At 71.8% G+C, this 184,790-nt stretch carries 177 protein-coding genes and 4 tRNA genes (1 of these 181 only partly in view); 49 read left to right on the forward strand and 132 right to left on the reverse strand.

Annotation, left to right across the window (positions count from 1 at the left end; all coding sequences use genetic code 11):
* Both ACIPW5_RS20880 and ACIPW5_RS20885 read right to left on the reverse strand, forming a co-directional pair.
* On the reverse strand, positions 1-15 hold the 5' portion of the coding sequence (locus ACIPW5_RS20880; protein ID WP_401246849.1) for a DUF3017 domain-containing protein. 474 nt of this gene lie to the left of the window's left edge; the window shows 15 of its 489 coding nt (coding positions 1-15); it begins with the start codon at positions 13-15; its stop codon lies beyond the left edge, outside the window.
* 7 nt (positions 16-22) lie between these two features.
* The gene (locus ACIPW5_RS20885; RefSeq protein WP_401246852.1) at positions 23-883 is read right to left on the reverse strand and encodes a bifunctional methylenetetrahydrofolate dehydrogenase/methenyltetrahydrofolate cyclohydrolase; all 861 of its coding nucleotides are present in this window, start codon (positions 881-883) and stop codon (positions 23-25) included.
* A gap of 252 nt (positions 884-1,135) precedes the next feature.
* Between ACIPW5_RS20885 and ACIPW5_RS20890 the strand changes: the two genes are divergently transcribed.
* Complete coding sequence (locus ACIPW5_RS20890) at positions 1,136-1,888, forward strand: RDD family protein (RefSeq protein ID WP_401246855.1); 753 nt, start codon at positions 1,136-1,138, stop codon at positions 1,886-1,888.
* Positions 1,889-1,962: 74 nt separating this feature from the next.
* Here the strand turns inward: ACIPW5_RS20890 and purH are convergent, their stop codons facing one another.
* Positions 1,963-3,546 carry a bifunctional phosphoribosylaminoimidazolecarboxamide formyltransferase/IMP cyclohydrolase gene (gene purH, locus ACIPW5_RS20895; protein ID WP_401246858.1) on the reverse strand — a complete coding sequence of 528 codons (1,584 nt, stop codon included), beginning with the start codon at positions 3,544-3,546 and terminating at the stop codon, positions 1,963-1,965.
* A complete protein-coding gene (gene purN / locus ACIPW5_RS20900; protein WP_401246859.1) occupies positions 3,543-4,166 on the reverse strand; it encodes a phosphoribosylglycinamide formyltransferase in 624 nt (207 codons plus the stop codon). The genes purH and purN overlap by 4 nt, the downstream gene beginning before the upstream one ends.
* A gap of 250 nt (positions 4,167-4,416) precedes the next feature.
* On the opposite strand from purN, the gene ACIPW5_RS20905 reads away from it, so the two are divergent.
* Positions 4,417-4,995: a hypothetical protein gene (locus ACIPW5_RS20905; protein WP_401246862.1), complete on the forward strand. Its 579-nt coding sequence runs from the start codon at positions 4,417-4,419 to the stop codon at positions 4,993-4,995.
* A gap of 348 nt (positions 4,996-5,343) precedes the next feature.
* Here the strand turns inward: ACIPW5_RS20905 and ACIPW5_RS20910 are convergent, their stop codons facing one another.
* Positions 5,344-6,912: a DUF6350 family protein gene (locus ACIPW5_RS20910; protein ID WP_401246865.1), complete on the reverse strand. Its 1,569-nt coding sequence runs from the start codon at positions 6,910-6,912 to the stop codon at positions 5,344-5,346.
* 119 nt (positions 6,913-7,031) lie between these two features.
* On the opposite strand from ACIPW5_RS20910, the gene ACIPW5_RS20915 reads away from it, so the two are divergent.
* Positions 7,032-8,744, forward strand: coding sequence for a helix-turn-helix domain-containing protein (locus ACIPW5_RS20915; RefSeq protein ID WP_401246867.1), 1,713 nt, complete (start codon positions 7,032-7,034; stop codon positions 8,742-8,744).
* Positions 8,745-8,822: 78 nt separating this feature from the next.
* On the opposite strand, the gene sucD is transcribed toward ACIPW5_RS20915, so the two are convergent.
* From sucD to ACIPW5_RS20940, 5 genes are all read right to left on the reverse strand, one after another.
* Positions 8,823-9,713 carry a succinate--CoA ligase subunit alpha gene (gene sucD / locus ACIPW5_RS20920; protein WP_401246870.1) on the reverse strand — a complete coding sequence of 297 codons (891 nt, stop codon included), beginning with the start codon at positions 9,711-9,713 and terminating at the stop codon, positions 8,823-8,825.
* A gap of 21 nt (positions 9,714-9,734) precedes the next feature.
* Positions 9,735-10,913, reverse strand: a complete 1,179-nt coding sequence (gene sucC / locus ACIPW5_RS20925) for an ADP-forming succinate--CoA ligase subunit beta (RefSeq protein ID WP_125818842.1) — start codon at positions 10,911-10,913, stop codon at positions 9,735-9,737.
* Between the two features lie 263 nt (positions 10,914-11,176).
* Positions 11,177-12,322, reverse strand: coding sequence for a VWA domain-containing protein (locus ACIPW5_RS20930; RefSeq protein WP_401246874.1), 1,146 nt, complete (start codon positions 12,320-12,322; stop codon positions 11,177-11,179).
* On the reverse strand, positions 12,319-14,622 hold the full coding sequence (locus ACIPW5_RS20935; RefSeq protein ID WP_401246877.1) for a DUF5682 family protein: 2,304 nt from the start codon (positions 14,620-14,622) through the stop codon (positions 12,319-12,321). Before ACIPW5_RS20935 ends, ACIPW5_RS20930 begins: the two co-directional genes overlap by 4 nt.
* Complete coding sequence (locus ACIPW5_RS20940) at positions 14,619-15,725, reverse strand: AAA family ATPase (RefSeq protein ID WP_401246880.1); 1,107 nt, start codon at positions 15,723-15,725, stop codon at positions 14,619-14,621. Before ACIPW5_RS20940 ends, ACIPW5_RS20935 begins: the two co-directional genes overlap by 4 nt.
* A gap of 134 nt (positions 15,726-15,859) precedes the next feature.
* Here ACIPW5_RS20940 and ACIPW5_RS20945 point away from each other — a divergent pair, with 134 nt between their 5' ends.
* Both ACIPW5_RS20945 and ACIPW5_RS20950 read left to right on the forward strand, forming a co-directional pair.
* Positions 15,860-17,200 (forward strand): SWIM zinc finger family protein, encoded by a 1,341-nt coding sequence (locus ACIPW5_RS20945; RefSeq protein WP_401246883.1) that lies wholly within the window; start codon positions 15,860-15,862, stop codon positions 17,198-17,200.
* A gap of 310 nt (positions 17,201-17,510) precedes the next feature.
* The gene (locus ACIPW5_RS20950; protein WP_401246886.1) at positions 17,511-19,085 is read left to right on the forward strand and encodes a DUF5691 domain-containing protein; all 1,575 of its coding nucleotides are present in this window, start codon (positions 17,511-17,513) and stop codon (positions 19,083-19,085) included.
* 42 nt (positions 19,086-19,127) lie between these two features.
* On the opposite strand, the gene ACIPW5_RS20955 is transcribed toward ACIPW5_RS20950, so the two are convergent.
* A complete protein-coding gene (locus ACIPW5_RS20955; RefSeq protein WP_125595885.1) occupies positions 19,128-19,532 on the reverse strand; it encodes a cobalamin B12-binding domain-containing protein in 405 nt (134 codons plus the stop codon).
* A 207-nt stretch (positions 19,533-19,739) separates the two neighbouring features.
* Here ACIPW5_RS20955 and ACIPW5_RS20960 point away from each other — a divergent pair, with 207 nt between their 5' ends.
* Both ACIPW5_RS20960 and ACIPW5_RS20965 read left to right on the forward strand, forming a co-directional pair.
* The gene (locus tag ACIPW5_RS20960) at positions 19,740-20,573 is read left to right on the forward strand and encodes an esterase/lipase family protein (protein WP_401246889.1); all 834 of its coding nucleotides are present in this window, start codon (positions 19,740-19,742) and stop codon (positions 20,571-20,573) included.
* Between the two features lie 261 nt (positions 20,574-20,834).
* Positions 20,835-22,325, forward strand: a complete 1,491-nt coding sequence (locus tag ACIPW5_RS20965) for a M23 family metallopeptidase (protein WP_401246892.1) — start codon at positions 20,835-20,837, stop codon at positions 22,323-22,325.
* A 60-nt stretch (positions 22,326-22,385) separates the two neighbouring features.
* Here ACIPW5_RS20965 and pcrA read toward each other — a convergent pair whose 3' ends face one another.
* Positions 22,386-24,899 (reverse strand): DNA helicase PcrA, encoded by a 2,514-nt coding sequence (gene pcrA, locus ACIPW5_RS20970; RefSeq protein ID WP_401246895.1) that lies wholly within the window; start codon positions 24,897-24,899, stop codon positions 22,386-22,388.
* Between the two features lie 86 nt (positions 24,900-24,985).
* Between pcrA and ACIPW5_RS20975 the strand changes: the two genes are divergently transcribed.
* Both ACIPW5_RS20975 and ACIPW5_RS20980 read left to right on the forward strand, forming a co-directional pair.
* On the forward strand, positions 24,986-25,342 hold the full coding sequence (locus tag ACIPW5_RS20975; protein ID WP_401246898.1) for a hypothetical protein: 357 nt from the start codon (positions 24,986-24,988) through the stop codon (positions 25,340-25,342).
* 138 nt (positions 25,343-25,480) lie between these two features.
* The gene (locus ACIPW5_RS20980; RefSeq protein WP_401246901.1) at positions 25,481-26,533 is read left to right on the forward strand and encodes an NlpC/P60 family protein; all 1,053 of its coding nucleotides are present in this window, start codon (positions 25,481-25,483) and stop codon (positions 26,531-26,533) included.
* A gap of 9 nt (positions 26,534-26,542) precedes the next feature.
* On the opposite strand, the gene ACIPW5_RS20985 is transcribed toward ACIPW5_RS20980, so the two are convergent.
* From ACIPW5_RS20985 to ACIPW5_RS20995, 3 genes are all read right to left on the reverse strand, one after another.
* Positions 26,543-27,655 carry an alpha/beta hydrolase-fold protein gene (locus ACIPW5_RS20985; RefSeq protein ID WP_401246904.1) on the reverse strand — a complete coding sequence of 371 codons (1,113 nt, stop codon included), beginning with the start codon at positions 27,653-27,655 and terminating at the stop codon, positions 26,543-26,545.
* A gap of 109 nt (positions 27,656-27,764) precedes the next feature.
* On the reverse strand, positions 27,765-28,460 hold the full coding sequence (locus tag ACIPW5_RS20990) for a LuxR C-terminal-related transcriptional regulator (RefSeq protein WP_401246907.1): 696 nt from the start codon (positions 28,458-28,460) through the stop codon (positions 27,765-27,767).
* Positions 28,457-29,749, reverse strand: a complete 1,293-nt coding sequence (locus ACIPW5_RS20995; protein WP_401246910.1) for a PspC domain-containing protein — start codon at positions 29,747-29,749, stop codon at positions 28,457-28,459. The genes ACIPW5_RS20990 and ACIPW5_RS20995 overlap by 4 nt, the downstream gene beginning before the upstream one ends.
* Positions 29,750-29,880: 131 nt before the next feature.
* On the opposite strand from ACIPW5_RS20995, the gene ACIPW5_RS21000 reads away from it, so the two are divergent.
* Entirely contained in the window at positions 29,881-31,176 is a 1,296-nt protein-coding gene (locus ACIPW5_RS21000) for a PspC domain-containing protein (protein ID WP_401246913.1), read from the forward strand.
* Positions 31,163-31,387: a hypothetical protein gene (locus ACIPW5_RS21005; protein ID WP_125595861.1), complete on the forward strand. Its 225-nt coding sequence runs from the start codon at positions 31,163-31,165 to the stop codon at positions 31,385-31,387. The genes ACIPW5_RS21000 and ACIPW5_RS21005 overlap by 14 nt, the downstream gene beginning before the upstream one ends.
* Here the strand turns inward: ACIPW5_RS21005 and ACIPW5_RS21010 are convergent.
* The 4 genes from ACIPW5_RS21010 to guaA form a co-directional block, all read right to left on the reverse strand.
* Positions 31,351-31,842 (reverse strand): DoxX family protein, encoded by a 492-nt coding sequence (locus tag ACIPW5_RS21010; protein ID WP_401246916.1) that lies wholly within the window; start codon positions 31,840-31,842, stop codon positions 31,351-31,353. The two genes, ACIPW5_RS21005 and ACIPW5_RS21010, sit on opposite strands and share 37 nt — an antisense overlap.
* A gap of 19 nt (positions 31,843-31,861) precedes the next feature.
* Entirely contained in the window at positions 31,862-33,103 is a 1,242-nt protein-coding gene (locus ACIPW5_RS21015; protein WP_401247217.1) for a hypothetical protein, read from the reverse strand.
* A gap of 117 nt (positions 33,104-33,220) precedes the next feature.
* Positions 33,221-33,997 (reverse strand): class II aldolase/adducin family protein, encoded by a 777-nt coding sequence (locus ACIPW5_RS21020; protein ID WP_401246918.1) that lies wholly within the window; start codon positions 33,995-33,997, stop codon positions 33,221-33,223.
* 132 nt (positions 33,998-34,129) lie between these two features.
* Positions 34,130-35,722, reverse strand: a complete 1,593-nt coding sequence (gene guaA / locus ACIPW5_RS21025) for a glutamine-hydrolyzing GMP synthase (RefSeq protein WP_401246921.1) — start codon at positions 35,720-35,722, stop codon at positions 34,130-34,132.
* 320 nt (positions 35,723-36,042) lie between these two features.
* Between guaA and ACIPW5_RS21030 the strand changes: the two genes are divergently transcribed.
* Positions 36,043-36,354: a chorismate mutase gene (locus ACIPW5_RS21030; protein WP_401247220.1), complete on the forward strand. Its 312-nt coding sequence runs from the start codon at positions 36,043-36,045 to the stop codon at positions 36,352-36,354.
* A 295-nt stretch (positions 36,355-36,649) separates the two neighbouring features.
* Here ACIPW5_RS21030 and ACIPW5_RS21035 read toward each other — a convergent pair whose 3' ends face one another.
* From ACIPW5_RS21035 to ACIPW5_RS21065, 7 genes are all read right to left on the reverse strand, one after another.
* Positions 36,650-38,287: a hypothetical protein gene (locus ACIPW5_RS21035; RefSeq protein ID WP_401246924.1), complete on the reverse strand. Its 1,638-nt coding sequence runs from the start codon at positions 38,285-38,287 to the stop codon at positions 36,650-36,652.
* Between the two features lie 181 nt (positions 38,288-38,468).
* Entirely contained in the window at positions 38,469-40,280 is a 1,812-nt protein-coding gene (locus ACIPW5_RS21040) for a GMC oxidoreductase (protein ID WP_401246927.1), read from the reverse strand.
* Positions 40,281-40,289: 9 nt separating this feature from the next.
* The gene (locus tag ACIPW5_RS21045) at positions 40,290-41,921 is read right to left on the reverse strand and encodes a succinic semialdehyde dehydrogenase (protein ID WP_401246930.1); all 1,632 of its coding nucleotides are present in this window, start codon (positions 41,919-41,921) and stop codon (positions 40,290-40,292) included.
* A gap of 156 nt (positions 41,922-42,077) precedes the next feature.
* Entirely contained in the window at positions 42,078-43,721 is a 1,644-nt protein-coding gene (locus tag ACIPW5_RS21050) for a serine/threonine-protein kinase (protein ID WP_401246933.1), read from the reverse strand.
* Between the two features lie 114 nt (positions 43,722-43,835).
* Entirely contained in the window at positions 43,836-46,367 is a 2,532-nt protein-coding gene (locus tag ACIPW5_RS21055; protein ID WP_401246936.1) for a protein kinase, read from the reverse strand.
* Positions 46,368-46,455: 88 nt separating this feature from the next.
* A complete protein-coding gene (locus tag ACIPW5_RS21060; RefSeq protein ID WP_401246939.1) occupies positions 46,456-49,128 on the reverse strand; it encodes a protein kinase in 2,673 nt (890 codons plus the stop codon).
* Between the two features lie 150 nt (positions 49,129-49,278).
* Complete coding sequence (locus ACIPW5_RS21065; protein ID WP_401246941.1) at positions 49,279-50,985, reverse strand: glycerol-3-phosphate dehydrogenase/oxidase; 1,707 nt, start codon at positions 50,983-50,985, stop codon at positions 49,279-49,281.
* Between the two features lie 255 nt (positions 50,986-51,240).
* Here ACIPW5_RS21065 and ACIPW5_RS21070 point away from each other — a divergent pair, with 255 nt between their 5' ends.
* Positions 51,241-52,470, forward strand: coding sequence for a nucleotide sugar dehydrogenase (locus ACIPW5_RS21070; RefSeq protein WP_401246943.1), 1,230 nt, complete (start codon positions 51,241-51,243; stop codon positions 52,468-52,470).
* A gap of 153 nt (positions 52,471-52,623) precedes the next feature.
* Positions 52,624-53,097 carry a hypothetical protein gene (locus ACIPW5_RS21075; RefSeq protein ID WP_401246946.1) on the forward strand — a complete coding sequence of 158 codons (474 nt, stop codon included), beginning with the start codon at positions 52,624-52,626 and terminating at the stop codon, positions 53,095-53,097.
* A 70-nt stretch (positions 53,098-53,167) separates the two neighbouring features.
* Here ACIPW5_RS21075 and ACIPW5_RS21080 read toward each other — a convergent pair whose 3' ends face one another.
* The 4 genes from ACIPW5_RS21080 to ACIPW5_RS21095 all read right to left on the reverse strand — a co-directional run bounded on the left by ACIPW5_RS21080 (position 53,168) and on the right by ACIPW5_RS21095 (position 57,676).
* The gene (locus ACIPW5_RS21080; protein WP_385761775.1) at positions 53,168-54,292 is read right to left on the reverse strand and encodes a GuaB3 family IMP dehydrogenase-related protein; all 1,125 of its coding nucleotides are present in this window, start codon (positions 54,290-54,292) and stop codon (positions 53,168-53,170) included.
* Between the two features lie 145 nt (positions 54,293-54,437).
* Positions 54,438-55,937, reverse strand: coding sequence for an IMP dehydrogenase (gene guaB / locus ACIPW5_RS21085; RefSeq protein ID WP_401246948.1), 1,500 nt, complete (start codon positions 55,935-55,937; stop codon positions 54,438-54,440).
* A gap of 148 nt (positions 55,938-56,085) precedes the next feature.
* Positions 56,086-56,715, reverse strand: a complete 630-nt coding sequence (locus ACIPW5_RS21090; protein ID WP_401246950.1) for a sigma-70 family RNA polymerase sigma factor — start codon at positions 56,713-56,715, stop codon at positions 56,086-56,088.
* Positions 56,716-57,064: 349 nt separating this feature from the next.
* Positions 57,065-57,676, reverse strand: coding sequence for a response regulator transcription factor (locus ACIPW5_RS21095; RefSeq protein WP_003948568.1), 612 nt, complete (start codon positions 57,674-57,676; stop codon positions 57,065-57,067).
* A 379-nt stretch (positions 57,677-58,055) separates the two neighbouring features.
* On the opposite strand from ACIPW5_RS21095, the gene ACIPW5_RS21100 reads away from it, so the two are divergent.
* A complete protein-coding gene (locus ACIPW5_RS21100) occupies positions 58,056-58,382 on the forward strand; it encodes a WhiB family transcriptional regulator (RefSeq protein WP_030298281.1) in 327 nt (108 codons plus the stop codon).
* An 82-nt stretch (positions 58,383-58,464) separates the two neighbouring features.
* Here the strand turns inward: ACIPW5_RS21100 and ACIPW5_RS21105 are convergent, their stop codons facing one another.
* Entirely contained in the window at positions 58,465-59,382 is a 918-nt protein-coding gene (locus tag ACIPW5_RS21105; RefSeq protein ID WP_401246952.1) for a LysR family transcriptional regulator, read from the reverse strand.
* Positions 59,383-59,555: 173 nt separating this feature from the next.
* Here ACIPW5_RS21105 and ACIPW5_RS21110 point away from each other — a divergent pair, with 173 nt between their 5' ends.
* Together ACIPW5_RS21110 and ACIPW5_RS21115 are read left to right on the forward strand one after the other, a co-directional pair.
* Positions 59,556-60,329, forward strand: coding sequence for an SDR family NAD(P)-dependent oxidoreductase (locus ACIPW5_RS21110; protein ID WP_401246955.1), 774 nt, complete (start codon positions 59,556-59,558; stop codon positions 60,327-60,329).
* Between the two features lie 74 nt (positions 60,330-60,403).
* Entirely contained in the window at positions 60,404-61,096 is a 693-nt protein-coding gene (locus tag ACIPW5_RS21115; protein WP_401246958.1) for an ester cyclase, read from the forward strand.
* A gap of 93 nt (positions 61,097-61,189) precedes the next feature.
* Here ACIPW5_RS21115 and groL read toward each other — a convergent pair whose 3' ends face one another.
* Both groL and groES read right to left on the reverse strand, forming a co-directional pair.
* Entirely contained in the window at positions 61,190-62,818 is a 1,629-nt protein-coding gene (groL, locus tag ACIPW5_RS21120) for a chaperonin GroEL (protein ID WP_401246961.1), read from the reverse strand.
* 110 nt (positions 62,819-62,928) lie between these two features.
* Positions 62,929-63,237 (reverse strand): co-chaperone GroES, encoded by a 309-nt coding sequence (groES, locus tag ACIPW5_RS21125; RefSeq protein ID WP_053682586.1) that lies wholly within the window; start codon positions 63,235-63,237, stop codon positions 62,929-62,931.
* Between the two features lie 299 nt (positions 63,238-63,536).
* On the opposite strand from groES, the gene ACIPW5_RS21130 reads away from it, so the two are divergent.
* From ACIPW5_RS21130 to ACIPW5_RS21145, 4 genes are read left to right on the forward strand one after another with little or no spacing between them, the layout of a single operon-like run.
* The gene (locus ACIPW5_RS21130; protein ID WP_401246964.1) at positions 63,537-64,217 is read left to right on the forward strand and encodes a response regulator transcription factor; all 681 of its coding nucleotides are present in this window, start codon (positions 63,537-63,539) and stop codon (positions 64,215-64,217) included.
* A complete protein-coding gene (locus tag ACIPW5_RS21135; RefSeq protein ID WP_401246967.1) occupies positions 64,210-65,661 on the forward strand; it encodes a sensor histidine kinase in 1,452 nt (483 codons plus the stop codon). The genes ACIPW5_RS21130 and ACIPW5_RS21135 overlap by 8 nt, the downstream gene beginning before the upstream one ends.
* A 53-nt stretch (positions 65,662-65,714) precedes the next feature.
* Positions 65,715-66,938, forward strand: a complete 1,224-nt coding sequence (locus ACIPW5_RS21140; RefSeq protein WP_401246970.1) for an LCP family protein — start codon at positions 65,715-65,717, stop codon at positions 66,936-66,938.
* On the forward strand, positions 66,926-68,335 hold the full coding sequence (locus tag ACIPW5_RS21145) for an FtsW/RodA/SpoVE family cell cycle protein (RefSeq protein ID WP_401246973.1): 1,410 nt from the start codon (positions 66,926-66,928) through the stop codon (positions 68,333-68,335). Before ACIPW5_RS21140 ends, ACIPW5_RS21145 begins: the two co-directional genes overlap by 13 nt.
* Positions 68,336-68,420: 85 nt before the next feature.
* Here ACIPW5_RS21145 and ACIPW5_RS21150 read toward each other — a convergent pair whose 3' ends face one another.
* Entirely contained in the window at positions 68,421-68,756 is a 336-nt protein-coding gene (locus ACIPW5_RS21150) for an ArsR/SmtB family transcription factor (RefSeq protein ID WP_401246975.1), read from the reverse strand.
* Between the two features lie 102 nt (positions 68,757-68,858).
* Between ACIPW5_RS21150 and ACIPW5_RS21155 the strand changes: the two genes are divergently transcribed.
* Together ACIPW5_RS21155 and ACIPW5_RS21160 are read left to right on the forward strand one after the other, a co-directional pair.
* Positions 68,859-69,167, forward strand: coding sequence for a putative quinol monooxygenase (locus tag ACIPW5_RS21155; RefSeq protein ID WP_401246977.1), 309 nt, complete (start codon positions 68,859-68,861; stop codon positions 69,165-69,167).
* Positions 69,168-69,257: 90 nt separating this feature from the next.
* Complete coding sequence (locus ACIPW5_RS21160; RefSeq protein WP_401246980.1) at positions 69,258-70,328, forward strand: hypothetical protein; 1,071 nt, start codon at positions 69,258-69,260, stop codon at positions 70,326-70,328.
* Positions 70,329-70,379: 51 nt separating this feature from the next.
* On the opposite strand, the gene ACIPW5_RS21165 is transcribed toward ACIPW5_RS21160, so the two are convergent.
* A complete protein-coding gene (locus tag ACIPW5_RS21165) occupies positions 70,380-71,438 on the reverse strand; it encodes an NAD(P)/FAD-dependent oxidoreductase (RefSeq protein ID WP_401246983.1) in 1,059 nt (352 codons plus the stop codon).
* A gap of 177 nt (positions 71,439-71,615) precedes the next feature.
* Here ACIPW5_RS21165 and ACIPW5_RS21170 point away from each other — a divergent pair, with 177 nt between their 5' ends.
* Entirely contained in the window at positions 71,616-72,512 is an 897-nt protein-coding gene (locus ACIPW5_RS21170; RefSeq protein WP_401246986.1) for an RNA polymerase sigma-70 factor, read from the forward strand.
* 1,254 nt (positions 72,513-73,766) lie between these two features.
* On the opposite strand, the gene ACIPW5_RS21175 is transcribed toward ACIPW5_RS21170, so the two are convergent.
* Both ACIPW5_RS21175 and ACIPW5_RS21180 read right to left on the reverse strand, forming a co-directional pair.
* The gene (locus tag ACIPW5_RS21175) at positions 73,767-74,633 is read right to left on the reverse strand and encodes a polysaccharide deacetylase family protein (RefSeq protein WP_401246989.1); all 867 of its coding nucleotides are present in this window, start codon (positions 74,631-74,633) and stop codon (positions 73,767-73,769) included.
* Positions 74,634-74,647: 14 nt separating this feature from the next.
* Positions 74,648-75,595, reverse strand: coding sequence for a polysaccharide deacetylase family protein (locus tag ACIPW5_RS21180; RefSeq protein ID WP_401246992.1), 948 nt, complete (start codon positions 75,593-75,595; stop codon positions 74,648-74,650).
* A 90-nt stretch (positions 75,596-75,685) separates the two neighbouring features.
* On the opposite strand from ACIPW5_RS21180, the gene ACIPW5_RS21185 reads away from it, so the two are divergent.
* Positions 75,686-76,867 carry a methyltransferase domain-containing protein gene (locus tag ACIPW5_RS21185; protein WP_401246995.1) on the forward strand — a complete coding sequence of 394 codons (1,182 nt, stop codon included), beginning with the start codon at positions 75,686-75,688 and terminating at the stop codon, positions 76,865-76,867.
* Between the two features lie 87 nt (positions 76,868-76,954).
* On the opposite strand, the gene ACIPW5_RS21190 is transcribed toward ACIPW5_RS21185, so the two are convergent.
* From ACIPW5_RS21190 to tsaB, 5 genes are all read right to left on the reverse strand, one after another.
* Positions 76,955-77,644 (reverse strand): hypothetical protein, encoded by a 690-nt coding sequence (locus ACIPW5_RS21190; RefSeq protein ID WP_401246998.1) that lies wholly within the window; start codon positions 77,642-77,644, stop codon positions 76,955-76,957.
* An 81-nt stretch (positions 77,645-77,725) separates the two neighbouring features.
* On the reverse strand, positions 77,726-78,001 hold the full coding sequence (locus ACIPW5_RS21195; protein WP_401247001.1) for a hypothetical protein: 276 nt from the start codon (positions 77,999-78,001) through the stop codon (positions 77,726-77,728).
* Positions 77,998-79,143: a tRNA (adenosine(37)-N6)-threonylcarbamoyltransferase complex transferase subunit TsaD gene (gene tsaD, locus ACIPW5_RS21200; RefSeq protein ID WP_401247004.1), complete on the reverse strand. Its 1,146-nt coding sequence runs from the start codon at positions 79,141-79,143 to the stop codon at positions 77,998-78,000. Before tsaD ends, ACIPW5_RS21195 begins: the two co-directional genes overlap by 4 nt.
* Complete coding sequence (gene rimI / locus ACIPW5_RS21205) at positions 79,136-79,657, reverse strand: ribosomal protein S18-alanine N-acetyltransferase (RefSeq protein WP_401247006.1); 522 nt, start codon at positions 79,655-79,657, stop codon at positions 79,136-79,138. Before rimI ends, tsaD begins: the two co-directional genes overlap by 8 nt.
* Complete coding sequence (tsaB, locus tag ACIPW5_RS21210) at positions 79,654-80,316, reverse strand: tRNA (adenosine(37)-N6)-threonylcarbamoyltransferase complex dimerization subunit type 1 TsaB (RefSeq protein WP_401247009.1); 663 nt, start codon at positions 80,314-80,316, stop codon at positions 79,654-79,656. The genes rimI and tsaB overlap by 4 nt, the downstream gene beginning before the upstream one ends.
* Positions 80,317-80,452: 136 nt before the next feature.
* Between tsaB and ACIPW5_RS21215 the strand changes: the two genes are divergently transcribed.
* Positions 80,453-81,010 (forward strand): hypothetical protein, encoded by a 558-nt coding sequence (locus tag ACIPW5_RS21215; RefSeq protein WP_401247011.1) that lies wholly within the window; start codon positions 80,453-80,455, stop codon positions 81,008-81,010.
* 132 nt (positions 81,011-81,142) lie between these two features.
* Here ACIPW5_RS21215 and ACIPW5_RS21220 read toward each other — a convergent pair whose 3' ends face one another.
* From ACIPW5_RS21220 to ACIPW5_RS21260, 9 genes are all read right to left on the reverse strand, one after another.
* Entirely contained in the window at positions 81,143-81,355 is a 213-nt protein-coding gene (locus ACIPW5_RS21220; protein ID WP_401247013.1) for a hypothetical protein, read from the reverse strand.
* Between the two features lie 170 nt (positions 81,356-81,525).
* Complete coding sequence (tsaE, locus tag ACIPW5_RS21225) at positions 81,526-82,080, reverse strand: tRNA (adenosine(37)-N6)-threonylcarbamoyltransferase complex ATPase subunit type 1 TsaE (protein ID WP_401247015.1); 555 nt, start codon at positions 82,078-82,080, stop codon at positions 81,526-81,528.
* Positions 82,037-83,212, reverse strand: coding sequence for an alpha/beta fold hydrolase (locus ACIPW5_RS21230; protein WP_401247016.1), 1,176 nt, complete (start codon positions 83,210-83,212; stop codon positions 82,037-82,039). Before ACIPW5_RS21230 ends, tsaE begins: the two co-directional genes overlap by 44 nt.
* A gap of 27 nt (positions 83,213-83,239) precedes the next feature.
* The gene (gene alr / locus ACIPW5_RS21235; RefSeq protein ID WP_401247018.1) at positions 83,240-84,376 is read right to left on the reverse strand and encodes an alanine racemase; all 1,137 of its coding nucleotides are present in this window, start codon (positions 84,374-84,376) and stop codon (positions 83,240-83,242) included.
* 186 nt (positions 84,377-84,562) lie between these two features.
* On the reverse strand, positions 84,563-85,978 hold the full coding sequence (locus ACIPW5_RS21240; RefSeq protein WP_401247021.1) for an NAD(P)H-hydrate dehydratase: 1,416 nt from the start codon (positions 85,976-85,978) through the stop codon (positions 84,563-84,565).
* Between the two features lie 3 nt (positions 85,979-85,981).
* Positions 85,982-86,350 (reverse strand): holo-ACP synthase, encoded by a 369-nt coding sequence (locus ACIPW5_RS21245; protein ID WP_401247023.1) that lies wholly within the window; start codon positions 86,348-86,350, stop codon positions 85,982-85,984.
* A 22-nt stretch (positions 86,351-86,372) separates the two neighbouring features.
* Positions 86,373-88,235: a glutamine--fructose-6-phosphate transaminase (isomerizing) gene (gene glmS / locus ACIPW5_RS21250; RefSeq protein WP_401247025.1), complete on the reverse strand. Its 1,863-nt coding sequence runs from the start codon at positions 88,233-88,235 to the stop codon at positions 86,373-86,375.
* A 121-nt stretch (positions 88,236-88,356) separates the two neighbouring features.
* Complete coding sequence (locus tag ACIPW5_RS21255) at positions 88,357-89,124, reverse strand: hypothetical protein (protein WP_401247028.1); 768 nt, start codon at positions 89,122-89,124, stop codon at positions 88,357-88,359.
* A complete protein-coding gene (locus ACIPW5_RS21260) occupies positions 89,121-89,900 on the reverse strand; it encodes a hypothetical protein (RefSeq protein ID WP_401247031.1) in 780 nt (259 codons plus the stop codon). The genes ACIPW5_RS21255 and ACIPW5_RS21260 overlap by 4 nt, the downstream gene beginning before the upstream one ends.
* Positions 89,901-90,181: 281 nt before the next feature.
* Here ACIPW5_RS21260 and coaA point away from each other — a divergent pair, with 281 nt between their 5' ends.
* Together coaA and ACIPW5_RS21270 are read left to right on the forward strand one after the other, a co-directional pair.
* Positions 90,182-91,201 carry a type I pantothenate kinase gene (gene coaA / locus ACIPW5_RS21265; RefSeq protein WP_401247034.1) on the forward strand — a complete coding sequence of 340 codons (1,020 nt, stop codon included), beginning with the start codon at positions 90,182-90,184 and terminating at the stop codon, positions 91,199-91,201.
* A gap of 15 nt (positions 91,202-91,216) precedes the next feature.
* The gene (locus tag ACIPW5_RS21270; RefSeq protein ID WP_401247037.1) at positions 91,217-92,185 is read left to right on the forward strand and encodes a DUF389 domain-containing protein; all 969 of its coding nucleotides are present in this window, start codon (positions 91,217-91,219) and stop codon (positions 92,183-92,185) included.
* Here ACIPW5_RS21270 and glmM read toward each other — a convergent pair.
* The 5 genes from glmM to ACIPW5_RS21295 all read right to left on the reverse strand — a co-directional run bounded on the left by glmM (position 92,182) and on the right by ACIPW5_RS21295 (position 97,843).
* Entirely contained in the window at positions 92,182-93,540 is a 1,359-nt protein-coding gene (gene glmM, locus ACIPW5_RS21275; RefSeq protein WP_401247039.1) for a phosphoglucosamine mutase, read from the reverse strand. The genes ACIPW5_RS21270 and glmM overlap by 4 nt on opposite strands.
* Positions 93,541-93,676: 136 nt before the next feature.
* Complete coding sequence (gene rpsI, locus ACIPW5_RS21280; protein WP_007265926.1) at positions 93,677-94,192, reverse strand: 30S ribosomal protein S9; 516 nt, start codon at positions 94,190-94,192, stop codon at positions 93,677-93,679.
* Between the two features lie 42 nt (positions 94,193-94,234).
* Positions 94,235-94,678 (reverse strand): 50S ribosomal protein L13, encoded by a 444-nt coding sequence (gene rplM, locus ACIPW5_RS21285; RefSeq protein ID WP_401247043.1) that lies wholly within the window; start codon positions 94,676-94,678, stop codon positions 94,235-94,237.
* A gap of 241 nt (positions 94,679-94,919) precedes the next feature.
* Entirely contained in the window at positions 94,920-96,203 is a 1,284-nt protein-coding gene (locus ACIPW5_RS21290) for a glycosyltransferase family 87 protein (RefSeq protein WP_401247045.1), read from the reverse strand.
* A gap of 11 nt (positions 96,204-96,214) precedes the next feature.
* On the reverse strand, positions 96,215-97,843 hold the full coding sequence (locus ACIPW5_RS21295; protein WP_401247048.1) for an ABC-F family ATP-binding cassette domain-containing protein: 1,629 nt from the start codon (positions 97,841-97,843) through the stop codon (positions 96,215-96,217).
* A 131-nt stretch (positions 97,844-97,974) separates the two neighbouring features.
* Between ACIPW5_RS21295 and ACIPW5_RS21300 the strand changes: the two genes are divergently transcribed.
* Positions 97,975-98,805 carry a hypothetical protein gene (locus ACIPW5_RS21300; RefSeq protein WP_401247050.1) on the forward strand — a complete coding sequence of 277 codons (831 nt, stop codon included), beginning with the start codon at positions 97,975-97,977 and terminating at the stop codon, positions 98,803-98,805.
* Between the two features lie 15 nt (positions 98,806-98,820).
* Here the strand turns inward: ACIPW5_RS21300 and truA are convergent, their stop codons facing one another.
* The 36 genes from truA to rpsL form a co-directional block, all read right to left on the reverse strand.
* The gene (gene truA / locus ACIPW5_RS21305) at positions 98,821-99,681 is read right to left on the reverse strand and encodes a tRNA pseudouridine(38-40) synthase TruA (RefSeq protein ID WP_401247052.1); all 861 of its coding nucleotides are present in this window, start codon (positions 99,679-99,681) and stop codon (positions 98,821-98,823) included.
* A gap of 103 nt (positions 99,682-99,784) precedes the next feature.
* Positions 99,785-100,252, reverse strand: a complete 468-nt coding sequence (gene rplQ, locus ACIPW5_RS21310; RefSeq protein WP_030298228.1) for a 50S ribosomal protein L17 — start codon at positions 100,250-100,252, stop codon at positions 99,785-99,787.
* Positions 100,253-100,358: 106 nt separating this feature from the next.
* Positions 100,359-101,381, reverse strand: a complete 1,023-nt coding sequence (locus ACIPW5_RS21315) for a DNA-directed RNA polymerase subunit alpha (RefSeq protein ID WP_007265920.1) — start codon at positions 101,379-101,381, stop codon at positions 100,359-100,361.
* 139 nt (positions 101,382-101,520) lie between these two features.
* Positions 101,521-101,925, reverse strand: a complete 405-nt coding sequence (rpsK, locus tag ACIPW5_RS21320; RefSeq protein ID WP_003956432.1) for a 30S ribosomal protein S11 — start codon at positions 101,923-101,925, stop codon at positions 101,521-101,523.
* 54 nt (positions 101,926-101,979) lie between these two features.
* Positions 101,980-102,360, reverse strand: coding sequence for a 30S ribosomal protein S13 (rpsM, locus tag ACIPW5_RS21325; RefSeq protein ID WP_007265919.1), 381 nt, complete (start codon positions 102,358-102,360; stop codon positions 101,980-101,982).
* Positions 102,361-102,556: 196 nt separating this feature from the next.
* On the reverse strand, positions 102,557-102,670 hold the full coding sequence (gene rpmJ / locus ACIPW5_RS21330) for a 50S ribosomal protein L36 (RefSeq protein ID WP_003956441.1): 114 nt from the start codon (positions 102,668-102,670) through the stop codon (positions 102,557-102,559).
* Positions 102,671-102,743: 73 nt separating this feature from the next.
* Positions 102,744-102,965 (reverse strand): translation initiation factor IF-1, encoded by a 222-nt coding sequence (gene infA / locus ACIPW5_RS21335; protein ID WP_003956442.1) that lies wholly within the window; start codon positions 102,963-102,965, stop codon positions 102,744-102,746.
* 150 nt (positions 102,966-103,115) lie between these two features.
* Complete coding sequence (map, locus tag ACIPW5_RS21340) at positions 103,116-103,967, reverse strand: type I methionyl aminopeptidase (protein ID WP_401247056.1); 852 nt, start codon at positions 103,965-103,967, stop codon at positions 103,116-103,118.
* A gap of 99 nt (positions 103,968-104,066) precedes the next feature.
* The gene (locus tag ACIPW5_RS21345; RefSeq protein WP_401247058.1) at positions 104,067-104,714 is read right to left on the reverse strand and encodes an adenylate kinase; all 648 of its coding nucleotides are present in this window, start codon (positions 104,712-104,714) and stop codon (positions 104,067-104,069) included.
* Positions 104,714-106,027 carry a preprotein translocase subunit SecY gene (gene secY / locus ACIPW5_RS21350; protein WP_401247061.1) on the reverse strand — a complete coding sequence of 438 codons (1,314 nt, stop codon included), beginning with the start codon at positions 106,025-106,027 and terminating at the stop codon, positions 104,714-104,716. The genes ACIPW5_RS21345 and secY overlap by 1 nt, the downstream gene beginning before the upstream one ends.
* 188 nt (positions 106,028-106,215) lie before the next feature.
* Entirely contained in the window at positions 106,216-106,671 is a 456-nt protein-coding gene (rplO, locus tag ACIPW5_RS21355) for a 50S ribosomal protein L15 (protein ID WP_401247064.1), read from the reverse strand.
* Positions 106,671-106,853, reverse strand: coding sequence for a 50S ribosomal protein L30 (rpmD, locus tag ACIPW5_RS21360; protein ID WP_005313525.1), 183 nt, complete (start codon positions 106,851-106,853; stop codon positions 106,671-106,673). Before rpmD ends, rplO begins: the two co-directional genes overlap by 1 nt.
* A complete protein-coding gene (rpsE, locus tag ACIPW5_RS21365; RefSeq protein ID WP_007265914.1) occupies positions 106,853-107,455 on the reverse strand; it encodes a 30S ribosomal protein S5 in 603 nt (200 codons plus the stop codon). The genes rpmD and rpsE overlap by 1 nt, the downstream gene beginning before the upstream one ends.
* A 45-nt stretch (positions 107,456-107,500) precedes the next feature.
* A complete protein-coding gene (gene rplR / locus ACIPW5_RS21370; RefSeq protein WP_401247066.1) occupies positions 107,501-107,884 on the reverse strand; it encodes a 50S ribosomal protein L18 in 384 nt (127 codons plus the stop codon).
* A gap of 2 nt (positions 107,885-107,886) precedes the next feature.
* A complete protein-coding gene (rplF, locus tag ACIPW5_RS21375; protein ID WP_007265912.1) occupies positions 107,887-108,426 on the reverse strand; it encodes a 50S ribosomal protein L6 in 540 nt (179 codons plus the stop codon).
* 20 nt (positions 108,427-108,446) lie between these two features.
* A complete protein-coding gene (gene rpsH, locus ACIPW5_RS21380; protein ID WP_007265911.1) occupies positions 108,447-108,845 on the reverse strand; it encodes a 30S ribosomal protein S8 in 399 nt (132 codons plus the stop codon).
* A 223-nt stretch (positions 108,846-109,068) separates the two neighbouring features.
* Positions 109,069-109,254 carry a type Z 30S ribosomal protein S14 gene (locus ACIPW5_RS21385; protein WP_003956452.1) on the reverse strand — a complete coding sequence of 62 codons (186 nt, stop codon included), beginning with the start codon at positions 109,252-109,254 and terminating at the stop codon, positions 109,069-109,071.
* 5 nt (positions 109,255-109,259) lie between these two features.
* Entirely contained in the window at positions 109,260-109,811 is a 552-nt protein-coding gene (gene rplE, locus ACIPW5_RS21390) for a 50S ribosomal protein L5 (RefSeq protein WP_030154702.1), read from the reverse strand.
* A complete protein-coding gene (gene rplX, locus ACIPW5_RS21395; RefSeq protein ID WP_007265909.1) occupies positions 109,811-110,122 on the reverse strand; it encodes a 50S ribosomal protein L24 in 312 nt (103 codons plus the stop codon). The genes rplE and rplX overlap by 1 nt, the downstream gene beginning before the upstream one ends.
* 2 nt (positions 110,123-110,124) lie before the next feature.
* On the reverse strand, positions 110,125-110,493 hold the full coding sequence (rplN, locus tag ACIPW5_RS21400; RefSeq protein ID WP_003956455.1) for a 50S ribosomal protein L14: 369 nt from the start codon (positions 110,491-110,493) through the stop codon (positions 110,125-110,127).
* A gap of 128 nt (positions 110,494-110,621) precedes the next feature.
* Positions 110,622-110,903, reverse strand: a complete 282-nt coding sequence (rpsQ, locus tag ACIPW5_RS21405) for a 30S ribosomal protein S17 (protein WP_030008467.1) — start codon at positions 110,901-110,903, stop codon at positions 110,622-110,624.
* Positions 110,903-111,127 carry a 50S ribosomal protein L29 gene (gene rpmC, locus ACIPW5_RS21410; protein ID WP_007265907.1) on the reverse strand — a complete coding sequence of 75 codons (225 nt, stop codon included), beginning with the start codon at positions 111,125-111,127 and terminating at the stop codon, positions 110,903-110,905. Before rpmC ends, rpsQ begins: the two co-directional genes overlap by 1 nt.
* Positions 111,127-111,546, reverse strand: coding sequence for a 50S ribosomal protein L16 (rplP, locus tag ACIPW5_RS21415; RefSeq protein WP_007265906.1), 420 nt, complete (start codon positions 111,544-111,546; stop codon positions 111,127-111,129). Before rplP ends, rpmC begins: the two co-directional genes overlap by 1 nt.
* A gap of 5 nt (positions 111,547-111,551) precedes the next feature.
* The gene (rpsC, locus tag ACIPW5_RS21420; RefSeq protein WP_007265905.1) at positions 111,552-112,391 is read right to left on the reverse strand and encodes a 30S ribosomal protein S3; all 840 of its coding nucleotides are present in this window, start codon (positions 112,389-112,391) and stop codon (positions 111,552-111,554) included.
* Positions 112,391-112,738 carry a 50S ribosomal protein L22 gene (rplV, locus tag ACIPW5_RS21425; RefSeq protein WP_007265904.1) on the reverse strand — a complete coding sequence of 116 codons (348 nt, stop codon included), beginning with the start codon at positions 112,736-112,738 and terminating at the stop codon, positions 112,391-112,393. The genes rpsC and rplV overlap by 1 nt, the downstream gene beginning before the upstream one ends.
* A gap of 43 nt (positions 112,739-112,781) precedes the next feature.
* Positions 112,782-113,063, reverse strand: coding sequence for a 30S ribosomal protein S19 (gene rpsS, locus ACIPW5_RS21430; protein WP_007265903.1), 282 nt, complete (start codon positions 113,061-113,063; stop codon positions 112,782-112,784).
* Positions 113,064-113,075: 12 nt separating this feature from the next.
* Positions 113,076-113,912 carry a 50S ribosomal protein L2 gene (gene rplB, locus ACIPW5_RS21435; protein ID WP_007265902.1) on the reverse strand — a complete coding sequence of 279 codons (837 nt, stop codon included), beginning with the start codon at positions 113,910-113,912 and terminating at the stop codon, positions 113,076-113,078.
* A 39-nt stretch (positions 113,913-113,951) separates the two neighbouring features.
* The gene (gene rplW, locus ACIPW5_RS21440) at positions 113,952-114,275 is read right to left on the reverse strand and encodes a 50S ribosomal protein L23 (protein ID WP_007265901.1); all 324 of its coding nucleotides are present in this window, start codon (positions 114,273-114,275) and stop codon (positions 113,952-113,954) included.
* Entirely contained in the window at positions 114,275-114,925 is a 651-nt protein-coding gene (rplD, locus tag ACIPW5_RS21445) for a 50S ribosomal protein L4 (RefSeq protein ID WP_401247073.1), read from the reverse strand. Before rplD ends, rplW begins: the two co-directional genes overlap by 1 nt.
* A 4-nt stretch (positions 114,926-114,929) precedes the next feature.
* On the reverse strand, positions 114,930-115,574 hold the full coding sequence (gene rplC, locus ACIPW5_RS21450) for a 50S ribosomal protein L3 (RefSeq protein WP_007265899.1): 645 nt from the start codon (positions 115,572-115,574) through the stop codon (positions 114,930-114,932).
* Positions 115,575-115,588: 14 nt separating this feature from the next.
* Positions 115,589-115,897 (reverse strand): 30S ribosomal protein S10, encoded by a 309-nt coding sequence (gene rpsJ, locus ACIPW5_RS21455; protein ID WP_003948644.1) that lies wholly within the window; start codon positions 115,895-115,897, stop codon positions 115,589-115,591.
* A 479-nt stretch (positions 115,898-116,376) separates the two neighbouring features.
* Positions 116,377-117,390 carry a hypothetical protein gene (locus ACIPW5_RS21460; RefSeq protein WP_401247075.1) on the reverse strand — a complete coding sequence of 338 codons (1,014 nt, stop codon included), beginning with the start codon at positions 117,388-117,390 and terminating at the stop codon, positions 116,377-116,379.
* A gap of 179 nt (positions 117,391-117,569) precedes the next feature.
* Positions 117,570-118,763: an elongation factor Tu gene (gene tuf / locus ACIPW5_RS21465; RefSeq protein WP_266574537.1), complete on the reverse strand. Its 1,194-nt coding sequence runs from the start codon at positions 118,761-118,763 to the stop codon at positions 117,570-117,572.
* Between the two features lie 148 nt (positions 118,764-118,911).
* Positions 118,912-121,044, reverse strand: coding sequence for an elongation factor G (gene fusA, locus ACIPW5_RS21470; RefSeq protein WP_401247078.1), 2,133 nt, complete (start codon positions 121,042-121,044; stop codon positions 118,912-118,914).
* A gap of 39 nt (positions 121,045-121,083) precedes the next feature.
* On the reverse strand, positions 121,084-121,554 hold the full coding sequence (gene rpsG / locus ACIPW5_RS21475; RefSeq protein WP_007265894.1) for a 30S ribosomal protein S7: 471 nt from the start codon (positions 121,552-121,554) through the stop codon (positions 121,084-121,086).
* Between the two features lie 2 nt (positions 121,555-121,556).
* On the reverse strand, positions 121,557-121,928 hold the full coding sequence (gene rpsL, locus ACIPW5_RS21480) for a 30S ribosomal protein S12 (RefSeq protein ID WP_007265893.1): 372 nt from the start codon (positions 121,926-121,928) through the stop codon (positions 121,557-121,559).
* A gap of 401 nt (positions 121,929-122,329) precedes the next feature.
* Between rpsL and ACIPW5_RS21485 the strand changes: the two genes are divergently transcribed.
* Together ACIPW5_RS21485 and ACIPW5_RS21490 are read left to right on the forward strand one after the other, a co-directional pair.
* The gene (locus ACIPW5_RS21485) at positions 122,330-124,813 is read left to right on the forward strand and encodes a YfhO family protein (RefSeq protein ID WP_401247081.1); all 2,484 of its coding nucleotides are present in this window, start codon (positions 122,330-122,332) and stop codon (positions 124,811-124,813) included.
* A 26-nt stretch (positions 124,814-124,839) separates the two neighbouring features.
* Positions 124,840-125,214, forward strand: coding sequence for a cyclic nucleotide-binding domain-containing protein (locus ACIPW5_RS21490; protein WP_401247084.1), 375 nt, complete (start codon positions 124,840-124,842; stop codon positions 125,212-125,214).
* 29 nt (positions 125,215-125,243) lie between these two features.
* Here ACIPW5_RS21490 and ACIPW5_RS21495 read toward each other — a convergent pair whose 3' ends face one another.
* The 10 genes from ACIPW5_RS21495 to ACIPW5_RS21540 all read right to left on the reverse strand — a co-directional run bounded on the left by ACIPW5_RS21495 (position 125,244) and on the right by ACIPW5_RS21540 (position 138,545).
* Positions 125,244-129,143: a DNA-directed RNA polymerase subunit beta' gene (locus ACIPW5_RS21495; protein ID WP_401247086.1), complete on the reverse strand. Its 3,900-nt coding sequence runs from the start codon at positions 129,141-129,143 to the stop codon at positions 125,244-125,246.
* Between the two features lie 95 nt (positions 129,144-129,238).
* Positions 129,239-132,721, reverse strand: coding sequence for a DNA-directed RNA polymerase subunit beta (gene rpoB, locus ACIPW5_RS21500; protein WP_401247088.1), 3,483 nt, complete (start codon positions 132,719-132,721; stop codon positions 129,239-129,241).
* 563 nt (positions 132,722-133,284) lie between these two features.
* Positions 133,285-133,668 (reverse strand): 50S ribosomal protein L7/L12, encoded by a 384-nt coding sequence (gene rplL, locus ACIPW5_RS21505; protein WP_266574554.1) that lies wholly within the window; start codon positions 133,666-133,668, stop codon positions 133,285-133,287.
* A 110-nt stretch (positions 133,669-133,778) separates the two neighbouring features.
* Positions 133,779-134,309 (reverse strand): 50S ribosomal protein L10, encoded by a 531-nt coding sequence (rplJ, locus tag ACIPW5_RS21510; protein ID WP_401247090.1) that lies wholly within the window; start codon positions 134,307-134,309, stop codon positions 133,779-133,781.
* A gap of 281 nt (positions 134,310-134,590) precedes the next feature.
* A complete protein-coding gene (locus tag ACIPW5_RS21515) occupies positions 134,591-135,499 on the reverse strand; it encodes a hypothetical protein (protein WP_401247093.1) in 909 nt (302 codons plus the stop codon).
* A gap of 175 nt (positions 135,500-135,674) precedes the next feature.
* Positions 135,675-136,403 carry a 50S ribosomal protein L1 gene (rplA, locus tag ACIPW5_RS21520; RefSeq protein WP_401247095.1) on the reverse strand — a complete coding sequence of 243 codons (729 nt, stop codon included), beginning with the start codon at positions 136,401-136,403 and terminating at the stop codon, positions 135,675-135,677.
* 87 nt (positions 136,404-136,490) lie between these two features.
* Positions 136,491-136,925 carry a 50S ribosomal protein L11 gene (gene rplK / locus ACIPW5_RS21525; RefSeq protein ID WP_007265885.1) on the reverse strand — a complete coding sequence of 145 codons (435 nt, stop codon included), beginning with the start codon at positions 136,923-136,925 and terminating at the stop codon, positions 136,491-136,493.
* Positions 136,926-137,092: 167 nt separating this feature from the next.
* Positions 137,093-138,001 (reverse strand): transcription termination/antitermination protein NusG, encoded by a 909-nt coding sequence (nusG, locus tag ACIPW5_RS21530; RefSeq protein ID WP_401247098.1) that lies wholly within the window; start codon positions 137,999-138,001, stop codon positions 137,093-137,095.
* Positions 138,002-138,085: 84 nt separating this feature from the next.
* Positions 138,086-138,367, reverse strand: coding sequence for a preprotein translocase subunit SecE (secE, locus tag ACIPW5_RS21535; protein WP_401247099.1), 282 nt, complete (start codon positions 138,365-138,367; stop codon positions 138,086-138,088).
* 105 nt (positions 138,368-138,472) lie between these two features.
* A tRNA-Trp gene (locus tag ACIPW5_RS21540) sits at positions 138,473-138,545 on the reverse strand.
* Between the two features lie 195 nt (positions 138,546-138,740).
* Here ACIPW5_RS21540 and ACIPW5_RS21545 point away from each other — a divergent pair.
* Both ACIPW5_RS21545 and ACIPW5_RS21550 read left to right on the forward strand, forming a co-directional pair.
* Positions 138,741-139,967, forward strand: a complete 1,227-nt coding sequence (locus ACIPW5_RS21545; protein ID WP_401247102.1) for a pyridoxal phosphate-dependent aminotransferase — start codon at positions 138,741-138,743, stop codon at positions 139,965-139,967.
* Positions 139,968-140,135: 168 nt separating this feature from the next.
* Positions 140,136-141,155, forward strand: a complete 1,020-nt coding sequence (locus tag ACIPW5_RS21550; protein ID WP_401247105.1) for an adenosine deaminase — start codon at positions 140,136-140,138, stop codon at positions 141,153-141,155.
* Here ACIPW5_RS21550 and ACIPW5_RS21555 read toward each other — a convergent pair.
* From ACIPW5_RS21555 to ACIPW5_RS21600, 10 genes are all read right to left on the reverse strand, one after another.
* Positions 141,109-141,561 (reverse strand): hypothetical protein, encoded by a 453-nt coding sequence (locus tag ACIPW5_RS21555; RefSeq protein WP_401247107.1) that lies wholly within the window; start codon positions 141,559-141,561, stop codon positions 141,109-141,111. The genes ACIPW5_RS21550 and ACIPW5_RS21555 overlap by 47 nt on opposite strands.
* A 1-nt stretch (position 141,562) precedes the next feature.
* Positions 141,563-142,663, reverse strand: coding sequence for a UDP-N-acetylmuramate dehydrogenase (locus ACIPW5_RS21560; RefSeq protein WP_401247109.1), 1,101 nt, complete (start codon positions 142,661-142,663; stop codon positions 141,563-141,565).
* The gene (locus ACIPW5_RS21565; protein ID WP_401247112.1) at positions 142,664-143,062 is read right to left on the reverse strand and encodes a DUF3291 domain-containing protein; all 399 of its coding nucleotides are present in this window, start codon (positions 143,060-143,062) and stop codon (positions 142,664-142,666) included.
* A 37-nt stretch (positions 143,063-143,099) separates the two neighbouring features.
* On the reverse strand, positions 143,100-144,533 hold the full coding sequence (locus tag ACIPW5_RS21570; protein WP_401247114.1) for an MFS transporter: 1,434 nt from the start codon (positions 144,531-144,533) through the stop codon (positions 143,100-143,102).
* 138 nt (positions 144,534-144,671) lie between these two features.
* Positions 144,672-145,265: a TetR/AcrR family transcriptional regulator gene (locus tag ACIPW5_RS21575; protein WP_401247116.1), complete on the reverse strand. Its 594-nt coding sequence runs from the start codon at positions 145,263-145,265 to the stop codon at positions 144,672-144,674.
* Between the two features lie 800 nt (positions 145,266-146,065).
* Positions 146,066-146,494 (reverse strand): MaoC family dehydratase, encoded by a 429-nt coding sequence (locus ACIPW5_RS21580; RefSeq protein WP_401247118.1) that lies wholly within the window; start codon positions 146,492-146,494, stop codon positions 146,066-146,068.
* 1 nt (position 146,495) lies between these two features.
* A complete protein-coding gene (locus ACIPW5_RS21585; protein ID WP_030241242.1) occupies positions 146,496-146,948 on the reverse strand; it encodes a MaoC family dehydratase N-terminal domain-containing protein in 453 nt (150 codons plus the stop codon).
* A gap of 137 nt (positions 146,949-147,085) precedes the next feature.
* Positions 147,086-147,250 carry a 50S ribosomal protein L33 gene (gene rpmG / locus ACIPW5_RS21590; protein ID WP_007265873.1) on the reverse strand — a complete coding sequence of 55 codons (165 nt, stop codon included), beginning with the start codon at positions 147,248-147,250 and terminating at the stop codon, positions 147,086-147,088.
* Positions 147,251-147,336: 86 nt separating this feature from the next.
* A tRNA-Met gene (locus tag ACIPW5_RS21595) sits at positions 147,337-147,409 on the reverse strand.
* A 48-nt stretch (positions 147,410-147,457) separates the two neighbouring features.
* Positions 147,458-147,530 (reverse strand) — tRNA-Thr (locus tag ACIPW5_RS21600).
* A 301-nt stretch (positions 147,531-147,831) separates the two neighbouring features.
* On the opposite strand from ACIPW5_RS21600, the gene ACIPW5_RS21605 reads away from it, so the two are divergent.
* A complete protein-coding gene (locus tag ACIPW5_RS21605; RefSeq protein WP_401247121.1) occupies positions 147,832-149,097 on the forward strand; it encodes an amidohydrolase family protein in 1,266 nt (421 codons plus the stop codon).
* 54 nt (positions 149,098-149,151) lie between these two features.
* Positions 149,152-149,808, forward strand: coding sequence for an SDR family oxidoreductase (locus ACIPW5_RS21610; protein ID WP_401247124.1), 657 nt, complete (start codon positions 149,152-149,154; stop codon positions 149,806-149,808).
* 90 nt (positions 149,809-149,898) lie between these two features.
* On the opposite strand, the gene ACIPW5_RS21615 is transcribed toward ACIPW5_RS21610, so the two are convergent.
* The gene (locus tag ACIPW5_RS21615; RefSeq protein WP_401247127.1) at positions 149,899-150,339 is read right to left on the reverse strand and encodes a DUF3574 domain-containing protein; all 441 of its coding nucleotides are present in this window, start codon (positions 150,337-150,339) and stop codon (positions 149,899-149,901) included.
* 108 nt (positions 150,340-150,447) lie between these two features.
* On the opposite strand from ACIPW5_RS21615, the gene ACIPW5_RS21620 reads away from it, so the two are divergent.
* Positions 150,448-150,957, forward strand: coding sequence for a hypothetical protein (locus tag ACIPW5_RS21620; protein ID WP_401247129.1), 510 nt, complete (start codon positions 150,448-150,450; stop codon positions 150,955-150,957).
* A gap of 96 nt (positions 150,958-151,053) precedes the next feature.
* Here the strand turns inward: ACIPW5_RS21620 and ACIPW5_RS21625 are convergent.
* Positions 151,054-151,135 (reverse strand) — tRNA-Tyr (locus ACIPW5_RS21625).
* Positions 151,136-151,338: 203 nt separating this feature from the next.
* Here ACIPW5_RS21625 and ACIPW5_RS21630 point away from each other — a divergent pair.
* From ACIPW5_RS21630 to ACIPW5_RS21640, 3 genes are all read left to right on the forward strand, one after another.
* Positions 151,339-151,827, forward strand: a complete 489-nt coding sequence (locus ACIPW5_RS21630) for a YajQ family cyclic di-GMP-binding protein (RefSeq protein ID WP_401247132.1) — start codon at positions 151,339-151,341, stop codon at positions 151,825-151,827.
* Between the two features lie 253 nt (positions 151,828-152,080).
* Positions 152,081-153,508, forward strand: coding sequence for a SulP family inorganic anion transporter (locus ACIPW5_RS21635; protein ID WP_401247135.1), 1,428 nt, complete (start codon positions 152,081-152,083; stop codon positions 153,506-153,508).
* Positions 153,509-153,554: 46 nt separating this feature from the next.
* A complete protein-coding gene (locus ACIPW5_RS21640; RefSeq protein ID WP_401247138.1) occupies positions 153,555-154,799 on the forward strand; it encodes an APC family permease in 1,245 nt (414 codons plus the stop codon).
* Here ACIPW5_RS21640 and ACIPW5_RS21645 read toward each other — a convergent pair.
* The 13 genes from ACIPW5_RS21645 to ACIPW5_RS21705 form a co-directional block, all read right to left on the reverse strand.
* Positions 154,777-155,298 carry an SMI1/KNR4 family protein gene (locus tag ACIPW5_RS21645; protein ID WP_401247140.1) on the reverse strand — a complete coding sequence of 174 codons (522 nt, stop codon included), beginning with the start codon at positions 155,296-155,298 and terminating at the stop codon, positions 154,777-154,779. The two genes, ACIPW5_RS21640 and ACIPW5_RS21645, sit on opposite strands and share 23 nt — an antisense overlap.
* A gap of 155 nt (positions 155,299-155,453) precedes the next feature.
* On the reverse strand, positions 155,454-155,846 hold the full coding sequence (locus ACIPW5_RS21650; protein WP_401247143.1) for a YccF domain-containing protein: 393 nt from the start codon (positions 155,844-155,846) through the stop codon (positions 155,454-155,456).
* Positions 155,843-156,706: a zinc metalloprotease HtpX gene (gene htpX, locus ACIPW5_RS21655; protein ID WP_401247146.1), complete on the reverse strand. Its 864-nt coding sequence runs from the start codon at positions 156,704-156,706 to the stop codon at positions 155,843-155,845. Before htpX ends, ACIPW5_RS21650 begins: the two co-directional genes overlap by 4 nt.
* 212 nt (positions 156,707-156,918) lie before the next feature.
* Positions 156,919-158,478 (reverse strand): NADH-quinone oxidoreductase subunit N, encoded by a 1,560-nt coding sequence (locus ACIPW5_RS21660; RefSeq protein ID WP_401247149.1) that lies wholly within the window; start codon positions 158,476-158,478, stop codon positions 156,919-156,921.
* A complete protein-coding gene (locus ACIPW5_RS21665) occupies positions 158,475-160,028 on the reverse strand; it encodes a NuoM family protein (protein WP_401247223.1) in 1,554 nt (517 codons plus the stop codon). The genes ACIPW5_RS21660 and ACIPW5_RS21665 overlap by 4 nt, the downstream gene beginning before the upstream one ends.
* 38 nt (positions 160,029-160,066) lie before the next feature.
* Entirely contained in the window at positions 160,067-162,070 is a 2,004-nt protein-coding gene (locus tag ACIPW5_RS21670; RefSeq protein WP_401247151.1) for an NADH-quinone oxidoreductase subunit L, read from the reverse strand.
* Positions 162,067-162,432 (reverse strand): NADH-quinone oxidoreductase subunit NuoK, encoded by a 366-nt coding sequence (gene nuoK / locus ACIPW5_RS21675; protein WP_401247153.1) that lies wholly within the window; start codon positions 162,430-162,432, stop codon positions 162,067-162,069. The genes ACIPW5_RS21670 and nuoK overlap by 4 nt, the downstream gene beginning before the upstream one ends.
* Entirely contained in the window at positions 162,432-163,067 is a 636-nt protein-coding gene (locus ACIPW5_RS21680) for an NADH-quinone oxidoreductase subunit J (protein ID WP_401247156.1), read from the reverse strand. Before ACIPW5_RS21680 ends, nuoK begins: the two co-directional genes overlap by 1 nt.
* Positions 163,067-163,675 carry a NuoI/complex I 23 kDa subunit family protein gene (locus ACIPW5_RS21685; RefSeq protein WP_401247158.1) on the reverse strand — a complete coding sequence of 203 codons (609 nt, stop codon included), beginning with the start codon at positions 163,673-163,675 and terminating at the stop codon, positions 163,067-163,069. Before ACIPW5_RS21685 ends, ACIPW5_RS21680 begins: the two co-directional genes overlap by 1 nt.
* Positions 163,675-164,643 (reverse strand): NADH-quinone oxidoreductase subunit H, encoded by a 969-nt coding sequence (locus ACIPW5_RS21690; RefSeq protein WP_401247161.1) that lies wholly within the window; start codon positions 164,641-164,643, stop codon positions 163,675-163,677. The genes ACIPW5_RS21685 and ACIPW5_RS21690 overlap by 1 nt, the downstream gene beginning before the upstream one ends.
* Entirely contained in the window at positions 164,640-165,794 is a 1,155-nt protein-coding gene (locus ACIPW5_RS21695) for an NADH-quinone oxidoreductase subunit C (RefSeq protein WP_401247164.1), read from the reverse strand. Before ACIPW5_RS21695 ends, ACIPW5_RS21690 begins: the two co-directional genes overlap by 4 nt.
* Positions 165,791-166,390, reverse strand: a complete 600-nt coding sequence (locus tag ACIPW5_RS21700; protein WP_401247167.1) for an NADH-quinone oxidoreductase subunit B — start codon at positions 166,388-166,390, stop codon at positions 165,791-165,793. Before ACIPW5_RS21700 ends, ACIPW5_RS21695 begins: the two co-directional genes overlap by 4 nt.
* Positions 166,381-166,788, reverse strand: a complete 408-nt coding sequence (locus ACIPW5_RS21705) for an NADH-quinone oxidoreductase subunit A (protein ID WP_042801540.1) — start codon at positions 166,786-166,788, stop codon at positions 166,381-166,383. The genes ACIPW5_RS21700 and ACIPW5_RS21705 overlap by 10 nt, the downstream gene beginning before the upstream one ends.
* 156 nt (positions 166,789-166,944) lie before the next feature.
* On the opposite strand from ACIPW5_RS21705, the gene ACIPW5_RS21710 reads away from it, so the two are divergent.
* From ACIPW5_RS21710 to ACIPW5_RS21730, 5 genes are all read left to right on the forward strand, one after another.
* Complete coding sequence (locus tag ACIPW5_RS21710; RefSeq protein WP_401247170.1) at positions 166,945-168,111, forward strand: sensor histidine kinase; 1,167 nt, start codon at positions 166,945-166,947, stop codon at positions 168,109-168,111.
* A gap of 132 nt (positions 168,112-168,243) precedes the next feature.
* Complete coding sequence (locus ACIPW5_RS21715) at positions 168,244-169,539, forward strand: sensor histidine kinase (protein WP_401247173.1); 1,296 nt, start codon at positions 168,244-168,246, stop codon at positions 169,537-169,539.
* A gap of 241 nt (positions 169,540-169,780) precedes the next feature.
* Positions 169,781-170,440, forward strand: coding sequence for a LuxR C-terminal-related transcriptional regulator (locus ACIPW5_RS21720; RefSeq protein WP_401247225.1), 660 nt, complete (start codon positions 169,781-169,783; stop codon positions 170,438-170,440).
* 213 nt (positions 170,441-170,653) lie between these two features.
* The gene (locus ACIPW5_RS21725) at positions 170,654-172,600 is read left to right on the forward strand and encodes a 2-oxoacid:acceptor oxidoreductase subunit alpha (protein WP_401247176.1); all 1,947 of its coding nucleotides are present in this window, start codon (positions 170,654-170,656) and stop codon (positions 172,598-172,600) included.
* A gap of 1 nt (position 172,601) precedes the next feature.
* Complete coding sequence (locus ACIPW5_RS21730) at positions 172,602-173,660, forward strand: 2-oxoacid:ferredoxin oxidoreductase subunit beta (protein ID WP_401247227.1); 1,059 nt, start codon at positions 172,602-172,604, stop codon at positions 173,658-173,660.
* Positions 173,661-173,702: 42 nt separating this feature from the next.
* Here ACIPW5_RS21730 and ACIPW5_RS21735 read toward each other — a convergent pair whose 3' ends face one another.
* Entirely contained in the window at positions 173,703-174,113 is a 411-nt protein-coding gene (locus ACIPW5_RS21735; protein WP_401247179.1) for a winged helix-turn-helix transcriptional regulator, read from the reverse strand.
* 107 nt (positions 174,114-174,220) lie between these two features.
* On the opposite strand from ACIPW5_RS21735, the gene ACIPW5_RS21740 reads away from it, so the two are divergent.
* The 3 genes from ACIPW5_RS21740 to ACIPW5_RS21750 all read left to right on the forward strand — a co-directional run bounded on the left by ACIPW5_RS21740 (position 174,221) and on the right by ACIPW5_RS21750 (position 177,738).
* The gene (locus tag ACIPW5_RS21740; protein WP_401247182.1) at positions 174,221-175,075 is read left to right on the forward strand and encodes an NAD(P)H-binding protein; all 855 of its coding nucleotides are present in this window, start codon (positions 174,221-174,223) and stop codon (positions 175,073-175,075) included.
* 112 nt (positions 175,076-175,187) lie between these two features.
* Positions 175,188-176,204 carry an EamA family transporter RarD gene (rarD, locus tag ACIPW5_RS21745; RefSeq protein WP_401247185.1) on the forward strand — a complete coding sequence of 339 codons (1,017 nt, stop codon included), beginning with the start codon at positions 175,188-175,190 and terminating at the stop codon, positions 176,202-176,204.
* 217 nt (positions 176,205-176,421) lie between these two features.
* Positions 176,422-177,738: a M28 family metallopeptidase gene (locus ACIPW5_RS21750; protein WP_401247188.1), complete on the forward strand. Its 1,317-nt coding sequence runs from the start codon at positions 176,422-176,424 to the stop codon at positions 177,736-177,738.
* A gap of 58 nt (positions 177,739-177,796) precedes the next feature.
* On the opposite strand, the gene ACIPW5_RS21755 is transcribed toward ACIPW5_RS21750, so the two are convergent.
* The 4 genes from ACIPW5_RS21755 to ACIPW5_RS21770 all read right to left on the reverse strand — a co-directional run bounded on the left by ACIPW5_RS21755 (position 177,797) and on the right by ACIPW5_RS21770 (position 180,958).
* Positions 177,797-178,213: a hypothetical protein gene (locus ACIPW5_RS21755; RefSeq protein WP_401247191.1), complete on the reverse strand. Its 417-nt coding sequence runs from the start codon at positions 178,211-178,213 to the stop codon at positions 177,797-177,799.
* Positions 178,210-178,413 carry a hypothetical protein gene (locus ACIPW5_RS21760; RefSeq protein ID WP_165365018.1) on the reverse strand — a complete coding sequence of 68 codons (204 nt, stop codon included), beginning with the start codon at positions 178,411-178,413 and terminating at the stop codon, positions 178,210-178,212. The genes ACIPW5_RS21755 and ACIPW5_RS21760 overlap by 4 nt, the downstream gene beginning before the upstream one ends.
* 96 nt (positions 178,414-178,509) lie before the next feature.
* Positions 178,510-179,718 (reverse strand): outer membrane lipoprotein carrier protein LolA, encoded by a 1,209-nt coding sequence (locus ACIPW5_RS21765; RefSeq protein WP_401247194.1) that lies wholly within the window; start codon positions 179,716-179,718, stop codon positions 178,510-178,512.
* A gap of 229 nt (positions 179,719-179,947) precedes the next feature.
* Entirely contained in the window at positions 179,948-180,958 is a 1,011-nt protein-coding gene (locus ACIPW5_RS21770; RefSeq protein ID WP_401247197.1) for a polyprenyl synthetase family protein, read from the reverse strand.
* A 190-nt stretch (positions 180,959-181,148) separates the two neighbouring features.
* Here ACIPW5_RS21770 and ACIPW5_RS21775 point away from each other — a divergent pair, with 190 nt between their 5' ends.
* Together ACIPW5_RS21775 and ACIPW5_RS21780 are read left to right on the forward strand one after the other, a co-directional pair.
* Positions 181,149-182,666, forward strand: a complete 1,518-nt coding sequence (locus ACIPW5_RS21775; protein WP_401247199.1) for a peptide MFS transporter — start codon at positions 181,149-181,151, stop codon at positions 182,664-182,666.
* 20 nt (positions 182,667-182,686) lie between these two features.
* The gene (locus ACIPW5_RS21780) at positions 182,687-184,693 is read left to right on the forward strand and encodes a CocE/NonD family hydrolase (protein ID WP_401247202.1); all 2,007 of its coding nucleotides are present in this window, start codon (positions 182,687-182,689) and stop codon (positions 184,691-184,693) included.
* Positions 184,694-184,790: the final 97 nt, after the last annotated feature.

Below are 184,790 nucleotides of genomic sequence, written 5' to 3' on the forward strand. Positions count from 1 at the left end.
GCCCGTACCGCTCACGTCGTGCTCAGCCCGCACTGGTGGTCCGCTCCGCCGCCTCGACGACGTTCACCAGCAGCTGCGCCCGCGTCATCGGGCCGACCCCGCCCGGGTTCGGGGAGATCCAGCCCGCCACCTCGGCGACGCCCGGGTGGACGTCCCCGACGATCTTGCCGTTCTCGTCGCGGCTGACGCCGACGTCGAGCACCGCCGCGCCCGGCTTCACGTCCTCCGGCTTCACCAGGTGCGGGACGCCCGCCGCCGCCACCACGATGTCCGCCTGCCGCAGCAGCCCGGCCAGGTCGCGCGTACCGGTGTGGCACAGCGTCACGGTGGCGTTCTCCGACTTGCGGGTGAGCAGCAGCCCGATGGAGCGGCCGACGGTGATGCCCCGTCCGAGGACGACGACGTGCGCGCCGTTGATCTCGACCCCGTGGTGGCGCAGCAGCTCGACGATCCCGTACGGGGTGCAGGGCAGCGGGCCCTGCACGCCCAGCACCAGCCGGCCCAGCGAGGTGGGGTGCAGGCCGTCGGCGTCCTTGGCCGGATCCATCAGCTCCAGGACCCGGTTGGTATCGATTCCCTTGGGGAGCGGGAGTTGGACGATGTAGCCCGTGCAGTCGGGGTCCTCGTTCAGCTCGCGGACGACCGCCTCGATCTCCTCCTGGGAGGCCGTGCCGGGCAGTTCGCGGCGGATGGAGGTGATGCCGACCTCGGCGCAGTCCTTGTGCTTGCCGTTGACGTACCAGCGGCTGCCCGGGTCGTCGCCGACCAGCAGGGTGCCGAGGCCGGGGGTGACCCCCCGCGCCTTCAGCTGCTCCACGCGGGCCTTCAGTTCGGATTTGATCGCGGCCGCGGTGGCCTTGCCATCGAGAATCTGGGCGGTCATGAGGGCATCCTCCCGGATGGGGCGACCCGGGTTCCAATCGGACCTCGGCCGGATCGCACTCTTGATTGCACTTGCACAACAAGTCTGGCCCGCTCCGGCAACTGGCTGGACAAGCCCGGTGCGGGCCCACCACGATGACGGGCAGCAAGACGATCGGAAAGAGTGCCGCGGGCAGTGCCGGGGGGCGTACCGCAGAAGCAAGTGTCCTCCAGCGTGCCGTGCGTCCCCGCACTTCACGGAGGAAAGACCCAGATGAGCTTCGGCGACCCGAACAACCCCTACGGGCAGCAGCCTCAGCAGCCGCCGCAGGGCCAGCCCGGCTACGGCTACCCGCAGCAGGCCCCGCAGGGCGTCCCGCCGCAGGGCCAGCCCGGCTACGGCTACCCGCAGCAGGGCCAGCAGCCCTACGGCGTCCCTCCCCAGGCGCCGGGCACCCTCCAGGCCAACAACGGCTACATCAACGTCGCCGGCCTCGGCACGGTCCAGGTCGCCACGATGGGCCGCCGCTTCGGCGCCCGCGTCATCGATGGTCTGATCATCGGTGTCCTGTACTTCATCCTGAGCTCCGTCGTGTTCGCGGGTGCCTTCGGCGCCGCCAGTGACATCAAGGACTGCTCGGGCATCGACCCGCTGTCCCCCGAGTACAGCACCTGCCTCAACGAGGCGTCGGCCCAGGCCGGCGAGGCCGCGGGCGGCATCTTCGCGGCCTTCTTCGGCGGTCTGCTGATCCTCGGCCTCGCGACCCTGCTCTACGAATGGCTGATGATCGCGTTCGTGGGCGCGACCGTCGGCAAGATGGCCCTCGGCCTGAAGGTCGTCAAGGAGAACACCGGTCAGGTCCCCGGCATCGGCGGCGGCTTCATCCGCTGGATCATCCCGATGGTCGGCTCGGTCCTCTGCGGCATCGGCCAGATCCTGGTCTACCTCTCCCCCTTCTTCGACAACTCGGGCAAGCTCCAGGGCTGGCACGACCGTGCCGCCGGCACCATCGTCGTCAAGAAGTAAGCAGTACCCGTTCGACGGCGAAGGCCGCGTCCCGCACTGCGGGACGCGGCCTTCGCCGTTGCTGCGCTTCCGGGTCAGTGGAAGAAGTGGCGCGTACCGGTGAAGTACATCGTCACTCCGGCCTTCTGCGCGGCCTCGACGACCTGCTCGTCGCGGACCGAACCGCCCGGCTGGACCACGGCCTTGATACCGGCGGCGGTCAGGATCTCCAGCCCGTCCGGGAAGGGGAAGAAGGCGTCCGAGGCCGCGTACGAGCCCTGCGCGCGCTCGGCGCCCGCCCGCTCGACGGCGAGCTTCGCCGAGTCGACGCGGTTGACCTGGCCCATGCCGACGCCGACCGAGGCGCCGTCCTTGGCGAGCAGGATCGCGTTGGACTTGACGGCGCGGCAGGCCTTCCACGCGAAGGCGAGCCCGGCCAGCTCCTCGGCGGACAGCGCCTCGCCGGTGGCCAGCGTCCAGTTCGCCGGGTCGTCGCCCTCGGCCTGGAACACGTCCGAGTGCTGGAGCAGCACGCCGCCGCTGATGGGCTTGAGGTCGCCCGGCTGGTGCGGGGTGCCGTCCACCTTCAGGACGCGGATGTTCTTCTTCTTGGCGAGGACCTCCAGCGCGCCGTCCTCGTAGCCGGGGGCGGCGATGACCTCGGTGAAGATCTCCGCGACCTGCTCGGCGAGCTCGACGGTCACCGGGCGGTTGACGGCGATGACGCCGCCGAAGGCCGACAGCGGGTCGCAGGCGTGCGCCTTGCGGTGCGCCTCGGCGACGTCCGCGCCGACCGCGATGCCGCACGGATTGGCGTGCTTGATGATCGCGACGCAGGGCTCTTCGTGGTCGTAGGCGGCGCGGCGGGCCGCCTCGGTGTCCACGTAGTTGTTGAAGGACATCTCCTTGCCGTGCAGCTGCTCGGCGTTGGCGAGCCCGCCCGGCTGGCCGTCCGTGTAGAGCGCGGCGGCCTGGTGCGGGTTCTCGCCGTAGCGCAGGGTCGACTTGCGCTCCCAGGCGCCGGCGAGGAACTCGGGCAGGTCGCCCTCCTCGCCCTCCGGGGCGTACGCGTTGGCGAACCAGGACGCGACGGCCACGTCGTAGGCGGCGGTGTGCTGGAAGGCCTCGGCCGCGAGCCGCTTGCGGGCGGTCAGGTCGAAGCCGCCGCCCTGGGCGGCCGCGAGGACGTCGGCGTAGCGGGCGGGGCTGGTGACGACCGCGACCGAGGGGTGGTTCTTGGCGGCGGCACGGACCATCGAGGGGCCGCCGATGTCGATCTGCTCGACGCACTCGTCGGGGGTGGCGCCGGAGGCGACGGTCTCCCGGAACGGGTACAGGTTGACGATCACCAGGTCGAAGGGCTCCACGCCCAGCTCGGCGAGCTGGTTGCGGTGGTCCTCCAGGCGCAGGTCGGCGAGGATGCCGGCGTGCACGCGGGGGTGGAGGGTCTTGACGCGGCCGTCGAGGCACTCGGGGAAGCCGGTGAGCTCCTCGACCTTGGTGACGGGCACCCCGGCGGCGGCGATCTTCGACGCGGTGGAGCCCGTGGAGACGAGCGCGACGCCCGCCTCGTGCAGGCCGCGGGCCAGCTCTTCCAGTCCCGTCTTGTCGTAGACACTCACGAGCGCGCGGCGGATCGGCCGCTGGGTCGTAGCCGTCGTCGTTTCGTTGGCGGTCACTGGATTGTTACCTTTCGTCCCTCAATGCGGTAGCCGTGCCGGGCCAGGCGCCCCACGACGTCGACGAGCAGCTGGCGCTCGACTTCCTTGATGCGCTCATGGAGCGCGACTTCGTCCTCCCCGTCCCGGATCTCCACGACACCCTGGGCGATGATCGGACCGGTGTCCACGCCGCTGTCCACGAAGTGGACCGTGCAGCCGGTGACCTTCGCCCCGTACGCGAGGGCGTCACGCACCCCGTGCGCTCCGGGGAAGGCCGGGAGGAGGGCGGGGTGGGTGTTGACGAACCGGCCGCCGAAGCGGTCGATGAAGCTCTTCCCGACGATCTTCATGAACCCGGCGGAGACGACGAGGTCCGGTGCGTGGGCGTCGGTCGCCTCGGTGAGCGCGGCGTCCCACTCCGCACGGCTGCCGTAGGCCTTCACCGGACACACGAAGGTGGGGATCCCCGCCTTCTCGGCCCGCTCCAGGCCGGCGATGTTGTCGCGGTCGGCGCCGACGGCGACGACCCGGGCCCCGAATCCCTCGGCTCCGCCGGGGTGGGCCTCGATGGCGTCGAGCAGGGCCTGGAGGTTGGTGCCGGAGCCGGAAACCAGCACGACCAGGCGGGAGGCGGCCATGGGAGGCCCTTTCTCACAGGATTTGCGACGTTCGTCTTGTGCGGTCATACGAAACTTCGGGGTACCGATATACGGGGAACCATACGAAGCCACTGACCGCCTGCAACGATACCGGCACACCGGACCGCCCCCGAGGGACGGGGGGACGGCCGGGCGGTAGCGTCTGGTGTACAAGCCGCGAACGACGCGGAACGCGCCCTGGTACGCGGGGGCGCGGGCCGCGCACGACACAGGGGAAGTCACACACTCGATGCCGGACCGCCGCCAGCCCGACCCCTCGACCGACGACAACCCCTTCGCGGCACCGCCGGAGGGCCGGCCCGACCAGCCGTGGCAGCCCCGGCAGCCGCAGCGGCCGCAGGACGGCGGCGGTCCGGGCGGCGGCGGCCCCACGGAACCCGGCGAGGGCGGCCCGGCCCGGTGGGACCCCATGGACCCGGTCCAGCGGCGCGCCCGCTACGCGCTCCTCGCCGGCATGTGGGGCTTCTTCTTCGGCATCTTCGGGATCCCCTCGGTGGGGCTGCTGCTGGGCGCGCTGGCCATGTACTGGGGCATCAGCGCCCTCCGCGGCCGCCCGGCCACCGACGCGAACCCCGGCGGCCTGTCCGCCCTCGGCCCGGCGGCCCGCCCGCAGCGGGCGGCGGCGGTGAGCGGCCTGGTCACGGCCTCGCTGGCGCTGCTGCTGGCGGGCAGCTCGTACGCGCTGCAGCTGGCGTACAAGGACTTCTTCGTCTGCCGCGACGACGCGCTGACCCGCACGGCGGAACTGCAGTGCAACACGCTCCTCCCGGACAACATGGTCGGCAAGATCCTCCGCGTCCAGCGCTGACCCTCCCGGGGGGTGCGGGTGGCTGGCCCGCTGCGCGGGGCTGCTCCCCGCCCCACCCTTCGCCCGTTCCCCGGGACTCCGCCCCGGACCCCCTGGGGGCTCCGCCCCCAGACCCCCGCGCCTCAAACGCCGGCGGGGCTGGAAATTCGCTGCGCGAATTCCAGCCCGCGTCGGGGGCACCTCCCAGCGGTAGCTGGGGGAGTTTGAGCGCACCGGGCGCACAGCGCCCGGCTCTTCCCGCCCCGCCTTTCAGCCCCGCCGGCGTTTGAGGCGCGGGGTCTGGGGCGGAGCCCCAGGGAACGGTGGAAGGGCGGGTAGGGGACCTCGCCCCGCGCAGCGGCAGCCCGGTCAGGGGGCCGGACGGCGCCGCGCGAGCACCCGCGCCCCCACCACCCCGGCCGGGAGCACCGGCTCCGCGGGAACCACCACCACGGGAACCACCGGCACCGGCACGGGCTCCACCGGAGCCACGACCACCGGCGGAGCCGCAGCCACCGGAGCCACGACCACCGGCGGAGCCGCCGGCGGAGCCGCGGGCGGGGCCTCCGCCGCGGGAGCAACCAGCGGCTCGGCCGCCCTCCGCAACGCCTCCCACCGAAGCTCCCGCACCCCCGGGTCGTGCCACGCGTCCTCCACCCCGCCCCCCGCGGAGCGAACCGGCCGGGTCCGCCACACCTGCACCCCCACCGCCAACGGCACGGCCAGCACCAGCGTCCACCCCGCCGCCGCGGCCCCCACCGTCCACCACACGGGCCCCACGCCCGCCAGCACCCGCGAGCCCAGCGGCCCCGCCGAGGCCGCCGCGAGGCCCGCCATCCCGAGCCCGCACACCACCGCGCCCAGGGCAGCCGTCAGCGCGGTCTCCCCGCACGAGACGTCCCGCGCCCGCCGCACCGCGAACCACCCCACCGTCAGCCCGGCCGCCACCGGCAGCGCCAGCGCCGCCCAGGTCAGCGGAGTCCCCGGCCCCGGCGCGGGCAGTGCCGCCAGCAGCGGGAACCTCGGCAGCGCCGCGGCCCCCTCCAGCCCGAGCGGGGTCGCCACCGCCCCGGCGCCGAGGGCGAACCCGGGCCCGAGCCCGTACGCCGCGCCCCACACCATGGCGTTCGGGATCAGCGCCACCGCGAGGAGCAGCACCGCGAACCGCCCCGACCACACCCCGGTCAGGGCCAGGAAGGAGTTCTGCACCTCCGCCCCGTGCCAGGCCAGCGAGATCCCGACGAGCAGGGCCCCGCCGCCCAGCAGGACGAGCACCCCGGCCGCGCCGGAACGCAGCGCGAGCGCGTACCGGGGGCGGACCACGGCCCGGCGCACGCCCCCGGGCACCCAGTCCGGCAGGGGACCCAGCGGCTTGCCCTTGGCCGCCCACACCCCGCCGGCGGCGGCGAGCACGGCCACCAGCGGCACGTGCCAGGCGGCGCTGAGCGGGTCGGCCGGCATCGGCCCGCCGGCCGCGTACACGGTGGCGAACGCACCGACCGTCAGATAGCCGCAGGTCACGGCGGAGAAGACGGCACCGGCCGGCAGCACCTCGTCCCCCTCTGCCCCGGCGGCGTCCCCCGAGGCGCTGCCCAGCCGGGCCGCGCGCCGCATGAGCAGCACGGGCAGGGCCACGAGCAGGAGCGGGACCAGGCCGACGGGGGCGGGCACCCCGGAGAGGGTCTCGTAGCGGACGAGTTGGGTGCCGTGGGCCATCAGCCACAGCCCGGCGGCGAGGTGCAGGGCACCGCCCGGGCCGCTGTCGGGGTACGGGGAGCTGATCCACAGCACGATCACGAGCACGGCGAGGAAGCCGAGCCCCAGTCCGGCGGCCACGGCGCCGCCCAACACGCAGGCGGCGGCCGCCGGCGAACGGCGCCGCGCGGCGTGCCGCGGCCCCTCCTGCAACGGCGTCCCGCGTTCGGTCACTTGGGTCACCCCGTCATGGTGCCCTCGACACGCGCTATGTCCGGGTAACGACCGATTATCCGTGGTGTCGTTCAATATACGTTTATGTACTTTATTGCCCAGAGCAGCCGTGTCGCGGGGAGAGTGGCATGACCTCAGACGTCGAAGCGTCCTCCGGTTCGGAGCTGGGCCTCCCCTCCCCCGAGGAGCGCCGATGGCTGCGCGAGTCGGGCGGGCTGACGTACGAGGAGGTCGCGGCGGAGGTGGGCGTCACCGCGGCCACCGTCCGTTCCTGGGAGTGCGGGCGCACCGAGCCCCGCGGGCGCACGCGCGAGGCGTACGCGGGACTCCTGGACCGCCTCGCGACCGCCGGGGCCGCACCGGTACGGCCGGTGGCGGCGGGCCCGCCCGCGCACCGGCCCCGAACCCTCCTCAGACGCGCCACCCAACCGCCGACCCCCCTGCCCCAGACCACCCACTGGCCCCCCGAGCCCACCCGGAACGGCCCGACCCCCGACGGCCGGACGTCGGGCAGCCCCGCCCCCGACGGCCGGATGCCGGGCGGCCCCACCCTGGACGGACACGCACCGGGCAGCCCCGCCCTGGACGGGCAGAACCCGGGCGCACCCGCCCCGGACGGCCCCGCCGCGGGCGGACAGGTCCCGGGCACCCCGCCCCACCACGGCCCGCCCCTGGGCGGCCCGCCCCTGGGCAGCCGCGCCCTGGAGGGACCGGACCCGGGCGGACGGGCGCCGGGCGGACAGGCGCCGGGCAACCCGGCCGCATACGGCCCGCCCTCCGGCGACCCGGCCCCGAGCAGCCCCGTCCCGGACGGCCCGACCCCGGACGGCCCCTTCCGGCAGGAAGACGGGCAGGCCGTGGGCCACGACGAACCCGCCGACGGGGTCACCACCCCCGAGGAACCGTTTCCGCACGCCGCCCCGGCACCCGCCCCCGGCCCCGCCGCCGCCTCGGAAGAACCGTTTCCGCAGGGTGGGGCGGAGCCCCCCGTCCGGGGGCCGGTGTACGGGCCCCGCCCGAGGCCCCCGCGGGACGCCGTCGAGGCCTTCGACGCCCTCTACGACCACGCCGCGGCCGCGCTCGTCCGCCAGGCCTACCTGCTCACCGGCCGCCGCGCCCTCGCGCTGCACTCCGTCGAGGTGGCGTTCCGTCAGGCCTGGGGCCGCTGGCCCGAGGTGGCCACCGACCGGGACCCCGTCGGCTGGGTGCGCTCGGCCGCGCACGAGTACGCCCTCTCCCCCTGGCACCGGTTCCGCCGGGCCCACCGCCACCCCGACAGGCCCCCGGCCGACACCGCCGACCGGATCCTGCTGGAGGCCCTGCTCGCCCTGCCGCCCGTACACCGCCGGACCGTGCTGCTCTACGACGGCGTCGGCCTCGACCTGCCCGACACCGCCGCCGAGACCGAGGCCAGCACCCCGGCCACCGGGCACCGGCTGCTGCGCGCGCACGCGGAACTCGCCCGCCGGATCCCCCTGCTGGCGGACGTGCCCCCCGAACGGCGGTCGGCCATGCTGCGCGAGCGGTTCGCCGCGGTGCGCCCCGCCGTGTCCCTGGAGCCGCGCCCGGCGGCCGTCGTCCGCACCGTCAGCGAGCACCGGGCCCGGCGGCTGGCGCGGGCCGCGCTCGTCCTGACCGCGGTGATCGCCGCCTCGACGGGGTACACCACCGTCACCGCCCCGGACCACTACGAGCCGCCGGTCGCCCCCGGCGCGAGCGTCTCCGGGGTCCCGCCGCTGAGCGGTCCCCCGCGGCTCACCGAGACGAGCCGCGAGCTCCAGGACAAGCTCCGCGCCGACCCGGCCGCAGGCCCCCACCGGCTCCACCCGCGGCTGGAATGAGGCGGCCCGCACGGAAGAAGGGCGTGGCCCGCACCCCGGAGGGTGCGGGCCACGCCCGTGCGTCCGCAAGGAGACCGCTTACTTGGCGGCTTCCAGGATCTCGCGCGCCAGCTTGGCCGTCTCGGTCGGCGTCTTGCCGACCTTGACGCCGGCGGCCTCCAGGGCCTCCTTCTTGGCCTGTGCGGTGCCAGAAGAGCCGGAGACGATGGCGCCGGCGTGGCCCATGGTCTTGCCCTCGGGGGCGGTGAAGCCCGCGACGTAGCCGACGACCGGCTTGGTGACGTTCTTCGCGATGAAGTCCGCCGCACGCTCCTCGGCGTCGCCGCCGATCTCGCCGATCATGACGATGAGCTCGGTGTCCGGGTCGGCCTCGAAGGCCTCCAGGGCGTCGATGTGCGTGGTGCCGATGACCGGGTCGCCACCGATGCCGACGGCGGAGGTGAAGCCGATGTCGCGCAGCTCGTACATCATCTGGTAGGTCAGCGTGCCGGACTTGGACACGAGACCGATCTTGCCGGGCTTGGTGATGTCGCCCGGGATGATGCCGGCGTTGGACTGGCCGGGGGTGATCAGACCCGGGCAGTTCGGGCCGATGATGCGGGTCTTGTTGCCCTTGGCGGTCGCGTACGCCCAGAAGGCGGCGGAGTCGTGCACCGCGATGCCCTCGGTGATGACGACGGCCAGCGGGATCTCGGCGTCGATGGCCTCGACGACGGCGGCCTTGGCGAAGGCCGGCGGGACGAAGAGGACGGAGACGTTGGCGCCCGTCTTCTCCATCGCCTCGGCGACGGAACCGAAGACCGGGACCTCGGTGCCGTCGAAGTCGACGGTCGTGCCGGCCTTGCGCGGGTTCACGCCGCCGACGATGTTGGTGCCGTCAGCCAGCATCAGCTTGGTGTGCTTCATGCCCGTGGCACCGGTCATGCCCTGGACGATGACCTTGCTGTCCTTGTTGAGGAAGATAGCCATGTGAGTCTGTGACCTCTGCCCTTACTTCGCAGCCGCGAGCTCGGCGGCCTTGTCGGCCGCACCGTCCATGGTGTCCACGCGCTGTACCAGCGGGTGGTTGGCGTCCGAGAGGATCTTGCGACCCAGCTCGGCGTTGTTGCCGTCGAGGCGGACGACGAGCGGCTTGGTGACCGCCTCGCCGCGGTCCTCGAGCAGCTGCAGCGCCTGGACGATGCCGTTGGCGACCTCGTCACACGCGGTGATGCCACCGAAGACGTTGACGAACACGGACTTGACGTCCGCGTCGCCGAGGATGATCTCCAGGCCGTTGGCCATGACGGCGGCGGAGGCGCCACCGCCGATGTCCAGGAAGTTGGCCGGCTTGACGCCGCCGTGGTTCTCACCGGCGTACGCGACGACGTCCAGGGTGCTCATGACGAGACCCGCGCCGTTGCCGATGATGCCGACCTCGCCGTCGAGCTTGACGTAGTTGAGGCCCTTCTCCTTGGCGGCGGCCTCGAGCGGGTTCGCGGCGGCGTGGTCCACGAACTCCTCGTGACCCGGCTGACGGAACTCGGCGTTCTCGTCGAGCGAGACCTTGCCGTCGAGCGCGATGACGTCACCGGAGGCGACCTTCGCGAGCGGGTTGACCTCGACGAGGAGCGCGTCCTCGGCGATGAAGGTCTTCCACAGGGTGACGAGGACCTCGGCGACCTGCTCGGCGACCTCGGCCGGGAACTTCGCCAGGGCGACGATCTCGCGGGCCTTCTCGATGGTCACGCCCTCGTTGGCGTTCACCGGGACCTTGGCGAGCTTCTCCGGGGTCTCCTCGGCGACCTGCTCGATGTCCATGCCGCCCGCGACGGAGGCCATGGCCAGGAAGGTGCGGTTGGTGCGGTCGAGGAGGTACGAGACGTAGTACTCCTCCAGGATCTCCGGAGCGGTCTCGGCGATCATCACCTTGTGGACCGTGTGGCCCTTGATGTCCATGCCGAGGATGTCCGTCGCGCGGGCGACGGCCTCGTCCGGGGTGGCGGCGAGCTTCACGCCACCGGCCTTGCCGCGGCCGCCGACCTTCACCTGGGCCTTGACGACCGACTTGCCGCCCAGCTTCTCGGTGGCCTCGCGAGCCGCCTCAGGCGTGTCGATGACTTCACCGGCCAGCACCGGTACACCGTGCTTGGCGAAGAGGTCCCTCGCCTGGTACTCGAACAGGTCCACGCGCGTCCGTCCCTTGTCTTCAAAGATTCGCAGTGATTCGCGGTTTGTCTGCTATCTGCGTGGGCGTGCCGCGGAGGGCAACGTGACGGCGCTGTCACTAGGAAGGCGCACACGGTGACCGTGGACGCGGCATGTCCGTCTCGCAGGTTATCCCCGTGGGCCGTAGGTCCCTAAATCAGGGATCACACCTGAGCGGTGATACCTGTCACAGATCGCCTCACGGTTGAGCTGCGTCTTCGTGCGATCCGCCGACGGCCCGCCCGTCAGGGGACCGGCAGGGGGCGCTTCTCCAGCGCGGCCGCCATCACCTCCGGGAACAGGTCGGGGGTGCAGGCGAAGGCGGGCGCGCCCAGTGCGGCCAGGGCCGCGGCGTGCTCGCGGTCGTAGGCGGGAGCCCCTTCGTCGGACAGGGCCAGCAGGGTCACGAACTCCACCCCGGCCGCCTTCATCGCCGCCACCCGCCCCAGCATCTCGTTCCGGATCCCGCCCTCGTAGAGATCGCTGATCAGGACGACGACCGTGTCGGCCGGTCGGGTGATCTTGGACTGGCAGTAGGCCAGGGCCCGGTTGATGTCCGTGCCGCCCCCCAGCTGGGTGCCGAAGAGGACGTCCACCGGGTCGTCGAGCCGGTCCGTCAGGTCGACCACGGCCGTGTCGAAGACGACCAGCCGGGTGGCGATCGAGCGCATGGAGGCGAGGACGGCGCCGAAGACGGAGGCGTAGACGACCGAGGCCGCCATCGAACCCGACTGGTCGATGCAGAGGACCACCTCCTTCTTCACCGCCCGCGAGGCGCGGCCGTAGCCGACCAGCCGCTCGGGCACGACGGTCCGGTGCTCGGGCAGGTAGTTCTTCAGGTTGGCCCGGATGGTCCGGTCCCAGTCGATGTCGTGGTGGCGGGGGCGGCCGACCCGCGCGGAGCGGTCCAGGGCGCCCGTCAGCGTGGCCCGGGTGCGCGCCGCGAGCCGCTTCTCCAGCTGCTCGACCACCTTGCGGACCACGGCCCGCGCCGTCTCCCGGGTCGTGTCGGGCATCGCCCCGTTCAGCGACAGCAGGGTGCCGACGAGGTGGACGTCCGGCTCGACCGCCTCCAGCATCTCCGGCTCCAGCAGCAGCGCGGACAGGCCGAGCCGCTCGATGGCGTCCCGCTGCATGACCTGGACCACCGGGCTCGGGAAGTACGTACGGATGTCCCCGAGCCAGCGCGCGACGCGCGGCGCGGACCCGCCGAGCCCGCCGGACCGCTCCCCCGGGGCCCGGCCGCCGCCGTAGAGCGCCCCGAGCGCCCCGTCCATCGCCGCGTCCCGCCCGCCGAGGGCGCGGCCCGTGCCGTCGCCCTCGCCGCCGAGCACCAGCCGCCACCGCCGCAGCCGCTCGTCCCCGGCGGTCTGCGTGCCGCTCTCCGTCATCTCCCGATCCCCTCTCGTTCCGCGTGTACCGGCGCCGTCCCCAGGAGCAGCCGGGCCAGGTCCGCGACCGCGTCCGCGCGGGCCGGGTCCAGGTCCGGGGCGAAGCCCGGCGGGGCGCCGGCGGGTGCCGTGCGGGTGCCCGGGACGCGCCGGGCCAGCTCGCCCAGGGTCCGCTTCACCCCCGGCTCGTACGCCCCGAACGTGCGCCGCAGCAGGGGCAGCACGTCGATGAAGGCGCCCTCCGGCACCGCCGTCAGCCAGGCGTCGACCAGCCCCAGCAGCCGCTCGTCGTGGACCAGCAGCGTCCCGCCGCCGGGGCCCCCGGCGAAGCCCTCGATCCAGCCCGCCGCGTCGGCCGGGGAGGCCGCCGGGGACACGGCGAGCCCCATCAGCCGCGCCGTCTCGCCCGCCGGGAGCCGGCCGTCGTCCAGCAGCAGCCGCGCGGCCCGCCCGCGGATCCCCCCGGGCACGGTGTCCCGCCCGGCCAGCGTGCGCAGCACCGCCGCCCAGCGCTCCCGGAGCCCGGGGTCCGCGTCGGCGAGCAGGCCGACCGCCCCGTGCACCCCGTCGACGTGGCCCCGCAGCTCCGCCGCCGCGTCGGCGTCGAGCCCGGCCGCGCAGGCGGGCGGCAGGGCCACGCAGATCCGCTCCGCGAGCCCGGCGGCGACCGTGCCGAGCGCCTCCGCGTCGGTCCCCCGCACGTCCCCGTACCGCAGCGAGCGCGCCAGCGCGGGCAGCGCCCCGGCGAGCCGGGCCACGTCCGTGTCCAGCGCGGCCCGGTCGGCGAGCGCCCGCAGCACCGCGGGCAGGGCGTCCGAGAGTCCGGCCAGCAGGCACCGCTCGGCCAGTGCGGTGACCTCCCCGAGCTCCCGGGCGGCCGCCGCGTCGGCCTCGGCCTTCGCGGTGGCGGCCCCCGGCACGGTGGTGCCCCAGATGCCGGCCTCGGCGACCCGCACCGACAGCTCCGGCTCCCAGCACAGCCGCCAGGTCTCCCGGAAGGTGCCCGTGCCGCTCCGGGAGGCCGTCGGGGTCCCCCAGTCGATGCCGAGCAGCCGCAGCCGGTGCAGCAGCAGGGACTTGGCCGCGTCGGACTCCTTGCGCAGGTCCAGCTCCAGCTCCCGCCGCTGCGCCTCCGCCTTGAGCCGCAGCGTGCGCTGCCGGCGCGTCAGGTCCCGCTGGAGCGGTACGACGGGCGCCGAGTCCGGGACCTCGCCGAGCACGTTCCCGACGACGAGCCGGTCCTCGACCAGGGCGAGCGGGACGTCGGAACCGTCGCACATCACGGCCCGGACCGCTTCGAGGGTCTCGGTGAGGCCGGGCAGCGGGCGGCCGCGCACGGCGGCCAGCGTCTGCGCCAGCCGGACCGCCTCGATCACGTGGGCCGGGGAGACCTGCCGGTCCTCCTCCCGCAGCAGTCCGGCGACCTTGGTCAGCCACCGCTCGACGGGCCGGTCCCGGGCCGCGAACAGGTGCGCGTACCAGCCGGGCGAGGTGACGCCCGCGCCGTACCCGCCGGCCCGGGCGAGCCTGCGGTGGCTCCACGGCACCCAGGTGGTCTCCACCTTGACCTTGGGCAGCCCGGTGAGCAGGGCCCGGTCGGCCGCGACCGTGGTCCTGGCCCGCAGGGCCGGGACGTGCCAGGCCCCGCACACCACGGCGTAGTCGTCCCCGAACTCCCTGCGGGCCGCCCGCATCCGCTGGCGCATGTGCGCCTCGCGGATCAGGTCGCGGGGGCGGCCGCCGTCTCCGTAGGTCTCGCGCAGGGCGCCCATGGCCTCCGCCAGCGCCTCGAAGACGGCCGGCGGGTCCCGCACCTCCCCCGTGCCCCGGTGCTCGACGACGTCCTCCCACCAGTGCTCGGGGTCCTCGTATCCGGCGGTCTCCGCGAGCACGGCGAGCGGATCGACCGCCACCGGTCCGGCTCCCCCGTCGCCCGGCCCCGGCCCGTCCGGCCCGTCCTCCGCGGGCGCGGCCAGCGCGTGCGCGGCGGGCAGGTCGATGAAGCGGACCGGCACGTCCCGGGCCTGTGCCCAGCGGATGGCGACCCACTCCGGGGAGAAGTCGGCCAGCGGCCAGAAGGCGGCCCTGGCGGGGTCGTCGGCGGCGTGGGCGAGCAGGGCGACGGGCGGGCGCATCCCGGGGTCGGCGGCCAGTGCGAGCAGCGCGTCCCCCTCGGGCGGCCCCTCGACCAGCACGGCCTTCGGCTGCGCCCGGTCCAGCGCGGCCCGCACCGCGCGGGCCGAGCCGGGACCGTGGTGGCGGATGCCCAGCAGCAGCGGTCCCGCGGTGCCGGGGCTCATGCCGTCACCTCCCGGCAGGCGCGGTAGAAGTCCTTCCAGCCGTCCCGCTCGCGGACGACGGCCTCCAGGTACTCCTGCCAGACGAGGCGGTCGGCGGCCGGGTCGCGGACGACGGCCCCGAGGATCCCGGCGGCCACGTCGGAGGGGCGCAGGACGCCGTCCCCGAAGTGCGCGGCCAGGGCGAGGCCGCCGGTGACCACGGAGATGGCCTCGGCGGTGGACAGGGTGCCGCTGGGGGACTTGACCTTGGTACGGCCGTCGTCGGTGACGCCGTCGCGCAGTTCCCGGAAGACGGTGACGACCCGGCGGATCTCCTCCAGTCCCTCGGGCGCGGCGGGCAGGTCCAGGGCGCGGCCCATCTGGTCGACGCGGCGGGCGACGATGTCGACCTCGGCGTCGGCGGTGGCGGGCAGCGGCAGGACCACGGTGTTGAAGCGGCGGCGCAGCGCGCTGGAGAGCTCGTTGACCCCGCGGTCGCGGTCGTTGGCGGTGGCGATGAGGTTGAAGCCGCGCACGGCCTGCACCTCCTCGCCGAGCTCCGGTATCGGGAGGGTCTTCTCGGACAGGACGGTGATGAGCGTGTCCTGCACGTCGGCCGGGATGCGGGTCAGCTCCTCGACGCGGGCGGTCGTGCCCTCGGCCATGGCCCGCATGACGGGGCTGGGGACGAGGGCTTCGCGGCTCGGGCCGTGGGCGAGGAGGCGGGCGTAGTTCCAGCCGTAGCGGATGGCTTCCTCGGGGGTGCCGGCGGTGCCCTGGACGAGGAGGGTGGAGTCCCCGCTGACGGCGGCGGCGAGGTGTTCGGACACCCAGGTCTTGGCGGTGCCGGGGACGCCGAGCAGGAGGAGGGCGCGGTCGGTGGCGAGGGTGGTGACGGCGACCTCGACGATCCGGCGCGGCCCGACGTACTTGGGCGTGATGACGGTCCCGTCGGTGAGGGTGCCGCCCTGGAGGTAGGTGGCCACGGCCCACGGGGAGAGCTTCCAGCGGGCCGGGCGGGGCCGGTCGTCCTGGGCCGCGAGGGCTTTCAGTTCGTGCGCGAAGGCGTCTTCGGCGTGCGGTCGCAGGGCCTCGGTTCCGGTGCTGCTCTCGGGCGTGGTCATGGTCCCCCTCCAATGCTCGGCAGCCGCTCCCGACTGCTTCGACCACCGTGCACCATGCCACTGACAACGCCCCTTGTTCCGGGCGTCGTTGCAGGTCAGGGCGATTGTCAGTGGGGGTCTCTACGGTGGTTCCCATGACTGAGCAGGGGGTCCGCTGGACGGCGGAACAGGTACTGGCTCTGGCTCCTGACGACGCGTCGCGCAAGGCGGGGGGCAGGCTGGGCGCGGCGGGTCCGTGGTCGCTTACCGGAGGTTCCGCTTCCGATGCGCTGTGGGGGTCGTGCAAGGGCAGCGGCAGTACGCCGTACCGGACGGTCGTCGACCTGTCGGGGCCCGCGTACACGTGCTCCTGCCCGAGCCGGAAGTTCCCGTGCAAGCACGCCCTGGGGCTGCTCCTGCTCTGGGCGGCGGAGGGGTTCGGCGATCCGGCCGAACCGCCCGACTGGGCGGGGGAATGGCTCGCGGGGCGCGCGGCGAAGGCGGCGCGCCCGGCGGCCGCCGCCCCGGTGGACGCGGAGGCGGCCCGCAGACGGGCGGAGCGGCGGGCCGGCCGGATCGGGGCGGGCGTCGCCGAGCTGGAACAGCGGCTGGCGGATTTGCTGCGCGGCGGGATCGCCGGGCAGCAGCAGGCCGGCTACGCGCCGTGGGAGGAGGTCGCGGCCCGCATGGTCGACGCCCAGGCGCCCGGACTGGCCGCGCGGGTACGGGAGTTGGGGGCAATACCCGGTTGCGGCGCCGGCTGGCCCGCCCGGATGCTTGAGGAGTTCGCGCTGCTGCACCTGCTGGACAGGGCCTGGCTGGGGGTGTCCGGGCTGCCGGAGCCGCTGGCCGCGACCGTCCGGAGCCGGGTGGGGCTGCCGTCTCCGCCGGGGGGCGAGACCGTCCGGGACCGCTGGCTCGTACTGGCCCAGTACGACTCGGCGTCCCCGGACGGACGGCTCACCACCCGCCGGACATGGCTGCGCGGGCTGGAGGGCGGACGCCCGGCGCTGGTCCTGGACTTCGGTCCGCCGGGCCGGCCGCCGGGGCTGGCCCTGCCCGTCGGGCTGGTGCTGGAGGCGGAAGCCCGCTTCCGGCCCGGGTCTGCGGGGCTGCGGGCGGAGTTGGGGGACCGTACCGCGGCCGCGGTGCCGGCCGCCCGCACTCCGCCCGGGGTGAGCACCGGCGAGGCCCTGGAGGCCTACGGGACCGCGCTGCGCGAGGACCCGTGGCTGGAGTCCTGGCCGGTGGTCCTCGGCCCCGTGGTCCCGGTGCCGGGCGAGGGGGGCGAGGCGGCCTGGCAGCTGGCGGACGCGCAGGGGACGTCCGCACTGCCGGTGGCGCTGCCGCCGGGCCGTTCGCGGTCCGGGCTGTGGCAGCTGGCCGCCCTCTCGGGCGGCGGGCCCGTCACGGTCTTCGGCGAGTGCGGCCACCGCGGCTTCACTCCGCTGACGGCCTGGCAGCCCGGCTCGCCCGAGCCGGTGCCGCTGGTCTGACGGGGCGGCAAACCAACCGAAAACGCTGGGGGCCTGGGGGGATCCATGCCGTCTGGCAGACCGACGTGGAGGACGCGGCGGCGCGGGGGCGCCGCCGCGAGGACGAGGAGCCGGGGGGCTTTCATGAACGACAACCACGCCAGCTGACCACGCCGACACGGCGGTTCCGGAGCCGCGGCCCCGCACGGGGGTCGGGGCCGCGGCCCGGACCGGCACGACGCACGACCGAAGACGCACGACCGAAGACGTACGGACGACGAAGCGCGAACGACGGCGCACGACCGGCGGGCACGGGAGAGGGAGGGGTTCGATGGGGCAGGCGGACGAGGGCGCCGGCGCGCACCGGGACTGGGAGGAGCTGGTCACCGCCGCGCTGCTGGGCACCGGGCGGCGGGGCGGCTCACCGGAGGCGCTGCTCGACGCGGCGGCCGTGCAGACGCTGCGGCGCCGCGCCGGACTGCGGCCCGCCGAGGCGGCCCGGCGGCCGGTGCCCGCGGCGCGCGATCCGCGCCCGGCGCCTCCGGAGGCCGCCGGGCGGCGGCTGGCGCAGCTGCTGGCCGGCCGGACGGCGGCGGCCGGCGGCAGCGGACGCCGCGGTGCCGCCCCGGACCTGACGGAGCTGCTCCCGCAGTGGCTGGCCGCCGCCGCGCGGCACGGGTACCGGGCGCCGTCGGCCCTGGTCCCGGCGCTGCTGGACGCGGCCCGGGCCCGGACCGACCTGCGTCCGCAGGCGCTGGCCCTGGCCGGGGCGCGGGGGCTGTGGCTGGCCGGGCTGAACCCGGAGTGGCGGTTCGCCCTGCGCGGCGCGGCGGGCGGCGGCGGGGAGCTGCCCGACCCGGCCGACGCGGAGGCGGTGGCCCGGCTGTGGGAGGAGGGGCTGTTCGCGGAGCGGGTCGCCCTGCTCGGCGCGGTCCGGGCGCACGAGCCGGCGGCGGCGCACCGGCTGCTGGCCACGACCTGGGCCACGGAGCGGGCCGAGGACCGGCTGATGTTCCTCGACTCCCTGCGCTCCGGGCTGTCCGACGGGGACGAGCCGTTCCTGGAGGCGGCGCTGGGCGACCGCAGCCGCAACGTCCGGGCGACCGCCGCCGAACTGCTGTCCGCGTTGCCCGCCTCGGCGCTGGCCGGGCGGATGGCGGAGCGGGCGCTGGCCTGCGTCGGCCCGGAGGCGGTGGTGCCCCCGGCGGAGTGCGACGCGGGCATGCTGCGCGACGGGGTGGTCAAGCGGCCGCCGGCCGGGCGCGGGGAGCGGGCCTGGTGGCTGGGCCAGTTGGTGGAGGCGGCTCCGCTGTCGTGCTGGCGGGACCGCTTCGGCGGGCTCGCGCCGGCGGAGATCGTGGCGCTGCCGGTGGCGGAGGGCTGGGCGGAGGAGATCCACGCGGCCTGGTGCCGGGCGGCGGTGCGCCAGCGCGACCCGCTCTGGTCGAAGGCGCTGCTGGGCCCCGCGTCCGCGCCGCCCGCGGCGGGCCCGGGCACGGCGTCCCTCGCGGAGCGGGCGAAGCTGCTGGAGACGCTGCCCGAGCGGGAGCGGGCCGGGTGGGTCGCGGAGTTCGTGCGCGCCCACGGGCTCTCGGAGGCCTTCCAGCTGCTCGGCGTCTGCCTGGTCCCCTGGACGGGGGAGCTGGGCCGGGCCGTGGTGGACGCGCTGGACGCGGCGCGCGAGGCGGGCAGTTACCCGTGGAGCTTCAGCGGGGTGATGGGCCTGGCCGAGCGCTGCCTCGACCCGGCGGAGGCGGACCGCCTGGAGTCCCTGACGGCCGCCGCCCAGGACCCGCCGGAGACCTCGCCGGGAGCCGCCGCCTACTGGGCGGAGGCCTTCCAGCGGCTGGTGGCCACCCTCCGGCTGCGCGAGGCGATGCTCGCGGAACTGGCCCCGGCCGCCTGAGCGCTGGCGGCGGGGCCGGACGGGGCTTCCCGGGGGCCGGTGTCAGCCCTGGCGGACGTGCGCGTTGACCCAGTCCACGATCGCGGTGGTGGTGGCGCCGGGCGTGAAGATCTCGGCGACGCCCTTCTCCTTGAGCGGGGCGATGTCGTCCTCCGGGATGATCCCGCCGCCGAAGACCTTGATGTCCTCCGCGTCGCGCTCCTTGAGGAGCTCGATGACGCGGACGAAGAGCGTGTTGTGCGCCCCGGAGAGGATCGAGAGGCCGATGGCGTCCGCGTCCTCCTGGATGGCGGTGTCCACGATCTGCTCGGGGGTCTGGTGGAGGCCGGTGTAGATGACCTCCATACCGGCGTCGCGCAGCGCCCGCGCGATCACCTTGGCGCCGCGGTCGTGGCCGTCGAGACCCGGCTTGGCCACCACCACACGGATCGGACCGGTCACACCCATCGCACTGCCTCCCGAGTGAACGAACGTTAAGTACAGCATTGCGCACCGCACCGTTTCACGGTCAACGGGGAGGGGGAAATCACACGTGGGACGCCGTTGATTCACCACCGCCCCGTCGCCCCGCCACCGCGCCGACAGCCGCACGGCACGGTGGCGGGCCGCGCGGCGGTACGGCCCCGTACCCGAATGGTCCAGGGGGAGGCCGTCATGGGGCTGACGATCGCGCCGCTGCCCGTGCCGTGCACGGGCGCCGCACTGCGGGCGGCGGTCCTGGAGGCGGCGGTGCTCGCCGGACACCTCCTGCTCTACCCCACCGGGATGCGGGAGGAGCGCCCGCCGGACCTGCCCGCCGCGCGGACGCCCGGACAGCCGCCGCCGGTGCTGCTCCTGCACGGCTTCACCGACAACCGCTCGGTGTTCGTCCTGCTGCGCCGGGCCCTCGGCGCGGGCGGCCTGCGGCGCGTGGAGACGTACAACCACTCCCCCTTCAGCCGCGACCTGCGCGTGACGGCCCGCCACCTCGCCCGGCGCGTCGAGGAGCTGTGCGAGCGCAGCGGCCGGGATCGGGTGGACCTGATCGGGCACAGCCTCGGCGGGCTGGTCGCGCGGTACTACGTCCAGCGGCTCGGCGGCGACGCGCACGTGCGGACGGTGGTCACCCTGGGGACCCCGCACGGCGGCACCCGGGTCGCGCCCTTCATGGACGCCCACCCCCTGGTCCGCCAGATGCGCCCGGATTCCGAGGTGATGGCCGAGCTGCGCGAGCCCGCGCCCGGCTGCCGGACCCGGTTCGTGGCGTTCTGGAGCGAGTTCGACGCATTGATGGCGCCGACCGGGGCGGCCCGCATCGACCACCCGGACCTGGACGCCACGAACGTGGAGGTCACCGGAATCGGCCACCTCGCCCTCCCCGTCCATCCCGCCGTCATCACGGCCGTCCGGCGTGCCCTGGACGGTCCGCTGCGCGCCGCGGACGGCGCGCCCCGCCCGGCGGAGACCGCCCGCGGGACGGGAACGGGCGGCCGGAGCCTGGTCGTCTGAGGCCGCGCGCACGGCCCGCCGTCCGCGGGCCCGTGCGTACAACACCGGTCGACCACCAGTCGAACGAATTTCGAACTCAAGGCCAAGGCTCGGTCTCGCGACGGCCGAAAGACGGCCGAATGCCCGGTTCCGCTGAGGACGGAGCCGCCGGAAGATTGTCGAGGTGAGTAACCGCCGGGTACAGTCACGCCACTGCTCTCCTCCGGTGAACCTTGAGTTCCCCGGCCACCCAGGCCCCACACTGCCGAGGCGAAAGAGAAGTTGGTGAACGACCGCCCGACGTCGGGCCAGTATCCGGATTACGGGTACGACGGCCTTTCCACCACCACTTTCGCTGGTGACCAGGCATATGCGTCCTTTGAAACGCAGGGCCAGGGGTATCAGTTCGTCACGGACCACGCTGCTTCCGGCAGTTATGGAACGTACGACGCGTACGGGGCGTACCCGTCCGCGGCCGACACCGGCTCGTACGACAGCACCGCGTGGTCCGCTCCGGAGAGTTACCTTTCGAGCGTCCCGGCCCAGACCGTCCCCGAGGACACCACGGGCCAGTACGACGCGAGCGCCTGGAACGCCGCGGCCGCCGAGTACCCGTCGGCCCCCCTGGGCTACGACCACTCCGCCGCGGAGCAGACCGGCCACTGGACCCTCCCCGGCTACGGGCAGGAAACCGGCACGTACGACGCCACCGCCTGGAACGGCGGCGCGGCCGACGCGACCGCGGCCACCGGCTACGAGGCCACGACCGTCGTCCCCGTGTTCACGGAGACCGCGGACACCGACCCGTACGCCGACGACGAGACCTCCGTCTTCGAGCCCGTCTCCGTCACGGCCGGGGACGAGCCGGATTTCCCGGACGGCACCGTGCACGACATGGCCACGCAGGCCATGCCGGTCACCCCGTCCGCCACCGCTTCCGCCCCCGGCTCCCGGGCCGGCCGCAGGGCCGGCGGCAAGGCCGGGTCGGGCCGGGGCAACGCGGCCAAGGGCGGCACCGGCGCGGCCGCCGGCAGCCGCCGGCGCAGCCCGGCCAAGCGGTCCGCCCTGCTGACGGTGGCCGTGCCCTCCGCATGCGTGATGGGCGTCGCGGGCGTGGCAGCCGCCTCCGTCGGCGGACTCACCGGTGGCGACAAGCCGTCCGAGGAGACCACCACGATGGCCGCCCCGGACCCGTCCTCGGTGAAGCCGGTCGAGGCGAACAACAAGCTCGACACGCAGCTGGCGGCGCTCAGCGCCGACGCGGGCGACTTCGCGGACCGCGCGAGCCGCACCCAGGAGCGCATCGACCTCAAGCAGCGCCAGGAAGACGAGAAGAAGAAGCGGGCCGAGGAAGCCGCGGCCAAGGAAGCGGCCCGGCCCAAGTTCGCGGTGCCCGTCGCCCAGCACGGCCTGAGCGCCAGCTTCGGCCAGGCCGGCGGCATGTGGATGTCGGTGCACACCGGCATCGACTTCCCCGTCGGCTACGGCACTCCCGTCATGGCGGCCACCGACGGCACCGTGCGCACCCAGTGGAACAGCGCCTACGGCAACATGGCCATAGTGACCTCCCCCGACGGCACCGAGACCTGGTACTGCCACCTCGGCAGCACCAAGATCCGGTCCGGCAAGGTCAAGGCCGGCGACGTCATCGCGTACTCCGGCAACTCGGGCAACTCCACCGGCCCGCACCTCCACTTCGAGGTACGGCCCGGCGGCGGGTCCGCGGTCGACCCCGCGGCCTGGCTGCGCAGCCACGGCCTGGACCCGAGCTGATCCGACGGCGGTGAACGCCGGGGCCCGAAGGCCCCGGCCGCCGGACCCGTCCCGCGACTCCTACAGCTTCTGCACCGGCGCGTAGCGCAGCAGCAGCCGCTTCGGCTTGGCGTCCCCGAAGTCGATGGTGGCCTGCGCGTCCGCGCCGGCGCCCCGGACCTCCATGACGGTGCCCAGCCCGAACTGGTCGTGGGTGACCCGGTCCCCGACGGACAGCGCGACGACCGGCTTGTCGGCGGCCCGGCGCGTGGCGAACCCCGACGGGCCCGACTTGGTCCGCGACGAGGACAGGAACGCCTCGGGCGAGGTCCCGAAGGAGGCCTTGCCGGAGGACGAGCCGTACCCGGACCCGCGCACCGGACCCGCGGGCTTCTGCGCGGCGCCCGTGCGCTTCCACTGGAGGTACTCGGCCGGGATCTCCTCCAGGAACCGCGAGGGCGGGTTGTACGAGGGCGTCCCCCACGCGCTGCGCATGCCGGAACGGGTCAGGTACAGCCGCTCGCGGGCCCGGGTGATGCCCACGTAGGCGAGGCGGCGCTCCTCCTCCAGTTCCTTGGTCTGCCCGAGCGCGCGCATGTGCGGGAAGACCCCGTCCTCCATGCCGGTCAGGAAGACCACCGGGAACTCCAGGCCCTTGGCGGTGTGCAGGGTCATCAGCGTGATGACGCCCGAGCCGTCGGTGTCCTCGTCCGGGATCTGGTCGGAGTCGGCGACGAGCGCGACCTGCTCCAGGAACTCGGCGAGGGTGCCGGACCCGGGAGCCGGGGCGCCGGTCTCGGCGGCCTCGGTCGCCGCGGCCTCCCGGGCCTGCTCGAACTCCAGGGCCACGGCCGCGAGCTCCTGGAGGTTCTCGATCCGGGTCTCGTCCTGCGGGTCGGTCGAGGCCTGGAGCTCGGCGAGGTACCCGGTGCGCTCCAGCACCGCCTCCAGCACCACGGCGGGGCCCGCGCCGGAGTCCGCGATCGTACGCAGCTCCTCCATCAGCACGTTGAACCGCTTGACGGCGTTGGTGGAGCGGGCGGCCATGCCGAAGGCCTCGTCGACGCGGCGCAGGGCCTGCGGGAAGGTGATCTTCTCGCGCAGCGCGAGGGCGTCGATCATCGCCTCGGCGCGCTCGCCGATGCCGCGCTTGGGCACGTTCAGGATCCGGCGGAGCGGGACGTTGTCCTCGGGGTTGGCGAGGACGCGCAGGTAGGCCAGGACGTCCCGGACCTCCTTGCGCTCGTAGAAGCGGACGCCGCCGACGACCTTGTACGGGAGTCCGACGCGGATGAAGATCTCCTCGAACACGCGGGACTGCGCGTTGGTCCGGTAGAAGATCGCGACGTCGCCGGCCTTGGCGTCGCCGGCGTCCGTGAGCCGGTCGATCTCGTCGGCGACGAACTGGGCCTCGTCGTGCTCGGTGTCGGCGACGTAGCCGGTGATCACGGCGCCCGTGCCGGCCTGGGTCCACAGGTTCTTGGCGCGGCGGTTCTCGTTGCGCTCGATGACCGCGTTGGCCGCCGACAGGATCGTCTGCGTGGAGCGGTAGTTCTGCTCGAGCAGGATCGTCGTCGCGTCCTTGTAGTCCTCCTCGAACTGGAGGATGTTGCGGATCGTCGCGCCGCGGAAGGCGTAGATCGACTGGTCGGCGTCACCCACCACGCACAGCTCGGCGGGCGGCAGGTCCGGGTAGCCGGGGCCGACGAGCTCGCGCACCAGCGTGTACTGGGCGTGGTTGGTGTCCTGGTACTCGTCGACCAGGACGTGGCGGAAGCGGCGCCGGTAGTGCTCGGCCACGTCCGGGAAGGCCTGGAGGAGGTGGACCGTGGTCATGATGATGTCGTCGAAGTCGAGGGCGTTGGCCTCGCGCAGCCGCCCCTGGTACATCGCGTACGCCTGGGCGAGGGTCTTCTCGAACCCGTCGGCGGCCTGGGCGGCGAAGGCGTCCTCGTCGATCAGCTCGTTCTTGAGGTTCGAGATCTTGGCGTTGAAGGACTTGGGCGGGAACTTCTTCGGGTCCAGGTCCAGGTCCCGGCAGACGAGCGCCATCAGGCGCTTCGAGTCGGCCGCGTCGTAGATCGAGAACGACGAGGTGAAGCCGAGCCGCTTCGACTCGCGGCGCAGGATGCGCACGCAGGCGCTGTGGAAGGTGGACACCCACATGGCGTTCGCGCGCGGGCCGACCAGGCCCTCGACGCGTTCCTTCATCTCGCCGGCGGCCTTGTTGGTGAAGGTGATCGCCAGGATCTGGCCCGGGTGGACGTTCCGCGCGGACAGCAGGTGGCCGATGCGGTGGGTGAGCACCCGGGTCTTGCCGGAGCCGGCGCCGGCCACGATGAGCAGCGGCGAGCCCGCGTGGACCACGGCGGCGGCCTGCTGCTCGTTCAGCCCGTCCAGGAGCGTCGCCGGGTCGATGACGGGGCGCGGGGCGCCGTCCCGGTAGTAGGCGTCCCCGCTCATGGGCAGGTCGAAGGCGCCCCCGAAGAGGTCGTCCGTGCCGGGCTCCGGCTCGGGGTGCTCCTCGGGCGGCGGCGGGACCTCGTCGGAGGGGGTGAGGTCGGCCAGGAAGCTGTCGTCAAAGAGGCTGCTCATCGCCTTCCGAGTTTAGGGGCCCGGACCGACAGCCGGTCCCGCCCCCGGAAAATCGTGGGCGGAGGGCGCCCCGTACCCTCGGCGCCATGACCGTTCTGACCAACATCTTCGTCGGCCTGCACATCATCGGCATCGCCTCCCTCCTCGGCGGGTTCCTGACCCAGATGAAGGCGATGGGCGCCGGTACGGCACGTTTCGTGCCCGCGATGCTGCACGGCGCACTGACCATGCTCGTCACCGGCGTGCTGCTGGTGGGCTTCCGCGAGATGGGCGACGGTGCCCCGCTCGACCACGTCAAGATAGGCGTGAAGCTGGCGATCCTGTTCGTGATCCTGGCGCTCGTCTACGTCAAGCGGGACGAGGAGCACGTGGAGAAGGGGCTCTTCGCGGCGGTGGGCGGCCTGACCGTCGCCAACATCTTTATCGCCGTCCTCTGGCACTGACCGGTCAGGCAAGATCCAACCCCGGTCGGAGCAGGCCAGTTCCGATCAACCGTCATCTGCCCGTTACCTCCGGGCCTAGCGTCCTCCCCCGAGACCTCCCCCAGACCTGCGGGACGAGCGGAAGGACGTGAGGCCCCCGTGGCCAGTCATCGAAAGCCCAGGCAGCGCCCGTTCTCCGGCGGCACCGTACGCACGGCCGCCACCCTCGCCCTCGCGGGCGCTGCCACCGCCACCGCCTTCGAAGGCACCTCGCACGCCGACCCCCAGCAGAGCCCCGCCCAGGTCAAGGCGGAGGTCGACCGGCTCTACGGGGAGGCCGAGGCGGCGACGGAGAAGTACAACGGGGCGAAGGCGAGGTCCGAGGAGGCCGAGCGGGCACTGACCGGCCTGCGCGAGGAGACCGCCCGCAAGACCGACCGGCTGAACACGGCCCGCAGCGCCCTCGGCTCGCTCGCCGCCTCCCAGTACCGCAGCGGCGGCCTGGGCCCGGCCCTCCAGCTGGCCATGGCCGCCGACCCGCAGGAGTACCTGGACCGGGCCGGCATGCTCACCCGGGCCGGCGACCGGACCGCCGCCGAGGTCGCCGCCGTCAAGCGCGGCCTCGACGAGGTCGGGCGGCTGCGCGACCAGGCCGCCGGCCGGCTCGCGGACCTGCGCGACCGCCAGCACGAGCTCGCCGAGCAGAAGACCGTCGTCGAGGACCGGCTCGCCACCGCCCGGCAGCTGCTGGCCCGGCTCACCGCCGAGGAGCGGGCCGCGTACGAGGCGCAGACGGGCACCGCCGCCGCCGTCGGGACCGACCCGGCGGGCGGCCCCCACACCCCGCCCCCGGCGACCGACGGCTCGCGCGCCGCCCGCGCGGTGGCCTTCGCGTACGGGGCGATCGGCAAGCCGTACGTCTGGGGCGCGACGGGACCGGGCTCGTACGACTGCTCCGGGCTGACCCAGGCGGCGTGGCGCGCGGCCGGGGTGTCCCTGCCCCGCACCACCTACACCCAGATCAACGCGGGCCGGCGGGTCTCCCGGGACCAGCTGGCCCCCGGGGACCTGGTCTTCTTCTACTCGGGGGTCACCCACGTCGGCATGTACGTCGGCAACGGCCAGATGATCCACGCCCCGCGCCCGGGCTCCACGGTCCGGCTGGCGCCGGTGGACTCCATGCCCTGGGCCGGCGCCTCCCGCCCCGCGTAGGGTCCGCCGCTACGGCGTCTTGACCTGCTGGCTGAGCCAGCCGAAGGTCTGCGGGAGCTGCTTCGACCACGCCTCCAGGTTGTGCCCGCCGGTGATCTTCTCGGCGTGCACGGTGGTGGGGTTCTGCGCGAGGGCCTTCAGGTCGGTCCCGGACAGGTAGCCGTCGTGCTCGGCGCCCGACATCCACAGCGCGACCGCCGGGGGCGCGGGCTGCGCCTTGAGCAGCTCCTTGAGGTTGTGGGTGCGGCGCAGCTCCGGGTCCTTGGCCACCAGCGAGCTGGGCTCCTGCCCGGGGTCGTTGTAGCCGGAGAGGGAGACGGCGGCGCTGTAGCGGTCGGGGTGCAGGATCGCCAGCTTGGCGGCGCAGTACGCGCCCGCCGAGTAGCCGGCCACGCCCCAGGTGCGGGCCTCGTCGGAGGCCCGGAAGTTGTCGGTGACCATCTTGCGGACGTCGACGCTGAACCAGCTGTCGGCGTTGACCTTGCCGGGGATGTTGGCGCAGCCGGTGTCGCCGTTGCCGAGCAGCATGGCGCGCGGGGAGACCAGGATGAAGGGCTGGACCTTGCCCTCCTTCATCAGCGGCTCCAGCACCTCGTGCGCCTTGAGGCCCTGGAACCAGGACTTGCCGGTGCCGGGTATGCCCGGGATCAGCTCGACCACGGGGAACTTCTTGTCCTTGTGGGCGGGGTCGTCGTACTGCGGCGGCAGCCACACCATGACGTCGCCCTTGACGCCGGAGATCTTCCCGTCGAGCTCGGTCTTCTTCACCCGCCCGCCGAGGCCCTCGACCGGGGTGAACTCCTGCCGGACCTTGGGCTCCTCCTTGACCTCCTCGGCCTTCTTCCCGCCCATTCCGTCGGGGCCGAGGTCGGGGGCGGCCTGGACGTACTGGCCGGTGCCCATGAGGTCGGCCCAGGAGACGTAGAAGTTCATCTCCCGGTTGAGCCCGAGGAAGACCAGGGCGACGGCGGTGACCTGGGCGAACAGCACCATCAGCGCGCGGGTGGCGACGCGGGCGGCGGCGGGGCCGCGCACCTTGCTCCACACGGCCAGCGGCAGCACGACGGCGGACACGGTCAGGGCGACCGCCGTCGCGAAGAGGGGGGTCCCGGTCAGGCTCATCACGCCACCCAAGACCCGCCGCGGTGCCTTCCGGTTGCCCTGCCCGACTGCGGCGTGGATCACACCCCGGGGCCCTGCCCCGGGGCGTCACCCCCGGTTCATCCGCAGGTCAGACCAGTCGGCGGGCCGTCGCCCAGCGGGTCAGCTCGTGCCGGTTGGAGAGCTGGAGCTTGCGGAGCACCGCCGAGACGTGGGACTCCACCGTCTTCACCGAGATGAACAGCTGCTTGGCGATCTCCTTGTACGCGTACCCGCGCGCGATCAGCCGCAGCACCTCCCGCTCGCGCTGGGTGAGCCGGTCGAGGTCCTCGTCCACCGGCGGGGCGTCCGTCGAGGCGAAGGCGTCGAGCACGAAGCCGGCCAGGCGGGGCGAGAACACCGCGTCCCCGTCCTGCACGCGGAAGACGGAGTCCACCAGGTCGGTGCCGGTGATGGTCTTGGTGACGTAGCCGCGGGCGCCGCCGCGGATGACGCCGATGACGTCCTCGGCGGCGTCCGACACCGACAGCGCCAGGAACCGCACCGGGTTCTCGGCGGCCGCCATCAGCGGGGCGCAGCGCCGCAGCACCTCGACGCCGCCGCCGCCGGGCAGGTGCACGTCGAGGAGGACCACCTCGGGGCGGGTGGCGGTGATGACGGTGACGGCCTGGTCCACGTCGGCGGCCTCGCCGACGACCTCGACGCCGGTCCGGGCGGTCTCGCCGATCTCGGCCTGGACGCCCGTGCGGAACATCCGGTGGTCGTCGACGAGGACCACCCGGACCCTCCTGTCCGCGCCGCCGGTGGTCGCGTTGTCCTCGGTCATGCTGTCTTCGCCGCCCTCTCCATCTCCAGCTCCACTACCGTGCCGCCGTCGGGCGCGGACCGCAGCACCGCGGTCCCCCCGTTGCGCTGCATCCGGCCGATGATCGATTCTCGTACGCCCATGCGGTCGTCCGGTACCGCTTCCATGTCGAAGCCCGGTCCGCGGTCCCGCACGGACACGAACACCGTCTGTCCCTCGACCTCCGCGTACACCTGCACGGGACCCTCGCCACCGTACTTGGCCGCGTTGACCATCGCCTCGCGCGCGGCCTGGACCTGGGCGCCGAGGCCCTCGTCGAGCGGGCAGTCGCCGACGACGACGACCTCGATCGGGACGCCGTGGTGGTCCTCCACGTCGGCGGCGGTCTTCTTCACGGCATCGGCCAGCGTGGCCGGCTCCTCGGCCTCGTCCTTGCCGGTGCCCTCCGGCTTGTACAGCCAGTTCCGCAGCTCCCGCTCCTGGGCGCGGGCGAGCCGGCGCACCTCGCCGACGTCCTCGGCGTTGCGCTGGATCAGGGTGAGGGTGTGCAGCACCGAGTCGTGGACGTGGGCGGCGACCTCGGCGCGCTCCTGGGCGCGGATGCGCATCAGGCGCTCCTCGGAGAGGTCCTGGGTCATCCGGATCAGCCAGGGTCCGGCGAGCAGGGCTATGCCGACGAGGACGGCGAGGACCGCGGTGAGGAGGTTGCCGAGCTGGGCCGCGGAGCCCCGTACGACGATGAACACGGTCAGGCCCACGCCGACGAGGACGACGCCGGCGAGCGCGCGGGCCGCCTGGAACAGGCGCTTCTGCCGGTCCCCGGCGGAGCTCCAGTGGGCGCGGCGGGCGTTGTCGGCCTGCCGCCAGACGAGGACGACGCCCGCCCCGACGAGCAGGGTGGGCCAGATGTAGCGGCCGTTCTCCCCGCCGAAGCGCAGCTGCGAGAAGAAGATGACCGCCCCGACGGCCAGCGCGATCAGGCCGGAGACCGCTCCCTTGTCGGGCTTGCGCACCCGGCGGGTGCCGTCGGCGAGGGTCTCGAAGAAGGAGTGGTGCCCGGTCTTGCCGCCCTGGCCGAGCGGTACGAACACCCAGAACGCCGCGTAGAGCAGTACGCCGAGCCCGTCCCCGAACATGAACATGCCGAGGAAGGCGAGGCGGACCCAGATCACGGGCAGCCCGAGGTGGCCGGCGAGGCCGCGCGCGACCCCGCCGAGCATCCGGCCGTCGGCGCTGCGGTAGAGCTTGCGCTGCGGGACGTCCTCCGGGTCGGGTGCGTGCGGTACGCGGGGAGCGGCGGCTACGGGCATGCCACCAAGGGTCACACGCCCGGACGCGGACCGGCATCAGGGCATCCCCCCAGTTCGGTAGGGGGGATATCAGGGTTGCGCCAGGGTAGGACCCGGTGCCGGGCGGCCGCACCGGCCGTCACCATGGACGCATGACCGACGTACGAGACGCCCCGCCCGGGGATCCCGGGGCACCGGCCCCCGCCGAGCGGCCGCCCCTGCGCCGCAGCAAGCGCGACAAGGTCCTCGCGGGCGTGTGCGGCGGCCTGGGCCGGCACTTCGACCTGGACCCGGTGGTGTTCCGGATCGTCCTCGGGGTGCTCGCCGTCACCGGCGGCGTCGGCCTGATCTTCTACGGCTTCGCCTGGCTGCTGGTCCCCCTGGAGGGCGAGGAGGACAGCGAGGGCAAGCGGCTGCTGACCGGCCGCGTCGAGGGCGCCACCCTGGCCGCCGTGTTCAGCGCCCTGGTGGGCTGCGCGCTGTTCCTGTCGATGCTGGACAACGGGGTGATGGGGGCCTTCTCCGTCCTGGTCATCCTGGCCCTCGGCGGCGCCGCCTACTGGTCCCGGCGCCACCGCGGCGCCGCCGCCCCCGAGGTGCGGGCCCCGGCCGCGCACCGCCCGGCGCCGCCCGAGACGCAGGCGCCGCCGGTGCCGGGCAGCCCCTCCTGGTGGCGGGACCCGCTGGTCAAGGACGGCACCACTGGCCCGGTCGGCTCGGCCGGCTACCTCTGGGGCCCCGACGACGGCGACCCCGGCCGGGACCGGCCGGGCCCCGCCCCGGAGAAGCCCCGCCGCGGGGCGCCCGCACGGCCGCGCGGGGGCATCGGCGGCCGGGTGTTCGTCCTGGCCCTGCTCGCGGGGGGCGTCGGCACCGCTTCGGTGTGGGAGGAGGGCACCCTCGGGCACGCCCTCCAAGTCGGCCTGGCCTGCGCGCTCGCCGTCTTCGGGCTGGGTCTGGCCGTCAGCTCCGTCAAGGGCCGCACCGGCTTCGGCACGGTCCTGCTCGGCCTGCTCACCGCCGTGCTGCTCGCCGGTGCGGTGGCCATGCCGCGCGAGATCGGCACCGACTGGCGGAACACGGCCTGGCGCCCGGCGGCGGTGGCCGACGTACGCCCCTCCTACGCGGCGGAGACGGGGCTGGCCACCCTGGACCTGAGCCGCCTGGACGTGCCCAAGGGCGCGACCGTGTCCGTCCGCGCCTCCATCGAGGCGGGCCGGCTGAAGGTGGTCCTCCCCCGGGAGGTCACCGCGAAGGCCGACGTGTCGATCCGGATCGGCGACATCGAGCTGCCCGGGGACACCGGCCCCGGCATCCGGATCAGGAGCGAGGGGGAGACCCGGCGGGCGACCCTGCCCCCGGCCGTCGGCACCGAGGCCGGCGGGACGATCGAGCTGCGTCTGGAAGCGGGCGTGGGACAGGTGGAGGTGGCCCGTGCGGCGTCATGAGTTCCAGCCGGGACGGCTGCTGGCGGGGCTGGTCCTGACCGCCGCGGGCGTGCTCTACCTGCTCGACGCGGCCGGCGAGACGGACGTGCCGTGGTTCCTGGTGGTCCCGTTCGCGGTGGGCGGGCTGGTGCTGTCCGCCCTGGTCGGGATGGTCACGTACGCCGTGCGCCGCGATCAGCGCGACCGGATCATCGAGTCGAAGGACCAGTAGGGCGCCCCCGCGAGGACCAGCGGGGTCCAGGCCATCAGGTACGCCAGGTCGTTGCCGTAGTAGTACGGGGTCACGGCCCAGGAGACGGTGAGCCACAGGCTGAGCGAGATCAGCAGGCCGCCGGCGGCGGCGACCCGGGTCAGCACCCCGGCGAGCACGCCGAGGCCGACGAGGAGCTCCCCGATGGCGATGGCGACGCCGAAGCCGACGGGGGCCTTCAGGGCCAGGTCCACCAGGGCGGGGATCGCGGAGGTGTCGCGCACCCCGCGCATCATCTCGCCGACCGAGCCGCTGCCGGTCTCCGCGAGGAAGCCCGCGGCCGTCAGCTTGTCGATGCCTGCGTAGACGAAGGTCACGCCGAGGAAGATCCGCAGCGGGAAGAGCGCGTAGCGGGTGGCCAGCTCCTTGAGCGGGGTGGTCGTCCGCTGCCCGGATGGGGCGTCAGTTCGGGTCACGCCCCCATGTCTACCCCGTTCACTCGGCGACGTCGATGATGCAGCGGTTGGATTCCACCCCCGCCGCCGTGACCACCTGGACGTCGACGCGGCCCGGCTCGGTCTCCGCGGGCACGGGGACGGTGAGCACGGAGTCCGAGGGGTTGGTGAACCCGCCCGCCACCGGGACCAGCGGCACGTGCACGTGGACCGCCCCGACGCGTACGACCAGCCGGGCGAGCATCTCCGGGGTCTGCGCGCCCGGCGGGACGAAGCCGACGCCGCGGATCTCGATGTCGTCGCCGGGCCGGACCGCCGCGTCGATGTCGCCGGGCTCGCGCCTGCGCACCACCGAGAGCACCAGCGGACGGCTGCCCTCGGCGTACTTCGCCGCGAGGTACACCGCCGCCGACAGCGCCACCAGCAGGGCCAGTGCCCATGGCAGCTGCGGCAGCCGGTCGGGGAAGCGGGCCAGCGACACCGCCGCGTAGGCCAGCACCACGGTGGAGACCAGCACGTACTGCGCGTCCGGGAAGCTGCCGCGGCCGTCGTCGTCCGTCAGCAGGTCCACCCCGCGCGGCCGGTCGGCCGGCAGCTTCTGCAGGCGCTGCCCCGCGATCCGTACGCAGACCACGCGGCGCACCAGCACCGCCACCGCCGAGGTCAGTGCGACCACCGACAGCAGCGGCAGCGCCCGCCCCAGCGCGAACCCCTCGTACAGGGCCTCGCGCTCGGGGCCGGGCGAGGAGGCGGCCAGCCGCAGCGCGGGCAGCAGCGCCGCGAACGCGGTCAGCACCAGCCAGGCGCTCGGCACCGCCTTCGAGGTGGACAGCCGGTTGTCCTCCCCGACGACCGGCGCCAGCAGCCCGCCGCGCAGCGACTGGGCGCGGGCGGCGGCGGTGAGCAGCCCTGCCAGCAGCAGCGCGGCCAGCAGCCCGGCGGTGCGGGCGGTGGACCAGCCGGTGCCGAGCGCGGTGCCGACCTGGACCAGCAGCAGCACCCCGGCGGCGATCCACAGGGCGAGCACGGCCCGCCGGGAGAACAGGTACAGCCAGGAGTTGCCGGCCTCCCGGCCCCGGTCGGCGACCGTGCGGGCGGACAGGGTCAGCTCGTCGGAGACCCACTGGCGGGAGGCGCCGAGGGAGTGGGCCACCGCGGCCGGCACGCCCTGCCCGGCGGCGAACTCGTCCCGTTTCTCCAGGAACGCGGCGACCGCTCTGCGGTGCCCCTCCCGTGCGCAGTCGTCGCAGGCGCAGACGGCGGTGTGGGTACTCCGGGACATCTCTTGGACAGCCACGTGCGTGCCGCCTCTCTGAACTACGGTGCGATGCCAGCGAATTGTGCACCACTGCGGCAGTGCTCCGGATTGCGCACGATGTCAGAGCAGGTGATTAACGGTTCATGATGTTGACGCCACGTCCTCGACGGTCTGCCACAGCGGCTGGTAGTTCACCCACGCGGCGAGATCACCGCCGAACCGCTCCCGGGTGGCCACGGCCGCGCGGTGGTCGACGGTCACCGGCTTCCCGGCCGCCCGCGCGATCAGCTGGACCTGCGCGGCCCGCTCCGCCGCGATGAACCACCAGACGGCCGCGTCCACCGAGCCGCCGACCGTCAGCAGCCCCTGGTTGCGCAGGACCAGCGCCTTGTACGGGCCGAGGGCGCGGGCGACCCGCCACGGGTCGGCGACGCCGTCGCCGGGGTACTCGTCCAGCAGCGCGTGGTCCTCGTAGAAGGCGCAGGCCTCCTGGGTGACCGGCGCCAGCAGTTCGCCGAGGCAGGCCAGCGCCCTGCCGTACGGGCCCTGCGCGCGGACCACCGCGACCGCGTCGGGCCGGGCCCGGTGCACGGCGGCGTGCACGGCGAAGGCCAGCTCGTTGAGCCGCCGGCCGCCCCGGAGCACCCGCCCGTCCCCGTCGGCCAGCAGCAGGTCCTCGGGGCGCAGGCTCGCGAAGGCCCGGCCGAAGGGGTTCACCCAGTAGCAGTCCTCGAACTCGGGGTCCCGCGCGGTGACGTGCCCCGAGACCCCGTCCTCGTACCCGAGGCGCCCCAGCAGGCGCAGCGCCCCGGCGAGCCGCTCCTTGCGGTGGGCGCGCTCGCGGGCCGGGTCCTCGTACGCGGGCGGCATCTCGAAGGCCAGCCGGTCCACCGGCACGGGTACGGGCTGGTCCGGCATGGCTGTCCCCCTCCTGCGGGATCGCGGTCGCGGCGCAAGGTACCGGCGCGGCCGCCAACAGGCCAGAGGAACGACGGAGCCGCCGCCCCCCGGAAGGGGAGCGGCGGCTCCGTCAGGCCCTGCGGGTGGGGACTACTCCCACTCGATGGTGCCCGGGGGCTTGCTCGTGCAGTCCAGGACCACGCGGTTCACGTCCGGCACCTCGTTGGTGATGCGGGTGGAGATCCGGGCGAGCACCTCGTACGGCATGCGCGTCCAGTCCGCGGTCATCGCGTCCTCGGAGGAGACGGGGCGCAGCACGATCGGGTGGCCGTAGGTGCGGCCGTCGCCCTGCACGCCGACGCTGCGGACGTCCGCGAGGAGGACGACCGGGCACTGCCAGATCTCCCGGTCGAGGCCGGCGGCGGTCAGCTCGTGGCGGGCGATGGCGTCGGCCTCGCGGAGCAGGTCCAGGCGCTCCTTGGTGACCTCGCCGACGATGCGGATGCCGAGGCCGGGGCCCGGGAAGGGCTGGCGCTGGACGATCTCCTCGGGCAGGCCGAGCTCCTGGCCGACCATCCGGACCTCGTCCTTGAACAGCTGGCGCAGCGGCTCGACGAGCTCGAACTCGATGTCGTCGGGGAGGCCGCCCACGTTGTGGTGGGACTTGATGTTGGCGGTGCCGGTGCCGCCGCCGGACTCCACGACGTCCGGGTACAGGGTGCCCTGGACGAGGAACGCGACCGCCGGGCCGTCCTCCTGGAGGATCTCCAGCTGGGCCTGCTCGAAGACGCGGATGAACTCGCGGCCGATGATCTTGCGCTTGGTCTCCGGGTCGGAGACGCCGGCCAGCGCGGTCAGGAAGCGCTCCTGCGCGTCGACGACCTTCAGCTGCACGCCGGTGGCCGCGACGAAGTCCTTCTCGACCTGCTCGGTCTCGCCCTTGCGCATCAGGCCGTGGTCGACGTAGACGCAGGTGAGCTGGGAGCCGATGGCCTTCTGGACGAGGGCCGCGGCGACCGCGGAGTCCACGCCGCCGGACAGGCCGCAGATGGCGCGCTTGTCGCCGACCTGCGCCTTGATCGCCGCGATCTGCTCCTCGACGATGTTGCCGGTGGTCCAGGTGGGCTTCAGGCCCGCGCCCCGGTACAGGAAGTGCTCCAGGACCTGCTGGCCGTGCGTGGAGTGCATCACCTCGGGGTGGTACTGCACGCCGTAGAGCTTCTGCTCGTCGTTCTCGAAGGCCGCGACCGGGACGACGTTCGTCGACGCGGTGACGGTGAAGCCCTCCGGGGCGGCGGAGCAGGCGTCGCCGTGGGACATCCACACCGACTGGTGCTCGGGGGTGCCCTCGAACAGGGTGGAGCCGGTCTTGGAGACGGCCAGCGGGGTGCGGCCGTACTCGCGGGCGCCGGTGTTGTCGACGGTGCCGCCGAGGGTCGTCGCCATCAGCTGGAAGCCGTAGCACATGCCGAAGACCGGGACGCCGGAGCCGAAGAGGGCGGCGGCGTCGTCCAGGCGCGGGGCGCCCTCCTCGTACACGGAGGACGGGCCGCCGGAGAGGATGATCGCCTTCGGGTCCTTGGCGAGCATCTCGGCCACGGGCATCGTGCTGGGCACGATCTCGCTGTAGACGCGGGCCTCGCGGACGCGGCGGGCGATGAGCTGGGCGTACTGCGCGCCGAAGTCGACGACGAGGACCGTGTCCGGGGCGCTGTCGTGGGCGGCGGAGGGTGCTTCTGGCACGGGGCGGCCTTCCGGCGGAAAGTGGTGGCTGTTTTGTCGATTCTACCGGTGGCGCCGGGCGCGGGTTTGTCGCACCATCCGAGGCCCACGTCACGCCGGGGGCGCCCCGGGGTCCGGGCGCGGGCCGCCGCCGGGGCGTCTCAGCATCCGGGCCCGGTTGGCCCGGACGCCCCCGGGGGGCCATAATCCACACCATGCGCAAGCAGCTGAGCTTCCTCTTTACCTATGGCACCGGCCGGTCCGGTCGCCATGGGTCCGCGTGATGCTCGCTTGAGCCGCTGACTTCCCAGAGCGCCCCGGTCCGACAGGACCGGGGCGCTCTGCGTTTCCGCTCCTGCCGGGCCACCACCCACCACAGGAGAGACGCCATGACCACGACCACCACCACCCCCGAGCAGCTGATCGCCGGTTCCCGCGAGCGCATCGACGCCCTCGACGACCGGATCATCGGGCTGATCCAGGAGCGGATGGCCGTGTCGGCCGTCATCCAGGAAGCGCGGATCGGCGCGGGCGGCCGGCGGGTGCACCTGTCACGCGAGATGGAGGTGCTCTCCCATTGGAGCGATGCTCTCGGCAAGCCCGGGACCGCCCTCGCGATGACCCTGCTGGAGCTGTGCCGGGGCCGCGTCTGACCGCGCGGGCGCCCGATCGTCACCCGTTCGGCACCCGTCCGGGCCGTGACCGGGCCGGGGGCCCTTCGTTGGTGAGGTTGTCCGTGCCAGCCAGGCGCGGGAGGCAGCACCACGCGTGGCTCCACGGGAGCGATGAGACGCGACGCCCGACGGCGCGCGTCGTGGGACCTCGCTCCCCTCGTGTGACCGGACGGCAGGGGACAGCAGCCCGGTCACCCCATGAGGACGGCCGGCCCGGGGGACGCCCCGGGCCGGCCGTTCGTGTTTCCGCGGTCCTGCGCGGTGCTGCGCGCGGCTACGCGTGCGCGCCGCCGCCGTTCCGGCGGCGGAAGGACAGGTACAGCGCGGCGCCGACGGCGAACAGGCCGACGGCGGCGATGCCGACCAGGCCGGCCGTGCTGCCGGTGGAGGCCAGCGGGCCGTTGCTGCGGCCGGCGGCGCCCGAGGCGTTGTTGCCGGTGGTGGAGCCGGTGCTGCCGCTCGCGGTGGGCGAGGGGCTCGTCGGGGGGATCGTGGTCGGCGGGGTGTTCGTCGGCGACGTGGTCGAGGTGGCCGTCGGGTTCGCCGTGAAGGCGGCCTGGTTGTTGGTCAGCACCTTGTCGAAGGCGTGCCGGGTGAGGTCGCCCTTGGCGTCGAGGGTGCCGACGGTGACGGCGCCCTTGGCGTCCTTCACGGCCTTCTCGATCTTCACCTCGAAGGGGAACTCCAGCTTCTCCTTCTCCAGCACGGACGTACCGGTGGCGCAGCGGTACTGCGCCGCCCGTACCTCGCGGCAGGCCGCCGGGGCCGTGAGGACCTTCACGCCCTTCGGGAACACCACGTCGACCAGGGCCGCGGGGCCGTTTCCGGTGCCGGTGACCCAGGCGGGACCGTTGTTGCGCGCGGCCACGACGGCCTTGACGGTCGCGCCCGCGGCGCCCTTGACCGTGAGGTCCTCGGCCGCGAAGTCGGCGGTGTTGTCCACCGTGAGGTCGGCCGTGCGCTTGTTGTCGGCCTCGTTCAGGTCGGGGGCGCGCAGCGGGGCGGGGGCGGCCTCCGCCTTCTTGCGGGCGACCAGCTTGCGGCCCGCGGTGGTCGCGGAACCGGCCGTGTCGGGCTTCTTGGCGTCGGGCGCCTTGGCGTCCGTGGCCTTCTGGGGGGCTGCCGCCGGGTAGATGCCGTAGGCGAAGCGCTCGTTGAGGGCGTTCGCGCCGGCCTTCAGGTGCAGCGGGCTGTCGCCGGCCAGCTCGTAGGTGGCCTTGGCCTCGAAGTCCCCCTCGACCGTGCAGACCACGGTGTTGGAGGTGCGGTCGGTGCGGTAGGCGCAGTTGTCGTAGCGCTCCGGGAGCTCCAGGCCGCGGGTGGCCTCCAGTTCCAGGATCACGCCCTTCGCCGGCTGGGTGCCCTCGTTGCTGAACGCGAGGGGCAGGGTCTGGCTCTCGCCCGGCTTGGGGTCCGTCTTGAGGGCCAGCTTCCGCATGACCAGGTCGGGGCCGCCGATCGTGAGGGTGGTCTCGGCGCCGGTGACGGTGGCGCCGGCGGCCGTCCCGGTCACCTTGACCGCGCCCTTGGCGCCTTCCTTGGCGCCCTTCTCGGCGGTGGCCACCAGGTCCACTCCGGGGCGCGGGCCCTTGTCCTTGCAGACCAGCTTGGTGCCGTCCTCCACGCACTTCTGGGGTGCGCCGGGGGTCTCCTTGACGGAGGCGATGCCGGCGACCGCGGCCCGGTCGACGGTGAAGGTGAACTCGCCGGCGAAGGCGCCGGTGTCCGCCAGCCGGAAGGACACGGCCACCGGCTGCGGGGAGCCCGTCTCCGGGTGGGGGCGGAGGGCGAGGTCGGACTGCCCGGCCAGGCGGAAGACGGGGTCCGCGGATTCGGCGGCCATCGCGGTGGGGGTGGTCAGCCCCACGGCCACCAGGCCGCACGCGGCCAGCAGGGAGATGCGCTGTCTCATGCCCCCCTTGACCCCCGGACCGCCGCCCCGGTTGCACGGTTCCCCGTGTGACCGACACCACAGCTTGCCGCAAAGGATTCCGGTACAACCTTTTTCGGCAACCGCCTGTCCACTCTTGTACTGCGGCGGGTACCGCGCTCGGAGGGGGAGCGCGGTACCCGCCGCAGCCGTGTTCCCGGGGTCAGTGCTCCGGTTCCGGTTGCCTGGGCGGGATTTCGGGGACCGCGAGGAACGGCAGCCGCAGGGCGCCGAAGGCCTCCTTGGGGACGGCCGGGCTGACCGGCTCCACCGCCTCCAGCCGTCGGTACGCCTCCCCCTGCGCGGGCCGCCGGTCCGCCTCGCCCTTGTTGGGCCAGTACGACATCGCCCGCTCGGCCTGCGCCGTGATGGTCAGCGACGGGTTGACCCCGAGGTTCGCGGAGACCGCCGAGCCGTCGACCACCGAGATGCCCGGGTGCCCGTACAGCCGGTGGTACGGGTCCACCACCCCTTCCTCGGCTGAGGCTCCGATCGGGCAGCCGCCGAGGAAGTGCGCGGTCAGCGGGGTGCCCATCAGCTCGCCGATGTTGCTGCCCGGGAAGCCGTTGATCTCCTCGGCCAGCAGTGTCGCGGCCTCGGTGGCCTCGGCGATCTGCACCGGGTTGGGCGCCCCGTGGCCCTGCCGGGCCGTCAGCAGGCCCTTGCCGATGCCGCCGGGCTTGCGGTAGGTGGTCAGGGAGTTGTCCAGGGACTGCATGACCAGGCCGATGATGGTCCGCTCCGACCAGCGCCGGTTCGACAGGGAGCGCAGCAGCTGCACCGGGTGGGTGGCGGTGCGGGCGAACCAGGCCCGGACCCGGTGCCTGGCGTGCGGCACCTGGAGGATCGTCATGAACCCCATGGCGTTGGAGCCCCGGCCGTAGCGGACGGGCTCGATGTGGGTGTCGGCGTTGGGGTGCACGGACGAGGTGATGGCGACGCCCCGGGTGAAGTCCGCCCGCGCCCCGGCCCCGTGCCGCCTGCGGTAGCGGCGGTCGTCGGTCTGGGCGCCGACCAGGCCCTCGGAGTTGGTCCGGGTCAGGTCGCCGAGCCGGGCCGAGATCCGCGGGAGCTCGCCGCGGTCCTTCATGGTGTGCAGCAGGGTCTGGGTGCCGTACGTGCCCGCCGCGACGACCACCTGCCGGGCGCGCAGCACCTGCACCCGGCCCCTGCGGCGGTCGGAGGTGGGGACCGTGCGGACCCGGTAGCCGCCGTCGGGGTGCTCGGAGAGCGCGGTGACGGTGGTCATGGGGCGGATCTCCGCCCCGGCCTTCTCGGCGAGGTGCAGGTAGTTCTCGTTGAGGGTGTTCTTCGCCCCGTGCCGGCAGCCCGTCATGCACTCGCCGCATTCGGTGCAGGCCTTGCGGGCGGGTCCGGCGCCGCCGAAGTACGGGTCGGGGACCTCCTGGCCCGGGCGGACCCGGCCCCGGCCGTCCGCGTCCTCGCCGTCGCCGAAGAAGACGCCGACCGGCGCCATGTGGAAGGAGTCCCCGACGCCCATCTTCTCGGCGACGGCCTTCAGGTGGACGTCGGAGGGGGTGAGCGTCGGGTTGAGCCGTACGCCGAGCATCCGCTTGGCCTGGTCGTAGTACGGGGCGAGTTCCGCCCGCCAGTCGGTGATGGAGGCCCACTGCCGGTCCTCGAAGAAGGCGGCGGGCGGCACGTACAGGGTGTTGGCGTAGTTGAGCGAGCCGCCGCCCACCCCGGCGCCCGCCAGGACCATCACGTTGCCGAGCAGGTGGATGCGCTGGATCCCGTACAGCCCGAGGGCGGGCGCCCACAGGTAGTTGCGCAGGTCCCAGCTGTTGCGGGGCAGGTCCTGACGGGCGAAGCGGCGCCCCGCCTCCAGGACGCCGACCCGGTAGCCCTTCTCGGTCAGGCGGAGCGCCGAGACAGCCCCGCCGAAGCCCGATCCGATGACGATGACGTCGTAGTCGTACGCGTGGTCGCGGTCGTGCGCGTGGTCGTGAGGCACGGGTTCCCCTTAGCGCAGTCGGAGGGCCTTGAGGACCTTGAGGCTGCTCGTCATGAAGCGGGCGTACTGCTCGTCGTCCATGCCGAGCGAGGGGGCCATCGGGAGCAGCCGCTGGTGGGCGACGGTCTGCGCCTCGGTGTACTTGAGGATGCCCTCGGAGCCGTGCCGGCGGCCGAGGCCGGAGTCCTTCATGCCGCCCATGGGGGCCTGGGCGCTGCCGTAGGCGGGGGCGTAGCCGTCGTTGATGTTGACGGTGCCGGTGCGCAGCCGGGCGGCGACGGCGTGGCCGCGGCGGGCGTCCTTGGTCCAGACGCTGGAGTTGAGGCCGTAGGGGGTGGCGTTGGCCTGGGCGACGGCCTCGTCCTCGTCGGTGAACCGGTAGACCGAGACGACCGGGCCGAAGGTCTCCTCGGCGCAGACCGACATGGGGGCCTCGACCCCGTCGAGGATGGTGGGCTCGTAGAAGAGCGGGCCGATGTCGGGGCGGGCGGTGCCGCCGGCGACGAGGGTGGCGCCCTTGGCGACGGCCTCGTCCACGTGCCGCTGCACGGTCTCCAGCTGGCGTTCGCCGACGAGGGAGCCCATGTCGGCGCCGTAGGCGAGGGAGGCGCCAAGCCGCATGGCCCTGGTCCGGGCGGCGAAGCGCTCGACGAAGGCGTCGGCGATCGAGGCGTGGACGTAGAGCCGCTCGATGGAGATGCAGAGCTGGCCGGCGGAGGAGAAGCAGGCGCGGACGGCGCCCGCGGCCGCCTTCTCGACGTCGGCGTCGTGCAGGACGAGCATGGCGTTCTTGCCGCCGAGTTCGAGGGAGACGCCGACCAGCCGGGCGGCGGCCCCCTGGGCCACCTCGCGGCCGGTGCGGGTGGAGCCGGTGAAGGAGACGTAGTCGGCGTGCCGGACCACCTCGGGGCCGACGACCGGGCCCTCGCCGAGGACGACCTGGAACACCTCGGCGGGCAGTCCGGCCTCGACGAGCAGGTCGCGGGCCCACAGGGCGGTCAGCGCGGTCTCGGTGTCGGGCTTCATCACGACGGCGTTGCCCGAGACGAAGGCGGGCAGGGCGTCGCCGACGGAGAGTTCGAGGGGGTAGTTCCAGGGGGCGATCTGGCCGACGACCCCGCGCGGCTGGCGCAGCTCGGTGACCTTGGTCAGGGTCGGCATGGCGCCGGTGTGGCCCTTGGGGCGCAGGTACGAGGGCGCCTTGCGGCCGTAGTGGCGGGCGGCGACGGCGACGGCCTGCACCTCCTCGTGGGCGTGCAGGCGCGCCTTGCCGGTCTCCAGCTGGATGAGGTCGAGGACCTCGGACTGCCGGGCGAGGACCAGGTCGTGGAAGCGCAGCAGTACGGCGGCGCGCTGCCGTACGGGGACGGCGGCCCAGGCGGGCTGGGCGGCGCGGGCCTTCGCGAAGGCGGTGGCCACGTCCTCGGGGGTGGCCTCGGGGAGGTCCGCCAGCTTCTCCCCGGTGAAGGGGGTGTGGTTGGCGGTCCGGCCGGAGCCGATCACTCCGCGGGTGAGCCGGGTGACCAGGGCGGGGGTCACCACGTCGGCGGCGGTGCGGGCGCCTGCCGGGGCCGGGGCGACCGGGTTGGTGGGCTGCGGTGCGGAGCGGAGGGTGGCGGCGGGGGCCTGCGAGTCCGTCATGGCGGTGAGCGTATTGGGCGGGCGGGCCTTTGGGTACCCGTGGGTAACCGGATTTTGCCAAATCTGCCAGTGATCGCTGGCAGGATGGCCGGGGAGCGGGCCCCGGGCCCCCTCGCCGGCCCGTTCCGGGGCCTCGGCCCGGCCCGGTCCGGCGCCTCAGCCCGTGCCGGCCGGCTCCCAGCCGCTGAGCACCGTGTCGAACTGCTGGCGGGTCGTGGACCAGTCGGCCACGGGGCCCGTCATGTAGATCGCGTACTCGGTGCCGTTCGGGGCGTAGTACATCTGCTCGATGGCCCGGCGCGGCCCGGCGTGCACCCCCTTCTCGGTCCACGTGAAGTCCCACAGCACGGCGTTGGTGCTCCCCCGGAAGGTGTTCGGGGCGAGCTTCTGCCGCTTGTAGTCCGTCCGCTTCGCCACCTGCTTCTCCAGGTCGAGCACGTGCGCGTACGGGTCCTTGTAGTCCGGGGTGGGGTCGGCGGCGATGCGGATGTAGTGCTTGCCGTCGTCCCCGGTGTAGTCGATCTGGTCGCCGAACACCTGGCGCTTCCAGCCCTTGGGGACGAACAGGGTGAAGCCCTTCGGGTCGGTGACCTTCTCCCACCCGTCCGGCGGGGCGGCGGCCTTCTGGCCGGTCTCGCCGGTCTGGCCGTCCGGGGCGCTGGTGTTCTTGTCGGAGCCGCCGCCCTTGTCCGCCTCCCCGTCGTCGCCGGTGTACTTCAGCATCCCGAAGACGGCGCCGCCGCCGAGCAGCGCCGCGACCACGGCCACCGCCGCGACCCGCCGCACCCGGCCCGGCGGGCGCACCGCGGGGGCCGCGGGCTGCTCGGGCGGGGCGGTGGGCGCGGCCGGGACGGGTGTGGGGGCGGGCGCCGGGGTAGGGGCGGGGGCCTCCTGGGCGGGGGCCTGGGCGGAGGCCCGCTCCTCGTCGGTCACCGGGCGCGTGGGCACGTACGCCTGGGCGGCCTTCGGCTCGCGGCCCTCCATCGCCTCCAGCAGCATCCGCTCGGCCTCCGCGGCCGAGGGCCGCTCGGCCGGGTCCTTGCGCAGCAGCGCCGTGATGACCGGGCCCAGGGCGCCGGACTGGCGGGGCACGGGCGGCTCGTCGTTCACCACGGCCTGGAGGCTGGAGATCGGCGAGGTGCGGCGGAAGGGCGAGCGGGCCTCGACGGCCGTGTACAGGGTGGCGCCCAGCGACCACAGGTCGGAGGACGGGTCGGGGGCGCCGCCCGTGACCCGCTCCGGGGCCAGGTAGTCGATGGAGCCGACGAGTTCACCCGTCCGCGTGATCGACGAGTCGCCCTCGATCGCGGCGATCCCGAAGTCGGTCAGCAGCACCCGGCCGTCCTTGGCCAGCAGCACGTTGCCCGGCTTCACGTCCCGGTGCATCACCCCGACCGCGTGCGCGGCGCGCAGCGCGCCCAGCACGTGCAGGCCGATCCGGGCCGCCTCGCGGGGCTCGATCCGGCCCGCGGCCTTGGCCGCCTCGGCCAGAGAGGGGCCGTCGATGTGCTCCATGACGATCCACGGCCGGTCGTCGTGCTCCAGCACGTCGTGCACGGTCACCACCGCCGGATGCTGGATCCGGGCCGCCGCCCGCGCCTCCTTCTGCGTGCGGGCGTGCATGACCTCCCGGTCGGCCTGGGACACGTAGAGTCCCGCCGTCAGTTCCTTGACCGCGACCGTTCTGTGCAGCAGCTCGTCATGCGCGCGCCACACCTTCCCCATGCCCCCGCTGCCGATGGGCTCCACGAGCCGGTACCGGCCTGCGAGCACCGCACCCGCGCCTGTCTGCTGTTCCACGAATTCCCGCCGCTCTGTGCACTCCACGCCAGATTACGGAGCCTGCGGGCGCTGCCGGAACAAGGCGGGGCCCGTAAACCGGCACTGTGACGCAATCGCCGTACTGATCGTCCGTCAGCCCCCGGCTTTGTAACTCGCCGTTGCCTTCTCGAAGACGTCCGTGACCTTGTCCTGGTTGTCCTCCGGTCCCGTGACCATCACGACGTGGTAGGCGCCGCCGAGCGCGACGACGAAATTGCGGGCGAAGAGGGACCGGCCCGCCGCGTCGATCCAGGTGTAGCGGCCCGTGACCCGCAACTGCTGGCCCACCTTCGTCGACTTCACGTCCCCGCCGGACGCCCAGGTGGAGTTGCGGTACGGGGCCAGCTCCGGCTCCTTGTCCTTCTGGTAGCCCAGCGGATCCGGATCGCGGCCCTCGACCCGGTCCCGGCCCGGGACCACGATCAGGGTGAACTGCCCCTGGGTGTAGCGCACCTGCCCGGCCTCGTTGATGGACTGCCGCTCCCAGCCGTTCGGCACGGCGATGCTGAAGTGCGCCGGGTCCTGCTGGACGGTGTAGCCCTCCGGCGCGGGCGCCTCGGCCTGCGGGGCCGGCTTGGACTCCGGGGCTCCGCTCGGGGTGCGCCCGGGGGTCTGCGCAGGCGGGGACGCCGGGCCCTGCTGGGGGCTGCCGGGCGCGGGGGCGGACGCCGCCGGGCTCTGGGCGGCCGCGGGCTCCCGGCCGGAGTCCGCGGCGCGGGGCAGGAAGACCATCGCGTACGCCACACCGCCCGCGAGCAGGGCCAGTACGCCGACGAGCAGCAGCCGGCCGAGGGAGCGCGGCTTGCCGGGGGCGGCGGGGTTGCGGTGGCGGCCGTGCAGCTCGCCGCGGCGGCGGGGGACGGGCAGCCGGGCGGGGTCCGGGTCGGGCATCGGGAGGCCGGCGAAGTCCCCGTCGGGCTCGGGGGCGGAGCGGACCAGCGAGCGGAGCCAGCCGCGCAGCTCCTCGAAGTCGGGCCGTTCGGCCGGGTCCTGGCGCAGCAGGGACTCCACGACCGGGCGCAGCGGGCCGCAGTCCTCGGCGAAGGCGGGCGGCTCGGCGCAGACCATCTCGACGAGCTCCGCGACGCTGTCCTCGGGGTAGGGGGCGTGCCCCTGGACGGCCCGGTACAGCAGGGCTCCGAGGGCCCACAGGTCGGCGGCGGGGCCGACGGGCGCGGCCAGCTGCCAGTTGCCGTGGACGGGGCCGGCCGCCTGCTCGGGCGCCCACCGCTCGGTGAGGGGGCCGACGACGGCCATCCGGGTCTGCCGGGCCCGCTCGGCGTCGAGGCCGGTGCGGGGGCCGCCCCAGGCCCGACCGGCGTCCGCCGCCCGGACGGCGGCGGGGGCTACGGCCGGGACGGGTTCGGGGGCTGCGGCGGGGCGCGCGGCCGGCCGGCGGACCGGCTGCGGGGGCGCGGGGGCCGCCGGGGGTTCGGCCTGGAGGTAGCCCTGCGGGAGGGCGAGCTGGGCGGGCAGCGCGGGCCGGGACGGGGCGGGTTCCGGCTGCGGTGCGGGCCCCGGCTGCTCGGGCCGCGCCTCCGGCTCCGGCTCCGGCTCCGGTCGCTGCGCCCGCTCCGGCTCCGGCTCCGGCGGTGTCTGCGGCCCGGCCGGGCGGCGGGGGGCCACCCCGTGCCAGGGGGTGGCGGCGGTGTCGGGCCCCCCGTACGGGTACGCGTACTCCTGGGGCAGGTTGGCCCCGGTCGGCGGCAGCACCGGCACGACCACGGGGCCCCGCCCGGCGCGCTGCCGCGCCACCTCGGCATCGGCCGCCCGGGTCCCGGCCCGGTACGCGGCGACGGTCCCGGCGCGGGCGGCCGCCTCGGCGGCGGCCCGGTCCTGCGGGGGCGGCAACGGCTGTGGCTGCGGGGTGATGTGGTCGGTGTAGCGCGGCCCGGTGTCGTAGCCGGGCGCCACCAGCGGCGCGTACCGGGGCCCCTCGTCGCGGGCTACCTCGTCGCGGGATCCGGCGGGCGGGTGTTCCGGCGCGGGGTCCGGGGGCGGCGGCGGAGTGCCCCAGGCGGCGTCCGCGTCCGCGTCCCCGCCCGGCTCCCCGGTGTCCGGCGGCGGCACCGGGTCGTACCCGCACAGGGCCTCCTCGGCGGCGCCGGCCGCCAGGCCCGTCAGGACGACGCGTCCGTCCTCGCATATGAGCACGGTCCGGGCCGTGATGTTGCGGTGCGTCCAGCCGTGCGCGTGCAGCACGCGCAGCGCGGTCAGCACGTCGGAGGCGACCTCCGCGGCCCGGTAGGGGCCGAGCGGTTCGTCGGCGATCAGCGCGGCCAGCGGCCTGGCGGGGACGAGTTCGCTCACTATCCACAGCGAGCCGTCCTCCGCGAACACGTCGAAGACCTGGTCGAGGCGGGGGTGGTCCGGCACGGAGGCGGCCGCCTGGGCGGCCGCGATCGCCCGCCGGACGGCGGGCAGTTCCCCGGCGGCCGGGGTGTGCGCACCCGTTCCGTCGAGCAGTTCGGCGTCCACCACCTCGGGCAACGGAACCTGCCTGACCAGGACTTCCTGCCCGCTGCGCGTATCGAAGGCGCGGGTCTCCACGAGCTCGTACTCGTCGGACGGCGGGATCGGCAGACGGTAGCGGTCGGACAGGATACGGCCGGCGTAGTCCTCCACATCGCCTCCCCCGAGTGCGGTTCCCCCATGGCCCCGCTGGACACGATACGTCGCCGGGGCCGCCCGCGTCCCGGGCTTGCGAGGCCCGTCAGCCCAACGGCTGGAAGGTCTGGAAGGCGGTGTCGCGCAGCTGCGTGCATTCGGGGCCGTCCCACTGGTCGGCCGCGCAGCTGATCATGATGGCGTAACCGTGGGTGGCGTCCGCCTTGAAGCCGCGGTTGAGGACGCGGACCCGGGTGCCCTGCTGCTCCCGCTCGAACTCCCAGTCCGCGACGGTCGGGTAGTTGCGGTAGCTCACCGATTCCAGGCGTATCAGGCGGTAGCCCTTGCTGCTGCCCGCGACGGCCGGGGCGAGCTTCGTCCAGGCGAGGCGGGCATCGCTGCCGGGGCTGCCGGTGTAGTCGACCTGGATCCTCGGGAAGCCGCCGTCGCGGCTGTATATCGCGCCGGAGTTCTCGCCGGCGGTACCGGTCTGGCGGAAGCCCTCGGGCATCGCCATCGAGAAGTGGAACCCGAGGTCCGTCACGGTGGCGAAGCCGGCCGGGAGTCCGCCGGAGCCGCCGGGGCTGGCGCCCTGGCCCTGGCTCTGGCTCTGTCCCTGCGCCGGGTTCTGGCCCTGGCCCTGGCCCTGGCTCTGCCCCTGGTCGGCGCCGGGGGTGCCGCTGGGCTCGGGCGTGCCCGGGGTGCCGCTCGGGTGCGCGCTCGGCGAGGAACCGGCCGACGCGGAGGGCCCGTTGCCGGCGGAGGCGCCGGGCGAGGCGCTGCCGGAGGCGGTGGGGCCGCCCTTGCCCTCGTTCTTGCGGCCGGTGTCCTTGCCGTCGCCCCTGACCAGGTACGCGATGAGCGAGCCGACCACCGCGAGGACCACGACCACCGCGGCTATGGCCAGCACGATGGTGCGGCGCGGCACCACGTCGGTGAGCGAGGGGCCGGGCTGCGCGGGCCGGGCCGGCGGCGCCTCGGCCGCGGCAGCTGCGGCGGCCTCGGCGGCGGCCGCCTTGCGGGCGGCCTTCAGCGCGGCGCGGGTCCGCTCGCGCTGCTCGCGCTCACGGCGCTCGCGTTCCTTCTTCGCGGCCTTCTCGGCCGCCGCGTCGGCCTTGGAGAGGGAGATCGGGCGGGTCTCCTCGGCCGGCGGGACCGGCTGCGGGGCCGCGACCGGCTCGGGGGCGTTGATGACGGCGGTGAGCATCGTCCGCGCCTGCTCCTCTCCGAGGCGCAGGGCGGGGTCCTTGACCAGCAGTCCGTAGATGACCTCGGTCAGCGGGCCGCCGGCGTTCTGCGGCGGGTCCACGGGCTCGGTCATCACCGCGGTGAGCGTGGCGAGGGCGTTGCCCTTGTCGTACGGGGGCACGCCCTCGACGGCCGCGTACAGCAGTCCGCCGAGGGACCACATGTCGGCGGGCGGGCCGGGCTTCGCGCCGCGGGCGCGCTCCGGGGAGATGTAGGAGGGGGCGCCGACGAGCATGCCGGTGGAGGTGATGGAGGGGTCGCCCTCCACCTGGGCGATCCCGAAGTCGGTGAGCACGACGCGGCCGGAGGCGGCGATCAGCACGTTGGACGGCTTCACGTCGCGGTGCAGGATCCCCTGGCGGTGGGCGGCGCGGAGCACGTCGAGCACGGCGAGGCCGACCTCGGCCGCGCGGTGCGGGGTCAGGGGGCCGTTCTCCCGGATGAACTCGGCGAGGGAGGGGCCCTCGATGAGCTCCATGACGATCCAGGGGCGGGCGTCCTCGTCGACGACGTCGAAGACGGTGACGGCGCCTTCGTTGCGGATCCGCGCGATGGCCTTGGCCTCGCGGAGGGTCCGGGTGATGAGGCGGCGCTTCTCGTCCTCGTCGACGCCGTTGCCGAAGCGGAGTTCCTTGACGGCGACCGTGCGGCCGAGGACCTCGTCCTCGGCGCGCCACACGGTGCCCATGCCGCCCTTGCCGAGCACGGCGCCGAGCCGGTACCGCCCGGCCAGCAACCGCCCCTCGCGCCGCGCCTCTTCGGCCGCCTCGTCACCGGCGGACCCGGACCCGGACACCGCATCCGCCCCGCCGGCGGACTCACCCTGCGCGGACTCCGCCCCGGCGGGTGCCGCACCGACGGCTTCGCCCTTCGCCGACACCGCCGCGGCAGAGGCGGGCTTCCGCACGCTCACCCCGGCGGACCCACCCTTGACGGGGGCGTCCTTCGCGGGGGCCTCCTCGGCGGAGTCGCCCTCGGCCGCTGACGACTTGGCGGGCACGCCCTTCGCGGGCGCCGCGTCGGCAGGGGCCGCACTGGCGGCTTCGCCCTTCGCAGGCTCCGCCCCGGCGGGCGCACCCTTCCGCACGCTCACCCCGGCGGACGCACCCTTGACGGGAACGTCCTTCGCAGGGGCCGCCTTGGCCGGCGCGTCCTGCACCGGTGCGTCCTTCACGGGCTCCGCCTCCGCAGCTGCCGCCCCGGCAGGGTCGTCCTCGACGGGGCCACCCTCGGCCGCGGGCGACTTGACCGGCGCGTCCTTCGCCACGCTGACCTTCGCGGGGGCGTCCCCGGCGGGGGTCTCCTCCGCTCGGGTGTCCTGCGCCGAGGCGGGGGGCTCAACGTCCCCGGACGGCACGGGCTTCGGGGACGGGGGCTTCGCCGCGGCAGCGGAAGCGCGCTGGCGGGGTACGGCGCCGGGCTCGGACGACGACGCCTTCGCAGCGGCAGCGGAGTCGGCAGCCACCGCCCCGTCATCCCGCTTCGCCGTAGGCGCCCCGGCAGACGACTCGGTGTGCTCCGGCTTCGACATGCGTCCCCTCTGCGATCGTGCAGCCTGCCCCGGCTGCCTCGGCAGCCGCCGGGGGGCACGGTAATCCACCCCGGCAGAAACCTCATTGTTGCTCACTCCGCATCCGACGGGAGCCCCGGGTCCGCCGGTTCCCCCTCCTGTATCTCGGAGTTACAACGGGACGATGTCGGGCGCCCCCAGCCGTGCCGCGTCCGCCGTCTGGTCGTCCGGCTGGCGCTGTGATTCCCGCTCCGCCTGGACCCGCTTCTCGTAGTGCTCGACCTCCTTCTCGATCTGCTGCTTGTCCCAGCCCAGCACCGGAGCCATCAATTCCGCACACTCGCGCGCCGATCGCGTCCCCCGGTCGAAGGTCTCGATGGAGATCCGGGTCCGCCGCGTCAGCACGTCGTCCAGGTGCCGCGCGCCCTCGTGCGAGGCGGCGTAGACGATTTCCGCCCGCAGGTAGTCCTCCGCCCCGGTCACCGCCTCCCCGAGCCCCCGGTCGGCCGCGATCAGGTCGAGCAGCTCCTCCGTCAGGGATCCGTAGCGGTTCAACAGGTGTTCCACCCGCACCACATGGAGCCCCGTCCGCGCGGCGATGCGGGCCCGGCCGTTCCACAGGGCCCGGTAGCCCTCCGCCCCCACCAGCGGGACGTCCTCCGTCACGCACGCCGCGACCCGCTGGTCCAGCCCGTGCACCGCCTCGTCGACCGCGTCCTTCGCCATCACCCGGTAGGTCGTGTACTTGCCGCCCGCGACCACCACCAGGCCCGGCACCGGATGGGCCACCGTGTGCTCGCGGGAGAGCTTGCTCGTCGCGTCCGACTCCCCGGCCAGCAGCGGCCGCAGGCCCGCGTAGACGCCCTGGACGTCGTCCCGCGTGAGCGGCACGGCCAGCACCGAGTTCACGTGCTCCAGCAGGTAGTCGATGTCCGCGCTCGACGCCGCCGGGTGCGCCTTGTCCAGGTCCCAGTCCGTGTCCGTGGTGCCCACGATCCAGTGCCGGCCCCACGGGATCACGAACAGCACCGACTTCTCGGTCCGCAGGATCAGCCCGGTGGTCGAGTGGATCCGGTCCTTCGGCACGACCAGGTGGATGCCCTTGGAGGCGCGCACGTGGAACTGCCCGCGCTCCCCGATCAGCGCCTGCGTGTCGTCCGTCCACACGCCCGTCGCGTTCACGACCTGCTTCGCGCGGATCTCGTACTCGCCTCCGCCCTCCACGTCGCGCACCCGGGCCCCGACCACCCGCTCGCCCTCACGCAGGAAGCCGACCACCCTCGCCCGATTGGCGCAGTGCGCCCCGTACGCGGCGGCCGTACGGACGAGCGTGGCGACGTAGCGCGCGTCGTCCATCTGGGCGTCGTAGTACTGGAGGGCGCCCACCAGGGCGTCCTTGCGCAGGGCCGGGGCGATCCGCAGGGCCCGCTTGCGCGTGAGGTGGCGGTGGGTGGGCAGGCCGCGCCCGTGTCCGCTGGAGACGGACATCGCGTCGTACAGGGCCACGCCCGAGCCCGCGTAGAAGCGCTCCCAGCCCTTGTGCTGGAGCGGGTACAGGAAGGGCACGGGTTTGACGAGGTGCGGGGCGAGGCGCTCCAGCAGCAGCCCGCGCTCCTTGAGCGCCTCCCGTACGAGGGCGAAGTCGAGCATCTCCAGGTAGCGCAGGCCGCCGTGGATCAGCTTGCTCGACCGGCTCGACGTCCCGGACGCCCAGTCGCGCGCCTCCACCAGGCCCGTGGACAGGCCTCTGGTCACGGCGTCCAGCGCGGTGCCCGCACCGACCACGCCGGCGCCGACGACCAGCACGTCCACTTCCCGCTCGGCCATCCGGGTGAGCGCCTCCGTGCGCTGTGCCGGTCCCAGTGTCGCTGTCCTCACGGCTGCCTCCCGTCGGTGCGGGCCCGTACCCGCTCGGTGCGGGTGATCCCGCTCACATCGCCCGCTTCTCGATTCTGACCGGCCGCACCCGACTCAGCCACCGCCTGTGGACAACACAACGGCGACCACCACCCCACAATGCGACATATCTGTCATATATACGCCTAGTCTGACATTGCGCCAGCTCCAGTCGTCCACAGGACTTGCGCGCACCGCCCCCTCATGCATGCCAGGGAAGGGAAGGGACGGCCCCCCATGCCCGCAGATCTCGCCGTCATCGGACTCGGCCACCTCGGCCTCCCCCTCGCCCAGGCGGCCGTCGCCGCCGGGATCGAGACCGTCGGCTACGACAGCGGCCCCGCCACGGACAGCACCCTCACCGCCGCCGAGATCCGCCGCATGTCGGCGGCCGGCTTCCGGGTCACCACCAACCCCGCAGAGCTCGGCCGGGTCCGCACCGCCGTCATCTGCGCCCCCACCCAGCTCGGCGCCGACCGCGCGCTCGACCTCGGGGCCGTCGGCGAGGCGGGCCGCACCCTCGCCGCCCGGCTGCGCCCGCACACCACCGTGATCCTGGAGTCCGCCGCCCACCCCGGCGTCACCGAGGACTACCTGCGGCCCATCCTCGAAGAGGGCTCCGGCCTGCGGGCCGGCCGGGACTTCCACCTGGCCTACTCCCCCAGCCGCCTCGACCCCGGCAACCGGACCCACACCATCTCCAACACCCCCAAGGTGATCGGCGGCCTCACCCCCGCCTGCACCGAGTCCGCGCACGCCTTCTACGCCCGCCTCACCGAGAAGGTCGTACGTGCCCGGGGCCTGCGCGAGGCCGAGACCGTACAGCTCCTGGAGACCAACTACCGGCACGTCAACATCGCCCTGATGAACGAGATGGCCGTCCTCTGCCACGACCTCGGCGTCGACCTGTGGGACGTCATCCGCTGCGCCGAGACCAAGCCGTACGGCTTCCAGGCCTTCCGCCCCGGCCCCGGCGTCGGCGGCCACGGCGTCCCCCTCGACCCCAACTACCTCCCCCACACCACCCGCACCCCCGGCCACCCCCTGCGCATGGTCGGGCTGGCGCAGGAGATCAACAACCGGATGCCGCAGTACGTCATCCAGCGCTGCGCCACCCTGCTGAACGAACACGGCAAGTCCGCGCGCGGCGCCCGCGTCCTCCTGCTGGGCGTCACCTACAAGCCCGACCTCGCCGACCAGGAGGGCTCACCGGCCCGGGAGATCGCCAGCCGGCTCCTCGACCTGGGGGCGCTGATCAGCTACCACGACCCGTACATCGCGGGCTGGCGGGTCCGCGACCAGCCCGTACCGCGCGCCGACTCCCTCTACGAGGCCGCCGCCAGCGCCGACCTGACGATCCTGCTCCAGCACCACCGCACGTACGACATGCAGGGCCTGGCGGTGAAGGCGCAGCTCCTCCTCGACACCCGCGGCGCCAGCCCGGCCGGCGCCGCCCACCGCCTCTGACCGCACCCCGGCCCAGGTCACGACCGGATCCCAGTCCGATCACCCGACCGAAATCCCCCGGCGGAACTCCACCATCCGCTGTTAGCCTGCGGGTCACTTATCCCGCACTTACGCCCTCAGGGCCCCGTGCACCGAATCCCTGGGGGGGATTTCATGAGCCAGGACTTCCAGCCGCCCGCGCCCACGCCCTACGCCGAGGCACCCGCCCCGGCCCCGGCCCGCAAGGGCAACGTCGGCCTGGGCGTCGTCGCCGCGGTCGTCGCGGGCCTGGTCGCCGCGGCGGCGTACGGCGGCATCATGTACGCCATCGACCGGGAGCGCTCCTTCGGCGCGATCGGCATCGGCGTCCTCGTCGGCTACGCCGCCGGCAAGATCGGCGGCCGCAGCCCGGTCCTGCTCCCGGTCGCCGGCCTGGTCGCGATCGGCTCCGTCTACCTCGGCAAGATGTTCCTCTTCGCGCTCGCCCTGGCCGAACTGAAGGACACGGGCGTGACCGACGTGATCGACGTCATCGGCATCGGCGGCCTGAACGGCATCGTCAAGGAGAGCATGGACTTCATGTCCTACGTCTTCATCGGCGTCGGCGCGCTCGTCGCCGTCGGGGCGGCCAAGAAGGCCAACGACTGACCCCGCGCGTACGCCGGAGGGCCGGCACCCCACAGGGGGTGCCGGCCCTCCGGCGTACGTGCGGTGGGGGTCAGCGGCTGTGCTGCGAGTCCGCGACGGTGACCTCGACGCGCTGGAACTCCTTGAGCTCGCTGTAGCCCGTGGTGGCCATCGAGCGGCGGAGCGCGCCGAAGAAGTTCATCGAGCCGTCCGGGGTGTGCGACGGGCCCGTGAGGATCTCCTCGGTGGTGCCGACGGTGCCGAGGTCGACCTTCTTGCCGCGCGGCACGTCCTCGTGGACGGCCTCCATGCCCCAGTGGTTGCCCTTGCCCGGCGCGTCGGTGGCGCGGGCCAGCGGGGAGCCCATCATCACGGCGTCGGCGCCGCAGGCCACGGCCTTCGGGATGTCGCCGGACCAGCCCACGCCGCCGTCGGCGATGACGTGGACGTAGCGGCCGCCGGACTCGTCCATGTAGTCGCGGCGGGCCGCGGCCACGTCCGCGACGGCGGTGGCCATCGGGACCTGGATGCCGAGCACGTTGCGCGTGGTGTGCGCGGCGCCGCCGCCGAAGCCGACGAGGACGCCCGCCGCGCCGGTGCGCATCAGGTGCAGGGCCGCCGTGTAGGTGGCGCAGCCGCCGACGATGACCGGGACGTCGAGCTCGTAGATGAACTGCTTGAGGTTCAGCGGCTCGGCGGCGCCGGAGACGTGCTCGGCCGAGACGGTGGTGCCGCGGATCACGAAGATGTCCACGCCCGCGTCGACGACGGCCTTGGAGAACTGCGCGGTGCGCTGCGGGGAGAGCGCGGCGGCGGTCACGACGCCCGAGTCGCGCACCTCCTTGATCCGCTGACCGATCAGGTCGGCCTGGATCGGCGCGGCGTAGATCTCCTGGAGACGGCGGGTGGCCGTCGCCTCGTCCAGCTCCGCGATCTCGTCCAGCAGCGGCTGCGGGTCCTCGTAGCGGGTCCACAGGCCTTCGAGGTTCAGCACGCCGAGGCCGCCGAGCTCGCCGATGCGGATCGCGGTCTGCGGGGAGACCACCGAGTCCATGGGGGCGGCCAGGAAGGGGAGCTCGAAGCGGTACGCGTCGATCTGCCAGGCGATCGAGACCTCCTTCGGGTCCCGCGTACGCCGGCTGGGGACGATGGCGATGTCGTCGAAGGCGTACGCCCGGCGGCCGCGCTTGCCGCGCCCGATCTCGATCTCAGTCACGTGTGGTGGCCTTTCCTCTGGGTCTGCCCGTCCAGTATCCCCGAACGGCGGGGAGCCGCGTTCCGGTGACCGCTGTACGGACGACCCCGGACACGCCCGAGGGGGCGGGCCCGGCCGGGCCCGCCCCCTCGGGCGATCGTCGTGCTCAGCCCTTACGGGAGTAGTTCGGCGCTTCCACCGTCATCTGGATGTCGTGCGGGTGGCTCTCCTTGAGGCCCGCCGAGGTGATCCGGACGAAGCGGCCCCGGTCCTGCAGCTCGGGGACGGTGCGGCCGCCGACGTAGAACATCGACTGGCGCAGGCCGCCGACCAGCTGGTGGACGACCGCGGACAGCGGGCCGCGGTAGGGCACCTGGCCCTCGATGCCCTCGGGGATGAGCTTGTCGTCGCCGCCCACGCCCTCCTGGAAGTAGCGGTCCTTGGAGAAGGACTTGCGCTCGCCGCGGGACTGCATCGCGCCGAGCGAGCCCATGCCGCGGTACGACTTGAACTGCTTGCCGTTGATGAAGAGCAGCTCGCCCGGGGACTCCTCGCAGCCCGCGAGCAGCGAGCCGAGCATCACCGTGTCGGCGCCCGCGACGAGGGCCTTCGCGATGTCGCCGGAGTACTGGAGGCCGCCGTCACCGATGACGGGGACGCCCGCGGCCTTGGCGGCGAGGGCGGCCTCGTAGATCGCGGTGACCTGCGGGACGCCGATGCCGGCGACGACGCGGGTGGTGCAGATGGAGCCGGGGCCGACCCCGACCTTGATGCCGTCGCAGCCGGCGTCGACCAGCGACTGGGCGCCGTCGCGGGTGGCGACGTTGCCGCCGATGACGTCGACGGAGGAGTTCGACTTGATCTTGGAGACCATGTCGCCGACCAGGCGGGAGTGGCCGTGGGCGGTGTCGACGACGATGAAGTCGGCGCCCGCCTCGATCAGGGCCTGGGCGCGCTCGTACGCGTCGCCGGCGACGCCGACGGCGGCGCCGACCAGCAGGCGGCCGTCCTTGTCCTTGGCGGCGTTGGGGTACTTCTCGGCCTTGACGAAGTCCTTGACCGTGATAAGGCCCTTGAGGATGCCCGCCTCGTCGACCAGCGGAAGCTTCTCGATCTTGTGGCGGCGCAGCAGCTCCATGGCGTCCACGCCGGAGATGCCGACCTTGCCGGTGACCAGCGGCATCGGGGTCATGACCTCGCGCACCTGGCGGCTGCGGTCCGACTCGAAGGCCATGTCGCGGTTGGTGACGATGCCGAGCAGCTTGCCGGCGGGGTCGGTGACCGGGACGCCGGAGATGCGGAACTTGGCGCAGAGCTCGTCGGCCTCGCGCAGCGTCGCGTCCGGGTGCACCGTGATCGGGTCGGTGACCATGCCGGACTCGGAGCGCTTGACCAGGTCGACCTGGTTGGCCTGGTCGGCGATGGAGAGGTTGCGGTGCAGCACGCCCACGCCGCCCTGGCGGGCCATCGCGATGGCCATGCGGGACTCGGTGACCTTGTCCATGGCTGCCGACAGCAGCGGAACGTTCACGCGGACGTTGCGCGAGATGAGCGAGGAGGTGTCGATCTCGTCCGGAGCCATGTCCGACGCGCCCGGCAGCAGCAGCACGTCGTCGTAGGTCAGTCCGAGCGTGGCGAATTTGTCGGGTACTCCGTCGGCGGTCATGACACCTTCCAAATGGTCTTGCTCAGCGCGGATGTCCATGCTAACGGGATCCCGGGGCGTCTCATTCCACGACCAAGGTCAACCACGATTTTCGTGGGTTCCTACGACAGGAAGCCCCACAAAAGGGAACCCGCCCCTCCGGTGGGGGTCACTGCTCGGCGAGCGCGCGCAGCCTGCTGAGGGCCCGGTGCTGGGCGACGCGCACGGCTCCGGGGGACATGCCTAGCATCTGGCCCGTCTCCTCCGCGGTCAGCCCGACGGCCACCCGCAGGACGAGCAGCTCGCGCTGGTTCTCCGGCAGGTTGGCGAGGAGCTTCTTGGCCCAGGCGGCGTCGCTGCTGAGCAGCGCCCGCTCCTCGGGGCCGAGCGAGTCGTCCGGCCGCTCCGGCATCTCGTCGGAGGGGACGGCCGTGCTCCCCGGGTGCCGCATGGCGGCGCGCTGGAGGTCGGCGACCTTGTGCGCGGCGATGGCGAAGACGAAGGCCTCGAAGGGCCTGCCGGTGTCGCGGTAGCGGGGCAGCGCCATCAGCACGGCGACGCAGACCTCCTGCGCGAGGTCCTCCACGAAGTGACGGGCGTCACCCGGGAGCCGCGACAGGCGGGTGCGGCAGTAGCGCAGGGCGAGGGGGTGCACGAAGGCCAGGAGGTCGTGCGTGGCCTGCTCGTCCCCGTCGACGGCACGGCGTACGAGCGCGCCGACGGCCCCGGCGTTGCCGCCTTTGGCGGCGCCGGTGGGGCTTGTGGCCGCGGGTGACCCCTGGGCCTCGTCGTCGCGCATCAATCCATGGTGCCTTGGCGCGGGAGCGTTCGCGGCACCGCGGTCCGTGTTGTGCATCGAAGCGTTATGAGCGGGTGCGCCGGAACTCATCATTTGCGCCCTCCCCTCCGCTCGGCCCGAATCGTCGTCCCGCGGGACTCGATCTCTCCAAGAATGCGGCACACCATCAAGGATGCGGCATCGCGCCCGAAGCGACACGTCCCCCGGATTGTGCCCCGCCAATCCCCGGCGCAACACCGGGTGCGGCGGGACTTCCGCGGCTTCCGTCCCGGCGGCGCCGGCGGACGCCTGCCGCCCCGTCCGCCGCCGGCGGACGGGACCGCGACCGCCGCCGGCCGCCCGTGCCGCGTCAGCGGACGAGACCCCAGCGGAAGCCGAGCGCCACGGCGTGCGCCCGGTCCGAGGCGCCGAGCTTCTTGAAGAGCCTGCGGGCGTGGGTCTTGACCGTGTCCTCGGAGAGGAAGAGCTCGCGCCCGATCTCCGCGTTGGACCGGCCGTGGCTCATGCCCTCCAGCACCTGGATCTCGCGCGCGGTCAGGGTGGGGGCGGCCCCCATCTCGGCCGAGCGGAGCCGGCGCGGGGCCAGTCGCCAGGTCGGGTCGGCGAGCGCCTGGGTGACCGTGGCCCGCAGCTCGGCGCGCGAAGCGTCCTTGTGCAGGTAGCCACGGGCGCCGGCGGCGACCGCGAGGGCCACCCCGTCCAGGTCTTCGGCGACCGTGAGCATGATGATGCGGGCACCCGGGTCGGCGGACAGGAGCCGGCGGACCGTCTCGACACCGCCCAGACCGGGCATCCGTACATCCATCAGAATCAGGTCGGAGCGGTCGGCACCCCAGCGGCGGAGGACTTCCTCGCCGTTGGCAGCCGTCGTCACACGCTCGACGCCGGGCACGGTGGCAACCGCGCGACGGAGCGCCTCTCGGGCAAGCGGGGAGTCGTCGCAGACGAGGACGGAAGTCATGACCGCCCTCCGCAGCTGCTGATGCGCGTCACCTTGAGCCTCCAGGCTGGTACGTATCGTCACCTGTGCGGTCGATGCCCTCGGACACCTGTCCGGGAACCTCTCGTTTCAACCGCACTCGCTCTCTCAACGATGGTCACTCGAAAGAGTTACGGGTCGGACGGACACCTTCGGCACTCTACGTGAGGGAGCGATCACCACGCCGGAGGCGCGCGCCGACTGTCCTCCATCTGGAGCTATGCCCTATTTGGCGGCTTTCCTTCCGTTTGCCATGTGTCTGAGGCTAGGGTCCCAATGAGTCATATTTACATCTACTACGACAGTAGGTGTGGAGACATGGACCGTATCCGCGTAGTACCCGGCACCAAGAGGACTACCAATGGCAGATTTCTCCCGCCTCCCCGGACCGAACGCCGACCTGTGGGACTGGCAGCTGCTGGCCGCCTGCCGCGGGGTCGACAGCTCCCTCTTCTTCCACCCGGAAGGCGAGCGGGGCGCGGCCAGGAGTGCGCGCGAGGCCTCGGCTAAAGAGGTCTGCATGCGCTGCCCGGTGCGTTCGGAATGCGCCGCGCACGCACTCGCCGTCCGAGAGCCCTACGGGGTGTGGGGAGGGCTCACCGAGGACGAACGCGAGGAGCTCATGGGCCGTGCGCGGCACCGGCTGATCCCCGCCTCCAGCACGATCGGCCCCGTCCCGCCGCACTGACGGCCGACCCGCGCGCCCTCCCGGGCGCACCGCCACGACTCGGGTCCGGGCCGTCACCCGCCTGGCCGTACGCCCCGTACGGTCAGCGGGCGGCGGCCCGCACCAGCTCGCCCAGGGTCGCCGCCACCGCCGGCACGCGCGCCAGGTCCGGCAGGGTCAGCGCCACGACCTCCCGCTCCACCGCCGGCTCCACCGCCAGGGTGCTCACGCCCTTCGCACGGACGGACTCCACCGCCAGCTCCGGCAGCACCGCCACCCCCAGCCCCGCCCCGACCAGCCCGACCACGGCGGGGTAGTCGTCGGTGGCGAAGTCGATCCGCGGGGTGAAGCCCGCCCCCTCGCACACCTCCACCAGATGGCGGCGGCAGCGCGGACAGCCCGCGATCCACGGCTCGTCGGCCAGCTCGGCCATCCCCACCCGCTCCGCACCCGCCAGCCGGTGCCCCTCGGGAACCAGCCCGACGAGCCGGTCGGTCAGCAGCGGGGTGACCACCAGGTCCTCCCACTCGGCCGCGCCCCCGGCCGACCCCGCCGCGGGCCCGTCCGCGCCGTAGCGGAAGGCCAGCGCCACGTCGCAGTCGCCCTCGCGCAGCATCTCCACCGACCGCGGCGGCTCCGCCTCGACCAGGGAGATACGGGTCCCCGGGTGCGCGGCGCGCATCGCCGCGAGCGCGGTGGGCACCAGCGTGGAGCTGCCGCTCGGGAAGGAGACGAGCCGGACCCGGCCGGCCCGCAGCCCGGCGATGGCCGCGACCTCCTCCTCGGCGGCCGTCAGCCCGGCCAGGATCCCCGCGGCGTGCCGCACCAGGGCCTCGCCGGCCTGGGTCAGCCGCATCTCGCGGCCGGTGCGCACCAGCAGCGGGGTCCCGGCGGACTGCTCCAGGGCCTTCATCTGCTGGGAGACGGCGGGCTGGGTGCAGCCGAGCTCGCGGGCGGCGGCGGAAAAGGAACCGGTCCCGGCGACGGCGCGCAGGATCCGGAGGTGGCGTGCCTCGATCACCCTTCGAGCATAAGACCGGCTTTGACCGCGACGCCAATCCCCCAGCCGCCGCTTTGAGGAAGGGGCAGGTGCGGCCGCCCGGCACGGCCGCACCGCGGGGCCCGGGGAACACGGGATCGCACGCACGTACCCGCGGAAGCACGCGCGTCGGCGCGGGCGGCTATTTTGCGCACATGACGACTGCGCTGATCACTGGATCCACGGCGGGCATCGGCGCCGCCTTCGCCCGGCGGCTCGCCTCCCAGGGCCACAACCTCGTACTGGTGGCCCGCGACACCGCGCGGCTGGGCGAACAGGCGACCGAGCTGCACGACCGGCACGGCATCGAGGCCGAGGTGCTGGCCGCCGACCTCTCCACCGAGGAGGGCATCAAGGCCGTCGAGACCCGCCTCGGCGACCGGACGCACCCGGTGGACCTGCTCGTCAACAACGCGGGCTTCGGCAACAAGGGCCGCTACCTCGAAGTCTCCATGGCCGACGAGCTGACCATGCTGAAGGTGCACATCGAGGCGGTGCTGCGGCTGACCTCGGCGGCGACGGAGTCGATGCGCTCGCGCGGCCGCGGCGGGGTCGTCAACGTGGCCTCGGTGGCCGCCTTCGTGCCGCGCGGCACCTACGGCGCCAGCAAGGCCTGGGTCGTGCAGTTCACCCAGGGCGCGGCGCGGGACCTCGGCGGGTCCGGGGTGCGGCTGATGGCCCTGTGCCCCGGTTTCGTGCGGACGGAGTTCCACCAGCGGGCCGGCATGGGTACGGACAACATCCCGGGCTGGCTCTGGCTCGACGCGGACAAGCTGGTGGCCGCCGCCCTGGCCGACCTGGCGCGCGGCAAGACCGTGTCGATCCCGGACCCGCGCTACAAGGCGCTGATGGGCGTGGTGAAGCTGACGCCGCGCGGGCTGCTCGGCGGGGTGTCCTCCCGCACCGGGCGCAAGTACGGCCCCCAGTGACCCGCCGGTATACCGGGCTGAACGGGTGAATTCTCCCTAAACTGGACATGTCCCACCCAGCACGGGAGCCCACCATGACATTCGTACAACTGGTTGATTACAGGACTCACCAGCCCCAGGCGATGAACGACCTGCTGGACAAGTACGTCGCCCAGAGCCAGGGCAAGCGCACGGTCACCCACAGCGTCGTGGGTCAGGACCGCGACGAGACGGACCACTACGTGAACTTCGTCGAGTTCCCCTCGTACGAGGAGGCCATGAAGAACTCCAACCTCCCCGAGACGGACCGGATGTTCCACGAGATGATGGCCCTGTGCGACGGCATGCCGACGTTCACCAACCTCGACACGGTCCGCGACGAGCACCTCAACACCCTGCTGGTGAACCGGATGTACGACGACATCGCGATGAAGGGCGACATGTCCGCCATCGAGGAGGTCTTCGCCCCGGACTACCACGACCACGACATCTCCAACCCCGAGGACAAGCACGGCTACGCCGCGATCAGCGAGGACGTCGGGATGTGGCGCGCCGCCTTCGACTTCTCCTTCACCCGTGACGCCCAGATGGCGCAGGACGACTACGTCACCACGCTGTGGACCTGGACCGGCATGCACAAGGGCGAGTTCATGGGCGTCGCCCCCACCGGCAGGACCTGCACGATGACCGGCACCACGGTCTTCCGGTGTCAGGACGGCAAGATCAAGGAAGGCTGGTGGCACTACGACGCCATGGCCCTGATGCGGCAGCTGGGCATGATGGGCTGACGCCCGGCCAGGCGGCCCCGGCAGACGGGAAGGCCCCCGCCCCACCGTGTGAACGGCGGGACGGGGGCCTTCCTGTCGAAGCGCGCGGACGCGTCAGTGGCTGTGGCCGTGACCGTGGCCGTGACCGGCGTCGGCCTCTTCCTCGGCCGGCTTCTCGACGACCAGGGTCTCGGTCGTGAGCAGCAGGGAGGCGATGGAGGCGGCGTTCTCCAGGGCGGAGCGGGTGACCTTGACCGGGTCGATGACGCCGGCCTTGACCAGGTCGCCGTACTCGCCGGTGGCGGCGTTGAAGCCCTGGCCCTTGTCGAGCTCGGCGACCTTCGAGGTGATGACGTAGCCCTCGAGGCCCGCGTTCTCGGCGATCCAGCGCAGCGGCTCGACGGCGGCGCGGCGGACCACGGAGACGCCGGTGCCCTCGTCGCCGGTCAGGCCGAGGTTGCCCTCCAGGACCTTGACGGCGTGGACGAGCGCGGAGCCACCGCCGGAGACGATGCCCTCCTCGACCGCGGCGCGGGTGGCGGAGATGGCGTCCTCGAGGCGGTGCTTCTTCTCCTTGAGCTCCACCTCGGTGGCGGCGCCGACCTTGATGACGCAGACGCCGCCGGCGAGCTTCGCCAGGCGCTCCTGCAGCTTCTCGCGGTCCCAGTCGGAGTCCGTGGACTCGATCTCGGCCTTGATCTGGTTGACGCGGCCCGCGACGTCAGCGGCGTTGCCGCCACCGTCGACGATGGTCGTGTCGTCCTTGGAGATGGTCACGCGGCGCGCGGAACCGAGGACGTCCAGACCGGCCTGGTCGAGCTTGAGGCCGACCTCCTCGGCGATGACGGTGGCACCGGTGAGGGTGGCCATGTCCTGGAGCATCGCCTTGCGACGGTCGCCGAAGCCCGGGGCCTTGACGGCGACCGCGTTGAAGGTGCCGCGGATCTTGTTGACGACGAGGGTGGAGAGGGCCTCGCCCTCGACGTCCTCGGCGATGATCAGGAGCGGCTTCGAGCCACCGGCCTGGATGACCTTCTCCAGCAGCGGCAGGAGGTCCTGGATGGAGGAGATCTTGCCCTGGTTGATCAGGATGTACGGGTCGTCGAGGACGGCCTCCATACGCTCCTGGTCGGTGACCATGTAGGGGGACAGGTAGCCCTTGTCGAAGGCCATGCCCTCGGTGAACTCGAGCTCCAGGCCGAAGGCGTTGGACTCCTCGACGGTGATGACACCGTCCTTGCCGACCTTGTCCATCGCCTCGGCGATGAGCTCGCCGACCTGGGCGTCCTGCGCGGAGAGCGCGGCCACGGCGGCGATGTCGGACTTGTCCTCGATCGGGCGGGCGGTCGCGAGGAGGTCCTCGGACACGGCCTTGACCGCGGCGTCGATGCCCTTCTTCAGGGAGGCCGGGGAGGCGCCGGCGGCGACGTTGCGCAGACCCTCGCGGACGAGCGCCTGGGCCAGCACGGTGGCGGTGGTGGTGCCGTCACCCGCGATGTCGTTGGTCTTGGTCGCCACCTCCTTCACGAGCTGCGCGCCCAGGTTCTCGTACGGGTCGTCCAGCTCGACCTCGCGAGCGATGGTGACACCGTCGTTGGTGATGGTGGGGGCGCCGAACTTCTTGTCGATGACGACGTTGCGGCCCTTGGGGCCGATCGTCACCTTGACCGTGTCGGCAAGCTTGTTGACGCCGCGCTCGAGGGCGCGACGGGCGTCCTCGTCGAACTTCAGGATCTTCGCCATGGGAGCGGTTCAGCCCTCTCGAAAACTAGGTTTAACGAACCGCGCCCCTCGCCGCCCGGCAATCAGCGGGGTGACCAGGGGCGCAGCTCAAGCAAACTTCTTGAAGCGAATTACTTCTCGACGATCGCGAGCACGTCGCGGGCCGAGAGGACGAGGTACTCCTCGCCGCTGTACTTCACTTCGGTGCCGCCGTACTTGCTGTACAGCACGATGTCGCCGACGCTGACGTCCAGCGGGAGACGCTGGCCGTCCTCGAAGCGGCCCGGGCCGACCGCGAGGACGACGCCCTCCTGGGGCTTCTCCTTCGCGGTGTCCGGGATGACCAGGCCGGAGGCCGTGGTCTGCTCGGCGTCGAGCGGCTGGACCACGATGCGGTCCTCAAGCGGCTTGATGGCAACCTTGGAGCTGGTGGTCGTCACGATCCGACCTCCCCCTTCGGAGATCCGGGGTTAACTGTCTGAGGTGGCGACCAGGTCGATCCGTCGTCGCGGGTGCCGGACCTGCCTGTCGCTGTGTTGGCACTCACCGGGGGCGAGTGCCAGGTGCGACACTATTCCGGCGATTAGCACTCGGTCAAGCGGAGTGCCAACACGGTCCACCGCTTCCACGTATTCCGGCCGCCGAACCCCCCGTTCGGCTGAACCCCGACCCCGCCGGGAGCACCTCGCCGGACACCGGGGCCCGGAAGAGCCGCTGCCCGGTATGTGAGGCTTGGGGTGTGCGCATCCTCGTGGTCGAAGACGAAGAGAACCTGGCCGAATCCCTCCGCCAGGGCCTGTCCGCCGAGGGCCACCGCGTCGAGGTCGCCCACGACGGCCACCGCGGCCTCGAACTGGCCCTCACCGGCGGACCGTACGACGCCGTCCTGCTCGACCTGATGCTCCCCGGCCCCGGCGGCGCCGAGATCTGCGCGCGGATGCGGGCCCACGGCGACCCCACCCCCGTCCTGATGCTGACCGCACGGGACGGCGAGCAGGACGAGGCCGAGGGGCTGGACGCCGGCGCCGACGACTACCTCACCAAGCCCTTCTCCTTCCTGGTGCTCGCCGCCCGGCTGCGCGCCCTCGCCCGCCGCGCCGCCGCCCCCGAACCCGCCGTGCTCCGGGCCGGGGACCTCTTCCTCGACCCGCTGGACCGGCGCTGCCGCCGCGGGAGCCGCGACATCGAGCTCACCGCCCGGGAGATCGGCGTGCTCGCCTGCCTGATGCGGCGCCCCGGCCGGGCCGTCCCCAAGCAGGACGTCCTCGACGAGGTCTGGGACGCCCCGCACGGCATCGACCCGAACATCGTCGAGGTCTACGTCTCCTCCCTGCGCAGGAAGATCGACGCCCCCTTCGGCCGCCGCTCCATCCTCACCGTCCACGGGACCGGCTACCGCATGGCGCCCGACGGTGGGTAGGGGCGCGGGCGGCAGCGGCGCGGGGGGCGCGAGCGGCAGCGGCGCAGGCGGCACCGGACCCCGCAGGACCGGCCCGCTCGTCGGGAACCTGCGCGCGCGGACCGCCCTCGCCGCCGCCCTCGCGATGGCCGCGGTCCTCGCCACCGGCGGGCTGTGGCTCTACAGCCTCATGCGCACCAACCTCCTCGACAACACCACCGGCCGCACCGAGCTCGCCGCCCGCAAGGTCGCCGCCCAGCTCGACACCCGGACCCTCCCGCCCGGCGGCCGGCTGCCCGCGCCCGAAGGCGGCGTCGACCTGGTCCTCGTACGGGACGCCCGCGGCCACGACGTCGCCAGCACCGCCGCCGGAACCCCCAAGGACCCCCCGCCCCCCGCCGGACTGCGCCCCGGCCCCGGCCAGGACTCCCGCTCGGCCGTACTGCCGCCCGCCCGACCCGGCGCGCAGCGGCACCTGGTCGTCGCGGTCGAGGCCCCCGGACCGCCGGGCGCGCACGACCCACACACCGTGTACGCGATGACCGTGCTCGGCGACGTCGACGACGCCACCCGCGCCATCGCCGTCGGCTTCCTCGCCGGCGCTCCCCCGCTGACCGCCTTCGCCGCGGCCCTCGCCTGGTGGGCCACCGGCCGCGCACTGCGCCCGGTCACCGCGATCCGCACCGGGCTGGCCGCCGTCACCGCGAGCGAGCTGGACCGGCGCGTGCCCGACCCCGGCGGCGGCGACGAGATCGCCCAGCTGGCCCGGACCGTCAACGACACCCTCGACCGGCTGGAGCGCTCCGACGCCCGGCAGCGCCAGTTCACCGCCGACGCCTCGCACGAGCTGCGCAACCCGCTCGCCGCCGTGCGCTCCCGGCTGGAGGTGGCCCTCGCCATGCCGCGCCCCGACCGGGCGTCGGTCGCCGCCGCGCTGGCCGACACCGAGCGGCTCCAGCGGATCGCCGCCGACCTGCTGCTCCTGGCCCGCCTCGACGGCGGACCCGCGCCCCGCCCCGAGCCGGTGGACCTCGCGCTGCTGGCCGCCGAGGACGCGGCCCGGCGGCCCGCGCCCCGGGTCGCGCTGCGGCTGGAGGCGCCCGCGCCGGTGCCGGCGTACGGGGATCCGGCGCGGCTGGAACGGGCCCTGGCCAACCTGGTGGACAACGCCCTGCGGTACGCGGACGCCGAGGTGGTGGTGCGGGCGGCCGCGCGGGACGGGCGGGCGGTGCTGGAAGTGGCCGACGACGGCCCGGGGATCCCGGAGGCGGACCGCGACCGGGTCTTCGAGCGGTTCGTACGCCTCGACGCGGACCGGGGCCGGGCCAGCGGCGGCACCGGGCTGGGCCTGGCCATCGCCCGGGAGATCGCGCGGGCGCACGGGGGCGACGTACGCGCCCTGGCCGCGCCGGGCGGGGGCGCGCTGCTGGAGCTGCACCTCCCGACGGAGGGCCCGCACCGCTGAGGGCGCCGCCTCCTCAGGATTCCTTCAGCGCCGCTGCGCCAGGATCGGGCGGTATGAGCGCTCAACGGAGGAAGACCGGCCACCGCAGGCTCTCACGGCGCCGACGGCTCGCGCGCACGCTGCTGATCACGGGGTGCGCGCTGACGGTGATGGCGGGCGGCGGCGCCTGGTACGTGTACCACGACCTCGCGTCCGGGATCGCCAGCTCCAAGGCCCTGGACGGCGCCGCGAAGTCGGCGAACGGCGATGTGAACATCCTGCTCATGGGCCTGGACAGCCGGCGCGACCAGAACGGCGACCCGCTGCCCGAGGCGGTCCTCGACCAGCTCCACGCGGGGAGCTCGGACATCGGCGGCTACAACGCGAACACCCTGATCCTGCTGCACGTACCGGGCGACGGCAGCGAGGCGAAGGCCTTCTCGATACCGCGCGACGACTTCGTGCAGATGGCCGGCGGGCAGGGTGCGGGCCGCAAGGACAAGATCAAGAAGGCGTACGGGCTGGCGAAGGCCGCCAAGGAGGAACAGCTGTCCCGGGACGGCGTGAAGGACCGGCGCCGGCTGGAGCAGGAGGGGCGCGAGGCGGGGCGCCGGGCGCAGATCGAGACGGTGCGGGACTTCCTGGGGGTTCCGGTCGACCACTTCGCCGAGCTGAACCTGGCCGGCTTCTACCACCTCGCGGACGCGCTGGGCGGCGTACCGGTCTGCCTGAACAAGCCGGTGAAGGACTCGTACTCGGGCGCCGACTTCCCGGCGGGCCGGCAGACCCTGAACGGGCGGCAGTCCCTGGCCTTCGTACGGCAGCGGCACGGGCTGGAGATGGGCGACCTGGACCGGACGAAGCGGCAGCAGGCCTTCCTCGCGGGCGCGACGCAGAAGCTGAACTCGGCCGGGACCTTCACGGACCCGGTGAAGCTGCTCAAGCTCATCGACACGGCGAAGGAGGACGTCGTGACGGACGCGGGATGGGACCTGCTGTCCTTCGTGAAGCAGGCGAAGAACCTGTCCGGGAGCAAAGTGCGGTTCACGACACTCCCCGTCGAGTCCTTCGGAAGGAACCATGGGGAGGACATCAACGTCGTAGATGATATGAAGATAAAGCGCCTCATTGCCGAGCAGATCGGGCCCCGGTCCACCCCTGCGACGACCCCGGGTGCGCCGGACGCCGCGCCGTCCTCTTCCCCCTCTTCCCCGTCCTCGCCCCCGTCATCCGCCCCGCCCCCGCCGCAGCCCGAGAAGGGCGCCATCGACGGCGGCGGTATCCCGTGCGTGGACTGAGGCCCCTGACGGTGGCGGGCGCCCGCCGCCGCACCGAAGCCCTGCTGCTGCTCCTGGTCATCGGCATCGCGGTGTTCGGGCACGTCAGCGCCGGACTGGCCATGAACGGCGAGCTGCCGCAGCACCTCGCCAGCTTCGTCATCAGCCTGACGCTGCTGTCGCTGGTGGGGCACCTGGGCATCCGCCGGTTCGCGGCGTACGCGGACCCGCTGATCTTCCCGCTCGCGATGCTCCTGACCGGGCTCGGGCTGGTGCTCATCCACCGGCTCGACCAGGGCTACATCGAGCGGTACGACTCCGCGGCGAACGCGCCCGACCAGCTGATGTGGACGGTGGTCGGGGTCGCCGCCTGCATCCTGGTGGTGGCGCTGCTGCGCGACCACCGGCTGCTCCAGCGCTTCATCTACATCACGATGGCCGTCGCGCTGGTGCTGCTGATCGCACCGGCGTTCTTCGGCGCGGACACGTACGGCGCCAAGCGCTGGATCATCCTCTTCGGCTTCTCGCTCCAGCCCGGCGAGTTCGTGAAGATCATGATCGCGGTCTTCTTCGCGGGGTACCTGGTCATCCACCGCGACTCCCTGGCCCTGACGGGCCGGAAGTTCCTGGGCATGCGGCTGCCGCCGATGCGGCAGCTCGGGCCGATCATCACGGTCTGGATCATCTCGCTGCTCGTGCTCGTCTTCGAGCGCGACCTCGGTACGTCGCTGATCTTCTTCGGCGTCTTCGTGGTGATGCTGTACGTGGCCACGGAGCGGACCAGCTGGATCGTGTGCGGCCTGCTCATGGCGGCCGTCGGCGCCTTCGTCGTGGGCTCGACGGAGCCCCACGTCAAGGCGCGCGTCGCCGCCTGGCTGAACCCCCTGGCGATCTACTCCCCGAACCCTCCGCAGGGCCTGAACTCGGAGCAGTCGGCCCAGGCGCTGTTCAGCTTCGGCACCGGCGGCGTCTCGGGCACCGGCCTGGGGATGGGGCACCCGGAACTGATCAAGTTCGCGGGGCGCAGCGACTTCATCCTGACGACGGTGGGCGAGGAACTCGGCCTGGCCGGGGTCATGGCCGTACTGATCATCTACGCCCTGCTCGTCCAGCGAGGCCTGCGCATGGCGCTGGCCGCGCGGGACCCGTTCGGCAAGCTCCTGGCGGTGGGCCTGGCGGCGGCACTGGCGCTCCAGGTCTTCGTGGTCGCCGGCGGCGTGACGGGCCTGATCCCCCTGACCGGCAAGGCCCTGCCCTTCCTGGCGAAGGGCGGCTCGTCACTGCTGGCCAACTGGATCATGATCGCCCTGCTGCTGCGGATCAGCGACAGCGCGGAACGCCAACGCGAAGCGGACGCCCTGGGCCCGGCCGAAACGACGATCACCCCGGTGGTGGTGGCGGGGGCGGGGGTGCGCTGAGGGGGGGGCGGCTCGCGGCGGGGGCCCGCCATCTCCCCCTCGACCCCCTGGGGCGATCAGAGCAGCGCGGAAGCGCAGGGGCGCGTCAGACCGCGGCCTGGTCATCGCCGATCGGCTCGGACGTCAGGATGGCGAGGAGTCCGGGGAAGCGGGTCTCGATGTCGGCTCGACGCAGACCTGCCATCCGGCTGTTGCCCCGGTCGACCTGGCGGATCAGGCCGGCCTCCCGCAGGGTGCGGAAGTGGTGGGTGACCGTCGCCTTCGACACCGGCAGGGAGAAGGAGGCGCACGTGCGCGCCGTGCCTTCGGGGGCGGCGGCAAGCTCGCGCACCACGCGGCGGCGCAGGGGGTCGGCGAGGGCGGACAGCACTCTGCCGAGCTCGATCTCCTCGACGGCCGGATGCCCCTCGTCGTCGGGCATGACGCCCTCCCTCCCACAGGTATGAACTGGATCTTACCTCTGGCGACTGCTAGCGTCCGAGAGGTACGAAGCCAGTCGTACCTATCTGTGGAGGGAACCTCGATGGACCAGCTCGTCACGCTCATGGGCGTCGCCCGCCCCAAGCCCGAACGCGCCCAGGAGCTCATGGAGCTCCTGCTCTCCTTCGTCGAGCCCACCCGACAGGAGCCGGGCTGCCTGGAGTACCACTTCCACGAGGACCCCGAGGAGCCCGGCGTCTTCGTGTTCTACGAGGCGTGGCGCAGCCAGGCCGACCTGGACGCCCATCTGGCCCTCCCGCACCTGCGGGACTTCTGGGAGCGCCGGATGGACTACCTGGCCACCGATCTGGAGATCCGCTTCGTGAACATGCTCAGCCCCCACGGCCACTAGCCCACCAGCGGAAACGTGATTGCGGCGGGGCGGGCCGTCCGGCGATACTCCAGCCGTTTTGATCATTTCCGCCGTTCGGGGGCTCACTCCTTGGAAGTCGCACGCTTCATCGTCATCGCGCTCGTCGTCGCACTGTCGGTCGGGTTCTACCGGCGCACCACCGGCGATGCTCCGGGCCGGGGTCCGGCCCGTGCGGCCGCCAAGCTGGGGTTGCTCCCGCAGTCCCGGCAGAACACCCGGCGGGCGGCGCCGGATCCCGCACTCGACGCGGCGACCGCCGCGGCCTCCCGGGGGCAGTGGGAGCCCGCGGCGCGCCTGCTGGCCGAGACCAGGGAACGCCGCGACTGGGCGCGGCGCGCCACCTACGCCAGTGCCCTGGGCTCCCACCAGGCCGCCCTTCCCGGCAGCTGGCTGCGCGTCTGGGAGGCCTCCGCCGGAGAGGACGACCCGGACGTCGCACTGGTGCGGGCGAAGGCGACGGTCAGTCTGGCCTGGCACCACCGCGGCGGCGGCTGGGCCAAGGACACCAGCGACGAGCAGTTCGCCGGGTTCCACTCCACCCTCGTCCGGGTCCCGGAGGAGAACGCCCGCGCGGCCGAGCTGAACCCGGACGACCCGAGCCCCTACGTCAACGAGATATGGGCGGCCCTGGGCCTCGGCTACCCCGGCACGGCGATGGACACGATCTGGAAGCAGATCACCGACCGCGACCCGCACCACTACGTCGCGCACTGCGCCGCGCTCCAGTACTGGTGCGCGAAGTGGCGCGGCTCGGAAGAGCGCGCCACGTCCTTCGCCCGGGAAGCCGCGGCCGCCGCTCCGGCCGGGAGCCTGCTCACCGCCCTGCCCCTGATGGCCTGGTACGAGCACCGCGGCGACAAGGACCGGGCCGGCGACTACCGGTCGGCCCACCTGGTCTCCCTGGTGGACGCCGCCCTGGCCGACGTCGCCGCGGCCCCGCCGGGCCACCCGAACACCGCCGAGGTGCGGCACCTGCTGGCCTACTTCCTGACCCGCCAGAAGCGGTACGACCTCGCGCTCGCCCAGTTCCGCCTCGTCGACGGCTACGTGGGCGCGCTCCCGTGGAGGTACTGGACCGACCCGGCGGCCGTGTACTGCGAGTGGCGCAACCGCGCGGTCCGCGGCGCCCGCAAGAGCTGACGGACGGATCGGTCCTGCCGTCAGGCTGACGGTTGCCGCTCCCCCGCCCGCTCACCCCCCGGTTCCCGTGCGGGCTCCGTACTTGCCGCCGCGGGAGGCCAGTTCCTTGACCACCACGGCGGTGCGTCCGGTGAGGGAGGTGCGGCGGAGGGTGTCGTCGGGGCGGGTGAACTGGGCCACCGCGCCCTTGCGGCCGAGCGTGACGGCCCGGGCCACGTAGCGCGGGGCGTACGGTTCGGGCTCGCGGCCGCCGATCAGGCGGACCAGGGTGTCGGCCGCGTGGACGGCCTGCGGCCCCGCGAGGGCGCAGGCGAAGCGGGCGCCGGGCACCGCCGCGCAGTCGCCCACGACGAAGATCCGTCCGTCGTCGACGCTGCGCAGGCAGTCGTCCACGAGCGCCCGCCCGCGGGCGTCGACCGTGAGGCCGCTGCGCGCGGCGAGGTCGGGCACGTCGGACACGATCGCCCACAGGGTCAGGTCGGAGGCGGCCGCCCGGCCGGACCTCAGGTGCACGGATCCGTCGACGAGTTCCGTGACCGCGTCGTCCACCAGCTCGACCCCCAGCCGCTCCAAGCCGGTACGGACCTTCGTACGCGCCCGGTCGGAGAAGCCGTCGGCGACCGACGGCCCGATGATCCGTACCCGCAGGTCCGGCCGGGCCTCGGCGACCTCGGCCGCCGTCTCGATGCCGGTCGCGCCGCCCCCGATGACCGTGACCGTGCCGCCCGCGGGCAGGGCGGCGAGCGCCGCGCGGGCTTCCTGCGCGCCTTCCCAGGTGCCGACCGGGACCGTTCCGGCCATGGCCCGGACCGTGCTGCCGACGGCCAGGAACGCGTGGTCGAAGTCGAGGGACTCCCCGCCCGCGAGGGTGACGCGGCCGTCGCCCACCTTCTCGACGGTGGCGACCCGGGTGGCGATCCCGGGGCGCAGCATCGACGCGAGGGGCGTCGCCACGGAGCCGGTCCCGGCCACCTGCTGGTGGAGCCGTACGCGCTCCACGAAGTCGGGGCGCGGATTGACCACCGTGATCTCCGCGGTCCGCACCTTCCTGGCGATCCGGTTCGCCGCGAGCGTCCCCGCGTAACCGGCGCCCACCACCACGACCTTCATGTCGTCCTCCTCGTCAACGCGACTGGTCGGACATGGGATGCCGGCCGGACGGCTCCTGTGACAGGGAACCCGACGTGTCGCGCGTCACAGGGCGGGGCGTGCAGCGGCTGTCACAGAACACCGGGCTCCGGCGTCGTATGCGCGAACGGTCACGCACCACGGAAGAGGAGAACGAGCATGAGCGAGGACGGCCTTCCCGACCCTGCCACCGAGGCGTTCGTCAGACACCGCAGGCTGTTGTTCACCGTCGCCTACGAGATGCTCGGCTCGGCCGCGGACGCGGAGGACGTCCTCCAGGAGACCTGGCTGCGCTGGGCGGGTGTCGCCCTCGAAACGGTGCGGGAACCGCGCGCGTACCTGGTCCGGATCGCGACCCGCCAGGCGCTCGGCCGGCTGCGCACGCTGAGCCGGCGCAAGGAGGACTACGTGGGCCCCTGGCTGCCGGAACCGCTGCTCACCACGCCGGACGTGGCCGAGGACGTCGAGCTGGCCGACAGCGTCTCGATGGCGATGATGCTGGTCCTGGAGACGCTGGCGCCGACCGAGCGGGCGGTGTTCGTGCTGCGCGAGGTGTTCGGCCTGGGGTACGAGGAGATCGCGGAGGCGGTGGAGAAGAGCCCGGCGGCGGTCCGCCAGATCGCGCACCGGGCGCGCTCGCACGTGGCCGCGCGCCGGCCGCGCGGCGCCGTCACCGCGGCCGAGACCCGGGCCGCCCTCGGGGCCTTCCGGCGGGCGCTGGAGACGGGCGACCTCCAGGGCCTCCTCGACCTCCTCGCACCGGACGTCGTCGCCCTGAGCGACGGCGGCGGCATCAAGCAGGCCATGCCGCGGCCCGTCGTGGGCGCCGACAAGGTGGCCCGCCTGCTGGCCGCCGGCGTCGCCGCCTTCGGTCCGCTGATGACCGCGGAGCCGACCCGGGTCAACGGCCACCCGGCGCTCCTCATGCGGATCGACGGCGAGGTGGAGATGGTCGTGGCGATGCGCATCGACGACGGCCTCGTCACCGGCCTCTACTCCGTCCGCAACCCGCAGAAGCTGACCCGCATGGAACACGAAACGCCGCTGGGGCGGTGACGGGGCGGGGGCACGGGGGCACGAGCCCGCTATCTCCCCCTCGACCCCCGGCCGCCGGGCGGCGCCTGCCCACCCGCCTCCCAGGTGCGGGCCGGTGGCCGGGGAGCGGGATCCCCTCGGGCGGTCTCAGGGAGGGTTGGGGGCTTCCCGTCAGTCCATCGTCCTTCCGGTTCGCACCGGTCCCTCAAGGGCGCTCCTTCGTCGCGTCGCTACGCGATGGCCTTCGGCCACCCTTGACCGACCGGCACGAACCGGAAAGCCGAAAGACTGCCGGGAAACCCCCAAAGAAACGGTCACCGGGCAAAGGACACAGGGACGGCCGCGTCAGCGATGCAGGAGGGGGCGAGGGTCGGCCTACCGGGCATCCGGGCCCCATATCTCCGTTCCAGGGCAAGGGGTGCGGCTCTACCTGCACGAAAAGTCGATCAGAGCAGGCCAGGGAGCCGACACGCGCGACAGATCGCTACGCGCTCCTCATTTCTCAGCGCCCGGCCACCGCCTTGGGCTGATACCCGCACCCTAGGACGTCCAGGGCAGCGAGGGGATCGGATGGGCGCGTCAGATCGCTACGCGCTTCTCCCGATTCGGCGTCCGACGGCCGTCTGGGGCTGGGACGGGCGAGAAAAGACGGCGTACAGGCCTGCTGTGTGCTGTGACCAGCCCAGGACGGCCGCCAGTCGCCGAGACGAGAGGAGCGCGTAGCGATCTGTCGCGCCTGTCGGATCCCTGGCCTGCTCTGATCGACTTTTGGTGCAGGTACCAGCCCAAGGCGGTCGTCTGACGCTGAGATAGGAGGAGCGCGTAGCGATCTGCTGCGTCCTGGCCGCGCCCCTGGCCCGGGACATCGACTGCTGAGGGCTCGGATGCCCGGCGGGCCGACCCCCGGCCCCTCGCCCATCCCTGACGGGCCCGTCCCTCCGTCTTCTGCCCCGTGACCGTTCTTTTGGGGGCTTCCCGGCAGTCTTTCGGCTTTCCGGGGCGGGTCGGCCTGTCAAGGGTGGAGCGAAGCGACATCGCGAAGCGACGCGACCGCAGGGAGCGCCCTTGACAGGCCGGCACGACACGGAAGGACGATGGACTGCCGGGAAACCCCCAAACCAACTGTGAGGCGGACCCAGGGGCTACCGCCCCCGGTCACCCACCCGCACCGTGGGAGGCGGGTGGGCAGCCACCGCCCGGCCACGCGGGGTCGAGGGGGAGATGGCGGGGCCGCGCCGTGAGACCCGTACTCGGCCGCCCGCGCCGCGGGGCCTCCTACAGGTAGTCCTCCAGGCGGCCTATGCGGTAGCCCTGGTCCTGTATGCGCTGGAGCATCCTGGTGGTCATCTGGGTCTCCGTCGCGCCCTTGAGCTCCGACGGGCCGCGGAAGTGGGCCAGGATGATGTCGCCCGGCTTGAGGGCGTTGCCCTCCGCGTACTGGAAGTCGTTGATCTGCATCGACGCCCGCCACAGGACCACCGTCTGGGCCCCGCACTCGGCGGCGGCCTTGAGGGTGTCGTCGTTGTAGTTCCCGAACGGCGGGCGGAAGAGCGGGGGCCGCTTGCCGAAGCGCTTCTCCAGGTGGTCCTGCTGCCCGCATATCTCCTTCTTCTGCGCCGCGAAGGGCAGGGTGCGGAGGTTCGGGTGCGTCAGGGTGTGGTTGTTCACCGTGCTGCCGGAGCCGTTGTCGCGGAGCTTCTCGAAGTGGCCGTAGTCCGAGGAAGCCACGTTGTCCGTCAGGAACATGCTGATCGGCAGCTTCAGGTCGGCCGCCATCTTCAGGAACTCGGGGTCCTTCTCGGCGCCGTCGTCGAAGGTCAGGAAGACGGTCTTCTCCGTCGGCGCGACGGGTATTCGGTCCAGCACGGCCGCCTTGCCCGGGGCGGCCTTGGGGATCTGGGGCTTCTGCGCGGGCTTGGGGGCGTACTGGAGCGGGGCCTTCAGGCCCCACTTGCGGTACGCCTCGTCGCCCGCCGCGCCGGCCTGCGCAGAGTTCGCGGGGGCCGGCGCGGACGGGGAGGACGAGGGGGACGCACTGTCGGGCGCGGTCTTGCGGCCCAGCCGTTCGATGGGGTCCACGCTGTTCCCGCATCCCGTCAGGGAGAGCGCGAGCGCGCCGGCCGTCAGCGTCCCGGCTACCAACCGGCGCGCGTACCTCACAAGTAGTCCTCCAGGCGGGCCACGGCATATCCCTTGTCCGTGACGGTCTTCATGACATGACGGATCATGTCAGGCATCGTGCCCTTCCAGTCCTCCCGGCCCCGGAAGTGCGTCAGGATGATGTCTCCGGGATGCAGGTCGCGGTCCCATTCGCGGTAGTCCATCCGGTTCACGAACGCCTCGGCGTTCCACAGCGGGACCGCCTTGATGCCGCAGGACTTGGCGGCCTTCAGGGTGTCCTGGTTGTAGTTGCCGTACGGCGGGCGGAACAGCGAGGGCCGCTTGCCGAACTGCCTCTGGATGGTGTCCTGCTGGCCGCAGATCTCCTCGCGCTGCTGCTCGTACGAGAGGCCGGGCATGTAGCGGTGGTTGAGGGTGTGGTTGTTCAGGGTGACGCCCGCCGCCTGCATCTCCTTGAAGTACGGGTAGTTGTCGCGCACGAGGTAGTCGCTGAGGAACGCCGTGTACGGGATCTTCAGCTCGCTCATCATCCTGATGAACTCGGGGTCCTTCTCGGCCCCGTCGTCCACGGTCAGGAAGACGACCTTGTCCTCGGTCGGGACGGTGGTGAAGACCGGGGGCAGTTCGTCCTGGTCCTCGACCTCGAAGCCGTCGCGCGTGGTGATCTCGGGCTTCGTCTTCGGTGCGGCCGGGGCCAGGAGCGGCGTCTTGGCCAGCCGCCACTTCTTCGCCGCGGCGATCCGGGCCTGCTGGGCGGCCTTGAGCTTCTCGGCGGAGTTGGCGAGCGCACCGGCCGCGCCGCCCGCCTCCGCCCCCTGGCCGGGCTTGGCCTTGGCCGGCTTCTCGGACTCCGCGGCCCCGCACCCCGTACCCAGGGCGGCGACCAGCAGTGCGGCCAGGGCCACCCCGTACCGGCCGCGCGGGTGCCGCGCGGACCGGTGACCAAACTGCGAACTATTTCCCTTTTGTCGTACAAGCTGCATAGGAGCGGATCTTTCCACCACCCGGCAGCGCGCCCCGGACGACACCACGGCCGGACCTCCGCCTTCCACCGGCTGGCCCACAATGAACCGGTGACCCCCGAAGACTTCGCCGCGCTCCTCACCCCCGAGGGCCGCGCCCTCCTCGACTCCCTCCGCGACTACGACCCCGCCCAGGAGCTGGCCGTGGCCACCCGGCTGCGCCGCGAGCACCCCGCCGGGCTGGTGTCGGCCGCGCTGGGCCAGGCCCGGCTGAGGCAGCGCGCGGTGGCGAAGTTCGGCGCCGAGGACGCCTTCCGGATGTACTTCACGCCCGGCGGCGGGGAGATGGCCACCCGCGCGTCGGTGGCCGCGTACCGGGCGGAGCGGCTCGACGCGCTGGGCGTACGGAGCGTCGCGGACCTGTGCTGCGGGATCGGCGGGGACGCGCTGGCCCTGGCGCGGCGCGGGATCCGGGTGCTGGCGGTGGACCTCGACCCGCTGACGGCCGCCGTCGCGCGGGCCAACGCCGAGGCACTGGGTCTGGCGGACCTGATCGAGGTCCGGGAGGCGGACGTGACGGCGGTGGACGTGTCCGCGTACGACGCCGTCTTCATCGACCCCGCGCGGCGCGGCGGGCGCGGCCGGATCTTCGACCCCGAGTCGTACTCGCCGCCGCTGTCGTGGGCGGTCGGGGCGGCGCGGGCGGCGAAGTTCGCCGCCATCAAGATCGCACCCGGAATCCCGCACGAGGCGGTCCCGGCGGAGGCGGAGGCCGAGTGGATCTCCGACCACGGGGACGTGAAGGAGGCCGTGCTGTGGTTCGGCACCGCCCCCGGCACGGTACGGGCCACCCTGCTGCCGGGACCGGCCGGGCTGCACACCGCCGACCCGCTGCCGGACCCGGAAGCGGGGCCGGTCGGGCACTGGCTGTACGAGCCCGACGGGGCGGTGATCCGGGCGCACCTCGTCGCGGAGGTGGCCGAGGAGCTGGACGGGCGGCTGATCGACCCGACCATCGCGTACATCACGGCCGACGAGCTGCGGGAGACCCCGTACGCGACGGCGTACGAGATCACGGACGTGCTGCCGTTCGGGCTGAAGAAGCTGAAGGCGCTGCTGCGGGAGCGGGAGGTCGGGATCCTGACGGTGAAGAAGCGGGGGTCCGCGATCGAGCCGGAGGAGCTCCGCAAGAAGGTCAAGCCGCAGGGGCCGAACTCCGCGACGGTGTTCCTGACGCGGGTGGCGGGGGCGCCGTCGATGCTGATCGGCCACCCTTCCCCTGGCCGGGGGTAGCGGGGGGGGGGCTCGGCGCGCCGTCGCGCGGGCGGCCCCGGGCTGCGCCCGGGCTACCCGGGGGCTCCGCCCCCAGACCCCCGCGCCTCAAACGCCGGCGAGGCTGGATGTGCCGGCCAGTGCCGGTTCGCGCGGCCGCGCCGCCGCGGGAGCGGTACCCGGGGACGCGCTCCGGGCCGGGCCGTGGGTCCAGCGGTAGTACGCCGCTGCCTTGGCCAGGCCCAGGAGGGCGGTGATCCACAGGATCATGCCGCATCCCGTGAAGTACGCGACCTCCCCGTACGTGTCCGTGCCCGGCCGCGCCCCGGACGCCGAGGCGAACGCCAGCCAGAGGCCGAAGCCGCCCAGGGCCAGGGAGGCCGTCAGCCACACCGCGCTGCGGGCCGGGGCGCGCAGGCGGGTGTCGGCCTCGGGGTCACGGCCCGCCAGGACCCAGGCGCACAGCAGCTGCCGTACCCGCCGCTCCTGCCGGGCGCCCCGCGCGAGGCAGAGCCCGGCGAGCAGCAGCACGGCGGCGGCCGCCGCGGAGCAGGCGGCTCCGACGAGCCCGCCGCCCGCGGTGAAGGCCTTCACGGCGAGGCCGGCCAGGGTCCAGCCCAGCGCGAAGGCCGCGGCGACGGCCCAGAGCGACAGCAGCCGCCCCAGGCCCAGGCTGCGCCGGCTCAGGTCGGTGAGGAAGCGCGCGCGGTCGGCCCGTACGGCGCCCTCGTCCAGCCACTCGCGCAGGTGCGCGGGCGGCGGCGGGGGCGGTAGCTCACGAGCGGACAGTCTCGGCATGGGCATGACCCTAACCGGGGCCCTTCGAGCTTCGCCGCAGCGCTCCTCGACCACCGCCCCGACCAGCGCGCGAGCAGTGCCTCAGCCCGCGCCCGTGACCTCCACCGACTCGAACCGCCAGCGGTGCACCGCCCGGGTGATGAGGTCCGCGGCCGGCTCGGGCAGCTCGGGCAGTTCCGCCGCCAGGCCCTCGGGGACCTCCCACCAGGTGATCACGAGCACCCGGTCCTGCGGGGCGCGCAGCACCTCGCGGCGCACCGGCTCCCGGGCGAGGACCTGGGCCCGGGCCCACTCCATGAGCTCGTTGCCCCGGCCCTCGGACGCCCGGGCCTCCCACATCAGCGCGACGGTGCTCACGAGTACAGGTTGTCCTTGCTGAGCTCGTGCACGTGGTCGTGGTCGTGGTCGTGCGCGTGGCCGTGGCCGTGCCCGTGCCCGTCCCCGTGCTCGTGCGACGTGCCCGGCACGTGCGGGTCCGTCACCGGCAGCGAGGAGTCCGCCGACAGGTCCCAGTCGGAGGCCGGCCGGTTGCGCTTGACCATCTCCGCGCCCAGCGCCGCCACCATCGCACCGTTGTCGGTGCACAGCTTCGGCCGCGGCACCCGCAGGATGATCCCCGCGTCGTCGCAGCGCTCCTGCGCGAGCGAGCGCAGCCGGGAGTTCGCCGCGACGCCGCCGCCGATCATCAGGTGGTCCACGCCCTCGTCCTTGCAGGCGCGGATCGCCTTGCGCGTGAGCACGTCCACCACGGCCTCCTGGAAGGACGCCGCCACGTCGCGCACCGGCACCTCCTCGCCCGCGTTGCGCTTGGCCTCGATCCAGCGGGCGACCGCCGTCTTCAGGCCGGAGAAGGAGAAGTCGTACGCGGGGTCGCGCGACCCCGTCAGACCGCGCGGGAAGTTGATCGCCTTCGGGTCGCCCTCCTTCGCCAGCCGGTCGATGACCGGGCCGCCGGGGAAGCCGAGCTGGAGCACGCGGGCGATCTTGTCGAAGGCCTCGCCCGCCGCGTCGTCGATGGTCGCGCCGAGCGGCCGTACGTCGCTGGTGATGTCGGGGGCCAGCAGCAGCGAGGAGTGCCCGCCGGAGACCAGCAGCGCCATGGTGGGCTCGGGCAGCGGCCCGTGCTCCAGCTGGTCGACGCAGATGTGGGAGGCGAGGTGGTTGACCCCGTAGAGCGGCTTGCCGAGTGCGTACGCGTACGCCTTCGCGGCCGAGACGCCCACCAGCAGCGCTCCCGCGAGCCCCGGGCCGGCCGTGACCGCGATGCCGTCGAGGTCGCGGGCGCTGACCCCGGCCTCCTTCAGGGCGCGCTCGATGGTGGGGACCATCGCCTCCAGGTGGGCGCGGGAGGCGACCTCGGGCACGACCCCGCCGAAGCGGGCGTGTTCGTCGACGCTCGACGCGATCGCGTCGGCCAGCAGGGTGGTGCCGCGGACGACGCCGACGCCGGTCTCGTCGCAGGAGGTCTCGATGCCGAGGACGAGCGGTTCGTCAGCCATTGCTCTCACTGCTCTCAGGGTTTTCGTTTCGGGTCTGTGCCGGGTCGGTCAGGCGCATCACGAGCGCGTCGACGTTGCCGGGCTGGTAGTAGCCGCGCCGGAAGCCGATCGGCTCGAAGCCGAACCGCTCGTAGAGCCGCTGGGCGCGGGTGTTGTCCACCCGCACCTCCAGCAGGACCTCGGCGCATTCGAAGGCGGTCGCGGCGCGCAGCAGGTCGGTGAGGAGGCGGGCGCCGAGGCCCGTGCCCCACTGGTCCCTGGCGGCGGCGATGGTCTGTACGTCGCCCAGGTCGCCGGCGGCGGCCAGTCCGGCGTAGCCGACGAGGCGGCCGGTCTCCGGTTCCTCGGCGACGACGTAGCGGCGGGAGGCCTCGGGGCCGCGCGCGTGGGCGAGTTCGGACCAGAACATCCCGGCCGACCAGGCGTCCTCCGGGAACAGCTCGTGCTCCAGCTCCAGCACCGGTTCGATGTCCCACCAGCGCATCTCGCGGAGCACTGCGGTCGGGGCCGTCACTGCGGGGTGACCACCTTGTAGTTCTTGGGCACCTGCGCGTCGGGGCGGCGCAGGTAGAGCGGGGTCGGGGGCAGGAACTCCGCTCCCGTCGCGAGCCGTTCGGCGGCCAGGGCGGCCAGGGCGGCGGCCGACTGGTGCACGGGGCCGCGGGCGTCCGGGAAGACGTCCGGGTAGAGCTCGGCGCCCAGGCCGACGGCGGGCAGGCCGGCGACCCGCTCCGCGATGTCGGCCGGGCGGTCGACCGCGGGCTCGCCGACGCGGGTGCGCGGGTCCTCGTAGCGCGCCCAGTAGACCTCCTTGCGCCGGGCGTCCGTGGCGACGGTGAAGGGGCCTTCGATCCCGGCGGCGCCGGCGGCGTACGCGAGGCCGTCGAGGGTGCACAGGCCGTGCACCGGGACGCCGAGGACGGCGGCGAAGGTGGAGGCGGTGACGAGGCCGACGCGGAGCCCGGTGTAGGGGCCGGGGCCGACGCCCACGACGATGCCGGTGACGGATTCGAGCTTCACCCCGGCTTCGGCGAGGACCTTGTCCACGGAGGGCAGCAGGAGCTCCCCGTGGCGGCGGGCGTCGACCTGGTTCGACTCTGCGAGGACGGATTCCCCGTCGTGCAGGGCGACGGTGACGGCGGGCGTGGCGGTATCTACGGCGAGCAAGAGCACGCGAACAGCCTACGACTCCCGGGCCCCAGGGCCTTGCGGCCGGTCGGTGCGGGGGCCCGGCTGCTACCTTTCGACCGGGTACACACGCGGGTCGCCCGAGAGTTCGACGGCCCGAGGCGCGGAGAGGTGGAGCAAGGTGGCACGCAGCAGCTCGGGAATCGTGGCCGGGCTCACCGTCGCGGCGATCGCCGCGATCGGCTTCCTGGGCTACCAGGCCTCCGCGACCGCGCCCGCGGTCCCCGCCAAGACGGGCCCGCAGGCCCCGGCCGCGCCCCAGGCGCAGACCCCCGCGAAGCAGGACCCGGCGAAGCCCGCGGCGGTGCCGGCCGACTCCGGTTCGGGGGCGCGGGTCGTGTACTCGGTGTCCCAGAAGCGGGTGTGGCTGGTCACGGAGGACGGCAAGGAGCCGCGGACCTTCACGGTCATGCCGAGCACGGTGCACCCGGTGCCGGGCAGCTACGCCGTCAGCTCGCGGGCGGGCACGGTCACCGGCACGGACGGGGTGCCGATCGAGCACGTCGTGCGGTTCGCCAGCACGGACGGGATCGCGATCGGCTTCAGCGCCCGCGTGGACGGTTCGATGCCGGCGCCGGACACCACGAAGAAGACCGGCGGCATCCGCATGGGGCGCGCGGACGGTGACGCGACCTGGGCCTTCGCGACGATCGGCGCGAAGGTCGTCGTCGTCGCCTGACGGCCCCCGCCGCGACACCCCCTACAGCTCCCCCACGGGCCGCCACGGGCCTCCCCCCACGGCGTTCCCCGTACGGGAACGGCTCACGCGGGGCTGCCCGTGCACACCGCGTGATTCACCCGAACGTGGGTATCAGGCCGCTTCCGTCTCCGGGGCGGCCCGTTCGGCGTCGCGTTCCGGGGCTCGTTCCGCGTCCCGTTCCGCGTCCGCCTCGGGCCCGGCCCCCGGTCCGGGTGCGGCCTGTGTGCGCGCGGGCGGCGTGGACACCGCCGTGGCGGCCGCGCCCGCCGCGAGCAGGGCCCGCATGGACACGACGGGCGCTCGCTCTGCTCCTGCTGCCGACATGGCTGCCTCCTGAGACCCCGGGACGCCGTACTTAGGTACACCTAACCAGCGCTCGGTACCATGTCATCACGCGATCCTGCGCCAACGCAATATCTTCCCGACGAGTTGTCGGTACGTTGTCGGAAGCGTGGCCGGAACAACGGCGTCCAGGCGGCCGCAGCGGCGGCCGGCTACCGCGCCGCCAGCCCCGCCAGCTCCGGACCGGACCAGCGCGCGCCCACGCCGCGCAGCGCGACCTCGCGCACGTCGTCGAGGACCTCCTCGTGGCCGACGGCACGCCCGATCACCACGTGCAGCCGGTCGTCGGAGAGCTCCTCCACCTTGCCGTCGCCCCACTCCACGACGACCACGGACTCGGGCAGCGAGACGTCGAGGTCCAGGTCCTCCATCTCGTCGAGCCCGCCGCCGAGGCGGTACGCGTCCACGTGCACCAGCGGCGGACCGTCGCCCAGGGACGGGTGCACCCGGGCGATCACGAAGGTCGGCGAGGTCACGGCCCCGCGCACGCCCAGGCCCTCGCCCAGCCCCCGGGTCAGGGTGGTCTTGCCGGCGCCCAGTTCGCCGGTCAGCAGGACCAGGTCGCCGGGGCGCAGCAGGCCGGCGATCCTGCGGCCCAGCTCCTGCATGGAGGCGGGCGAGTCGACGGTGATCAGGGTTTCTGCGGCGGCCTCGGCCAGGGCCTCAGCGGCCGGGCTGCGCGGCGCTTCCCGCGGTACTTCTTCCATGTCCCCCAACGTTAGCCGCTGCGGGGACGGCTCCGGTGCGCGCCAGCAGGCCGGTCAGCAGCCCGGTCACGATGTCGGGGCGCTCCAGCATCATCAGGTGCCCGGTGTCCTCCAGCACCACCAGCTCGGCGGCCGGGAGCTGCTCCTTGATGGTCACGCTGTGCGCGGCCGGGGTGATCATGTCCCGGTCCCCGGCGACGACGGTGACCGGGACGTCCGCGAACCGCTGGAGCGCGGCGCCCTTGTCGTGGGTCTGGAAGGCGGGGTAGAACTCCGCGACCACGTCGATCGGGGTCGCCTCGATCAGCCGCTCGGCGAAGCGCGCCACCCCGGGATCGACGTCCCGGGAACCGAACGAGTACATCTTGATCATCCCGGCGAAGAGGTCGGCGGTGGCCCGGCGGCCCTTCTCCACCAGCTCGACCTGGGAGCCGAGCGCCTTCAGCACCCCGGGCAGGATGCGGCGCACCGCGCCCAGTCCGACGGACGGGAGCCCGTACGTCACCTCGTCGAGGCGGCCGCTGGAGGTGCCGACCAGGAGCACGCCGAGCACCCGCTCGCGCACCAGCTCGGGGAACTGCTCGGCGAGGGCCATGACGGTCATGCCGCCCATGGAGTGGCCGACCAGGACGAGCGGGCCCTCGGGCGCGGCGGCGTCGATGACGGCCTTCAGGTCGCGGCCGAGCTGGTCGATGGTCACCAGCTCGCCGTCGGCCTGGGCCAGGCCCCGGGCGCTGCGGCCGTGGCTGCGCTGGTCCCAGTACACGGAGCGGACGACCCCGCGCAGGGCCGCGCGCTGGAAGTGCCAGGAGTCCTGGGAGAGGCAGTAGCCGTGGCAGAAGACGACGGTGGCGCCCTCGGCCGGGTTCTTGCGCCGCAGCCGGCGCTTCTTGCCGTCCGCGGGCGGTTCGTCGACCTCGTAGTAGAGCTCGGTGCCGTCCTCGGCGCGGCAGCCGCCCTCGGTCCCGCGCAGCGAGCCGAAGTCCCCGGCGGCGTCGAGGGCGAGGCGCGCCTTCATCCGGATGCCGCGCCCGACGGTGATCCGCTCGACCGCGACACCGGCCGCGGCGCCCGCGGCCAGCACGCCGATGGCGGCGCCGGCCCAGCCGGCCTTGCGCCAGTTCTCGCTCACGACGTCGCCGTCCTCACTCGGCCCGCGTCAGCCGCCGAGGTACACCCGGGGCACCCTGCCTCCGATACGGGTGACGATCTCATACGCGATGGTGTCCGCCGCTCGAGCCCAGTCCTCGGCGGTCGGCTCGCCGCGCTCCGCGTCCCCGAACAGGACGACCTCGTCGCCCGCTTCGGCCAGGTCGGCGCCGAGGTCCACGACGAACTGGTCCATGGCGATCCGCCCGGCGGCCCGCCGGACCTTGCCGCCCACGAGCACCGGACCGCGGCCGGAGGCGCTGCGCGGGACGCCGTCGGCATAGCCGGCGGGGACGAGCGCGAGGTGCGTCTCGGCCTCGGTGACGTAGTGGTGGCCGTAGCTGACGCCGTGTCCGGCGGGGACCGTCTTGACCAGCGCGAGGGAGGCCTTGAGGGTCATGGCGGGGCGCAGTCCGAGTTCGGCGGGGGTGCCGAGTTCGGGCGAGGGGGAGACGCCGTAGACGGCGATCCCGGTGCGCACGAGGTCGAAGTGGGTCTCGGGGAGGGTGAGCGTCGCGGGCGAGTTGGCGATGTGCCGGACCTCGGGGTCGACGCCCTCCTTCTCGGCGTAGGCCAGCATGTCGCGGAAGGCGTCCAGCTGGAGCCGGATGGAGGGGTGGCCGGGCTCGTCGGCGCAGGCGAAGTGGGACCAGACGCCGGTGACCTGGACGGTGCCCTCGGCCTGCGCGGCGACGGCCGCGCCGACCAGTTCGGCCCAGTCGGCGGGCTGGCAGCCGTTGCGGCCGAGGCCGGTGTCGGCCTTGAGCTGGATGCGGGCGGTGCGGTCGGCCGCGCGGGCGGCGGCGCGGACCTCGTCCAGGGCCCACATCCCGCTGACGGACACGTCGACGTCGGCCTCGACGGCCTCCCGCCAGGGCCCGCCGGGGGTCCACAGCCAGCACATGACCCGGCCCTCGATGCCGGCGGCGCGCAGGGCGAGCGCCTCCTCGGGGGTGGCGGTGCCGAGCCAGGTGGCACCGGCCTCCTGGGCTGCGCGGGCGCACTGGACGGCACCGTGCCCGTAGGCGTTCGACTTGACGACGGCCATCAGCTCGGACCGGGGCGCCCGCGCGCGCAGGGCGCGCACGTTGTCCCGTACCGCGTCAAGATCGATCTCGGCGTACGCACGCATCGGTGTCTCGTTCATCGCCCACAGTCTCTCAGAACCGGTACGGCCCGGTGATCGGGCCTGGTTCGCCCGTCTTGCCCGAGTCGCCCGAGTCGCCCGGGTCGGCCGCCACCTCCTCCAGCCCCGCCGGCGTTCGAGGGGGTCCGGGGGCGGAGCCCCAGGGGGTCGGGGAGCAGCCCGCGCAGCGGCCCCGCCCGGCCGGGGTCAGGCCCGCACCGACCGCCACGCCTCCGGCAGGGCCTCGGCCACCTCCTGGGCGACCACCGGGGCACCATCGGCGGCGAACCGCCCCGCGAGCCCGTGCAGATAGGCGGCCGCCGACCCGGCGTCGACCCCCGACAGCCCTCCGGCCAGCAGCGCCCCCGCCAGCCCGGACAGCACGTCCCCGCTCCCGGCGGTTGCCAGCCAGGGCGTCCCCGTCGGGTTGACCCGCACCGCCCCGCCCCCGTCGGCGGCGGCGACCAGCGTCGTGGAGCCCTTCAGCAGCACCGCCGCCCCGTACCGCCCCGCCAGCTCCCGCACCGCGGCCAGCCGACCCGCCTCCACCGCCTCCCGCGCCACCCCCAGCAGCGCCGCCGCCTCCCCCGCGTGCGGGGTCAGCAGGGTCGCCGCGCGGCGGGCGCGCACCGCCGCCGGGTCCAGCCCGCGCAGCCCGTCCGCGTCGACCAGCACCGGCACGTCCAGGTCGGCCAGGGCCCGCCCGGCCTCGCCGTCCCGCCCCGACCCCAGCCCGGGGCCGACCACCCAGGCCTGCACCCGCCCCCGCCCGACCAGCACCTCCGGGTACCGCGCGAGCACGGCCTCCGCCGCCGGGCCCACGTACCGCACCGCGCCCGCACCGCCCCGCAGCGCCCCCGCCACGGCCAGCACGGCCGCGCCCGGGTACTGCTCCGAACCGGCGACGACCCCGACGACGCCCCGCCGGTACTTGTCGCTGGACGCCCCCGGCACCGGGAGCAGCCCCGCCACGTCGGCGTGCTGGAGGGCCTCCAGCTCCGGCCGGGCCGGCAGCTCCAGCCCGATGGGGACGAGCCGCGGCGCGCCCGCCCGCGAGGCCCCGGGGTCGATCAGCAGGCCGGGCTTGTACGCGCCGAAGGTGACCGTCACGTCGGCCGACACCGCCGGGCCCGCGACCTCCCCGGTGTCCGCGTCCACCCCGCTCGGCAGGTCCACGGCGACCACCAGGGCCCCCGCCGGGATCCGCTCCGCCAGCGCGGCCGCCGCCGGGCGCAGCCCGCCCCGGCCGCCGATCCCGGTGAGCCCGTCCAGGACGAGGTCCGCCCGCGCGGGCACCGACTCCGCGACCCGTCCCCCGGCGGCCCGCAGCGCGGCCAGCCCGCCGGGGTGGATCCGCGCCGGGTCCATCGGCACCGCCGTCACCGCGGCCCCGCGGCGCGCCAGCCGGGCGCCCGCGTACAGCGCGTCGCCGCCGTTGTCCCCGGGTCCGGCGAGCAGCACGACCCGGGACCCGTAGACCCGGCCCCGGCGCCGCACCAGCAACTCCGCGCACGCGGCGGCCAGTCCGGCCGCCGCCCGGGCCATCAGGGCGCCCTCCGGCAGCCGCGCCATCAGCTCGCGCTCGGCGGCCCGTACGGTCTCCACGCTGTAGGCAGTACGCATGGACTAACCTTCGGCGATCACCACCGCCGACGCGACGCCGGCGTCGTGGCTGAGGGAGATGTGCCAGGACTTCACCCCGAGCGCCCGCGCCCGGGCCTCGACCGTGCCGGACACCCGCAGCCGGGGCTGCCCGGTGTCCTCGACGTACACCTCGGCGTCGGTCCACAGCAGCCCACCGGGCGCACCCAGGGCCTTGGCCAGGGCTTCCTTGGCCGCGAACCGGGCGGCGAGCGAGGCGGTGCCCCGCCGCTCGCCGCTCGGCAGCGTCAGCTCGGATTCGAGGAAGAGGCGCCGGGCCATCTGCGGCGTCCGCTCCAGCGCCGCGCCGAACCGCTCGATCTCGGCAACGTCAATCCCCACTCCGACGATCACGACAACAACCCCAACTGCTCCGCTACTCCACGGTCACCGACTTCGCGAGGTTACGCGGCTGGTCCACCTCGTTGCCGCGCGCGGTCGCCAGCTCGCACGCGAACACCTGCAGCGGCACCGTCGCCACCAGCGGCTGGAGCAGCGTCGGGGTCGCCGGGATCCGGATCAGGTGGTCGGCGTACGGGACCACGGCCTCGTCGCCCTCCTCCGCGATCACGATGGTCCGCGCCCCGCGCGCCCGGATCTCCTGGATGTTCGAGACGATCTTGTCGTGCAGGACGGAGCGCCCGCGCGGCGACGGCACGACGACCACCACCGGCAGGTCCTTCTCGATCAGCGCGATCGGCCCGTGCTTGAGCTCGCCCGCCGCGAAGCCCTCGGCGTGCATGTACGCCAGCTCCTTGAGCTTGAGCGCGCCCTCCAGCGCCACCGGGTAGCCGACGTGGCGGCCGAGGAAGAGCACCGTGTCCTTGTCGGCGAGGGAGCGCGCCAGGGCCCGTACCGGCTCCATGGTCTCCAGTACGGTGTCCACCGCCGCGGCGATGTCCGACAGCTCCCGGATCACCGCCCGGATCTCGTCTCCCCACTTCGTGCCCCGCACCTGGCCGAGGTACAGCGCGACGAGGTAGCAGGCGACCAGCTGCGTCAGGAACGCCTTCGTCGAGGCGACGGCCACCTCCGGACCGGCGTGCGTGTAGAGCACGGCGTCCGATTCGCGGGGGATGGTCGAGCCGTTCGTGTTGCAGACGGCCAGCACCCGGGCGCCCTGCTCGCGCGCGTGCCGCAGCGCCATCAGGGTGTCCATGGTCTCGCCGGACTGCGAGATCGCGATCACCAGAGTCCGCTGGTCGAGGATCGGGTCGCGGTAGCGGAACTCGCTGGCCAGCTCGGTCTCGCACGGGATGCGGGTCCAGTGCTCGATGGCCAGCTTCGCGATCATGCCCGCGTGGTAGGCGGTGCCGCAGGCCACGATCACGACCTTGTCGACCTCCCGGAGCACCGAGGCGGGGATGCGCACCTCGTCCAGGGTCAGCAGGCCGCTCGCGTCGATCCTGCCCAGCAGCGTGTCGGCGACGGCCTTGGGCTGCTCGGCGATCTCCTTGAGCATGAAGTAGTCGTAGCCCCCCTTCTCGGCCGCCGAGGCGTCCCAGTCCACGTGGTACGCCCGCACGGTCGCGGGCGCACCGTCGAAGCCGGTCACCGTGACCCCGTCGCGGCGGAGTTCGACGACCTGGTCCTGCCCCAGCTCGATCGCGGACCGGGTGTGGGCGATGAACGCGGCCACGTCCGAGGCGAGGAAGTTCTCGTCCTCTCCAACGCCCACCACCAGGGGGGAGTTCCGGCGCGCGCCGACCACCACCTCCGGTTCATCGGCGTGCACCGCGACCAGGGTGAACGCACCCTCCAGCCGCCGGCACACCTGCCGCATCGCCTCCGCCAGGCCCCCGCCGCCGGCGCCGCCCGCCGCCTCGAACCGCTCGGCCAGCAGGTGCGCCACCACCTCCGTGTCCGTCTCGGACTCCAGCCGGTGCCCGCGCTCGGCGAGTTCGGCGCGCAGCTCGGCGAAGTTCTCGATGATGCCGTTGTGCACGACCGCCACCCGGCCCGAGTTGTCCAGGTGGGGGTGGGCGTTGACGTCGGTGGGCCCGCCGTGGGTCGCCCACCGGGTGTGCCCGAGGCCCGTGGAGCCGGCCGGCAGCGGCCGGCTGACCAGTTCCTTCTCCAGGTTGACGAGTTTCCCGGCCTTCTTGGCGTTGGCGAGGACCCCGTCGGCGAGCACGGCGACCCCGGCCGAGTCGTAGCCGCGGTACTCCAGCCGCTTCAGTCCGGCGATGACCACATCGAGCGCAGACTGCGCCCCTACGTAACCCACAATTCCGCACATAGGCGGCAGCGTACGCCGTGGTCGCGCGTCTGCCCCGTACCCGAACAAGACGAAAACCCCGCCCCGGCGAATCCACCGGAGCGGGGTTGACGATGTTTTCGAATCCGCCGTTCGACGGCCCTCAGCCCAGCTTGCGCAGCTGCGCCTCGACCACCGCGGCCGCGAGCTCCGCCGCGCCGGAGGTCCGGCCCGCCACGAAGTTCGCGAGCGTGCCGCCCTTGCGGACCACCACGAGCTCGGTGGCGTAGTGCTCGCCGTCGTACTCGGCCTCCACCGTGTAGCCGACCGCCTCGTCGCCGCCGTGCGCGGCGTGCGGGACGACCCGCGTCACCCTGACGGTCTCGCCGTTCGCCGTCGCGGAGTAGCCGGCCGTGCAGGCCTCGCCCGCGGCCCGCACCCCGGCGAAGTGCCCGCCGGCCGCGTTCCCCGCGTACGAGCCGAGGGTCACCACCGTCACGGTCGAGCTGGCCGCGTCCTGGGCCGCCGCCCGCTTCTGCCGCTCCGTGGCGTCCTGCGGCAGCGGCACCGGTACGGCCACCACCGAGGCCTTGGCCCAGCCGGTCCGGCCCGTCGGCAGGAACCCGCCGGCCGCGTACGCCAGCTCCCGGCACTCCGGCCGGTCCACGCTCACCAGGGCGGAGTCCGCCCCCTCGGTGCTGATCCGGTGGTCGACGAGGTCCCCCTGCGCCAGGATCAGCCGGGCCGGGGCCTCCTGCCCCTTCCCCGTCAGGGCGCGGTCGGCCGCCCCGGCGGGCAGTTCCACCGGAACGATCTCCACCACCATGCCCGGCCGGGCGGTCCCGCATCCGGTGGCCAGCAGGGCCAGCGTCAGACCGGAGACCACCGAGGCTCCCAGTGCGGCCGCGCGCCGCGCGCGGACGCCTCTCATCCGAGCTTCTTGACCTGCGCCTCCACGACCGCCTTCGGCTGGGCGGCCGCACCCGTCAGGTTCATCGCGTAGAAGGTGGCCAGGGTGCTGCCCTTGCGCACGACCACGAACTGCATCGTGGCCTTGTCGCCGTCCTTCAGGTCCATCACGGTGTTGTAGGCCAGGGCCTCGTCACCGGCGGTGACCGCGGCGGACGGGGCAACCTTGTCGATCTTGGTGGTCTCGGCGTCCTGGGTGACCGTGTAGCCGCCCGCGCACGCCGTGCTCGCCGCCTTCAGCGCACCGAAGGCCTCCTCGGCACCCTTGCCGTCGTACGAGGCGAGGCCGACCGAGGTGCGGGTGACGGCCAGACCGCCCTTGAGCGCGTCGAGCTTGTCGTCCAGGCTCGCGCCCTCGGCGGGCTTCTTCGGCTTCTCCGTCGCGGCGATCGTCGCGGTGCCGGCCGGCTTGCCGAGCGGCACCAGGGTCTGGAGCTGGACCAGCGGCTTGCACTCGGCCTTGTCCGCGTTGGCGTTCGCCCCGCCCGCGGCCTTCGCGGCCGCGTCCGCCTCGACCTTGTGCTCGGGCAGGTCGGCCTGGGCCACCAGCAGCGGAGCCAGCTCGGCGGCCGACTTCCCCTTCGCCGCGGCCGCCGCGGGGGCGGACTGCTGCGCGCCCGGCTTGGCGTCGTCCTTCTTGCCGGAGTCACCGGAGTCGGAACCGCAGGCGGTGGCCAGCAGGCTCAGGGACACGGCCGAAGCGGTCAGGACGGCACGACGGACGAACGCGGTACGCACGAAGAATCTCCCCCGGAAAAACAGAACGCCGTCTGGACGCAGGTCGGCGCCGCGGCGACGAACAATCTACGGCGTGCGATCGATCACGCGAACGGGTTTTCGGACCATCCAGCCGAATCGTGATGCGCACGAGACCGCGCGGGCCTCCGATCGATACGTACGCGTGCACAACCCCGCCGCCACCCCGCCCGGCCCCCGCCACCCCCCGTTCCCCCGGCGGCCACCCGCCACGTGACCGACCCCACCACCCACAGGAGCTCCGCAGCCCCGACAATGGCGGTGTGATCACCTCGCCGACGCGTTGTACGCCGGACCACGCAACGGAGCGTCCCGGCCCCCGCCGGGCCCACGACGTCTCCCCGTACGTCGAGCTCACCCGGGCCGAGTGGAGCGCCCTGCGTGAGCGAACCCCGCTGCCCCTGACCGCCGAGGAAGTGGAGCGGCTGCGGGGCCTGGGCGACGTCATCGACCTCGACGAGGTCCGGGACGTGTACCTGCCGCTCTCCCGCCTCCTGAACCTGTACGTCGGCGCCACCAGCAACCTCCGCGGGACCCTGAACACCTTCCTCGGCGACGCCGGCAACGGCCACGGAGCCCAGCAGGGCACCCCCTTCGTCATAGGGGTCGCCGGCTCCGTCGCCGTCGGCAAGTCCACCGTGGCCCGCCTGCTCCAGGCCCTCCTGGCCCGCTGGCCCGAGCACCCCCGCGTCGAGCTGGTCACCACGGACGGCTTCCTCTACCCGATGAAGGAGCTCCGGCGCCGCGGCCTGACCTCCCGCAAGGGCTTCCCGGAGTCCTACGACCGCCGGGCGCTGACCCGCTTCGTCGCCGACATCAAGGCGGGCAAGGACGAGGTCAGGGCGCCCGTCTACTCGCACCTGATCTACGACATCGTGCCGGGCGAGGAACTCGTCGTGCGCCGCCCGGACATCCTCATCGTCGAGGGGCTCAACGTCCTGCAGCCCGCCCTGCCGGGCACGGACGGCCGTACCCGCGTCGCCCTCGCCGACTACTTCGACTTCAGCGTGTACGTGGACGCGCGTCCCGAGGACATCGAGCGCTGGTACCTCAACCGGTTCCGGAAGCTGCGCGAGACCGCGTTCCAGAACCCCTTCTCCTACTTCCGCAAGTACACCCAGGTCTCCGAGGAGGAGGCCCTGGAGTACGCGCAGACGATGTGGCGGACCATCAACAAGCCCAACCTGCTGGAGAACGTGGCCCCCACCCGCGGCCGCGCCACCCTCGTCGTGCGCAAGGGGCCCGATCACAAGGTGCAGAAGCTCAGCCTCCGCAAGCTGTAGCACTAGGGTGCGGCCATGCTGCATCTGAGGATGATCGTCCCGCAGGCCCTCACCTCACAGGTGGTGGGGCAGATCGAGCAGACCGTCGGCACCACCCACCTGGTCGTGCTGGAGGGCGCCGCCCGCGATCCCGAGGGCGACCTGGTGCTGTGCGACGTGGCCCGCGAGTCGGCCGACGAGCTGCTCCAGGAGATGCGCGCCCTCGGCATCGACCGGAGCGGGTCCATCGCGGTCGAGAACATCGACCTCTCCCTCTCCCGCCGCGCCGACGCGGCCGAGGAGGAGGCCCCCGGCGAGGGCGCCGACGCCGTGATCTGGGAGCAGCTCTCCGAGGCGACCCACGAGGAGTCGACCCTCACGATCACCTACTGCGCGTTCCTGATCCTCGCCACGATGATCGCGGCCTGCGGCGTGGTGCTGGACAACGCGATCCTGATCGTCGGCGCGATGGCCGTCGGCCCCGAGTTCGGACCCCTCGCCGGGATCTGCACGGGGCTGGTGCAGCGCCTCCCGAAGGCGGTGTGGCGCTCCACGATCGCGCTGCTGGTCGGCTTCGCCGCGGCGATCGTGGCCACGACCGTGTTCAGCCTGGCCATGAGCGCCCTGGACCTGTTCCACCCGGGAATGCTCGACAAGCCGCGGCCCAACACCAGCTTCATCTGGCAGCCCGACCCGTTCTCCTTCGTCGTCGCCGTCCTCGCCGGCGTGGCCGGGATGCTGTCGCTGACCTCGGCGAGGTCGGGGGCGCTGGTGGGGGTGGCGATCTCGGTGACCACGGTCCCGGCCGCCGCGAACGCGGCCGTGGCGCTGAGCTACGGGGAGTTCGGCCAGATGTGGGGCTCCGCGGAACAGCTGCTGCTGAACCTGCTCGGCATCATCGTCTCGGGCTCGCTGACCCTCGTCGGCTGGAAACTGCTGTGGCGCACCCAGCAGGCGCGGATGGTCCGCCGGCCGGGTGCGCCACGCAGGGGCGACGGCGTTTAGCCGAGCGCCGACTTCACCGCGTCCGCGAGCCGTCCGGCGATCGTGCGGGCCTGCTCGATGTCGGCGGCCTCCACCATCACCCGGACGAGCGGCTCGGTGCCGGACGGGCGCAGCAGCACCCGGCCGGTGGAGCCCAGCTCGCGCTCGGCGTCGGCGACGGCCGCGGCCAGCTCGCCCGACGTGGTGACGCGGGACTTGTCCACGTCCGGGACGTTGATCAGGATCTGCGGCAGCCGCTGCATGACCCCGGCCAGCTCGGCCAGCGTGCGCCCGGTGGCCGCGACGCGCGCCGCCAGCATCAGGCCGGTGAGGGTGCCGTCGCCGGTCGTCGCGTGGTCGAGGATGATCACGTGGCCGGACTGCTCGCCGCCCAGGGCGTAGCCGTGCTCCTTCATGGCCTCCAGCACGTACCGGTCGCCGACGCCGGTCTGCACGACCTGGATGCCCTCGGCCTCCATGGCGAGCTTGAAGCCCAGGTTCGACATGACGGTGCCGACCACGGTGTTGCCGCGCAGCTGCCCGGCCTCGCGCATGGCCAGCGCCAGGACGGCGAGGATCTGGTCGCCGTCGACCTCGGCGCCGGTGCCGTCCACCGCCAGGCAGCGGTCCGCGTCGCCGTCGTGGGCGATGCCGAAGTCGGCGCCGTGCTCGACGACGGCCGCCTTCAGCAGCTCCAGGTGGGTGGAGCCGCAGCCGTCGTTGATGTTCAGGCCGTCGGGCTCGGCGCCGATCGTGACGACCTCCGCACCGGCCCGGGTGAAGGCCTCGGGCGAGACGTACGCGGCCGCGCCGTGGGCCTCGTCCAGGACGACCTTGAGGCCGTCGAGGCGGTTGGGGAGGACCCCGATCAGGTGGGCGACGTACTTGTCGAAGCCCTCGTCGTAGTCGGAGACGCGGCCCACGCCGGAGCCGGTGGGGCGCTGCCAGGGCGCGCCCGTGCGGTGCTCCTCGTACACGGACTCGATGCGGTCCTCCAGCTCGTCGGCGAGCTTGTGGCCGCCGCGCGCGAAGAACTTGATGCCGTTGTCGGGCATGGCGTTGTGGCTCGCGGAGAGCATCACGCCGAGGTCGGCACCCAGCGCACCGGTGAGATACGCCACCGCCGGGGTGGGCAGCACACCGACGCGCAGGACGTCCACGCCGGCACTGGCGAGGCCGGCGACGACCGCGGCCTCCAGGAACTCGCCCGACGCGCGGGGGTCGCGGCCGACCACCGCCGTGGGCCGGTGGCCCTCGAAGGTGCCCGCCTCGGCCAGTACATGTGCGGCCGCCACGGAGAGGCCGAGCGCGAGCTCAGCCGTCAGATCCGCGTTGGCGACGCCTCGTACACCGTCCGTCCCGAAGAGTCGTCCCACTGTTGTCCTCCCGAGTTCAAGCTTCGCTTGGTGACCGCTAGTGACAGTTGTTTGCCGCTTTTGGCGGTAAACGAACCGCCCCGACAGCACAGAGAGTGCTGCCGGGGCGGTTTCGTTGCTGAACAGCAGGCGCAGATTAACGCTTGCTGTACTGCGGAGCCTTACGGGCCTTCTTGAGACCGGCCTTCTTGCGCTCGACCGCACGGTCGTCGCGGGAAAGGAAGCCGGCCTTCTTCAGCGCCGGGCGGTTGTTGTCCACGTCCGCCTCGTTCAGCGCGCGGGCCACGCCGAGGCGCAGGGCGCCGGCCTGACCGGAGACGCCGCCACCCGAGATGCGGGCGATGACGTCGTAGCGGCCGTCAAGCTCCAGGAGCTTGAAGGGCTCGTTGACTTCCTGCTGGTGCACCTTGTTGGGGAAGTAGTCCTCAAGGGTGCGACCGTTGATCTTCCACTTGCCGGTGCCCGGAACGATCCGGACGCGGGCGATGGCGTTCTTGCGACGGCCCAGGCCGGCGGCCGGCTGGGGGTCGCCGAAGCGACCGGCAAGCGACTCGGAGGTGTAGTCGCCCTCGACGACGACGTCCGACTCGGTGGTGTACTCCTCGACGCCCTCGAACTCGTCGATGGGGGTCTCGGCGGTGGTCTCGGCCACGATGCTCCTCAGAATTCTCTACGTCTTAGGGGGTGGCCGGAACTACTGCGCGACCTGGGTGATCTCGAACGGCACCGGCTGCTGGGCAGCGTGGGGGTGCTGGTCGCCCGAGTAGACCTTCAGCTTCGAGAGCATCTGACGGCCCAGGGTGTTCTTGGGGAGCATGCCCTTGACGGCCTTCTCGACGGCCTTCTCCGGGTTGTTCGCCAGGAGGTCGTCGTAGCGCACGGAGCGCAGACCGCCCGGGAAACCGGAGTGGCGGTACGCCATCTTCTGGGAGGCCTTGTTGCCGGACAGGTGAACCTTGTCGGCGTTGATGATGATGACGAAGTCGCCCATGTCCATGTGGGGGGCGTAGGTCGGCTTGTGCTTGCCCTTCAGGAGGGCAGCGGCCTGGGTCGCCAGACGGCCGAGGACGACGCCCTGGGCGTCAATGACGAGCCACTGGCGCGAGATGTCGCCGGGCTTGGGGCTGTACGTACGCACGCGTATGCCTTCGCTTCTTCAGTGGTGGGTCATCCCATAGGGCGCTAGCCCCGCGGGAAGGGTCCTGACAGGGTCACCACGGACGATCACGACAGCCCTCGTTCACATCGGGGACGCACCCGAGTGAAAACAAAACTGCTGGTCATCGGTCCGGTGGACCGGCGTAAGGCCCTTTCACGTGAGAATGAGAAAGCCAATACGCATAACAAACCAGCAGGATACCCAAGAGGACCCATACGGGTCAAAACGCGGTCCGCGATGCCGATGGAACTGGCGTCGCGGCGCACTCCGGTTCGGTCCTGGGTGGGGACCCCGCAGTTGTTACGGGTTCCAGAGTAACCCGACCGGAGCGCAGTGCACGACGCACCAGCAGAACCGCGAGCCCGCAGAGGGTGGCGCAGTCCTTGAACGCACGCCGTTTGCGGGACAGCTCCTCCGGCCACGGAACCAGCGCCATCTGGGGCGTCAGGGCCAGCCAGAACCAGGGCGAGCGGGGCATCGAGCCCTCCCGCACCCCCGAGGCCAGCAGCAGCGGGAGCACCACCAGCAGGTAGTGGTCGAAGGAGGGCCGGGAGACCAGGAATGCGGCGAGCATCACCATGCAGGCCGTCTCCACCAGCCTCAGCTCCCCGCCGTCACCCTCCGGGTCCGGCCGGCGCCAGCGCGTCCGGGCCGCCCACAGCCCCGCCCCCGCCCCCGCGAAGGCCACCGCCACCGCCACCGGCTGCGGCACCCCCAGCCGCGGCAGCACCGCGATCGGCGAGGCGTCCCAGGGCAGCGCGTACGCGTCCTGCCCCTGGAGCAGGAACGGCAGCGTCTTGGTGAAGAACAGCGACGGGCTCGGCATCACCAGCGCCCCCGCCAGGGACGTCCCCAGCGGCACCAGCACCGCCACCGCCAGCCCCCGCCACCGCCGGGCCAGCAGGAACAGCAGCCCGAGCGGCACCAGCATCGGCTTGCAGGCGATCGCCAGCCCCACCACCAGGCCCGCCGCCGCCCACCTCCCCCGGTGGGCGAGCAGCAGCGCCACCGGCAGCGCCGCCGCCGAGACCGCCGTCCAGTTCCCGATCAGCACCAGGTTCGCGTACGGCTTGTAGGCCAGCGCCAGCACCGCGAACCCGGCCACCGCCAGCCGCGAGCACAGCGGCACCGAGAACAGCTTCAGCGCCGCCAGCCAGCCCGCGCCCAGCAGCCCGGACATCCCGGCCGGCAGCAGCCAGCGCAGTACCTCCCGCGGCAGCAGCGCCTCGGGCACCGCCATCAGCACCGCGCTCGGCAGGTACAGGAACCGCTTGTCCTCGTACGGGGAGCCGCCGTCCAGCAGCGTCCGCGCGGCCTTGACCACGAAGGCGTTGTCGGAGCCCCAGTTCGCCCGGAGGCTCGCGGAGACGGCGACGGCCAGCAGGATCCCGGCGGAGAGCACCCGCCACGGCCGCGGGGCCGGCCCGAGCAGCCAGGCGGTCACCCGGACCGCCGTGGACGGCTGCCGCCACCGCATGAGCCAGATGCTCGGCCGCAGCCCCACGGCACTCCCCCTCAGCGCTTGCGCTCGACCCTGCGTTCGTCCCAGACGGGCTCCTGAGTTTCCCTCACGACCCCGTCCGAACCGAAGACCAGATAACGGTCAAAGGTGCGGGCGAACCAGCGGTCGTGCGTCACGCACAGCACGGTCCCCTCGTACGACTCCAGGCCGTCCTGCAGCGCCTCCGCCGACTCCAGGTCCAGGTTGTCCGTCGGCTCGTCCAGCAGCAGCGCCGTCGTCCCCGCCAGCTCCAGCAGCAGGATCTGGAAGCGCGCCTGCTGGCCGCCCGAGAGCTTCTCGAACTTCTGCTCCGCCTGGCGCTCCAGCTCGTACCGGCGCAGCACCGCCATCGCCGGGCCGAGCGGCTTCGCCGCCTCCGTCCACAGGATGTCCACGAGCGTGCGCCCGAACAGCTCCGGGTGCGCGTGGGTCTGCGCGAAATGGCCGGGAAGCACCCGCGCGCCCAGCTTCCAGTCACCGGTGTGCTTGACGTCCTCACCCGCCAGCAGCCGCAGGAAGTGCGACTTGCCGGACCCGTTCGAGCCGAGCACCGCGACCCGCTCCCCGTAGAAGACCTCCAGCGAGAAGGGCTTCATCAGCCCCGTCAGCTCCAGGTTCTCCACGGTCAGCGCGCGCACGCCCGTCCGGCCGCCCTTGAGCCGCATCGTGATCTCCTGCTCGCGCGGCGGCTCCGGCGGCGGGCCCGCCTCCTCGAACTTCTGGAAGCGGGTCTGCATCGCCCGGTACCGCGAGGCCATGTCCGGGCTGCTCGCGGCCTGGTTGCGCAGCCGCAGCACCAGGGCCTTCAGGCGGGCGTGCTCCTCGTCCCAGCGGCGCTTGAGCTCCTCGAAGCGGGCGAAGCGCTCCTTGCGGGCCTGGTGGTAGGTGTCGAAGCCCGCGCCGTGCACCCAGACGTCCGTACCCGTCGGGCTCGGCTCCAGGCTGATGATCTTCTCGGCGGCCCGGGACAGCAGCTCCCGGTCGTGCGACACGAACAGCACCGTCTTGCGGGTGGCCTTCAGCTGCTCCTCCAGCCACCGCTTGCCCGGGACGTCGAGGTAGTTGTCCGGCTCGTCGAGCAGCAGCACCTCGTCCGGCCCGCGCAGCAGCGCCTCCAGCACCAGCCGCTTCTGCTCACCGCCCGACAGCGTCCGCACCTCGCGGTACTGGGCCCGGTCGAAGGGGATGTCCAGCGCGGCCGTGGTGCACACGTCCCACAGGGTCTCCGCCTCGTAGCCCTGGACGTCGGCCCAGTCGCTGAGCGCCTGCGCGTACGCCATCTGCGCGGCCTCGTCGTCGACCGTGAGGATCAGGTGCTCGGCGCGGTCCACGGCCTTCGCCGCTTCCCGGATCCGCGGCTGCGCCACCGAGACCAGCAGGTCCCGTACGGTCGTCTCGTCCCGGACCGAGCCCACGAACTGCGACATCACCCCGAGGCCGCCGCTGATGGCGACCCCGCCGCCGTGCGGCTGGAGCTCGCCCGAGATGAGCTTGAGCAGGGTGGTCTTGCCGGCGCCGTTCGCCCCGACCAGGCTCACCACCGACCCCTCCCCCACGCGGAAGGAGACGTCGGGGAGCAGGACCCGCCCGTCGGGAAGGTAGTACTCCAGGTGGCTGGCTTCGAGATGTCCCATGCCGGGCATTCTCCCGGCCCGCACGGTCGCCGCCCAAATGCTTTGTGCCGGGTCCCGGGCTCCGGCGCCGATGGACACCGACACCCCCCGGCGTGACGATGGGAGGACCGACCTCACATCCTCGAGGAACGGGGGCTCCCATGACTTCCCGCGCTCGACTGCGGCCGCTCCGGCGCGGGGCGGCGACGGGAGGGATGGCCTGCGGCCTGGCCCTCGTGCTCTTCTGCCCGCCCGCCCGGGCGGATATCGCCGCCACGCTGCTGCGCCTGGAGCTCGACGCGCCCGAGATCACCGTCGCCTTCCGTGACCAGACGTCCTGGGCGGTGCGCCACTCGCTGATCCTCACCCCACAGAGCAACAACGGCGGCAAGGTCCTCGTCGTGACCTGGGACGGGGCGTCGGTACCGGGTGAGGGACGGGTGCTCACGGACACCGTCAACGCCCACATCCTGCCGGGCATCGACTACTGCGGGGTCATCGAGACCATCCTGAGCTCGCAGAAGGGCACGACCCGGGAGGACGACTCCCCGGTCGTCAACAAGTACACGTCCAACCAGATCTGCACCAAGGCGTCCAAGGAACCCGGATCCAACCCCGCCGACGTCTCCGTCGGCTCCATCGACGGCGAGGCCGCCCCACCCCCGGGCACGAACCGCAACTACTGGATCCACTACGCGAACAACGGCACCACCGAGGCCAAGGACGTCACCCTCCAGGTGCAGGCCACCGGCACCATGACCATGCGCCGCCCGCCGGACTCCGGCACCTTCCACGGGTTCCAGTGCGCGGCATCCGGCTCCGGCTACCGCTGCACCGGCGGGACCCTGCCCGCCGGCGCCAAGGGGCAGATCCCCTTCCTCGGCCGGGTCACCACGGCCGGTCCCGGCGCCATCCACGTCACCATCGGCGCGCCGGGCGAGACCAACCCCACCAACAACGCGCAGACCCTCGGGATCCTGTCGGCCTCCTGACCGGCCCGCCTGGGGTCAGCAGCCCGCGCAGCCCCCGGCCCCCGGCAGGGTGCGCATGTTCCGCGCCTCCTTGCTGCGGGCGGCCAGCAGCTCGTCCGCCGGGTAGCCGACCTCCTCCAGGGTCAGGCCGTGCGGCTTGACCACGTGGACCGAGGAGTCCCGTACGGCGGCCGCCAGCACCTGTCCGGGCCACTCGACCGGACGGTGCCCGTCGCCGACGTGGAGCAGGGCCCCGACCAGCGAGCGGACCATGTTGTGGCAGAACGCGTCCGCGCGGACCGTCGCCGTGATGACGCCGTCCTCCCCGCGCTCCCAGCTGAGCTGCTGGAGCGTGCGGATGGTGGTGGCGCCCTCGCGCTTCTTGCAGTACGCGGCGAAGTCGTGCTCGCCGACCAGGGCGGCGGCCGCCTCGTTCATGGCGTCCACGTCCAGCGGCCACTGGTGCCACAGCACGTGCCCGCGGCGCAGCGGGTCCACGCCCGCCTGGTGGTCGCCGACGCGGTACGCGTAGCGGCGCCAGATGGCGGAGAAACGCGCGTTGAAACCCTCGGGGGCCTCGGCGGCCTTCCACACCCGGATGTCGTGCGGCAGCCGGCCCGCGAGGCGGCGCAGCAGCTTGTCGTGGTGCTCGGCCCAGACCTCCTCGGCCAGGTCGAACTGGGCGACCTGCCCGCGCGCGTGCACCCCGGCGTCGGTGCGTCCGGCCACGGTCAGCTCGACCGGCTCCTTGAGCCGCATCACGGTCTGGAGGGCGCTCTCCAGCTCGCCCTGGACGGTCCGCAGCGTGCGCTGCTTCGCCCAGCCGGAGAAGTCCTTGCCGTCGTAGCTCAGGTCCAGCCGTACCCGGACGTGCCCGGGCTCCACCTCGTCACTCACGTGACAGATCCTCTCAGAAGCACAGCAATGCAGAACGGGCCCGCCCCCCGGAAGGGGCGGGCCCGTTCAGAGCCGATCAAGCAAGCTCGATCCCGGGACGGGATCAGGCCTCCTTGGTCTCCTCGGCGGCGGGAGCCTCGGCCACGGCCTCGGCGTCCTTCGCGGCGCGCTTGGTGGCGGCCTCGGCCTCACCGGTGGCCTGCTGGGCCACGGTCAGGGCCTCGACCAGCTCGATCACGGCCATCGGGGCGTTGTCGCCACGACGGTTGCCGATCTTGGTGATGCGGGTGTAACCACCGGGGCGGTTCTCGTAGCGCGGGGCGATCTCGGTGAAGAGCGTGTGCACGATGCTCTTGTCCGTGATCGTCTGCAGCACCAGGCGACGGTTGTGGATGTCGCCCTTCTTGGCCTTGGTGACCAGACGCTCGGCGTAGGGACGCAGGCGGCGGGCCTTGGCCTCGGTGGTGGTGATGCGGCCGTGCTCGAAGAGGGCCTTCGCGAGGTTCGCGAGGAGGTGCTTCTCGTGCGCGGCGGAGCCGCCCAGGCGGGCACCCTTTGCGGGACGCGGCATTGTTACTCCTTCATATCTGCACCGGCCGTGTCAGGTACCGGTGTCAGTTCCCTCAAGCGGTCGCGAGAGGGTGGGTGCGGGGGGCGCGAGCCCCCCGCAAGCTTTCTCAGTACTGCTCGGTCTCGACGAAACCGGCGTCCGCGTCGTCGTCGGCGCCGAAGGCGTCGGCGGCGGCGGTCGGGTCGAATCCGGGCGGGCTGTCCTTGAGGGCCAGGCCCATGCCGGCCAGCTTCGCCTTGACCTCGTCGATCGACTTCGCACCGAAGTTGCGGATGTCGAGCAGGTCGGCCTCGGAGCGGGCGACGAGCTCACCCACGGAGTGGATGCCCTCGCGCTTGAGGCAGTTGTACGACCGAACGGTGAGCTCCAGCTCCTCGATCGGCAGCGCCAGGTCGGCGGCCAGGGCGGCGTCCGTCGGGGACGGGCCCATGTCGATGCCCTCGGCGTCGATGTTGAGCTCGCGGGCCAGACCGAACAGCTCGACCAGGGTCTTGCCGGCGGACGCCATGGCGTCGCGCGGGCGCATGGCCTGCTTGGTCTCGACGTCGACGATCAGCTTGTCGAAGTCGGTGCGCTGCTCGACTCGGGTCGCCTCGACCTTGTAGGTGACCTTGAGGACCGGGCTGTAGATGGAGTCGACCGGGATGCGGCCGATCTCCTGGCCCAGCTGCTTGTTCTGGACGGCGGAGACGTAGCCGCGACCGCGCTCGACGGTCAGCTCCATCTCCAGCTTGCCCTTGCCGTTGAGCGTGGCGAGGACCAGGTCCGGGTTGTGCACCTCGACACCGGCCGGGGGCGCGATGTCGGCAGCGGTGACCAGGCCGGGACCCTGCTTGCGCAGGTACATCACGACCGGCTCGTCGTGCTCCGAGGAGACGACCAGCTGCTTGATGTTGAGGATGATGTCCGTGACGTCTTCCTTGACGCCCGGCACGGTGGTGAACTCGTGCAGGACGCCGTCCACGCGGATGCTGGTGACAGCGGCACCCGGGATGGAGGACAGGAGGGTACGGCGCAGGGAGTTGCCGAGGGTGTAGCCGAAGCCCGGCTCCAGCGGCTCGATCACGAACCGCGAGCGGTACTCGTCGACGACCTCTTCGGTCAGCGAAGGACGCTGAGCGATAAGCATGTCTGTGTTCCTTCAGTCGTGGACGCCCACTATTTGACGCCCTACGGGTAAAGCCAGGTACAGCAAGGGTACGGGCGGTACGTCCCCCCGAAGGGTTTCGTACCGCCCGGACACTCAAAGACGCACAGGCGTCGCTGCGTCAGACGCGGCGGCGCTTCGGCGGGCGGCAGCCGTTGTGCGGGGTGGGGGTGACGTCCTGGATCGAGCCGACCTCGAGGCCGGTGGCCTGGAGGGAGCGGATCGCGGTCTCACGGCCGGAGCCGGGACCCTTGACGAAGACGTCGACCTTGCGCATGCCGTGCTCCTGCGCGCGGCGGGCGGCCGACTCGGCGGCCATCTGCGCGGCGAAGGGGGTGGACTTGCGCGAGCCCTTGAAGCCGACGTGGCCGGCGGAGGCCCAGGAGATCACGTTGCCGGACGGGTCCGTGATCGAAACGATGGTGTTGTTGAACGTGCTCTTGATGTGGGCGTGCCCGTGAGCGACGTTCTTCTTTTCCTTGCGGCGCACCTTCTTGGCAGCGCCCTGACGACCCTTGGGGGGCATCTCTTACTCCTACGGGAGGTGGTCGGTCCTACAGCGCAAGACCGCTGAACAGGACTACTTCTTGCCCGGCTTCTTCTTACCGGCGATCGCGCGACGCGGGCCCTTGCGGGTACGCGCGTTCGTGCTGGTGCGCTGACCGTGCACGGGCAGGCCACGACGGTGGCGGATGCCCTGGTAGCACTGGATCTCGATCTTGCGGCGGATGTCGCCCTGGATCTCGCGGCGGAGGTCACCCTCGGTACGGAGGTTGGCGTCCACGTACTCGCGGATCTTGACGAGGTCCTCTTCGGCCAGGTCACGAACGCGGGTGTTCGGGTTCACGCCGGTGGAGGCGAGGATCTCCTTGGACCGGGTGCGCCCGATACCGAAGACGTAGGTGAGTGCGATCTCCACACGCTTTTCGCGCGGGATGTCAACACCGGAAACGCGTGCCATTCAATGGCTCCTGTGTGTTCGGGGGTCTGCAGCAGAACCGCTCCCGACCGCCGACCGCCCGGATGGGCGATGGTACGTCCGGGTCCCCGGCCCCCGCCGGAGGTGCCGCCGGCCCGTGAGGGCTGGGCGGGCTCTGCTTATGTACGTTTTCTTACGTCGCGCGAAGAACTGCGTAGTGCAGGTCGGTCGGCGTGCGTCAGCCCTGGCGCTGCTTGTGGCGCAGGTTGTCGCAGATGACCATGACCCGGCCGTGACGGCGGATCACCTTGCACTTGTCGCAGATCTTCTTGACGCTCGGCTTGACCTTCATGTTGGTGAGGTTCTCCGGGTCAGTGCCACCACCCGCACCGGGACGGATGCCCAGGCAGGAGTGAGGACAAGATCTACTTGTATCGGTAGACGATCCGGCCACGCGTCAGGTCGTACGGAGACAGCTCCACAACGACCCGGTCATCGGGGAGGATGCGGATGTAGTGCATACGCATCTTGCCGCTGATGTGCGCGAGGACCTTGTGACCGTTCTGGAGTTCCACCTTGAACATGGCGTTCGGGAGGGACTCGATCACGGTGCCCTCGATCTCGATGGCACCTTGCTTCTTGGCCACGCTTCGCCTTTCGAATCGGCTACCTTGATCGGCGCTGTGCCCCATGCAGGGCATGGAAATGCACGTGAGCCGACGAGTCAGTCTACGTCAGGGCACCCAGAAAGACGAATCCGGAAAGTTTGCCCACGAGTCTAGATCATTAAGCGACGACTACCCGAGCGGGTCCGGGGCCGTCGTGATGCCGTACTCCGCCAGCTTGGCCTTGCCGCAGTCCGGGCTGGTCAGGACGATCGGGCCGGCCTCGGTCAGGGCGACCGAGTGCTCCCAGTGCGAGGACCAGGTGCCGTCCGTGGTGATGACCGTCCAGTCGTCCGAGAGGACCTCCGTCTGGGCGGTGCCCAGGGAGACCATCGGCTCGATCGCCAGGCACAGGCCCGGGACCAGCTTGATGCCCTTGCCCCGCTTGCGCGAGACGTAGTTCAGCAAGTGCGGGTCCATGTGCATCTCGGAGCCGATGCCGTGGCCGCCGTAGTCCTCGATGATCCCGAACTTGCCGAGGCTGTGCTCACCGGTCGAAGGCCGCGGCTGGCGCTTGATGTAGCCCTCGATCGCCTTCGAGATGTCCACCAGGCGGTTGCCGAGCTTCATGGTCGCGATGCCGGCCCACATCGACTCCTCGGTGACCCGGGAGAGCTCGACCAGCTCCGGAGCGTGACCGGTGCCCACGAAGGCCGTGTAGGCCGCGTCCCCGTGCCAGCCGTCCACGATCGCGCCGGCGTCGATGGAGATGACGTCGCCGTCCTTCAGGACCGTCTTGTCGTCCGGGATGCCGTGGACGACGACCTCGTTCACCGAGGTGCAGATGGTCGCGGGGAAGCCGCCGTACCCGAGGAAGTTCGACTTCGCACCGGCGTCGGCGATCACCTTCCGGGCCACCATGTCGAGGTCGCGCGTCGTGGAGCCCGGCACGGCCGCCTCACGGGTCGCCGCGTGGATCGCGGCGACGACCAGCCCTGCCTCCCGCATCTTCGCGATCTGCTCGGGGGTCTTCAGCTGAACCATTGAAACGGGCCTTCCACCTTCGAATACGGGTCATCTCAACAGTACGGCCGCGATGCCCCAAGGACACCGCGGCCGTACTGTCGGTCACGAACTGAGTGACTACTTCTTCAGGGCGTCCATCGCCCGCTTGGTGATCTCGTGCACCTCGCCGAGGGCGGAGATGGTCACCAGCAGGCCCTGGGCCTTGTAGTAGTCGATGATCGGCTCGGTCTGCGTGTGGTAGACCTCCAGCCGGTTGCGGACCGTCGACTCGGAGTCGTCGTCGCGCTGGTAGAGCTCGCCGCCGCACTTGTCGCAGACGCCCTCGGTCGCCGGCGCCGCGTAGATCACGTGGAAGACGTGCGCGGAGTCCTTGCGGCAGATGCGCCGGCCGGCGATCCGCTTCACGACCTCGTCCTCCTCGACCTCCAGGTCGAGGATGGCGTCGAGCTTCATGCCCGCTTCCTTGAGCATGGCGTCGAGCGCCTCGGCCTGGGCCACGTTGCGCGGGAAGCCGTCGAGCAGGAAGCCGCCCTTGGCGTCGGGCTGCTCCATCCGGTCCTTGGCCATGCCGATGGTGATCTCGTCCGGGACGAGCTCACCGGCGTCCATGAACGCCTTCGCGCGCAGACCCAGCTCCGTGTTCTGGCTGATGTTGGCGCGGAAGAGGTCGCCCGTGGAGATGTGCGGGATCGACAGGTTCTTGGCAAGGAACGCGGCCTGCGTTCCCTTGCCCGCACCGGGAGGCCCGACGAGGACGATTCGCATCAGCGGAGGAACCCTTCGTAGTTGCGCTGCTGGAGCTGGCTCTCGATCTGCTTCACGGTTTCCAGACCCACACCCACGATGATGAGGATGCTCGTCCCGCCGAACGGGAAGTTCTGGTTCGCTCCGAAGCCGGCCAACGCCATTGTCGGCACAAGAGCGATCAGACCCAGGTACAGCGACCCCGGCCAAGTGATCCGGTTGAGTACGTAGCTCAGGTACTCGGCGGTGGGCCGGCCGGCGCGGATGCCCGGGATGAACCCACCATACTTCTTCATGTTGTCCGCAACTTCCTCGGGGTTGAACGAGATCGCCACGTAGAAGAACGCGAAGAAAACGATCAGGAGGAAGTAGGCGGCGATGTAGTACGGGTGGTCGCCCTTGACGAAGTGCTTCTGGATCCAGGTCGCCCAGCCGGCCGTCGAGCCGCTGAACTGCACGATCAGCGCCGGGATGTACAGCAGCGACGAGGCGAAGATGACCGGGATGACACCGGCCTGGTTCACCTTGAGCGGGATGTAGGTGGACGTACCGCCGTAGGCACGGCGGCCGATCATGCGCTTCGCGTACTGGACCGGGATCCGGCGCTGCGCCTGTTCGACGAAGACGACCAGGGCGACCATCGCGAGGCCCACCAGGATGACGACCGCGAACTCCACCCAGCCATCAGCGATCTTGCCCTGGAGCTTGATGGTCCAGAGGGCGCCGACGAAGCCGGCCGCGATCGAGATGAACATCAGGATGGACATGCCGTTGCCGATGCCGCGGTCGGTGATGAGCTCACCGAGCCACATGACGACACAGGTACCGGCGGTCATGGTGAGCACCATGACGATGGTGGTGAAGATCGACTGGTTCGGGACGATCTCGCGGGCGACCGGGCAGGTGCCGAACAGGGCGCCGGTACGCGCGGTGGCGACCAGGCCGGTGCCCTGCAGGATCGCGAGCGCGACCGTCAGATAGCGCGTGTACTGGGTGATCTTCGCCGTGCCGGACTGGCCCTCTTTCTTGAGGTTCTCCAGCTTCGGGATGACCACGGTCAGCAGCTGCAGGATGATGCTCGCCGTGATGTACGGCATGATGCCGAGCGCGAAGATCGTGATCTGCAGCAGCGCACCGCCACTGAACATGTTGACCAGACCGAAGAGGCTGTTGCTGCTCCCCATCTGGTCCACGCAGATCTGGACGTTCTTGTAGCTCACGCCGGGTACCGGGATGTGGGACCCGAGCCGATACAGCACGATGATGCCGAGTGTGAAGAGCAGCTTCTTGCGCAGGTCGGGCGTCTTGAACGCCCGGGCGAACGCGGTGAGCACGGTGCCTCCTGCGACCCCCGCGCTACTGCGTCAGAGGTGACGGTCTGAAGGATCGACGAATACGTACAAGCAAAGGTGCACGCCACCTTACCGGCGAGTGCACCCCCCGTGGAACGACCAACCGGGGATGCCCCTTTTGTGAGGCATCCCCGGTCGGGTTTCTAGCTATTTGTCACAAGAGTTTCGTCTTAGACGAGCTCGGTGACGGTGCCGCCGGCGGCGGCAATCTTCTCCTTGGCGGAGGCGGAGACGGCGTCAACCGAAACCGTCAGCGCCACGGAGATCTCGCCCTGGCCCAGGACCTTGACGAGGCTGTTCTTGCGAACCGCGCCCTTGGCGACCAGGTCGGCCACCGTGACCTCTCCACCCTCGGGGTAGAGGGCACCGAGCTTGTCCAGGTTGACCACCTGGAACTCGGTGCGGAACGGGTTCTTGAAGCCCTTCAGCTTCGGCAGGCGCATGTGGAGGGGCATCTGCCCACCCTCGAAGCGCTGCGGAACCTGGTAGCGGGCCTTCGTGCCCTTGGTACCACGACCAGCCGTCTTACCCTTCGACGCCTCACCGCGACCCACACGGGTCTTCGCGGTCTTGGCGCCGGGGGCCGGACGGAGGTTGTGGGCCTTCAGCGGGTTGGTCTCAGCCATTAGTCAACCTCCTCAACCGTCACGAGGTGGCGGACGGTGTGCACCATGCCGCGGAACTCGGGGCGGTCCTCCTTGACGACCACGTCGTTCAGGCGCTTGAGCCCGAGCGAACGAAGGGTGTCGCGGTGGTTCTGCTTGCTGCCGATGTACGACTTCGTCTGCGTGATCTTGAGGCGGGCCATTAGACACCCGCCCCAGCGCGCGCACGAAGCAGGGCCGCGGGGGCGACGTCCTCGAGCGGCAGACCACGGCGAGCCGCGATCTCCTCGGGACGCTGCAGACCCTTGAGGGCCTCCACGGTCGCGTGCACGATGTTGATCGCGTTGTCGGAGCCGAGCGACTTCGACAGGATGTCGTGAACGCCGGCGCACTCCAGAACGGCGCGCACCGGGCCACCGGCGATAACACCGGTACCGGGGGAAGCAGGCTTCAGCAGGACAACGCCGGCCGCCTTCTCGCCCTGGATCGGGTGCGGGATGGTGCCCTGGATGCGGGGAACCTTGAAGAAGTTCTTCTTGGCTTCCTCGACGCCCTTGGCGATGGCCGCGGGAACTTCCTTGGCCTTGCCGTAACCGACACCTACGGTGCCGTCACCGTCACCCACCACGACGAGCGCGGTGAAGCTGAAGCGACGACCACCCTTGACAACCTTGGCGACACGGTTGATCGCGACAACGCGCTCAACGTAAGCGGTCTTCTCGGCGGCAGCGCCACCGTCGCGACCCTTCCGGTCCCGCCGCTCGCCGCCACCGGCACCGCTGCCGCGGCGCTGGGGTCCAGCCATTGGATTACCTCTCTCTGTTACGTCCGTGAGTCCCGGAACCGGGGCTTAGAACTTCAGCCCGGCTTCGCGGGCGGCGTCAGCCAGAGCGGCAATGCGCCCGGCGTATCGGTTGCCACCGCGGTCAAAGACGACGGTCTCGACACCCGCGGCCTTGGCACGCTCGGCGACGAGCGCGCCGACGGCCTGGGCCTGAGTGCTCTTGTCGCCTTCGCCACCGCGGATCGAAGCGTCCAGGGTCGACGCCGACGCAAGGGTGTGACCCTTGAGGTCGTCGATGACCTGAGCAACGATGTTGCGGTTCGAACGCGTCACGACGAGGCGCGGACGCTCCGCCGTACCCGAGACGTTCTTGCGGATGCGGATGTGGCGGCGAGCCTTGGCAGCGCGCTTGTACGCGTCGCCCTTGGCGATCTTCACACCGTATGCCATGGCTACTTACCAGCCTTTCCGACCTTGCGGCGGATGACCTCGCCGGCGTACTTGACACCCTTGGCCTTGTACGGGTCGGGCTTCCGCAGCTTGCGGATGTTGGCGGCGACCTCGCCGACCTTCTGCTTGTCGATGCCCTCGACCGAGAACTTGGTCGGGGACTCGACCTTGAACGAGATGCCGTCGGGCGCCGTGACCAGGATCGGGTGGCTGTAGCCGAGCTGGAACTCCAGGTCGGAGCCCTTCGCGGCCACGCGGTAACCGACACCGCTGATCTCGAGGGCCTTGGCGTATCCCTGGGTCACGCCGGTGATCATGTTCGCCACCAGCGTGCGGGACAGGCCGTGCAGGGCCTTGTTCTGACGCTCGTCGTTCGGACGGGTGACGTTGAGAACGCCGTCCTCACCCTTGACGATCTCGATCGGCGCGGCGACGGTGTGGGTGAGCAGACCCTTGGGGCCCTTCACCGCAACCGTGCGGCCATCGATGGTGACGTCCACACCGGCGGGAACCTGGATGGGGAGCTTGCCGATTCGCGACATTGCTTTTCCTCCGTTCCCGACTACCAGACGTAGGCGAGGACTTCCCCACCTACGCCCTTCTTGCCTGCCTGCTGGCCGGTCAGGAGACCGTGCGACGTGGAGATGATCGCCACGCCGAGGCCGCCGAGGACCTTGGGCAGGTTGGTGGACTTCGCGTACACGCGCAGACCGGGCTTCGAGATCCGCTTGATGCCCGCGATGGAGCGCTCACGGTTCGGCCCGAACTTCAGCTCGAGGACGAGGTTCTTGCCGACCTCGGCGTCCTCGACCTTCCAGCCGGTGATGAAACCCTCCTGCTTGAGGATCTCCGCGATGTGCGACTTGATCTTGCTGTGCGGCATCACGACGGTGTCGTGGTACGCCGAGTTAGCGTTACGCAGACGGGTCAGCATGTCTGCGATGGGGTCAGTCATGGTCATGAAGTGGCCTTCGGCCTCTCTCGCCGGGGTTTCCTGTATGCGCCATCCCTCTCCCCGCTCAGAGGCGGGACGGGTGCGGTGCGGGGACCTACGGCGTAGTAAGTCGTTATGGGCGGCGGACGCCCAACCACACAAGCCTAAGGCATGCGCGGCCGGGCATCCGCCGACCAGATGCTTACCGAGAGCCTCTGGAACTCCCCAAGTCCTTACGGACGAGAGGGAATTACCAGGAGCTCTTGGTCACGCCCGGCAGCTCGCCACGGTGAGCCATCTCACGAAGGCACACGCGGCACAGGCCGAACTTGCGGTACACGGAGTGGGGGCGACCGCAGCGCTGGCAGCGGGTGTACGCACGCACACCGAACTTGGGCTTGCGGGCAGCCTTCGCGATGAGAGCCTTCTTCGCCATCTCGCTTACGCCTCCTTGAAGGGGAAGCCGAGGTGACGAAGGAGCGCGCGGCCCTCAGCGTCGTTGGTCGCCGTGGTGACCACGGTGATGTCCATACCCCGGGTACGGTCGATCTTGTCCTGGTCGATCTCGTGGAACATGACCTGCTCCGTGAGACCGAAGGTGTAGTTGCCACGGCCGTCGAACTGCTTCGGCGACAGACCACGGAAGTCACGGATACGCGGCAGCGCGAGCGACAGCGTACGGTCCAGGAACTCCCACATGCGGTCACCACGGAGGGTGACGTGGCAGCCGATCGGCTGACCCTCACGCAGCTTGAACTGCGCGATGGACTTGCGGGCCTTCGTGACGGCCGGCTTCTGACCGGTGATCGTCGTCAGGTCGCGGATGGCACCGTCGATCAGCTTCGAGTCACGGGCGGCGTCGCCGACACCCATGTTCACGACGATCTTGACGAGGCCGGGGATCTGCATGACGTTCTCGTAGGAGAACTCCTCACGCAGCTTGCCCGCGATGTCCTCGCGGTACTTCGTCTTGAGACGCGGAGTGGTAGCCATCAGATGTCCTCACCCGTGCGCTTGGCAACGCGGATCTTGTTGCCCTCGTCGTCGAAGCGGAAACCGACGCGGGTGACGACCTTCTTGCCGTCCTTCTCCACAACCAGCTGAACGTTGCTGACGTGGACCGGGGCCTCGGTGATCACGATGCCGCCGGCCTGGTTCTGGCCAGCCTTGGTGTGCTTCTTGACCCGGTTGACACCCTCGACGAGGACGCGGGACTCGGTCGGGAAGGCCGCGATGACCTTGCCCTGCTTGCCCTTGTCCTTACCGGTGATGACCTGGACCAGGTCGCCCTTCTTGATCTTCATGCTTACAGCACCTCCGGCGCGAGCGAGATGATCTTCATGAACTTCTTCTCGCGCAGCTCACGGCCGACGGGGCCGAAGATACGGGTGCCGCGAGGGTCGCCGTCGTTCTTCAGAATGACGGCGGCGTTCTCGTCGAAGCGGATGTACGAGCCGTCCTGGCGGCGGCGCTCCTTGACGGTGCGAACGATGACCGCCTTGACGACGTCACCCTTCTTCACGTTGCCACCGGGGATCGCATCCTTGACGGTGGCGACGATGACGTCACCGATGCCCGCGTAGCGGCGACCGGAACCACCGAGAACACGGATGCAAAGGATCTCCTTGGCACCAGTGTTGTCGGCGACACGCAGTCGCGACTCCTGCTGGATCACGTCTATCTCCTGTTTGTCTGCCGGTTCCCGGCCGGGGCTTCACTGGGAAGCCCCGACCGAGCCTGGCGGAACTGACCTGAGGGAAACCCCTCAGGCTGAACTTTTGGATTTCCCTTGCGGGAAAGTCCTTACTTGGCCTTCTCGAGGATCTCGACGATGCGCCAGCGCTTGCTCGCCGACAGCGGACGCGTCTCCATGATGAGGACGCGGTCGCCGACGCCGGCAGCGTTCTGCTCGTCGTGCGCCTTGAGCTTGTTCGTACGGCGGATGACCTTGCCGTACAGCGCGTGCTTCACGCGGTCCTCGACGGCGACGACGACGGTCTTGTCCATCTTGTCGCTGACGACCAGACCCTCACGGGTCTTGCGGAAACCGCGCTCGGTCTTCTCAGTCACGTTGTTCTCGCTCATCAGGCGTTCTCCACCGTCTCGATACCGAGCTCACGCTCGTGCATCAGGGTGTAGATGCGAGCGATGTCCTTACGGACGGACTTGAGCCGGCCGTTGTTCTCCAGCTGGCCGGTGGCCGCCTGGAAACGGAGCTTGAACAGCTCCTCCTTGGCCTCGCGCAGCTTGGCAACGAGCTCCTCGTTGCCGAGCTCGCGGAGCTCGGACGCCTTGGTTCCCGTCGCCATCACGACTCACCTGCCTCGCGCTTGACGATGCGGCACTTCATCGGCAGCTTGTGGGCCGCACGAGTGAGAGCCTCACGCGCAATCTTTTCGTTCGGGTAGGACAGCTCGAACATGACCCGGCCCGGGTGCACGTTCGCGATCCACCACTCCGGGGAACCCTTACCGGAACCCATGCGGGTCTCGGCAGGCTTCTTCGTCAGCGGGCGGTCCGGGTAGATGTTGATCCAGACCTTGCCGCCACGCTTGATGTGGCGGGTCATCGCGATACGAGCCGCCTCGATCTGGCGGTTCGTCACGTAGGCGGGGGTGAGCGCCTGGATGCCGTACTCGCCGAACGAGACCTCAGTACCGCCCTTGGCCATACCGCTGCGCTTCGGGTGGTGCTGCTTGCGGTGCTTGACCCTACGAGGGATCAGCATGTCGGTCAGGCCTCCGTTCCGGTGCTCTCAGCCGGAGCGGCGGCGGGAGCGTCGGCCTTGGGGGCCTCGGCACCAGCAGCCTGCTGCGGCTTGCGGCCACCACGGCCGCCGCGCTCGCCACCACGGCCACCACGGCCGGCGGGACGGTCGCCAGCGCCGGCGCCACGGGCCGGGCGGTTACCCGCACGGGCCGCAGCGTTCTCGGCGCGAACCTCGGCGATGTTCTTGACGTCGCCCTTGTAGATCCAGACCTTCACGCCGATACGGCCGAAGGTGGTCTTGGCCTCGAAGAAGCCGTAGTCCACGTTCGCGCGCAGCGTGTGCAGCGGCACACGACCCTCGCGGTAGAACTCGGAGCGGGACATCTCGGCGCCGCCGAGACGGCCGCCACACTGGATCTTGATGCCCTTGGCGCCGGCCTTCATGGTGCCCTGCATGCTCTTGCGCATGGCACGACGGAAGGAGACGCGGGAGGAGAGCTGCTCGGCAACGGCCTGGGCAACGAGCTGAGCGTCGAGCTCGGGGTTCTTGACCTCGAGGATGTTCAGCTGGACCTGCTTGCCCGTGAGCTTCTCGAGGTCACCGCGGATGCGGTCGGCCTCGGCGCCACGGCGGCCGATGACGATGCCGGGACGGGCGGTGTGGATGTCCACACGCACGCGGTCACGGGTGCGCTCGATCTCAACCTTCGAGATGCCGGCGCGCTCCATGCCGGACGTCATCATCCGACGGATGGCGACGTCTTCCTTGACGTAGTCCTTGTACAGCTTGTCGGCGTACCAGCGGGACTTGAAGTCCGTGGTGATGCCGAGTCGGAACCCGTGCGGGTTTACCTTCTGGCCCATTACCGGGAACCTTCCTTGCTGCTGACGACCACGGTGATGTGGCTGGTCCGCTTGCGGATCCGGTAGGCACGGCCCTGGGCACGCGGACGGAACCGCTTCAGGGTCGGGCCCTCGTCCACGTACGCCTCGCTGATGACCAGCGTGGAGGCGTCCGGGTGGTTGTAGTTGTGCGCGGCGTTGGCAATGGCGCTGTCCAGCACCTTGCCGACCGGCACGCTCGCGGCCTGCGGGGCGAAACGCAGGACCGCCTGAGCCTCCGTGGCATCCATGCCACGGATGAGGTCCACCACTCGGCGGGCCTTCATGGGCGTGACGCGGATGTACCGCGCCTGGGCCCTGGCTTCCATGGTTGTCCCTTCGGTGTTAGTCATAGTCGTAACCACCCCGCGATTAGCGGCGCTTCGACTTCCGGTCGTCCTTGACGTGGCCGCGGAAGGTGCGAGTCGGCGAGAACTCGCCGAGCTTGTGGCCGACCATCGACTCGGTGACGAACACCGGGACGTGGGTCTTGCCGTTGTGCACCGCGATCGTGTGACCCAGCATGCTGGGGATGATCATCGAGCGACGGGACCAGGTCTTGATGACGTTCTTGGTGCCGGCTTCGTTCTGGGCGTCCACCTTCTTTACGAGGTGGTCGTCGACGAAGGGCCCCTTCTTGAGACTGCGCGGCATCTAAACCCGCTCCTAGCGCTTCTTGTTCGTCTTGCGGCGGCGGACGATGTACTTGCTCGAAGCCTTCTTCGGCGAGCGAGTACGACCCTCCTTCTGACCCCACGGGGAGACCGGGTGGCGACCACCGCTGGTCTTGCCCTCACCACCACCGTGCGGGTGGTCAACCGGGTTCATCGCGACACCGCGGACGGTCGGGCGAACGCCCTTCCAGCGCATGCGGCCGGCCTTGCCCCAGTTGATGTTCGACTGCTCGGCGTTGCCGACCTCGCCGACCGTGGCGCGGCAGCGCGCGTCGACGAGACGGATCTCACCGGACGGCATGCGGAGGTGGGCCATCACGCCCTCCTTCGCGAGCAGCTGCACGGAGGCACCGGCGGAACGCGCGAACTTGGCGCCGCCACCGGGGCGGAGCTCGATCGCGTGGATCGTGGTACCGACCGGGATGTTGCGGAGCGCGAGGTTGTTGCCCGGCTTGATGTCGGCCGTGGGGCCGTTCTCGATCCGGTCACCCTGCTGCAGACCGCGCGGCGCGATGATGTAGCGCTTCTCGCCGTCGGCGTAGTGCAGCAGCGCGATGCGCGCGGTGCGGTTGGGGTCGTACTCGATGTGCGCGACCTTGGCCGGCACGCCGTCCTTGTCGTGACGACGGAAGTCGATCACGCGGTAGGCGCGCTTGTGTCCGCCACCCTGGTGGCGAACGGTCACACGACCGGTGTTGTTACGGCCGCCCTTGCTGTGCAGGGGGCGGACCAGCGACTTCTCCGGCGTGGACCGCGTGATCTCGACAAAGTCGGCGACGCTGGAGCCACGACGGCCCGGGGTCGTCGGCTTGTACTTGCGGATACCCATTTCTCAGTCCTCGTCCGATTCCGGACGACTAGACCTCCGTTAGGAGGCCTGGCCGCCGAAGATGTCGATACGGTTGCCCTCGGCAAGGGTCACGATGGCGCGCTTGGTGTTGGCGCGCTTGCCGAAACCGGTCTTGGTGCGCTTGCGCTTACCCTGACGGTTGATCGTGTTGACCCCGGTGACCTTGACCGAGAAGACCGCCTCGACGGCCTGCTTGATCTGGGTCTTGTTGGCGCCGGGCGCGACGATGAACGTGTACTTGTTCTCGTCCAGCAGCGCGTAGCTCTTCTCCGAGACGACCGGCTTGATCAGCAGGTCGCGCGGGTCGGTGAAGGTCTTGCTGGTAACGGTCGCCTCAGACATCAGGCCTCGTTCCCTTCGGTCTCATCGGCCTTGGGGCCAGACACGAAGGACTCGAGCGCGGCCTGGGTGAAGACCACGTCGTCAGAGACGATCACGTCGTACGTGTTCAGCTGGCCCGGCTCCAGGATGTGAACCTGGGGCAGGTTGCGGGCGGACAGCCACGCCAGCTCGTCAGAGCGCTCGGCGACCAGGAGCAGGTTCTTGCGCTCCGAGATCTTGCCGAACAGCGTCTTGGCGGCCTTGGTGGAGGCGGAACCCTCGACCACGCCGGTGACGACGTGGATGCGGGAGTGACGCGCACGGTCCGAGAGGGCACCGCGGAGGGCGGCGGCCTTCATCTTCTTGGGGGTCCGCTGCGAGTAGTCACGCGGCTGCGGGCCGTGGACGACGCCACCGCCGGCGAACTGCGGAGCGCGGGTCGAACCCTGACGGGCGCGGCCGGTGCCCTTCTGGCGGTAAGGCTTCTTGCCACCACCACGGACTTCGCCACGGGTCTTGGTCTTGTGCGTGCCCTGACGGGCAGCAGCCAGCTGCGCGACGACGACCTGGTGGATCAGCGGAACGCTGGTCTTCGCGTCGAAGATCTCCGCGGGGAGCTCGACGGTACCGGCCTTGTCGCCTGCCGGCGAAAGGATGTCAATGGTGCTCATTACCTCAAGCCCCCTTGGCCGCGGTACGGACCAGGACGAGGCCGCCGTTCGGACCGGGGACCGCACCCTTGATGAGGAGCAGACCCTTCTCCGCGTCAACCGCGTGGATGGTCAGGTTCTGGGTGGTGACGCGCTCGTTACCCATGCGACCGGCCATGCGCATGCCCTTGAAGACACGCCCAGGGGTGGCGCAGCCACCGATCGAACCGGGGGAGCGGTGCTTGCGCTGCACACCGTGACCGGCGCCGAGGCCCCGGAAGTTGTGCCGCTTCATGACACCGGCGAAGCCCTTGCCCTTGCTGTTGCCCGTGACGTCAACCTTGACGCCGGACTCGAACACCTCGGCAGTGATCTCCTGGCCGAGCGTGTACTCGCTGGCGTCGGAGGTGCGGAGCTCCACCAGGTGGCGGCGGGGGGTCACGTCGGCCTTGGCGAAGTGGCCCTTGAGGGGCTTGTTCACCTTGCGCGGGTCGATCTCGCCGAAGGCGATCTGGACCGACTCGTAGCCGTCGATGTCGTTCGTACGGACCTGGGTCACGACGCAGGGTCCGGCCTTGACGACGGTCACCGGGACGACACGGTTGTTCTCGTCCCAGACCTGGGTCATGCCGAGCTTCTCGCCCAGGACGCCCTTGATCTGCTTTGCCATCTTCTCGACGCCTCTCAGAGCTTGATCTCGATGTCAACGCCGGCCGGAAGGTCCAGGCGCATCAGCGAGTCAACGGTCTTGGGCGTCGGGTCGAGGATGTCGATCAGGCGCTTGTGCGTGCGCATCTCGAAGTGCTCGCGCGAGTCCTTGTACTTGTGCGGCGACTTGATGACGCAGTACACGTTCTTCTCAGTGGGCAGCGGCACCGGGCCCGCGACCGACGCACCAGTGCGGGTCACCGTCTCGACGATCTTCTTCGCCGAGGAGTCGATGACCTCGTGGTCGTAGGCCTTGAGCCGGATGCGGATCTTCTGTCCCGCCATGGCTACTCCGTAGTCCTGTCTGTGTGTGGAAACGCTCTGGCTCCCGGGAGGCTGCGGAACGGGGTTCCGCGGCTTCTCTCCGACCCACGCGGTCGGGCGTGTCGCACACCCTCTACAGAAAATTCCCATACGGAAATTCCCTCGTCCAAGGGGATGCGGTCCCTGACCGCGCTTCGGGGGAGAAACACCCACCGAGTGCCTGGTGGGCACCGTGCTGACACTTCCCAGAAGATTCCCGTACGTCCGTCCTCATTGCTGCCCCGAAAGGCAGATTAAGGACGACGAGTACTGTGGGACTCGCTTCCGGTCCTCCCGGCGGGAGGCGCGCAGCATCGGTACTCAGCCGAGCAACTTGAGTAGTCTGCCATACGAGACGCGTACCTGGCCAATCGGGCCGAAGAGAATACCCCGCCGCGCGGACACGTCAAACCGCGCCACACCCTCCGCCCGACGGGGGTTCTCGCAGGCCGGACCGCTGATCAGGTCCGGGACACGGTCCCGCAGCCGTCCTGCCCCTCGACCCTGATGCCCCTGCTCCGGTCGTACGGGTCCACCGGCGGCCCGGAGGGTACCGTTCCGCCGTCGTCGGGGTCCGAGAAGAACGACGGGTGCAGCCGGCCGTCGAAGCGGTCGCAGGAGCTGTTGGCCACGTCCCGGTCGACCTGGAAGAGCCACAGCCTGCCGGGGGTGCCCTCCCACCGGTCCGGGTCCGCGATGGAGAAGGTGAGCTCGCGGCGGACGATGGTCCGCGCGACGTCCTCCGGGTTCCCGCCGGCCCTCGTGAACGGGTAGACGAAGGAGTAGTCCGCCCGGACGTGGGCCTGCCCCGGCTGCTCGCCGGCCTCCACCCACATCCGGCCCCGGACCTTGACCACGTCGCCCGCGGGCTTGAGCTCGGCGGGGTCGTACCGGGTGAACCAGTCCAGCGGGTCCTGGTCCCGGCCCGGCCGCTCGAAGGCCTTCGCCATCGCCGTCCGGGTCTTCTCGTCCTTCGGGTCCAGCAGGGCCATCGCCGCCTCCGGGCGCTCCCCCCGCAGGGTGGCCGGATCCAGGTTGGCCCCGACGAGGAACTGCTTCGCCTTCGCCAGCGCCTCGGCCACCGCCTCCTTGGACATGCCGCCGACGGCCGTCGCCTCCGGCACCTCGATCCCGGCGGCGCCGTCGGCCCACTGGGCGGCCGGCGAGCCCCGGAAGGGCTCCTTCGGGGTCGGGCGGTCCGGGTACGCGGCCTCCGGGGCCGCGGTCGGACGTACCGACTCGGCAGGCAGCGGCGGGGCCTCGGCGGCCGTCCTGCGGGCCTCCGCCTCCCCCGTCACCCGGTCGATGAGGAGTTCCGGCCGTACGACGACCAGCGCGGCCGCCCCGAGGGCGACGAGCACCGCCGCGGTCTTCAGCCGCCGCCGGCCCCGGCCGCGGCCCTCCATCTCCCGCCACGCCGGCCCGGTCCGCCACCCCTGCGGCTCGTCGTGTCTGCCGCCGCCCTGCTGCCCCATCCGCTTCCCACCCTGTCGATCGCCCGTTCGTACTGGTGCGGAGCCTCTCACAGGGGCTTTATGCGGGCTTTACAGGGGGGTACGACGAAGGGCCCCTCCCCCGCCGCCGGAGCGGTGGGGAGGGGCCCCTCGTTCACACATGGTGCCCGCTGCTGCGAGCTACCAGGTCAGAGCACGAATTACTTCGTGATCTTGGTGACCTGGCCGGCGCCGACGGTGCGACCACCCTCACGGATGGCGAACTTCAGGCCCTCCTCCATGGCGACCGGCTGGATCAGCGCGACCGTCATGTCGGTGTTGTCGCCCGGCATGACCATCTCGGTGCCCTCGGGGAGGGTCACGACGCCGGTCACGTCCGTGGTACGGAAGTAGAACTGCGGGCGGTAGTTGTTGAAGAACGGGGTGTGACGGCCACCCTCGTCCTTCGACAGGATGTACGCGGCGGCCTCGAACTCGGTGTGCGGCGTGACCGAACCGGGCTTGATGATGACCTGGCCGCGCTCGACGTCCTCGCGCTTGATGCCACGGAGGAGCAGACCGACGTTCTCACCGGCCTGGCCCTCGTCGAGCAGCTTGCGGAACATCTCGATGCCGGTGACCGTGGTGGTGGTCTTCTCGGTCTTGATGCCGATGATGTCGACGGTCTCGTTGACCTTGAGGACACCACGCTCGATGCGGCCGGTGACGACGGTGCCACGACCGGTGATCGTGAAGACGTCCTCGACGGGCATCAGGAACGGCTTGTCGGTGTCACGCGGCGGGGTCGGGATCGCGGCGTCCACGGCGTCCATCAGGCCGAGGAGCTTGTCACCCCACTCCTTGTCGCCCTCGAGCGCCTTCAGCGCGGAGACCTGGACGACCGGCAGGTCGTCGCCCGGGAAGTCGTACTCGGAGAGCAGCTCACGGACCTCGAGCTCGACGAGCTCCAGGATCTCCTCGTCGTCCACCATGTCGGCCTTGTTCAGGGCGACGACGATGTACGGAACGCCGACCTGGCGGGCCAGGAGCACGTGCTCCTTGGTCTGCGGCATCGGGCCGTCGGTGGCGGCGACCACGAGGATCGCGCCGTCCATCTGCGCGGCACCGGTGATCATGTTCTTGATGTAGTCAGCGTGACCCGGGCAGTCGACGTGGGCGTAGTGACGCGCCTCGGTCTGGTACTCGACGTGCGCGATGGAGATGGTGATACCGCGCTGGCGCTCCTCAGGAGCCTTGTCGATCTGGTCGAACGCCGACGCCGCGTTCAGGTCCGGGTACTTGTCGTGCAGCACCTTGGTAATGGCGGCCGTGAGGGTCGTCTTACCGTGGTCAATGTGACCGATGGTGCCGATGTTGACGTGCGGCTTAGTCCGCTCGAACTTCGCCTTCGCCACGGGGTCCTCCTGAGAGTGGTTCTGTACGCCTTGAATCGTCGGCGCCAGGTGATCTTTGCTGGAAAGCCGGCTCCCCGGGGCAACGGGAGGGTTGCTCCTGTTGCCCCAGAGGCTCCGGTGACAAGCCTAAAACGTGAACTCGGAAGAGTTACTCGCCCTTGGCCTTCGCGATGATCTCCTCGGCGACGTTCCGGGGAACCTCGGCGTAGGAGTCGAACTGCATCGAGTAGCTGGCGCGACCCGAGGTCTTGCTGCGGAGGTCGCCGACGTAGCCGAACATCTCCGAGAGGGGCACGAGGCCCTTGACGATCTTGGCTCCGTGACGGTCCTCCATGGCCTGGATCTGGCCACGGCGGGAGTTGATGTCACCGATGACATCGCCCATGGACTCCTCGGGCGTGGTGACCTCAACGGCCATCATCGGCTCGAGCAGAACGGGCGACGCCTTGCGCGCGGCCTCCTTGAAGGCCTGCGAACCAGCGATCTTGAAGGCGAGCTCGGAGGAGTCGACCTCGTGGTAGCCACCGTCGAGAAGCGTGACGCGGACGCCCGTCATCTCGTAGCCCGCCAGGATGCCGAACTGCATGGCTTCCTGCGCACCGGCGTCGACCGAAGGGATGTACTCCTTCGGCACGCGGCCACCGGTGACCTTGTTGACGAACTCGTACGCCGGACCATCGGCGTCCGTGATCGGCTCGATCGCGATCTGCACCTTGGCGAACTGACCGGTACCACCGGTCTGCTTCTTGTGGGTGTAGTCGTGACGCTCGACGGCCTTGCGGATCGTCTCGCGGTAGGCCACCTGCGGCTTGCCGACGTTGGCGACGACCTTGAACTCGCGCTTCATACGGTCGACCAGCACCTCGAGGTGCAGCTCGCCCATACCGCCGAGGATGGTCTGGCCGGTCTCCTCGTCCGAGTGGACGTGGAACGACGGGTCCTCTTCCGCGAGGCGCTGGATGGCGACGCCCAGCTTCTCCTGGTCACCCTTCGAGGCGGGCTCGATGGCGACCTGGATGACCGGAGCCGGGAAGTCCATGGACTCCAGGATCACGGGGGCCTTCTCGTCACACAGCGTCTCACCGGTGGTGGTCTGCTTCAGGCCCATGACGGCGACGATGTCGCCGGCGCCCACCGAGTCGATCTCCTCACGCTTGTTCGCGTGCATGCGGTAGATCTTGCCGATGCGCTCCTTCTTGCCCTTGACGGAGTTCTGCACCGCAGTGCCGGCCTCCAGGCGGCCCGAGTAAACCCGGACGAAGGTGAGCTTGCCGAGGTGCGGGTCGCTCATGATCTTGAACGCGAGCGCGGCGAGGGGCTCCTCGTCCGACGGCTTGCGCTTGACGACGACCTCGGCGTCCTTGACGTCGTGGCCCTCGATGGCCTCGATGTCGAGCGGCGACGGGAGGTAGCGCACGACGGCGTCGAGCAGGGGCTGGACGCCCTTGTTCTTGAACGCCGTACCGCAGAAGACCGCGGTGATCGTGGGCTCGCCCTTGCCCTTGCCGGAGCCGAGGATGATGCGGCGGACGGCCGCGTGCAGCTGCTCCTCGGTGGGCTCGACGCCCTCGAGGAAGAGCTCCATCATCTCTTCGTCGTTCTCGGCGACCTGCTCGACGAGGGTGGCGCGCCACTCCTCGGCCAGCTCGGTGTGGGAGGCCGGGATGTCGACGACGTCGTACATCTCGCCCTTGGTGGCCTCGGCGGACCACACGAGGGCCTTCATGCGGACGAGGTCGACGACACCCTGGAAGTCGGCCTCGGCACCGATCGGGAGCTGCATGACGATCGGAACCGCACCGAGGCGGTCCTTGATCATGTCGACGCAGCGCATGAACTCGGCACCGGTGCGGTCGAGCTTGTTGACGAAGCAGATGCGCGGGACGCCGTAGCGGTCCGCCTGACGCCAAACGGTCTCGGACTGCGGCTCTACGCCGGCCACACCGTCGAACACGGTGACGGCGCCGTCGAGGACGCGGAGCGAACGCTCCACCTCGACGGTGAAGTCGACGTGACCCGGGGTGTCGATGATGTTGATGGTGTGGTCAACATCTTCGAGCGGCCAGTGGCAGGTGGTGGCGGCAGACGTGATGGTGATACCACGCTCCTGCTCCTGCTCCATCCAGTCCATCGTGGCGGCGCCGTCGTGGACCTCACCGATCTTGTACGACACACCGGTGTAGAACAGGATGCGCTCGGTGGTGGTCGTCTTGCCCGCGTCGATGTGGGCCATGATGCCGATGTTGCGCACCTTGGCCAGGTCAAGCGAAGTGGTAGCCATATCGGCTCAGTCTTCTCTCGGTCTCGATGTGGGTGGGGACTACCAGCGGTAGTGCGCGAAGGCCTTGTTGGACTCGGCCATCTTGTGCGTGTCCTCACGCTTCTTGACGGCAGCGCCAAGACCGTTCGAGGCGTCGAGCAGCTCGTTCATCAGGCGCTCGGTCATGGTCTTCTCGCGGCGGGCGCGGGAGTAACCCACGAGCCAGCGGAGGGCCAGGGTCGACTGGCGACCCGGCTTGACCTCGACGGGAACCTGGTAGGTCGCGCCACCGACACGGCGGGACTTGACCTCGAGGGACGGCTTGACGTTCTCCAGCGCGCGCTTCAGCGTGATGACCGGGTCGTTGCCGGTCTTCTCGCGGAGGCCTTCCATGGCGCCGTAAACGATGCGCTCGGCGGTGGAGCGCTTGCCGTTCAGGAGGATCTTGTTGATGAGCGAGGTCACCAGAGGAGATGCGTAGACCGGGTCGATGATGACCGGGCGCTTCGGGGCGGGGCCCTTACGAGGCATTCTTACTTCTCCTTCTTGGCGCCGTAGCGGCTGCGGGCCTGCTTGCGGTTCTTGACAGCCTGGGTGTCAAGCGCACCGCGGATGATCTTGTAACGAACACCCGGCAGGTCCTTCACACGGCCACCACGCACGAGCACGATCGAGTGCTCCTGCAGGTTGTGTCCCTCACCCGGAATGTAAGCGGTGACCTCGATGCCGGAGGTCAGACGCACACGCGCGACCTTACGGAGCGCCGAGTTCGGCTTCTTCGGGGTGGTCGTGAACACACGCGTGCAGACGCCGCGACGCTGGGGCGAGGCCTCGAGCGCGGGGGTCTTTGTCTTCTCGACCTTGTCCTGCCGGCCCTTACGGACCAGCTGCTGGATCGTAGGCACTACTTCTCCGGTTTCTGTGTGCCGTGTAGTGAAGCTAACCTGGAACTTTGCCGACCCACGCGGTCGGGTGTGTCGGACCCGGCGGACCTCTCCGCAAAAGCGGAAAGACGCATGGATCGCAGTGGCCGTTGACTCTCGCGTGCGGTTGATGGACACGCACGGGAGCCCAGGCACACCCCAGGCACAAGGTCTGAGCGTACCCACCGCATCCACTCCGGTCAAAACATAAGCCGCTCCGCCACCGCCGCGACGACCGCACAGCTCAGGCGCCGCACGGGCGGAGCGGTCCCGGCCGGGGTGGGCGCGCGGATCGCGCACCGGCGTGGTAGGGAGGGCGAACTACACTGCCCAGCGAATCCCAGCAGGTCAGTCCAAAACGTACGAGCGCCAGGAGCAGGACATTGGGGACGGTCACACCGGAGCCGACGACGGCGGAGAACCCGCCCCCCGACGGCGGCCGAACCCCCTCGTCGCGGCGGCGCACCGCACTCTCCCGGCTGTACGCCCCGCTGCTGGCCTTCCTGGTCACCTCGGGCGCCTTCTGCGCGGCCTGGGCGGCGCGCGGCTCCTTCCCCTTCGGGAACCGGGGCCGGGCCATCAACGACCAGGCCAACCAGTACGTGCCCTTCCACCGCGCCCTGTGGGACCTGGTCCACGGCCAGGCCGCCGGCGACGTGCTGTTCACCTGGCGGGGAGGCTTCGGACAGCAGTTCCTGTCCGACTACTACACCTACCTGGGCAATCCCTTCTCCTGGCTCGCGGTCCTGGTCCCCCGCGAACACGTCGACCTCGCCGTCTTCGTGATCACCCCGGTCACGATGGGCACGGCCGCCGCCGTGATGGCCGTCTACCTCGGCAAGCTGCACCCCGGACCGTGGTGGCAGCGCGGGGTCCTCGGCGCCTGCTACGGCCTGTGCGGCTGGGCGCTGAGCGACGCCTCGTACATCCCGATGTGGCTGTGGGGCCTGGTCGCCCTCCCCCTGCTGGGCATCGCCGTGGAGTGGTGCCTGGAGGGCCGCCGCTGGCCGGGGGTGGCCCTGCTGGTCGCCCTCGCCTGGTTCGGCAACTTCTACACGGCGATGATGGCCACGATGGCGGCCTGCGTCCTCCTCGCCGTCCGCCTGATCACCCTGGACATGACGGGCGCCCAGCGCCTGCGCGCCCTCTGGCGCGCGGCCACCGCGGCCGCGACCGGCATCCTGCTCACCCTCCCCCTCCTCCTGCCGTCGTTCCTGTCCAGCGGTGCCGCGCAGCCCACCAAGGCCGGCGCCTTCGACCCGGTCCGGATCGAGGTCTTCCTCTCCGGCATGCTCCCGGCGACCCACCTGTGGGGCGGCCGTCCCCGCCTGTACGTGGCCTCCCTGGGCCTGATCCTGGCGGGCTCCTTCCTCCTCAACACCCGGATCGCGGCCCGCACCCGCCTCACGTGGGCGGCGGCCACCCTCCTGGTCCTGGTGTCCTTCCAGTTCCCCCCGACGCAGTACGTGTGGCACGGCCTGGCGGTGCCGAACGGCAACCCGTACCGCGAGGCGTTCGTGTTCAGCGGCATGGTCGTCGTCCTGGCCTGGCTCGCCCTGGCCAACCGCCCCCGCCCCCTCCACCTGGCCCTGTCGGCGGCCCTCCTCGTCGTCGCCACCTTCGTCCTCCGCCACACCGACGACTTCGGCGGCTGGACCTGGCCGGCCGTCCTGGCCGGCGGCGCGGTCTCCCTGCTGGCCCTGCTCCTCCTCACCCGGGCGGACCGGCACCGGGCCCTGCTCCCCCTGGCCGCCCTCCTCATGACCGTCGTGGTCCTCGCCGAGTCGACGGTCGCCGCGGCCAACGCGGACGCCCGCCGCTCCCGCGAGCGCTGGGCCGCTCCCGTCCCGACCTCGAACCGCTCGATCAGCAACCACTTCGAAGCGGTCCGGGACGTGGACGGCTGGCCCGCCTACCGGACGGACTCGGGCGCGCCGCAGACCTCGTACAACGACGCCCTCGCCCTCCAGGCGGAGGGCCCGCAGTACTACAGCAGCTACCTCCCCGAAGCGACCTACAAGGCCCTGGAACCCCTCGGCTACGGCTTCAAGAACGACGGCCGGACCTTCTTCGGGGCCGACAACCCGGTGCTCGACGCGATCTTCTCGATCGGCGCCCGCGTCCGCCCGGGCACGGAGCCGGGCACCTGGAAGGCCACGAAACAGCCCGCCCCGCCCCTGGTCACCCTCCGCACCACCCCCTACACCTCCCCCAACCCCGCGGACTCGGTCTACGCCCACCAGGAGGACGTCCTGGGCGCCACGGTCTACGAGGTCCCCCGCACCACCCGCACGGGCACCCCCACCACCCAGACGTACGCGGCCCGCTGCACCCCCGGCTCCGAGGCCTACTGGTACTCCCCCACCCTGTACGGCACCCTCCGCACCCCGGGCTCCGAACTCCCCCTCATGGACCGCATGACGGGCGTCGTCCCCCTGGGCCCGGTCCCCGCCTCCGGCGAGGTCACCGCGACGGTGGAAACCCGCACGGAGGACGCCACGGCCGGCGAGCACCCCATCGGCTGCCTGGACCGCGCCGCCCTGGACGCCAGGACCGCCGCCCTGAAGGCCACGGGCGCCACCTCCGTCCGCATCGGCGGCCACACCCTCGAAGCCACCCTCCCCCCGAACACCACCGGCACCGCGGTCCTCGCCGTCACCAACATCCCCGGCTGGCAGTGCTCGGCCCCGATCCGCGACTTCCACGGCCTGCTCGCCCTCCCGGTCACCCCGAGCACCCGCAACCTCTCCTGCACCTTCACCCCGAAGGGCCTCACCCCGGGCCTCGCGGCGGCCGCCCTGTCCCTCCTCACCCTGGCGTCGGTCACGACGGCCGCCTACTTCAGGCGCCGCCGCCAAATCCGCTGATCCAGCAGCACGAGCCCTCGACGCACGTGCTGCTCATCCTCACCGGCTGGACCAAGGTCACCGCCTCGGCGGCCACGGGCTACCAAGCCCTCCTGGCGCTGCGCGGCCCGGGAGACATCGTCGGTGAGTCGGCCGCGGTCACCGGCCGGCCGCGGTCGGCAACCGTCACGGCGCTGGAGCGGGTGCCGGCGGGGCACTCCTGGGCCCAGCTGCTGGGCCGCCCTGGGCTTCGGACCCCAGCTCGCCCAGGTCCTGGCGACGGAGCCCGCGGAGGACGGGTCCGGTCTCCTGCGGCTCCTGCTGTCCCCGCACCCCGACCACCGCACCCGCCTCCACCACCTCCAGCGCCACCTGGCCCCCCGGGGCTAGGAACGCCGCAGGGCGGCCACCCTCTCGGGTGACCGCCCTGCGGTTACTGCTCTGGTCCGACTCAGCCGTTGTACGGGCCGTAGTCGTAGTCCTCCAGCGGGACAGCCTGGCCGGAGCCGGTGCCGAAGGGCGAGTAGTCGATGTCGTCGTAGCCGACGGCCGAGTACATCGCGGCCTTGGCCTCCTCGGTCGGCTCGACCCGGATGTTGCGGTAGCGGGACAGGCCCGTACCGGCCGGGATGAGCTTACCGATGATGACGTTCTCCTTGAGGCCGATGAGGCTGTCGGACTTGGCGTTGATCGCCGCATCCGTCAGGACTCGGGTCGTCTCCTGGAAGGAGGCGGCCGACAGCCAGGATTCCGTCGCCAGCGAGGCCTTGGTGATACCCATCAGCTGCGGACGGCCGGAGGCGGGGTGACCGCCCTCGGTGACCACGCGACGGTTCTCGGTCTCGAACTTCGAGCGCTCGACGAGCTCGCCCGGCAGGAGCTCCGCGTCGCCGGACTCGATGATCGTCACGCGGCGCAGCATCTGCCGGATGATGATCTCGATGTGCTTGTCGTGGATCGACACGCCCTGCGAGTTGTAGACCTTCTGGACTTCGCCGACCAGGTGGACCTGGACGGCACGCTGGCCGAGGATGCGCAGCACGTCGTGCGGGTTGGTGGCACCCATGGTGAGCTTCTGGCCCACCTCGACGTGGTCGCCCTCGTGCACGATGACCTTGGCGCGCTTGGAGATCGGGAACGCCGTCTCCTCGCTGCCGTCGTCGGGCGTGATGACGATCTTCTTCGTCTTCTCGGTCTCCTCGATCCGCACGCGGCCGGCGGCCTCGGAGATCGGGGCGACACCCTTCGGGGTACGGGCCTCGAAGAGCTCGACGACACGCGGCAGACCCTGCGTGATGTCGTCACCGGCCACACCACCGGTGTGGAAGGTACGCATCGTCAGCTGGGTACCGGGCTCACCGATGGACTGGGCGGCGATGATGCCGACCGCCTCGCCGATGTCGACGAGCTTGCCGGTGGCCAGCGAGCGGCCGTAGCAGAAGGCACAGGTGCCGACCGCGGACTCGCAGGTCAGGACCGAGCGGGTCTTGACCTCCTCGACGCCGTTCGCGATGAGGGCGTCGATGAGCACGTCGCCGAGGTCCACGTTCGCCGGCGCGATGACCTTGCCGTCGATGACGACGTCCTCGGCCAGCATGCGGGCGTACACGGAGGTCTCGACGTCGTCCGCCTTGCGGAGGACACCCGTCTCGTCCTTGGTGCCGATCTTGAGCTTGAGGCCGCGCTCGGTGCCGCAGTCCTCCTCGCGGATGATGACGTCCTGCGAGACGTCCACCAGACGACGGGTGAGGTAACCCGAGTCGGCGGTACGCAGGGCGGTGTCCGCCAGACCCTTACGGGCACCGTGCGTGGAGATGAAGTACTCCAGAACGGTGAGGCCCTCACGGAAGGACGCCTTGATCGGACGCGGGATGGTCTCGTTCTTCGCGTTCGACACCAGACCACGCATACCGGCGATCTGTCGCATCTGCATCATGTTTCCTCGGGCACCCGAGTCAACCATCATGAAGATGGGGTTCGTCTTGGGGAAGTTCGCGTTCATCGCCTCGGCAACCTCGTTGGTCGCCTTGGTCCAGATCGCGATGAGCTCCTGCGTGCGCTCGTCCTTGGTGATCAGACCGCGCTCGTACTGCTTCTGGACCTTCTCGTCCTGAGCCTCGTAGCCCGCGACGATGGCCTTCTTGGCCTCGGGCACGACGACGTCGGAGATGGCCACGGTGACGCCCGAACGGGTCGCCCAGTGGAAGCCGGCCGCCTTCAGGTTGTCGAGCGTCGCCGCCACGATGACCTTGGGGTAGCGCTCCGCCAGGTCGTTGACGATCTCGGAGAGCTGCTTCTTGCCCACCGAGTAGTCGACGAACGGGTAGTCCTCGGGCAGCAGCTCGTTGAAGAGCGCACGGCCCAGGGTCGTCTTCAGGCGGAAGCTGTCGCCCGGCTGGAACTCCTGCTCGCCCTCCTCGGCGACCGGCGCCACCCAGCCGCGCGGCGGGATGGTGCCCACCGGGAAGCGGATGTCGACGGACGACTGCAGCGCGAGCTCGCCGGCGTCGAACGCCATGATCGCCTCGGCGGTGGAGCCGAACGCGCGGCCCTCGCCCTTGGTGTCACGGAGCTCACCGTCGGTGGTCAGGAAGAACAGACCCAGGACCATGTCCTGCGTCGGCATCGTGACCGGACGGCCGTCGGCCGGCTTGAGGATGTTGTTCGAGGACAGCATCAGGATGCGGGCCTCGGCCTGCGCCTCCGCGGAGAGCGGCAGGTGGACGGCCATCTGGTCACCGTCGAAGTCCGCGTTGAACGCGGTGCAGACGAGCGGGTGGATCTGGATGGCCTTGCCTTCGACCAGCTGGGGCTCGAAGGCCTGGATGCCGAGGCGGTGCAGCGTGGGCGCACGGTTCAGCAGCACCGGGTGCTCGGCGATGACCTCTTCGAGCACGTCGTACACGACCGTGCGGCCGCGCTCGACCATGCGCTTCGCGCTCTTGATGTTCTGCGCGTGGTTCAGGTCGACCAGGCGCTTCATCACGAACGGCTTGAAGAGCTCCAGCGCCATGGCCTTGGGCAGACCACACTGGTGCAGCTTCAGCTGCGGACCGACGACGATCACGGAACGCGCGGAGTAGTCCACGCGCTTGCCGAGGAGGTTCTGACGGAATCGACCCTGCTTGCCCTTCAGCATGTCGCTGAGGGACTTCAGGGGACGGTTACCGGGACCGGTGACCGGGCGACCGCGACGACCGTTGTCGAAGAGGGCGTCCACGGCCTCCTGGAGCATGCGCTTCTCGTTGTTCACGATGATCTCGGGGGCACCGAGGTCGAGAAGGCGCTTCAGGCGGTTGTTGCGGTTGATCACACGGCGGTACAGGTCGTTCAGGTCGGAGGTCGCGAAGCGGCCACCGTCCAGCTGCACCATCGGACGCAGGTCCGGCGGGATGACCGGGACGCAGTCCAGGACCATGCCCTTGGGGCTGTTGCTGGTCTGCAGGAACGCGGAGACGACCTTGAGGCGCTTGAGCGCACGGGTCTTCTTCTGGCCCTTGCCGGTACGGATGATCTCGCGGAGGCGCTCGGCCTCCTCCTCGAGGTCGAAGGACTCCAGGCGCTTCTGCAGGGCAGCCGCACCCATGGAACCGTCGAAGTACGTGCCGAAGCGGTCACGCAGCTCGCGGTAGAGGAGCTCGTCGCCCTCCAGGTCCTGGACCTTGAGGTTCTTGAAGCGGTTCCACACCTCGTCGAGGCGGTCGATCTCGCGCTGGGCGCGGTCGCGGAGCTGCTTCATCTCGCGCTCGGCGCCTTCGCGCACCTTGCGGCGCACGTCGGCCTTGGCGCCCTCGGCCTCCAGCTCGCCCAGGTCGCTCTCGAGCTTCTTGGCACGGCCTTCGAGGTCCGCGTCACGGCGGTTCTCGATCTGCTGGCGCTCGACGGAGACGTGGGCCTCCAGCGACGGCAGGTCGCGCTGACGGCGCTCGTCGTCGACGAACGTGATCATGTACGCGGCGAAGTAGATGACCTTCTCGAGGTCCTTCGGCGCGAGGTCCAGCAGGTAGCCCAGGCGCGACGGGACGCCCTTGAAGTACCAGATGTGGGTGACGGGAGCGGCAAGCTCGATGTGGCCCATCCGCTCACGGCGCACCTTGGCGCGCGTGACCTCGACGCCACAACGCTCACAGATGATGCCCTTGAAGCGGACACGCTTGTACTTGCCGCAGTAGCACTCCCAGTCCCGGGTAGGACCGAAGATCTTCTCGCAGAAGAGTCCGTCCTTCTCGGGCTTGAGGGTGCGGTAGTTGATGGTCTCCGGCTTCTTGACCTCGCCGTGCGACCAGGTTCGGATGTCGTCCGCGGTGGCAAGGCCGATCCGCAGCTCGTCGAAGAAGTTGACGTCGAGCACTGTGCGTCAATCCCTCTTTCGGGGTCGAGTCTCAATCATGGTCTGAACGGTCCCGGGGCGGCCGGGGGATCAATGGGATCCCCCGGCCAGGCCCGTCAGACCTCTTCGACGCTGCTCGGCTCGCGCCGGGACAGGTCGATACCGAGCTCCTCCGCCGCGCGGAAGACGTCCTCGTCGGTGTCGCGCATCTCGATGGACATGCCGTCCGAGGACAGCACCTCCACGTTGAGGCAGAGCGACTGCATTTCCTTGATGAGCACCTTGAAGGACTCGGGAATGCCCGGCTCGGGGATGTTCTCGCCCTTGACGATGGCCTCGTAGACCTTCACGCGGCCGGTCACGTCGTCGGACTTGATCGTCAGGAGTTCCTGGAGCGCGTAGGCGGCGCCGTACGCCTCAAGTGCCCACACCTCCATCTCACCGAAGCGCTGACCACCGAACTGCGCCTTACCACCCAGCGGCTGCTGCGTGATCATCGAGTACGGACCGGTCGAACGGGCGTGGAGCTTGTCGTCGACCAGGTGGTGCAGCTTGAGGATGTACATGTACCCGACCGAGATCGGGTCCGGGAACGGCTCGCCGGAGCGGCCGTCGAACAGACGAGCCTTACCGGTCGGGAGCACCATGCGCTCGCCGTCGCGGTTCGGGATCGTGTGCTGGAGCAGGCCGGCCAGCTCGTCCTCACGCGCACCGTCGAAGACGGGGGTGGCGACGTTGGTGCCGGGGGCGACCTGGTCGGCGCCGATCGCCTGGAGGCGCTGCGCCCACTCGTCCGCGAGGCCGGAGACGTCCCAGCCGCGACTGGCGAGCCAGCCGAGGTGGATCTCCAGGACCTGTCCCGGGTTCATTCGGGACGGGACACCCAGCGGGTTGAGGATGATGTCGACCGGGGTGCCGTCTTCGAGGAAGGGCATGTCCTCGATCGGGAGGATCTTGGAGATGACACCCTTGTTGCCGTGACGGCCGGCGAGCTTGTCACCGTCGGTGATCTTGCGCTTCTGGGCGACGTAGACGCGGACCAGCTGGTTCACGCCCGGAGGAAGCTCGTCGCCCTCCTCGCGGTCGAAGACGCGGACGCCGATGACCTTGCCGATCTCACCGTGGGGCACCTTCAGGGAGGTGTCACGGACCTCGCGCGCCTTCTCACCGAAGATCGCGCGGAGCAGGCGCTCCTCGGGGGTCAGCTCGGTCTCACCCTTGGGCGTGACCTTGCCGACGAGGATGTCGCCGGCGACGACGTCCGCACCGATGCGGATGATGCCGCGCTCGTCGAGGTCGGCGAGGACCTCCTCGGAGACGTTCGGGATGTCCCGGGTGATCTCCTCGGGGCCCAGCTTGGTGTCACGGGCGTCGACCTCGTGCTCCTCGATGTGGATCGAGGAGAGGACGTCGTCCTGCACGAGGCGCTGCGACAGGATGATCGCGTCCTCGTAGTTGTGACCCTCCCACGGCATGAACGCCACGAGCAGGTTCTTGCCGAGGGCCATCTCGCCCTCTTCGGTCGCCGGACCGTCGGCGAGGACCTGGGCCTCGATGATCCGGTCACCCTCGTTGACGATGACCTTCTGGTTGACCGAGGTGCCCTGGTTCGAGCGGGAGAACTTGGCGACGCGGTACGTGGTGTACGTGCCGTCGTCGTTGGCGACGGTGATGTAGTCGGCCGAGACCTCCTGGACGACACCGTCCTTCTCCGCCTTGATCGAGTCGCCGGCGTCGACCGCACAGCGGTACTCCATGCCGGTGCCGACGAGCGGGGCCTCCGCCTTGATGAGCGGAACGGCCTGGCGCATCATGTTCGCGCCCATGAGGGCACGGTTGGCGTCGTCGTGCTCGAGGAAGGGGATCATCGCGGTGGCGACGGACACCATCTGGCGCGGCGAGACGTCCATGTAGTCCACGTCGGACGGCTCGACGTAGTCGACCTCGCCCCCACGCTTGCGGACCAGGACGCGGTTCTCGGTGAAGCGCAGGTCGTCGTCCAGGCGGGCGTTCGCCTGGGCGATGACGAAGCGGTCTTCCTCGTCGGCGGTGACGTAGTCGACCTCGTCGGTGACCTGGCCGTCGACGACCTTGCGGTACGGGGTCTCGATGAAACCGAACGCGTTGACGCGACCGTAGGAGGCGAGCGAGCCGATCAGACCGATGTTCGGGCCTTCAGGGGTCTCGATCGGACACATGCGGCCGTAGTGCGACGGGTGCACGTCACGGACCTCGAAGCCGGCCCGCTCACGGGAGAGACCGCCGGGACCCAGGGCCGAGAGGCGACGCTTGTGCGTCAGACCCGACAGCGGGTTGTTCTGGTCCATGAACTGCGACAGCTGGCTGGTGCCGAAGAACTCCTTGATGGAGGCGACGACCGGCCGGATGTTGATCAGGGTCTGCGGCGTGATCGCCTCGACGTCCTGGGTGGTCATGCGCTCGCGCACGACGCGCTCCATACGAGCCAGACCCGTGCGGACCTGGTTCTGGATGAGCTCGCCGACGTTGCGCAGACGACGGTTGCCGAAGTGGTCGATGTCGTCGGTCTCGACGACGATGTTGCGACCCGACTCACCGATGGTCTCGGTCTCACCCGCGTGGAGCTTGACGAGGTACTTGATCGTCGCGATGACGTCGTCGGTGGTGAGCACACCGGCGTCGAGCGGCTCGTCGGCGCCGAGCTTCTTGTTCACCTTGTAGCGGCCGACCTTCGCGAGGTCGTAGCGCTTCGGGTTGAAGTAGAGGTTCTCGAGCAGCGTCTGAGCGGCCTCGCGGGTCGGCGGCTCGCCCGGGCGCAGCTTGCGGTAGATGTCGAGCAGCGCGTCGTCCTGGCCCTGGGTGTGGTCCTTCTCCAGGGTGGCGCGCATGGACTCGTACTCGCCGAACTCCTCGAGGATCTGCTCGGTGGTCCAGCCGAGAGCCTTCAGGAGGACGGTGACGGACTGCTTGCGCTTGCGGTCGATGCGGACGCCGACCATGTCGCGCTTGTCGACCTCCATCTCCAGCCAGGCACCCCGGGACGGGATGATCTTGGCGGAGAAGATGTCCTTGTCGGACGTCTTGTCGATGGAGGAGTCGAAGTAGACACCCGGAGAACGGACGAGCTGCGACACGACGACGCGCTCGGTGCCGTTGATGACGAAGGTGCCCTTGTTGGTCATGAGCGGGAAGTCGCCCATGAAGACCGTCTGAGACTTGATCTCACCGGTCTCGTTGTTCGTGAACTCGGCCGTGACGAAGAGCGGCGCCGCGTACGTGAAGTCGCGCTCCTTGCACTCGTCGACGGAGTTCTTCGCCGGCTCGAACCGGTGGTCGCGGAACGTCAGCGACATCGACCCGGAGAAGTCCTCGATCGGCGAGATCTCCTCGAAGATCTCTTCCAGACCGGACTTGGTGGGGACGTCCTGTCCACTCTCAAGCGCCGACTCGACGCGGGACTTCCAGGCGGCGTTGCCGAGCAGCCAGTCAAAGCTCTCGGTCTGCAGCGCCAGGAGGTTCGGAACCTCGAGGGGCTCCTTGATCTTTGCAAAGGAGATGCGCAGCGGGGCGGTGCTGGCACCGTTGTTCGTATTGGTCGAGGCGTTGCGCGAGGCGGCCAAGAGGGGGTCCTTCCGAGGGCTCGGACTCACTACGCGCGTACCGGTCCCAGCCGACACAGAAGACAAGGTGCTCCCGATCTGGCCAAAAGACCAGGTCAGAGGCGGTCAGTCAGATGTGCTCGAGCGTGGGCATGCCCCTGGCGACGGGCAGGGGGCAGCTAACAGGCAGCGCAAAGGGTCAGTGTAGCCACTCGGCTCACTGATGTCCAGACCAGGTTTCCGGAAACCGGCAACAGGCCCTTCCCTACCGTTGTTCAACCAACACGCTGCGGCTCTCGTACACAGAGCGCGTATCAGTACTGCCCTCTTCGTAGTCGATCCATGCCTCGGATCTCGGATCGAGCTGGCCGACCTCACGACGGGACTGAGAATTGCGCGCCGCTGGCCGTTCGTCAAGGCCCCGTGCTCCGAGCGGATCATCTCCGGACCCTGCTTCGGGACAACGAAGATCACCCTACTCCCCAACGAGACGAGGGCAAGTCAGGCACTGCGGGTACGCCAAAGGGCGACCACCCTTACGAGTGATCGCCCTTCGCAGAGGCCGTCAGGCGGCCTCAGAGGTGTTACTTGACCTCGACGCCCGCACCGGCGGCCTTGAGGGCCTCGGCGGCCTTGTCAGCGGCCTCCTTGTTGACCTTCTCGAGGACCGGCTTCGGGGTGCCGTCGACGAGGTCCTTGGCCTCCTTCAGACCCAGGGAGGTCAGCTCGCGCACGACCTTGATGACCTGGATCTTCTTGTCGCCCGCACCGGTGAGGATGACGTCGAACTCGTCCTTCTCCTCCTCGGCCTCGGCGGCGGGGCCGACACCGGCCGGGCCGGCAACGGCGACGGCCGCGGCGGCGGTGACGTCGAACTTCTCCTCGAAGGCCTTCACGAACTCGGAGAGCTCGATGAGGGTCATCTCCTCGAACTGGGCGAGGAGGTCGTCCTGAGAGAGCTTCGCCATGATGGGCGATCCTTCCACTAATTCGGCAGGTGCCGGATGTATATAGAGGCGGGCGTAACGGCCCGCTACGACCCGCGCACTAGGCGGCGCGGATCAGTGCGCGAGCCGAATTACTCGGCACCGCCCTGCTCGGCGAGCTTGACGCGAAGCGCTTCCGCGGTGCGGACGAACTTCGACGGCAGCGCCTGGAAGAGCGAGGCAGCCTGGGACTGCTTGCCCTTGAACGCGCCGGCCAGCTTGCTGAGCAGAACCTCGCGGGACTCGAGGTCCGCGAGCTTCTTGATCTCATCGGCGGTCAGCGCCTTGCCATCAAGGACACCGCCCTTGATGATGAGGTTCGGGTTTTCCTTGGCGAAGTCACGCAGAGCCTTCGCCGACTCCACCGGGTCACCGGTGATGAAGGCGGCCCCGGTCGGACCAGAGAACTGGTCGTCGAGCGAGGCGATCCCGGCCTGGTTGGCCGCAATCTTGGTCAGCGTGTTCTTCACCACGGCGTACTGGGCGTTCTCACCGAGCGAACGACGCAGCGTCTTGAGCTGCGCAACGGTGAGACCCCGGTACTCGGTCAGCACAACGGCGTTCGAGCTGCGGAACTTGTCCTCAAGCTCGGCTACGTCGGCAGCCTTGTCGGGCCTTGCCATAGAGCGTCGGCCTCCTTCCGGGTGATGAGGACCGCTCAGAAGGGGCATACACACAAAACGCCCCGGCGCAGGCGCCAGGGCGTAGCTCGACCGGAACGAATTCCGGGAACATTCCACAGTCACCTGCGCGGGTCGTCCGCAGTAGCGGATCCTTCGGCCACCGCCCCCTTGCAGGAACGGCAACGACCAGCGGTCTTTGGCTTCTGGGGAAGCGTACGCGAAGCATCCGTTGCAGAGCAAATCCGCCCGTACGGCGGATCCGCTCCACACGTCGTGCCTGGTCAGCCCTGCTGGCTGCCGGCGCCGGAGCCCTTCATCATCTCGGCGAGGTCCACGACCTGGTCGGCCGGCGGGGCGACGATCTCGACCGGCTTGTTGAAGTCGAGGAACTTGATCGTCGTGTCCAGCGGGCCCTTGGTGCCCTCGCCGCGGGTGCGGACCTGCTTGGTGTGGCCGGACTCGTCGATCCACATGTCGACGTTGAGGGTCTTGATGCCCTCGTCCTCCAGCTGCTTGAGGCTCTTCTCCCGGCGCTGCTTGGCCTCGGGGCCGGCGGTCGTGGCGAGGTCCGCGCGCATCTGCTCCGTGGTGACGCTCCCGGAGACGTGCGTGGTCTTCACGCCGTCGACGCTCTCCTCGCCGAGGTTCTTGAGGTCCTTGGCTCCCATCAGCTGCTCCGCGCGGTCGCCGGGGTTCTCGCCGGAGGTGTTCGCGGCGCCCTGCGCGCTCTCCAGCTTCTTCGCCTTCGCCTCGTCGAGGGCCTTCATGTCGAACTTCAGGAACTTGCCCTCGGAGCCCATGTACACGGCTCCGTCGAGCATGCGGATCTCCCCGGTGCCGCCCTCGGGGCCCTGGGCGGTGGCCTTCATCGACATCGCCGGGGTCGGCTTGAAGCGCATGGACACCTCGGCGGAGACCTTCTGGCCCCCGGTGGTGCCGGAGATGGTGTAGCGGGCGGAGGTGATCTCCTCCGACGTCTTCTTGGTCTTCTGCAGGAAGGCCGCCGGGGCCGCGTCCGCGGCGCCGCCCTTGCCCGCCCGGGATGCGGACGGGGAGGCCTGCACGGACGGCGCGGAGGCCGCCTTGCCGCCCTCGGCCTTCTTCCCGTCCTCGCACGCCGTCGTGGCCCCGCCCACGAGCAGTACGGCGGCCAGCGCGGCGCCTGCGGTCTTCTTGCGGTACGTCAGCATGGAGTCCCCACCCCTGGTGTTGATCGTTAACCGTACGACCATACGTTCCGCGCATGCTGAGCGCTCCCGGGATTCCGCTCAGCGGACGGATACCGGCCACCGCGCGCACGGAAGCGGGCCCCCCGCTCCCGAGGGAGCGAGGGGCCCGTTCAGCCACTCAGGCGAGCCGTGAGGCTCAGACAGCAGCCGGGTCTTCCTCGACGAGGAGGTTCCGGGTGCGGTTGGAGTCCAGCTGGATGCCGGGGCCCATCGTGGTGGCCAGGGCGGCCTTCTTGATGTAGCGGCCCTTGGCGGCGGACGGCTTCAGACGGATGATCTCGTCCAGAGCGGCCGCGTAGTTCTCGACCAGCTGCTCATCGGTGAAGGAGACCTTGCCGATGATGAAGTGCAGGTTCGAGTGCTTGTCGACGCGGAACTCGATCTTGCCACCCTTGATGTCGGTGACAGCCTTGGCCACGTCCATGGTGACGGTGCCGGTCTTCGGGTTCGGCATGAGACCACGCGGACCGAGCACGCGGCCGAGGCGGCCGACCTTGCCCATGAGGTCCGGGGTCGCCACGACGGCGTCGAACTCGTTGAGGCGGTTGCCCTTGGCGATCTCGTTGATCAGCTCGTCGTCGCCGACGATGTCGGCGCCGGCGGCTTCCGCGGCCGCAGCACGGTCACCGGTCGCGAAGACCAGGACCCGGGCGGTCTTGCCGGTGCCGTGCGGGAGGTTCACGGTGCCGCGGACCATCTGGTCGGCCTTGCGCGGGTCGACACCCAGGCGGAAGGCGACCTCGACGGTGGCGTCGAACTTGGTGGCGGAGGTCTCCTTGGCGAGACGGACGGCCTCGAGCGGGGCGTAGAGCTTGTCCCGGTCGACCTTGGCGTCCGCAGCGCGGAGAGTCTTGCTGCGCTTCACTTCTGCTCCTGTGTAAGTGCTTCAGGCATGGAGTCGTGGTGCGGACCAGCGCTTGGCCCTACCACTGGGGAACTGCGAGGGGCTGGATCAGCCCTCGACCGTGATACCCATCGAACGGGCGGTGCCGGCGATGATCTTCTCGGCGGCGTCGATGTCGTTCGCGTTGAGGTCGGGCATCTTGATCGTGGCGATCTCGCGGACCTGGTCACGCGTGAGCTTCGCGACCTTGGTCTTGTGCGGCTCGCCAGAGCCCTTCTCGATGCCGGCGCTCTTCAGGATGAGGCGCGCGGCCGGCGGGGTCTTGGTGATGAAGGTGAAGGAACGGTCCTCGTAGACCGTGATCTCCACCGGCACGACCATGCCACGCTGCGACTCGGTCGCGGCGTTGTAGGCCTTGCAGAACTCCATGATGTTGACGCCGTGCTGACCGAGCGCGGGGCCGACCGGCGGAGCCGGGTTGGCCGCACCGGCCTTGATCTGGAGCTTGATAAGCCCCGTGACCTTCTTCTTCTTGGGAGGCATTGCTCTCTCCGGGTCCTAGTGAGAGTTTTCAGCCGTCCTTCCGGTCATCCGGATGGAGGCATACCGCACCACGATAACGGGTATCGGTGCGGGGCTAAAAACCGAGCAGGTCAGACCGCCCTTTACGGGCTGGTCTGACCTGGTTCGGAAGCTTTGAATCCGGAAGATCAGTTCTTCTGGATCTGGTCGAAGCTGAGCTCGACCGGGGTCTCGCGGCCGAAGATCTCGACGAGGCCCTTGACCTTCTTCGAGTCCGGGTTGATCTCGTTGATCGTCGCCTGGAGCGTGGCGAACGGGCCGTCGGTGACGGTGACCGAGTCGCCGACCTCGAAGTCCAGGACCTCGATGGTGCGCTTGACGGCGGGCGCGGGCAGGCCGGCCTCTTCCGCGGCCTGCTTGGCGGCCTTCTCCTGCGCCTCGGGGGCGAGCATCTTGACGATCTCGTCGAGGGTCAGCGGGTACGGGTCGTACGCGTTGCCGACGAAGCCGGTGACACCAGGGGTGTTGCGGACGACGCCCCAGGACTCGTTCGTCAGATCCATGCGGACGAGAACGTAACCGGGCAGCTTGTTCTGCCGGACGTTCTTGCGCTCGCCGTTCTTGATCTGGACGATCTCTTCCTCGGGCACCTCGGCCTGGTAGATGAACTCCTCGACGTTCAGCGAGACGGCGCGCTGCTCCAGGTTGGCCTTCACGCGCTTCTCGTAGCCCGCGTAGGTGTGGATCACGTACCACTCGCCGGGCAGCAGGCGCAGCTCGTCGCGCAGGGCCTGGATGGGGTCGACGGGCTCGGCGGGCTCGGCCGGGGCGGCCTCCTCGACGTCCTCGACCTCGGCCTCGACGTCCTCGACGTCGGCCTCGATGTCGCCCTCGTCCTCGGCGTCCTCGTCGGCGTCAGCCTCGGCGTCGACCTCGTCCTCGACGTGCAGCGCGGCTTCCTCGGCGGCGATGCCGGCCTCGGCGTCGGCGAGCTCGACCTCGTCGGGGTCCACAGCGTCCGCCGCCTCGACGATGTCGAGCTCGTCCTCGACGGACTCGACGGAGTCGTGGCTCGCGTTCAGGTTCGGGTCAGACACGGTGGCTGCTTCTTCCTGGATACAAAAGGTGGTCGAACATGCGAAAAAAGGCGGCACCCATCAAGGCGCCGCCCTCCGCGGGGATCAGCCGAAGACGAACTTGATGGCTTCCTGGAACCCATAGTCAATCACGGTCACCAGACCGATCATGATGACGACGAAGACAATCACCACGGTGGTGTACGTCGTGAGCTGGTTGCGGGTGGGCCAGACGACCTTGCGGAGTTCCGCGACGATCTGGCGGTAGAAGAGCGCGAGGCGCCCGAAGGGGCCCTTCTTGCCGCGCTTGCCGCCCTTGCGGGTCTTCTTCTCGCGCGTGTCGCTGTCGGCGTCAGGCATGTCGATGGAGCCCAGGGCGTCCGTCACGTCTCTCACCTGAATCCGGGTCGTGGCCGTAGCCGCGCCCGGTTGCGCCGCACGGCGTTGCATCGAAGTACGTACCTGCGCACACATCCGAGAAGGAGTGTGGAGCAGGGCCGGAGGGACTCGAACCCCCAACCGCTGGTTTTGGAGACCAGTGCTCTACCAATTGAGCTACGACCCTTTGTTGCGTTCCCCAACCTACCGCATCCGGGCGAGTGCACGGAGTGCTCACGCTCTGGGGCGGCTGTTGAGGACCAACGACAGGTGAGTGTACGTGGTCCGGGCCCTGACGTCGAACAGAAGAGATCCGGACCTGCTCCGTCCGGTGACTGAAACGGTGTGCGGGGCCTCTCGGCGGTCTGGGACGATTGGCCTCATGACCTCTGCAACGCCTTCCTCCGAGCGCCGGGTGTCTGCCCGCATCGGCGCCATTTCCGAGTCCGCCACCCTCGCCGTCGACGCCAAGGCCAAGGCCCTCAAGGCCGCCGGGCGCCCGGTGATCGGCTTCGGCGCGGGCGAGCCCGACTTCCCGACGCCGGACTACATCGTCGAGGCGGCGGTCGAGGCCTGCCGCGACCCCAAGTTCCACCGCTACACGCCCGCCGGCGGCCTCCCCGAGCTGAAGAAGGCCATCGCCGCCAAGACGCTGCGCGACTCCGGCTACGAGGTCGACGCCTCCCAGGTCCTGGTGACCAACGGCGGCAAGCAGGCCATCTACGAGGCCTTCGCGGCGATCCTCGACCCGGGCGACGAGGTCATCGTCCCCGCCCCGTACTGGACCACCTACCCGGAGTCGATCCGCCTCGCCGGCGGCGTCCCGGTCGAGGTCGTGGCCGACGAGACCACCGGCTACCGCGTCTCCGTCGAGCAGCTGGAGGCCGCGCGCACCGAGCGCACCAAGGTCGTCCTGTTCGTCTCCCCCTCCAACCCGACCGGCGCGGTCTACAGCGAGGAGGACGCGAAGGCGATCGGCGAGTGGGCCGCCGAGCACGGCCTGTGGGTCCTCACCGACGAGATCTACGAGCACCTGGTCTACGGCGACGCGAAGTTCACCTCGCTGCCCGTGCTGGTCCCGGCCCTGCGCGACAAGTGCATCATCGTCAACGGCGTCGCCAAGACGTACGCCATGACCGGCTGGCGCGTGGGCTGGGTCATCGCCCCCCAGGACGTCATCAAGGCCGCGACCAACCTCCAGTCGCACGCCACCTCCAACGTCTCCAACGTGGCCCAGGTCGCCGCGCTGGCCGCCGTCTCGGGCGACCTGGACGCCGTCGCCGAGATGCGCAAGGCCTTCGACCGCCGCCGCCAGACGATGGTGAAGATGCTCAACGAGATCGACGGCGTCTTCTGCCCGACCCCCGAGGGCGCGTTCTACGCGTACCCGTCGGTCAAGGACCTGCTCGGCAAGGAGATCCGCGGCCGGCGCCCGCAGAGCTCGGTCGAGCTCGCCGCGCTGATCCTCGACGAGGTCGAGGTCGCGGTCGTCCCCGGCGAGGCCTTCGGCACCCCCGGCTACCTGCGCCTGTCCTACGCCCTGGGCGACGAGGACCTGGTCGAGGGCGTGTCCCGGATCCAGAAGCTCCTCGCGGAGGCCAAGGCCTAGGCCTCCGGCGGTTCCGCAGCACGGCCCGGAGCGGCGTCACCCCCTGGAGGGGCGGCGCCGCTCCGGCGCGTCCGGACCCCGCCGCTCGGGCGTCAGATTCATGTTCGGGCAACGTCCCGTTCAGGTAATCCGCTGCCAATCGGGTGAGCGATGCGGCAGGATCACCAGATGGAGCACGTACGCGATCTCACGCTTCTGCCGAAGGCCCACCTCCACCTGCACTTCACGGGCTCGATGCGCCCGTCGACCCTGCTGGAGCTCGCCGACAAGTACGGCGTCCGCCTCCCCGACGCCCTGACCGCCGGGGAGCCGCCCAAGCTGCGGGCCACCGACGAACGCGGCTGGTTCCGCTTCCAGCGGCTCTACGACGCCGCCCGCAACTGCCTGCGCGAACCCGAGGACATCCAGCGGCTGGTCCGCGAGGCGGCCGAGGAGGACGTCCGGGACGGCAGCGGCTGGCTGGAGATCCAGGTCGACCCCACCTCGTACGCGCCCCTGCTCGGCGGGATGATCCCGGCCGTCGAGGTCATCCTCGACGCCGTCGACAGCGCCTCCCGCGAGACCGGGCTCGGCATGCGGGTGCTGATCGCCGCGAACCGCATGAAGCACCCCCTCGACGCCCGCACCCTGGCCCGGCTGGCCGTCCGCTACGCCGACCGCGGCATCGTCGGCTTCGGGCTCTCCAACGACGAGCGCCGCGGCATGGCCCGGGACTTCGACCGCGCCTTCGCCATCGCCCGCGAGGGCGGCCTCCTCGCGGCCCCGCACGGCGGCGAGCTGACCGGTCCCTCCTCCGTCCGCGACTGCCTCGACGACCTGCACGCCTCCCGCATCGGGCACGGCGTCCGCGCCGCCGAGGACCCCCGGCTGCTGAAGCGGCTCGCCGACCGGCAGGTCACCTGCGAGGTCTGCCCGGCCTCCAACGTCGCCCTCGGCGTGTACGAGCGGCCCGAGGACGTGCCGCTGCGCACCCTCTTCGAGGCCGGGGTGCCGATGGCGCTGGGCGCGGACGACCCGCTGCTCTTCGGGTCCCGGCTCGCCGCCCAGTACGAGATCGCCCGCCGCCACCACGCCTTCACGGACGCGGAACTGGCCGAGCTGGCCCGTCAGTCGGTGCGGGGTTCGGCGGCGCCGGAGGAGGTCAAGGCGAAGCTGCTGGACGGGGTCGAGCACTGGCTGGCCGGGTGAGCCGCAGGTCTCCCTCGTGGCAGTCGGCCCGTACCCGGTGACCGTCGGGGAAGCCTATTTCCAGCTCGGTGCGCCCCTGCTCGGGCAGCGCGAACTCGGCGACCGATTCGACGGTCTGCCCGAGGTGGCGCAGGAAGGGGTGTTCGCCGAGGTCCTCCCCGACCTCGATCCGGCCCCACTCCCCCAGGTCGTACGGCTCGTGCGGCTCGGCGCACTCGACGATGAGGCACTGGTCGGACCCGGTCGTGATGCGCGTGCAGTCGCCGACGCTGTCGATCAGCCAGACGTCGAGGGGCGCCTCGGAGCGCTCGCCTTCGCAGATGTGCCAGGACGCGACGACCCTGCGGATCTCGCGCCCCACCAGCCGTGTGGGGTCCGTACCGGCCCCGTGCAGGGGGCAGTGCATGTCAGAGGTCGACGCCGACCGTCACCGGCTCGTTGACGAGGGTGACGCCGAAGGCCGCGTGGACGCCCGCGACGACCTCGCGGGCGAGGGTCAGCAGGTCCTCGGTGGTGGCCGCGCCCCGGTTGGTGAGGGCGAGGGTGTGCTTGGTGGAGATGCGGGCGGGGCCGCTGCCGTAGCCCTTGGTGAAGCCGGCCTTGTCGATCAGCCAGGCCGCACTGGTCTTCGTACGGCCCTCGCCGGCCGGGTAGGCGGGCGGGGCGGTGTCGGCGCCGAGGCGGTCCCGGACGCGGCCCAGGAAGGCCGCGTAGGCCTCGTCGCTCAGGATCGGGTTGTGGAAGAAGGAGCCGGCCGACCAGGTGTCGTGGTCGGCGGGGTCCAGGACCATGCCCTTGCCTGCGCGCAGGCGCAGGACGGTCTCCCGGGCGAGGGCGGCCGGTACGCGGTCGCCGGCCTCCACGCCGAGGGCGCGGGCCGTCTCGGGGTACTTGATCGGGGCGGAGAGGCCGCCCGCGTCCTCCAGGGCGAAGCGGACGCGCAGGACGACGTAGCGGTCGGGCTGGTCCTTGAAGGTGCTGTTGCGGTACCGGAAGGCGCATTCGGCGGCGGTCAGGGTGACCGTCTCGCCGGTGGTGCGGTCGTAGGCGACGACCTCGGTGATGGTGTCGCAGACCTCCTGGCCGTACGCGCCCACGTTCTGGATCGGGGTGGCGCCGGCCGAGCCGGGGATCCCGGCGAGGCACTCGATGCCGGCGAGCCCGGCCTCGACGGTACGGGCGACGGCGTCGCTCCAGTTCTCGCCCGCGGCGAGCTCCAGGGTGGTGCCGTCCAGGGTGAAGCCGGTGGTGGCGATGCGCAGGGCGGTTCCGGCGAAGCCCTGGTCGCCGATGACCAGGTTGCTGCCGCCGCCGATGACCAGGAGCGGGGTGCCGCTCTCGTCCGCGGCGCGCACGGTTTCGACCACTTCGGCGTCGGTGGTCGCGGTGACCAGCCGGGCCGCGGGGCCGCCGAGGCGGAAGGTGGTCAGCGGGGCGAGGGGGGCGTCGTGGAGTTCCTGCACGTGGACAAGAGTACGGTCCGTCCCCCTCGCATCCCGGCGGGGCACTCAGTAGCCCTGTTTCTGCTCCGCCAGTCGGCGCTCCGCCTCGGCCCAGGTGACGGGGAGGCCGGAGGCCGGCACGGTCCAGAAGGTGAAGGCGGATTCCTTCGTGTACGCGGCGGCGGCGCGGGCGCTGGAGCGGTGCGGCTCGCTGCGGGCGAAGCGGTGGAGCGCGTCCCGGTCCTCCCAGGCGGAGAGGGTGAGGAAGGTCCGGCCGAGGACGCGGGCCCTCAGGGCCGCGCCGTGGGCGCCGGGGGCCTTGCGGATCTGGCCGATGATGCCGGGTGCCTTCAGGAAGAACCTGACGGCGCCGAGGAGGGTGGTGGTCTCGAAGCGGGAGGCCATGACGTAGACCTCGGCGTCGGGAGCGGCCTGGGTGGGCGTGAGCCAGGGGATGTCGGGCATGACGGGTCTCCTTCGGTGGCGGCGGGGCGGGGCGGGATCAGCCGATGCGGGCGGGTGCCGGGGCCGGGCCGGTGGCGGGCGCGGGGGCGGGGGCGTTGCGGGTCCGGCCGGGGACCAGCAGGGCGAGGAGGGCGGCCAGGGCGACCGCGGCCGCGCCGATCCACAGGGCGGGGACGGTCCCGTCGGTGAAGGCCTGCGGGGTCTCGTAGCCGCCCCGGGCGGCGAAGACGGAGGCGAGGACGGCCACTCCGAGGGCGCCGCCGACCTCCCGGAGGGCGCTGTTGGTGCCGGAGGCCCTGCCCTGGTCGGCGGGGGCGACGGTGGACATGAGGACGTGACTGGCGGGAGCGAAGTAGAGGGACATCCCGATCCCGCTGAGGACGAGTGCCGGGAGCTGCGCGGCGTACGTGACGTCCGGGCTCAGGACGAGGGCGAACCAGCCGAGGCCGAGCGCCTGGAGCGCCAGCCCGGCGGCGACGACGGGACGGCCGCCGATCCGGTCGGACAGCATCCCCGCGAGCGGGGCGACCACGATCCCCATCCCGGTCCAGGGCAGCATCCGCAGGCCGGCCTCGGTGGGCGAGTAGCCGGCGACGCCCTGGAGGAACTGGCTGAGCAGGAAGATCGACCCGAACATGCCGAGGTACATCAGCAGGCTGGCGAAGTTGATCCCGAAGAAGCCGCGGTGGCGGAAGAGCCGCATGGGGAGCATGGGGTCGGCGTTGCGGAAGCCGTGGTGGACGAAACCGCCGACGAGGGCGCTGCCCGCGATCAGGCCGGTGAGGACGGGGGCGCTGGTCCAGCCGTGGGCGTTGGCGTTGACCAGGCCGTAGACGATGCCGAACAGGCCGCCGCTGATGAGCAGGGTGCCGGGGACGTCGAGGCGGGCGTTCGGGGCGGTGGACTCGGCGAGGCGCAGCCGGGCGAGCGGGATCAGGGCGAGCCCGACGGGCACGTTCAGCCAGAAGATCCACTGCCAGGAGATGTGCTCGGTGAGGCTGCCTCCGATCAGGGGGCCGCTGGCGACGGCGAGGCCGCTCACGGCCCCGTAGATCCCGAGGGCCATGCCGCGGCGGGCCGCCGGGACGGCGGCGGTGAGCAGGGTGAGGCTGAGCGGCATCATGACCGCGGCCCCTGCGCCCTGGACGGCTCGGGCGGCGATGAGCTGGTCGATGCCGGGCGAGAGGGCGGCAGCGGCGGAGGCGCCGGTGAAGACGGCGAGACCGGCGATGAACAGCCGCCGCCGGCCGAACCGGTCCCCGAGGGCGGAGCCGAACATCAGGAGGACGGCGAAGGTGAGCGTGTAGGCGTTCACCGTCCACTCCAGGTCCTCCAGCCTGCCGCCGAGGTCGGCGCGGATGGCAGGGAGGGCGGTGGTGACGACGAGGTTGTCGAGGGCGGCCATGAAGCCGGCGGCCCCGGTGAGGACGAGGGCCCAGACCGCGGGCCCCTGGAGTTTCTGCTGGGTCATGCTTCCCCCTGAGTAGTTTTGTTAGTTATTGCTGACTAACTTCTGCGGACAGAGGAGTGCGGCGACACGAGGCCGCACGGCCGCGCACGGCCCGCCCGAGCCCCAGCGCCCCACACCTCGTGCCTCACACCTCGTGCCTCACACCGCCGGACAGCCGCCCATGACGCCGCCCACGGAGCCGGCCGCCTTGTCGACGCCGTCCCCGAACCCGTCCCAGATCCGGTGCCCCGACGGGAACCCCATGGCGGACAGGGTGTTGATGAGCATCCCCTGCGCCATGAAGGCCGTGGTTTCCCGGACGTCTCCGAGCGGGATCCCGACGGTGTCCCACAGCTCCAGCCAGCCGGCCCGTACGAGCTCGCCGAGCTCACGGTCGCCCGCGGCCTCGGCGGCGGCCACGGTGACGTACATCTGGAGCTGCATCTGCAGCATCGCCGGATCCTCGGCGATGAGCCGGATGTACGCCTCCCCCATGGCATCCCGCGCCTCGTCCCCGCTCAGGCCTTCGGCGGCTTCGGCGAAGACCTTGCGGGTGTGCTCCAGGCAGCGGCCGGCCGCGGCCAGGAAGATCGCCTTCTTGCCGGGGAAGAGCCGGAACAGGTACGGCTGCGAAACCCCGACCCGCTTGGCGATCGCCTCGGTGGAGGTCCCGTAGTACCCGCCGCGGGCGAACTCCTGCACCGCCGCACGAATGACGCTCTCGCGCCGCTCTTCCGCACTCATCCTTGCCATGGTTGTAAGTTAGTACTCAATCACTAACTTGGTCAAGGGGTGGGCGGGGCGGGGTTTCGGGGGGCCGGGCGCCGGGCGGGCGGGGCGGGGAAGAAAAGGGGCCTACAGGCCTCCTGCGCACATGTGACCAGCCCAGGACGGCGGCCGGACGCCGAGACGGGAGAAGCGCGTAGCGATCAGATGCGTCTGGGTGGTCCGCAGGCCGTCCTGATCGACTTTTCGTGCAGGTAGCCGCGCCCCTGGCCCGGAATCACGGATCTGGGGCTCGGATGCCCGGCGGGCCGGGGCCCGGCCCCTCGCTCGTCGCTGACGGGCCCGTCCCTCCAGCCTCTGCCCGGTGACCGTTTCTTTGGGGGTTTCCCGGCAGTCTTTCGGCTTTCCGGGGCGGGTCGGCCTGTCAAGGGTGGAGCGAAGCGACATCGCGCAGCGACGCGACCGAAGGGAGCGCCCTTGACAGGCCGGCACGAACCGGAAGGACGATGGGACTGACGGGAAGCCCCCAACCTGCTCCGAGACCGTCCGGGGGGCTACCGCCCCAGCCGTCCCCGCCCCGCACCCGGAGCTCGCCCGCGCTCGAAGGCCGACGGCCCGCCCCCGCCGCGACGCCCCGCGCTCGCCGTATCCCGCACCGCCGGTGCCGGATACCGCCCGGGGTCCACCCCGCGCAGGTCACCCCACCGCGGCACGGTGCCACGTACGCACCCACCCGCACCCGGGAGGCGGGTGGGCAGGCACCGGTCGGCGGAGGGGGGTCGAGGGGGAGATGGCGCGCCCCAGCCCCCAGCCCCCACACCCCCAGCTCAGCCCAGCTGGACCACAGCACGCGACATGCCCAGGACCTTCTGGCCGGCGCTCATCGCCGTCAGGTCGACCCGTACGCGGTTGTCGTCCAGCTTGGCGGCGACCTTCGCGGTGACCTCGATCAGCGCGCCCTGGTCGTCGTTCGGGACGACGACCGGCTTGGTGAAGCGCACGCCGTACTCGACGACCGCGCCCGGGTCGCCCGCCCAGTCGGTCACCACGCGGATCGCCTCGGCCATGGTGAACATGCCGTGCGCGATCACGTCCGGCAGTCCGACCTCCTTGGCGAACTTCTCGTTCCAGTGGATCGGGTTGAAGTCACCCGAGGCACCGGCGTAGCGGACGAGCGTGGCGCGGGTCACGGGGAAGGACGCCGCCGGGAGCTCGGTGCCGACCTCGACGTCGGCGTACTGGATCTGCGCGGCCATCTCAGGCCTCCTCGGGGGCGCGGGACACGAGCTTGGTCCACGCGGTCACGACGTGCTCGCCGGACTCGTCGTGGACCTCGCCGCGGATGTCGATGATGTCGTTGCCGGCGAGCGACTTCACGGCCTCGATGGTCGAGGTCACGGTGAGCCGGTCGCCCGCCCGCACGGGGCGGACGTAGGCGAACTTCTGGTCCCCGTGTACGACGCGGCTGTAGTCCAGGCCCAGCTGCGGGTCCTCGACGACCTGGCCCGCCGCCGCGAAGGTGATGGCGAACACGAAGGTCGGCGGGGCGATCACGTCCTGGTGACCAAACGCCTTGGCGGCTTCGGGATCGGTGTAGACGGGATTCTCGTCACCCACCGCAACCGCGAATTCGCGGATCTTCTCCCGGCCGACCTCGTACGGCTCGGTGGGCGGGTAGGTCCGCCCCACGAAGGTCTGATCGAGGGCCATGGCTCACTGCCTCCTGTTGCAGGGACGCGTTATAGGGGCGCGTTTGATCAAGATCGGGTGCGGAAACGACACAAGGCCGCCCCCCATTGAAGGGGACGACCTCATGACGGTGCCTATATTGGAGACTTCGCCAGTGACTAGCGGGTCTCGCGGTGCGCGGTGTGCGAGTTGCAGCGCGGGCAGTGCTTCTTCATCTCCATGCGGTCCGGGTTGTTACGCCGGTTCTTCTTGGTGATGTAGTTCCGCTCCTTGCACTCCACGCAGGCCAGCGTGATCTTCGGGCGGACGTCGGTGGCAGCCACGTGAGTGCTCCTTGACGGATTGGGACGGATGAACGCATAAAAGAGTAGCCGATCGGGAGACCGACCCCGCAATCGGCTACTGGGTGTAGCGGCGACCGGACTTGAACCGGTGACACAGCGATTATGAGCCGCTTGCTCTACCGACTGAGCTACGCCGCTTTGATGAGATCCGTTCCCCACCCGAGGGTGGGGAACCTCTCTCACCAGAGCCCCAATGCGGAATCGAACCGCAGACCTTCTCCTTACCATGGAGACGCTCTACCGACTGAGCTATTGGGGCGAGCGAGGAAGACATTACACGGTTGCGCGCCCATCGCCCAAATCCTTTGGGGGGACTGGGCTCCGAAGCCCTCGTCCGGCCATTCCGCGGGCCTCGCGGACCCCTCCGGACCCCGTTTGACCTCCTCTTTGTGCCCGGGGTCACACTCCACGTCCGCCCCGGGCCACACCGGTACGACTATTGCCCTCTTCCGCGAACCCGGGACCCCCGCGCCCTAGGCTCGGGGCACGCTGCGTGATCTTGGGCCGCCGGCTGCGGCCACGGCACAGGAACCGCCCGCCCGAGCCACCGCAGGAGCGCGATGTCCGACAGCCAGCCGCAGCAGCCCTCCCCCTCCCCGCGCAATCCCGTCGGCGGGCCCGCCCCCGAGTCCACGGGGCTCCTGCTCGCCGGGGCCCGGCTGACCGACGGCCGCACGGTCGACGTCCGGCTCGGCGGCGGGCGCATCCAGGCCGTGGGTACCGCGGGCAGCCTGCCCGCCACCGCCCTCTCCCGGGTCGACCTGCGCGGCTACCTGCTGCTGCCCGCCCCCGCCGAGCCGCACGCCCACGGGGACACCGCGCTCACCGCCGACGGCGAGGGGCCGGTCTCGTACGCCCTGGACGAGGTGCAGCGCCGCGCCACCGAGGCGGCCCTGCTCCAGCTCGGCCACGGCGCCACGGCGGTGCGCTCCCACGTCCGGATCGGGGACGTGCACGGGCTGGGGCCCATGGAGGCCGTGCTCCAGGCCCGCCGCTCCCTGCGCGGGCTCGCGGACCTGACCACGGTGGCGGTGCCCCGGCTGCTGACCGGGGTGGCCGGCGCGGACGGGCTCGCCATGCTGCGCGACGCCGTGAAGATGGGGGCCTCGGTGATCGGCGGCTGCCCCGACCTCGATCCCGACCCGACGGGCTTCCTGGAGGCGGTCCTGGAGCTGGCCTCGGAGCACGGCTGCCCGGTGGACCTGCACACCGACGGCGACGACCCGGGCCGGCTGGCCCGGCTGGCGGCGATGGCCGGGGGGCTGCGGCCCGGGGTGACGATCGGCCCGTGCGGCGGCCTGTCCCGGCTCCCGCTGGACTCGGCCACCCGGGCGGCCGACCGGCTCGCCGCCGCCGGGGTACGCGTCACCTGCCTGCCCCAGGGCGACTGCGCGGCCCTGGAGCGCCGCGGGCTGCGCACCGCCCCCGTCCGCCTGCTGCGCTCGGCCGGGGTCCGCGTCACGGCCGGCAGCGGGGCGCTGCGGGATGCGGGGAACCCGGTCGGCCGGGGTGATCCTCTCGAAGCCGCGTACCTGCTGGCCTCCCAGGGCGGGCTGCGGGCGGCCGAGGCCTACGAGACGGTCAGTGCCGCCGCCCGGGAGGCCATGGGGCTGCCGGAGGTGCGGGTGGAGGCGGGTTTCCCGGCGGAGCTGCTCGCCGTGCGCGGGGACCGGATCGCGGGGGTGCTCTCGCTGGCGTACAGCCGCATCGTGATCCACCGGGGGCGCGTGGTAGCCCGTACGAGTGCCGTGCGGGAGTACTGCGACTCGGCGGTCGCGGTCGCCCTGGACCTGCCCCGGCAGGGCCGTACGGAGCCGGGGCCGTAGCGGTCGGCGGGGTGTTCGCGGGCGGGCGCGGGCGGCTCGTCGTACGGTCGGGACATGCGCATCGTCATCGCGGGTGGACACGGTCGGATCGCGCTGCGGCTGGAGCGCCTGCTCGCCGCGCGCGGGTACGAGGTCGCGGGGATCATCCGTGATCCGGAGCAGGGCGGCGACCTGCGGGAGGCGGGTGCCGAACCGGTCCTGTGCGACCTGGAGTCGGCTTCGGTCGAGCACGTCGCGGGGATCCTGCAGGGTGCCGACGTGGCGGTGTTCGCGGCCGGGGCCGGGCCGGGCAGCGGTGCGGCGCGCAAGGACACCGTGGACCGGGCCGCGGCGGTGCTGTTCGCGGACGCCGCCGAACGGGCGCGGGTGCGCCGCTTCCTGATGGTCTCCACGATGGGCGCCGATCCGCGGCACGGGGGCGAGGAGGTCTTCGACGTGTACCTGCGGGCGAAGGGCGACGCCGACGACCACCTGCGGACCCGGCTGGGGCTGGAGTGGACGGTGCTGCGCCCGGGGCAGCTGACGGACGAGCCCGGTACGGGACTGGTCCGGCTGGAGGCCGGTACGGGCCGGGGTCTCGTCCCGCGCGACGACGTGGCGGCGGTGCTCGCGGAGCTGGTCGAGACTCCGGCGACGGCGGGGCTGACGCTGGAGCTGGTCTCGGGCTCGGCGCCGGTCTCGGTGGCCGTGAAGGACGTGGCGGGCAACTGACGCGGGTGTGCCCGGGGTCCGGCCGGGGCGGTCCTCCCGCCGGCCCGCCGGCCCGCCGGCCCGCCAGCCCGCCAGCCGGCCGACCTGCCGTCAGAAACCGGCCTGGACCTCGGTGTCGGAGCGTCCGGCGGAGTGCTGCGGGAACTGCTGCGCGTACGCGCGGCGGATCCGTTCGACGCGGGTGCCCCGTTCGTCGGCCTCCTTCTGCGGGTAGCGCACGACGACCTCGTAGCCGGTCCCGCGGACGACGGCCCCGTCGTCGCCGCGCCACTGGCCGTACGCGTCGCCGAGGGTGAGCCCTTCGGGGAACGCGGGGGTGACCTCGCGGTCCAGGAACCGGGTGAACTCCCCTTTGCCGACGGGTTCCCGGCCGTCGGGGCGCTGCGCGGCGAAGTGGAGCCGGGTTTCCCGGTAGGGCTCCCCCGCGTGCCCGTGCAGTGCGGCTCCGACCAGGGCCGGGATGCCGGCGCCGAGCAGGGCGAGCAGGACGCCGCCTCCGGCTTTGCCGTGTTTGTCCGAAGTCCATGTCATGCCCCGTGAAACGACCGGCCGACCTCTTCGGTGCGTGGCGGGGGGCCGATAGGGTCACCCCGAAATCGGCCGCAGGGGGCGGCCGTACGGGGTTCCGGGGTGTGGGGCATGGGCGACGGCGAGTGGCGCGTCGGCGCGGCGGAGGGCGGCCGGCTCGCGGCCCGGTGGTGGCGGTGGGCGCTGTCCGCGCCGGACGAGGAGAGTCCGGTGGGGGACACGACGGGTGCGTACGCCGGGTGGCGGCAGCCCCGGGACCTGTGGTTCCTCGCGGGGACGTACGGCGGCCGGGTGGTGCGCCGGTGCAGCATCCCGTCGGGCCGGCCGCTGTTCTTCCCGGTGCTGAACACGAGGCGGGCGGCGGTGCCGTTCCTGACGAAGCCGTGGCGGCTGGAGGTGACCCGGGCCTCGGCGGCGCTGAACAGTTCTCCGCTGGAGCTGAGCGAGTTCTCCTCGAAGCCCTTCCCGCTGCGGGGGATACCGCAGGTGGCCTGGGGGCTGTGGTGCGCGCTCGAACCCCTCCCGCCGGGCCAGTTCGTCCTGGAGGTCGAGGCGGCGGCGGCGAACGGGTTCTGGATCGACACGACCTACCACCTGACGGTCACCGAGCCCCGGTCCTGAGGGGGCGGGCCCGCTCGGGTGGGGGCGTGCGCCGGGGACATGCGAAGAAACCCCCGTCCACTGCGTTTCCGCAGATGAACGGGGGTTCCACTCGCGTGGCGGCGCCAGGATTCGAACCTGGGTAGGCTAAGCCGACGGATTTACAGTCCGCTCCCATTGGCCACTCGGGCACACCGCCATGGGATGTCGCTCGGGTTCCTCCGCCTTCCGGCGTTGTTCCCTGGCAACGACGTAAACGATACCTGATGCTCGGGGGTGGTTCGCCACCGGATTGATCAGCGCCCCACGTGGGCGTGGTGGCTAGGCTTTGCGGAGCGGTCCGGGGATGTCCGGCCGCGGCCCTCCGGGGCCATCGCAGCCGACTTCAAGGAGCCACAGCACATGGCCGACTCCAGTTTCGACATCGTCTCGAAGGTCGAGCGGCAGGAGGTCGACAACGCCCTCAACCAGGCCGCCAAGGAACTCTCGCAGCGTTACGACTTCAAGGGCACCGGCGCCACCATCGCCTGGTCCGGCGACAAGATCCTGATGGAGGCCGTCTCCGAGGAGCGCGTCAAGGCCGTCCTCGACGTGTTCGAGACCAAGCTGGTCAAGCGCGGGATCTCGCTGAAGGCGCTGGACGCCGGTGAGCCGCAGCTGTCCGGCAAGGAGTACAAGATCTTCGCGACGATCGAGGAGGGCATCTCCCAGGAGAACGCCAAGAAGGTCGCGAAGATCATCCGGGACGAGGGCCCCAAGGGCGTCAAGGCCCAGGTCCAGGGCGAGGAGCTGCGCGTCAGCTCCAAGAGCCGCGACGACCTCCAGGCCGTCCAGGCCCTCCTCAAGGGCAAGGACCTGGACTTCGCGATCCAGTTCGTGAACTACCGCTGAACCACCGCTGAGGCGCGGCTGCGCCGCTGAGCGGACCCGTGGGGCACAACGGGGGCGGATCGCCGGGCGCACCGGCGGCCGCCCGCGTTGTGCCCTTCGTCATGCGCCCCGGGCGCCCGGTGGGGAGCGCATGGTGTGTGCGGGGCGTGTGCGGCGCGTGCTCCTGCCCGGCCTCCCGGTGGTGACTGGGCGGGGGCGGGTGCGCCCACCACGCTGGGTGACGTCCATCACCGCGTGACGAGGGGGTTCCCGCATGTCCGGGGCCGGCAGTTTCCGAGCGGACTTCGGAGCCTCCGTGGTCGTCGCGCTGGTCGCGCTCCCGCTCTGCGTGGGGGTGGCCGTCGCCTCGGGCGTACCGGCCGAGCTGGGCATCGTCACCGGGGTGGTCGGAGGCCTGGTCACCGGCTGGTTCCGGGGCAGCGCCCTCCAGGTCAGCGGCCCCGCGGCCGGGCTGACCGTGCTGGTCTACGAGGCCGTGCAGCGCTACGGCCCGGCCGCGCTCGGGGTGCTGGTGCTGGCCGCCGGGGTGCTCCAGCTGGGCATGGGGGTGCTGCGGCTCGGGCGGTGGTTCCGGGCGATCTCGGTCGCCGTGGTGCACGGGATGCTGGCCGGCATCGGGCTGGTGCTGATCGCCGGGCAGCTCTACGCCGTGGGCGGGGTGGAGGCCCCCGGCAAGACCCTGGCCAAGCTGGCCGCGGTGCACGAGCTGGGGGCGCGGGCCGACTGGGCCGCCGTGGCGCTGGGCGCGGGGACCATCGCCGTCCTGGTGCTCTGGCGCCGGGTGCCGGCCCGGGCGCGGCTCGTGCCGGGCGCGCTGGCCGGGGTGGCCGCGGCCACCGCCGTGGCCGCGGTGCTGCGGCTGCCCGTCGAGCGGGTCCGGGTGACGGGGGTGCTGGACGCGGTGGCACCGCCGGGATGGTCGGGCTTCGGGGTGCTCGCTTCGGCCGGGGCGGTCGGGACCGTCCTCGCGCTCGCGCTGATCGCCTCCGCCGAGACCCTCTTCAGTGCCGCGGCCGTCGACCGGATGCACGACGGGCCGCGCACCGACTACGACCGGGAACTGGTGGCGCAGGGCGTCGGGAACACCGTGTGCGGGCTGCTCGGGGCGCTGCCGATGACCGCCGTCATCGTGCGCAGTTCGGCGAACGTGGAGGCCGGGGCCCGCACCCGGGCGTCGCGGATCATGCACGGCGGCTGGCTGCTGCTGTTCGCGGTGGCCTTCCCGCAGGTGCTGGAGGTGGTGCCGCTGGCCGCGCTGGCCGGGGTGCTGCTGCACGCGGGCTGGAAGCTGCTGCCGGCGCGGGCGGTGGCGGCCCTGTGGCGGACCCACCGGGGCGAGGCGGTGGTGCTGGTGGCGACCGCCGTCTCGATCGTGGCCACGAGCCTGTTCGAGGGGGTGCTGATCGGGCTGGGCCTGGCGGTGGCCAAGGCGGCCTGGGAGACCTCGCACGTGCACATCGAGGAGGTCTGGGAGGACGGCGAGCTGTGCGTCCGGGTCGCGGGGAACGCCAGCTTCCTGCGGCTGCCGAAGCTGCTGGACGCGCTGGAGGCGCTGCCGCAGGGGCCGTCGGTGCGGCTCGACCTCGGCGGGCTGCGGCATCTGGACCACGCCTGCCTGACCGCCCTGGAGGGCTGGGAGCGCGGCCGCACGCGGCTCCCCGGCCGGGAGGGCGTCGGCTAGCGGACACCGCCCCGGCCCGTCACCCGGCCCGGGTACCCTCCCGCGCGTGGACAGCGAACTGAGGCGCAGCCTGGGGGTTTCCGACGCCGTCGTGGTCGGGCTCGGCGCCATGGTCGGCGCGGGGATCTTCTCGGCGCTCGCCCCGGCGGCGCGCGCGGCGGGCGGCGGGCTGCTCGCCGCCCTGGCGGTGGCGGCCCTGGTGGCGTTCTGCAACGCCTGGTCCTCGGCCCGGCTGGCCGCCCGGTATCCGGCTTCCGGCGGGACCTACGTGTACGGGCGCGAGCGGCTCGGCCCGTTCTGGGGGTATCTGGCGGGCTGGGGCTTCGTGGTCGGCAAGACGGCCTCCTGTGCGGCGATGGCCCTGACGGTGGGGGCGTACGTGTGGCCGGGGCGGCAGCACGCGGTGGCCGTCGCGGCGGTGGTGGCGCTGACCGCCGCGGGCTACGGCGGGGTGCAGAAGTCGGCCCGGATCGCCCGGCTGATCGTGGCCGCGGTGCTGGCGGTGCTGGCCGGGGTCGTCGTGGTGTGCCTGACCTCGGATGCGGCGGATGCGGGGGCCCTGGCCGGCGGCGGCTGGGAGGCGGCCGGGCTGTTGCAGGGGGCGGGGCTGCTGTTCTTCGCCTTCGCGGGCTATGCCCGGATCACCACCCTGGGCGAGGAGGTGCGTGATCCGCGGCGCACGATCCCGCGCGCGGTGCCGCTCGCGCTGGGGATCGCGCTGCTGGTGTACGCCGCCGTGGCGGTGGCGGCCCTGTCGGTGCTCGGCAGCGACGGCCTGGCGGCGTCGGCCGCCCCGCTGGCCGATGCGGTGCGCGCGGCCGGGTGGCCCGGACTGTCCCCCGTCGTCCGGGTGGGCGCGGCGCTGGCCGCGCTGGGCTCTCTGCTGGCCCTCGTGCTCGGGGTGTCGCGCACGGTGCTGGCGATGGCCCGGGACGGCCATCTGCCGCGCGCCCTGGCGGCCGTGCATCCCCGCCACCGGGTGCCGCACCACGCGGAGCTCGCGGTGGGTGCGGTCGTGGCGGTGCTCGCGGCCACCGCCGATCTGCGGGGCGCGATCGGCTTCTCCTCTTTCGGAGTGCTGGTCTACTACGCGATCGCGAACGCTTCGGCGTGGACTCTCGGTTCAGCTGTCAAGGACCGGGCCGTGGCAGCGGTGGGGCTGTCCGGCTGTGTGGTGCTGGCGTGTGCGCTGCCCGTCGCGTCAGTAGTGTCGGGGGCGGCGGTGCTGGCCGTGGGCGTACTGGCCTACGCGGTGCGGCGGGGTGAGCTCAGGCCTCGCACCGGGAGCTGAACTCCGCCCAGGGGGCCACCTCCATCTCGTCCTCGTCCCACTCCTCGCGGAACCAGCCGGTGCCGTCGAGCCAGTCACGGAGCCAGCGGGCCAGGCTCGGGGACGTGAGGTACCAGGCGAGGTCGCGTTCCCCGGGGTTGGGCTCGAAGAGCAGCACCTGGGCGGTCTCGGAGCGGCAGTCCACGCACGCGTACATGCCGCAGCCGAGGTCGGCTATCGGCAGGACGCCCTCGGGCCAGCCCCAGTCGGACGCGCGGCCCGCCTCGTACTCCCCTATGACCTGACGCAGCGGCAGCAGGCCGTACTCGGGGCCGAATCCGCCGTCGCCGATGCGCGTATAGAGCGCGGCGAGGAGGGGCGGCAGGGCGAAGCCCAGGACTTGCGCGGCGCGTTCGGCCGCTCCGTCCGCCAGGGGTTCGGGAAGGGGCTCGCCGTGCCCGCGCGCGGAGGTCCGTACGCGGTCGGCGACTTGCTCCAGCAACTGCTCCGTTTCGTTCATGTGTTCATGGTGGCGCACTCCACTGACAGCCGTGCGGGCCTGTGGACAACTCAGGCGAGGACGACCTCGACCCCCGGCGTCCTCGCACAGCGCCCAGAGGTGCTCCTCCTCGTGGCCCGCGTCCTCGCCCCACAGGGCGAAGCGCGCGCCGGCCGTCACCGGGAGGCGAAGGGGGCGTCCGTGGGGACGATTTCGCGGCCCAGGGGGAGCAGGGAGAGGGGGACCATCTTGAAGTTGGCGATGCCGAAGGGGATGCCGATGATCGTGACGCAGAGGGCGATGCCGGTGACGATGTGCCCGAGGGCCAGCCACCAGCCGGCCAGGACGAGCCACAGGACGTTGCCCACGCAGGAGGGCGCGCCCGCGTCGTGGCGTTCGACCGTGGTGTAGCCGAAGGGCCAGAGTGCGTAGAGGGCGATGCGGAAGGCGGCTATCCCGAAGGGGATGCCGATGATCGTGATGCAGAGGATCAGGCCGGCCAGGCAGTAGCCGAGGAACAGCCAGATGCCGCTGAGCACGAGCCAGATGATGTTGAGGATGGTCTTCACCGGCTGTGTCCTGCCATCTGTTCGAGCCGGGCGATGCGCTCGGCCATCGGCGGGTGGGTCGAGAACATCTTGGAGAGCCCCTGGCCGGGCCGGAACGGGTTGGCGATCATCATGTGGCTCGCCGTCTCCAGCCGGGGCTCGGGGGGCAGCGGGAGCTGCTTGGTGCCGGCGTCGAGCTTGCGCAGGGCGCTGGCCAGGGCGAGCGGGTCTCCGGTGAGCTGGGCGCCGGAGGCGTCGGCCTCGTATTCGCGCGAGCGGCTGATGGCGAGCTGGATCACGGACGCGGCCAGGGGGCCGAGGATCATGATGAGCAGCATGCCGAAGATGCCGGGGCCCTCGTCGTCGTTCGAGCGGCCGACCGGGATCAGCCAGGCGAAGTTCACCAGGAACATGATCACGGAGGCGAGGGCTCCGGCGACGGACGAGATGAGGATGTCGCGGTTGTAGACGTGGCTCAGTTCGTGCCCGATGACCCCGCGCAGCTCGCGCTCGTCGAGGATGCGCAGGATCCCCTCGGTGCAGCACACCGCGGCGTTGCGCGGGTTGCGGCCCGTCGCGAAGGCGTTGGGGGCCTCGGTCGGGGAGATGTAGAGCCGGGGCATGGGCTGGCGCGCGGAGGTGGAGAGCTCGCGCACCATGCGGTAGAGCTCGGGGGCCTCGAACTCGCTGACCGGGCGCGCTCGCATCGCGCGTAGAGCCAGCTTGTCGCTGTTCCAGTACGCGTAGGCGTTCGTCCCCAGGGCGACGAGGACGGCGACGATCAGTCCGCCCCGTCCGAAGAAGCTTCCGATGAGGATGATGAGTGCGGACATCCCGCCGAGGAGTACGGCGGTCTTCAGCCCGTTGTGCCGGCGGTGCACGGTACGCCCTCCAAGTGGTGCGGCAGGGGAGCCCCGTCGTGGATCTGCGGGACTTCGGTCCAGTGGACCCTCCCTTCCTGGTCAACGCGAGGTGGCGGCGTCTGGTTCCCGGGGCGTGACGGGGCCGCCCCCGGCCCGTGGCACGGGCGGGGGGCGGCGGGGGGCGTTGCTCCGTACGGGTGAGTCCCCGCGGGTGGGCCCTGCTGCGCGGGCTACAGCGGGAAGAGGCTGCCGGAGGCGAAGCGCAGGACGAGCTGCGGGGCGGCCGAGAGGACCAGGGCGGTCACGGCGGTGAGGGCGATCGCGGCCGTGACGGGCCGGGGCACCTTCGTGCGGGCGGGCGCGTCCGCGGCGGCGGACTCCGGCGCGGGCTCCGTACCGGGCTCCGGGCTGCGGAACAGGAGCGCGGTCCAGCGCAGGTAGTAGTACAGGGCGACGACGACGTTGACGGCCATGAGGACGGCCAGCCAGCCGAGGCCCGCGTCGACGGCCGACCGGAAGACGGCGACCTTGGCGAACAGCCCGATGATGCCGGGCGGCAGTCCGGCCAGGCAGAGCAGGAAGAAGGCCATCGCGAGGGCGGCGGCGGGCCGCTGCGCGTACAGGCCCCGGTAGTCGCTGATCCGGTGCAGCGGCTTCGTGCGGGCCACCAGGGCGGCCACGGCGAAGGCGCCGAGGTTCACGGCCGCGTACATGAGGGCGTAGGCGACGGTGGAGCCGATCTGGTCGCGGTCGGTGTACGCGGCCGCGGCGATCGGGACCAGGAGGTAGCCGGCCTGGCCGACGGAGGACCAGGCGAGGAGGCGTACGGCGCTGTGGGCGCGGTCGGCGGACTGGCGCAGGGCGGCGGCGTTGCCGACGGTCATGGTGAGCGCGGCGAGCACGGCCAGGGCCGGGCCCCAGATGTCGGAGTACGCGGGGAACGCGATCACCGTGACGAGGATGAGGCCGGTGAAGCCGACGGCCTTGCCGATCACCGAGAGGTAGCCGGCGACGGCCAGCGGGGCGCCCACGTAAGTGTCGGGGACCCAGAAGTGGAAGGGGACGGCGGCGGTCTTGAAGGCGAAGCCGACGAGGGTGAGCGCGACGCCCGCCATGGCGAGGGTGTCGAGCTGTCCGGGTACCTCTTCGAGCCGTTCCGCGACCTGCGAGAGGTGCAGGGAGCCGGTGGCGGCGTAGACGAAGCTGACGCCCATCAGGGAGACGGCGGTGGCGGTGACCGAGGACAGGAAGAACTTGAGGGCGGCCTCGGAGGAGAGCCGGTCGCCGCGGCGCATGCCGACGAGGGCGAAGGCGGGCAGCGAGGCCACTTCGAGGGCGACGATCAGGGTGGCGAGGTCGCGGGAGGCGGGCAGCAGGGCGGCGCCGGCGGCGGAGGACAGCAGCAGGAACCAGTACTCGCCCGCCGGGGTGCGCGCGTCGCGGACGGCGGTGACCGACAGCAGCGCGGTGACCAGGGCTCCGGCCAGCACCAGGAACTGCACGACGAGCGTGAAGTGGTCGGCGGTGTAGCTGCACGCGGCCGGGTCGCCGGTGAGGCAGAAGGTGGTGCGGTCGCCGGCGCGCAGCGGGAGCAGGAGGGCGGTCGCGGCGGCCAGGCCGGCCACGGAGACCCAGCCGAGGAGCGGCTTGCGGCGCTCCGGTACGAACAGGTCGGCGACCAGGACGAGCACGGCGACGGCGGCGGTGACGACCACGGGCGCGATCGCGAGCCAGTCGACGGACTGGACCAGGCTGGGGGTGTCGGCGGCGAGGGCCGTCGTGGCCGTCATGCGTTGCCTCCTGCGAGGAGCTTCTGTACGGCCGGGTCGGTGAGGCCGAGGAGGACCGCCGGCCACAGGCCGGCGAGGACGGTGAGGGCGACGAGCGGGGTCCAGGCGGCGAACTCGTAGCGCTGGACGTCGGCCACGGTGATCTCGGGGCCGGCCTTCGGGTCGCCCATGCAGACGCGCCGTACGACGATCAGCAGGTAGGCGGCGGTGAGCAGGGTGCCGAACGCGCCGATGGCCATGTAGGTGAGGAAGGCCGGGCGGGAGAGCCCCTCGGCGGGGTCGAAGGCACCGAAGAGGGCCAGCATCTCGCCCCAGAAGCCGGCCAGGCCGGGCAGGCCGAGGGAGGCGACGGCGGCGAAGGCGAGGAGGGCGCCGAGGCGGGGGGCGCGGCCGTAGAGGGCGGCACCGGTGGCTCCGGCGAGGGTGTCGAGGTCGCTGCTGCCGTAGCGGTCCTTGAGGGCGCCGACGAGGAAGAAGAGGAGGCCGGTGATCAGGCCGTGGGCGATGTTGGCGAAGAGCGCGCCGTTGACCCCGGTGGGGGTCATGGACGCGATGCCGAGGAGGACGAAGCCCATGTGGCCGACGGAGGAGTACGCGATGAGCCGCTTGAGGTCGCCCTTGCCGTTCTTGCGGGTCAGGGCGAGGCAGGCGAGGGATCCGTAGACGATGCCGACGGCGGCGAAGGCGCCCAGGTAGGGGGCGAAGGTGTGCATGCCGTCGGGGGTGACGGGCAGCAGGATGCGCACGAACCCGTAGGTGCCCATCTTCAGCATGACGCCGGCGAGGAGCACGGAGCCGACGGTGGGGGCGGCGGTGTGGGCGTCGGGCAGCCAGGTGTGCAGCGGCCACATCGGGGTCTTCACGGCGAGCCCGATGCCGATGGCGAGGACGGCCAGGAGCTGGGTGGTGCGGCTCAGTCCGCGGCCGTTGTCGGTGGCGAGTGCCACCATGTCGAAAGTGCCGCTGTTCAGGCCGATGAGCAGCAGCCCGAGCAGCATGACCACGGAGCCGAGGAGCGTGTAGAGGATGAACTTCCAGGCGGCGGCCTGCCGCTGAGCTCCGCCCCAGCGGGCGATGAGGAAGTACATCGGGATGAGGACCATCTCGAAGGCGAGGAAGAACAGCATCAGGTCGAGGACGGCGAAGGTCGCGAGGGTGCCGGCTTCGAGGACGAGGAGCAGCGCGACGAAGGCCTTCGGGGAGGGGCCTTCGGGGAGCTTGAAGTAGCTGTACACCGCGCAGAGGAAGAACAGCAGCGCGGTCATCAGGAGGAGGGGGAGCGAGATGCCGTCGATGCCGAGGTGGATCCGGATGTTCAGCGCCTGGATCCAGCTGATGTCCGTCGTCGCCTGGAAGCGGGACGGGGCGTCGTGGTCGAAGCCCAGGGTGAGGGCGACGGCGGCGGCGAGGACGGCTCCGGTGACGGTGACCCCGTGGCGGAGCACGGCCTGTTCGGGGCTCTTGCCCTTGAGTCCGGGCGGGGCCGGCAGGAGGGCCGCGACGGCGCCGAGGAGCGGTGCGGCCACGACGAACGCCAGGAGGAACTGCATCACGGACGGGCTGATATCGATCACGGCTGACTCTCGGCTCACGATCCGGCGTTGACGTTGGCGAGGACGGCGGTGGCGATCGCCAGGACCACGGCGCCGGCGAGCAGGGCGCTCAGGTAGCTCTGCACGTTGCCGGTCTGGGCCCGGCGGACGAGGCTGCCGAGCAGCCGGGGTCCGGCGCCCGCGCCGCGGACGTACGTGTCGACGACCTCGCGGTCCAGGAAGCGGACCAGGCCCGCGGCCGCCCGGGTGGGGCGGACGAAGAGCCGGTCGTAGACGGCGTCGAGGTGGAAGCCGTCGGCGGCGTGGCGGTGCAGCGGGCCGAGGAGGGCCCGGCCGGGGTCGGCCGCGGGGGCGGCCGGGACGGCGGGGTGCTCGTGGGTCACCTCGGCCACCTCGGGGGTCTCGGCGGCGGACGTGGCGGCGGCGACGGACGCGGGTACGGCTCCTCCGTTGCGGATCCCGGCGGCGGCGCGGGCGGTGGCCCGCTGCCAGAGGCCGTAGGTGAGAACGATGCCGAGGAGGGCGGCGCCGGTGCCGAGGACCGAGGTGGTCACGGACGGGGTGAGCCCCTCGCCGTCGAACCAGTCGGCGAGGGGGCCGGCGGCGAGGCCGAAGGCGGTCGTGGGGACCGCCAGCAGCCACAGCACGCCGGTCATGGCGACGGGTTCCCGGCCGTGGTCGGGGGCGGCGGCGCCGCGGCCCCGGAAGGCCATCAGCCACAGCCGGGTGGCGTAGGCGGCGGTGAGCAGGGCGGTGAGCACCCCGGCGACGAGGACGGTCCAGCCGGCCGCGCCGGGCGCGAGGTCGGAGTGTCCGGTCGCGGCCTCCTCGGCGGCGACGAGGACGGCTTCCTTGGAGAAGAAGCCGGCGAAGGGCGGGATCGCGGCGAGCGCGAGCAGCGCGATCGTCATCGTCCAGAAGGCGTCGGGGATGCGCTTGGCCAGGCCGTCCATGCGGGACATGGCGGCCAGGGAGTTCGTCCCGGCGGCGTGGATGATGACGCCCGCGCCGAGGAAGAGGAGCGCCTTGAAGGCGCCGTGGGACAGGAGGTGGAAGACGGCGGCGCCGCGGTCGCCGACGGCGAGGGCGCCGGTCATGTAGCCGAGCTGGCCGATGGTGGAGTAGGCGAGGACGCGCTTGATGTCGTCCTGGGCGAGGGCGGCGAGGCCGGAGCCGATCATCGTGACGGCGGCCATGACGGCCATGACCACGAGCGCGGCCCGGGAGGCCGCGAAGACGGGCAGCAGGCGGGCGATGAAGTAGACGCCGGCGGCGACCATCGTCGCGGCGTGGATCAGCGCGGAGACCGGGGTGGGGCCGGCCATGGCGTCGGGCAGCCAGGTGTGGAGCGGGAACTGAGCGGACTTGCCGGCGACGCCGGCGAGCAGGAGCAGCGCGATGAGCGTCGGGTGGTCGAGTCCGCCCGCGGCGACGGTGCCGAGGATCTTGGTGATCCGGAAGGAGCCGGCGTCGGCGGCGAGCGCGAACAGTCCGATGAGGAAGGGGACGTCGCCGAGCTTGGTGACGAGGAAGGCCTTCAGGGAGGCGGAGCGGGCCGCCTCGGTCTCCCAGTAGTGGCCGACGAGGAAGTACGAGCAGATGCCCATGATCTCCCAGCCGACCAGCAGCACCATCAGGTCGCCGGAGTAGACGACGAGCAGCATGGCGGAGGTGAACAGGGAGACGAGGGCGGCGTAGGACGGGTAGCGCGGGTCCTCGCGCAGGTACGCCGTCGAGTAGATCTGTACGCAGGTGGCGACGACCCCGACGAGGACGGCGACCAGTACGGCGAAACCGTCCAGATGGAGCGACAGGTCGATCGGCACGGAGCCGGTCGGGGTGAGCTCGGTCGCGGTGTCGATGGCAGGGCCGCCCCCCTGGCGGACGGCGACGAGGACGGCGAGGACGGCGGCGGCCAGCACCGGCAGGATGGCCAGCGGCCGGACGAAGCCGGGGGCGGTGCGGCCCAGGAGCAGGCCGGCGACGGCGCCGAGGAAGGGGAGGACGGGGACGAGGACCGCGAGGGTCGTGGTGCTCACGCGGCGACCTCCGGCCGGGCAGTGGTGGCAGCGGTGTCATCGGTGCCGGGCTCGTGGCCCTCGGCGGTGTCGCGGAGCCGGTCGACGTCCGAGGTTCCGCGGTTGCGGTAGACCATCAGCACGATGGCGAGGCCGATGCCGATCTCGGCGGCGGCGATGGCGATCGTGAAGAGGGTGAGGGCCTGGCCGGCGTGCAGGGTGTCGCGCAGCCACACGTCGAAGGCGACCAGGTTGAGGTTGACGGCGTTGAGCATCAGCTCGACGGACATCAGGACGAGGATGGCGTTGCGGCGGGCGAGCACGCCGTAGAGGCCGGTGGCGAAGAGGAGGGCCGCGAGGACCGCGGGGTAGGCGAGGTGCATCAGCGCTGTCCCTCCTGGCCGGCCGCGCAGGCGGCGGCGTCGGCCGCGTCGGCGGCGTCCTCTGCGGGGGTGGTGCGGCGGGAGAGCACGATGGCGCCGATCAGGGCGGCGAGGAGGAGCACGGAGAGCGCCTCGAAGGGCAGCACCCAGTGCTGGAAGAGGATCTCGCCGGAGACCTTGGTGGAGCCCTGGGCAGGTCCGTCGAGGTCGATCCAGGTGGTGCGGAAGGCGTCGGCGACCACCCAGACGAGCGCGGCCCCGGCGGTGCCGGCGACGCCGAGCGCGACCCACCGGTTGCCGGAGTCGGCGTCCGGGGAGCGTCCGATGGGGGCCTTGGTGAGCATCAGCCCGAAGAGCAGGAGGACGACCACGGAGCCGAGGTAGATCAGGACCTGGACCCAGGCGATGAACTCGGCGGTCAGCAGCAGGTACTCGACGGCGATCCCGCCGAGGGCGACGACCAGCCAGAGGGCGGCGTGCACGAGCTGCTTGGTGGTGACCGTGATGACGGCCGCGCCGAGGGTGGCGAGGCCGACGAGGAGGAAGGCGATCTCGACGCCGGTCGGCGAGAGGAAGCCGGGGCCGGGCGCGGGGGCGCCCGCGGCCGCGGCGGCTGCGAGGTGGACGGGGTACATCAGGCGGTGCCTCCCGCCGGGGTGTCGGGGGTGCCGTCGGCGGGCGGGGCGGCTTCGGCCTGCGCGGCGGCGGCCGCTGCCGCCGCTGCGGCTTCGGCCTTCTCCACGGCCTTGCGGGCGGCGGCGATCTCCTTGGGCTCCTCCGCCGCGGGGTCGAGGGCGGGCGGGGCCGGCACGGTCCACATCCATTCACGGAGCTTGTCGCGCTCGTGGGTGAGCTCGTGGATGTCGGTCTCCGCGTACTCGAACTCCGGCGACCAGAAGAGGGCGTCGAAGGGGCACACCTCGATGCAGATGCCGCAGTACATGCAGAGGGAGAAGTCGATGGCGAAGCGGTCGAGCACGTTGCGGCTGCGTTCGCGGCCGCCGGGGGCGGCGGCGGGCACCGTCTCCTTGTGGGAGTCGATGTAGATGCACCAGTCGGGGCACTCGCGGGCGCACAGCATGCAGACCGTGCAGTTCTCCTCGAACAGGCCGATGACCCCGCGGCTGCGGGGCGGGAGCTCGGGCTGCACCTCGGGGTACTGGGCGGTGTGCGCGCGCTTGGTCATCGTGCGCAGGGTGACGGCCAGGCCCTTGGCGAGGCCGGATCCGGGAATCGGGGGCATTACTGGATCGCCACCTTCACGATGCCGGTGAGCGCGATCTGGGCGAGCGCGAGGGGGATGAGTACGGTCCAGGCGAGCTTCTGGAGCTGGTCCTCGCGCAGGCGCGGGTAGCTCACCCGGAGCCAGATGACGACGAAGGCGAGGACGGCGGTCTTGAGGAGGGTCCAGAACCAGCCGAGGTCGTCACCGCCGAAGGGGCCGTGCCAGCCGCCGAGGAAGAGGACGGTGGTGAGGGCGCACAGGACGACGATGCCGGCGTACTCGGCGAGCAGGAACAGCGCGAAGCGCAGGCCGGTGTACTCCGTGTACGCGCCGAAGATGATCTCGGAGTCGGCGACGGGCATGTCGAACGGGGGCCGCTGGAGTTCGGCGAGGCCGGCGGTGAAGAAGACGACCGCGCCGATGATCTGCCAGGGCAGCCACCACCACTCGAAGGCTCCGACGATGCCGGGCAGGGACACGGTCCCGGCGGCCATCGCGACGGAGGCGGCGGCGAGCAGCATGGGCAGCTCGTACGCGAGCAGCTGGGCGGCGGTGCGCAGGCCGCCGAGCAGGGAGAACTTGTTCGCGGAGGCCCAGCCGCCCATGAGGCTGCCGAGCACGCCGACGCCCATGACGGCGAGGGCGTAGAAGAGGCCGGCGTCGATGACCTGGCCGATCCAGCTGTCTCCGGGGCCGATCGGGATGGCGATCAGGACGAGGAGGTACGGCAGGAGCGCGACGGCGGGGGCGAGCTGGAAGATCCGCCGGTCGGCGTTGGCCGGGACGATGTCCTCCTTCTGCGCGAACTTCACGCCGTCGGCGACGAGCTGGGCCCAGCCGTGGAAGCCGCCGGCGTACATGGGGCCGAGGCGGCCCTGCATGTGCGCCATCACCTTGTGCTCGGTCTGCCCGATGACGAGCGGGAGCACGAGGAAGGCGGCGAAGACGACGATCAGTCGCAGGGCGACGTCGAGGACGTCGTTCACGCGTCGCCTCCGGTGGTGTCGGTTTCGGTGGTGGGGTCGGGCTTGGGCTTCGGCTCGAGCGCGGGGGCCGGGGGCTCGTCGAAGGCGGGCTTCGGGTCGTGCCAGGGGGCGTCGGAGCTGCGCGGTGCCGGGCGCCTGGGAGCCTCCGGCTCCGGCGCGGCTCCCTGGCTCGCGGAGCCGTCGGAGGCGGAGCGGGTGCGGCGGGGCGGGCGGGCGGTGCCGGGGGCGGCCGCCGGGGGCACCGGCGCGTCGGCCTCCGGAGTGCCGGACTCGCCGGCGGTCGCCGGGGCCGTCGGGGCCGCCGGGCCTGCCGAGCCGTCCGCTGCCGGGGCGTCGGCGCCGTCGGCCGCCGGGGGCGGCGCCTGGCTGGCGGAGCCGTCCGCGACCGAGCGGGTGCGGCGGGGCGGGCGGGCGGCGGCCGGGGTGTCCGCCGCGTCGGCGGGGGCGGCCTGGGTGGCGGAGCCCTCCGCGACCGAGCGGGTGCGGCGCACCGGGGCGCCCTCGCGCGGGGTGCGCGCCGGGCCGGCGCCCGCGGCGCGCGGGGTGCGGGCCGGGCGGGCGGGGGCGGGGGGCAGCTGGCCCTTGAGGGGGCCCCAGTCGTTCGGGTCCGGCACGCCGGGCGGGAGCATCTGGCGGCGCTTGGGCGCGTCCGGGTCGTGCGCCTCGCCCGGCTCCTTGGCCCCGGGCCACGCCTTGGCGACGCGCGCCGCCAGGACGAAGTCCTTGCGCAGCGGGTGTCCCTCGAAGTTCTCGGGGAGGAGCAGGTGGACGAGGTTCGGGTGGTCGGTGAAGGTGACCCCGAACATCTCGAAGGTCTCCCGCTCGTGCCATTCGGCGCCCGCGTACACGGCGACGGCGGACGGCAGGGAGGGCGCCGAGTGCGGGACGGTCGTGCGCAGCAGCAGGCGGCGTACCCGGTGGTTCTCCAGGGAGACGACGTGCGCGCAGACGCGGAATCCCGTGCCGGGCTCGTCGACCGCGCTCAGCCAGTCGAAGTAGGTGCAGCCGAGCTTGTCGCGGGCGATCTCCAGCGCGGAGATCCAGGAGCCGACGGGGACGTCGACGGTGAGGAGCTCGTACGCGGACGAGGCCACGGCCTCGGCGCCGAAGACCGTGCCGGCCGCTTCGGGGAGGGAGTCGTAGAGGTTCACGCGCCGGCTCCCGGTGCGGGCGGCGGCGTGACGAGGCCGCTGGTGAGCTGGGCGACGGAGGGGGAGGCCGCATAGCGGTCCGCGAGGGACTCGCGTGCGATCTTCTCCTGGAGCTTGAGGATGCCCTGGAGGAGGGCCTCCGGGCGGGGCGGGCAGCCCGGCACGTAGACGTCGACCGGAATGATCTGGTCCACGCCCTTGGTGACGGAGTACGAGTCCCAGTACGGGCCGCCGCAGTTGGAGCAGGCGCCGAAGGAGATGACGTACTTCGGCTCGGGCATCTGCTCGTACAGGCGCCTGACGGCCGGGGCCATCTTGTCCGTCACCGTGCCCGAGACGATCATCAGGTCGGCCTGGCGCGGGCCCGGCGCGAACGGGATGACACCCAGGCGGATGAAGTCGTGCCGGGCCATCGACGCGGCGATGAACTCGATCGCGCAGCATGCGAGGCCGAAGTTGAAGACCCACAGGCTGTAGCGGCGGCCCCAGTTCAGGACCACCTTCATGGGCTCCGGGGCGAGGCGGGAGAGCACGCCCAGCCTCTTCGGCTCCGGAAGCAGCTGGGGCTCCGGGGTGACGGCCGGTGTCACGTCCATTCGAGGACGCCCTTCTTGTACGCGTAGAGCAGGCCGACGGCCAGGAACCCCAGGAAGATGAACATCTCGACCAGGGTCGTGGCGCCGTAACCGGCGGCGGCGAACACCGTCGCCCACGGGAAGAGGAAGATCGAGTCGACGGCGAAGATGACGTACAGGAACGCGTAGACGTAGTAGCGGACCTGGGTGTGCGCCCAGCCCTCGCCCACGGGGTCCACGCCGCACTCGTACGTCAGCAGCTTCTCGGGGGTCGGGACCACGGGCCGCAGCAGGCGGCCGGCGCCGAAGGCCACGGCGACGAAGAGCACGCCGACGACAGCGAGCAGGCCGACGACCGAATAGCTCCGGAAGTAGTCCGCTGCGATCACGGTCGCTGTCGATACCGTTGGGTCGGGCACGTCCGTTCCTCGCTCCTCGGCCACTGTCGACGATCAGGTTGATCTGGTACGGCAGGGAGTCTAGGGCCTGGGCTGCACGGGGTGGGGTTACCCCCCGTTCACTCGGGCCCGGCTGCCCCATGGCGTCGGCGGGGCGGAATTGGCAGGCTGAGCCGCATGACCGCGAACGATCAAGCTTCCGCTCCCCCTCCCGTGCGTCCCGCCTTCGACGCGGTCACGTGGAAGGAGGTCGCGTACCTCCTGAGCAACCTGCCGGTGGCGTTGATCGGATTTGTTTACACGGTTTTCATGATGGCGACGGCGGGCGGTCTGTCCGTGACCGCGATCGGACTGCCGCTGCTCGCGTGCGGTCTCCTCGGGTCGCGGCAGCTCGGAAAACTCGAACGCGTCCGGGCGCGGGCCCTGCTCGGTGTGCGGGTGGACGAGCCGACCCCGCTGCCGCCGCCGTACCGGGCGGGCGGGTTCTTCCCCTGGCTGTGGGCCGGGATCAAGGACCCGGTGGGCTGGCGGACCGTGCTGTACGAGCTGGTCCGGCTGCCGTGGGGAGTGCTGACCTTCAGTATCGCGCTGCCCGGGCTGATCGTGCTGTGGCCCGTGCTGCCGTACGTGGCGCGCTTGCTGTCCAACGTGGACCGCGCGATGGTACGGGGCCTGCTGTCGCCCTCCGACGAGCTGGAGCGGCGCATCGCCGAGCTGGAGTCGGGGCGCGGGGTGGTCGTGGACACCGCGGCGGCCGACCTGCGGCGGATCGAACGCGACCTGCACGACGGGGCGCAGGCCCGGCTGGTGGCGCTCGCCATGGGGCTCGGCCTGGCGAAGGAGAAGCTGCTGGAGGACCCGGAGGGCGCGGCGGCGATGGTCGACGAGGCGCACGGCGAGGTGAAGCTGGCGCTCCAGGAGCTGCGGGACCTCGCGCGGGGCATCCACCCGGCGGTGCTGACCGACCGGGGGCTCGACGCGGCCCTGTCCTCGGTGGCCTCGCGGTGCCTGGTGCCGGTGAAGGTGCACGTGGACCTGGACGAGCGGCCGGCGGAGGCGATCGAGGGGATCGCGTACTTCGTGGTGTCGGAGCTGCTGCAGAACGTCAGCAAGCACGCGGGGGCTCAGGCGCGGATCGCGAGCGTCGAGGTGTGGCGTACGGGTACCCGGCTGCTGTTGCGGGTGGCCGACGACGGGCCCGGCGGAGCCGATGCCTCCGGCGGGAGCGGGCTGGCCGGGCTCGCGGAGCGGCTGCGGGCGGTGGACGGGGCGTTCACGGTGGACTCCCCCGAGGGGCGGGGCACGGTGGTCACCGCCGAGCTGCCCTGGCGCGGGCGGGCGTAGGCCGCTCCCCGACCCGCGCGGGAGGTGGGGTTAACCCCCGGGAGAGAGGGTGACCTGCCGCATGGTTCGGGCAGAGGGGGCGGCGGCAGGGTTGAGGGGTCAGCAGGAAGAGCGGAAGGGCGGGGCGGGATCATGGGCAACGGCAACGGCGGCGGCCGGGCGGTGCTGCGGGCTCCGGTGGCGGCGCAGACCTGGCGCGAGTTCGCGTACGTCCTGGTGGGCCTGCCGCTCAGCACCCTGTACTTCTCCCTCACCGTCACCGGAGTGGCCGTCGGCGCCGGGCTGCTCGTGACGTTCGTCGGGGTGCCGGTGCTGGCCGGGGTGCTGGCCATGTGCCGGGGCTTCGGCCAGGTGGAGCGGGCCCGGGTGCGGGGGATGCTGCGGGTGCCGCTCGCCGATCCGGCGCCGGTCCGGGCGGCCGGGAGCGGGGCGGTGGCCCGGGTCGGGGCGCTGCTGAAGAGCGGCAGCGCCTGGCGGCACGTGCTGTACTGCGTGGTCCACCTGCCCTGGGCGGTGTTCGCCTTCACGACGGCGCTCGTGCTGTGGACCACCGGCTGGAGCCTGCTGCTGTACCCGCTGTGGTTCTGGGTGTTCCCGGCCTTCACCGACCTGCCGGGGCTGCCGGTCCTCCAGAACGACGACTACGCCTTCTACCTGGACTCCCCCGCGACCATCGTCGGCGCCTTCGTCATCGGGCTGGGCCTGACGCTGGCCACCCCGTGGGTGCTGCGGGCGCTGACCACCGCCGACCGGGTGCTCGTCAGCGGGCTGCTCGGCCGGTCCCGGCTGGACGACCGGGTCAGGGAGCTGGAGTCCGACCGCGGGGTGGTCGTGGACACCGCGGCGGCCGACCTGCGGCGGATCGAACGCGACCTGCACGACGGGGCGCAGGCCCGGCTGGTGGCGCTGGCCATGGACCTGGGGCTGGCGAAGGAGAAGCTGGCCGAGGACCCGCAGGCCGCGGCCCGGATGGTGGACGAGGCGCACGGCGAGGTGAAGATCGCCCTCCAGGAGCTGCGGGACCTCGCTCGGGGCATCCACCCGGCGGTGCTGACCGACCGGGGGCTCGACGCGGCCCTGTCCTCGGTGGCCTCGCGGTGCGCGGTGCCGGTGAAGGTGCAGGTGGACCTGGCGGAGCGGCCGGCGGCGGCGATCGAGGGCATCGCGTACTTCACGGTCTCCGAGCTGCTGCAGAACGTCAGCAAGCACGCGCGGGCACGGGGCGCGAGCGTCGAGGTGTGGCGGTCGGGGTCGCGGCTGCTGCTGCGGGTGGCCGACGACGGGCGCGGCGGAGCCGATGCCTCCGGCGGGAGCGGGCTGGCCGGGCTCGCGGAGCGGCTGGACTCGGTGGACGGGGTGTTCGTGGTGGACTCCCCCGAGGGGCAGGGCACGGTGGTCACCGCCGAGCTTCCCTGGCGGGCCGCCTAGCGGGTGTCCGGCGGGTCGGGGGCGGACGGCCCCCGGCTCCGTCGGCAACCCCAGCGCCCCAGCGCCCCAGCGCCCCAGCGCCCCGAAAGTCTCCCTCGTTGAACGTCGGCCAGGCTGAATTCGGTCATGTATTCCGGCCTTGGCTTGGATCCGCCCCCCGGTTCCGGTCCGGCTGGGATGCTTGGCACTGCCAAGTGGGCCGACGAGTGGACGCGGGAGCTGCGGGAACGTGGAAGACAGGGTGCGGGTCGTCATCGCCGAGGATTCAGTGCTGCTCCGTGCGGGCCTGACCCGGTTGCTGACCGACCGGGGGCATGACGTCGTGGCCGGCGTCGGGGACGCGGAAGCCCTGATCAAGACGGTGGCGGAGCTGGCGGCCGAGGGGGCGCTGCCGGACGTGGTGGTGGCCGACGTGCGGATGCCGCCGACGCACACCGACGAGGGGGTGCGGGCGGCCGTGCGGCTGCGCCGCGAGTACCCGGGCATCGGCGTGCTCGTGCTGTCGCAGTACGTGGAGGAGCAGTACGCCACCGAACTGCTGGCCGGTTCCAGTACCGGCGTGGGGTACCTGCTGAAGGACCGCGTGGCCGAGGTGCGGGAGTTCCTCGACGCCGTCGTCCGGGTCGCCCGGGGCGGAACGGCGCTGGATCCGGAGGTCGTGGCGCAGCTGCTCGGCCGCAGCCGGAAGCAGGACGTCCTCGCCGGGCTGACCCCGCGCGAGCGCGAGGTACTGGGCCTGATGGCTGAAGGACGCACGAATTCCGCTGTAGCCAAGCAGCTCGTGGTGAGCGATGGGGCCGTGGAGAAGCACGTCAGCAATATCTTCATGAAGCTGGGTCTGTCCCCGAGTGACGGGGATCACCGGCGTGTACTGGCGGTCCTCACCTACCTGAGGTCTTGATTAACTGACAATCTGTCAGGTAAGGCGCGCGGTTTCGGCCGCCCCGGCGACCGCCGGGTGATTTGGAATATTTCGAGTTGTGCACGACGTCTGTCGGACAGACCGCCTCGAAAGGGGCGGTCCAGAATGCGGGCGACCCAGGGCCGGACGACCCCACGGACGTAGGGTTGGTTCTGGGAACGAGCGCCCCCGCCTCGAAGGAGGTCCAGTTCAGTGACCAGCCAGGTCAGTAGCCCGGCCGAGCAGGCCGACGGGGCCGGCGGGTCCATCGGGGAGCAGCGCACGGCGACTGCGCCCCATGGAGCCGGCAAGGAGATCCGCCGTGTCGACCGGGTGATCATCCGTTTCGCGGGTGACTCGGGTGACGGTATGCAGCTGACGGGCGACCGTTTCACCTCGGAGACGGCGTCCTTCGGCAACGACCTCTCGACGCTGCCGAACTTCCCGGCCGAGATCCGCGCCCCCGCCGGGACCCTGCCGGGCGTGTCCTCGTTCCAGCTGCATTTCGCGGACCACGACATCCTCACCCCGGGTGACGCCCCGAACGTGCTGGTCGCGATGAACCCGGCGGCGCTGAAGGCCAACATCGCGGACGTGCCGCGCGGCGCGGAGATCATCGTCAACACGGACGAGTTCACCAAGCGCCCGATGGCCAAGGTCGGCTACGAGACCTCCCCGCTGGAAGACGGCTCGCTCTCGGCGTACAACATCCACCGGGTGCCGCTGACCACCCTGACGGTGGAGGCCCTGAAGGACTTCGGGCTCTCCCGCAAGGAGGCCGAGCGCAGCAAGAACATGTTCGCGCTGGGGCTGCTGAGCTGGATGTACCACCGGCCCACGGAGGGCACGGAGAACTTCCTGCGGCAGAAGTTCGCGAAGAAGCCCGACATCGCCGAGGCGAACATCGTCGCCTTCCGGGCGGGCTGGAACTTCGGCGAGACGACCGAGGACTTCGCCGTCTCCTACGAGGTCGCGCCGGCCACCAAGGCCTTCCCGACGGGCACCTACCGGAACATCTCCGGGAACCTGGCGCTCTCGTACGGGCTGATCACGGCGGCCCAGCAGGCCGATCTGCCGCTCTACCTGGGCTCCTACCCGATCACCCCGGCGTCGGACATCCTGCACGAGCTGAGCCGGCACAAGAACTTCGGCGTGCGGACCTTCCAGGCCGAGGACGAGATCGCCGGCATCGGCGCCGCCCTCGGAGCGGCCTTCGGCGGCGCGCTCGGCGTGACGACCACCTCCGGGCCCGGCGTGGCGCTGAAGTCCGAGACCATCGGGCTGGCGGTGTCCCTGGAGCTGCCGCTGCTGATCGTGGACATCCAGCGCGGCGGCCCGTCCACCGGACTGCCGACCAAGACCGAGCAGGCGGACCTCCTCCAGGCCATGTACGGCCGCAACGGCGAGGCCCCCGTCCCGGTCGTCGCCCCGCGCACCCCGGCGGACTGCTTCGACGCCGCGCTCGACGCGGCCCGGATCGCCCTCACGTACCGGACGCCGGTGTTCCTGCTCTCCGACGGCTACCTGGCCAACGGCTCCGAGCCCTGGCGGATCCCGGACGTGGCGGACCTCCCCGACCTGAAGGTCCGGTTCGCCAAGGGCCCGAACCACACCCTGGCCGACGGCACCGAGGTGTTCTGGCCCTACAAGCGGGACCCGGAGACCCTGGCCCGCCCCTGGGCGGTCCCCGGCACGCCGGGCCTGGAGCACCGGATCGGCGGGATCGAGAAGCAGGACGGCACGGGCAACATCAGCTACGACCCGGCCAACCACGACCTCATGGTCCGCACCCGCCAGGCCAAGATCGACGGCATCGAGGTCCCGGACCTGGAGGTCGACGACCCGGACGGCGCCCGCACCCTGGTCCTGGGCTGGGGCTCCACCTACGGCCCGATCACCGCGGCCGTCCGCCGGCTCCGCATCGCCGGCAGCCCGGTCGCGCAGGCCCACCTGCGCCACCTCAACCCCTTCCCGAGGAATCTCGGGGAGGTCCTGAAGCGTTACGACAAGGTAGTGGTGCCCGAGATGAACCTCGGACAGCTGGCCACCCTGATCCGGGCGAGGTACTTGGTCGACGCCCAGTCGTACAACCAGGTCAACGGAATGCCCTTCAAGGCGGAGCAGCTCGCGAAGGTTCTCGAGGAGGCCATCAATGACTGAGGTGACCGACGCCCCCGATCTGCTGTCCCTGGTCCCCAAGGCCGAGGCCAGGCAGTCGATGAAGGACTTCAAGTCGGACCAGGAGGTCCGCTGGTGCCCGGGCTGCGGGGACTACGCGGTCCTGGCCGCCGTCCAGGGCTTCATGCCCGAGCTGGGCCTGGCCCGGGAGAACATCGTCTTCGTCTCCGGGATCGGCTGCTCCTCCCGCTTCCCGTACTACATGAACACCTACGGGATGCACTCCATCCACGGCCGCGCCCCCGCGATCGCGACCGGCCTGGCCACCTCCCGCCGCGACCTGTCGGTCTGGGTGGTCACGGGTGACGGCGACGCACTGTCCATCGGCGGCAACCACCTCATCCACGCCCTGCGCCGCAACGTCAACCTCAAGATCCTGCTCTTCAACAACCGGATCTACGGGCTGACCAAGGGCCAGTACTCGCCCACCTCGGAACTCGGCAAGGTCACCAAGTCGACGCCGATGGGCTCCCTGGACGCCCCCTTCAACCCGGTGTCGCTGGCCCTGGGCGCCGAGGCCTCCTTCGTCGCCCGCACGATCGACTCCGACCGCAAGCACCTCACCGAGGTGCTGCGCCAGGCCGCCGACCACCCCGGCACGGCCCTGGTCGAGATCTACCAGAACTGCAACATCTTCAACGACGGCGCCTTCGAGGCCCTCAAGGACCAGGAGCAGGCCAAGGAGGCAGTGATCCGCCTCGAACACGGCCGGCCGATCCGCTTCGGCGCCGACGACGCCAAGGGCGTCGTCCGCAACGAGCGCACCGGCGACCTGGAGGTCGTGGAGGTCACGGCGGCCAACGAGGCGCGGATCCTCGTCCACGACGCCCACGCGGCGTCCCCGACGACCGCCTTCGCGCTCTCCCGCCTCGCCGACCCCGACACCCTCCACCGCACCCCGATCGGCGTCCTCCGCGACGTCGAGCGGCCCGTCTACGACACCCTCATGGCCGAGCAGCTCGACACCGCGGTAGACCAGCGGGGCAAGGGCGACCTGGCGACCCTGCTCGCCGGCTCCGACACCTGGACCGTGATCGGCTGAGCCGTCCGGCACACCGGCCCACGACCGCGAGCCCGGATCCCGCTACGGGGTCCGGGCTCCGTCGTACGCCTCCCGGGCCGCCTGCACCTCGCCGGTGCGGCGTTCGGTCCAGCGGGCCAGGGCCCACACCTGCTCGGCGGCCTCCCGGCCCAGCTCCGTCAGGGAGTAGTCCACGTGCGGCGGGATCACCGGGTGCGCGTGGCGCAGCACGAAGCCGTCGCGCTCCAGCGTCTGGAGGGTCTGGGCGAGCATCTTCTCGCTGACCCCGCCCACCTCCCGGCGCAGCTCGCTGAACCGGTACGAGCGCTCCACCAGGGCGGCGAGGACCAGCACGCCCCAGCGGCTGGTGACGTGCTCCAGGATCCCGCGGGACGGGCACATCGGCGCCTTCACGCTCGCGGGCTTCGCGGGCTGCCCGGGCTGCACGCCCGCGGGCTTCACACTTACGTCCATACCAGTACCTTACTTTGAAGTGGGTACTTACGAATAGTTAGCGCTCTCCATAGGCTGGTGTCATCACCACGAAGGACCCCGAGAACCCCACGCACCAGGAGCGCATCATGAGCATCGTCGTCACCGGAGCCACCGGATCCCTCGGCCGCCTCGTCGTCGAGGAGCTGCTGCACCGCGTCCCGGCCGCCGAGCTGGCCGTGGTCGTACGCAACGCGGAGAAGGCCGCCGACCTGGCCGCGCGCGGCATCGAGGTACGGGTCGCCGACTACGACGACCCGGCCGCCCTCGCCGGCGCCTTCCGGGCCGGCGACCGGGTGCTGCTGATCTCCGGCAGCGAGGTCGGCCGGCGGGTCCCGCAGCACACCGCCGTGATCGACGCGGCCGCGGCGGCCGGGGTCGCCCAGCTCGCCTACACCGGCATCCTCGGCGGGCCCGAGGCGGACTTCGAGCTGGCCGCCGAGCACAAGGCCACCGAGCGGGCGATCCTCGACTCCGGACTCCCCCACACCTTCCTGCGCAACGGCTGGTACCACGAGAACTACACCGCCCAGCTCCCCGCCGTCCTGGAGCACGGCGCGGTCGTCGGCAGCGCGGGCGAGGGCCGGATCGCCTCGGCGGCGCGGGCCGACTACGCGGCGGCCGCCGCGGCGGTGCTGACCGGCGAGGGCCACCTGGGCCGGGTGTACGAACTGTCCGGGGACACCGCCTGGAGCCTGGGCGAGTACGCGGCCGAGGTGGCGCGGCAGTCCGGCCGCGAGGTCTCGTACGCCGCCGTGCCGGCCGACGCGCACCTGACGGTGCTGACCGGCGCCGGGGTGCCCGAGCCCTTCGCGGCGATCCTCGTCGACGTGGACGCGGCGATCTCGCGCGGCCGGCTGGCGGGGACCAGCGGCGACCTGTCCCGCCTGATCGGGCGGCCGACGACTCCGGTGGCCGAGGCCATCGCCGGCGCCCTGGCCTGATCCGGCCGCCGCGGTGTCATGAGTATCTCCCTGGAACGGGCATGACATCGGCGCCTCGCGGCGATACCGTCGTGAGGTTGTGAGATTGGCCGGAAGTCGCACTGGAGGGCCCGTGAAGGCGGAGAACGAGCAGCGCACGGGTTTGCTCTACGGATTCGGCGCATACGGGATGTGGGGGCTCGTCCCCCTGTTCTGGCCGCTGCTCAAGCCCTCCGGGGCGATCGAGATACTCGCCCACCGCATGGTCTGGTCGCTGGCCGTGGTCGGCATCGCGCTCCTCGCGCTGCGCCGCTGGAGCTGGATGGCCGAGATCGTCCGGCAGCCCCGCAAGCTCGGGCTGACGGCCCTGGCGGCGGCCGTGATCAGCGTGAACTGGGGCCTCTACATCTGGGCCGTCAACAACGGCCAGGTGGTCGAGGCCAGCCTCGGCTACTTCATCAACCCGCTGGTCACCATCGCCATCGGCGTCCTGGTGCTGGGCGAGCGGCTGCGCCGGGCCCAGTGGGCGGCGGTGGGGATCGGCCTCGCCGCCGTGGTGGTGCTGTCCGTCGGCTACGGGCGGCTCCCGTGGATCTCGCTCACGCTGGCCTTCTCCTTCGCCGCCTACGGGCTGATCAAGAAGAAGCTCGACATGGGCGGGCTGGAGTCGCTGGCCGCCGAGACGGCCCTGCAGTTCCTGCCGGCCCTGGGCTACCTGGTGTGGCTGGGGGTCCAGGGGCGGTCCACCTTCGCCGCAGAGGGGCTCGGGCACTCGGCGCTGCTGGCCGCGACCGGGCTGGTCACCGCGATCCCGCTGGTCTGCTTCGGGGCGGCCGCGATCCGGGTGCCGCTGTCCACGCTGGGGCTGCTCCAGTACCTGGCGCCGGTGTTCCAGTTCGCGCTCGGGGTCGTGTACTTCCACGAGGCGATGCCGCCGGAGCGGTGGGCCGGCTTCTCCCTGGTCTGGGCGGCGCTGGTACTGCTGACCTGGGACGCGCTGCGGACCGCCCGGCGTTCGCGGGCCCTGCTCGCCGAGGCCGCCGCCACCGCGGCGGAGATGCCCGCGGCCGCGTCCGCTTCGGAGCCCGGCCGCGACGGGGCTCCGGCCGCGGCCGGCACGGATCCGGCGCCGAGCCGCGAACCCGCGTAACCGCACAGAGCTACACCACACGATCCCCGGTACGGAACACCCGTACCGGGGATCGTCCGTTTTCCGAACCACCCTGACCGGATTGTGGTCTTGACGGACAGTCATACTCTCGCTGAACATCAGGCTCGCACTGACGCAACAACGCTCACCTGCACGATTCCCGCACGTTCCGTCTCATCCCCAACGGATCATCCCAACGGAATCCCGGAGCCCCCACATGAGCCTGTCCGTCTCCCGGCGTCTTGCCGCCGCGTCCGCGATCGCGGTCGCGGGGCTGCTGGCCGCCACCTCTCCCGCCGCGCTCGCGGCGCCCACGGCCGTCACCGCCGCGCCGACCCCGCCCGACATCCCGCTGGCCAACGTCAAGGCTCACCTGTCGCAGCTGCAGACCATCGCCACCAACAACGGCGGCAACCGCGCCCACGGCCGGGCCGGCTACAAGGCCTCGATCGACTACGTGAAGGCCAAGCTGGACGCGGCGGGCTTCACCACCAGCCTGCAGACCTTCACCTCCAGCGGTGCGACCGGCTACAACCTGATAGCCGACTGGCCGGGCGGCGACCCGAACTCGGTCCTGATGTCCGGCTCCCACCTGGACTCGGTGACCTCGGGCCCCGGCATCAACGACAACGGCTCCGGCTCGGCGGCCGTCCTGGAGGCCGCGCTCGCGGTGTCCCGCGCGAACCTCCAGCCGACGAAGCACCTGCGCTTCGGCTGGTGGGGCGCGGAGGAGCTGGGCCTGGTCGGCTCGAAGTACTACGTGAACAGCCTGCCGGCGGCGGAGAAGGCGAAGATCTCCGGCTACCTGAACTTCGACATGATCGGCTCCCCGAACCCGGGCTACTTCGTCTACGACGACGACCCGACCATCGAGCAGACCTTCAAGAACTACTACGCGGGCCTCGGCATCCCCACCGAGATCGAGACCGAGGGCGACGGCCGCTCCGACCACGCGCCGTTCAAGAACGCCGGCATCCCGGTCGGCGGCCTGTTCTCCGGCGCCGACTACACCAAGACGGCCGCCCAGGCGCAGAAGTGGGGCGGCACCTCCGGCCAGGCCTTCGACCGCTGCTACCACTCGTCCTGCGACACCACGGCGAACATCAACGACACCGCCCTGGACCGCAACGCCGACGCCATCGCCTACGCGATCTGGAACCTCGGGGCGGCCACCCCGGTCCCGCCGGGCCCGTCGTTCGAGAACACGGCGGACGTGAACATCCCGGACTCCCCCGGCGCCGCGGTGACCTCGCCGATCACGGTCTCGGGCGTGGCGGGCAACGCCCCGGCCACCACCAAGGTCGACGTGAACATCGTCCACACCTACCGCGGTGACCTGGTGATCGACCTGATCGCCCCGGACGGGACGGCGTACCGGCTGAAGAACTCCAGCTCGGACTCCGCCGACAACCTGGTCACCAGCTACACGGTCAACGCCTCCAGCGAGGTCGCCAACGGCGTCTGGAAACTCCAGGTCAAGGACGTGGCCGCGCAGGACGTGGGCTACATCAACAGCTGGAAGATCACCTTCTGACGGTGACCCCCGTGTGCCCGGTCCGCCGGGCACCCGGGGCCGACCGGTCCGGCCGGCGCTACGCCTCCTCGGTGCCGGGGCGCAGCGAGGCGGACAGGGGCTCCTGGATGCGGGCGCGCAGTTCCTGGGCGACGGCGGCCACGTCGGCGCGGCCCAGCTTCGCGGCCTCCACCAGGTCGCCGAGCTCCTCGGGCGAGGGCAGCTGCTTCGCGCCGGCCACCCGCAGGTACGAGCGGGTCGCGGCGGCCGCGTAGAACTCGTTCATCGGGGATTCCAGCGCGGGGCAGACGGCGAGGGTGTGCAGGAAGGCCGCGGCGCGCCAGGCGGTGTCGGGGGCGGGCTGCTCCGGGACCATGACGAGGTCGTTCTGGTGCCGGGCGACGGCGGCGGCCACGCCGGAGGGGTCCCAGACGGCGGGATCCGACGGCAGATGGTGGGCCAGCGCGGTCCAGGCCCACTCCATGGTGATCTTCAATTGCCGAACCGCTCCTGGAAGTAGCCCCAGTGGTCGGCGAACTCCTCGATGCCGGTGAGGAACCGTTTGCGGTCCTCGTCGAGTTCGCGTTCCGTGACCTCGGTGATGAGCGCGGTGACCGTCGTTCCCAACGCCGCCGCGCGCGCCTTGAGGCGCTCGTGGAACTCTTCGTCCAGGCGGATGGTGACGTGTCTCGACATGTACATCACGGTACAGCGGCGGCGCTGTACGCAGGAGGGGAACGGCACAAGGGTGGCCCGGGACACAGGTCCCGGGCCACCCCCGTCATGTGGCGGCTACTTGGCCGCGTCGGCCGTCTTCACGAGCTGGTCCTTGGTGACCGCGCCGACGTAGACCTTGCCGTCGTCCGTGATCAGCGCGTTGACCAGGCGGGTGGAGAAGACCCGGCCCTCGCCGAACTTCCCGGTGACCTTGTCCCCGAGGGAGTTCAGGAACTGCTTGGCCTCCTTGGGCGCGTTCTTGTCGTTCTCCAGGTCCTTGAGGGACTTGCCGGCCTGGCCGGCGCCGCTGTCGATCCGCGCCACCGTGGACCAGCCCTCGCCGAGGACCTTCACGTCGCCCTTGCCTCCCGCGCCGCCGGCCAGGTCGCCGAGGCCGGGGAAGGACTCCAGCGCCTTGAGCGGCTTGTCCTCCTTCTGCCCCTTGCCGTGCTCGGTGCCCTCGGTGACCTTGGCGCCCTTCGGCGGGGTGAAGGCGAAGGTGTCGGCGGCCGGCTTGGCGAAGTCCACCTGGGTGAAGCCCGCGTCGACGATCGGCTTGCCGCCCTGGCTGGACAGCAGCTGGATGCGCAGCGGCACGCCGTTCTTGGCGTCGACCGCGATCTGCACGGAGCCGACGGTGGAGCCGGTCTGCTTGGGCTTGAGGACCAGCTGGTAGGCGTCGCGGCCGGCGACCTGGGCGGTGTCGCCCACGCTGATGTCGGTGGTGGGGCCGGCGTTCTTGATGACCTCCTGCGCCAGCTCCTGCGGGGAGGCGGGGAGGCGGTCGGCGGTCTTCTTGTGGTCCCGGCCGGCGCCCTGGGCGGCGTCCTTGTCGTGGAAGACCTCGTTGGACTTGGAGTCGTAGCCCCAGACGTCCTGGCCGTTGTGGACGAGGGTGTACTCGTCCTTGCCGTCGAGGAAGGTCAGCTTCTGGCGGTCGGGGCCGTCGGCCGCGACGCGGAAGGTGTGCGTCCCGTTCGCCAGCTGCGCGATCTTGTCCGCCGGGTCGGCCGAGCCGCCCGCGACCCCGCCGCCGCCCAGCAGCCCGGAGGCGATCTTCGGCAGGCCGAGGTCGGTGGTGATCTTGGCGGTGCCGGAGAGCTGCTCGACGTCGGAGGCCGCGACCTTCTCGATCAGCTGCTGCGCCGTCACCTTGGGCAGGTCCGGGCCTCCGGCGTTGGCGAAGGCCGGGACCATCGCGACGGTTGCCGCCGCGACACCCGCCACCGCTACCGGTACCGCGTACCGGGCGGCCTTGCGCGAGGTCTTCGTGTTCGCTGCCATCTGAATGCCCTGCCCTCTGTGTCTTCGGCGGCGGCCCCCGTGGCGCCGCACTCACCCGATCCGGTGGGGTTCGATGACTCCATCTGACCAAATCGGGGAGCCGGGGGCGTCAGTCCCCGGAATCAACTCCGCGTACGACCGTGGGATGACACGGGAAGGGGCCCCTCACCCCCGACCCGTAGGGGTCGCGGAGGCACAGGGGCCCCTTCCGGAAGCGGTGCCGCGGGGGTCAGCCCGCGCGGTGGACCACCGCGTCGCACAGCTCTTCCAGTGCCGACTTCGCGAAGCACTCCGGCAGCGGGGCGAGCGTGGCGCGCGCGTCCTCCGCGTACTGGACGGTGTCGCGGCGGGCCTGCTCCAGCGCGGGGTGCACCCGCAGCCGGGCGAGCACCTCGGCGTGCCGGGCGTCGTCCGTGAGGTCGCCGTCCAGCAGGGCGACGAGCTCCAGGTCCTCGGGGCGCCGGTCCCGCTCGGCCATCTCGCGCAGCCGCAGCACGGGCAGGGTCGGGATGCCCTCGCGCAGGTCGGTGCCCGGGGTCTTGCCGGACTCGTGCGAGTCGGAGGCGATGTCGAGGACGTCGTCCGCCAGCTGGAAGGCGGTGCCGAGGCGCTCGCCGTACTGGGTCAGGATGTCGACGACCGACTCGTCGGCGCCGGACATCAGCGCGCCGAAGCGGCCGGAGACGGCGATCAGCGAGCCGGTCTTGCCGGCGATGACGTCCAGGTAGTGGGCGACCGGGTCGCGGCCGTCGCGCGGACCGGCCGTCTCCAGGATCTGGCCCGTCACGAGCCGCTCGAAGGCCTCGGCCTGGATGCGCACGGCCTCCGGCCCGAGGTCCGCGAGGATGTGCGACGCACGGGCGAACAGGAAGTCACCCGTCAGGACCGCCACCGAGTTGCCCCAGCGGGCGTTCGCGCTCTCCACCCCGCGGCGCACGTCCGCCTCGTCCATGACGTCGTCGTGGTAGAGCGTCGCCAGGTGGGTGAGCTCCACGACCACCGCGGACGGCACGATGCCGGGCGCGTAGGGGTCGCCGAAGCGGGAGGCCAGCATCACCAGCAGCGGTCTGAACCGCTTGCCTCCGGCGCGCACCAGATGCTGCGCGGCCTCGGTGATGAAGGGGACTTCGCTCTTGGTGGCCTCCAGCAGACCCGCCTCGACGGCGGCCAGTCCGGCCTGGACATCGGTCTCAAGAGCCTGGTCCCGCACGCTCAGTCCGAACGGCCCGACGACGGTCACGAGGGGTACTCCTGTCTGCTGACGATCACGCTGACGATCACCTGGATTGTCGATGTGTCGCTGCCATCACTCAAGCCAGCGTATCCGGTCTGTTTTCGATCACCGAGAGCGCCTGTCCGGTTGCCGCACACGCGTAGTCCGATCCACCCCGGTATGTTCGGTGAGAGCCGAAACAACCGGAGAATGAGTTTTGTCCAGAACTGCCACCGATAGAGACGAGCCCGCGGACCTCGGGACGGACCGGCCGCCGCCCTCGGACGACCACGCCTTCCTCGGGCACCCCAGGGGTCTGGCCACCCTCTCGGGGCTGGAGGTCTGGGAGCGGTTCTCCTTCCTGGGCATGCAGGCCATCCTCGTCCTCTACTTCGCGGACACGGTGGCGAACGGCGGGCTCGGGATGGACCCGGCCACCGCCGCCTCCGTCTCGGCCGCCTACGGGACCATGGTGTACCTCGTCTCGGTCGCCGGCGGCTGGCTCGCCGACCGGATCCTCGGCTCCTACCGCGCCGTCCTGGCCGGCGGCGTCCTGATCGCCTGCGGCCACTACGCCATGGCCGTGCCCACCACCGCCATGACCTGGACCGGCCTCGGCCTCATCAGCGCGGGCACCGGCCTGCTCAAGCCCAACGTGGCCGGCATGGTCGGCCGGCTCTACCGGACCGACGACGAGCGGCGCGACGCCGGATTCGCCCTCTACTACACGGGCATCAACATCGGCGCCTTCGCAGGACCGCTGGCCACCGGCTGGCTCGGCGAACACCAGGGCTGGCACTGGGGCTTCTCCGCCGCCGCCGTCGGCATGACCGCGGGCCTGGTCCAGTACGTCCTCGGCCGCCGCCACCTCGCCGGCCGCAAGCACTCCGCCGAGTACCCCCTCGCCCCCGACGCCCTGCGCACCGCCGTCCGGCGGATCGCCGGCGGGTGCGTCGCCTTCGCCGCACTCGCCACCCTCCTGGCGGGTATCGGCTGGTTGACGATGGCCCGTTTCGTCGACCTGCTGACCCTCGTCTCGGTGGTCGCCCCGGCCGTCTACTTCGCCCTCATGTTCCGCAGCCCGAGGGTGACGGCCGAGGAGCGCGGACGGCTGCGCCCGTACGCGGTGCTCTTCCTCGCCTCCGTCGCCTTCAACTTCATCCTCTTCCAGGCCTACTCGACGATGATGCTGTTGGCCTCCACGAACGCCCGGACCGAGATCCTCGGCTTCCACTTCCCCGCCGGCTGGTACGCCTCGGCGCTCGGCGCCTTCGAGGTGGCGCTCGCCCCGGTGGTGGCGGCGCTGTGGGTGCGGATGGGCCGCCGCCAGCCGCACGCCTCCAACAAGATCGCCATCGGCGTCGTCCTGGGCGGACTGTCCTTCCTGCTGATGGTCTGGCCGACCTCCGGCCACGGCGGGGACCCCCACGCGATCGCCGCCTGGTGGATCGTCGGCTCCTACCTGCTGCTCGGGCTCGGTGACGTGCTCCTGGAGACCTCCGGGATGTCCGCCACCTCGAAGCTCGCCCCCCGCGCCTACGCGAACCAGACGATGGCCCTGTGGTTCCTGTCCCTGGCCCTCGCCAACGGCATCCAGGCCCAGGTGGTCAAGTTCTACGGCCGGGTCTCCGACCCCGTGTACTTCGGCGTCAACGGCGCCGTCGCGGTCGCCGCCGGCCTGGCCGTGATCGCCGCGGCGCCCTGGCTGCGCCGCACGATGCATCCCGTCCACTGAGGGGCCGGTGAAGGAACCCGATGATCATCCGTACCGACTTCCCGTACGCCACCACCCACGAGGATGTCCGGATCCCGATGCCGGACGGGGTCGAGCTGTACGCCCGCGTCTGGCGCCCGGTGACGGACGGGCCCGTCCCGGCCCTGCTGGAGTACCTCCCGTACCGGCTGACCGACTGGACCTCACCCCGCGACCGCCAGCGCCACCCCTGGTACGCCGGGCACGGCTACGCCTCCGTACGCGTGGACGTGCACGGCCACGGGTGCAGCGGCGGCCGGCCCGGCGACGAGTACGACGCGCGGGAACTGGCCGACGGGGTCGCCGTGGTGGAGTGGCTGGCGGCGCAGCCGTGGTGCACGGGCGCGGTGGGGATGTTCGGGATCTCCTGGGGCGGCTTCAACAGCCTCCAGATCGCCGCGCTCGCGCCCGAGGCCCTGAAGGCCGTGGTCACCGTCTGCTCGACGGACGACCGCTACGACAACGACGTCCACTACATGGGCGGGTCGGTGCTCGCCGTGGACATGCACGCCTGGGCCGCCACGATGCTGGCCTTCGCCTCCCGCCCGCCGGACCCGCGCTACGCCGGCGAGGGCTGGCGGGAGCAGTGGCTGGACCGGCTGGAGGGCGTGGAGCCGCTGATCCACACCTGGCTCTCGCACCAGACCCGCGACGCCTACTGGCGCCACGGCAGCGTCTGCGAGGACTACGGGGCGATCGGCGCCGCGGTCCTCGCGGTGGGCGGCTGGCACGACCCGTACCGGGACGCGGTGCTGCGGCTGGTCTCCCGGCTGCCCGCGTCCCGCGTGCGCGGCCTGATCGGGCCCTGGTCGCACCAGTACCCCGACCGGGGGCTGCCGCCGGGTCCGGCGATCGGCTTCCTCCAGGAGACCCTGCGCTGGTGGGACCACTGGCTGAAGGGCGCCGACAACGGGGTGATGGACGAGCCCCTGCTCCGCGCGTGGATCAGCGGGTCGCACCCGCCCGCGACCACGTACGGGGAACTCCCGGGCCGCTGGGCCGGCGAGCGGACCTGGCCCTCCCCCACGGTCGTGCCCGTCTCGTACGGGCTCCAGGGCGCGCCGGTGGCCGTGGCCTCGCCGCAGCACACCGGGCTGGACGCCGGGCGCTTCTTCCCCTTCGGCAACGCCGCCGACCTGCCGCCGGACCAGCGCGAGGAGGACGCGAAGTCGGCCTGCTTCGAGTTCCCGGTGGCCGACGGCGAGCCCGTGGAGATCCTGGGCCGGCCCTCGGTCACCCTGCGGCTGCGGATGGACGTCCCGTACGGGCAGGTCGTGGCCCGGCTCTGCGACGTCGCGCCGGACGGCGCCTCGACCCTGGTCACGCGCGGGGCGCTGAACCTGTCGGCCCGCCACGGCCGGGACCGGGCCGCGCCGTGGCCGGCGGGCGCGTACGAGGACGTCACCTTCGAGCTGAACGGCATCGGCCACTCCTTCCCGCCGGGCCACCGGATCCGGCTCGCGCTGTCCTCCGCGTACTGGCCGTGGATCTGGCCGCGGGCCGGCTCGGAGGCCGGCTGGACCCTGGACCCGGCGGGCAGCACCCTGGAACTCCCGGTCCGCGCCTCGGCGTCCCCCCTCGACGCGGGCATCGCCTTCGCCCCGCCGGAACAGGCGGAGCCGCTGGGGGTGGTGTACCCGGAGACGCTGGACGCGCCGCGTCCGGAACGGGTCGTCGTACGGGACGTGGCGCGCGGGACGTGGCGGCTGGAGGTCGACCCCCGGTACGGGGGGACCCGGGTCTACCCGGACGGGTTGGAGTACGAGGAGGACGCGGCGGAGGTCTACGAGATCCAACAGTCGGACCCCCTCTCCGCCCGCACCCGCTCCGAGTGGCGGATCCGGCTGCACCGGCCGGAGGAGGGCTGGGACGCGCGGGTGGAGACCCGGTCGGAGATCTCCTGCGACGCGGGCGGCTTCCTGACGGAGAACGAGGTGGTGTGCCGGGAGGGCGACGAAGTCCTCTTCCACCGCACCTGGCGCCGCCGCCTCCCCCGCGCGGCGGGCTGAGGCCCTAGTCTTCCGAGTCAGGAATTCTGTTCAGATGTGTAGGCTTGCGGTATGGCACGTACGGGGCGGCCGAAGGCCGAGTTGACGTTGTCGGATG

Source organism: Streptomyces sp. NPDC090077 (assembly GCF_044747545.1).
GTDB lineage: Bacteria > Actinomycetota > Actinomycetes > Streptomycetales > Streptomycetaceae > Streptomyces.

Excerpts from the sequence above, each read along its gene's own strand:
- ACIPW5_RS21515 (WP_401247093.1), bottom strand. The coding sequence starts at position 135,499 with ATGCTGACGTACCGCAAGAAGACCGCAGGCGCCGCGCTGGCCGCCGTA.
- rplK (WP_007265885.1), bottom strand. The coding sequence starts at position 136,925 with ATGCCTCCCAAGAAGAAGAAGGTCACGGGGCTTATCAAGCTCCAGATC.
- ACIPW5_RS21630 (WP_401247132.1), top strand. The coding sequence starts at position 151,339 with ATGGCCGACTCCAGTTTCGACATCGTCTCGAAGGTCGAGCGGCAGGAG.
- ACIPW5_RS21555 (WP_401247107.1), bottom strand. The coding sequence starts at position 141,561 with ATGCACTGCCCCCTGCACGGGGCCGGTACGGACCCCACACGGCTGGTG.
- ACIPW5_RS21550 (WP_401247105.1), top strand. The coding sequence starts at position 140,136 with ATGGAGCACGTACGCGATCTCACGCTTCTGCCGAAGGCCCACCTCCAC.
- rplD (WP_401247073.1), bottom strand. The coding sequence starts at position 114,925 with ATGAGCACCATTGACATCCTTTCGCCGGCAGGCGACAAGGCCGGTACC.
- ACIPW5_RS21680 (WP_401247156.1), bottom strand. The coding sequence starts at position 163,067 with ATGTACCCCGTCCACCTCGCAGCCGCCGCGGCCGCGGGCGCCCCCGCG.
- ACIPW5_RS21045 (WP_401246930.1), bottom strand. The coding sequence starts at position 41,921 with ATGACGGACTCGCAGGCCCCCGCCGCCACCCTCCGCTCCGCACCGCAG.
- ACIPW5_RS21300 (WP_401247050.1), top strand. The coding sequence starts at position 97,975 with ATGACTTCCCGCGCTCGACTGCGGCCGCTCCGGCGCGGGGCGGCGACG.
- rpsQ (WP_030008467.1), bottom strand. The coding sequence starts at position 110,903 with ATGAGCGAGAACAACGTGACTGAGAAGACCGAGCGCGGTTTCCGCAAG.
- ACIPW5_RS21635 (WP_401247135.1), top strand. The coding sequence starts at position 152,081 with ATGTCCGGGGCCGGCAGTTTCCGAGCGGACTTCGGAGCCTCCGTGGTC.
- rplL (WP_266574554.1), bottom strand. The coding sequence starts at position 133,668 with ATGGCGAAGCTCTCTCAGGACGACCTCCTCGCCCAGTTCGAGGAGATG.
- ACIPW5_RS21060 (WP_401246939.1), bottom strand. The coding sequence starts at position 49,128 with ATGTCGAAGCCGGAGCACACCGAGTCGTCTGCCGGGGCGCCTACGGCG.
- pcrA (WP_401246895.1), bottom strand. The coding sequence starts at position 24,899 with ATGAGCAGCCTCTTTGACGACAGCTTCCTGGCCGACCTCACCCCCTCC.
- groL (WP_401246961.1), bottom strand. The coding sequence starts at position 62,818 with ATGGCGAAGATCCTGAAGTTCGACGAGGACGCCCGTCGCGCCCTCGAG.
- rplF (WP_007265912.1), bottom strand. The coding sequence starts at position 108,426 with ATGTCGCGAATCGGCAAGCTCCCCATCCAGGTTCCCGCCGGTGTGGAC.
- ACIPW5_RS21570 (WP_401247114.1), bottom strand. The coding sequence starts at position 144,533 with ATGACCCAGCAGAAACTCCAGGGGCCCGCGGTCTGGGCCCTCGTCCTC.
- rplJ (WP_401247090.1), bottom strand. The coding sequence starts at position 134,309 with ATGGCAAGGCCCGACAAGGCTGCCGACGTAGCCGAGCTTGAGGACAAG.
- ACIPW5_RS21615 (WP_401247127.1), bottom strand. The coding sequence starts at position 150,339 with ATGACATGGACTTCGGACAAACACGGCAAAGCCGGAGGCGGCGTCCTG.
- ACIPW5_RS21110 (WP_401246955.1), top strand. The coding sequence starts at position 59,556 with ATGACGACTGCGCTGATCACTGGATCCACGGCGGGCATCGGCGCCGCC.
- ACIPW5_RS20890 (WP_401246855.1), top strand. The coding sequence starts at position 1,136 with ATGAGCTTCGGCGACCCGAACAACCCCTACGGGCAGCAGCCTCAGCAG.
- ACIPW5_RS20985 (WP_401246904.1), bottom strand. The coding sequence starts at position 27,655 with ATGAGCCTGACCGGGACCCCCCTCTTCGCGACGGCGGTCGCCCTGACC.
- tsaE (WP_401247015.1), bottom strand. The coding sequence starts at position 82,080 with ATGGAAGAAGTACCGCGGGAAGCGCCGCGCAGCCCGGCCGCTGAGGCC.
- rplC (WP_007265899.1), bottom strand. The coding sequence starts at position 115,574 with ATGGCAAAGCAGATCAAGGGCGTCCTGGGCGAGAAGCTCGGCATGACC.
- ACIPW5_RS20975 (WP_401246898.1), top strand. The coding sequence starts at position 24,986 with ATGACCGTTCTGACCAACATCTTCGTCGGCCTGCACATCATCGGCATC.
- ACIPW5_RS21780 (WP_401247202.1), top strand. The coding sequence starts at position 182,687 with ATGATCATCCGTACCGACTTCCCGTACGCCACCACCCACGAGGATGTC.
- ACIPW5_RS21240 (WP_401247021.1), bottom strand. The coding sequence starts at position 85,978 with ATGCGTACTGCCTACAGCGTGGAGACCGTACGGGCCGCCGAGCGCGAG.
- ACIPW5_RS21735 (WP_401247179.1), bottom strand. The coding sequence starts at position 174,113 with ATGGACGTAAGTGTGAAGCCCGCGGGCGTGCAGCCCGGGCAGCCCGCG.
- ACIPW5_RS21220 (WP_401247013.1), bottom strand. The coding sequence starts at position 81,355 with ATGTCGGCAGCAGGAGCAGAGCGAGCGCCCGTCGTGTCCATGCGGGCC.
- ACIPW5_RS20935 (WP_401246877.1), bottom strand. The coding sequence starts at position 14,622 with ATGAGCCCCGGCACCGCGGGACCGCTGCTGCTGGGCATCCGCCACCAC.
- ACIPW5_RS21035 (WP_401246924.1), bottom strand. The coding sequence starts at position 38,287 with ATGAGACAGCGCATCTCCCTGCTGGCCGCGTGCGGCCTGGTGGCCGTG.
- ACIPW5_RS21585 (WP_030241242.1), bottom strand. The coding sequence starts at position 146,948 with ATGGCCCTCGATCAGACCTTCGTGGGGCGGACCTACCCGCCCACCGAG.
- ACIPW5_RS21545 (WP_401247102.1), top strand. The coding sequence starts at position 138,741 with ATGACCTCTGCAACGCCTTCCTCCGAGCGCCGGGTGTCTGCCCGCATC.
- rpsE (WP_007265914.1), bottom strand. The coding sequence starts at position 107,455 with ATGGCTGGACCCCAGCGCCGCGGCAGCGGTGCCGGTGGCGGCGAGCGG.
- ACIPW5_RS21140 (WP_401246970.1), top strand. The coding sequence starts at position 65,715 with ATGAGCGCTCAACGGAGGAAGACCGGCCACCGCAGGCTCTCACGGCGC.
- sucD (WP_401246870.1), bottom strand. The coding sequence starts at position 9,713 with ATGGCTATCTTCCTCAACAAGGACAGCAAGGTCATCGTCCAGGGCATG.
- ACIPW5_RS21255 (WP_401247028.1), bottom strand. The coding sequence starts at position 89,124 with ATGAGAGGCGTCCGCGCGCGGCGCGCGGCCGCACTGGGAGCCTCGGTG.
- ACIPW5_RS20960 (WP_401246889.1), top strand. The coding sequence starts at position 19,740 with ATGGGGCTGACGATCGCGCCGCTGCCCGTGCCGTGCACGGGCGCCGCA.
- ACIPW5_RS20955 (WP_125595885.1), bottom strand. The coding sequence starts at position 19,532 with ATGGGTGTGACCGGTCCGATCCGTGTGGTGGTGGCCAAGCCGGGTCTC.
- rplR (WP_401247066.1), bottom strand. The coding sequence starts at position 107,884 with ATGGCATACGGTGTGAAGATCGCCAAGGGCGACGCGTACAAGCGCGCT.
- map (WP_401247056.1), bottom strand. The coding sequence starts at position 103,967 with ATGGTTCAGCTGAAGACCCCCGAGCAGATCGCGAAGATGCGGGAGGCA.
- ACIPW5_RS21345 (WP_401247058.1), bottom strand. The coding sequence starts at position 104,714 with ATGCGAATCGTCCTCGTCGGGCCTCCCGGTGCGGGCAAGGGAACGCAG.
- ACIPW5_RS21070 (WP_401246943.1), top strand. The coding sequence starts at position 51,241 with ATGCCCGCAGATCTCGCCGTCATCGGACTCGGCCACCTCGGCCTCCCC.
- ACIPW5_RS21095 (WP_003948568.1), bottom strand. The coding sequence starts at position 57,676 with ATGACTTCCGTCCTCGTCTGCGACGACTCCCCGCTTGCCCGAGAGGCG.
- rpsJ (WP_003948644.1), bottom strand. The coding sequence starts at position 115,897 with ATGGCGGGACAGAAGATCCGCATCCGGCTCAAGGCCTACGACCACGAG.
- tsaD (WP_401247004.1), bottom strand. The coding sequence starts at position 79,143 with ATGGCTGACGAACCGCTCGTCCTCGGCATCGAGACCTCCTGCGACGAG.
- ACIPW5_RS21315 (WP_007265920.1), bottom strand. The coding sequence starts at position 101,381 with ATGCTTATCGCTCAGCGTCCTTCGCTGACCGAAGAGGTCGTCGACGAG.
- ACIPW5_RS21605 (WP_401247121.1), top strand. The coding sequence starts at position 147,832 with ATGTCCGACAGCCAGCCGCAGCAGCCCTCCCCCTCCCCGCGCAATCCC.
- ACIPW5_RS21565 (WP_401247112.1), bottom strand. The coding sequence starts at position 143,062 with ATGCCCGACATCCCCTGGCTCACGCCCACCCAGGCCGCTCCCGACGCC.
- ACIPW5_RS21740 (WP_401247182.1), top strand. The coding sequence starts at position 174,221 with ATGAGCATCGTCGTCACCGGAGCCACCGGATCCCTCGGCCGCCTCGTC.
- ACIPW5_RS21645 (WP_401247140.1), bottom strand. The coding sequence starts at position 155,298 with ATGAACGAAACGGAGCAGTTGCTGGAGCAAGTCGCCGACCGCGTACGG.
- rpsM (WP_007265919.1), bottom strand. The coding sequence starts at position 102,360 with ATGGCACGCGTTTCCGGTGTTGACATCCCGCGCGAAAAGCGTGTGGAG.
- ACIPW5_RS20945 (WP_401246883.1), top strand. The coding sequence starts at position 15,860 with ATGACTGAGCAGGGGGTCCGCTGGACGGCGGAACAGGTACTGGCTCTG.
- ACIPW5_RS20990 (WP_401246907.1), bottom strand. The coding sequence starts at position 28,460 with ATGACCGAGGACAACGCGACCACCGGCGGCGCGGACAGGAGGGTCCGG.
- ACIPW5_RS21575 (WP_401247116.1), bottom strand. The coding sequence starts at position 145,265 with ATGGCAAGGATGAGTGCGGAAGAGCGGCGCGAGAGCGTCATTCGTGCG.
- rpmJ (WP_003956441.1), bottom strand. The coding sequence starts at position 102,670 with ATGAAGGTCAAGCCGAGCGTCAAGAAGATCTGCGACAAGTGCAAGGTG.
- ACIPW5_RS21665 (WP_401247223.1), bottom strand. The coding sequence starts at position 160,028 with ATGCAGTTCCTCCTGGCGTTCGTCGTGGCCGCACCGCTCCTCGGCGCC.
- rplV (WP_007265904.1), bottom strand. The coding sequence starts at position 112,738 with ATGGAAGCCAGGGCCCAGGCGCGGTACATCCGCGTCACGCCCATGAAG.
- ACIPW5_RS21165 (WP_401246983.1), bottom strand. The coding sequence starts at position 71,438 with ATGAAGGTCGTGGTGGTGGGCGCCGGTTACGCGGGGACGCTCGCGGCG.
- ACIPW5_RS21090 (WP_401246950.1), bottom strand. The coding sequence starts at position 56,715 with ATGCGCGACGACGAGGCCCAGGGGTCACCCGCGGCCACAAGCCCCACC.
- purN (WP_401246859.1), bottom strand. The coding sequence starts at position 4,166 with ATGGCCGCCTCCCGCCTGGTCGTGCTGGTTTCCGGCTCCGGCACCAAC.
- ACIPW5_RS21115 (WP_401246958.1), top strand. The coding sequence starts at position 60,404 with ATGACATTCGTACAACTGGTTGATTACAGGACTCACCAGCCCCAGGCG.
- nuoK (WP_401247153.1), bottom strand. The coding sequence starts at position 162,432 with ATGCACCTCGCCTACCCCGCGGTCCTCGCGGCCCTCCTCTTCGCCACC.
- ACIPW5_RS21385 (WP_003956452.1), bottom strand. The coding sequence starts at position 109,254 with ATGGCGAAGAAGGCTCTCATCGCGAAGGCTGCCCGCAAGCCCAAGTTC.
- ACIPW5_RS21750 (WP_401247188.1), top strand. The coding sequence starts at position 176,422 with ATGAGCCTGTCCGTCTCCCGGCGTCTTGCCGCCGCGTCCGCGATCGCG.
- ACIPW5_RS21270 (WP_401247037.1), top strand. The coding sequence starts at position 91,217 with ATGCTGCATCTGAGGATGATCGTCCCGCAGGCCCTCACCTCACAGGTG.
- ACIPW5_RS21760 (WP_165365018.1), bottom strand. The coding sequence starts at position 178,413 with ATGTCGAGACACGTCACCATCCGCCTGGACGAAGAGTTCCACGAGCGC.
- ACIPW5_RS21765 (WP_401247194.1), bottom strand. The coding sequence starts at position 179,718 with ATGGCAGCGAACACGAAGACCTCGCGCAAGGCCGCCCGGTACGCGGTA.
- ACIPW5_RS20905 (WP_401246862.1), top strand. The coding sequence starts at position 4,417 with ATGCCGGACCGCCGCCAGCCCGACCCCTCGACCGACGACAACCCCTTC.
- ACIPW5_RS21180 (WP_401246992.1), bottom strand. The coding sequence starts at position 75,595 with ATGCAGCTTGTACGACAAAAGGGAAATAGTTCGCAGTTTGGTCACCGG.
- ACIPW5_RS21660 (WP_401247149.1), bottom strand. The coding sequence starts at position 158,478 with ATGACGGCCACGACGGCCCTCGCCGCCGACACCCCCAGCCTGGTCCAG.
- rplE (WP_030154702.1), bottom strand. The coding sequence starts at position 109,811 with ATGGCTACCACTCCGCGTCTCAAGACGAAGTACCGCGAGGACATCGCG.
- rplQ (WP_030298228.1), bottom strand. The coding sequence starts at position 100,252 with ATGCCGCGTCCCGCAAAGGGTGCCCGCCTGGGCGGCTCCGCCGCGCAC.
- ACIPW5_RS21295 (WP_401247048.1), bottom strand. The coding sequence starts at position 97,843 with ATGCCCGGCATGGGACATCTCGAAGCCAGCCACCTGGAGTACTACCTT.
- rpsK (WP_003956432.1), bottom strand. The coding sequence starts at position 101,925 with ATGCCCCCCAAGGGTCGTCAGGGCGCTGCCAAGAAGGTGCGCCGCAAG.
- rplP (WP_007265906.1), bottom strand. The coding sequence starts at position 111,546 with ATGCTGATCCCTCGTAGGGTCAAGCACCGCAAGCAGCACCACCCGAAG.
- rplX (WP_007265909.1), bottom strand. The coding sequence starts at position 110,122 with ATGAAGATCAAGAAGGGCGACCTGGTCCAGGTCATCACCGGTAAGGAC.
- rpmC (WP_007265907.1), bottom strand. The coding sequence starts at position 111,127 with ATGGCGACGGGAACCAAGGCGTCCGAGCTCCGCGAGCTCGGCAACGAG.
- glmS (WP_401247025.1), bottom strand. The coding sequence starts at position 88,235 with ATGTGCGGAATTGTGGGTTACGTAGGGGCGCAGTCTGCGCTCGATGTG.
- ACIPW5_RS21190 (WP_401246998.1), bottom strand. The coding sequence starts at position 77,644 with ATGCCGAGACTGTCCGCTCGTGAGCTACCGCCCCCGCCGCCGCCCGCG.
- ACIPW5_RS21620 (WP_401247129.1), top strand. The coding sequence starts at position 150,448 with ATGGGCGACGGCGAGTGGCGCGTCGGCGCGGCGGAGGGCGGCCGGCTC.
- ACIPW5_RS21685 (WP_401247158.1), bottom strand. The coding sequence starts at position 163,675 with ATGCCCCCGATTCCCGGATCCGGCCTCGCCAAGGGCCTGGCCGTCACC.
- rpmD (WP_005313525.1), bottom strand. The coding sequence starts at position 106,853 with ATGGCCCGCCTCAAGATCACGCAGACGAAGTCGTACATCGGCAGCAAG.
- ACIPW5_RS20995 (WP_401246910.1), bottom strand. The coding sequence starts at position 29,749 with ATGCCCGTAGCCGCCGCTCCCCGCGTACCGCACGCACCCGACCCGGAG.
- rpsS (WP_007265903.1), bottom strand. The coding sequence starts at position 113,063 with ATGCCGCGCAGTCTCAAGAAGGGGCCCTTCGTCGACGACCACCTCGTA.
- ACIPW5_RS21580 (WP_401247118.1), bottom strand. The coding sequence starts at position 146,494 with ATGGCCGCGCAGATCCAGTACGCCGACGTCGAGGTCGGCACCGAGCTC.
- ACIPW5_RS21100 (WP_030298281.1), top strand. The coding sequence starts at position 58,056 with ATGGCAGATTTCTCCCGCCTCCCCGGACCGAACGCCGACCTGTGGGAC.
- rplW (WP_007265901.1), bottom strand. The coding sequence starts at position 114,275 with ATGTCTGAGGCGACCGTTACCAGCAAGACCTTCACCGACCCGCGCGAC.
- ACIPW5_RS20885 (WP_401246852.1), bottom strand. The coding sequence starts at position 883 with ATGACCGCCCAGATTCTCGATGGCAAGGCCACCGCGGCCGCGATCAAA.
- ACIPW5_RS21155 (WP_401246977.1), top strand. The coding sequence starts at position 68,859 with ATGGACCAGCTCGTCACGCTCATGGGCGTCGCCCGCCCCAAGCCCGAA.
- fusA (WP_401247078.1), bottom strand. The coding sequence starts at position 121,044 with ATGGCTACCACTTCGCTTGACCTGGCCAAGGTGCGCAACATCGGCATC.
- ACIPW5_RS20915 (WP_401246867.1), top strand. The coding sequence starts at position 7,032 with ATGACCTCAGACGTCGAAGCGTCCTCCGGTTCGGAGCTGGGCCTCCCC.
- rpsG (WP_007265894.1), bottom strand. The coding sequence starts at position 121,554 with ATGCCTCGTAAGGGCCCCGCCCCGAAGCGCCCGGTCATCATCGACCCG.
- rplO (WP_401247064.1), bottom strand. The coding sequence starts at position 106,671 with ATGGCTGAGACCAACCCGCTGAAGGCCCACAACCTCCGTCCGGCCCCC.
- ACIPW5_RS21710 (WP_401247170.1), top strand. The coding sequence starts at position 166,945 with ATGACCGCGAACGATCAAGCTTCCGCTCCCCCTCCCGTGCGTCCCGCC.
- ACIPW5_RS21460 (WP_401247075.1), bottom strand. The coding sequence starts at position 117,390 with ATGGGGCAGCAGGGCGGCGGCAGACACGACGAGCCGCAGGGGTGGCGG.
- rpsC (WP_007265905.1), bottom strand. The coding sequence starts at position 112,391 with ATGGGCCAGAAGGTAAACCCGCACGGGTTCCGACTCGGCATCACCACG.
- rpsH (WP_007265911.1), bottom strand. The coding sequence starts at position 108,845 with ATGACCATGACTGACCCCATCGCAGACATGCTGACCCGTCTGCGTAAC.
- ACIPW5_RS21000 (WP_401246913.1), top strand. The coding sequence starts at position 29,881 with ATGACCGACGTACGAGACGCCCCGCCCGGGGATCCCGGGGCACCGGCC.
- alr (WP_401247018.1), bottom strand. The coding sequence starts at position 84,376 with ATGAACGAGACACCGATGCGTGCGTACGCCGAGATCGATCTTGACGCG.
- ACIPW5_RS21610 (WP_401247124.1), top strand. The coding sequence starts at position 149,152 with ATGCGCATCGTCATCGCGGGTGGACACGGTCGGATCGCGCTGCGGCTG.
- ACIPW5_RS20930 (WP_401246874.1), bottom strand. The coding sequence starts at position 12,322 with ATGACGGAGAGCGGCACGCAGACCGCCGGGGACGAGCGGCTGCGGCGG.
- ACIPW5_RS21075 (WP_401246946.1), top strand. The coding sequence starts at position 52,624 with ATGAGCCAGGACTTCCAGCCGCCCGCGCCCACGCCCTACGCCGAGGCA.
- ACIPW5_RS20950 (WP_401246886.1), top strand. The coding sequence starts at position 17,511 with ATGGGGCAGGCGGACGAGGGCGCCGGCGCGCACCGGGACTGGGAGGAG.
- ACIPW5_RS21170 (WP_401246986.1), top strand. The coding sequence starts at position 71,616 with ATGAGCGAGGACGGCCTTCCCGACCCTGCCACCGAGGCGTTCGTCAGA.
- ACIPW5_RS20940 (WP_401246880.1), bottom strand. The coding sequence starts at position 15,725 with ATGACCACGCCCGAGAGCAGCACCGGAACCGAGGCCCTGCGACCGCAC.
- ACIPW5_RS21715 (WP_401247173.1), top strand. The coding sequence starts at position 168,244 with ATGGGCAACGGCAACGGCGGCGGCCGGGCGGTGCTGCGGGCTCCGGTG.
- ACIPW5_RS21150 (WP_401246975.1), bottom strand. The coding sequence starts at position 68,756 with ATGCCCGACGACGAGGGGCATCCGGCCGTCGAGGAGATCGAGCTCGGC.
- rplB (WP_007265902.1), bottom strand. The coding sequence starts at position 113,912 with ATGGGTATCCGCAAGTACAAGCCGACGACCCCGGGCCGTCGTGGCTCC.
- guaB (WP_401246948.1), bottom strand. The coding sequence starts at position 55,937 with ATGACCGCCGACGGAGTACCCGACAAATTCGCCACGCTCGGACTGACC.
- ACIPW5_RS21020 (WP_401246918.1), bottom strand. The coding sequence starts at position 33,997 with ATGCCGGACCAGCCCGTACCCGTGCCGGTGGACCGGCTGGCCTTCGAG.
- ACIPW5_RS21015 (WP_401247217.1), bottom strand. The coding sequence starts at position 33,103 with ATGTCCCGGAGTACCCACACCGCCGTCTGCGCCTGCGACGACTGCGCA.
- ACIPW5_RS21700 (WP_401247167.1), bottom strand. The coding sequence starts at position 166,390 with ATGGACGTGACACCGGCCGTCACCCCGGAGCCCCAGCTGCTTCCGGAG.